This window comes from Fulvivirga sp. (assembly GCF_040218215.1).
In the GTDB taxonomy this organism is placed as follows: domain Bacteria; phylum Bacteroidota; class Bacteroidia; order Cytophagales; family Cyclobacteriaceae; genus Fulvivirga.
In genome coordinates, this window is the sequence record NZ_JAVJQL010000010.1 from 57,672 (window position 1) to 288,357 (window position 230,686).

Genomic DNA, 230,686 nt, shown 5'->3' on the forward strand with positions numbered 1-230,686 from the left:
TCCCAAGCTCAGTACCAGCAAACAGTAAATCCTTAACCTTATCATCTTCTCTTACCACACGGGTAAATGCTCCATAAGGAATATTGCCACTTATGTTTGTCCATGACTTACCATAATTGGTTGACTTATAAATGGAAGGGGTCTTATCATTAAACTTGTACCTTGTGGTGGCTATGTAAACCGTAGCAGGATCGTGTGGAGAAACCTCAATGGCATTTACCAAACATTCTGTTAACCCTTTAGGAGTAACATTCGTCCAGGTGGCACCATTGTCTTTCGTAACATGCACCAAACCATCATTGCTACCTGTATATATCACTCCTTTTTCGCTTGGTGATTCCAGAACATAACTTAACACTCCATAATTCTCGGCTCCAACTGCCTCCACAGTGTAAGGGCCTCCACCTTTAATCTGCTTTGCCTTTTCATTTTTAGTCAAATCAGGAGAAACTTCTTCCCAGGATTTACCCATATCCCTGGTTCTTAAAAGTACCTGAGCACCATGATAAAAAGTACCCGGCTCATGCTTAGACCAGATGATGGGTGCATTCCAGTCGAAACGGTATTTCATGTCACTGGCCGCTCTCGATAAGTATTGAATTGGCGCAGCCATTACATTGGTAGTCGCACTCGACTTTGTATCAAAAACTTCGATGGTTCCTAAGTAGCTACCTCCCATTACAAACCTTGGATTATCAGGATCAAAAGCTAAAAAAGCACTTTCACCACCCGCAGATGCACTCCAGTGCCTGGTGTTGATGCTCCAGTCATCATGGGCCAGGCTCGCTATTTTTACCGTAGAGTTATCTTGCTGACCAGCATAAATGTTGTATGGAAAAAGGTTGTCTACATTTATTCTATAAAACTGAGCTGTGGGCATGTTGTCTTCAGAAGACCAGTATTCTCCATAATTGTAAGACACCGCTACCCCACCGTCATTAACAATGGCCATGTTTTTATTATTATCAGGATTGATCCATAAATCATGATAATCACCATGAGTACCACTTAAACTTTCCCAGCTTTTACCACCATCTATTGATCTCAATGCTGGCGCATTCATAACATAAACAGTCTCTTCATCTTGAGGATCAACAAACACCTCGATATAATACCAAGCACGCTGAATCAGTTCATGATTATCGCTAACCCTTGACCAGCTGGCTCCGGCATTATTTGACACAAACAACCCTCCTAACTCTTTATCAGAATCACTTTCTATCAATGCATAGACTTTATCAGAATTTGAACGTGCAACGGCAATTGCCATTTTACCTTTCTCTTCAGGTAAGCCTTTGTGAATCTTATTCCATGTTACACCGCCATCAGTTGATTTATACAGTCCGCTTCCAGGGCCTCCGCTGATCACCTGCCATGGCAACCTTTGATGCTCCCACATAGCAGCATATAAAACCATCGGGTTGTTATAATCCATTGACAACTCAGCGCACCCTGTCATGCCATTAACAAAAAGCACATTGCTCCAAGATTTACCACCGTCTGTGGATTTGTAGATTCCCCTCTCAGCATTATTGCCATGCAAAGCACCCTGTGCCGCCACAAAAACGATGTCTGGATTTTTAGGGTGAATTACGACTCTGGCTATATGCTGGGTCTTCTCAAGCCCAAGGTGTGTCCATGTTTTTCCGGCATCGGTAGACTTGTAAACACCATCACCATAGGAGGTCATCACCCCTCTTGGCGCATGCTCACCCATACCTACATAAACTACATTGGGATCACTTTCAGAAACAGCAATAGCTCCTACAGATCCGGTCTTAAAAAAGCCATCCGAGATATTGAACCAACGCTGACCACCATTTTCGGTTTTCCAAACCCCACCACCTGTGGTGCCCATATAATAGGTCATTGGGTCGCCTACCACACCAGCACCGGCTACTGCTCTTCCTCCACGAAAGGGACCTATGTTTCTGTATTTTACTGGTTTTAATAATTCGTCATAATCCTGACCAAAGGTGAATACACTAATGGTCATTAATAATAATGAGATGGCTAATTTCTTCATGATTGGTTTAAGTTCTGATTAAGAAATATGATTCACCAATTAAGCAATGTTTTCTCAGATTCGCTATCCGCTCATCAAAAAAATCTAGAGGGAGGTTTATAGAGAAGAATGAAAAATAGTAATTTGTAACTTTACTAAAAGCCTACCCATGAGCCAAAGATTTTTTATCAATCCGGACATTACAAAAGCAGAAACGTTACCTGCAGATTTCTACAGAGATCCAGAAAACTTTGACTTGATAAGAGAGAAGGTCTTTAACCGCACCTGGCAGTGGATCGGTGGCAAAGACCTTTTACCACAGAATGAAGGTGTTTATCCCTTAACACTTTTGGATGGGTTTATGAAAGAGCCTTTGCTTTTGACTAAAGACAGCCAGGAAGAGATCAGATGCCTTTCTAATGTCTGTACGCATAGGGCCAATATTTTGGCGCATCAGCCAGCAAAGTCTAAATCAATAATATGTGCTTACCATGGAAGGCGGTTTGACCTTGAAGGCAATTTTGTGTCCATGCCTGAGTTTGATGAGGCTCAGGACTTTCCCAGACCATGCGACAGCTTACACACCTATCCGCTTAAAGACTGGCGATACTTTCTTTTTGTTAGTCCGAACCCAGCCTTTGATATAAAAGAAGTAACGGATCTCATGGAAAAGCATGTTGGTTTCATGCCGATAGAAGATTTTAAATACGAACCAACGCTAAGCAAAGACTATCTGGTGAATGCACACTGGGCTTTGTATTGTGACAACTACCTGGAAGGATTTCACATTCCATTCGTGCACAAAGACCTAAACAATGTGCTGGATTATGGCAGCTATACTTCTATCCTTTATGATCATTGCAATGTGCAAGTTGGGTATTCCAAAGGTGGTGAAGAGGTATTTGACTTACCAGAAGGCCATGTAGATTACGGCAAGCAGGTAGGTGCGTATTATTACTGGGTGTTCCCCAATATGATGTTCAACTTCTACCCATGGGGGCTGAGCATCAACATTGTAAAGCCCATAACCAAAGACAAAACAAAGGTTTCCTTCCTCACTTATGTCTATGATGAAACTAAAATTGGCAGCGGTGCTGGCGCATTGTTAGACAAAGTAGAGCGTGAAGATGAATTTGTGGTTGAGGGTGTGCATCAGGGACTAATGTCATCTGCTTATACTACCGGTAGGTTCTCACCTAAAAGAGAAAAAGGGGTACATCATTTTCACAGGTTGCTGGCTAAGTATATTGGTTAAAATCTGATTCAAATAAAGCCCCTTCATTATCAAACACAGTAATCATGTTTTAGAGTTAACAACTAACTTTTTGTTATCAACCTTCTCTATTTCATTAAAGTATTCTTCAAATTCCTGGAACTGGTCTTTAGTAAAATCACCTTTGTTAAAGATAACCTTTCTATTAATAATAAGATAGTTAGACTCATGACTCAAATCCAAAGAATAACTACCGAATTTACTTTCGACATTTACGGCTTCAGGTAGATTGTAAATCCAGCGATCTTTTGGTAATTTGATTTTGACACTGTCTACAACAGTAAATGCTCTAGTAATTGATGCATATTTCATTGCAGAATTAACATCAATTAATTCATCCAATGGAGTCATCATGTTGACTGGTAAAATCATCCGGTCTCCAACAATTTTCCCTAAACCATTGATCGAAACATCAAAAAATGAAGTGAAGCATATTGAATCTCTTGTAAATTGCTTATACTCAAAGCCATCAATTGAAAAATCTTTATGATGGAATTTCGCTTGATTTACCTTTTTTATATAATCTTGTTGAGCTGAGTTATAGACCATAATTTCATCATAAAAAATCCCTTCATTAGTAGTCTTAACATTCATCTTAGCATTTCCATCAGAATTCAGTTCAATTTCTGCAGTATTGACTTTAAGGTTTTCAGACTCATCATAAATAGTAGATCGAATAATTTTACTTCTATCCTTTTCAATCCAGAGTACATATCTATCATCCGTAAATTTACCGGTGTAAAAGGCAGGAGTACTTTGGCTTGTACATTCTAAAAATACAGTATCACTTAATAAGGGAATACCCAGGTAAACATGATTAAATTGATTACTCGGGAAGTCCTTGTCAATATCAGGTGTATCTGAACCTGCTTTTACAAGAATATAATTAGAATTAATACCAGTATAACTAAGCATATTTTTCATGTATGTCGTCAAGGCTTTACAATCTCCAAAACCATAAGAGTCCACCTCAGATGTTGGCAAGGATTTAAACCCTCCAATGCCCAATTGGATGGAAATATACCTTGTCTTATCCTGCATATAGTGATAGATATTCTTTATTAATTCTTTCTTGTCAGATCGGTCTAGACTCGACAAATAAACTTTTGTTTCAGTTGATAATTCAAATGGGTTATTGTTTAAATTATAAAACCAATTACCAAATGTTTTCCAAGATGCGAAACTACCTTCAACACCTTCCAGGCTGAAATTTTCGGGCGAGACCAATACTTTTGGTTGCTCATCATAAAAATCTTTATATCTTTTATTTTTTGCCTGTGCATCTAATTTGGAAACTTCATACCATCTAGTCTGCATACCTTTAAGGCTAGTCAGACTATACTCATCATTGGGTGTTTTATTAAGTATCTTTATTTTCATGTTCTCAGGGTGAATCACCTTGAGGGTAGACTTGTCGACAGCCACATTAAACCTTGACCTTGGTACCCAAGGCTGCAAGGATATAAAACCAGTTAGCTCAATTTCTGATTCTATTTCAGCAGTGTAGGGGTAATTTTGATAATCTGGCTTTAAAACAAATAACTTGCTATCATCTATCTCAAATGAGGAACTGAAGCCATATTCTGTTCCCTCCATCTTACTGACTTTTTTAATCTTTCTACCCGCTGCATCAATTATGGTAATTGTTACTTTTTTAATTTTCCTAAACTTGTCGGTATAATCAATAAACCAACTTAAGTATTCAGCTTCTTTAGAATTTATAGTAACTTTTAAATATTCTGAAATTTCTACATCAGCAGAATTATTAATCTGATATGTAGTCACATGTGAGTTAATTCTAGCATATTCCTGACTATTGGAAGTAATATTTATAGTAACTAAGAGAAGTGTTAATAAAGATATAAACTTCATATTTTCTGCAGTTCAATAGGTTGATTGAGGAGTTTGCTTACCAGCATAAAAAATTGTCTCATTTCAGGGTATTCATTTTCTGCATATACTTCCTTTTGAATAGAAATATTCAACTTAAATTGGATGGTGCCACTAGTTGAGTTTGTTAGTAATGTGACAAATGCACTTCCGCCTTGAAGTGTATACTTGGTGGATTCTGGAATTTCCTTAGGCACATAATTCTCTGGCAGTTTAACAATAATTGTACTGGTATAATCTCTAGGGTACCTAAGATCAACAGGATATTTCCTTGATTCTGAATTAAAGGGATTAATGGCAAATTCTTGCATTAAAAAAGGGTTGAAAATAATGCCATCTCCCACATCAATAATTCGTTCGCTCAAATCAATGTTAAGCTTTTCCACACCAGATAAGGTAGTATTATTATCTCTAGCAATTTGAATATTCTTAATATTCAAATCATCGAAAGTACCTTCTAGTTCGTTCGAATAGACGTTATCGTCCATTCCCGTTTCCTTTCTTTTTTGCACCCAGTTATAATACTCATATTCACTATGATCACGACTAATATTCGCTTCTCCAGTAGCATCTTCATTGATTGTTATCATAGTGAAGTCGTTCGTTTTGGCCTTGTAAGTTGAATTTAGATCAACCCATAGTTCGGAACCTTCATTGATTATAAGTCCATAATAGTTTAAACAGCGTTCAGGCAAAATTCCTGGTACTAAGTTGTCAGATGTAGCATCTAATAACATTTCAACATTACCTTCCTTTACATAAGCCACAACATAATTCAGCTTACTCGCCATTGCTTTATGTTTTACCAACATCCCATTACTTCTAGTACTTAATACTACTGGATATGCTCTTACTCCTACTTTGTTTAACATTGCAACCAATAAGAGATTAACGTCTGCGACATTTCCACTATGATCAGTTGTAAAACATTTACGCACATTACTTGAACTATAAATTGTATAGTTACCATTCCACTTAATATTATCCTTTATAACTTGATGAGCCCTGGATATTTTCTCATCTAAGGGCAAATCAGCTCCATTTATAAGTTTAGCATAGTCATTTAGAAAAGAAGCCGAATTGACAACATCACCAAAATATGGGGAAATAAGCAACCTGTTGATAACATTAGACCAAGTCGAGCTATACTCTAAATATCTAAAACCTGGTTTACCAAGTGAAACCAATTGAAATTCGAATTTTGTAATGTAGTTCTTATAAGTATTTATATAAGGCTCATTCTCAAAAGCAGCCATGTTCTCCATGACCCACTTATTATCATCAACCTGATTTAGAGGTTCAAAACCAAATTTGGTCTTTGAATACTTTATGTAATTAGATTCTTCCAACTCGAGTTCGTTGTACCTAATAGGTATAATGTCCTGAAACCTCCATTCTCTTGGAACACCTAAGTGACTAAATTCAATATCAATAATGCTTCCTACTTTAACGCCAGGGGCGAAGACTTTATAAACAGAATATTCATCCACTACCTCCTCTTTATAGATCGTATTGTTGTCAGCTCTTGTTTTAACAACCTCGCCATTTTCAAGATTAAACACCAGAACTTTAAAGGCGCTTCTTGATGGCGCATCAAAAGTCCAGTTTCCCCAGTCCAAGCCAGCTTTACTCAGCACCTTAATTCGAAGGTGCCTAGTAAAGGTTATGTCATCGGATTCAAATTTACCAATATCTGATAGGATGACAGCAGGGGCCATTGAATCTCCCGGATAAACCTTCATTTCAAGATCTTCCAATTCAACCTTTCCGAATTTTATGCGGCTTTTTTGACAATGACCCGTTACCTGATATGATAGGTTTAACAACGCAATTAGACACCCAATTACAATGTATTTTTTACTCACAACTTAATATTTAGTTAAAATCAAACATCAATAATAACATAAAGTATTAAAAAAGTAATATGGATATTTCAGTTTAAGAATTAGTAATTCATAAACCGCTATTTATCAGTACATTAATTTTAAAATACCTAAAACAGAAATAGTAGTCTGAAGAAGAGTAGCGCTAGCTATTAGGTTATTTTAATATTCAGACCTCAAAACCAATTAAAGATCATGAGGTCTGATAACATTTGTAGATACCAGAAGTTAAAAAAATATTCTTATTCATACTTCAAAGTCTCTGCTGGACTTAAATAGGCAGACTTAACGGCATGATAACTCACCGTTACCAGTGCAATCAAAAGTCCCAAACCCATACTTATGGCAAAAATAGGCCAGCTTATTTCAATACCATATTCAAAGTCCTCCAGCCACATATTCATGGCATACCATGACAATGGAGAAGCTATAACAAAAGCTATCATCGCCAGCCAAATGTACTGACGGTTAAGCAATACAAAAATGTTCATGACCTCTGCACCAAATACTTTTCGTATTCCCATTTCTTTTGTTCTGTTGATGGCATTAATGCCTGCTAGCCCAAATAGGCCGAGACATGAAATCAAAATGGCAAAAAGTGTAGCCAGCCCCATGATACTCATCCAGCGTTCATAAGAAGCATACTGGCGGGCTATATCCTCATCCATAAACGTATAATCAAACGGCTTGTCTGGCGATAGTTCATTCCAAACAGCTTGAAGTTTATCCACTGCATTGGGCAGCTCGCCAGGCTTAATTTTTATCAGCATCTGTTGAAGGTACCCCACTTGTTCTTTATCCATAGACAGGAACATTGGCTCGATGGTTCTTTCTAATGAAAGGAAGTGATAATCTTTAACCACGCCAACAATTTTTGAGCCCAGAGAGGCTGAGTCTTCACGCCAGTTTAAATGTTCTTCCAAGGGGTTTTCCCAACCCATGTCTGCTACCAAGGCCTCATTCACTATTATATCTGTTGAGTCATTCACACCATCGGTCAAGAAGTTTCTGCCTTCGGCCATTTCAATATCCAAAACCTCTATGTATTGAGGATCTACAGCAAAAACATAGGCAGACCTATACTCATTATCAATTTCATAACCATATCTGGAATAACCCTGATTGAAAGATAAACTGGTGCCAGCCACACCACTTACAAATGATTCCTGTGCAAGTCGGGTGCGCATCCTTTCTACCGCTTTGTTAGACTCTTCATTCCAGCCCATTTGAGTAGGAACAACAACTACCTGCTCCTGATCATACCCCAAATCTTTGGTAGTAACATACTCCATTTGTTGATACATAATCACGGAGCTAATAATCAAAAAAGCCGACAGAGCAAATTGCAAAACAACCAATGGTTTGGTGAAGCCTGCTTTCATTTTGGTGGTAAATCCTCCTTTTAATACTTGAGATGGTTTAGCAGCTGATAAATAAAAAGCAGGGTAAAAACCCGAGATTAGACCTACCACAACAGCTAATCCTATTCCAATACCAAACACTTGCATTATTGTGATGGCGTCAAATGATAATTCCTTATTGGTAAACTCATTGAAAGCAGGTAGAAAAATAAACATCAAAATGATGCCTATGACCATAGAAAGAAAAGCCAAAATCACTGACTCAAAAGCAAATTGGTTGATTAATTGTCCCCTTTGTGCTCCAACGGACTTCCTGACCCCTACTTCTGTTTGTCTTGCGGCTGAAGCGGTTAAGGACAGAGAAATATAATTGATACAAGCTATCAACAATATAAGGAAAGCAATGCCACCGAGTATCATAGCGTATTTCGGATCACTGGATTTGGTCCATGTTATCTGAGTATCTAAATGAATGTCCTGAAAGCCTGTTAACTGATATTCAAAAGGCTTTATGCCTTCTGGGATACTGTATTCCTTAACATTTCTTGCTAAGACATCCCCCATATATTTGTCTACGATCTTCGCCAGGCTTTCATTCACGGCCACCACATCCGCATTATCAACCAATTGAATAAAAGTAGGAGTATTAAAATTTTGCCAACTCTCCACGTTCTTATCATAATAAGGTCGTACTGTTTGAGAAACCAGCATATCAAATTGCAGGCTTGAATTGGCAGGTGGAGAGGTAATAATACCTACAACCGCGAATTCATTTTCACCCTGAATATCAATCTTCAAGGTTTTGCCCAGCACATCCTGACTATCAAAATACTTTTCTGCTATCTTGGGTGTAAGTACCACCTGATACTTTTCAGAAAGAAACTGATCCACATTACCTGCTAAAGTTTCGAATGAAAACATCTTGAAAAAATCCGGGTCTATATAGGCTAATTGCTCAGTAAAAACCTTCTCACCATTGGCTACAATGGCATTTCCTCCCCCATTGAACCGAGTTGCAAATTGCACTTGCGGCACTTCTTCTTTCAAAACTGGCCCTAACCCCGTTTGTATGTACGCTGAATAATTGTAAGGCTTATCCGGTTCTGGATCCCAAAAATCATAAGCCTTCTCTTCCACCCTATAAATCTTATGACTGTTTGCATGGAATTTGTCGAAACTCTTTTCATCCTTGATGTAAAGAAATATGAGGATGCAGAATGCTATACCAATGCTTAGACCGAAAGCATTGATAAATGAGAACATCTTTCTTTTGGCCATGTTGCGGCCTGCTGTTTTAATGTAATTGCTGATCATAATTGTGTTGATTATTGAGAAATTTGAGTTGTTGCGTAATAAAATTTCCGGCCTGACAAACCGAAGGGTGTTCCACCAATACCTTCTTTTGGCCTTTTTTTCGCCTAAAGTTTCTAAGTCATCGTAAAACTGCTCTTCCAAATCACCGATGATACCCTCGAAAAGATATTCCGGGCATATGTTTTCTAAAAACCTTGTGATTCTTTGAGGCGGTCTCACGTCCTTCATATACCTGCCATTTTTAATTCAGGGAGCATTTTCCAAAGCTTAAGGCGCTGCTCTTGCAAACTTTGTAGCACACTAATCCCAGCACTGGTCAACTCGAAATATCGCTTCCTTCTGCCTCCACGCTCCTGCGTTGCCCCTCCCATAAACGACTTCACCAGTCCCTTATCTTCCAATCGGTATAATGTGACGTGCACAGCACTTAAATTGAGACTTCGGTCCAGTTGATCTTGCACTTCCTTTACTATAGCATTGCCGTAGGCCTCTTCTTTCAGTATGCCTACCATGGTTAGCATTAGCTCTTCAAATTCTCCCAGGTATGTCTTATTCATTAGTATATAAAATGTTAAACTAATAGCAAGATACAATTTTTCTCTATTTCTATAATAATTGTTGTACAAATAAAGATTATCAAAACCTCCTAGGTTTATTTGCTCTGAGAAGATAAACCTAGGAGGTTTTCTCGTTACTCATATTTCAAAGTTTCCGCAGGTTGCTTCATCGATACCTTAATAGCGTTATATGATATCGTAATCAACGCAATAACCAAGGTTAATCCACCAGTCAGGGCGAAAACCCCTACACCAACATCTACGCGATAAGCAAATGATGCCAGCCATTGGTCAATGACATACAAAGTCAGTGGTATACTTATGACCATTGAAATCAGGATTAATATGATATACTCTTTTGAAAGCATGGTCAGGATCAAACCCTGAGATGCGCCAAGCACTTTTCTTATGCTCACCTCTTTGGTTCTATTTTCCATATTTAATGATGCCAATGCAAACAAACCCATGCAACCAATGACGATGGCCAATATCGAAGCTATTGATACTATTTTAGATAAGTTCTGCTCAGAGCTGTACTGGGTGGCCAGCGTTTGATCAATAAAATCATATTGAAATTCTTCACCATTGGTCACTTTGTCCCAAACCATTTTCATACTTGCTATCCCCTCTTGTAGTTTGTTGGCCTCCAGACGGACAAAAACTTTTGGAAATGGATTACTTCCTATACCCACATTTTCGATACCCGGAAAAATAATGCCGGGGTTCATTACCATAAGTAAAGGCTCTACCTCTGCGTGTAAACTATTGTAATTAAAATCTTCAACAACACCGATAATTTCATGGTCTTCGAAATTTTTTCCTGGCAGTTGTTTGCCAATAGGGTCATCAAACCCAAATGCACTGGCAAAAGCCTGATTGATAATAATGGCCCTGCGTCCATCAGAAAGATTGTTTTTATCAAAGGCCCGGCCTTCTACCACTTTCATTTTCATAGACGGGATAAATTGAGCATCGGCAACCAACATATCAAAAGTCCTGTAGTTATCCTGGGTATCTGTAAAACCTACATTCGTCCAGCCACCAGAGCCAAACGTATGATTAGCGACCCCTGCTGTCATTACCCCTTCTTTGCCATCAAGTTCATTAAGCATCAATTGGGCTGTTTCCATTCCTTTATTCACTCTATCAACCAGCCCACCACCGGGCTCCACATTTAACTGGGTAACAATTACCTGCTCTTTATCAAAACCAAGGTTTTTGCTTTGCAGAAAGCTTAACTGGTCCTGCATTAAGAGCGTTGTGCTAATCAAGAAAATGGTTAAAACAAACTGTGTGGCCACAAGGGCTTTGCGCAGACCTTGTTTATTGCCTACATTGGATTTACTTCCTTTTAATATGGAAACAGGCTTGAGCCCCGATAGTAACAATGCCGGATAACTCCCTGATATTATACCTATAACCACCAGTAGCAGAACCACGCTCAATGCCATAACCGCATCGAACTCAAACAACAATTGCTTGCCTGATAATTCGTTAAAAAGATTGAGACTGATCTTGGCCAATAACATACCTATGCCTATTGATATAAATGCCGTAACTACCGCTTCACTGAGGAATTGGGCCATCAACTGATTTTTACGGGCACCGACTACCTTTCTCACTCCTACCTCTCTTGCCCTGTTGATGGATTTGCTTACTGAAAGGGTCACGAAATTGATACAGCCCAATAACAATATAAGACCTGCAATGGCCACAAGGATATAGGCATATTTAGGGTCACTTACAGGGGCTATGCCAACAGGCATTTCATTGTTTAAATGAATATCCAATAAAGGCTGTAATCCAATTTGATATTGACCCTCCACATAATCTTCACCCAAAGCATTTTTCAACAATGCAGAGGTCTTGGCTATTATATCTTCAGCCTTTGCTGTTTCATTAAGTAAAAAATAGGTCTCCGGATTTACATTATACCAACCATTCATCGCCCTTTCTCCAACCATTACATCATTGTTCAGATCTGAAATCATGATATCAAAGGAAATACTTGTATTGGTAGGCATATTCTCTACTACCGACTTAACAGTGAAAAGACGCTGGCCGTCACCAATATCCATGGCAATGTCTTCACCAATAGGGTTATCAAGGCCAAAAAGCTTTTGGGCAGTTTTTTGAGTTATAATGGCAGCATTTTTATCATCAAGCGCCAGGTCTGGCTTACCGTACAAAGCTTCAAAATCAAACAAGTCGAAGAAAGGCTGTCCAGCCACTGTTATCTGTTCGTTGAAGGAATCCTCCCCCACCTTAATTTCCAGGTTCAGGTTGTTTATTCTGACATACTCTTCAACTTCACTGTAGTTGTCCTTCAATGCAGGGCCTAGCGGATATGGAGTTACGGTATTGAAGAAGGTCTCATTTTCTCCGTAATTCTCATAAGTCCAACCTCGGTAAATCCTGTCCGCTTTGGAATGAAAATCATCAAAGGTCCATTCGTCTTTTACAAACAGGATAATCAGCAGACAGCAGGCTATACCTGTAGATAAACCGGCAAATGTGATAAATGAGTGTAGTTTGGCTTTCCAAATGTTACGAAAAGCAATTTTGATGTAATTGGTGAGCATGGCGTTGTGTTTTGAGTTGTTTGAGTTTTTTAAGTTTTGAATGTGTAATTACGTTAGAAACGAAACATAAACTCAAGTTAAAACTGTTAAAAAATGTGAACAGCACCCTATGAGATAACATGAACCATAGTATAACTGTACTGAACTTTAGAATTACTTCACCAAAATGCCAGCATAGTTGGAAGAAAATCATGTGAATTTCTTCAATGATAAACGGTACGGGTTTATAATAGCTATTTACCAATCATATAGCCACTTTTTCCATTCAACACAAGTTTAAAAATGATATGAACAAATGGATCAACAGTGCGTTCATTTGCAGATATAAAATTAATTTAATGAAGAATATTTTTACATTTTTATTAGTGTTGGCTGCTTCAAGCAGCATTTTTGCACAAAGGCCTGGAGGATTTAGTGGTGGAGCAAGCTCCCAAATAATGGGAAAGATCACCGGCCAAATTATTGACAGTCAAACCAAGGAGCCCATATCTTACGCTTCTATTGTAGTTAAGAAAGGCGACAAGCAAATTAATGGTACCATCTCTGAAAATGATGGCACTTTTAAGATACAGGATTTGCCTGTAGACAAATACACTGTGTTAGTATCATTTGTAGGTTATGAAACATCAACTTATGAAGCAGAACTAACGCCTAAAAATCCAGACTTTAATATTGGATCAATCAGTATGAGTGGGTCATTTCAGCAATTGGAAGAGGTGGTGATTGAAGGTGAAAAAGAGCTTATAGAAAACAGGGTAGATAAGATTGTTTACAATGCTGAGAATGATGTGGCCAATAAAGGTGGCGATGCATCAGATGTGTTAAGAAGAGCGCCATTGTTAAATGTGGATGTGGAAGGCAATGTTTCTCTCAGAGGTAGCCAGAATGTAACCATTCTTGTGAATGGTAAACCGTCATCAATGTTTGCGAGTAACCCTGGAGATGCGCTTAAGTCTATACCTGCCGATAATATCAAGAATGTAGAGGTGATCACTTCTCCATCCGCTAAATATGATGGTGAAGGAACTGCCGGTATTATTAATATTATTACCAAAAAAAGTACTCCTGAAGGTTTCGCTGGAAGCATAGATGCTTCAGTGGGTAACCTATCAAACAGAGGCGTATTGAACATCAATGCTGGCCGTGGCCGATTTGGATTCAATACCAGTGCCAGTGCTTTTTATTCTCCTACCAGAGAAGGCGATTTCAAGTTTTACAGAGAGGATATCATCAATAACCAAAGCAGGATATTGCAGGAGTCAGGCCCGAATGAGTCTAACCGTTTAGGCTTTTTTGGTACTGCCAGTGCATTCTATGATTTTAATGCATTTCATAGCTTCTCAACTTCATTTCGTTTGAGAGGCTTCTCATCCGACAGGGATAATTTGGTCAATGGCTCTTTTGTAGATCCTGCCAATAGCATCAACCAGCAGTACCTAAGAAATACTGAATCGGAGAATTTGTTCAGCGGGTACGAATGGTCACTGGATTACATCTACAAATTCCCTGAAAAGAAAGGTCAGGAATTATCCCTCTCTTATAAAATAGATGGCAATGTTCAGGATCAGGAGTTTGTGATCACCCAGCAAGACCAGGTGGGCAGCGATCAAACATTATTTCAGGACGAAAGAAATGTGAATGATGGAAATAATACAGAAAATACGATTCAGGCAGACTATGTACATCCTGTTAATGACAAAGTAAAAATAGAGATGGGAGCCAAAACCATCCTTAGGGATGTGGAGAGTGATTTCGAATTTGAGTCTTTAAACACTGCCACCGGAAATTACGAGACAGACCCTAACAGAACCGATGTATTCTATTACGAGCAGGATGTTGTAGCAGGATATTTATCATCCACTGCCCAATTAACCGATAAATATGGTCTGATTGCAGGTGTAAGGTATGAGTACACTGAAATTACAGGTGACTTTGATGTGACAGATGCTCCATTCTCAAATGACTATGCCAACTGGTTGCCTTCTATTACGGTAAGCAGAAAAATTGGAAAGTTCAATACATTAAAAGCCAGCTATTCAAGAAGAATTCAAAGGCCTAGCTTAAGGGTAATTAACCCATATATTCAAATCAATGGTAACAGAAACCAGAGCGCTGGTAACCCGGAACTTGATCCGGAACTTACCGACCAGTATGAAGTGAGCTATGGCATGTTTATCAAAGGCTTTGCCATCAATACGTCATTGTTCTACAGAAAAACAACGGACATCATTGAGAGCTATCTTGATATTGATGATTCCGGACTTTCTTCAACCACATTTAGAAATATTGGTGAAAGCGAATCTTACGGAGTCAATTTCTTTTCTTCCGTAACCATCAAGAAGAACATTACCCTTAGAGGTGGGCTTAATGTCTATACCTACATTGGTAGCGGTACTGTAGATGGTGTGGCACTATCAAGAGAAGCCGTAATTTGGGATGGAAACCTTAACGGAAGTATTAAAATGGGCCGTGGCTGGAGAACTGACCTATTCGGATTTTACAGGCCGCCAAGACAAACATTGCAAGGTACAAACCCATCATTCTCACTATTTACCATGGGCGTGAACAAAGAAATCAATGATAAGGTGAGCCTTGGGCTGCGTTTGGTGGAACCATTCTTTGCTAACAAAAACTTCGGCAGTGAGCTTAAAGGCGCTAATTTCATCCAGACGACAGATACCAATATTCCATTCAGGTCCTTTGGTCTGAACCTTACTTACAAATTTGGCAAGCTGGATTTCAAACAGCGCCAGCGCAGAACCAAGATCAATAACCAGGATCAGGAGGGTGATGATGGCTCAAGTCAGCAGTTTTAAATTGCAACTATAATCTCATTTAGTTAGTCACTTCGAAGGAGGTACGACTGAGAAGTCTCCTAAATACCCAGGAGACTTCTTTGTTTTTTGCGTTTCGTATCGAGCTGACTCATCTATTCTTATATTAGTAAATAAATATAATGCGGATAAACGCATTGTTGATATCCGGTTCTTGCAATCAATTTTATTGGTGAAGTACATAATTATAGTATATATCGCGTTTGGATTTGTCTTGTCTTCTGTCTTAGGGATAGAATATCCTTGTAGCGGACAGGATATGTTTCCAGAATATACCGGGAGTCCATTTATTTTCCGACAGAAATCATTTGGTAGTTCTATGACACATTACTATAGTGTCACTGGGTTAGTTATAAATACTGGCATTTGGACTGTAGTTCTTCTGCTCATTAGACGGTCAATTTTAAATTTGATTGAGCGAAGTGGGAATAACAAAGGATTTAAGAGTATTCACAGAGGAATGGTTGGATTCTTGATTCTGTTCACAACTTTGAATATTGGCATTGGATACATAATGTTGGGGAATGGGTTTCAAGAAGGTCTGAATTATTGGTATTTCAATTTAGACCAAGAAGCTAAAGAATGGGGAGTGGATTGCGAAGGACGAATTGGAGTATTCCTATATCCAAAATAAAACCAGACATGCCCAGTTTGTAATCTAAAATCTCTATCACAGAATCTGTGATCCTCTAAGTGTAAAACCTGTTATTGCCCGCCTGTCTGCCGACAGGCGAACTTGATCCGCAATCTTTTAGATGCTGAATTAAATTCAGCAGGATATTTCCTTAGTGAAAAAGAGACTATGGTTTGTGTATGTGCCGCAGTTTACATCCATTATGACTAAAGTTTCTGTTTCATTATATTTACGAAATGACTATTGAACAACGAAAATTGGAGCTAATCACTTGGATAACCGCTATCCAAAATGAAGATGTGCTTAAACGCCTTGAAGATTTTCGTAATAATCCAGAACCAAAAATCCCTAACACTATACTTGAACTTCTGCATGAATCTAGTTCAGCCAAATTGGAAGATTGCATTGAACATACGAGTGCTCGTGAACTTTTGGGTCGTAAATGAGAACGGTTTGGACACCTCTCGGTCTTAAGTCCCTGGAAAAAACCACTAATTTCATTGAGGAACAATGGAATGGAAAAGTAGCAGACGCATTTCTTGAGCAGCTTGATAATCGTATTGAACAGCTGGAAGCAAATCCACATATTGGACCAACGTATGAAAAATCCGAATATCGACAACTATTGATTCATCCACTGGTTACGCTCTATTACCAACTAAAAGCTGATTATATAAGTCTTGTTCTGGTCTGGGCTAACAAACAAGATCCAGAAGAACTGCGAGAAGAATTAAAACGGGTTTGAAGATATGGGATGGTAAAATACCACCCAGTTATCCAAGATTTATAATCTGCAATCTCTATCTCAAGACCTGTGATCCTCAACACGTAAAACATGTCATTGGCTGCCTATTCGGTAGGCAGGTGGGCTTGATCCGCAATCTTTTAGATGTTGAATTTAATTCAGCATGACCTTTCCTTTGTAAAAAGGAGACTTCTCACTCCCCTGCGTTTCGTATCGAAGTAACGATTTTATTGCATTTCAATCAAACTGGCTTATTTTAGGTTGATGAAAAAGTTATCAACCTTACTCCTAGTCATAATATTTATTTCCTGTCAAAAAAAACATGTAGAAGAGGTAGACCTTCTCCTTCTGCATGTTAATGTTATTGATGTTGCTTCAGGCACTATTACAGAAGACCAGCTGGTGGCCATAAAAGGCGATACCATTACGGCTGTTATGTCCTCTGACAATGCTGATGCCTACACCGCCAAAGAAACCATAGATGCCATAGACCAATTTGTAATGCCCGGCTTGTGGGACAATCATGTTCACTTCAGGGGTGGTGACTCACTGATTTCAGAAAATGAAGTCTACTTAAAAATGTTCCTAGACTTTGGCATTACCACAGTGCGCGATGCTGGTGGTGATATCACTCCGGCTGTAATGGAATGGCGCAAGCAAATTGCCGCAGGCACAATGGCCGGGCCCACCATCTTCACTTCAGGGCCTAAGCTTGATGGCTCAAAACCCGCCTGGGCAGGCTCCATAAAAATAGATTCTGTAGATGACATCGGCCCTGCATTGGACTCATTGCAAAGTATTGGTACTGACTATGTGAAGCTCTACGATGGCAACCTCACCAAAGCGATGTTTTATGAGATCATAAAGGCTGCTGAAAGTCGTGGGCTTAAAACCGCCGGCCACATGCCCATGTCTGGTGATATCAATACGGCTATTGACCTTGGCCTTGATGGCTCAGAGCATTTATATTACATATTAAAAGCCTGCTCACCTTTGGCCGATAGCCTTACAGAGCTTGGGCTGGGTTATGGCATGATGAACACGATATTGGATACTTATGACCCAGAGTTGGCAGAGACTCTTTTCAAAAAACTGGCTGATAATAAGGTAACGGTAACGCCTACCCTCTACATTATGAAGGTACTGGCCGAGCTGGCAGATACTGACCATAGCTCAGACTCACTATTATCAAAAATAGGTGATGGTATTATAGCCACTTACCAAAGGAGGATTGAAGGTGCTAGAAAAGCCAAAGCCAGCGGCAACACCAGCCGCTATGAAATGCGTGAGCTGGTAAAAACCATCATGCGACCGATGTACGATGCAGGTGTTAATATAGTCGCTGGCTCAGACTGTGGAGCTTCCAACTCCTACGTTTATCCGGGTGAGTCGTTGATAGGCGAACTGCAGCAAATGGTAGTTATGGGATTAACCCCACAGGAAGCCCTGACCACCTCGGTAGTCAATGGCCCAAAATTCTTTGAGTTAGAAAAGAAATATGGCGGTGTTGAAAAAGGAAAAGTGGCCGACTTGCTGATTTTAAAAGCTAACCCATTAGAGGATATTGATCATGTGCTGACGAAGGTTTTTGTAGTGAAGGGTGGGAAGTTGGTGCAATGAGACTAAGGCTTATCCCACTTCTTGAAGGCTAAATAAACTAAAAATTATTATAAATTAGTCTTAAGCATTTAGGTATTGTAAAAGTTATAATATCTCTTTGCTATCACTAACTTGACTTCAGTAATCAAAAGAAAACATGAGAATATTATTGCCGCTATTCATATTCATATCCTTCAATCTAAATGCACAACAGGTATCAGAGCAAGAATTAATTGGTGAATGGAAACCTGTAAAACTAGTCGAAATAAAAGGTGAAATACCGAATGAGATGAAGGAGCAAATCAATGTGATGCAAAATGCCTTTCTGAAAACAATATTTGTTTTTCGGAATGAAAATAAGTTTACGTTTGATTTCCCCTTTGAAGAAATGAGATTGACCAATGGATACTGGAAATTAGATAGTCAAACTGGAAATATTAGTATTTATGAAGAGGAAAATGAAAAGTCTTACTTCATGGGAATAACAGCTTCAAAAAAGGATGGCAAAATGATCTTCATGATGGAAGAAACATATTTTGCATTTGAAGTCAAAAAGGAATAAGGCTTGCAGTAAGTACCCAGCTTGCGCTCGTTTCAAAAACGAGTGCATTGACCTAAAGGCTTGCAAAGCGTATTTGAATCAGATACTTTTATAGATATCGGAAAAGTTCAGCTTATGCATAATCGTTGTGCGGCAGTAAAAACAAGATAATGACACCTAAAGAGAATTTAGACAAACTCGGATATAAACTTCCTGACATATCAACTCCTGGCGGAAGCTACCTTTCTGTAAATGTTCGGGGAAGCATTGCATATATAGCAATACAATTTCCCATTCTAAACGAAGAATATCTTTACCTAGGACGTTTAGGCGAAGACCTTACCACTGATGAAGGCTATAAAGCAATGGAACTTTGCGCTTTGAATGTTTTAGCACAAATAGATAATAAAGTTGGCTTTGAAAAAATTGAAGGGTTAAATCATATAGATGCCTACTTTCAATCGGGAGCAAATTGGGACGATTCACCAAAAGTAGTCAATGGAGCATCTGACTTATTCGTAAAAATCTTGGAAGATAAAGGTCAACATTCCAGGGCTATTTTTGGTGTAGATAAGCTTCCTCGAAACTTTAGTGTTGGCTTAACGGCATCGTTTACCATTAAAAACGAATAATTCTTTTAGAAAGAAAGTAATACCCTATGCTGATTCAAGAATATGAGCTTCAATGGGATCAAGATTTCCGAAAGATAAAGCTGGAAATAGAGAAAGGATTAATTGGGCTTAACATTAGCATCGAACATATTGGAAGTACATCAATTCCAAACTTAGCAGCTAAATCAATAATTGACATTGATCTAATCTATGGAACTGACACTGATTTTAACAAAGTTAAATCGGGATTATCTCAAATTGGATACTTACATAATGGCAATCAAGGCATTCTAAATCGAGAAGTTTTTAAACGTAATGCTGGACTGTCTAAGAATGAAATCTTAGATAATATAAAACACCACCTTTACGTTTGCCCTATTGACAGTGAAGAGTTAAACCGACATCTTCTGTTTCGCAATTATTTAAGAACAAACGAATGGGCCAGATTAAAATATCAGGAGTTGAAATATGAACTGGCCGAAAAAGCCGGTCAGAACAAACAACGTTATGCAGAGCTTAAAGAATTAAATGCCAAGGAGTTTATAAATTCTATAGTTGAAAAGTCCAAAATCAGCTCATCGTAGAGAAAATGAAAGCATTTCAATACTTCACCAAATGAGGCCAGGCAACCGTTGCTGCAACTAAGTTCAACATAATGTTAGCAATCATTATATTTCGATTGTATCTAAAAATTGATCACCTTTAGAAATAAACATTAACCAACACATTTAAGACCGAATTATGAAGCTCTCTTCTATCTATTATTTGGTAGTAATACTTTTCCTATTCAGTTATTCTTTATGAAAAAATTGATTAAAGTATTCGTTCTGTTTTTAATGATAATAAACTCCACATCCAGCTATTCTCAAGAGCTTGCTATGAATAAAGAAGTACAAGAAGTTATGCAACTCGGGAAAGACTCTATTGTACAGTTGGCCCTGGAGTTACTTGATGAAAAAGCCAGCGTTCAAAATTTTGGCAAAATCAAAGTCATGACCGATGGTAATGATGTGTATGTATCCTTTAGAAATCCGATAAAATATCTACCTCTAGAATCTGCCTTTTATTTTGACGCTCTGGTTCATGTTATTGAAAAAACCACCGGTAAAAGTCCCGTTTTTAATAGAATTGAACCCAATGAAGAGCCTATTACATTCTACAAACCAACTGAAGATACAGAGGTGAATATCCAATTTGTCACTGAAGCAATTAATAAAAGTGACGCAGTTGGCCAATTTGACGCAGCTAATTTTGATGATGATATGATAATCTATGAAAAGGAGAAATACTATGCTGTAAGTGTAGTTTCTGAAGGTCAAGAGTCATCTTACAAGATAGAAAAAGTATCAGGTAAGGTTTATGACGCAGAGCATGCCCACCTTGCCCCGCCTCCAATGGAAAGCGGAAACAAGGCGGTGTTCAAAGAGATTCATTAGTTGCCGACAATCAAACCTCAATGGTTCAAGAATAGCTATTATAGCGAAAAACTCATATACTAATTTGCCTTTAACAACGTTGAAGGAAGAAACCTAAGTAAGATGAAGTTTCTCTATCTGGTCACCATACTATTTGCCGTAATCACATTATCCTCATGTTCAAAAGAAGAAGTATCCCCACAGCAGTTAGCCAGTGAGTTTACTAATCTGGAAGTTGGTAACTACTGGGTTTATGAATGGTACGAAATATATCCTGACGGAACCGAAAGTAAATATAATGTAAGGGATAGTGTCTATATATCTACTGATACATTAATTGATGGTAGATCATTTATCGTTAGGCGCGGAACATTTTTAAAAAATAAAAGAACCGAAATCCTCCTTGACTCAGCGAATTCTCTTTACAAGTTTCCTTCAGAAGTATTACTATTTACACTTGATAAAACCAATGAAACAACCATTACCATTAAAGCAGGCGAAAACCCAATTGCAACAGTTAAATATATATTAAAAAGCAATTCAATAGTGGCAAATGTTCCGGCTGGAGAATTTGAATGCCTTAATTATGAAGGCATAGTTGAATCTCTTGATCCTGATTATCAATACGGAACCAGAATTAACTCAGATTTATATGCCAAGAATTTTGGACTTGTAATGAAACGTTGCCATTTGTATAACTCTCCAAACAATCTTGAAATGAGGTTAGTGAAATTTGGAAAGAATTAATGAATCTAAAAATCTCATATCAATCTAATGCTACTCACTTCTTAATGTATCTGCGGGGTTTAGCAAAGCCGCCTGTATAGACTTGAAGCTCATAGTAAAAAGTGCAATTCCTAAAGTCACTATGACGGACAACAGGATAACATCCAGCCCAATCGTTGTTTTGTACTCAAAACTTTGTAGCCACATATCCATGATAAAATAGGCCGCTGTAATACCTATAACTAACGAAACAACTATCTGTCTGGAGAAACCTTTGGAGAGAATGAGAATAATATTCCCTACAGATGCTCCCAACACCTTTCTAATACCAATTTCTTTAGATCGCTGGTAAGCAGTGTATGAAACAAGTCCGAAAAGCCCGAGACAGCCAATAAATATTGCCAGTATGGAAAATACACTGATCAACTCACTGAGATGTGCTTCTTTCTCATAAGAGCTATCAAGCTTATCAGCCAAAAAGGCATATTCAAATGGTTTGTGCGTTACGGTTTTAGACCAAATATCTTCTATAGACTTTAGTGTAGCGGTGAAATCGTCTGATACTATTCTCAGCATCATGTTGTTTCTTCCAAACCCTTCCCCTTCAACATTATATAGCACCAAGGGCTTTATCTTTTCATGAAGTGATGAGAAATGAAAATCCTTAACCACGCCTACTACATTGCCCCACTCTGAATTCCAAATTTTGATCCGCTGACCAATGGCATCTTCCGGAGTCCAGCCAAAAAACTTAGCGGCAGATTCATTGATAAGAAACTCATAGGCTTCCGTATTAGTAGTGCTCATTTCTCCTCCTGATATAGTTTCTAAGCCCAGGGTTTCTACATAATCATTATCTATATAACTGATTCTCATCAATTGCCTGTTCTCTTCGCCTTCTTTGATGGCCAATGTTGACTCATAGGAAATTTGCGATGGCAACTGACCAGTCACACTAGTCGCTTGCACATCGGCAAGTTTCTCAAATTGCTGTTTTAAAAGCTCAATCTGAGGTCTCGATTGAGGGTCTAATGGCAGGGAGATAATAAGATCTTTGTCATAGCCAAGGGTTTTGTTATTGACAAAAGATAGCTGCTTATATATCACAATGGTAGAAACAATAAGCACCACCGAAATGGAAAATTGAAAAACCACCAAAACCCTCCTCAACATACTGCCGGCTGATGAGTTTTTAAACCTTCCTCTAAGTACTCCAATAACTGAAAACCCGGAAAGGGCAAATGCAGGATATACCCCGGCAAGGAATGAAACACTTAACCAAATGATAACAAGAAATAAAGGTAACTGTGTGTCTGATAACAGATTTAAGTCAAGTTCTTTTGCCGCCAGGTTATTAAAAAGTGGTAAGAAGGAATATAAAAGTGCCAATGCCATCAGCACCGAAACGAAAGTGATAATAACAGACTCACCTAGAAATTGCCCTATTAGCTGAGTACGTGCAGCACCCATTACTTTTCTAACCCCAACTTCTTTTGCCCGCTCTACAGATCTGGCGGTAGCCAAATTCATATAATTAATGCAGGCAATGATAATAATGAGTAAACCAATACCTCCAAAAATATAAACGGTGGTAATATCACTAATAGGCCCAACTCCTGTTGACATACCATATTCAAGGTATATTTCATTGAAAGGCTTTAGCCCAATTTCAATTGGCAATTCCCCATTAAATCCTTTTTTCAAATCCTCCGTTATTTGACTTCTTAGTTGATCTATATTAGCACCGGGAACCAGCTCAACATAAGTGAGGTAGGCACTATTATCAAAACCAGAAATGTTGGCCATCTCTGGAAAAGTAGAGAAGCTCGCCAAAAAGTCAAATTGAATATGTGAGTTGCTAGGAGGGTTTTTAGCAATGCCTGTTATTTTAAATTCATCCTCTGCTCCTATTTGTAAAGTCGTACCCAATAAACTGTTTCTATTCCAATCAGTCCCAAAATATTTAGCGGCCATTTTTTCTGTTAGTATAACAGATTTAGGTTCTACCAAAGCAGATTTAGGATTCCCTTCAATAAGTTCAAATGAAAGCATGTCAAAGAAAGTGCTATCAGTGAAAACAAAGGAATTTTCCTCGGCCACCACATCACCATTTTTTACAACTCTTGACATAGGTGTTAACCTGACAAAACGCTGTACTTCAGGGTAGTTTTGCTCTAGCAAAGGGCCAACATTGGATGTAGCGCGGGCTGTAGGTAAAGTGGTATCACCAAAATGCCATGTAAAAGGCGTGGTATAGAGATTTTCTTTTTTTGCGTGGAATTGGTCAAAGCTGAGCTCGTGACTAACATAAAGATAAATGAAAGTAAAACAGACAATCCCCATTGTTAAGCCAGAGATATTAATCATTGAATAGCTAAACTGTCTGGTTAACCTACGAAAAGCAAGCAATAAGAATTTCCAAATCATGTCTTTTGTGTTTTTATTATGGTGTTCGTAGTGGCTTTTATAATTATAGGCATAGGGTTTAAGGCACTTGAGCACATTCCACAAATAAGCTCGTTTGGCAAATGCGCTTCCCTTTTCATTCTGGTCATGACAATATAGTTCATGTAAGTCTCCCTGCAATTCTTCAAAACGCTGAGCACTACAGTAAAGGGCCAATAACTTGTCCATCCATCGGGGCGGTTGTGGATGCATATCTTTACGCATTTGAGAGTCTTGGAATTTGTTGATACATGGAATAGCGTAATGCTTTGAGTCGAGCCAAAGCCTCCTCACCTGCTGAAGTAGGCATGAAATAGCGCTTTCTTCTACCCCCTCTTTCTGCAGTAGCACCCTCCATTTTAGAAGTTAAAAAATTCTTATCCTCCAACCGATAAAGTGCTGTATGAATGGCACTGATATTAATACTCTTCTTCAGCCGCTCTTCCAAATCCATTTTTATGCTGACAGCATAGGCCTCAACATCCAAAATACAAACAGACATTAATACTAACTCTTCGAAATCTCCCAGACTGGTTGCCTTCATTCTATTACCATCATAAATGTAAATATAATAGGTATACCGAATTGAAAACAAAAGGTTACAATCAGAATGAATTTTACTTAAAAGCCAGGTATTGAGATAATCCGTTACGAGAGTTAGTGGAAGCTAAATTAAGTTGACCTTTTTATTTTTAATTCCTTCTTATAATGGTTTGAATACTTCAATAAAATGCCAAAGCTTACAACTGAGAATAGCTCAATGGTTTTAGAAAAACACGGGTTATCTCGTTCATGGCATTAGCGTACTCCTCTAAGTCAACAATTCTTTTCCATTCGGGGTGGTTAACAAACTTAGCCCATTCCTCATCACGTTCATTCATATCACCAAAGGCCAGCAAATAAGTAAGACAAGGCATTTTATTACCCGCGATGTTAGCTCCAAAAAACACCATAGACATGTCTACTTCTGCAAAAATGTCAAACTCGCTATCATTAAACATTTTCACCTTCCTTCTCAGCGCATCTTCATTGTGGCTGTCATAAATCCTTAGCTCAAAAAGGTTTGCCTCATCAGCAGGTTTCATAAGTTCTGAAAACCCCGAAGTGGACCTGATAAGATCAACGCTTATCCTGTCATAAGGCATAGTCTCCTGAGCAGCGGTAAGATAAGATTTTGCTTCATTCTGATACTGAGTGTCATTCAACAATGCATCACCAGCAGACTGAAAGGCCGTGATATTTTCATATGGAATGAGTAAGTAGATCTTTCTGGGCAATGCCCCGCTGGTTTCTTCAAAGGCGCCTACATTCTTAATCCCCTGCCTGTTCAACGCTGGTATCAGTGCCTGCTCAAAATAATTGTGTAGCACTGCTGCAGGTTTAAAGTATTCCAATTTATAAGTTCTCAATTCATAAACCTGGTCTTGCGCAGTTGAAGTAAGAACACAGCAAAGTAGTATTAAAACAAAGAGTATCTGTTTTATCATGACATTAAAGGTTGGTGTGGTTCCAATATAGTTATTAACAATCTAATTTTCTAAAACATCATTTATTCAAGATTCTGGTTTTTGGAAAATCTATTTTTAGAAAATTTTTCGCAGATTTATAAGTGCATTATTAATAAATCTTCAGCTATGGAAACGCTACCCAATTATGTCGGCCTGGTATTTATTGCCATCACCACAGTCACCATTGCGCTCTTCTTCAAGGCTACCAACAAAAACAAAGTTGCACTTCTGTACATATTAGCTATGACTGTACTTGTAGCTGTTCTCAATGCTCAGGATTTTTTTCTGGATAATGACAGTATTCCACCCAGGTTCATACTATTCATTGCTCCAAGTATTGTGGTGGCAGCCATCACCTTTCTAACCAAAAAAGGCCGCGCTTTTATTGACAGTATTGACCTGGAAACATATGGGTATCTCCATACTGTGAGGGTAGCTGTAGAAATTGTCTTGTTATGGCTTTCTATCCATGCAGTGTTACCAGAGTCAATGACTTTTGAAGGAAGAAATTTTGATATCCTTTCAGGACTTAGCGCTCCATTGATTGCTTACTTCGGTTACAGACAAAAACGACTCCCCAATGGTGTTTTGCTGGCCTGGAATATTATCTGCCTTGCGCTGGTCTTACAAGTAGTGATAACAGGCATTTTATCAGTTCCATCACCCATTCAACAATTATCCTTCGATCAGCCCAACGTTGCCATACTTTACTTCCCATTTTCATGGCTGCCTTCCATTGTTGTTCCGGTGGTGATCTTTGGCCATTTGGTAGCTATTCGGAGAGCCCTACCGAAAATTTAATAAGATATAGTTGATATATCAATTATTAATATTATAATTGTAGTATCAATAATTGATATTGCAATGACAGGCGGTAAAATTGAAGATGTAATTCTTTTCCAGATTGAGAAGACCAGCAAAATTTCAAAGGTATATTCCCAAAGAGATTTTGATCGTCTTGGTCTGGGCATCACCATTGAGCAGTGGATTCTTCTTAAAATCATTGAAGAATTTGACCAAATGTCGCAGAAAGAACTGGCCGAAAAATCCCTACGGGATCCTGCTTCCATTACACGTACATTGGATTTACTTTCAAAGAAAGGACTTATCGAAAGACAGGCCATTGAGAACAATAGAAGGCAGTATAACATAAAACTAAGCTCGGCAGGAAAGACATTTGTTAAGAACAATATTGGGATAGTACAGAAACACCGCAGTAAGAGTGTAGAAGGATTTACTGCTGAAGAACTAAAAACGCTGGAAGGAATGCTGAAAAGAATTCAAAACAACATGTCATAAAAAAATTTATCCCTTTAATTGATATATCAACTATTGCATTATCACTAAATAAATTTTAAACTAAAAATTAAACACAAATGGACAAATCAATTTTAATCGGGCTTATAGGTATGCTGCTAAGCGCATGTGCTACTGCCCAACAATCAGAAACAGAAGCTATAAAAGCCACGATCAAAAACTTCTCAAATGCCGGAGATTTTAATGATGCCAAGACACTGGATAAATATCTCGATGAAAACTATCGAGTGGTTATGAATCAACTGTTTGGGAGTACGGAAGTTGTGATTATGCCGCGTTCAGTCTACCTGGAAAAGATAGCTTCAAAGGAATTTGGTGGTGACAGCCGTGACATAACCATTGAAAAGGTGCTTGTCAATGGAAATACAGCCAGTGCAAAAGTCACATTCAAAGGAACCAAAATGACATTTGTTTCTATCGTAACACTGGTAAAACATCAGAACGGAGAATGGAAAATGTTAAGTGATGTTCCGGTAGTCATTTAATTAAAATTTCCTAACTGCATTAATTTTTGAAATGAGGAGCGCAAGCTCCTTATTTTTTTACCTTTAAACTCCAATAAGCAATGTATTACTGCAGATAATAACAAAATCATACTAAAGTATTAGGCGGATAAAATCTAAAAACTGCTATTTAGATTTATATAATTAAACTGTCCAAAATACTATATAGAATATGAAACTAGGAACATTTTCACTTAGCCTTTCCGTTAAGGACATAACAGTCAGCCTCAACTTTTATACAAAACTAGGATTTGAAGTTATTGATGGCGGTCATATCCACGAGGGATTTAAAGACACCGATAAAATGAAATGGCGAATCATTAAAAATGAATCCGTTAAACTGGGCTTATTTCAGGGTATGTTCGGTGATAACATACTCACTTTTAATCCGGAAGATGTATTGTCCATCCAAAATGACCTTAAATCAAAAGGCCTAACACTAATTAAAGAAACCTCGGCAACCGAAGTAATGAAGTCAATCATGCTTGCCGACCCCGATGGAAATCAAATAATGATGGATCAACATTAGATTGACCCAAATCATAAGAAAAAGAATTTAAAAGGAGGCAGCAATCGTTTTCGATAAATAACATCTTCACTTTTTTATTATTTATTGTTGGATACAAAAAATTAAATAGCATATTTACCGAAGTAATGAACACGACAAGTACTTATACAACATATTTTAGCTTTTACTTTTTTTACTTTAAGTAATTAAAGGAGGCACCGTTGTATATATAAAAATAGCATGAGGCCTCCAATTTGGAGGCCTTTTTTTATGTCTTGTTTGTAACGTCATTTCGAACGAATGAGCCATCAGCGAATGAGTGAGAAATCTCCTTAAGTTGAACGGAGATTTCTCTCCCGGCAAACCGGGGATCGAAATGAGGATAACTAATAAAGTACAGATGAACGAAAACGTAGAGACATTGACAGCACACAAAATTGCCATTCAGGGGTATGAAGGCAGTTTTCATCAGATAGCTGCTGAAGGTTATTTTCATGAGTCAATTGACATTATCCCGTGCCCTTCGTTTTCGGATCTTGCCTACAAATGCAGCGATGCCTCGATAACAGATGGCGGGGTTATGGCTATTGAAAACTCCATTGCAGGAAGTATTCTGTCAAACTATCAACTGCTTCAGGGCGCTGATCTTTTCATCAAAGGTGAAATCTACTTGCAGATCAGTCAGCATTTAATGGCGCTGCCAGGTCAAACGGTCAATGATATTGTGGAAGTGCGCTCCCACCCTATGGCCATTTACCAGTGCCGACAGTACCTGAAGAATTACCCGAATATGAAACTGGTAGAGGCCGAAGATACGGCCTTGAGTGCCAAACAGGTGCGAGATAACAATTTGGTAGGTGTAGCGGCTATTGCTAGTAAAAGGGCTTCCGAACTTTACGATCTGGAAATTATTGCGCCTAACATAGAGACGGTTCATAACAACTACACTCGGTTCCTTATTCTCGGGCGTCAAGCCAATGATGTAGATGAGTCTGCTAATAAAGCTTCTTTATACTTTGGAGTTAATCATGAACCTGGAAGTTTGGCCAAGGCATTGACAGCTCTAGCGGAAATCAATGTTAATGTTTCTAAAATTCAGTCCTTCCCAGTCATCAAAAAAGAGTGGGAATACTATTTCCATCTTGATGTTGAGTTTGAAAACCTTGAGCAATATGAGCAGGGACTTGAGGCATTGAAAAAATACAGCAATAAGCTGAGAGTATTAGGGCTTTACAAAAAAGGGATAACGCTATGATAACTATTGCGGATAGAATATCGGGCGTTGAAGAATACTACTTCTCTAAAAAATTGAGAGAGATAGCTCAGCTTAGAGCTGAAGGAAAAGATATTATCAATCTCGGTATTGGTAGTCCTGACCTTAAACCGGCTGATTCGGTTATTGATAAACTAAAAAATACTGCCGAGAAGGACAATGTACATGGTTACCAGAGCTATAAGGGTACTCCGGCTTTAAGAAATGCTTTTGCCGCATGGTATAAGAAATACTATCAGGTGGATTTGAATCCTGAAACTGAGATTTTACCACTGATCGGATCTAAGGAAGGTATCATACACATTTCCATGACCTACCTAAATCCTGGTGATGAAGTGCTTGTACCTAACCCAGGCTACCCGGCTTATGCCGCATCGGCAAGGCTTACAGGTGCCACTTGCAGGTATTACACCCTTAGTGATGAACAAGGCTGGCTTCCTGATTTGAAGGCATTGGAAAATACTGATCTGAGCAAGGTCAAAATGATGTGGGTGAATTACCCCAATATGCCAACGGGTACAAGTGCCAGTGTTGCTCTTTTTGAGCAATTAAAAGCCTTTGGAGAGCGCTATGAGATTTTAATCTGCAACGACAATCCGTACAGCTTCATACTCAATGATCAACCTTTGAGTATGCTATCCGCAGGACTTTCAGATTATGTATTGGAGCTCAACTCATTGAGCAAATCGCACAACATGGCAGGCTGGAGAGTGGGAATGATTGCAGCCAGTGAGCAGCACATCAACAACATCCTGACCTTCAAAAGCAATATGGACTCAGGTATGTTTTTAGGCATTCAGGAAGCAGCTGTTGAAGCACTTAACCTCGGTGATGACTGGTATGCCTCAGTTAACAAAACTTATAAAGAACGTAGAGCTGTAGTTTGGCAGATCATGGATACACTTGATTGTAGCTATCATAAAGATCAGGTGGGCATGTTTGTCTGGGCCAAAATCCCGGAAAGTATTGCTGATGTAGATGTCATGATCAATGAGATCTTATATCAGGCCGATGTGTTTATTACCCCGGGATTTATTTTTGGGGATAATGGCAAACGATACATACGCATCTCGCTCTGCGCACCAGTTGAGACATTTAAAAAAGCATTAGAAAGAATTGAACATATAAAGAACAAATAATGATAGTAACAGTAATTGGAACAGGATTAATAGGCGGCTCGATGGCGCTAGATTTGAAAAAGAGGCGATTGGCCACTACCGTTTTAGGTGTTGATAAAAACAGCATCCATCTGGCCAAAGCGCTGGAAGTAGGCATTATTGATGAAGCAAAATCATTGGAGGAAGCAGTGCCTTCTTCTGATCTTGTCATATTGGCGATACCAGTGGATCATGCACCTGAGGTATTAACAGCAGTGCTTGACAACATCAAGCCAGAAGCCACCGTGATAGACGTTGGTTCTATTAAGCAAAACATCTGCTCTGCCGTAGCAAATCACAAAAACAGAAGCCAGTTTGTGGCTTGTCACCCAATAGCAGGTACTGAGTTCTCAGGCCCTGACGCTGCCCATTATTATTTGTTCGATGGAAAAGTAAATATCATTTGCGATGCTGATCATAGTAGTGCATCATCTTTGGCAACAGCCGAGAAAGTGTTTGAAACCTTGAAGATGAAAATTATAAAAATGGATGCGGCTGAGCATGACAGACACATTGCCTATGTTTCGCATTTGTCTCATATCACCTCTTTCACATTAGGGCTTACTGTACTTGATATAGAGAAAGATGAGAAGAGTATCTTTAACATGGCGGGTAGTGGTTTTGCCTCCACGGTACGTTTGGCCAACAGTTCAGCCAATATGTGGGCACCTATCTTCCATGAAAACAAGGAAAACCTGGTAACCGCAATTGATGCTTATGTTGGTAAACTTAACGCTCTGAAGCAAATGATTCAACAGGATGAGTTGCACAAAACACATGAGCACATTGCTTCAGCAAACGAGATAAAAAGAATTTTGGATGGTATAGAACTAAAAGGTCAGGAGGCCGCTTTAAATAACTAATTATGGAAGCTTTACAGAAATTACCCGCAATAACAGAGTGGTTCCCGGGAGTGGAAAGACCTATTGTAATCAGTGGACCTTGTAGTGCTGAAACTGAAGAACAAGTACTAGAAACCTGCATGCGCTTAAAAGCTACAGGCAAAGTGGATATGCTAAGAGCTGGGATTTGGAAACCGAGAACCAGACCCGGCAACTTTGAGGGTATTGGCTCTATCGGATTAAAGTGGTTACAAAAGGCCAAAGTAGCTACCGGTTTGCCTATCACTGTTGAGGTGGCCACTGCAGCGCATGTACAGGAAGCTTTAAAGCATGGTGTTGATGTGCTTTGGATTGGAGCCAGAACTACTGTAAATCCATTTTCTGTTCAGGAGATTGCTGATGCGCTAAAAGGTGTTGACATTCCCGTATTAATCAAAAATCCTCTTAATGCTGACCTTGAATTATGGATTGGGGCTATAGAGCGTATTCAACAGGCAGGCATCACACAGATTGGTGCGATCCATAGAGGTTTTGCCAAGTATGGTGAAAAGCAATATCGTAATGCACCACAATGGCAGCTTCCCATTGAGTTGAAAAGACGATTCCCTAACCTACCCATGATCTGCGATCCTAGTCATATCTGTGGAAATAGACACATGCTATTTGAAGTGTCTCAGGAGGCATTAGACCTGAACTTTGATGGTGTGATGATCGAGTCGCATATCGATCCTGATAATGCATGGAGTGATGCAAAACAGCAGGTGGTGCCAGAGAGAGTGGGCGAAATGATAAGTGATCTTGTTTTAAGAAATACAGCTCCTCAGAATGGTAGTCTTTCAGGACTTTCAGCTTTCAGAAGCCAGATTGACAAGTATGACGATGAGATCATAGCACTTTTTGCTCAACGAATGGAAGTAGCTCAAAAAATCGGTCAGTATAAAAAGGAGAATAACATCTCCATTTTACAAACCAAAAGATGGGAAGAGATTTTAGAGAAAGCTTTCACTAAAGGCAGAAAAGTTGGACTGAGTGATGAGTTTATTGAAAAATACCTGAAGGCAGTTCACCAGGAATCTATAGATCAGCAAAACCAGATCATGAATAAGTAAAAGAGGCTTATGCCTTTAACTTTGAAAGCCATTCTCATTATCGTAGATGGCTTTTTTTATCGTCTTTTCGAACCGAGGCACGAGGGAGAAATCTCCTTAGTAAGCACGCCTCCTCGAATCCCTTTAGGGTGAGAAATCTCCTTAGCCCATCGTCACCTCGAAGCCTTTTTAGGTGAGAGGTCTCCCTATTAGAATCAGGAGACTTCTCATTCCCCTGCGCTGCATGTCGAAGTGACGTTACTATTTTAGTTTATCACTTTTAGGACGCAACAATATTTTGAAATTAATAGCGCGAGATCAATTTAATAATGATAAGTTTCTATTTTTAGGATCACTGTTTTTTTTAAACGATCATAATGAAACACTTAATAATGGCATTGTTTTTAAGCTCTTGTGCTCTTTTATCAAAGTATGATGGCCAAGAAAAAATATTACTATCGACAATTTCTAACTCTGAAAAGAAAGAAATAGAATCAAAAGGAAATATCATCAAGCAAATTGATTTGGTAAATCCCTATACTCACCAAATTGAAACATGCACTTTTAGAATAGCTAAGAATTCAAGTAAGGATAAATATGAATTTGTTCGAATTGGTGAATTTGTAAAACATGGATTATACGTATTTAAAAAATCATTACTTGATACAAAATATCAATATATCGATTCACTAGTTGTTGATAGCCTTGGCAACTTTACATCTCGAGTATTTTATGTCGCAGATAAAACAGGTACTTTTTATTTAAAAGAAAAATGGCTAAGTGAATGGAAAAAAGGCAATCTCTATCAGGAGTTTGTTGTATACTCAAATGGAAAAACCTCTATGACGGGGAGTTTATTAGTTGAAAATCACCATCTTATTATGAATGATATTGATAAGAATAAAATAAGTGTAGGTGAGGCCTACTGGTACAATTCTGATGGAGAAAAAACTCGATTTGAATTATATGATAGTTTAGGAAATCTATTAAAAAAAGAAAAGTATGTCAATTAGTCATATGATGCATTTTAACAAACGAAGATATTCATTTTAGACCAGCAACATGTCAACTAAAAAAAGTCAGGAAGTAAAAGCAAGGTTACACCCTCGAAACAAAAACCGGGAAAGGTATGATCTTAAAGCATTAATCATCTCCAATCCTGAATTAAAGACCTTTGTGAAGCCCAATAAATATGGTGATGATTCGGTGGACTTTGCCAATCCTGCGGCTGTAAAAATTTTAAATAAAGCCTTACTTAATCATTATTATGGCATAAAACATTGGGAGTTTCCCGAAGAGAATTTATGTCCGCCCATTCCCGGCAGGGCTGATTATCTTCACTATATAGCTGACTTGCTTGGCTCAAGCAACTTTGGCAATATACCTAAAGGCAGTAAGGTTATCGGTTATGATATTGGTGTTGGCGCCAATTGCATCTATCCCATCATAGGAGCAGTCGAATATGACTGGAATTTTATCGGTTCAGACATTGATGCAAAGTCAGTTAAATCAGCACAAGACATTGTTGATTCAAACCCACCACTTAAAGGCAAAATAGACTGTAGGCTCCAGGAAAATACTAAAGACTTCTTTTATGGCATCATTGACAAGGAAGATAAAATTGACTTTTCAATCTGTAATCCACCGTTCCACGCATCGGCAGAAGAGGCTCAACAAGGCACGGCTAGAAAAGTGAAAAACTTAACTGGAAAAGAAGCTAAAAATCCTGCACTCAACTTTGCGGGCATCAGCAACGAGCTGATTTGCGATGGTGGCGAATACAAGTTTGTTAACAACATGATCAGGGAAAGCAAGAAGTTCTCAACCAACTGCTTTTGGTTCTCTTCACTGGTGTCAAAACAGTCTAACCTAAAAAGTATATATCAGTCACTGGACAAATTTGAGGCTGTAGAGGTAAAGACTATTCCTACTGGCACGGGCAATAAGTCTAGCAGAATTGTTGCCTGGACATTCCTGACCAAGGAAGAACAGAAAGCCTGGCGAGAGACCCGATGGAAGTAGTAGAATCCACGCATCAGCAAAACGTACCCTCTATTTTTAAAACGATAAGTAAGAATTCACGTAAGCCTTTGAATAAAATTAAACTTATGCGCCTTACATTTTTACTAACCCTTCTAACATTCGCTTCTTCTCAATTGATAGCACAAAACTTTGAAAAGATTATTTTCGATCAAAACAATACTGACAGCGGCTACTATCTGGCTGTAGTACCGGAGGACAAAAAGATCAAGGGTGTACTTGTACTTATGCCAGGCTTTGGCCAAAAAGCTGAGAGTATCTTTCCAGAAACCAAAATTCATAATGTAGCCTACCTTCATGGAATTCTAACTATAGCCGTAGCTGGAGAAAGAAAGCTTTACGCTGATCAATCTGTAATTAACAGGTTGAATATGGCGCTACAACATGTTAAAAACAAATATGCAGTTGCTTCAGATCAATTTGTAATTGGCGGATTTTCAGCCGGAGGAACAATAAGCATGAGGTATGCTGAATATTGTGTAGAAAAAAGTAGTGAAGGCCCTATACAACCGCAAGCCGTATTTAGTGTTGACTCCCCTATCGATTTATTCGGGATATGGGATTACTTTCAGCGAGAAATCAAAAAGAACTATTCGGATGCAGGTGTAGGTGAAGCTCAGTTCGTTTCTGAAATCATGACTCGGGAAATCGGCACTCCAACCACTAACAAAGCTAACTATGACAGATTAACACCATTTGATGCTGACCTCGATAAACCCGGAAATGAACAATTTCTGAAAAATATAGGCGTTCGTGTTTATCATGATGTTGACATAGTCTGGCAGTTGGAAAATAGAAGGAGAAGTCTATTTGACTCTAATGCGCTAGCAGCTTCTGAGTTAATTAACAGGCTATTACTTCTCGACAACGAAAAGGCGGAATTTATGCCTGCAAAACAGCCTGGTTACAGAAGTTCAGGCTTCAGACATCCACATTCATGGTCCATAGTGGACGAGGTTGAACTTATTCAATGGGTAAACAAAAATCTAAATAAATAGAAGTATAGATGATAACGCTATAAAGAGCCATTTTAACAGAATAAAGTTAAAGTGGCCCTTTCTTTTTATAGCATTAGGGTTAACTACTTTTTCTTCTTTTTAGAATCCTTTTTGGCTTTCGATTTTTTAGCCTCTTTTTCCTTTTTGGCCTTTTCTTTCGCTTTGGCTTTAGCCTTTTTCACCTTTTCCTTTTCTTTCTCTTTTTTTGCTTTCAATTTAGCCCTCTTGGCTTTCTTCTTCTCCTTTTCTTTGGCAGCCTTAGCTTTCTCCTTTTCCTTCTTTGACTTTTTGTCTCCTTTAGCTGTCTTTTTTTCTGCCTCTTCTTTTGATTCAGTCTTGATTTCCGGAACAACACTTTCGGCTACAATTGTTTCAGCATTTGGTGCAGCAGCAGGTGTAACTTTAGCCTTAGTTGCGGTAGCTGTTCTTTTTTTAGGGGCAGGTTTTGATTTAGGGGCAGGATCAGCATTTGAAGACTTAGTTTCAGACTTAACTTCTTCATTTTTTACATTATCCTGATCATCAACAGCAGGTTTTTCATTCGTAGGGATCATATTACTTTCTAATGTGAATTAATTGTTATCTATAATAAAATAAAGATAACCATCTTAAGAGATTTCCAATGTTAAGTTTTTAGCGCTGAATGTGAATCCAATGTTAAGCCAGGCAACAGCGCAAGATTCGGGTGTTAGTACACTTCCAGCCTCTCTAGATTTGCGCTATATTTAACAAATCAAGAGATGACAACTACACAACAACAGATCAATTTTGATAGGATAGCCGAGGCCATTGTCTACTTAAAAGACAATTTTAAGCAGCAACCCAACCTCGATGAGGTTGCTGAAAAGGTGCACCTCAGCCCCTATCACTTTCAGCGCATGTTTACTGATTGGGCCGGAGTAAGCCCTAAGAAGTTTTTGCAATACCTCAGCATTGAGCACGCCAAAAAATTGCTTTCCGAAAATCAGGCCACCTTGGCTGCGGCATCTTATGACACAGGCTTGTCAGGTGCGGCCAGGCTCCACGACCTTTTTATCAATATAGAAGGAATGACCCCTGCGGAGTACAAGAATGGAGGCGTAAAGCTGGACATCAACTATAGCTTTGCTGAAAGCCCTTTTGGCAATGTTCTAATTGCCTCTACAGCCAAAGGCATTTGCCATATTGCCTTTGTTGATAATAGTGAGACTGCATTAAAAGAGCTTTATCAAAAGTTTCCAAATGCCCATTATGAGCAAAAGATGGACATGCGCCAGCAAAATGCATTGTTTATTTTTACCCATGACTGGTCTAAGCTTCATGAAGTTAAATTACACCTCAAGGGCACAGACTTTCAGCTTAAAGTCTGGGAAACCTTGATCAAAATACCTCAAGGTCAGCTGAGCACCTATGGAAACATTGCACAACATATCAAGCATCCCAAAGCATCGCGCGCTGTCGGCACGGCCATTGGCAGCAATCCAGTGGCTTTTCTTATTCCCTGCCACCGGGTGATCCAATCAACAGGCCACTTTGGCCAATACCGATGGGGCTGTGACAGAAAAACGGCCATTATAGGTTGGGAATCGGCACAGGCGGCTACTAAGTAATCCATATTTCATTTATTAAAATCATTCCCCGATGAAAGACAAAATTCAATCATTGAACTGGGATAGTATTGCCCAGAACTTAAATACTAAAGGTTATACCACCATACCTTCACTGCTCTCGCACGAGCAATGCGAGTCCCTTAGAGCACTCTATCAAAAAAAGACGGGGTATAGAAAAACTGTAGTTATGGAGCGGCACAGGTTTGGACTGGGTGAATACAAATATTTTGACTACCCTTTGCCTCCACTCATTCAGGCCCTGAGAACCAATGTCTATAAACATTTGGCCCCAATTGCCAACTTATGGATGAAAGCACTAAAAACGGGACTAGCCTACCCGGAAACTCATACAGAATTGCTTGAATTATGCAAAGCAAAGCTTCAAACAAAACCTACAGCCTTGATATTAAAATATGAGGAAGGCGGGTATAACACTCTACATCAGGATTTGTATGGAGAAGTGTACTTTCCCATTCAGATGGTAATTTTTCTCAGTGAATATGGTGAAGACTATGAAGGCGGTGAGTTTGTTATAACTGAGCAGGTGCCAAGGGCCCAGTCCAAGGCCATAGTGTTGAAACCAAAATTGGGTGACGTTGTACTTTTTGCAACCAATTTCAGGCCTATTAAAGGTAAAAATGGCTATTATAGAGCAAATATGAAGCACGGGGTAAGCGAACTTAGTAAAGGCCATAGAATGACCGCTGGCATAATATTTCATGATGCTCTAAGCTAAGTGTCATTGCGCAAATTTTCTTTTTACATTTTACATAAAAAGAAAATTATCCGTAATCTATGATTAGAAGAACCAGATGCCGGATAAATAAAGGTTTTAAAAATATAAACCTTTATTTTCAGTTGTTCGGAGGGCAGGCATGACATACGTTTTATTAATTGGATTCAGGCTTTATGATTGAACACAACACCTTGAGTGAATCAAATATTATGAAACTTGTGAGAAATGGTTCCATTTCACATGCCGGAAATGCCCAACTAAAAATATTTGGCAAGCTAAATTGCAAGTCCGGTAAAAGAATGAAAAAAGAAAATCGAGTGTTTTTTAAGAACCGGGATGAGGCCTTTAGTCTGGGTTTCAGGCCTTGTGGGCATTGCCTTAATTCGGAATACAAAAATTGGAAGAATGGAATTATTTGAGAATAAAGCTGATCCTTCAAAAAACATTTTACCAGCTGATGGAATAGCCAATTACTATGGTAAAATACTATCGCATAAAGACGCTAACCATTACTATGAAATGCTTCGCAATACTGTAGAATGGCAAAATGATGAGGCTATTATTTTTGGCAAGAAAATAATCACGAAACGCAAGGTAGCCTGGTACGGAGATAAGCCCTTTTCCTACACCTATTCTAAGGTGACTAAAAATGCCCTGCCATGGACTCCTGAGCTTGTCGAATTAAAATCACTCATTGAAAAGAAGTCTAAAGAAACGTACAACTCATGCCTGCTCAATTTATATCATAACGGAAGTGAAGGCATGGCATGGCATAGTGATGGTGAAAAAGATTTAAAAAAAGACGGGGCCATAGCTTCTGTAACTTTAGGGGTTGAGCGTAAGTTTGGTTTTAAACATAAGCAAAGCAAAGAAGTAGTATCCCTCATTTTAGAGCATGGCAGTCTGCTGGTAATGCGGGGCACCACACAAAGCCATTGGCTGCACCGACTTCCACCAACAAAGAAAGTGGCTGGAGCTAGGGTCAACCTCACCTTCAGGACAATCGAAAACCAAGTTTAATTAGCCAGAAAAGAACTTAGCAAATCAAGAGCTACTGACTTTAGGTCTTTATTTTCCAGCGGAATGGAACAGGTCAGGGATTGAAATTCCACAGAATCAAATTCTGTATTGGTGTGCACATGGTTTATGCAGTCTTTTAAAGTCATGCTTACCTTATTTTGCGAATAGTCAACCAGGGTTTGTTGAGCCACTGTTATATATTGATTATACCATAGGCTTTTCGAAGACAAGTGCATCAATCGTAAAAAGTATTGCTCCAACGTCTGTTGCCTATTGGTGGTTCTGAAAAACTTTTCTACCTGACCGGGGTAAAACTCCTTCCCCACTTCCCTGCACAGAAGTTTTATAATGTTCTTATTTTGATCTATTTCAGAAAAATAGAGGATGTCGGTGCGGAATTTTGAGCTGATAAGTAAAAATTGATAGCCTATGACATTTCTTAAAATGCCGTTAAAATTTGACTGCTCGCTGGCATCCAAATAAAAGCCACGGGCCAATGGCCCTTGTATGCTTACCATTAACATATCACTGCAACATTGCCATTATTTCCATATTTCCCTGCCTTTTGGCTTGTTCGTAAGCTGTATTTCCTTTTGCATCCGTCATTGTCAAATCAGCACCATTCCCGATAAGTAGTTTAACCATATTGTGTTGACCAAAATTTATGGCATAGAACAAAGCGGTAGCACCATTGGCACTTTGCAAATTAACATCCGCGCCATTATCTATCAGGTATTTAGCTATCTCATCATGCCCCTTAAAACATACCCCCATTAAGGCTGTATTTCCATTCACATCCTGCTCGTTAACGTTTGCACCATTTTTTAATAAAAACTTAGTGACCTCCAGGTTTCCCATATACGTTGCGAATACCAATGGTGTAAATCCCTTCTGATCTTTCTCATTAACAAGATTTGAATTTCCTTTTATTAAAGCCTTCAATTGGTTCAAATCACCTTCCCTAATTGCATCAAATACTAACATTGCATTATTCATAAAAAAATGGTCGTTTCGACAACTCTTAATTTACACAGAGAATGTGAAACATCCATTGGGTTAATAAATGTTTTAACTTATACCATTAACCATTTCGGTTATATGCTCAATATTAGTATTAACATTATTAATTACATTTGCAGTCTCATTAGTATAACTTATGACCCTACAACAACTTCAATACGCCTTAGCACTACAGCGATACAAGAGTTTCAGAATTGCTGCCCAGAAAATGAACCTTTCGCAGCCGGGCCTAAGTTTGCAAATAGGCAAGCTGGAAAAGGAAATAGGGTTGCTTTTATTTGACAGGTCGAAAAGCCCTATAAACCCTACACCAGAAGGCTCCAAATTTCTGGCCAAGGCTCATGAGATTATTGTGAGCACCGATGAATTGCAGGAATTTGCCAGCAACATGTCAGACACATTGTCGGGAAAAATTTCTTTAGGTATTATCCCTACCCTGGCACCATTTCTCGTTCCCCTTTTTGCCGACTCCTTTCAGCAAACCCATTCTGACATAGCTTTAGACATCAATGAAATGACTACGGATTTGGTAGTCAAGGGCGTTTTGAATGGCGATCTGGATGCGGGGATAATTTCAACACCTATCCAGGCTTTTGGTCTGCTAAGTCAGCCACTGTTTTATGAAAAATTTTACTTCTATAAGTCTGGGGATGTTGAAAACAACAAGATTTCCTTATCCAGTATCGATTACAGCAAACTTTGGTTGCTGAATGAAGGCAATTGCTTTAGAGATCAAATCAACAACTTTTGTGACCTTAGCGAAATAAGAAAAAACAAGAAATTTATTTATAGAAGTAATTCGATTGATGCTCTTATACGAATTGTTGACGTAAAGGGCGGCATGACTATTTTGCCTGAGCTTACAACCTTAAGCCTCAATGAACATCAGGAAGAAAACATATGCCAGATCGATTCGAAAAATCCAAAAGCCCGGGAAATAGGTCTAATCACCAGGACCAGAAATAATAAAGAGAATATGCTCAATGAGCTCTGCAGCCATATTAAAGGCAATATTCCTAAACAGATGCTATCTAGTGATGGACTGGATGTTGTTGACCCTAACATCCAGAAGGAATAACCTGTTCACCACTAATTAGTTAGGTTTTGATTTATTCTCATTACCGAAATTTCAAACGTTTGCCCTTTGATTTATGAGCGATTTTTACTAATTTTTATATACGTTTCACTCTAATCAATCAGCATCATGAAGAAGTCAATTTTTATTTTAATATTCTGTCTGTTCTGTAATTTGTCGATAGCTCAGAATACCTGGGTAATTGACCCCTCACATTCTACCGTTGAGTTTGAAGTTTCACATTTAACAGTATCATCAGTTACTGGCTATTTTACCTCTTTCAATGGAATACTTACCACAGAAAAAAAGAATGATTTTGAAGGAGCTACCGTTACTGCCAATATTCAGGCAGCAAGTATAACTACCAATAACCTTGAGCGTGACAAGCATCTTAAAGAAGATGATTTCTTTAATGCTAAGGCTTTTCCAGAGATAAAATTTAAGAGTACCGCTTTTAAGAAGTATGAAGATGGTAGCTATTCGCTTTCTGGTATTCTTACCATTCGTGATATCAGCAAGCCCATAGATTTAGATATTGAGTTTGGCGGTATTGTTTCCATTGAAAATATGAAACGGGCGGGTTTTACTGCCAAAGGATCAATAAACAGGTTTGATTATGGCCTGAAGTGGGATGATGCCTTAGATAGCGGTGGACTTATAGTTGGAGAAAAGGTTGATATAATCCTAAAAGTTGAAGCTGTTAAGCAGTAGTAGCTTAATCAAGCATGGAGGCTATCTCACTAAGCTTTTGGTCTGTTAGTGGCTTTGAAATATAGGTAAGTACATCTGCATTGGCGGCCACTTTTTCTTTGTCATTCGAGTTATCAGAACTGGTAAGAACAACTATCTTGATTTTGGCTCTCACCTCATCAGACAACAGGGAAAATTCATATAGAAACCGGAAGCCATCCATAATTGGCATATTCAAATCCAAAAAGATTAAATTAGGAATATCCTCTATTTTAGACGATTTAAGCTGGTCGATGGCGTTCTGTGCAGCTTGTATGTTTATGATTTCACTGGCAAAATTATTGAACTCAAGAACTTTCTGATTAATGAAGATATCTATCTCATTATCATCAATAATCATCACTTTTTTCTTACCCTCCTTAGTCTTAGTTGCTACTTCCATGTCTTAGCATAATACCTTCAATCTAGTGATGTTAATATTTAGAACGTTTTTAAACAACTTCCATTTAAAAAAAAATCATCAATCTTTCTATAATCCTATTTATTGAAATAATGAAAATATTAAAAAGCTACGGTGGAAAAAATGTTTAAACATTCATATTAAAAATGGAGTGAGTAGCCCCGGATAAAATATTGTCCGTTTATGTTTTATTCGCAAAAAAAATATATTAAAATTGGACATTAATAAAAGACTAATCAAAAAGCTATGAACTACAAAAAACTGGGACTTTTGTCTTTCGCAATTATTCTAACAATAGGGCTATACTCGTGTGGATCAGAAAAAAAAGAAGATCAGAGTGCAAATTCTGAAGAATTTGATCAGGCAGAGTCTGATTTGAAAGAACAAATTCAGGAAGTAGTTTATGAAATTCCTTCACCTTCAGAAATTCCTTTTTTACTTGAAGCAACAGGAGCTGAATACAACGGATCACTAATTAATGATAATGCCAAGGCTACCGGCTACATGTCAATCAATGATAAAGCTGCATTAAACCTTGGAGTTTATGCCACTGACATTGGCTATCTGGTATCTTACGATAAAGTGCAAGAGTCTTTAACTTACTTGGGTACCGCTAAAAAATTGGCTGATGACCTAGGTATCACAGGTTCTTTTGATGTTAGTTTGGTGAAGAGATTTGAAGAAAATCTTTCGAGAAAAGATTCTTTGGCTTTCTTACTCAACTCAACTATTCAAGATACAGAAGCTTACCTTAAAGATGATAACAGAAACAGACTTGCCGGACTTGTGGTGGCAGGTAGTTTTATCGAAGGCCTTTATATCTCTACACAATTAATTAAGAGCTATCCAAAAGATATCCTTCCTGAAGACAGCAGAAACCTTGTTCTTACTCCTTTAATCAGAGTAGTATTGGAGCAACAGAAAGCTTGCACAGATTTGACAGCTATGCTTGAAGGGCTGGATTCTTCTAATCCGGTAGATCAGCTTTTGGCCAATCTAAACTTATTGAACAAAAGTTATGCTGCTTTAAACATTGAAGAGCAAATCAAAAATAATAGAGCAGACCTGATATTGTCAGACAAAACTTTAGCTGATATTACTTCAACAGTAGAAGAAATGAGAAAAGGCCTGGTTGAATAAAAATTGCCAGAACGCAAATTCTTAAAGAAGGGGTTGAATTTAATTCAATCCCTTTTTTTATAAATTCAAAGAATTATATTAGTGATTCTATTCCAAAACCGGACAGCTCATGAGTGAACCCTTACTTAAAGCAATAATTCAATTGTTCGCCATTGTGGCAAAAGAAGATGAGGTTACTAAGCAGGAAAGAGAACAAATTGAAGCATTTCTCCTTGAGCACTTAAATAAAAATGCGGTTGCCAGATACCTAAAGGAATTTGATACTTATTGCGACACTATCACCGTGTCATCTACATTTAGTGCTGATGAAGAGCATAAAAGAATCTCTGATATATGCAGCCACATTAATGCTGAATTAACTCAAAAACAAAAAGTTGTTATCATTTTGGAATTAATGGGCATCATATTAGCAGATGGCCACATATCCAATCGTGAAGAAGAGCTTGTAAAATATATAGGTGAAGCTTTTAATGTAACAGACAATGAAATAAAGGCGATCAATACTTTTGTAACAGGCAAGGAGGTTCAAGAACTACAGCATGAGCGCATTCTGATTATAGATGATGCAGACTATCAAAAATCTACTTTTAAGCATATTAAAAGATCAGGACTTAAAGGGTTCGTAGCTATACTTCATGTAGAGATTGCTGATACTTACTTTATTAAATACTTAGGGCCTGCAGACATATTTTTAAATGGTGTGCCTCTTAAGTCGGGTAAAAGAGCGGTATTAGCCATAGGGTCAACTATACGAACAGAAAAGATTAGTCCCGTATATTATGGTGATGTTATAGGCCCATTTATGAAGTCGGGTAATGAAAAGAAGATTTCGTTTGAAGCAAAGGACATTTCCTACAAATTTAAGGGTGGTAAATTGGGCCTGCGCAATATCAATATTTTTGAGGAGTCAGGTAAATTAATTGGGCTTATGGGTGCCAGCGGAGCTGGTAAGTCTACACTATTGAATGTACTCAACAGCAATGAAGTGCCGTCTGAAGGGCATGTGCTAATAAATGGGATTGATATCCATAGAGACAAGGAGAAGATAAAGGGAGTTATTGGCTTTGTGCCTCAGGATGACCTGCTAATAGAGGAACTTACCGTTTATCAAAATCTATATTATGCTGCCAAGCTTTGTTTTGACAATTTAAGTCATGATGAGGTGGAAGCTCTGGTACTTAAAACACTCGATAACCTGGGACTTTCTGAAACCGCTGATTTAAAAGTTGGTTCGCCTCTTGACAAGACTATTAGCGGTGGTCAGAGAAAGAGATTAAATATTGGCCTTGAATTATTGAGGGAACCAGCCGTCCTTTTTGTAGATGAACCTACTTCAGGTTTGTCCTCAAGGGATTCTGAGAACATTATGGACCTGCTTAAAGAACTTACGCTTAAAGGCAAGTTGATCTTTGTCGTCATACACCAGCCATCATCAGACATATTTAAAATGTTTGATAAACTGGTTATCCTTGATACAGGAGGTTATCAGATTTATTATGGAAACCCTGTTGAGGCAGTAGTATATTTTAAAGACACCATTAATCTTATTAACAGTGATGAGGGTGAGTGCCATGAGTGCGGTAATGTAAACCCCGAGCAAATCTTCAATATCATTGAAACAAGGATTATCAATGAATACGGGAACTTTACCAATGAAAGAAAGATATCACCCGAACAATGGAACCAACAATACCTCGAAAAAACAAAGCTAAAGGGTATAAAGTCAGTTGAAGAAGCTCCTGAATCCACATTAAACATTCCTAATAAAATTAAGCAGTTTAGTCTGTTTACCACCCGTGACTTCCTTTCTAAACTTAGCAATAAGCAGTATTTACTTATCAACCTCTTGGAGGCTCCTGTGCTCGCTTTTGTTTTGGCTTATATTGTCAGGTATCATAACACTAACAACTCACTCAATCTTGGTTATGTGTTCAGTCAAAACCTGAATGTGCCAGCTTACCTGTTTATGAGTGTAATTGTAGCCTTGTTTATGGGCCTTACTGTAAGTGCCGAGGAAATTATCAGAGATAGAAAAATACTCAAGCGGGAGTCATTCCTCAACCTTAGCAGAAGCAGCTATCTGCTATCAAAAGTGTTTATCCTTTTTTCGTTATCCGCTATTCAGACTTTTACATTTGTTTTGATAGGAAATACAATTCTGGAGATACATGGAATGCTTATCACCCACTGGATGATCCTTTTCTCCACTTCATGCCTGGCAAATATGATGGGCTTAAACATTTCCTCGGGATTTAATTCTGCAGTGACCATTTATATCATCATCCCTATTTTGCTTATTCCTCAACTGGTCTTAAGCGGAGTGGTAGTAAAATTTGATAAGCTCAACCCTGATTTAAGCAGTGCCGGAAAAGTGCCTTTAGTCGGTGATTTTATGGCATCAAGATGGGCCTTTGAAGCTGCCATGGTCGCTCAGTTCAGGGATAATGATTTCGAACAAATATTCTACCCCTATGAAAAGGTCTTAGCCGAATGTGACTACAAAAAGATTTATTACATTCCAAGCCTGGAAACTAAGCTAGAATACAGTCTCAATAACTTCAAAGACAAAGATAAACCTGAAGTAGCAGAGAAATTGAAGGCAAGCCTTGCACTCTTACGTTTTGAAATTGACAGGGAACTGCAAACTGTTGGTGATCAACATTTTGAGCATCTGGATAAGCTGAATATTAATGATTTTGATTCTGCAGTTTACAATTATACTTACGAGTTTCTTGAAATAGTAAGGAAATTCTATGCTATCAGGTACAACAAGGCAGATGCCGCTCGTGAAAAAATCATACTCGATATGACAAGCTCGCCTGAGAAAAGAGCGGAGTTTGATAAGCTGAAAGAGCTTTATCGCAATGAGACTATTGTTGAAATTGTCAAAAACCAAAATGAGCCTCATAGAATTATAGAAGAGGATGGGCGACTGGTTCAAAAGATCTATCCTATTTATAATGATCCTGACCCTGATCATCTGCTTGATTATAGAGCACAGTTCTATGTGCCAAATAAGCAATTCTTGGGCATTACCCTAGATACACTACACTTCAACCTGTATGTAATCTGGTTCATGTCGATCTTCATGGGTGTAACCCTTTATTTCGACCTGCTCAGAAAGTTTATCAATGCAATTGAGAATACATTAAGGAGGTTTAAAAAGTAATGAAAGTCCACAAGGACATTATTGCCATAGGCATTTTTCTCGTCACCCTTGTCGTGCTTTGGTTAGTACTTGGCCTTTAGCTTAAGCCAGTGATCTTTCCATTATTATCGATATCCATACCTTCGGCAGCTGGTACGGCTGGCAAGCCTGGCATTCTCAGCATATTACCGGTTATTGGAACACAAAAACCGGCTCCGGCGGCAATTTCAATTTCACGAACTGTTAGTGTAAACTTCTCAGGCTTGCCTAATGCTTTAGGGTCATCGCTGAAAGAGTATTGAGTTTTAGCAATGCATATGGGCTTATCATTCAAGCCTATGCGTTCGATCTTTCTAAGGTTTTGCTTTGCCTTTGGCAAAAACTCTACATCCTGCGCTCCATAAACTTTCCGGGCTACAGCTTCTATCTTCTCTTTTACAGATAGTTTCCAGTCATAAGTTGGTTTATAGGGTTTATCACTAGATTCTACAGCTTCTACTACCTTTTGAGCAAGGGCAGTACAACCATCACCTCCAAACTCCCAACCTTCACCAATAGCTACTTTAACTCCGAGCTCTTCGCAGCGTTTTATCACAATATCAATTTCTTCTTTCGAATCGGTAACAAATTTGTTAACACTCACCACTCCCGGCAACCCATAAGTTTTGATATTTTCAATATGCTTTTCGAGGTTAGCGAGTCCTTTGACCAAAGCAACGGTATTTGGCGACTTTAATTCCTCCAGAGGTTGGCCACCATGATACTTTAGCGCTCTAATAGTCGCAACTATTACAATAGCCTTAGGACTCAATCCAGAATAGCCGCACTTAATATTTAGAAACTTCTCCGCTCCCAAATCTGCGCCAAAACCTGCTTCCGTTACCACATAGTCAGACAAGGACATACCCATTTTAGTAGCAATTGCAGAGTTGGTGCCCTGCGCTATATTAGCAAAAGGTCCTCCATGAATGATGGCAGGATTTCCCTCTAAAGTTTGGACCAGATTAGGTTTAATGGCATCTTTAAGCAATGTTGCCATGGCACCATTTGCCTTCAAATCCCTGGCAAATATCGCTTCGCCAGCATAAGTATCCCCAACATAAATATTACCCATCTTCTCTTTCAGGTCATCCATATCCTTTGCCAGGCACAAAATGGCCATTATTTCAGAAGCCGCTGTAATATTGAAACCTGTCTCGCGCATCATACCTCCGGGCTTACCTCCCATTCCAGTAACAATCTCCCTTAAAGACCTGTCATTCATGTCCATCACTCGCTTCCACTCCACCGTTCGGGGGTCAATTCCCAAATTATTTTTAGTAGACTGAATGTTATTATCAATTAATGCCGCCAGTAAATTGTTAGCCTTTTCAATTGCGGCAAAATCTCCAGTGAAATGTAGATTAATATCTTCCATGGGTACCACTTGGCTATAACCGCCACCGGCAGCTCCGCCCTTCATGCCAAACACAGGCCCCAATGAAGGTTCTCGAAGAACAACACATGTCTTCTTACCTATTTTATTAAGCCCCTCGGCCAAACCTATAGATGTAGTGGTTTTACCTTCACCGGCAGGCGTTGGTGTCATGGCGGTTACCAAAACCAAATTGCTTTTTGATACTGCCTTTTCATCAATCAGGTTCAACGGTAATTTAGCTTTGTACTTACCATACATTTCTAAATCTGACTCTTCAACACCTACACCATTTGCAATTTCCTTAATGTGCTTCAAGGTTGCAGACTGGGCTATTTCCAAATCAGATTTATATTGCTTATTTGACATAACTAGAGGACTTTAATCTATATATTTATTCTTGAGTATTGCTGGCTAAATTAAAGAAATAAGATGAATGCCAATAACTTCCGCAAACGTTTTAAATTCAAGCAATTTGAACTAGCTCATCATAACAGCACCATAAGGGTGGGGACCGATGGTGTGCTGTTAGGCGCATGGGCTGATGTACATAAAAACAACAGGGTTTTAGATGTGGGCACAGGTTGCGGACTTATTGCTTTGATGGCTGCCCAAAGAAACAGCATTGGAATAATTGATGCTATAGACATTGATGGCGCCTCTATTGAAGAAGCAAAGTCAAACTTTGATATATCTCCCTGGGCGACCAGATTGAATGCAATTCAAACATCAATTCAGGATTTTCATCCTGAGAAGAAATATGATCATATTTTAAGCAATCCGCCTTTCTTTGAACATGGAACCTCAAGTCCAATAAGCCAAAGACATAAAGCCAGGCATACTGTCACATTACCAACCAGTGACTTGGTAGTTCATGCAAGTAGGTTACTTACTGATAATGGTATGCTATCGGTCATTGTTCCTTGCGATATAGAACCACTACTAGTAAATAATGGGGAGGAGAATGGCTTCTTTTTAGTAAGAAAAACGCTTTTTTACTCAAAGCAAGGAAATAAACCAGAACGTTCATTATTATGTCTAGGTAAAACCAAAAACAATATGGAGTCAAGCAGCCTTGTTCATTATAATGATGATGGCAGCTGGACTGAAGGTTATAAAGTTTTAACAAGAGATTATCATATAAAATTATAACATGGAAGTACAACACCAGGAAACCGAAAATAAAGGAAAGTTTTACATTAATGATGGCAATGAAGCAATTGCTGAGATGACCTACTCAAAAGCTGGCGAGCAAAAAATTATTATAGATCACACCGAGGTAAATGACCAATACAGAGGTCAGAATCTGGGACTTAAACTCGTGACTGCAGCAGTAGAAATGGCCCGTAAAAACAATATAAAAATTATGCCACTATGCCCATTTGCTAAACGGGTTTTTGAAAAAACGGCTAAATTTAGTGATGTGTTATGGTAATGTAAACATTCTTTGAATATTAGCTTTAATCAATCCCATAGATTATATTTGGTAAGCTTTATGAGTTGATTAGGGCGAAGATTGATTATTGTATGACTTGTTTTCATAGATTTCAAACCTCCTACTCCACTATAAGTTATATTTTAAACAATCTTATTTTACAATGAACATTTTCGTAGCAAAATTAAATTTTAGAACCACCAGCGAGCAATTACAAAAACATTTTGAAACGTATGGTGAGGTATCATCGGCCAAAGTTATTTTTGATAAAGTAACTCAAAGGTCTAAAGGTTTTGGCTTTGTTGAAATGCCTGACGACAGTGCAGCTCAAGAAGCTATTGCAGGACTTAATGAAACTGAGTTCGATGGGCGAACTATAGTGGTTAAAAAGGCAAATCCTAGAAACGACTAATAAGAATTAACTTAAGTTATATATAGCAGAGAATGATCTCTGCTATTTTTTTATAATTTTTTTTCAACGACACAACATTAATGTTTAAACATCGTTTATATTTGCATTATATAAAAAAGACACTCTTATGAAAAAACTAATTTTATCAATCGGACTTTTAGTAGGTGCAACATTTACTTATGGTCAAACAGAATGGACAGTTGACAAATCCCACTCTTCAGTAGGGTTTACAGTTACTCACCTTGTAATATCAGAAGTTGAAGGGCAATTCACTGACTTTGATGCCAAGGTAGTAAGCACAAGCGATGACTTTGCTGGTTCTACAGTTGAATTTACTGCCAAAGCAGCTTCAATTGACACAGACAATGAGCAAAGAGACAATCATTTAAAATCGGATGATTTCTTTAATGCCGAGAAATTTCCTGAAGTAAAATTTAATGGTAAAATCGTAAAAAATGGCGCTAAATATCAATTAGTAGGTAAATTTACGATGAGAGATGTGACTAAAGATGTTACATTTGATGTTAAGTACAACGGTACTATTAAAGACCCATGGGGAAACATTAAATCTGGTTTTAAAGTAACTGGTGCCGTAAACAGAAAAGAATACGGCCTGAAGTGGGGAGCTTTAACTGAAGCTGGTGGAGCCGTTGTTAGTGACGAGGTTGAAATAACAGCTAATGTAGAGCTACAGAAAAAAGGATAATAAATAAATGGGGTTGAGATTACTCAACCCCTATTTTAGCATATGCGAATAGAAGAAGAGATACATCAAAAGAAATTTCGTAGCGAATTACAAAAAGCTACTATCAACCTATTATTTACTTCCAATTGGCTTACCAACAGGCACAAAGACTTTTTTAAACTGTATGGTCTTACACCTCAACAATTCAATGTGCTAAGAATCTTAAGAGGTCAGTACCCAGGTTCTATTTCTACATCAGAAATCAAGGCCAGAATGCTTGATAAAAATTCTGATGCATCTAGAATTGTGGACCGTCTCACACTAAAGGGATGGGTAACCAAAAAAGAATGCCCTGCTGACAGAAGGTTAGTTGATGTCACCATTAATGACGATGGTCTTAACTTGCTTACCCGCATGGATGCAGACACCAATGCCCTTGACGAATCTCTCGGACTAAGCGAATCTGATGCCAAGCAGCTTAGTTTGCTGCTTGATAAAATGCGTTCATAAAGTAAGTTTAATGGCTTTTTAGGGCTATAGATCCTCAAGTTCTGCCTTCACAAAAGTCATCAATTCCTTAATATAGGATTGACTAAAGTCAAACTTGATATTTGCAGCGGCATATACTTCCGGTATTGATTTGGTGTAACCCAATTTCAAAGCATTCATATAGCCCTCCAGCCCCTTCTGTGCATTTTCCTTGTAGTTTTTCCAAACTGCTACAGCACCAAGTTGCGCCATACCATACTCTATGTAGTAAAAAGGCACCTCGTACAAATGAAGCTGCTTTTGCCACATGTACTTCTTATTTTCTTCCAACCCACTCCAGTCAGTAATATTATCAGAAAACTCTTCAAATATTCTTAGCCACGCTGCGTGTCGTTCTTCCAAAGTATGATTAGCATTTTCATAAAGCCAATGCTGAAATTTGTCAATAGTTGCTACCCAAGGCAGTGTTTCTATAATTTGCTCAAGGTGCTCTACCTTGGCTCTTTTCAAGTCTTCCTCATTATCAAAGAAAAGATCCCAATGATCCATAGAAATCAATTCCATACTCATAGAAGCCAATTCAGCTACTTCAGACGGAGTGTTTTTAAAATCGCTGATCTCTAAATCCCTGGTCAAGAACGAATGCACCGCATGGCCACCTTCATGCAGTATGGTAATCATGTCGCGATGAGTAGAAGTAGCGTTCATAAATATAAAGGGCACTCCAATTTCTGCCAGCGGGTAGTTATATCCGCCCGGTGCTTTACCTTTTCTAGACTCAAGATCAAGGTGGCCCATTTCATTCATTATAGCAAGGCACTGACCCAGGAATGGGTCAAGTCGCTTAAAGCACTCTATAGTTTTAGCAGTAAGGTCCTTTCCATCTTTAAATGGCTTCAATGCTTCTCTATTTTCAGGATCTACGGCCTTATCCCATGGTCTTAGCTGATCAACTTTCAGTTTCTCCTTTCTATCCTTTGCTAAAGTATTAAGCATTGGTGCCACTTCATGGGCTACGGCATTATGAAATTCAAAGCAGTCAGCTGGCGTATAATCAAACCTTCCCATGGCCTTAAACATATAGTCACGGAAATTATTAAATCCTGTATTTTTTGCCACCTTATCACGAAGACCAATCAATTTTGTGAATAGGTCATCAAAGGTCTGCTTGTCTTCTAATCTGCGGTCAGCTATTTTATGATAAATCTCCTCTCTTAGCTTTCTGTTAGTTGATTGAAGGTTTACCGCTGCTTGTTGCAAGGTCAGTTCCTTGCCGTCATACTCAACAGTCATGGCACCACTAATCTGGCCGTACTTCTGCGTTTCTGTTTGTATTTCAGTATTGATTGGGATGTTTTCTTCCCTGAATATCTCGATATCCTTCTTCATCTCACGGATCATGATATCAAAACCAGTTTCCTTCTCTAAGTCAGATAAATATTCTGAGGCCACGGCCTTCTTATTTAGCTGATCACTGATTGGTGCGATCTTCGGGGATATTTCAGTTACAAAATATTGATATGCCTTGCTGTACTCTTCATTATCAGTGTAGCAAGTCATTTTGATGTAGCGCCATCCAGCATCTTCAGATATGATGGACTCCAGCTCACTACGATCTTTAAACCATTGTCTTAGAGCATCATCACTTTCAATTGCTCTGTTTTTTAGCTCATCAAAATAGGGAGCCAGACCTTCCCAAGTTTCTACTTTAAAATCCTCAGGAATAAAAGTTCTCTGAGGTCTTGACGGTATATCAATCATATTAATATCTAACTAATCTTAATATTTATTTTAAACTCACAAAAGGGCACAGGATTACCCTATTTCTATCACCACGTCATCAGTCAAAGGATGCCCAACACATGTCAGCACAAATCCTTCACTAAGTTCAGATTCAGATAGTCCTTCTTCCTCATCAAGCTTTACCTTGCCGGATATGCATTTACCTCTGCAGGCTGTACAAAGCCCACTTTGACATGAATAAGGTAAATCAATACCTAAATCAAGTGCTGTTTCAAGAATAGAATTACCTGGCTCCACAGTAAACTTGTGCTCATCACCATCATAGATTACGGTCACTTCTCTCGTTACTATTTCACCAGACTCAGCAGACGCTTCCTTTTCAGCTTTATCGATTGTTCCGGCTACGAAACTTTCTTTAAAGATGGTGTCTTTTGGAATGCTCTGTTCTGCAAGTAGATTCTCAACATTCTTCATCATGCCTTCCGGCCCACACATTAGGTAAGTGGTATTCTCTTTACCCCAAGAAGGAATGCGCTCAAATATTTTAACGAGCATATCGTGATTTAGCAAACCACTATGACCCTGCCAGTTCATAGGAGCGTCATCCAAAATATGGATGACATGAAGCCTTCCTTCGAAATCGGTTTGAAGTCGGTCAAATTGCTCTTTAAATATTATACTATCAATATCCCTGTTACAGTAAATTAGCGAGGCTATGCTATTAGGCTCTTGATCAAGCATGGTTTTGATAATTGACATCATAGGTGTGATACCGCTTCCACCAGCAAACATTACCAAATGTCTCTTATTACCTGCATCATAATCGGTAGTGAATACACCCATAGGCTCCATGATTTTCATGGTATCACCGACATTCAGATTATCAGGCAGCCAGTTCGACATCAGACCACCATCCACTCTCTTAACTGTAACTGCCAAATCTTCATCTACAAATGGGGAAGAACATAAAGAATACGCTCTTCGCACTTCCTTGCCATCGATAGTATTGATCAGCGTCAAAAATTGACCCGACTTATAGTTAACCTTCTCAGCGGGCTGATCGAACACAATGGTAATTGCGTCTTTGGTTTCTTTAATGATATTTTTAACGGTAAGATTCAAGTATTTACTGCCCCCAGAAGCAGGTTTCTTATCACTATCCTTATTCTTTTTGAAAAAACTAAATGCCATTTTTTAATTTTTAAATATCCAATTTATGTGCGGTAAAGTTAACAAGTAAAAGCCTATTTGGTTGTAGATATCCATCCAAAGTTCTAGATACTCAGTTGAATAACCTTAAATGATATTAATCTTTGATGCATGAACCGGCAACTAGGAATATTTCATTAATTTTGCACGCTTCAAATAAAGACTAAAATGAAGCTGAACAATCTCACTGCCCTCTCCCCAATTGACGGAAGATACAGAAAAGTAACAGAAGGACTTGCCCCATATCTTTCAGAATTTGGACTTATAAAATACAGGGTGCAGGTGGAGATTGAATACTTCATAGCACTTTGCGAATTACCATTACCTCAGCTTAAAGGTGTTGAGAACAATTTATTTGATTCATTACGCGCTATCTATCAAAATTTTTCTGAAGAGGATGCCCTGAAAATCAAAGAAATAGAGAAGGTAACTAACCATGATGTAAAGGCCGTTGAGTACCTAATCAAAGAGAAATTTGATGAGATGGGTTTGAGTGACTTTAAAGAATTTATCCACTTTGGTCTTACCTCTCAGGATATCAATAATACATCAATTCCGCTTTCGCTGAAAGAGTCAATTAGCGCTCAACTTTTACCTTTATTGAATGAGGTGAATGCACTTATTGATGCATTTGCTGAGGAATGGAAAGACATTGCCATGCTGGCTAAAACGCATGGGCAACCTGCCTCTCCTACCCGTTTGGGTAAAGAGTTTAAGGTTTTCAATGAAAGGGTAAATAAGCAATTAGAATTACTTGCCACTATTCCCTACTCAGCGAAGTTTGGTGGCGCTACGGGAAACTTTAATGCGCATCATGTGGCCTACCCTGAATTTGACTGGGTAGATTTCGGGAATAATTTTGTTAAGAACTATCTAGGTTTGGAAAGAAGTCACCCTACAACTCAAATCGAGCATTATGATAACCTGGCTGCTCTTTTTGATAACATTAAAAGAATCAATACTATTCTTATTGACTTGAGCAGGGACATCTGGCAATATGTGGCCAGCAACTACTTTAAGCAAAAAATTAAAGCCGGAGAAATAGGATCATCGGCCATGCCACATAAGGTTAATCCTATTGACTTTGAAAATGCAGAAGGTAATTTAGGTATTGCCAATGCAATATTTGAGCACCTTTCAGCAAAACTTCCAATCTCGAGACTACAGCGAGACCTTACAGATTCAACAGTATTGAGAAACGTGAGTGTGCCATTGGCTCACACGATCATAGCGCTTCAATCACTCAAAAAGGGATTAAACAAACTTGAACTTAACCGGGCTGCACTTGATGCTGACTTGGAAGAGAACTGGGCAGTAGTAGCCGAAGCCATTCAAACAGTACTAAGAAGAGAAGGCTACCCTAAACCTTACGAAGCACTGAAAGAGCTAACGCGTAAGAACGAGAAAATCACAAAAGGCAGCATCCACAACTTCATTGAAACTTTAAATGTAAGTGATGCGATCAAAAGTGAGTTGAAAGTGATCACTCCTTTTAACTACACTGGAGTATAATAACATTAGGTTTTGAGAGGTTTCTCCATAAAGTACTCAAACTCATCTTCATCAACAATTTGAAATCCAAACCGCTCATAGAGTCGTTTGGCAGGGTTTGCTTTTAGTACTTTTAGAGATAGGCCTTTTCCTGCGTTTTGGGCCTGAGCTTCAATTACGTTTAATACTTGCTTCCCAAACCCTTTGCCTTGATGCTCTGGCGATATCTGAAATTGTATGATATCCAGAGACTTTGGGTGCTCCTTGTATTTGATAAAGCCTACAACAGTTTTATCTGACCATATTATATGCCCGCAGTCGAAGTGCTTCATCACTCGTTTCGTGTGCTCTTCTTCAGACATAGACCAACCAACTTCTTCCAGATGCTGAGACATTGTAGCAATTCTCAATGCCAGCACCTCAGGCAAGTTATCCTTGGTAGCTTTAACTAGTTTTATTTCACTCATTTTATTCTATCACCAAAGGAAAGTCCTGACCGCGCGAAAAGGTATGAGGAAACTGCATAGCACCTTTATATTTCTTTGAATACTCTGGCACCTGATCATCCAGATATGACTTCAGTTCATAGATAGTAATCTTACCATCTTTGGGAGCACCGTCAGCTTTACCAGAAAGTGCCTCTAAAAGTACGTGTGTAAAAAGACCATGGCCTAGCTCGCTGAACTCAGTAGCAAATTGTTCACTGCCTGCAGCAGCTAATATATGAATGCCGGTACTACGTGATAGTTGTGCCAGCGCCTTCTCCTCACCTGCCCCTCTTTGCGCCAGCATTTCCACTCCACCCCCTGACTGGCAAGCATCTATAAATACAACTTGTTTTAATGCTGCAATATTGGTCAACTGTGCCTGCATTTCGGTTGCCGTAATGCCGTTCTTGCTTAACTTATCTTCACTGTAAAGCTTTACATTATCTGTAGGTACAAAGTAAAACTCATTGTCAACCATACTGCCATGACCAGCATAATAAAAGAACAAAACATCATTAGGTTTTATGATTTTGGAGAGGTTGGTCAACTTATTAATAATATTATCCTTGGTAGCTTCGTAGTCATAGAGTGTTACCAGCTCAATCTTATCATAAAGCTTCTCAGAACTAGACATGATCAGCTCCTTAAAACCTTTGGCATCCGCTGCCGCATAATTCAGGTTTAGCGCCTCATTTTCATATTGATTGATTCCAATCACCACCAAATAAAGTGTTGATTTCATCTTCTCGCCAAAATCTACCCGCACGCGATACTTTTTAGATTCAATATTGCCTTTGCTTTTGGCTGTAGCTTCTATATAATTGGTACCAGGCACCAACTGAACAACTTCATTTAAAACAATGGATTTACCCGACTTCACATCAACAGGTTTATCCATAATGATTTTACCATTGTGAATCAGCCTGGCAGAACTTACTCCTCCACCAGCGTCCGAAACTTTTACAAAGACATCAATTTTATCAGTCTTGCTTGTCTCATTGTTTGGAGGTGAAATGAATTCAATGGTTGGCGGGGGTGACTTCTCAATTTTCTCTATCATGTTCAGCTGATCGCCACCCCGATTATTAAATGTCTTCTTCAATAAATCAGGTTTATAAAATTCATCAAAAAACTGATCTACACTAAAGCTTTGCATGCCCTGTACGAAAGAGATATTTTGCATCGCCCCTTCAGTAGCATTGAAATAACCGTTGGCATTTATAGCCATCCAGTCTTTCTGATTTAGAATTATGTAGGACACCAATTCCTTGCCACTGGTCACATCCCACACTTTGACCATGCCATCTTCACTGGCACTGACCAGCATTGCATTATCACTGCTAAACTCCAAGGATGTAACGGAAGCCACATGACCTACCAGCTTCTTTTCAACAGTGCCATTGACTGCATTCCTGATCCTGATGTCTCTGTCCAAACCAGCTGTAGCTACCTGCATACCATCATGGCTAAAAGCTGTTGCATAAACAGGGCCTTCATGGTCTGACATCCGGGCAGCTTGGAGGCCATTACTTATATCCCAAAATTTTACTTTACCATCCCAACTTGCAGAGGCCACCATCTTATTATCTGGAGCAATATCAAAGTCATGAATAATATCTGTATGACCTAAAAAGTTACGCACTTCAGTTTTGCTATCAATCTCCCATAGTTTTAAGGTCTTATCGAGCCCGGCAATTAATAAGTAGATGTCATTATTATAAAACTTCAACTTATAGGGGGCGCTTTGTTCAAATAGTAGTGTTTGTTTTAACTCTCCGGATTGTAGATCCCAAACTTTAGCAGTGCCATCCCAGCTGCCGGTGGCTATACTTTTTTGATCAGTACTAAAAGTAACATTAAAAATTACATCACGGTGGCCGACAAACTCCCTGATCAGTTTGCCGGTAGCAACATCCCACAGGATGGCCTTTCCATCTGCGCCTGCTGTCAGTAAGTACTTACCGTCATAAGAGAATTCTGTGCTAAGCACCGCTTTTTCATGGCCAATGAATTCCCGGGTTATCTTCCCGGAAGCCACTTCCCACATTCTGACTATACTACCAATCTTGCCCTTCACAAGGTATTGGCCATCAGGACTTATTCTGACATCATTTTTAAGGCTTGTGTATTTTCTGATGTAATAATCCCAGCTTGATTTATCGTATTCAATACCAGCTTTATCAGTCAGGTTTAAGAAACCCTGATATGTTCTGATCAGCGCTCCGGTTGACGCATCATAAAGTCTAACCAATGTATCATCACAAGAAATAGCTATTGTTTTGCCATCCGGGCTAAACCTGGCATCAGTCACTTCTTTTTCCAATTCTAGATTTTTAGCCATCAAAAGCTTTTTCGATTTTGCACTGTAGATTTTTAATGAGTCCTCAGTAGTTATCAACAGCTTATCTTCAAAGAAATCCAGAGAGGTGAATTCTGAAGGGTTAGTATAATAAATTTCCAAAGTTTTACCGCCACTGGTTGACCATAATTTAAGATCACCTTTATTGCTTGCTGAGAATATTTGCTGATCAGATTTAAAAGATATGAATGTGGCACAACCACCACAAAATCCCTTCTCAGGTTTATATTCTTCCAGTTGCTCTCCAGAAGCAACATCATAAATCATCACACTTCGGTTATCACCTCCGAAGGCCACTTTCTTATCATCAGGACTAAAGGAAGCACTTATTCCATAGCCTAACCCTTTATCAGGGTTCACCTTAAAAGTTTTAAGCATTTCACCTGAAGCTACATCCCAGAGCTTAGCCTCCCAATCAAAACCAGCGGTGATCAGCAATTTATTATTATTACTTAAGGCAACAGAAGTCAAATAGTCAGTATGCCCGCCAAATGTCTTTAGCAATTCCCCGGTACTTATATTCCACATCTTTGCGGTTTTATCAGCACTGCTGCTTATAAAGAACTTGCCATCAGTACTGACTGCGATATCATTTACGGTTGACTGATGACCAAGAAATGATCTCAACTCACGTCCAGTATTCACCTCCCACAGCTTAATGGATTTATCGCGGCTACCTGTTAGCAGGTATTTGCCATCAGGAGTAAAAGCAACGGTCTTTACCGCTTCATAATGACCTCTCTGAACAACAGTTTCAAGTTTTTGCGCCAGACCCAGGGAACTTACAAAGAGTGCGGTTAGCGTGAAAAGAATAATGTTCCTTACCATAACATGAAATTATAAGTTCTTTTGGTGAATTACATTGACATGAAAATAAAATATCCAGTTTGCTTTACTTCGGTCAATTCGAAATCGGACAATAAATCATTGATGTAATAAATCTCAACAATAACCACGTCATTTAAACTTCCTATCTACTAGCTTGACTTTCGTTGTAATGACAATCAACCTAAACCAAATAATTATGTTTAATTTCAATTCAAAATTGAAGTCAGTTTTTCTATTGACTTTAATATTACCTTTCGCGTTCTCATGTAATGAAACAGAAGTCATTAAAAGTAATGAGCTGGTCATTACAGATGAAGTCAGGTCCCAATTCTCTTCTTTGGGATTTGATGTTTCTGATTTAACCACCACCAATAGTAGAGACTTACTAAACCCGGCTGTAGAAGGCAACAAATTCTTGCTTGAAGGCGACCTGGTAGTAAGTTCGGCAGACCTTCAAAACATGCTCAGCGGTGAGTTTGTAAAAGGTCAACCGATAGTGGAGCAATACAGGACCAACAACCTGGTAAGTCAGGGTAGAACCATTAATGTGATTGGCTACACGGGAAATAATTCCAACGGATTAGATTCCAAAATGCGTACCGCACTGCAATGGGCTGTTGATAATTTTAATGCTATCAATATCAATTTAAACTTCACCCTGACTTTTGGCACCAATTACACCCCATATGACATTGTAGTCTACAGAGTAAGTGGTGGTGGTGGCGGTTCTGCTGGTTTCCCTAGCGGTGGTGCTCCTTATAAATTTGTGCAAATACAGTCTGGTACCAGTAACTTTGATACCAATGTTGTAGAGCACGTAATAACGCACGAAATAGGACATAGTGTGGGCCTTAGGCACACCGATTATTTTAACCGTTCTATCTCATGTGGCTCTGGTGGCAATGAAGGTAGTGGCGGAGTTGGAGCAATCCACATTCCGGGCACACCAACATCTGCGGATTTAAATTCTATCATGCTCGCTTGTTTTAGTTCAAGCGAAAATGGGGAATTTGGCTCTTTTGATGTCGTAGCCCTCGAGTATCTATATTAATAAATTCATTATTTTAATTGTCATTACACGCTTAAAAAGGCCATGTTTCCATGGCCTTTTTTCTATTGTCATAAATCAACTTTTTATTGTGATTATCATCTCCAGATTTCCTAAATCAGGATATAAAGTAGTATAGAGCCGCTTAAAATTGCGCTAACTCAAATAAATAAACACAATGAAAAAATCACTATTAATGATGCTGCTTGTGGCAGCCACTGTTGAAGTAAGCGCACAATTTCACACTTTAAAAATTCCACAGCCGAGTAATCACGTAACAGAAACACAAACACTTGCCGTTACTGATATTACCATTGACTATTCTGGTCCTTCTGCAAACGGCAGGGATGTCTGGAATGATACCAACGTAATCCCCAAAAATGGAAATCCTATTGCATGGCGAGCCGGTGCGAATATGAATACTACCATTGAATTTAGTACTGATGTAACCATAGAAGGGGAACCTTTAAAAGCGGGAAAATATGGCTTTCATATCATACCAAAGGACGATAGCTATCAACTTCTTTTCGCTCATAATAATGACCAGTGGGGAAGTTATTATCTGGATGTTGACAAGGATGTTACTTTACAGGTAGAAGTACAAAGTGAAGAATCTCCGGCTTCAGAAAAGTTAGATTATGAATTTATCAACTGGACAGAATCTACAGTTCAAATTGCGCTGGAATGGGCCAATAGAAGAATACCATTTACCGTTGGTGTTGATCTTAACAACACTGTAGTTGAAAGCTTTAGAAGCGAGCTACGTGGTATCAACACCTACCACTGGCAAGCATGGAATGACGCTGCAACATGGTGTTTAAGACACGATACCAATTTGGAAGAAGCACTAACCTGGGCTGACCGATCAATCAACGGAGGTTATGGCGGTTTTGCTGCTGATAAGAATGTGACTAACATGACCACCAAAGCGAGAATATTAAAAGCACTTAACAAAAGCGAAGCATTGACAGCGACAATTAATGAGCTAAAATCAATGTCTTTAAGTCCTTATGAAGCCAATGGTTTGGGCATTTTCTTATTGCAAACCAATAAAGCTAAAGACGCACTTGAAATCACTGAGAGAATATTAAAAGACAATCCAGATGTGTGGTTTTTAAAGCTTAACAAAGGAATCTGCCAGTATTATTTAGGTAACAAAAAAGCCGCCATTAAAGCATTGGGTGAGGTAGAAAAGGTAGCTCCTGAAGGTTTTAAACCACGTTTGGGCCAAATAAAAACTGAGATTCAAAACGACACTTATAAAGTACCTGGGAGTTGAGTTTTCGGGTTTTGACCAGACGGCATGTTAGCAATAGCATGCCGTTTTTTTATGCGGTTTTCAATGCCATGGTTTGCTGATAGGCCTTTGGGCTCATCCCTGTTTGTTTCTTAAAAGCAGCATAAAAAGCCGATGGCGTTTTAAACCCAACATCATAAGCCAGCGCCTCTACTTTTACATGATCATCCATAAGCAGCAGACTTTGAACTTCACTAATTCTGAAATGATTAATGGCTTCTGGAAAGGTCATTTTATACAATTCTCTAACACAGTGGGTAATTAGATAAGCCGGAACCTGAAGTTGTTCTGAGAGTTGATTGATTGTGATTCCAGGTATTTTATAAATATCCTCTTCTTCAAATGCAGATTTAACTTTTTTAACATGCAAAGGAGAAACCTCTACCTTCATAGTTTGCTGGAATACAACCGGTGAGCGAAGTGCATTAATAAACACAAAATAAATACCCAATGCCGCTATGGCAGCTCCTATGGCATAATCCATCATGGTATTGGTCAGATGCTGATAAACAAAGGCTATCCAAACCAGTGAAACAGCAATCAATATTTGCCTGTTCCAGGAAGCCATTCGCTCATGTTCATAGGTGCTAACGGCATTTACCTTCCATGCTTTGACAAGGTAGAACAGCATAATCACTGTTGTGATCTGATAAAACCATGTAAACCCTTCTTCTTTTACTACCGTGAAGCAAAGAACCGTCCCGACAAGCGGATACAAAAAGTGAATGGCATAATAATACCACGGAATAGATTTTCTGCCAGCAACATAGGCGGTATAGAATAGTACCAAGGGCCCTATTAAAGAAAGCCCTAAAAAGCCTGTTGCCACCCCTTCATCTGCCACAGTGGGCAAAAGAAAATATGCAATAGACTTACCCACCCTCAGCGAAATGGCTATAAAAAGGGCTCCCAAAAAATAGTTGCCCACCTTATCATCTTTTCTTATCAAAACAAGGTAAGCTGCCAGAAACAACCCGGTAGTAACGGCAACACCAGCAAAAAGCCCTAAAATTCCGTATAGATTCATCAAAACTTATTTCCATGTCTCATGAGAACGGTTCATGAGATACAATGCTAAAGTTACGTTGAGCTTACCACAATAGTTGCGAAAGTAAAAGCCTCGCTCCTGCTAAGGTCTTTTATGCTGTTGAGTGGTTCAGGAAACACTAAAATCAATCAGGCTCGGCAATGGAAATATTCATGGGTATCTCGGTTCTTATCTTTTTATAGGCCACAGCCTGATCTAAAGACAGCTTATTGTCTCTAATGTCCTTTGGTTTTAACTGTAGCAGGTCAGCATAGATTTGATAATAGGCAGCCTTGGCCTGATCCAGCACATGCAGATACATATCCTGCGTAGTGCCGCGGTTTGCCTTGATGGACACTATGGCATCTTTTGGCGTATCGCTCAAATTTGAGGCCTTGCCTCTATTAAGCACAAAAGTCATAATATCTGCTTTCAGGTGTTTATAATCTTCCCTGGTTTCATTTTCTACCAACAGTTTATCTTCAGAATTGATCAGAATCTTAAAAAGATTGCGTTCATTGATATTGGTGGTATTGACATCTTCCAACAAGGACGGAAGTACAAGATCAAGGCCTTTGTCATTAACAATGCTGGTGGTAACCATAAAGAAGATGAGCAACAAAAAGGCAATATCCGCCATACTGGCGGCATTGGTGGCTACGGATTTATCTCTTAACTTTTTCATAGGATTTTTGATTTCATAACCCGCTGAAAAGGTAAAGTCACCTTCATTATAAAAGGAGAATATCATCTATACATTTGGTGAATTTATAATGCAGCAAGTTTGAACATCAGTTCATATAGGGCTGATGCTGGACAAGGACATACTTTTCAGCACCATTTTCATTTAATGCCAGAAAACCATATTCGTAACAAAACAGATACACCTGTCCTTTATCGTTTTTCCAGTAGTGTGTGAAATATTTAGGGTTAAAGCCATCGGCCAGTAGCACTGCTTTTCTTACAGTTGCCTTACCAGCTCTGTTGTATGCCTTTAGAATACGCCTGTTTTGTTTTAGTGCTTTGTCAATGGTCACATATAAATTATTGGCTTTTTCTTTATTCTGTATATAGTGGAATGATGTTTTGCAGTAAGGACTACAAAATTTCTTATCAACACGTCCGGTAAATTCCTTTCCACATGAGGGGCATCGTCTCATAACCGTTTATTTATACGTCTAAAAAACGTTTAATTATACGATTAAATTTGGACTTAACCATTATTTCAATGAGGTTACAGTATGAATCCTACATCCAGACGAATTTCTCTTAGTCATTTGATCATTAATGACCAGCGTCAAATAGGCATTAAATTCTATCCTGATAAGGTTATACAATCATTAATAAAAAGTATAAAGGGAATAAAATGGAGCAATAAATACGGTTTAGCCTACCTACCCAATACTAGTACCAACTTAAATCATATTTATTCCATATTTAAGGGCGTAGCCACCATAGATGGTAGATATTTTTACATTAACAAACCGATGCATAATCCCGTAAAAGAGCATCAGCAATATAAGTTTACTGGTGCTAGGCAAGCATACACAGCAGGATACAAAACCATTCCAATAGAATACTTACAAAAGCTAGAGCTCAAAAAATACAGTAAAAGCACTGCCAAAACTTATACCGGCTTATTTGAAGGTTTTATAAATCATTTTCCTGATAAATCATTAGTTGAACTTGGTGAAGATGAGATCAGATCATATCTCTCCTATCAGGTGAAATTAGGCAGGTCAGATTCCATGCTCAATCAAATAATTAATAGTATCAAATTTTACTATGAAATAGTATTAGGAATGCCCAATAGGTTTTATGAGATTGAAAGGCCTATAAAAAGAGAAAAACTACCAGAAGTATTATCGAAGGAAGAAGTACTAAGGCTTTTGAAAAATACCAGAAACCTGAAGCACAAGTGCATTTTAAGCACCATTTACTCTGGCGGACTCCGAATTGGCGAGGTCATTAATTTAAAAGTAAAAGACATTGACAGCGGCCGCATGATGCTTCGTATAGAGGGAGCGAAAGGTGGTAAAGACAGATATACTTTGTTAAGTAAAAATTTATTGGAGGATCTTAGAACTTATTACAAACTGTACAAACCCAAAACATTTCTTTTTGAAGGGGTTGGCGGTGGACAATATGCACCTACTTCGATAAGAAAAGTGCTTAAAAGATCATGTATAAAGGCAGGAATTAGAAAAAATGTGAAGCCACATTCATTAAGACACTCCTTTGCTACACACTTATTAGAACAAGGTACTGATTTAAGGAGTATTCAAACATTATTAGGACATAACAGCTTAAAAACAACCGAGATATACACCCATGTAGCCAATACAGCTATGAACACTATAAAAAATCCCTTAGATTCGTCCGAACAATAAAATATAACGACACCTTTTGTCCCGTTACACGGGTGTTGGCAGCCATTTTTCAGGACAAAGTAGAGCAATGAAGAAAATGCAATTTTTTATCTTTTTGGTATCGTTGACAGTGACGACATATGGAATTGACCTAACTCATTTTAAAGAAGTTGATAAGTTTAAAATTGATAAGACGGACATCAAAGTTTATTTTAACGACCCAATGATACAGTTGGCGAGAATGTATTCCGACTTTGACACAAAGACATCGACTGAGAAATTTGGAATTTTATCTGATTACCTTCATAATAACCCTCTTTATGTTTTTGTTGCCACAAATAAGAAAGCCAAGATCAATAGGATTTATGTTTTAAGGGGTAATCCAAGAAAACAAAGAACCAAGAATTATTTTCAAATTGATATTCTGAATGAAAGGAGTTCAAATCTTTTTGATAGAACGGACTATGAGAAAGATATTCTTAAAACAATCGACAAGGTAAATGTTGGTGGCTCTTTATTTGAACACATGGCAGTTTTTCAAACGCCAGAGGGAAAGAAAGTAATAGGAAAAGGAATAAAATTTTGGGATTATTTCACAACAGTCGAGCCGTATTCAGAAATTAAATCCGCAGTGCAGACGTTGATTGAAATGGATTTGACAAACTCCATTCCATCTGACTACTTGCTGACGAAGACGGAACCGATCAAGCCTCTATTTGAGTATGAGGAATGCGCTATTACAAAAGTAAAGGAGCGCGAGATTAAAACCACTGTATACTCCTATGACTCTTTAGGGAAAGTAAAAAACGAATACCCAAGAACGGAGACGGACTATGACTTGTATTATTCTTCGACATCTCAAGAGTTAACTGGAGTGACAACATTTCCATTTTTCAGTTCGACTGATACAAAGGAGGAGTTTGAGGACGGAACAAGAATTAAAATTGAGAGCAAGCAACCTTATCTAAATCATTACCTAAAGGACATTGTTATTATTAAAAATCCTGAGTCAGGAGAAATTGCACGAATTGAAGGAAAATTAATAATTCATGCATATTCAGCTGCTGGACACAGTACATCTGATGAGTTGTATATAGCCGAATTCCAAAAAGTGGGTGATTGTAATTTACCTGTTAAGATTAGATTTCATTCCTTAACTGACGTTGACTTAAAAAGACCACGAATTGTGAAACAGATAAAATATGTGTTGAAGTAAAAACGGCTGCCAACAATAGCTATGGCAAATGGCGGGCGAAAGTGTTAACGAAAATATTTATCCTGCTATTACGTTCAGTTACGGTGGACAGAAAAGATTTCAAAAACCGCCACTTGCCATAGCCGAGCGTTGGCAACAATAACCATCTTTGCAATTGATTCGTATTTGGTGTATATTTACATCAAATATAAAATTATGGCACGTCAAAGTATATCACTTACGGAACCTAATGACCAGTGGTTAAAATCTCAAATCGACAGTCAAGAATATTCAAGTAAGAGTGAATTAGTTAACGACTTAATCCGACAAGCAAGAAACCAACAAAAGCAAATCGATTGGATAAGGGCAAAACTGGAGAAAGCTGAGAAAAGTGGTTTTACAAATGCTACTAAAGAGCAGATTTTAGCGCAATCTAAGTCTGATCTGAATGGCTGATTACAGACTTAGTAACGAAGCCAAAAATGACCTAATCAGAATACACCAATACGGAGTAAAAAAGTTTGGAGAAGTACAAGCCGACTACTACTTCAATACTTTTTTCGATTACTTTGACATGATTGTCGAGAGACCATTTTCATACGAATCAGTTGACTACATTAAAGAAGGATATAGACGTTGTGTTTGCGGGGTTGACGGTATCTATTTTAGAGTAAAGGACGAGGTTGTTGAGATTATGGCTATCATTGGACGACAAGATGTTACTGGCATACTAAAATAAAGTTGCCAATTGAGTAGACCGCCTCACCAGTTTTAATTGACGAGATGCGCCTCTTGCCATAGACATCCCTTTGGGACACACCACTCAGCGCGTTCGGGGCTTCCCGCCTGAACGAATTCATTCGGGCAGGTCACCCTTTGGAACGCTCAACTTCATGAGCTATATTCACTATTCAAGGCACACACAAAATGTAGAGTGCATAGCACCCTTTGGGACGCTACGACACTATACACAGGCGTTAGCAGACATTACAAAAAAACAACAACCAGAGACAAATAGTAAAATAATCAATTTGACAATGGAGCAAAAGAACAATCAACTAAAAGCAAATGGACAGGGGGCAACACCTTTTGCACAAACCTATTTTCACGGAACAAAAGCAGACCTGAAAGTTGGTGACCTAATTGAAGTTGGTTTTAATTCAAATTATGGTAAACAAAAAAATGCGAAATACATTTTTTTAACTTCAACTCTCGATGCAGCAATTTGGGGTGCTGAACTTGCTTTTGGTGAAGGAAAAGAAAGAATTTATTTGGTTGAACCAACAGGTAAAATAGAAAACGACCCGGATTTGACCGACCAAAGATTCCCGGGAAATCCGTCAATGTCTTTTCGGTCATTAGAGCCATTTAGAGTAGTTGGCGAAGTTACTGTTTGGAAAGGACACCCAAGTGACCAGGTAAAAGCAATGAAAGAAGGTATTAAAAGACTTAATGAACAAGGAATTAAGTCCCTTAATGACTAAAATATGGGAAAAAGCAGGTTAATTGAAATGAACAACGTTGGTATCGTTGTAGAAAACCTTGATGATGCAATATCTTTCTTTTCAGAAATAGGACTGACACTTGAAGGACGAGGTATGGTTGAAGGTGAGTGGGCTGGACAAGTAACTGGACTTGGTAATCAATCCGTAGAAGTTGCGATGATGGTTACACCCGATGGACACAGCCGGCTTGAACTTTCACGATTTCTAATGCCAACTACTATTTCAGACCATCGGACGGCTCCTGTTAATTCTCTTGGATATCTAAGAGTTATGTTCAGAGTTGACAATATTGAGGAGTTGGTGTCCAGACTTACAAAGCAAGGTGCTGAACTTGTAGGCGAAGTGGTTCAGTATGAAAACATATATCGGCTTTGCTACATTCGAGGGGTTGAAGGACTTCTAGTTGGATTGGCAGAACAACTAAATGAAAAATAGGTGTATAGCGAAAACACTGAACCGCCAACCTCCATTCATATCATGCTTTGCATGGCAACAACTGGCGACAACTGGGGGAATAATTTAGCAAGCCAATCCTCCTGATTGCCTAATTAATAAACTAAAGCTCTTGAGCATTTAAAATCGCCACGCTTCATACAGTAGGGTTACCTCACATTTGAAAATGTAACATAAATAGAAGTTAATCGTCTGAGAAGGGAACTTAACCGGTAAGATCAAATGACGAAAAAAAACCAAAAAACGATTAGCAAAACAAAGACAATCCTTATTTTCATTTTTACTATCATCATTGGCTATGCCCTATTCATTATTCCAGATATATTCTTTGGAGTTACCAAAATCAATGGTGGCAAGATTGGCATTAACTTATTCTACATAGCCATATTTCAATTTTTCACAATTATAGCCTTACTCTCTGCTTCTCTAAAAATCTTAAAAAAGGATTTTAGTTATATCGGACTGCGGTTTGTGAATATCAAAAAAGACATTCTATTAGGTCTTATTTTCGGTCTTTTATAGACTATTCTTCAATTTGTACTTATTATACCCAACACTGGCGGAATAAACCGTACTGATATCAATGGAATGTTGGGGATGTATGATGGAAGTTTAATTGGAACAATTTCATTTATTGCTTTGGGAGTAATAGGAGGTGGAATAACAGAAGAGCTCTTTAACAGAGGTTATTTCATTAATGTTCTTAAAGATGTCTTTAAAAACCCAAAAACAGGATTATGGTTTTCTGCAATTTCGTCTATTATTATATTCTCATTCGGTCATATGCCAGTTACTGCATTAGATTGGTTTGATATTCTTATTCCGACTATTATGTACACTTTACTATTCATAACAACCACACGATTGACAGCTCCAATAATAGCTCACGGAATTTACAATATGACAGCCATACTATTAACTTATTGGCTCTACTATAATTAAAAACAGGATGGTATCAATGTATATGATAAATAGTTGAATTAGTAATAACGTCAAGGTTTTTGGCTTATGCTCAACTTTCTGTTATATCAAAAGTTTTGAGCATCAAAATCGCCTATTTATTTTTCTAAACTAACGATTATAAACCCACTAAACCCATTCCCTCCTCCCATTTCATGCCATAAATCAATTTCTATACTGACACCTGTCAAAAGTTAATTGCTTAAAAAGCAGCTATTTGAGATATGGGTGAGCATAGTATATCAATTGTTCAAAAAAAGGAGGAAAGAGCAAGGTTTATCAAGCATCTTCTCAATGACATCAGTGCGCTGGAGCTGATGCTCAAGAACAATCAAATAGAAAATAATGTCTACAGAATAGGCGCTGAGCAGGAATTTTGCCTTATCACCCCAAACTGGCGACCTGCTAAAAATGGTGAGGTGCTGCTTGAAAAAATCGGTGACCCGCATTTCACTACAGAGCTTGCCCGGTATAACCTGGAACTTAACCTGGATCCTCAGCTACTAGGCAATGATTGCTTTGAATTAGTCGAAAAGCAGATAAGGACGCTACTGAAAAAAGCAGAAAAGGTAGCCGTTGAAAACAATACCAAAATTATTCTAACGGGCATTCTCCCTACCATCAGCAAAAACGAACTGGGGCTCGACTTCATGACCCCCAACCCAAGATATTGGGCGCTAAATGAAATGACCAAAGCTATGCGTGGTGATGATTTTGACCTAAATATAAGAGGGGTCGATCAGTTATCGATCAGGCATGATTCTGTATTATTTGAAGCCTGCAACACGAGCTTTCAGATACACCTGCAAGTGCCACCTGGTGATTTTGTATCCAGTTATAACTGGGCTCAGGCCATATCGGGTCCTGTATTAGGCATTTGCACCAACTCACCATTATTATTGGGCAGGGAACTATGGAGTGAAACGCGCATTGCCTTGTTTCAGCAGAGTATAGATACCCGTACCTCTTCTTATGCACTTAAAGATCAGCAGTCGCGAGTGTCTTTTGGACTTCAATGGGCAAAGGGTTCTATTGCCGAAATCTATAAAAACGACATTGTCAGGCACAAGGCCCTTTTTACTAAAGATGATATTGAAGATTCCATGGAGGTTTTGGCCAATGGTGGTATTCCTAAACTATCTGCGCTTAACCTGCACAATGGGTCAATTTACAGGTGGAACAGGCCGTGCTTTGGTGCCCATAACGGTATCGCTCACGTAAGAATAGAAAATAGGTACATACCATCAGGCCCAAGTGTAGCAGATGAAATGGCAAATTTCGCTTTTTGGGTAGGCCTTATGATTGGCAGGCCTACCACTTATGATAGCATGGAACAAGTAATGGATTTTAAGGATGCCAAAGGCAATTTTATAAAAGCTGCCCGCTCTGGTAAGGAATCCATACTCATATGGAATGGTAAGGCTGTATCAGTAAAGAAACTGGTGATCAACGATCTGTTGCCCATTGCTTATGCAGGGCTTAAAAATGCCGGTATTCAGGACAAAGACATCAACAGGTACCTTGAGATTATAGAAAAGCGGACCAAAGGACAGACAGGTGCTGAGTGGATGACAAAAAACTACCGAAGGCTGCGCAAAGGCATGAATCAGGATGATGCTTTGATCTCCCTCACCAAGTCAATCCACAAAAACCAGCATACGTCCAAGCCTGTACATGAGTGGCCACCACTTGAGCCGAAACCCAGAATTCATGAGACCGCCCATTTGGTAAGCCATATTATGTCTACCCAATTGTTTGTGGTTAATGAAGATGACCGTGCTGAATTGGCCACCAGCATAATGCTTTGGAAAAACGTGCATCACGTGCCGGTAGAAAACGAAAAAGGCCAGCTAACAGGCCTACTCACCTGGACCCACATGAAGCGCTTCAAAGAAAAAGATGCTGAAGATCAGGACCAGACAGTGGCAGAAATAATGACCAAAAAAGTATTGACCGTTGAGCCCTACACAGAGATTAAGGATGCCATTGCCCTGATGAAGAAAAATGAATACGGGTGCTTGCCTGTAGTTCAGGATCAGCACCTGGTGGGCATTATTACCATAAAAGATTTAACAGGTTTAAATTATGGTTAAGATCCACAGCAAACCATTAGGACAGGCCATAGAAATCAGCCGAATAATTGGTCAAATAAATGGAGGCCTCCCTGGGCCAACTGTAATCTTTACGGCAGGCATTCATGGGAATGAACCTTCAGGCATTTTTGCACTAAAACGGGTATTGGAAGAGCTGGGGCCAAAACAGAAAATAATTAGAGGTAATATTTTTGCAATCAGCGGTAACCTTACCGCACTATCAAAAGGTATCAGGTTTAATCAGGAGGACCTCAACAGGTTGTGGACTTCCGATAGAATGGACATTGTAAATAATGCCACGCTAACTGATACTAATGAAGATGAGGATGAACTGGTAGACATTAATAAAGAGTTGAAGCAACTCCTTAATGATTACCCTCCACCCTATTATTTCATGGATTTGCATACTACCTCCAGCGAGTCGATACCCTTTTTAACAGTTAATGACAGTTCGCTTAACCGAGACTTTGTAAGCCAATATCCGTTGCCAATTATTTTTGGTATAGAAGAGTTTATAGAGGGGCCGATATTAAGCTACATCAATGAGCAGGGATACGTTTCATTTGGTTTTGAGGGTGGTCAACATGATGGGTTATACTCTATTGATAATCATGTGGCCTTTATTTTTCTAACTTTGGTTTATGCCGGGGTTATCAATAAAAAAGTGGCCAATTATCATCACCACTATGAAATGCTATCTAAAAGCACGGTAGACTCGCGCGGTTTCTATGAGGTATATGACAGCCTGAAGCTAAACAATGCAGCGGTATTCAAAATGAAACCCGGCTTTGTCAATTTCCAAACTGTAAAGAAAAATCAGACATTGGCGCAGCTTAATGGCAATAAGATAACCGCTGATAAAACTGCTAAAATCTTTATGCCCCTGTATCAGGCTAAAGGTGACGATGGCTTCTATATGATCAGGAGGATTCAGCCCTTCTTTTTGAGACTTTCCAGGGTTTTAAGAAAGTTTAAACTTGACAATATGCTTACCTGGCTGCCGGGAATCCACTGGGCCAATGGCCAAAGAAACAGACTTTTGGTAAACCTCAAAATAGCCAGATTCTTTGCTAAAAAGTTCTTCCACTTATTGGGCTATAGAAGCATCCAAAAAGACAAAACCCACCTGATATTGAATAACAGGGAAGCTGCCGCCAAGACAGAAGAATACGCTGGCGCTAAATGGATGAACAGAAGTGCTTAATGGTCGCAGACTACTTTGAAATGTTCTGATAATCGAATAAATAGGGCTATTTTAACATTCAAGGATTCGCTTTAAACAGCTAAAAAAACTTGCCCGTAAAACGGGTATTGATATCTGGATATTTAACCTGCTAGAGCCCTCAAACTAATCTTGAAATGAAAGCAATTACAAAACACAAATACGGAGGCCCCGAAATTCTTAAGTTAGAAGAAGTAGATAGGCCTAAGGTTAAAGAAAAACATTTACTGATCCATGTTAAGGCAAATTCTGTAAACCCTGCAGACTGGCATATACTAAGAGGTAAACCTTTATTTGCCAGACTATCTATGGGCTTGTTTAAACCTAAAGACAATATACTCGGTGCTGACTTTGCAGGCATTGTTGAAGAAATAGGCTCAGGGGTGACCAAATTTAAAGTTGGAGACAGGGTTTTTGGTGAATTTATGGATGGCGGTGCTTTTGCAGAATATGCTTGTGTACCTGAAACTGCCTGCGGTCACATACCTGATGGAATAGATGATATCGAAATGGCCGCTGTACCTATTGCAGGATTAACAGCTTTGCAGGCATTAATCACTCAAGGAAAACTGAAAGAAGGGGAATCCGTCTTGATTAACGGTTCTTCGGGCGGAGTGGGTCATTTTACAGTACAAATTGCTAAAGCCTATGGAGCACAGGTTACTGCAGTTTGCTCCAGTAAAAATGCAGATTTTGTGAAGTCAATTGGTGCTGACAAAGTAATTGCCTACGATCAGGAAAACATTCATCAGCATGCCGGGAAATATGATTTGGTAGTAGACACCAACGGCAACCTAAATTACGCTGATTATAAACGAATGGGAAAGCGTGGTGTTATGGTAGGATTTACTACTATGGGGCACATGATGGCTGTATTGCTTAAAAATATTTTTAGTAAGTTTTCCCTTCGTGTGTTTACTGCCGCGGCCAATAATGAAGATTTAAATACCTTAGCCAAGCTAATAAAAGAAGGTAATGTAAAACCTCACATTGAAAAGACATATCCCTATTCTGAGATTCCTGAAGCTATAGCATATATAGAATCTATGAGAACCAGAGGGAAGGTTGCGATATCATGGGATTAACAATTTATCTGTAGCAATGAGTAAAAATATCATTTTTTGGTCGGGGATTGTTGGTGTTACATTATTTGTTGTCGCTGCCATATTAGGGGGCTTGCAGATCAACGACTATAGCCATATTTCACAATATATCAGTGAATCATATGCCATTGATACTCCCTATGGGAAAGCCCTAAGATTCTTAGCCTATTTCCCTTGCGGACTCCTATTGACATTCTTTGCATTTTCAGCACTTAAAAAATTTCCTAAATCAAATTTGATTAAGGTTGGTTTTTGGGGAATTGGCATTTTCTATGGTTTAGCTACAGTTATTGTTAGCGTGTTCCCGTGCGATAGCGGATGTAACAAAGAATTCATCGACCCTAGCATCTCGCAGATAATTCACAACCTAACAGGTCTTCTGACCTACATTTTTGTGCCAGCAAGCATCATTGCTATAGGGCTTGGTTTACAGAAATTAAAAGCTCACAATAGCTTAGCCAGATTTTCGGTCTTTTTTGGCCTTTTTTGCTTTATTTTTATCGGAATCTTACTGTCAAACCCTAACTCAAATTATACTGGACTGTTGCAACGAATAATTGAAGGTTCATTTATTATTTGGGTCATTAGATGTGCTTTCTTAATTCGGGGATATCAGTCAAAAAAATTAATAACAATTGACTAAAAAACAATCACAGCGAATAATCAGAATACTACTTTTCGTTGGCACTGTGGCTTCCTTGTTCTTTGTGCCCTGGCTTCTCGTAAAAGCATGGATACTCCCATTACCAGACACGGTCCAGGAGCAGTTAGATGAGGCCATTGGCCATGGATTTGAAGGAATGGTCGTTTATGTGGATCAAGCTGGAAAACCTCCTCAATACTATGCTGCCGGATGGCATGATAGGGAGGCTAAGATTCCTGCCAAACCTCAAGCGCTATTTAAAATAGCAAGTATCAGCAAGCTGTATGATGCTGTAGCAGTAACAAAATTGGTAAGCGATGGCCGTCTTTCTCTGGACAAAACCATTGCTGATTATTTGCCTGAGCTTGTAGGCAGAATAGAAAATGCCGATAAAATTACCTTGAGGTTGATGATACAGCATAGAAGTGGTATCCCAAACTTTACGGACGCTTACAATTTTTGGGCCGCTCCAACTAAGACTTATGAAGAGAGCCTGGCATTGATACTCGATAAGCCTGCCAACTTTGAACCAGGGAGCGACTATGAATATTGCAATACAAACTATCTGCTGATCAATAAGATTATGGATGATGTACTTGGCTATCCAAATTTCCAGTTCATTCAGGAAGAAATACTTACTCCACTGAATCTTAATCACACCTTCGGATCACTAAGTGATGTAAATATTGACTATGTGATGAGTGGTTATCATCAAGGACATCCCCATGACCTCAAGAAAGATGATCATGGCATGTTGGCTACAGCAGAAGATGTTGGGACTTTCCTGAGGGCTCTGAACGATGGTTCAATATTTAAAAATGGCGAGCAGGAGATATATTCTTCCGTTTACGAATATGAACATGGGGGCTGGGTTCCAGGCTACCAAAGTTTTGCTAAATACCATGAAGATATTGATGCTGTTATCATTGAGTTTTACAGCACCACTGATTCCAAACTATACCTGTGGAACTTGTCAGAAATTATAAATAGCAGGATTGTGAAGATATTGAAGAAGGAAAACTGATTAATAATAAAATGCCAACTGCTGCATTAACACAGAAATATTGGTATTGGATTTTACAATATTCCTGTAATAGCACTTTTGGAATATAATTCATACTTTTAATGTAGGAAAAAATGGGAATATGGACAGTGATATACAACTAAAGAAAAACCTGATATCCAGGATAAAGAGCTCGAAAGACTTGAATTTTCTTCGAGCACTTCAAACCATTTTTGATAGTTCTGAGCAATCCCTTTATGAATTAAATGAGCAACAAAAAAAATCCATTGATATAGGGCGTGAAGACATAAAAAATGGCGCTTCCAAAGAACATGAGCAGGTAATGACAGAAATGAAGGAATGGCTAAAAAGCAAATAATTTGGTCTTCCAGAGCTAACTCAGAACTAAAGGAGACCCTAGAATTCTACAACCAAAGAAATGGAAATACCAACTATAGCCTAAAACTCCTTGATGAAATTAACGATATATTAAATACGCTGTCTGAAAGTGAGTTTATTGGGCGACTTACTGAAAATAAGAAGACCAGGGTAGTTGTTATGAAGGTATATTTAATTTTCTATGAAATCACTAATGATCGAATTAACATTTTATCATTTTGGGACAATAGACAGGATACTGGCAAACGAATCAAAATTTAAAAAATGCCAATTGCCAACTGCTACATCAACACTAAAATACCTGCCAAAACTGATTTCAACAGTATTGTGGCGGAATGGTCTGATAAAATAGGCGCAAGCCCTAATGACGTTACCATCAATGTTTTTACCGATTTTGTCCAGTATGGAAATAAAGATGCCGTTATGGTTAACCTCTTTCTTCCCTCCCTATGGTCAAAGCAGGAGATTGAAAATATCCAAAGCTCATTATCTGGTTTGCTCGAAAAACACCTTGGTATTGAACCTGATCAAGTCTTTATCATGACTTCAATCATTCAGTCAGGGCATGTTTTCAGCGATGGTAAAACTGAAAACTGGTGATCAAACCTCCTGAAATACTGTCAGCAGACTAACATCAGACCTGTTTTTTACTGGCATTCATAAATAGTAACAAGTTTTTTACTATTATGCCCAGGCAATTAATCTGATAAGATGCTCCAACTGCTAGAAGAAATAAGAACTTGTGTTTTGTGCCCATTACCTCATGGTCATAGGCCTGTAATGGCTGCAAACCCTAAAAGCAAAATTGTAATCATAGGTCAGGCGCCAGGCAGAAAAGTACATGAAAGTGGGGTGCCTTGGGACGATAAAAGTGGAGACAACCTAAGAAAATGGCTTGGTGTTACTCACGAACAATTCTATGACCCAACTTTATTTGCCGTCCTTCCGATGGGGTTTTGTTACCCAGGCACTGGCAAAAGTGGTGACTTGCCACCCAGACCTGAATGCGCCCCGCAATGGCATTCCAAAGTCCTTGATCATTTAAAGGAAACTGAACTAACCTTGCTCATTGGCCAATATGCTCAAGAATATTATCTGCAAAAATCTGAGCAAAGCCTGACCGAAACAGTCAAAAATTATGAAGCCTATCTGCCCAATTATTTTGTCTTGCCTCACCCCTCGCCTCGCAACAACATCTGGATGAAAAAGAACCCGTGGTTTGGGGATAATGTTTTACCTGCCCTTAAAAACAGAATTGCCGCTGCCATCTCATAACAAAGCTCAATCAGGCTACCTTATAAATCTTAATCAGATCTTTTCTGCCCTTGATTTTGGTTTCTATCATCTCATCAAAGGCAAAATCATGCTTATCTAAGTGAGTGGCTACTTCCTCTGAAATTAGTAATTGAGAATGATAGATTTTATTTAGCTGCTCTATTCGCGCTGCTGTTATTACAGTATTTCCAGTAATGGAATATTGCTTCCTGATTTCAGTGCCTACATTGCCAGCTACCACCTCTCCGGCATGCAGGCCAATGCCAATCCTGGTTTTCTCGATGGTTCCAGCCTCACTTCTGGCATTCACCTCTGCCACTATTTCCATCGCGGCTAAGAAGGCATTTTTAGTATCATTGCCGTAAGATGCAGGGGCACCAAAAGTAGCCATAAAACCATCGCCCATAAACTGGTTGATAACACCATGATGTTTGGCTACAATTTCAATCATAAAGCCAAACACATCATTCTGATAGCTGATGATTTCCTGTGGTTCCCGCGCCTCGGCAAAAGGTGTGAAATCACGAATATCAAGAAACATGACACACACAAATTTACTTTTGATCTCTGCGCTTCCCTCTTCAGCTAGCAGCGCCTCAGCAATATCATCAGACACCTGCTGCCCAAGTAGTTTTTTAATTTTTTGCTCGGCCTGCACCAGTTTACCTTTGGTCATTTCTAAATTGGAAAAGGTGGTTTGCAGGTTGGTATGTGCCTTCTTTTTGGTTACAAAAAGCCAGTAAAATATAGCCAGCAATGCTGCTAAAAATATGATGCCCAGAAAAAGGCCTTTTCTGAAAGTAGAAGCCCTTTCCAGCTCTGAACTTGACTTGGAAAGCTGCAATTCGTTCAGATCGTTCTCCTGAAGTAGCAGCTGAATCTGCTGCGCCTGATTCACCATTTCCACGCTATCCAAAATCATTTTCTGCCTTTCTTCCAGTCGCCTTGAGGTTAGCTCATTATAGAGTTTGTAATACCTAAGCGACTGCGTATAGTCCTGCTTAGCCTCAAATTGCAGCGCCAGTTCCCGATAATTGTTAATGGCCTGGCCAAGACTATCATCTTCCACCACTTTAGGCATGAGCAGTTTTGGCGATTGAATGGCCTGTTTTCTATCTATTTCTTTGGTTACCTCCTTCACCTGATCAAAGACATTGCGCAAACCTTCCTTTGACTCTTCCACGGCTACCGTATCACCAAGTTTTTCGAAATAGTTTTGCGTAATTTGATAATAAGCAATGGCCTCTGTAAGGTTACTGTCCATTTGATTGAGCCTGGCTATTTTTGCATGTACATCAGCAATGGCCTTGGCATCACCCTTATTTTTCATTAGCTGGGCTGCCTTCTTGTAGTTCTCAATGGCACGTGGATAGTTGCCCTTCTTCTCATGCGAACTGGCCATACTTAAAATAGTATTGATCTTAATGTCTTGCGAAGCCGCAGTGATTTTATCACCAACACCGAGCGGTCCAATGGTGCGTTTTAAAAAGCCCTCTTCCTCCACTCCAATGGAGTCCAGCTTAGCCAGCATAACCTGTGATCGGTCAAAATTGAGATTGTCTTCTATAGCTGCTGCCAGTTCTGCACTTTTCAAAAACCGCTTTTCTGCATCATTATATTTTTCCTGTTGGTATAAAGCCACACCATGCAGATAGCAAGCTGTAGCCTGATGCACAATATCACGCTGATTGATCAACACATTGCCCTCATTAAAAATATCATCAGCTAGATTTTCTGCTTGTTTGGTGTACTTAGCTCCCTTTTTGTGCTCGTGTTTCAGATAGTACTCCCCTATTTTATTGAGCGCCTTAAGCTTGTCTAAACCGTAGAAATCCGACACACTCTTTTCAAGCGCCTTTATATCATCAGCAGTAGTTTGAGAAAATGCCGGCTGAATGAGAACCGCAAGCAAGCCAATAATTATAACACGCCAGATATGCTGCATAATGAATTTGATTCTACAACCGATACGGAAAATTAATGAATGAAGCAGATATAAACTGTATGTGGTGTATAAAGGTTCTGTCTGGCTAATAGGCAGGCTGTAAAGAAATCTTTCTTTACATGTAAATAAACCTAAAGCGTACAAACATGCTCCGTTCACACTATGCTTTGCATAGTGGAAGGCATGCATTAATGTCACCATGCAAAGTATGGCGACAACTGGGGAGTAAACCTCACGGTAGACCACCTTGTGCTTACGCTAAAGCTTCAGCGACACGCGTGCGACTTGCTAGTGCTTCGGGACACGACTCCCGCACACAAGGGACTTACAACCTCTGGAATAATTTGGTATCTTAGATACTTGATGCCCATGCTGGGCACACACAACGTATATAAAAAATTGCTATTTTAGTTCTAAACCGATGGAGGTTGCTTGTTTTGCTACTTCTGATTTTCCTGCGGAAAATCCTCGCATACAAAACCGTAACTTTCCATATACAAACCGTTGCCACAATTATGAAAAAAATCCTGCTAATATTGATAATCGGAATATTGTTTGCCAATTGTGCTAATAAGAACGATAAGCAGGATGCAACAGAAGTTACTAACTTGGAAAAGGCTAAAGCTGGAAGCCAAATTAAACTCGAATATATCGACAGGTGGAACCAAGTTGAACTTACTCAAACTGACGATGAATTCGGAGAATGGGGCGGAAACTCTGACATTATAGTAATTTACTCTGATGGAGAAAAAATTTATGCAAACTATTCGAGATATTTGGGTTCTTATGAGCCACCAAAACCACCAAATGAAAACGAAAAAACAAAAAAATGGTATGAGTATAAAGAGTTGGAAAAAACAATAGATAGTGTCGAATTGAACAGCGAACAAATTGAATTGATTGAAAGTGCAATAATTGAACTGACTAAACTAAAAATTAATTCTAAAACATATCCAGCTCACAGCGGAATAGTAAATACGGTCATTTCAAGAGATTCAAGTCTAATAATAGAAGATTACCCTTCAAAAGAGTGGCAATCGTTTCAGTACCTGAAAAAAAGCATAACGGATAAATAACTGTGGGCAATCGAGTATCCCGACCTGAGCCATAATGGCTCAGGTTGAGGCTCTAAAATAGCCAAGAAATGGTAAGTGAGGGCACTTACTATGCGTTGGAACATTAAAGTTTAAAGTGAAAATGAGTGAGAATTTAGCTAACCGACTGCGAGAAGTATTATTGAACGGAAAGTGGATTGCTAACACTAATTTAAAAGAACAGATAACAACTACACACTGGAGACATGCAATTCAACGAATAGGAAATATGAACACTATTGCTCTATTAACCTTTCATATAAACTACTATCTAAAAGGAGTATTAAATGTGTTTGAAGGTGGGAATCTTGAAATTAAAGATAAATACAGTTTTGATATGCCTGAAATTGAATCAGAGATGGATTGGAGTAGATTAGTGAATGAGTTTGTGAGCAATGCCGAAAATTTTATAAGCCACGTTGAAAAAATGGACGACAAATTATTGAATGAACCATTTGTGAAAGAAGAGTATGGAAGCTATTTACGAAATATTGAAGCTCAAATCGAGCATAGTTATTATCATTTAGGGCAAGTTACTTTGATTAAAAAATTAATAGAACAAAAACAAAATTGATTTAGAAATCTCAACAACAATCAAGATTTTTAGGGCAACAAGAATGACAACCACCAAAACCTTATACAAAAATTGCTTAATCGTAGGTGTGATTATTTTCACTTCCTTCTGGAGCATTTCAGAATCCGTTGCGCAGCAAGATGAACAAGAAATCCGGAAAATAAGAGAGGCATCCAACAATGCACTTCGGGCATATGACAATGACCTCGTACTCTCCTTCCTGACGGAAGATGTACTAACAACCACTGGAAATGGAACACTACTCGCTGGAAAGGAGGCCCTTAGAAACTACATTTTAGCAGCAGGTGAAAGCAAGATGTACTGGATAAGAACAGCACTGGAAGTTAATGTAAATGAGGCTAAAGGCCTGGCTTGGGAAACTGGCACCTGGAAAGGCTATGATCCTGAACAAGGAGAAGAGGCTATAATTGGTGGAAAATACTCTGCTCAATGGACAAAAGCCTCTGGAAAGTGGTTGATAAAATCCCAGCTTTTTGTATCACTTGAATAAGGCCTGCCGGATTTTGGAACCCTTGTAAGCTTTCTGCCCAATTAAAAAAGATAAGCCAGCCTAATACCTCTGCCTGTAGGCAAAACACTAATCCTGCTTTCTTTCCCGTCTTCTTTCAGATCGGTATAAATTCTATGCACCGCTTCGGCACAGGCTATACCCAGTGCAGAGCCTAAAATGATATCTGAAAACCAATGCGCACCATCATAAACCCTGGAAAAGCCTACTACAACAGGCACTGAATAAAAAAGCAGTTTCAAAGAAAGAGGTTCAAACTGCTTGGCTAAAATCCACGAAGTGGCAAGGGCAAGCATAGTGTGGCCCGAAGGAAATGAATGATAATCCCCACCGCTAAGTGGCCTAAATTCATAAGCACCTTGATCAGCAGCAGGCCTGGCCCTGCCGACCAACTCTTTTAGGCCAGTTTGTAGCAACCCAGAAGTGGTTACCGAGGCAAAAATCATGATGCCCGTATCTCTTATTTTTGGTGAGTTCACCAATATGCCTGTCGCCCAGGTGGCTATCATTACCGGGTAATTGTTTTCCGGCTGGCCCATAAAGTCGCCAACCGTTGATATGCGCGAAAGCGTGCGTGATTGATTTGCCTGCCAAAAATCATTGATAGGTTCATCCAGAAAAGAGGCTGCGCCAGCAATAGCCAACACTCCTCCAAACTGTAGCCATTGCTTCTTTTGCCAATGAAAAGGACGGGCATAAGTTTTAATAATGGTCGTGCCACCGTTCCAAAGGTCAGTTTTAATTTCCTTACCTATCGACCTCTTTTGAGCCGAAGCCGTTGACACGATCAGGCAAATGATTATAATGATGCTTAATTTTCTCATTTTCAAAAGGTGTGCAAAGCTATCCTTTTTTGCTAAACCTGATGAACTAAAAAGCAAGCCTTTAAAAAATTTATTGCTACTTTAAGCCTCTAAAAATCATTGAATTATTGGTATACCTATAAATGACAACTGCATCGAAATATTCTGTAATCTGGAAGTATAAAGTGAAGCCTGATTCTTTAGAACAGTTTGAGTTTGAATATGGTCCTAATGGCACATGGAACAAGCTATTTGCACAATCCGAAAATTATGGCGGCTCTTTTCTTCATAAAAGTGATGAAGAGCCTCAAACTTATATGCTTATAGACACATGGGTAAGCAAGCATGCTTATGAAGACTTTATTAATGAAAATCAGAAAGTGTATAGTGAGATCAGCGCTGGATTTGAAGACCTCTATTTAACAGAAGAGAAGGTAGGCTCTTTCAACTTGGTAGAATAAAACCCTTAAATTAAAATATTAGTTGGAAGTTCATTAACTACCATCAATAACCCTTCATTAACCAAATAATTGCTATTTTAATAGGCCAAAATCGTTTGCACGATCTTAACACGACTTAACTATCTACTTTATAAATCTAAAAACTACCTAAAATGAAAAACAATTTAAGATTACGGATTTTAACGATTGCCCTCTTTGCGTGCTTCTCGCTTAGTGCTGTTGCTCAGAAGCAATTTGGAGGGCTGGCGCTATACACCGTGCGCGATGACATGAAAAATGATCCTAAAGGCGTGCTGAAGCAAGTAGCCGATGCCGGTTACAAATATGTGGAAGATGCAGGCTATAGTGATGGCAAATTTTATGGGATGACTCCTACAGAATTTAAAAACACGCTCAGTGAGTTGGGTTTAGAACCAATAAGTTCACACCAGGGAGGCATTACTTATGAAAATGCTGACCAAACTATTGCTGATTTAAAAGCAGTAGGTTTTAAATACCTGGTAGTGCCTATACCACCCATGGGTCATTTTAAGTATTATCCAGAAACCAAATCTATGGGCATGACCGGTGGCGCTGCTAACCTGGCCGAGATACTAAATACCCTTGGTGAAAAGTGTACCAAAGCCGGCCTTAAATTATTGTATCACAACCATGACTTTGAATATAAAAAGGATGCTGATGGCATAGTCACTATTGATTACTTATTGGAAAACACTGATCCAAAACATGTGAACTTTCAGATGGACCTGTTTTGGGTGACTAAAGCAGAGGCCAGTCCGACTGCCTATTTTGAAAAATACCCAGGCCGCTTTATAGCATGGCATGTGAAAGACATGGATGAAGAAGGAAAGTTTGCGCCTGTGGGCAATGGTACTATTGATTTTACCAAAATACTAGCTGAGAAAAAAGCGTCAGGTATGAAGTATTATTTCGTAGAGCAAGACCAGACATTTAATATGAAGCCATTGGAGGCTATAAAAGTTAGTCACAAGGCACTTGAAGAAATAGGGTTTAAGTAATCTGTCTCCACAGTGATAAATAAGAAAGGGCCTGAAATGCAGGTCTTTTTTTTGTTCGAGCTCTTCAAGCTCTTCGGAATTTGTAAATTCCGAAGAGCTCATTTTTCATATAAAAGCACATTCACTAAGTAAAACCAAAAACTACAGATATGTTCATCATCAATCTTACTTACAAAACTGAACTGGAAAACATTGACAAGTATTTAACCGAGCATATTGACTTTTTGAATGAACAATATAAACAAGGGGTGTTCCTGGCCTCTGGCCGAAAAGTACCGAGAACAGGAGGAATAATTCTGGCTAAAGTTGATAGCAAATCTGAATTAATGAAAATTATTGAAAAGGATCCTTTTAAGATAAATGGTTTAGCCGATTACGAGTTGACTGAGTTCATTCCGAGCAAAACTTGTGATGAACTTAATTTTTTATTGGAGTAGGCAGCGAGCTGAAAAGTAATACAGCCTCTTTTGAATTATAAATTCCGAAGCACTATTGTAGGGTTTCCAATCCGGTTCTTTTTTCACATAATGTAAATCTTACCACCCATCTCAAGCATTATGAGATAATGTTAAATTCTGCCTATTTTAAGGTATCTAAAACCTGTAAATCAATGCTTATTAGTTGTTTATTGTTAAAGCCAACTGAAATGAAAAAGATAAAATATCCGCTAATACTTATCCTTGCCTTTACTTCTTTTAATCTTTTAGCTCAAGGGAAGAAAATCATTGTCATGAACCAATATTGGGCTAAGGAAGGAAAAATTGAAGAAGTGTACCAGCATCGTCTACATGCAAGTGAAGTAAGAAAGCAACTTGGGCTGGCCGTTGGCAGGGTATTGTTAAATACCTCCACAGATGGAGAAGGCCCTCATGTTATTTGGGAATGTGAGTATCCCTCAAAAGAAGCCCGCGAGAAGGATACGGAACTTCTTGATGAATCAGGGCAGTTTGATGCCGTAATGGAAAAAATGGGCACCCTGATAGACAAATTCCAACGGACAGTTTATGAAACTGGTGGAGAATAGGATACAGTTCTATTTCTAGCTCTTAGGAGTCACCTTAAAAGGACTCGCAGGCCCAGACCTCTGTCAAACATTACAAAAAATAATATATTATGGCTATTTTTATCAAGTATGAAATTCGAAAGCAAAAAGGACATACTGTTTAATTCGGTGATGCTTGGTACCCTGGGGCTGCTCATATGGATTATGGCTATGGTATTAACCAACGGTTTATCAGGTGAAACAAAATATATAACACTATTCTTCACCCTATGTCTGACAGGGCTAGTGCTTTGGGTTTACTTTGGCACCAGCTATAGTATTACACAGCATACTTTGAGTTACAGAAGTGGACCCATTCGTGGTAAAATCGAGATTGAAAAAATAAAGGAGATTATTAAGGGCAAAACCCTGTGGGTGGGGTTGAAACCTGCTACCTCCACAAACGGACTTATCATTAAATACGGTAAGTACGATGAGATTTACATTAGCCCTAAAACAAATGAGCTTTTTATTCAAAAATTATTAGAGCTTAAGAGCGATATAAAGGTAACGGAATAGCTAACGCGCTTAGGAATTAGTCATTCGTTTTAAAAAACTTGATCACAGCTGTACTGATAATCATCCATATAATTATCTCAATAATGTGATAATTAATGATATTTTATGGCTATTTTAAAGCAAAACAAAGCCGTGTATAAACGCTTACAAAGGTTTACTTAAAGGAAGATGTTCATATCCGGTTGTTATGTGCAAGCATAAAAGGGTGTCCGCACAATAGTAATTAACCCTAATGAGAGATTAAAAATGATTGTTAAATTTTTACAAGCAGAAAATGGTGACTCCATAGCCATCAGTTTCAGCGATAGTGAAGGTAAGCCAAGAAATATATTAATTGATGGTGGTAGAGAGTTAACTTATTTTGATAGGGTAAGAAGAAATGGTCCTTTGAAAAAGGTGATCGATAAAATAAAAGGCAGTGGAGAAAACATAGACTTACTCATTTTATCTCATATAGATAATGATCACATTGAAGGGTTTCTCAAATGGTTTGAACAAGATAAAAATGCACCGAGCATTATACGCGAAGTATGGTTCAATTCTGGTGAAGCCATTGCCAACTATTTGAAAAAACCTAAGAATGAGGACTTAAATCTATTCATTGCTGATGGTTCAAATGTTTATACTGGAGTAGATGAAGGAATCGAATTTCAAAAGTTTCTACAAAAACATAATCTTGACCGAGACGGTGTTATAATGAAAGACTTGGAATGTGAAGATTTTAATCTAAAAATCAATGTTCTCACACCAACACATAAGCAACTAGAAAATTTGTTAGAGCACTATCATGAAAAAACAGGTGATGTAAGATATACGGCTGCTGGAAACGACTGGTCTAAAAATCTTAGCGACATAATAGCCGAAGAAGCAGAACCAGCCTTTCGATTCAAACAAGATAGAAGTGAAAAGAATGGAAGCAGCATAACATCCTTAATTACTTACAAGGATAAAAGCTTTTTATTGCTTGCAGATTCACATCCCAAGGAAGTGTGCAGTGCTCTAAAAGATTTGGGCTATTCAAAAGAAAATCCAGTAAAGGTTGAATTTATGCAGGTAGCACATCACGGTAGTAAAGCAAACAACAATAAAGAGTTGTTTGAATTGGTTGATACAGAGAACTACGTTATAAGCACAAATAGTTCAGGTCATGGTCACCCACATAAATGTGTTATTGCGAGGATAGTTGCAAAAAATCCTAAAGCAGTCATATACTCAAACTACGAGAGAGTTACAGATAATCTATTAACAGAAAAGGATAAAATGGACTACCCAGATGTCCAAGTTAAACTAATTTCAGAGTTCAATATTGAAGAATGAGTGCAAACGATTTAAAAAAACATACGGCAAAAGTAGGCACTGGTAGTGGATGCGTGTTTCAGCCTATGGATGAAAATAGCACCTACATTCTAACTGCAAAACATCTTTTCCAAAATAAAAATCAAGAAACTGGGAAACATGAAGAATTCTTTGCTAATGGCAGTGAAATACCCGTTACTTTTTTAGAATACGATGGCAACAGCTGGAACAGCACTTTAGATACCTTTACCCTGGAATTTGAAGAAAATTTCTTTCCACATACAGAGGCAGATGCTGCAATATTGAAAATACCTTATCGCGAGGGTTTTGAAAGTATCCACATTAGAGAAAAACGCTTAAGTGATGAATATTTTTTATGCGGATTTCCCGGCAGACTTCAACATGAAGATGGGGCAGGAAATAATTACGCAAATTTTGCTGTAGAAAGCTTTAAGCATTCAGGTAATTATTTTGACGTTGCTAAATTAAAAGATAACATTCTTACCCTACAAGAGATCGAAGGAACTTCAGGTGGTGGTATAATGAGATATGACGGGTCATCAAATGTTTTTGTAACTGGAATACAGAGTAGAATGGCTACCGATGTCAATTTACCACTTGGAGAAATAGGCTTCGTTCCAGTAAGATACTTTGAACAAATAATTGAAAACTACAAAGTCCAGGGAAAGCTTGTAGAATTACTACCTGTATTTCTCAAATCCTTTGTTTCGCTTATTGGTGATACATTTCAATTTGCATCAGCGGGAATAAATAAGGAAGAAGCTGCCCTATCAGACTTACTAATTGCTAAGGCTCAATTTATACAGCAGAGCGATCTAACGCCACTAGAATTAAGATCCTTCTTAGGAGAACAACGCCTATTAATAAAGGACCAAGATAATGTTGAGTTAAGGCGAAAAAAAGTATGGACGTTTTGGTTAGAGTTACTAGTGATTTTAAATATCGTAAAAGATAAAGTTCATAATAAAGGAGATTTAACGGACATACTTAGTAAAATTAGATTTTTCTATTCAGATACTGATAAGCCATTCCTTAATGAGCATTTACAGGATTTATGGAAGTTAGATTATAAAGATTTAAAAGACATGGGCCTTGTCATATATGCATCTAAACAGGTCTACCCCAGTAGAGGAACAGAAGGTATTTTGAACTTAGGTGAAATAATTTTAGATATATCTTCTGCTCGAAGAGATTTTCAAAAAATGCAAAGTCAATCAATTGCTACTGGCACAATTGACATAGCCGAGGCAAGGGAATTCCCATTTGACCGATTTAAATACACAAGTCTGACGACATTCAAAGAATACGCAGCTCTAGAACTTGATGCGGGTTTTTTGGATATGAAACCAGCCGATTGCTACCCATTACTAAAAGAATTGTATGAAAGACTCTTACCATAACATTGGGGAAATATTTAAAAACGACTTCCCAGAGACGACAATTGAAAACTCAATTGTTGAATTGGAAAAAGGTAGAGCTCATTGTCTCTTTCTTAAAATACCTGATGAGAAATTTTTACATGAAAACTGGAAAGGTATCACGAATAGCATTGCATTGAATTATCAAACCCATCTAGAAACAAGTTTTGAAAAATGGAATATCTATTTGTTCTTTTTGATGTCTAAGGAACTAGAGGAATTAAACTTAAAATATACCATAGAGAACAACACATTTTCCAGCCGTAAAATCTTAGAAGATGCTTCATTGTCAGCTGAAGTGCTTATTAAAAAACATGTCAATAACGAATTAACTATTAAAGAGGATACTAATAGAAGCGGGGATACTGAATTCTCACATGACCCCTTAATTTATAGTGTGTTAAAAGATAAAAAGTTGAAGAATAAGAAAATCCTAGCTAAACCTTTAGAAGAGGCATATGATCAACTAATCACAAAAATAAAGGGAAACTCATGAAATTCAATTCAGTTGAAATATCCGGTTTTCGAATATATAATAAACCCGAGGATGCCAACTTCAATTTTATAACAGAAGATGGCGAAACTGCAGACTTTGTATCACTCTTTGCTCCCAATGGTTTTGGCAAGACGTCCTTCTATGATGCTGTCGAGTGGGCTGTAACAAATAACATTGAGCGTTTTTGGGTGAACAGCAATCACACGAAGAGTTCACTTTCAATGCTTAGACAATTGAATCCTGAACAAATTAGACTTCTCAAAAATCGAAATACAGAAAATAAAGTTTGGGTAAAAATTGTGAACTCAGAAAATAAAGAATACAAAAATCGTATTCTTAAAGTCCCTGGTCAAAAGCATTTTGATATATATGAAGATGGTTTTGGCAGAGAGAATATTGATTTTTTAAATGTCATATTGTCCCAAGAATGGATTTCGAGATTCTTAAAAGAAGCTGATGGAAAGATTCGCTACACGAAATTTATGGAAAGCAATCCAGGGCTGAGTGAAATTGATGTTTACTACCAAAATGTTATTGCGCTTTCGGGTGCTAATGATAACAAGATAGGCGCATTAGAAAAGGAGATAAAAGAATTTCAAAACCGCATTTCGGATAACTTAGAAAAAGACCTATTGTCTAAAGTGAACGAGCAAATAGCAAATGTTAATGAGTTTGAAAAGAACGACACACTGAATGAAATTGAAATTACGGCTACTCAGAAAGAAATTTCAGATTTTCAGGATGCTCTAACTGATATAATTGCTGATGATTCTGAAATTAAGAAATTAGAAAAACTACTCACAAATATAGAGTTGGCACAAAATGGTGATACTGACTTTCTCTCATGCAAGCAGTATTTTGAAGAGTTAAGAAAATTATCAGAAACCGATGGAAGGAAGAAAATAATAAATGAGAACCTACTTGATTTCAAAAAACTGGCAGCTACGACTAATGAAATAGCCAATAAGGAAAAGTCAAAAGCTGAAATCTCAACACAATTAAAAGCACTACACGAGATTGAAAAATCAATTCCTTCCTACAATGATACGCTTTCAAAAATCGCAGCAAAAAATGAGATCAAAAATCAACATCAGCAAAAATTAGAAAAGCTTCGAGCAGATATAGAAGAAAGTAATCGCAAGCTAATAGAAATTGAAGGTGCTAGCAAGAAGTTTGAAAGGCAACGACTGGAAGTTAACGAACAATTGGCGAAGATTCCCGAATTTAACAGGAACCATGAGGCACTAATAAAGTCAACAAAGTCATTAAAGGAGGAGCTCGAGTCACAGCGTGAGAAAGCTTTAAAATCACAAACTGACTATTCTAAAATCGAAGCAGAAGTCAAGGAACTAGAAAAGGTTATTGGGGAATTTGATTCAGGTTTATATTCTGAAACCAGCCTAGATAAAAATAAAGAGCAAATACAGAATCTCAAACAACTTGAAGCACTTGAATTACATCTATTAAAGTTAAAGAAAGAATTGCAGTCCATACAAGAACGTATTGACTCACAAGAATCGCTCAATAAAACTCTTAGTGAATTCATCGCTTCTGGTCTTGCCATCGTAAACAAACAGGAGGCTGACACTTGCCCTCTTTGCTCACAGACTTATGATAATCATCAAACTCTGGCGGATAGAATATTGAACAATAATGCCCTCACTGAGTCCATCAAGGTATTGCTACAAGAACGCTCAAATAAGCAAGTGGAAATAGATGAGAATGTCGCTTCGGTAAATAAACTATCTAAGGATATTAAGCAGTTTTACTTCAAAAAGTTAAATGATTTACAAAATCAACTAAAGATTGCTAAAGAACTTAAAGAAACAGAGAATAGTGTAATAGATGAACTAGCCAAGCAATTGAAAGCAGAAAATGAAAGGCTCATTGATTTAATGTCAGGTTTTCAAGAGGATTCTATTGAAGTCTATGAGAAAAGGCTCAAAGCAGATTTAGAGCATATTCAAGCGTCCAAAAAAGACGGTGATATAAAAGTTGAGATTAAGAAAGAAGCCCATGAAAAGTTAGAGTCCAACAAAAATGAACTTTCAGAAAACATTGAACTTCTGAATTCTGAAATCAAGGATTTGAGAAATAATAAAGATTATAATAAAGTTCTCCTATGGCTGAATGATTATGAACGGGGTGAAACAGCAATAGCTCAATTTGTTAAAAGCAAAATAAAAAGCACCAAGGATAAGTCCGATGAATTAGATGAGCTATTAATTAGTCTCAAAAGAGATTTAGAAGAATTCAAGGAAAAACTAAAAAAACTAAATGAAGAAAGACTAAAACAAGACTTAGAAGAAGTTGATAAAAGGATTCATGTAATGGAATCTCGTATTTCAACCTATGAAAGTCATCTAAAAAATAATCTACAAATAACTACCAATGGCCTCACTAGTGAAACGCTAAACGTTTCACTAAAAACACAGGAATCTTTAACAAAAGAGAGGTTGAAGAAAGCAGAAAATTACAAGATAGAGATAAATAAACTTAAAGGCTACTCTGAGAATATTCTTCCCTACTTACAGTCGGAACAAGCTAAGGTAGATTTAGAGAATGCAGAGGAAGAGTTGAAATTTTTAAAGGACAAGGTAAGTGTGTCTCTAAAAACAGAGATTGAGAAGACAAAAAATCATTTAGATCAAAAGATTAAAGATTTCTTTTACGAGGATTTAATTAACGACATTTATGGGAAGATTGACCCTCATCCTAGCTTTAAAAACGTGAAGTTTCTAGCAACCTTTACTGATGAAAGTCCAAGTCTTGATGTATATGTGAAGGGGGGGACAGAGGATGATGACAAGGATAGTCTCATCCCAAATTTATATTTTAGTACAGCCCAAATAAATATTCTGAGCCTCAGTATTTTTCTAGCTTCAGCCCTTAATTCGAAAACTTATGACTGCATTTTTATAGATGACCCAATCCAATCTATGGATAGCATCAATGTTCTTTCCACCATAGATCTGCTTAGAAGTATAGTGGTAAATAATAAGAAGCAAATCATTCTATCCACACACGATGAGAATTTCCATAATCTGCTAAAGATGAAGATTCCGCCTAGTTTATTTAAATCGAAGTTTTTGGAATTAGAGTATTTCGGTAAGTTGAAAAAAGGAAAGTAATTTTAGGAAAAGGCAGGTAATTCTATAAAAGAGGTCAAAATAATGAGAGGGTAGAATAACGGAGCTGAAAATAAAAACCTCCGCCTAATATGGTATATGAAGTTATAACTGTCTCTCGGCTGGCCAAGCTTCATAAACAATCCTTCACCCCACAATATCCCCAGTCTCCATACCGCACTCCTTCCTTTTCTTTTTGAGCTTAAACTTCCAGAAAGGGCCGTTTCTAAAGGTAATGGCCAGCTTGGCAAACAGGTTGTGCATCAGTCGCTGTACCTCATTTTTGTTAGGTGAGGCACCTTTGGGCTGGATCAAATACACAAAGCCCATCTCCTGCGTCACCTCCTCCATACAAGGATTGCCGATCAGCAGGTCTTTGGCCGTGTTTTTCACCCATTGTATAGGGCGCTTTTTCTTGTAGTCCCGCTTGTTGGATTTGTATTTAGGGGATTTTGTTGTGGTACCGGTGTCACCAAATTCAAGTTTGTCATTGGACTCCTGAGCCAACAGTGAAGTGCTAACTAGAAAAAATATACTGAGTAAAATACATCTGAACACGCCTAAAAATAGCAATAGTTTTGAACACCGCCTATAGTTTAAGCATGCAACCCACACTCTGCCTTAAAACTATCTACCCATCGCCCTTCACGGCCTATACCCTTAACTGTACAGTTCTCGCAACCCACTGAATGATAGCCCTCTGGCAACAGAGGATGCTCCGGCAGCTCGTTGATGTACTTATATAGCTCTACTTCTTTTTGGGTCATATCTAGTAGCACATTAAACTTCACAATATCAGGCTTCTCCTCAAAAATTTTCATCTTAGCCCTGTTAGCATTCTGATACCTCAATACACCAGAAATCCAGAGGTCATGCTTCAGCTTTAGCTCATCTACGGGCATCACCTTATTAATATGGCAGCATAGGTCCTGGTTAAACTGGTAGGTCTTATGCTCACTGGTAAATTTATGGCGGTTTTCCGGTGCTTTAATGTCAATAACATTCAGTTTTAGCTGCTCCTGCAGTTGCTCTTTATATTGAATCGTTTGTTTAAAATGATAGCCAGTGTCTATAAAATAGATCGGGTGGCCAGGGTTCACCTTACTGATCAAATGCAGCAGCACTACCGAGGAAGTACCAAAAGATGAAGTGGCCAGCACCCTCGGGCTCTCAAAATCATTAAACAACTTCTCCATCCGCATCAGCGGGGAGAGGTAGTGGTATTTATCGTTAAGACTCTTAATATCCATGATGTCAATTTATTTTATCAAACTGCTGGTCAGCTCATTTAGCTGCGATACCTTGGAAGCAAAATCTCCTTTTAACCTGTTTCTGAAATGATTAAGGTTTTTTAACAGTTCATCGGTATCCTCCGGCAGTGCTTCTTCTAATAATTCCCTGAACCTTTTAGCAAAGGTGGGCGACTGCCCATTGGTAGAAATGCCTATTTTCAGCTGTCCTTTAGTCACGGTTGACCCCAAATAGAAATCGCACAAGTCAGGGGTGTCAGCCACATTGACCAATAGCTTTTTGGCCTTGGCGGCATTTCTCACCCTCAGGTTCACTTCACGGCTATCGGTAGCGGCTATCACCACATCTATGGTGCTGTCAATGTCAGTTGGACCAAAAGGTTTTACCACCCACTGAATGTTACGGTTCTTGGCGGCCAGCTGGATCAGCGGATCTGACACCTCCCGACCCACAATTTTCACCTTTGCCTTAGGGTCATTTTTCAATAAGGCTTCAAGCTTCTCCTGCCCTACAAAGCCACCACCAACTATCAACACCTTGAGCTGGGAGAGCTTTAAGAATACCGGAAAAAGGTTGTTTCTAGGCGATTGCATAAGCTAATGGTTGATTTAAGTAATCTACTTTGATCTGGTCAAGCTCCTGTCCCACCACTTCACCGGCAACTATAATCGCTGGCGATTTAATTTGCTCCTTCTCAGCCAACTCCACAATATTGTCCATTGTAGTTTTAATCACTTGGGCATCCGGGCGTGAACCTTTGCTAATAATGGCTATAGGTAATTTATCCTTACCATGAGCTCGATATGCTTCAACTATCACTTTGAGTTTACCCAGCCCCATCAGGAATATTCCTGTAGCTGTAGACTGAGCCACCAAAGTCACATCTTTACTCAGCTCACCCTTGCAAGTAGTGGCTGTCACCACCCAAAAGCTTTCATTGGTACCGCGTAATGTCAATGGAATATCATACAACCCAGGCAGGTTTACACTTGAGATGCCTATCACACTTTCTGTTTTTATCCCAAAGGCTTTGGCTATCGCCAGCTCTTCATACCCTCTGGCAAACACAAAAGGATCTCCACCTTTCAGTCGCACTACATGACCGTGCTTTAGCGCATTGTCAACAATGAGTTTATGAATCTCATCCTGTGAGTGGCTGTGCTGACCAGCCCTTTTGCCTACATATATTTTGATGGCTTCTTTTGGTGCATACTCCAGCAGACTTTCGTCTACCAGCGCATCGTATAATACCACATCTGCTTTGGCTATCGCCTTTATTCCTTTCAGGCTTATAAGTTCAGGATCACCTGGCCCTGCACCTACTAATGTTAATTTCGGTTCCATAATTATGCTTTATAAAAGTCGGTGATCACTAATTTATCTTCACTCTTCTGAGCTGCACGGTATTGTTTTACCAGTTCGATGAAGGCGCTTGCCTCTTCATAATATTTAGAGACAAATGGCTCCTCGGGCTTATTTTTATTAATCTTCAATACAAAATCCTCAAAGCTTCCATCAATCCCAATTTTGGAGCTTGTCACAAAATACTCATCAAAATCTTTGATGATGCCTATCTGCGTGTTACAGGAGATGTCGTCATTGAGCAACAAAGCTTTTGCACCTACAATAATGGCATGATAGCTATTGTAAACTGAGTCAGTATAAGACCCATTGTCCAATGCCTCTTTGGCGTAATGCAACTTCTCTTCAGCATCCAAAATGATGGTTCCTACTACATCCAGGCTCACTCCGGCACATTCTCCTGTGCCTATCTCAGGCACAAAATCCACATTATGACCCCAGTCAACGTACTCGCTATCTTCAATAGTAGTGATATCTCCCAAAGATTTTAAAAGGCTGTAGAAGTACCGCTTTCCCTGACGAGCATAGTAGTTATTGAAATATTCATCGTCATAGGCATTGGTTTCATAATCATCAAAAATTGTTCTGAAGGCATTCAGTATTCGCTTGCTCGGGAGCTTTATAACCTTATCAGCAATAGTATGATTTCCATCGGCATCTACACCTCCACCAAGTACCAACTGCAATGCTGGCACTACCTTTTCCCCATTTTTGATGGAGCTACCGTGCAAACCAATATTGGCTATCATGTGCTGGCCGCAGGAATTCATACAGCCACTGATTTTTATGGTCAGAAAGTTCTCGGTTATCAGGTGCTCATATTCATCAGCTATTAACTTTTCAATTTCAAGCGCCACACCTGTTGAGTTAGTCACTCCCAAATTGCAGGTGTCTGTACCCGGACAGGCAGTTACGTCCAGTACCTTATCGGCTCCGGGCTCTCCCAAGTCCAACTCCTGAAGCTTAGCATACAAGTATTCAAGCGCCTCTTCTTTCACAAATTTGAAAAGCAGGTTTTGAGTGACTGTTATTCTTATATCATCGGAAGCCACCTCATTAGCCAGTTCAGCAAGTTTGTAAGCAACAGGTGCAGATATATTTCCTAAAGGGATTTTTACATAAACAGCGAAATAACCATCCTGCTTTTGCTTAATGACATTGGTGGTTTTCCAAAGTAAAAACCCGCTTTGGTTTACAGTTACTTTTGGTAGCTTTTTAGTTTTTTCAATAGCTATAACAAACTCATCTTTAGGTTGAATCTCGATCCGTTGTGCTTTTAAAGCTTTGCGCTCCTCTTGAACTAATTTCAAGAAGCCTCCAAGTCCAAGTCCTTTATCTTGAATTAAATATTTCAAACGTGCTTTGTATCGCTTCTCTCGCTCTCCATAGCGATCAAAAACCCTGAGTCCAGCTTCAATAAATGGTATCAGTTCATTGGCTGGCAAAAATTCAAAAGCCTCCTGAGCGACCATACTCTGAGCTCCCAAACCACCACCAACTACCACCCTAAAGCCACGGACATTAGCTTTAATCTTTGGAATAAAACCAAAATCATGAAGAAAGGTGAATGCCGAGTCTTTGTAGCTAGATGAGAAGGCAATTTTTATCTTCCTTCCCATTTCCTCGCACAAAGGGTTTCTCAGAAAGTAATTAAAAACAGCATCCACATAAGGCGCTACATCAAATGGCTCATCAGGGTCAATGCCGGCTATGGAAGAAGCAGTGATATTTCTTACGGTATTGCCACAAGCCTCACGAGCAGTGATACCCACTTCCTCCATTTTGTTAAGTATCTCTGGAGTATCCTCCAACTTGATATAATGAAGCTGTATATTTTGCCTGGTAGTCAGGTGTAAGTTTCCATTGGTGTAGGTCTCGGCCAATTCACCCATTCTTATCAGCTGGGTAGGTGTAATTTTTCCATAAGGAAATTTCGTCCTGAACATTTGTACACCAAACTGGCGCTGGCCATATACACCTCTGGTCAATCGAAATTGCTTGAATTTCTCTTCATCTATTTCACCACTCTTAAAGCGGTTGATTTTAGTGTCAAGTTCAATAATGTCTTTTTTGGCCGCTAGGCTTACTTTTTCAGATATTGTAATACTCATGATTATCTGGTTAATGTTTTTACTAATTGAGGTTTTGAAAGCTTTATCGCATTTTCAATGTCCTCGAGAATGTCGTTGATATTTTCCAACCCTACTGATATCCGAATCAGTCCAGGTGTTATCCCCACTCTGTCACGCTCTTCGCTGGTGAGCTTGGCATGTGTAGTGGTTGCAGGGTGCGTTACTATCGTTCTGGTGTCTCCAAGATTTGCCGTTATAGACAGCATTTTTAGGTTATCAATAAACTCAATGGCACGCTCCAATCCGCCTTTGAGCTCAATGGTGATAATCCCACCACCCATGGTCATTTGCTTTTTGGCTAGCTCATACTGAGGATGTGATTTTAGAAATGGGTATTTCACATTCACAAACTCGGGATGTCCTTCAAGATATTCGGCAATAGCTAAAGCACTATTGGAGTGTCTTTCCATTCTGATAGGCAATGTCTCAAGGCTCTTTGCTAACAGCCACGCATTAAATGGCGATAGTGAAGGCCCAGTGTGGCGGGAGAAAAACCTCACTTTCTCTATCAATTCCCTTTTACCAAGAATTGCTCCTCCAATAGTCCTGCCCTGACCGTCAATAAATTTGGTGGTTGAATGACAAACCAGATCAGCACCATAGTTGGCAGGCTTTTGCAGATATGGCGTGGCAAAGCAATTGTCAACTATCAAAGTCAGGTTATGCTCTTTGGCCAGTTTACCAAGCCATTCCAAATCCACTAGATCAAGGCCGGGATTTGAAGGAGTTTCTACAAAAATGACTTTGGTAGTTTTCTCCAAAAGACTTTCCCACTCCTCGGGTTTATCCAAATCGGCATACGTATACGAGATGCCCCACTTTGGAAATATCTGGGTAAGAATCTGATGTGTTGACCCAAATAGAGACCTTGCAGCCAGTATGTGATCTCCAGAATTTAGCAATGCGGCCATAGCTGTAAACATGGCCGCCATACCTGAAGCCGTGGCAATACCGTCCTCCGTCTCTTCAAGGTTAACCAGTTTCTGAATCAGTTCTGTAGTGTTAGGGTTGGTATATCTGGTATAAATATCACCTGGCACCTCATCAGCAAACATGGCTCTTGCCTCTTCTGAGTTATCAAAGGCAAAGCTTGAGTTCATAAAGATGGCACTGGAATGTGCTCTTTGCGAACGCTCCAACTCGGTTCTTACCGCATTGGTATCAAAATGTTTATAGTTATTACTCATTGTGTAACCAGCTTTTTTTGGCCAATAATTCTTCTTCCTCTTCCACATAATCAGGATCCGGTACGCAGCAGTCTACCGGGCAGACAGCAGCACATTGTGGTTCTTCATGGAAGCCCATACATTCGGTACATTTCGCGGAAACGATATAGTAGAATTCGTCAGAAACAGGTTCCTGCTCTTCAGAGCCGGATTGCAAACTGCCATCTTCAAGCTCAACTTCTTGTAGCGATGTGCCGCCAGCCCATGTCCATAGAGCACCACCCTCATAGATGGCTGTATTGGGGCATTCGGGTTCACAAGCCCCGCAGTTAATACATTCGTCAGTTATCATTATAGCCATGATCACTTAGTTTTTTTAAGAAATAGAAAAAAGGATTTTTTAAACAGGCTTATGGATTAAGCCTTAGCAAACGTCAATCTGGGATCTGAAATCTTATCAGATCGGCACAGGGATTAACAGCAACAACAGCAGCAGACTACAGATGAAGTCTCTGACAATCGTTGAATCGGAAAAGTAAAATGATTGGTCATTGTTATTAATTTATATTCTTCAACTGTATCAGTTGAACCAAGATTTAGCACCTTTCCATTTTGGCGGTTGCTAGTGCTTCATAGAGCTTGGTCTCTCCACACTTCTTTATAAATCAATCACTGATGTGAATGAATTCTGGGACAATTATAGAAAATAAAATTTCAGTTGCAAAAAGAAAAAACAAATTTGTCGTCTACTGACAAATTTGTTTTCCCGTATTGTCTAGTTGTTTTCTGGTGTATATAACAGCTGCTTGCTGGAAAAATCATATAGTGTAAGCCTTCTCAAATCAAAATAAGCTGACCAGAATGAGCGTAAAGAATTAATATAGCTTCGCTTGGCGTTATCCTTTTCTGTTAAGGCAATGTTCAAATTGGTAATATCAATTTTTCCTATCAAATAGCGGTTTTGAGCCACTTTATAACGCTCCTGCGCCACTTCATCAGACTTTTTGGTAATCTCCAACTGAACCCTTAAAACTTCAAACTGGCGCACCATTGTCAAGATCTCCTGCTCAAAATTTTGTTCATCCTGAGCGATCACATAATCGTTTAATCTTTGGTTGGCCAAGGCTGTCCTCATCCTTGCTTTATTTCTTCCCCAATCTATGAGCGGAATATTAAAACTCACATTAAATCTTTGCTGATTATTGGTGTTAGTGTAAAGATCATCATAATTATCACTAGCATTGTTCAATCCAAACGAGGCTGTCATATCCGTTTGGAAACGTTCTGCCCTGGCCTGTGCCACCTCGCGTTCCGCTTCAATCTTTCGTCTTTCAAAGGCTATGAAATCTGCCCGGTTATTTTGAGCATGGGTCAATGCTTCTGAATAATCCACATCAAACTCAGGGATGGATTCAGGTAATATCAGCTCAAACTCGCGCTCATCCATTAGACCTGTAAATGACCGCAATTGCAACCTGGCCGTTTCCATATCCAGCTGAGCCTGAGCTACATCCTGTTGTGATCGTAGAAGCTGAAGTTCCACTTGTAGCAATTTATCCTTCGAGGTTGTTCCAATATTATACCTTCCCTGTTCTATTTTATAAATGGTATCGTTATTGGCCAAGTTGAATTGAGCAATTTGCTGATTGATCTGTGCATCCAGAAAGGAAAAGAACCGATCTACCGCTGTTCGCGAAATAGCCTCCTTTTGCTCAACATATTCCCTTTTAGATTCTTCATAACGCAATGGCTCTGTTCTCCTGTCCCATTTCAAATCGTTGAACCCAAATAGTGGTTGGTTTAACCTAACGTTAAAGAGTGTAGAGTTATACTGATTGATATTACGCTCCAAGTCGTCAAAATAATTGAGGTTGGAGTTAATGGAAATATTGCCTCCGGTCCAGTACAATGGCTGCTCAATTCCCAAATTGGCAAATGAACTTATCTGCTCCCTGCTTTGGAAAACTATGGTACCATCGTCAATCCTGTTGCTAAAGAAATCGCGGTTATAATCCGGCAAGGTGCCATTCAAACGCAACTGCGGGCTGTAATTGGATTTGTAAAACCTATACTGCCAATACCTGTTCTCCTTTCTTGTTTCTGCCTGCTTTGCAGCAGGAGACTGGTTTATGGCCCTGTCAATGATGTCTTCTAAAGTGAATTGGCTTTTTTGTGCAAACACAATACTGCTCAGCAGCATTAGAATAATTCCTAATGTGTATTTTTTATTATTCATATCGTAAAGATGAAATAGGGTCTTGTTGAGCAGCTCTTCTGGCCGGGGCAATTCCGAAAATCAACCCCACAGTGGCAGCTACTCCAAATGATAATATAATAGATGAGACTGAAATGATAGTTGGTATTTCAGCAATTTCAGAAACTACAAAGGCCAGTGTCACACCAAGTATTATTCCAATAATACCTCCCGAAACACTGATCATAACCGCTTCAAAAACGAATTGGTAAATGATATCAGTTTTCTTTGCACCAATGGCCAACCTAAGGCCAATTTCTTTAATCCGCTCTAAAACGGAGGCCAGCATAATGTTCATGATACCGATACCACCTACTAACAGGGAAATTCCAGCTATGGCCCCCAAAACAAAATTGAAAATGTTTTTTGTCCGCTGTTGCTGTTTTAGCAAAAGCTCCGGAATAGTAATCTCATAATCAACCGTTTCAAAATGTCGCCTTTTCAATATCCTTGAAACGATTTCTGAGATACTCAGCATTTTCTCGGTATCGTTTACCTGAAGTACAAGCCTATCCAATTGATGATAGTTTACTGACTGTTTTGGTTCGCTACTCTGGTTCGCGTCATTATCCATATTGGCAGCTCTTTTTATCAAAGCTTCCGTAATCAGCGCGCGGTTCTTATACCTTATCAGTACGGTTTTCAATGGAGTATACACGTCCATGTTATAATTTCTGATCCCCAGGTTTTCAATACTTTTCTCACTTATCAGCCGCTCTTCCAAAACACCAATAACCATCAGCCAGTGTGCCCCCACTTTTATCATCTTCCCAATAGGGTCCTGCGTACTGAAGAATTTGGATTTAATACTTTGGCCGATGATACAAACCGCTTCGCCTTTTAATAGCTGCTCACTATTGAAAAACTTACCCTGGCTCAAGGTGAAGTTAGAGATATCAAAATAGTTATTTTCAACTCCTACAAGCTTGGCTGTTCTCCTGATCCCATTTTTGATAATATATGTTTCCAGCAAAATCTCAGGACTGATCTTTTCAATTCCAGGCACAACTTCCTGAATACTGCGGACATCATTGAGGGTCAGTCCAGGTGAGAAGTTTTTGTCTTCCTTATTTGATGTTGAAGATTCTACTTCTTCCTCTGTTTGCTCTACAATAGGCGTAATTACAATGTTATTGACACCCACCAGCTTGATTTGTTCGAGAATCTCCTTTTGCGCACCGTTACCAATCGCTAACATGGCAATTACCGCTGCTACACCAAATATGATACCCAGTGCGGTGAGTATGGAACGCATCTTATTAGCCAATACAGCATCAAAGGCTATATAAAAACTAGATAGTAAATTTTTGTACATAACAGAAAGACAGGTTTAGTTCTGATCAGCTAAAGACCTGTCTTCCTCTTTCAAATAGGCTATTGGAGCACTTTCCATGTCCTTTGGAATGGATAAATAGAGTTTCTCCCCTTCTTCAACCCCTTCTTTTATCAGCGCTTCGTTGGCATTGATCTGCCCTACTTTTACTTCTTTCTTCTCGAAACCAAGACCCACTTTTTTAACCACATAAGTAATGGAATCGCCCTGACTGTGCAGGCATTCCAGCGGTACGAAAACCACATCTGGAATTGTCTCAGCTATGATATTGTTTGAAGTGGTCATTGCGGGACGTAGTGTTGTATCAGACTCATTGATCAAAATGCTTACCTGAAAAACCTTAGAGTCTGAATTTGGCTTTTGCTCACCTATATTGGCCACGTTGATAACCTTGCCAGTAAGTTTTTTATCGGGATAGGCATCTAGTCCAATGTTAACTTTTTGCCCCTGGCTGATGGATCTGATGTCCACCTCATTGACATAGGTTTTAGAAATCATTGTTGTCAGATCAGGTAATGTGGCCACTACAGGGTCCCATGCACCAATGGTAGATCCTACGCCTTTTTTTGTGCCGTTCCACTCACGCTGATAAACTACCATGCCGGGTTCAGGGGCAGTAATGGTAAATTTCTTTCTTATCTCATCCAGGAAGTTGAATTTACTCTGATCATCTGCCAGCTCTGCTGCGGCCTCCTGCATTTGGGCTACAGCTTTTTGTGATTTTAGTTTATAATTTTCTTTGGCCTGCTCATACTCCCTTTTCGATTTTGCAAGGTTGATTTCCGCCTGCTTAATTGTAGCCGGGGGCTCAAATTGAGATTGCGAAAGAATAATCTCCTTCTCCTCCACACCATATTTCAAATTGATGAGTTCATCGCGGGCTGCCCTTAGTTCAAGGGCTGTATCAAGCTTGGTTTGTGTGTATTTGGATAGACTTTGCTGAAGCTCGTTTTGTCTGTTTTGGATCTTGTCAGATAACTCAGACTGATCAAGGCGTGCTATATAGCCTCCTTTTTCAACTACAGTACCTTCATCAACAATATGATCAATTTTAACCTGCCAAATTTGGGCAGCCCTTAAACCCGAAGGGCCGAGAATCTTAACTGATTTCTCAGCTTCAAGCTCGCCTGTGGTTGTAACTTCTACCTTAAATGTTCCGCGTTTAGCTTCTACAAAAACTTCACCCTGAACATCACTAACACCATCTGAGAAGAACCAGATGACTAGTAAAAGAGCAATAACTGCTCCTCCACCGATTAAGACCTTTTTTTTCATTTGTTGTTATATTATTTCTAACCAAAGTTATGTAATATGACTAAACTTTTAGTTACCAGTTGAATAAAGCTAACGCCACACATATAATTTAATTGTTTTTAATGCAGGAAGCCATTTTTTATATCTTTGCGGCATCTTGAAAAGCATCATTAGTTTCATATTAAGAAATGTGCCCCGCAAGTACATTCAGCTTGTAAGTGGCCCTACTCTGAAGGTCATCGGACTTTTTCTTAGGGGCAATAAGGTCACCTGTCCAATTATAGGTCGTAGTTATCGTAAGTTTTTGCCTTATGGCCGGGTAAATCCAAGACCAAATGCACTGTGCCCTGATTCATTATCGCTGGAAAGGCACAGGCTCCTTTGGCTATACCTAAAGCAAAAGACAAACTTCTTCAATGAACAGTTGCATTTTTTGCACATTGCCCCTGAGCAATGTTTTATGAAAGCCTTTGCAAAACAGCACAAAGATGGGTACATCACAGCGGATATTGAATCTCCATTGGCTAAGGTGAAAATGGATGTTCATAACATCCCTTTTGAAGAGAATACTTTTGATGTTGCCATGTGTAACCATGTAATGGAGCATGTAGATGATGATATAAAGGCCATGAGTGAAATCTACAGGGTGCTTAAACCCGGGGGATGGGCTATTATGCAGGTGCCATTTTTTAGCCCGGTGGGAAGTGTTACTTATGAGGATAAAAGTATTGTAGATCCTAAGGAGCGTGAAAGCGTTTATGGTCAGGACGATCATGTGAGACTTTACGGTCATGACTACCCGGATAGAATCAGACAAGCGGGATTTGAAGTTATTGAAGACCGTTTTATTGATGAATTAGGTAAAGATAAAATTAAAAAATACGCACTTCCCGCTAATGAAACTATCTTCTTTTGTAAGAAAAACTAGTTAGCACTCAATTCGGTTTATCTCAAATCCTCAGGATCAACCAATCCAGAATTAATAAGTTCGCGCATCACTATTTCGGTCATATCACTTTTAAAAGCGAACTCATTTCTTATGTCTGATACATAAGCCTTCAACCTCATTTTAAGATATGACCTGCGCTCTTTTACTTCATTAAAAAACAGAACAACTATAGGTTTATTTAAATATATAAACCGTGAAACCTGGGCAGCTTCAATAGCCACTGCTCTTACTTTTTCTGTATCTATAATAATGGGTAAGTAAATTTCAGCTACCACCTGACAGTTAGGCTCTCCTGTGTTAGAGTTTGAAACTGATGTGTTCATCACCTCTGCATTAGGAACACTTACTAATGAATCATCAGCAGTTACAATCCTGGTTGACCTAAGGCCAATCTCTACAACTTCACCATAATATTGCCCTATTTCCACCTTATCTCCCACTTGAAATGGCCTGTCAAACAAGATCATTATACCCCCAAAGATATTCTTTATAATATCCTGTGCCGCAAAACCAATGGCCAGACCAATGGAGGCCGTTACGGTAATCAGCGTTTCCATAGGTGGTTGGAATATTCCGGCTATCACTATGAAAAAGGTGAATATCCAACCTGAAATTCTGACAATAGGAATAAGACCTTTGATGGTTATTCTGTATTGAGTACTGCGCTCGGCAAACTGCTGTAAAATGGAGCTGATAAACCTAATGGCGAAGTACCCAATGGCAATAAAGACAATGGCCCAAAATATATTCCCAAAAGAAACGAGATCAATGACAGAGGGAGGTTGCAAATTCTTTGAAACCCCATCAATTATTGAATTGGAACCTTCAGCAGCTTTTGCTACTGTGTCAGCCGTGGGAATTACAGGGTTGGAAACTACAGAATCAGAAGCCTGAAAATTTTTGTTCATTGAAGATATAATGAGTTTAAGGTTTGCCATCAATGTACAATATTTTTAGACATTAGCAGATTCACACTCTGACGATAGAGAAGCGGATTTATATAAAACACATCATCTTTTTTAATAACCACACCATCCTCAAACAATGGATAAATAATGCTTCTGTTTTTCTGCACACTATAATTGGTTGCCAGAATAAACTCATCCTCAGTCATGCCGTCATTCAATAATAGCATAGTGAGTAGAAATAACTTTTGATTTGACAGAGTCTTCAAAAATGAGAAGTCCATACTGCTGATTGACCCTATCTCAATGGCATTTTCAGAGGTGTGCTTTGTGGACCTTAACCAGTAAATTAATGCTATACTTATATTGCTCTTGGCAATTTTATTGAGTTGAGTAAAAAACTCCTCTTTCAGGTACTCTTGCTTTCCCTTTTCATTCAACCCCTTGTATTTTTTATTTTTCAAATCTTCCAAGCTTGGTTCAAAGATCAGGTTATATCCACTCACCCTGTGGCGCTTCTCAATCATTTTTACTATCTCTTGAGCGGAGAGATCTTCAAGAGGAATATTGTAACTGAAGTGATCTGAAATGCTAATGGTCTTTTCAAGATAATTGTAAGCATACTGCGTGCAGCCAATAATCCAATGAACGCTGTCTCGGGTTAAAGAAATCAACTCTGTCAAAAGTTTGATATTCTTAAAACCTCCCACCTTTTTTAGATAAAGCTTTTGTAGATTCTCTATCACTATTATCCGTTTAGGCCCATTATTGAGATAGCTTACCAATTTATCAAAGTCAAACCCTTTGCTGCCTAATGACCCATCAAAAGCACCATAAAACTCTGACTCAGTACTAATATTATTTACAGAAACCATTCTTACGATTTCTTTGCTCGATCCAAGTTCTTTCAAAAATAAATTGAGCAGGCTTGTAAGACCTGAACCCTTTTCTCCGGTTATGATTGTTGCAGAAAAACGGCCTTGCATCCACTGGTTATAAGCTTTATTCAGCTTATTGATCTCTACACTTCTTCCTTCAAAAAAATTAGCATCTTCCAAAGGAGCAACCCTGAACAATCGTTGATATACAAAGGGAAGTGCGGCAATGGACTTTTCAGATTCGGCAAGAAAATCGGCTAATTCTGTAGTAATGGTCTCCTGATTGGATACAATTCCGAACCTCTTAAAGTTTGCTCTGATATAGCTTTCTGACTTACGATAGAGCTTGGTGGTCTTATCAACCACAATAGGAACGAAGTTCTTAATTGTATTTAATATCAGAATCTTGAGCTCTTTACCTTTTTCAGCAGCTTTGCCCTTAGCAATGCGCATCCTTAGCTCAAGAATATTTTCGTTGTTAGTGAATTTGACCAGGTCAGCACCAAAGGTTTTTATACCTGGCAAAAGTGTTTCGGACAACTCAGGTTCTATACCTTTCAGGTACGACTTAATTTTTTCAAACTGATCGATAGAACGCTCCAGCCCTTCAACTGCAATAGTCTTTGCTTTCTCTTCATCTTTCTCGTCTTTCAGCACTGATAGGGCAGAAGAAACATTAAAGGCTGCAACATCAACTATCTGAGCTAAAGCATCCTGCGCCTGCTGAATGAGCCCCATAATATTGAACTTTACCGCAGTGGTAACTTTAAGTAATTTTGGAGCGCACTCATAGTTAATCAGCTCATTAGGGGAAATGAAACTAACCTGGGAATTTCGGCTTGCCGTTCTAAAATCACTACCTTTTATAATGGCTCTTTTAGTGCTTACATTCTCAAGTGCATTGACAATTTTAGCTTCAATACCATTCACTATTTCAGCCAGCTCCTGATCAAGAATAAAGTCACTGGCACTTGAGGTCAAGGTATTAAGCTCCTTATTTATAGACACCAATTCCGTTTCTAAAATATTCTGAATACCCCCATTGTTACTTTTAATTGTTTCGCAGGAGGTTTCTAAAAATATTCTCACTCCTTTTAGATGATCAAAAATATTATTATTTACAGCATCGTTGATTTTTGCTTTTACCGAATGGTATTCATAAAAACCGTCAAACATCAATTGATACAATTCTAGATCAATTTCCCAGTCATCGGTAAGGCCATTGACGGTATTACTCCATCCTCTGTTGGTTGAATTATATAGTTTTAGGGTTCGCTTTAGATTTTTATTTGTCCTTCGCTTAGAGTATTTTCTTTTTGGAAATTCAATGGTTCCCGCTTTTGTATATGAGTGCTCAAAATCAGCCCAGGAATCTTCAAAAGACTTATTTACAAGTTCAGCAATTGATGTTTTGCCCTCATCAATTAGACCGGCAATTTTATCCAGGTCATTCTTCTTATCGGCAGTTGGTGCGTCCTTTTCAGCATCATGAATATGGATGGCGTAGCATTTGTCTATTTTAACATCTTCTGCCCATATAGCCAGACCCGTTGCCGTTACTGATTGGTAATATTTATCAATTACAGTTTTAAGAGATAGCAGAAATCGAGCTATTAGAAAATACCTAACCAGATCCTGAACATGTATTTCATGACTCCAGTACTGCACTGGCACTACAGGTTTCTTTCTTATTTTTCGAACCCAATTACTAATATGCTGAGGTCTCTTAGAAATCCAGTAGTTAGTTCTCTTAAATGCCTTTAAGAATTTTAACCTCCAATGATCTGCTGGCTGATTTTTAAAACGTTCTGGTAATTGCTCTTTGGTTACACACTCAGGCAAAGCGTTAATATAATTGTCAAATGCCTTATTAAAGGTTTGAAACTCAGTATTTAGATCAGGAAGAATTGACTGCGATAGCGCAGAGGTGATTTGCATCATCTCTGCTTTATAATCTGCATAGGCTTTGAGGCTCTTCTCCTCAGTGGCATTTTTGCCGTTGATACTCTTTAACTTTTTGCTGGCTAACTCTGCAAGCTCCTTTTGCTCATCAATCCTTCTATAAACCACATCAAGAAGATGCTTTTCTATTATCTTCTTAACAGCCGAATGATATGGTTTTAATTCTTCATTCATTTACTGAATAGGCCCTTCTTTACCTATATGCATAAGTGCATCTCCCATATTTACCACAGGGTAATTGTTCAATCCAATAACTACCCCATCTATCGGTGATTTTACTTTCTTTTCAAATTGACCATAGGGTCCGGTAATGGCACCTATCACCTGATTTTTTTCGACTTTGCTACCATTACGGACATGGGCAAAATGCAAACCAGCGTATTTTGCCCGCACCCAGGTCGATTCGCTAATAAATATAGGCTCCTTCTCAATCGGAGGTGCATCATCCCTCATTCCAAGATGTTTCATTACGCGCAATATACCATTAACCCCATTATCTATAGCGTTTTTTCTTAAGCGCAATGTTTCCCCACCTTCAAAAACCAACATTGGCTTTCCTGCTTTAGCGGCCGTTTTTCTTAATGACTTTTCTCTATAGGCAGACTTAATTATTAGGGGAGCTCCAAAAACCTTTGCCAGCTCCATTTCCTTTGGATGATCAAACATGGCCCTGATCTGAGGATAGTTGTTATGACTGGCTCCTCCAGTATGGAAATCCAATCCATAATCGATTTGGGGAAGAATTTCATTAGTAAAGAAGTGGGCCACTCTGCTCGCCAAAGAACCTGTTTTAGAGCCAGGAAAGGAGCGATTCAAGTCCTTACCGTCAGGCAAACCTCTTGAGTGATTAATAAACCCATAAACATTAAAAACGGGAATAGCGATAACAGCTCCTTTCTTAGGAATATAATCTTTATTGGCAATTACCCTTCTCAGCACCTCTACGCCATTAGTCTCATCACCATGCACACCCGCCATAATTAAAAGCGTAGGGCCTTTAACTTTTGATCTGGCCACAAATACCGGAATATTAATAGGCGTTCTGGTTGGCAATCTGGCTATCAGTGCATTGATCTGTAGCTTTTGCCCTGGCTCAATTTTATGGCCATCAATGATCATTTCAGTTTTGATCATGCGTTGATCTTATCTTTTTGAATTCTTTTCGTTGGCTTCTTTGTATTTGCCTCTAAAAACTCAATTATTTTACCTGCTATATCTATCCCAGTAGCATTTTCAATCCCCTCTAGCCCCGGAGATGAATTGACTTCAAGGATTAACGGCCCTCTTTTGGACTGCAACATATCTACACCAGCTACACTTAAGCCAAGTTTTTTGGCTGCCAGAATAGCCGCTGCATTTTCTGATCTTTTAAGCTTAATAATGGAAGAAGTACCGCCCCGGTGTAGATTTGATCTAAACTCACCTTCCTTGGCCTGGCGTTTCATTGCGCCCACAACCTTGCCATTAACCACAAAAGCCCTGATATCTGCACCTCCGGCTTCTTTTACAAACTCCTGCACGATAACGCGAGCCTTCAAACCATGAAAAGCCTCTATTACCGAAGCCGCTGCTTTTTGGTTTTCGGCTAACACAACACCTAAACCCTGAGTGCCTTCCAATAGCTTAATAATGACAGGCGCACCACCTACAGCATTAAGAATATCATCCGTATCTCTTGAATAATTCGTAAAAACAGTCTTAGGAAGACCTAAACCTGCTCTGGAAAGTATCTGTAAACTTCTTAGCTTATCTCTTGACCTAATCAGGGCCTGTGATTCTACTGCTGTGAAAACTTTCATCATTTCAAACTGGCGAACTACTGCTGAACCATAAAAGGTGACAGAAGCTCCAATCCTGGGAATGACTGCATCAAAGTAATCAAGTGTTCTTCCCTTATAGATTATGGATGGCCTGTTTTTTTCCATAACGATAGTACATTTCAAGTGATCTATTACCTCCACTTCATGTCCCCGTAACTCGCTCGCCTCTACCAATCTTTTAGTTGAATATAAATCTGCATTTCTCGAAAGTACTGCAATTTTCATGTTATGATTTTTTTTGTTTAAATGATACGTTTGTTCTTGATACATCTACTATGAAGCCCTTGTTCAATAGCTTCCTTCCCAATAATATAGGAAATTTTAAGTTGCCCCTGTTGCTCAATGAAAATTCAGTTCTAAATACTTTTCCAAATATTTTAACATCGGTCTCTATGATAAATCTTTCCTCACTCTGACCGAAGGAGTTTTTAATCACTCTTTTTCTAAACTTAGAAAAATAAAAACTCTTATCATTATATTCTGGATGGGTAGGGTCTAATAATGTGAAGTGCAAAACTTCCGCACCACCTTTCTCGATAATTTCTGCATGATGGTAATGAATTGCAGAAGTATACGCACCAGTATCTACCTTGGCATTAAGCCCAAATAATTCTAAAAGAGGCAAGTCCACTACATCAAACCTGCCAACTACAATTTTCTCTTTTGATTTCAATAAATAAAGTTTTAACGGACTTTAAAGTATAAAAAAAGAGGCTGTTATTTAAAACAGCCTCTTAGATATATCAAGTTAAACCTTTTTATTTAGACAAAGCAAATTTCACATTTGTATTTTCCCACTTCATTTCAACACCGCCATCAACAACTGATATGTTGAAGGTTTCAACATAATCGCTGGTTTTACCTGGTTTTACTTTTACTCTTAGTACATCTTTAGCTTCATCATAATCATATGCACCCCACTGCTTAGCCGTTTTATTGAAGATAATAACCCATTCTTTTTCTCCTGGAATGGTAAATAGGGAATATTTCCCTTTAGCAAGGGCTTTGCCTTCAACCTTAATATCTTCACTAATTTCAATGGTAGTAGCATCATTTGCTCCTGTTCGCCACACCTTTCCGTAAGGCACAAGACCATCCATAATTTTTCTTTCCCTGGCAGAAGGCTGATGATAATCAATTTTAACATCTATACCAGCTATCTTGCCTTCAGCAGTTGCAGGAGGACTTGGTTTTTGCTTGTCTTGAGAAATAGCTGTGGTAAGCGCAAAGCACACTAATAGAACACTTAGAAATGTCAGTTTAAATTTATCCATCATCATAATTTTTATTTGTTAGACTGATGGATACGTAATTGGAAGGAAATCGTTGGTATAAAAAACGAAAAGTGCTGATCACGTTAGACCAACACTTTTCATTATTTTCAACCTGTAAACCAAATAATAAAACGGTTGAGTATTTTAAAGGTTGCGATTTTTTTTGAATAAATCTAAGAAAAATCAAATACCAATACTTATGGGTGCTATTTGTAAAATCTAAAATTTTAATTATAATTATTTGATTATCAATTAATTGCATTAACAAAATAAAGTAATTGGGATCAATCGCAAACGTTTGCGTAAATAGTTAAAATTTGTTTAATCCAATTATGATGACCTTAAGAAAAAGTGGGTACGCTAAGGATGTGATTAAAATGCTTCTGCAAAAGCAAAGTAGAAGCCACTAATATTTTCGCCTATACCATAGTCAATTCTTATGTTTAAACGATCCGATTTATTGACCATAAATCTTAAGCCCGCTCCTGCTGCCCATTTAAATTCTGATGGGGAAAAATTACTCATATTATCAGCCACATCGCCTACAGCACCAAAAGCAGTAATGCCAATCCATGGCAGTATTTGTTGTCTGTATTCTGTTTGGAGGGCCATTTGTTGCTTATCCCTAAAACGTCCGTTATAGTAGCCACGCATAATACTTTCACCTCCTAATAATGCCATCTCCCTAAATGGTACTTCGCCATCATTAAATTCACCTAAATATTGTGCAGCAATAACAGCTTTATCAGTAATTGGCCAAAATTTTCGAATATCCAGAGTAAACCTGTTGTAATCAAAATCACTACCTATACCTGAGTGGTGTATAAAATTTGATAATTCTATAAATAAACCGTTGGTAGCATTAAGTACGTTGTCACGGTTATCATAAATAAATGATACACCAAAACCCGAATTTGCCCCGGTTTGAGACTCCAACACTGGTTTATCTTCAATTAAAAACTCGGGTTCAAAACGAAGATCATACAAATTAGTATAACGGTATTGTACACCAGCAAAAAACGAGGGTTTCAATTTTCTGAGCATTCGCTCCCTAAAAATAATTACCTGATAGCCAAGGTCTTCTTCAAAATCTGCATCGGTATCGTTGCCAATACCATAATAGAAAATAGGGAAATCATAGTAACTCAACTCTCCATTAAACGCCCATTGCTCGTCTTTTGTAAAAATTGTATTATAAGTCCTGAATATAATCTGCTTGTTAAGCGTATAGGCTCCTAAAACCTGCACATTTGAGTTTCTTGTTGTTGCCTTATCACCTAAGTTAAACACACCAGAGGTTAGCGACCCAAAACCCAATCGGGTTTCAGGTGTGTAAAAAAGGGCAGGTAAAGGTATGATTTTTAGCTTCTTTTCTCGTCTGGTGCTATCCGCAGTCTGGGAAAAAGTAATGCTGCTACTGCATACCGTGAAAAGAATAAAGACTAGCGCAATTCTAAATTTGATCATTTACCACCGGTTAAGTAATATTTTCCAGGCATTGTCCACCTCTCCTTTTTGTAAATATTCTTTTGCGAGTAAATGAATTTGTTCAACGCTTTTTGGATGCACATTCAAAGAAACTATGAATGTATCAATTTGATATTTATCAGGCAAGGATTCTACATTTCCCAACCTTCCCAAATCATTACCTGTTAGTATATGGCTATTTCTTATTTCAGCGGGAATCTGATCCACACCTATACCCAAAGTGGTCAATGGTTTTGGGATTTCAAAAATAGAATCACCCTGAACCCTGCTGTACCAATTGCCTCCAAGTCGGGCCACAGCATCTAATTTATAAGGATCTATACGTTGCTCATCATCCAGAATCTCATCTTTAATGTGAGCCAGTATAACTTCACAAATAACAAGATTTCCCGAACCAGCTTTGCCACCAATAGGTTTTACTTCTATTACCTTACACTCAAAAGCCACCGGTGCCTCGGCTACTCTCGGTGGTTTAACTTTTGTTGATGCAACTGGAGTAAAACCGGATTTTTCAAACTCATTGACACCTTTTGGATACTCGGTGCTTGCCAATGACATCTGCTCCACCATTGAGAAGTTGACAATATTGATAACCACTTCATCAACTTCAAGCACATTCTCATATGTATGCTTGGTGGTATTGTCCCTTCCCCTTCTTGCCGGAGAAAAAATAAGGATGGGTGGATTAGCTCCAAAGCAATTAAAAAAACTAAAAGGGCTTAAATTAACATTACCTTCTTTATCAATGGTGCTTGCAAAAGCTATAGGCCTTGGAGAAACAGCGCCCAGCAAATAACTGTGCATTTGTGGTACGGTAACATCCTTTGGATCAATAGTGAGCATAGTGATTTATTTAGCAGGTAGAACTTTTGTCTTTACTTCACCAAAACCAATTCTTACACCGTCTTTCTCCGCAAAACCTCGCATTATTACTGTATCCCCATCTTCAACAAATTTTCTTTCTGTTCCATCCGACAGTTTTATTGGCTTGGTGCCCTTCCATGCCAGCTCCAACATTGAACCATATGAATCTGGCGTTGATCCACTAATTGTTCCAGAACCATACATATCTCCAACCTGGATATTACAGCCATTGACCGTGTGATGCGCCAGTTGCTGATTCACATTCCAGTACATATATTTGAAATTACTCTTACAGATAAGGTTTTCTTCGCCACCCTCAGGCTGAAGTAGCACTTCTAATGAAATGTCATAGTTCTTTTTTCCTTTGAATTCCAGATATGGCAAAACTGCCGGTTCCTGCTCAGGCCCTTCAGTTCTGAATGGCTCCAATGCATCCATTGTAACAATCCAGGGTGAAATTGATGATGCGAAATTTTTAGCTAAAAATGGCCCCAATGGCACGTATTCCCAAACTTGTATATCCCTGGCTGACCAGTCGTTAAATAAAACAAATCCAAAGATAAAGTCTTCGGCATTTTTGGTTGACACACTATCGCCAAGCTCATTTTGCTTACAAGTAATGAATGCCGTTTCCAATTCAAAGTCCAATCTTTTACTTGGCCCAAAAGACGGTTTTTCAGCATCAGGTGCCTTGGTCTGCCCTTTTGGTCTATGAATGTTTATCCCACTTGGAATTATAGAAGAGGCTCTACCATGATAACCAACAGGCAGGTGCTTCCAGTTCGGAAACAATGCGTTGTCAGGATCCCTGAACATGGTACCTACGTTAGTTGCATGCTCAACACTAGAGTAAAAATCCGTGTAGTTTGGAACCTTGACAGGCATCAGCATTTCAGCTTCATCCATTGGTATAAGTGCCATTTCTGCATCGGCCTTATGGCCTTGCAATTCATCATTATTAATATCTAAAAGCTCCGAAATCCTCTCTCTTACCTCTCTCGTCACCTTCTTACCCAGGCCAATAAAATCATTAAGATATTGCTGATTAAACACACCTGATGGCAAACCCAAACCATCAAAATACCCATGTTCGTGTAGATAGGTTAGGTCTAATATGTTATTACCGATAGCCACCCCTGCTCCGGCAGTAAGATATTCTGTTGTAAAAATTCCGAATGGTAAATTTTGAATAGGAAAATCAGAGTCCCTTTCAACTTCTACCCAAGATTTTAGTGAAGGATTATTCGCTTTTATCATTCCTTGTTTTTTGCGTGCAAAGTTAACTTTTTAAGCGTACTTAAGAAACGATTGCGTAACAGTTCCAGCCATTTTGATTTGATTTTAAGTTCATCCATACTTTTAAATTATATAATTTTGCAGCCTTAAATTTTAGCAAAAAGTATATGTCATTATCAACAAAATACGATTCGTCAGCAGTAGAAGACAAGTGGTACGCCCATTGGATGGAAAAAGGCTTTTTTCATTCTACCCCAAACCCTGATAAAGAACCGTATGCCATAGTCATACCTCCACCCAATGTTACAGGGGTATTGCATATGGGACATATGCTTAATAATACCATTCAGGATGTACTAATTAGAAAGGCCAGAATGGAAGGCAAGGAAGCTTGCTGGGTGCCCGGCACTGACCATGCTTCTATCGCTACTGAAGCCAAGGTGGTACGAATGCTTCGAGAAAAAGGCATCAAGAAAAGTGATCTTACAAGAGAAGAGTTTCTGGCTCATGCGTGGGAGTGGAAAGAGAAGTATGGAGGGATAATACTAGAGCAGCTCAAGAAACTGGGTGCTTCATGCGATTGGGACAGAACCTCTTTCACAATGGATGACCATTACTACAAAGCCGTTATCAAGGTTTTTGTAGATCTATATAACAAAGGGTATTTGTACCGCGGTCTCAGAATGGTAAACTGGGATGTGGAAGCTAAAACCACGGTTTCCAATGAAGAAGTACTTTATAGAGAAGGTGGTGAAGTTTCTAAACTCTATTCGGTAAAGTATAAGTTAAAAGACAGTGATGAGTTTGTGGTTATTGCCACGCAAAGACCTGAAACGATTATGGGAGATACAGCTATTGCCGTTAACCCTACCGATGATCGTTTCAAGCACCTCATTGGCAAAAAAGCATTAGTGCCGTTTATTAACCGCGAAATTCCAATTATTGGTGATGAATATGTAGAGCTGGATTTCGGAACAGGCTGCTTAAAGGTAACGCCTGCTCACGATCCCAATGACTACGAAATTGGTCAAAGACACAACCTTGAAATCATTGACACCATCAATGACGATGGAACTTTGAACGAAAAATGTGAGATACCAAAGTACGTTGGTAGAGACAGGTTCGAAATCAGAAAACAAATTGTTAAGGACTTAAAGGCAGCGGAGCTTTTAGTTGAAGAAAAAGACTTTACCACAAGAATCGGTCGATCTGAAAGAACTGACAGTGTTGTGGAGCCGAAGCTGTCTCTACAGTGGTTTATAAAAATGAAAGACATTTCCAGAACTGCACATAAGGCAGTGATGGATGACGAAATATTATTGCACCCAGCCAAGTTCAAAAACACCTACAATCACTGGATGGAGAATGTGAAAGACTGGTGTATTTCGAGACAATTATGGTGGGGTCAGCAAATTCCTGCATACTATTATGGTGAGGGCGAGGATGATTATGTAGTAGCCGAAACTATGGAAGAAGCACTTGAGCTAGCCAAATCCAAGAGTGGCAATAACAACCTTACTATATCAGATTTAAAGCAAGATGAAGACGTTCTTGATACATGGGCATCTTCATGGCTATTTCCTTTGGAGGTTTTTAAAGGCTTTGATGATCAATATTTTAAGGATGGAAAAATAGTAGATGGCCTGAATAAAGAACTGGACTACTACTACCCAACGGCCACATTGGTGACTGCCCCTGAGATTTTATTTTTCTGGGTAGCCAGAATGATTATTGCAGGTTATGAATACAAAGGAGAAAAACCTTTCAAAGATGTTTATCTGACAGGTATAGTTAGAGATAAGCAGCGAAGAAAAATGTCTAAATCTTTAGGCAATTCTCCAGACCCGTTAGACTTAATTGCTCAGTATGGTGCAGATGCCGTGAGAACGGGTATGCTGTTCAGTTCCCCGGCAGGTAACGACCTTCTTTATGATGAAAAGCTGATAGAGCAAGGCAGAAACTTTGCCAACAAAATCTGGAATGCCTTTAGGTTAGTTCAAGGTTGGGAAGTTGACGCGAGTTTATCCGGTGATTATAATAAAGCTTCTATCGCATGGTTTGAGGCTAGATTCAACGAAACACTTACTGAAGTTGAAGATCACTTCTCTAAATTCAGAATGTCAGATGCTTTGATATCTACTTACAAGCTGATTTGGGGAGATTTCTGCTCATGGTATCTGGAAATGATCAAACCTGATTATCAAAAACCTATAGATGCGCTCACAAAAGAAGCCACAATCAAATTCTTCGAAAAGATATTGAAGCTCCTTCATCCTTTCATGCCCTTTATTACAGAAGAGCTATGGCATGAGTTAGGAGACAGAAAAGATAATGATTGTATTATAGTTAGTGAGTGGCCAAAATCTCAAACTTTTGATAGCAAAATATTGAAAGATGCAGAGCTCGCTTTTGAAGTAGTAAGTAATGTTAGAAATGTTAGAAATGCCAAACAAATTGCTCAAAAAGATGCTTTGACACTAAAAGTTAAAGGTCAGGATTTCAGTAAATTCGACACTTTCAATTTTGTAATTCAGAAGCTCGGCAACTTATCGTCATTTGAAACTACAAGTGACAAAGTGGAGAATAGTGTAAGCTTTGTACTTACTGGCGATGAATTCTTTATTCCATTGGAGGGTTCTGTTGACCTTGAAAAGGAGAAAGAAGAAATCGAGAAGGAATTGGCCTACACCAAAGGTTTTCTTCAGAGCATCGAAAAGAAATTGAGCAACGAAAGGTTCGTCAATAATGCTCCTGAACAGGTAGTTGCCATGGAGAAAAAGAAAATGGAAGATGCTCAGGCTAAAATAAAGGTGTTGGAGAATAGCCTGGCTACGCTCAACTAACCAAATTTAAACTTTACTTTTTAGTTAAAACATGAAATTCAATTCAGGCTCGTTTTTAAAGTGACGAATCCCGAATTGAATTTTCATTTAAAATTAAGCTGGTCAGTTAGACCAATTGGATCGAACAGTACGAGCGAAATCTACATAGTAATACGCTCCATAAATAGTTCTTTGCAAGATCAACTCATAAATACCACTTTCCAATTCAACAGAAGTAGAAATTGTCTCAATTTTTGGCTTTGATGCTACGTTTTGACCTTTTTTCAATAGCTCGTTGAGTACCCTTCCATTGACTGTTTCAGGCAAGGGTAAATTGTGAATAGCCAAGACAGTGGGCACTATATCCACATTGGAAGTTGGCAGGTCGCTACTGAACGATTTTTTAAAACTTGGGCCTGCCGCCAACAATGTTATATTAATTTCATACGGACTAATACCACCATGTCCGGCAACCCCCCTGGAAAAGGAAGTTCCAGCATACCCCTTCTCATTTTTATCATCATTCCAGTTGGGACTTACTAATATGTCTGCTGTTCGGTCTGGGTGGTTCCAATGAATAGTATTGAATGATAATGTACCGTCAATAATCCCCTTGGTTTTGTCCTGCTTACTTGCTTTGGTAAAAATGGCACCAATCCATTCTTCGGACTGTAACACTTTAACCACCTGTTCAATATTTGCTTCACTTTTGTCCTTAAGGTGGATGGCTCCTCCCGCTACTACCACATCATCGCTGTTTTTATCAGCTTTTAGACCATTATCAATCAATACCTGAGTCAAGTTATCCTTCCCTACATTGGTTATAAAACCATGATCGGTCGATACAATGATATTATAGTTATCCGAAAGGCCTTTTTGCTTCAAAGCCGATATTATTTTACCAAATTCTGTATCCACCGATTTGATAGAGGCCATAGCAGAAGGTGAGCCAATACCGTCAGCATGTGCTGTACCATCAGGATCAGAATACCAAATGGCACTTACCAGTGGCCCAACCATTTTTAAGCCCTTTTTTATTAGGGCATTGGTCATCCATTGATGCTGAGCGGTGTTTGGTTTGCTATGCTCTGGTATAGGCCCAAATTCCTTAAGGATCGATTCCTGCATAGATTCTGGTAGAATAATATTTGAATTCACAACCGCGCCTCCACTAATGGTGTGGTTTTGTAAGAAGGCCTGTCCTGCTGATCCGGAACTAAACACCATCATATGATGTCCATTTTCATGTAGTAATTCACCTAGGGATTTAGCCGTAAGCAGTTTGCCATCGGTAAATTCGTTGATTCTTTCCAAATCTTCAAATTCACCTGTGTTTAACGATTGGTTGGGGTCAATTCCTTCAAAGAAAACGGAGTTTCCCATAATACCATGACTTTTTGGATAGGAGCCCGTGGCATAGGATGGTGAATTGACCCTTGTGACAGTTGGGAAAACACTATGGTGATTTTTTGCAACTACTCCTCTTTTGGAAAATGCATATAAATTAGGCATGCCTTCTTTAGTAATATAATCAGGTCTCAGGCCATCAAAAAAAACAATAAGAGTTCTAACATCTTCTTGTTTTATATTTTGGCAGTATGCTTCTGATTGAAAAAACAATACAATTACCAGTATTAGGTACTTTTTCATTTGATTCTATTTTATCTTCTTTTTAATTATTTATCCCACCAAACTTTAATATCACTATTATCACCACCTATTCTGCTAACAGCTTCCTGCAAGCCTTTAGGATTTAATGACTGGAGATAGGTTGGGTATGGAACCCTCGAAGGAAAATTGCTTTCTGGTAAAATACCGGTACCACGGGGTAAAACAGGGTAGCCGGTACGCCTTTTTTCAAACCATGCCTGGTAATCAACAAATACATAGGCATAATATTTCTGCTGAATGATCTGCTCTAATTGAGCATCTTCAGAAGCGGATTCATTGAAAGCAACCCCGTCTCTTTGTAAAAAATCATTTGGCATATCAGCCTCCCACTGCACCATGGAAGCGGTAATACCAGCATCATAGTGGGCTTTTGCGGTACCACCTGTTGCAAAGCCTTTAATAGCGAGCTCCGCTTTAATAAACTCCAGCTCAGCATAAGTCATCATAATCCCTAACTTAGGATCGGTTTTCAGTTCATCACGGTAACTGGAATTAGCACCTACATTATACTCAGTAGTAACTAAATAGCCGCTTTCAATACCTCGATAAATCAATTCTCCATTTTCTTCGATAGGACGTACCCAAACCTCACGCCTGGGGTCTTCAACAGCATTCAAACTGTCAAGAAAATAGTGCGTAAAATAAGTGCCGTCCCTCCACTCAAGGGTACGGGCATTGAAGTATGGGTTGAAATATGGAAACGTGCCAGGAAACCTCAGAATCGCCTCATCGGCATTGCTTTCAAAAACAGGGTAGTTGGTTGGGCTGCTTAAAATCGCATTGATTTGCTCAGAGACAGGCACTTCCCCATCCCTTTTTGAAATCCTAAGCAATAATCTCAACCTTAAAGAATTACCAAATTTTTTCCACTTTACAATCCCTTCGTTCCTGCCCCCCGAAGCTTGGTTTGCGTCATAAAGCAAATCGCCTTGAAAAGTCAATGCCTTTGATTCATCAAAAAGACTATTGGCTAATTCAAGATTGTTTAACAAGTCAATATAAATATCCTTTTGAGTGTCAAATGAAGGACTGAAATTTCCATCAATAGCTTTGGTTGCTTCAGAATATGGGATATCTCCATACAAGTCGGTAAGGATAGAATAAGCCCAGGCCTTATAAACCAGTGCGATGGCTTTGTAATTATCTTCCTCAAGATCTTCAGCAATGGAAATTATATCTTCCAGATCATTAAAGAGCAAATAGAAAGTCTCCCACAAAGGCTCACCTGGAGTAATAATATACCTATGGACACCACCGCCATTTGTGCTGGAGCGTGGAGCATCAACTTGCATTAGGTTATGTGTAAATGACCTTGCCCGGGTAAGTGATGCGGTTAACATCCTATATTGCAGTTGTTCTAAAACCACCCCTGGGGTAATTTCCTTAGGCCTGTTTGGATCATTGTTGACTTCCTCAAAATCTTCGGTACATGCACCCAGCATAACAATAATCAGGAGGAAGGCGAAAATTCGTTTTGTTAATATTTTCATCTTTAATGATTTTAAAACATTATTTAAAATGATGTTTACAACATTGAAGGCACGAGTATCCAAATGGCCTCGGCTATTTTTTATACCGTTCATAGGTTTAGAATTTTAAAGTAATATTAGCGCCAATAGACCTTGTAGAAGGAAACTGGGTGATTTCTACGCCAGGTGTTGGTGTGCCGTTGTTCAGGTTGCCCCCTTCAGGATCAAACCCTGGAAAGTCAGAGAAAGTAAACAAATCGCGGCCATATAGTGCAACGGTAGCCATTTGAAATCCCAGCTTGCTAACCAGATTTGGGTTTACTTTGTAGGTCACCCTGATTTCCCTGATTTTAAGGAAATCAGAACTGAATATATTCGTTTCAGCATTACTGATGCCATAGTAATTATTGTAATATGAATCAGCCCCAACTGTGGTTGTGTTTTTAACAAAAGTACCATCGTTTTGCAAAACCACGCCATCACCGATTATGCCAGTTTCACGGCCTGGCAGTGTAACTTTGGTTTTACCAAGTGTGTTATTTTTATGATTGGTCATGGAATAAACACTGCCACCCATTTGACCATCCAATAAAATACTGAGGTTTATGTTTTTATAACTGAACTCATTGGTGATGCTGCCTTTCCAATCGGGAAAAGCATTGCCAAATTTTCTTGTTTCGGGATCAAGTTGGGCTGGCAAGCCATTGCTGTTATAAATAATTTCACCATCAGGGGAACGTTGAAAGCCCCTGCCATATAAGTCGCCCATTCTACCTCCAACACGTGCCTCAATAGATACATTGTTATTGAATGCATAGATGACCTGACTATTAAGTCCTTCAACCAATTCTTTTACATAGCTTCTATTGGCAGACCATACCAAACTGGTATTCCATTTAAAGCCTTCCCTTACTACGGGCTTTCCGCTCAAAACCACTTCAACCCCTCGGCTATTGATCAAGCCGGCATTGATCAATGCACTGGAATACCCTGAAACTGGATCTAATGGAATAGCGAGAATTTGATTTTTACTATCATTATCATAAACTGTAAGGTCAATGCCCAACCTGTTAAAAAAGAACCTAAAATCTATACCCGCTTCATAGCTCGTTGTGATTTCCGGCTTCAGGTCTGGGTTAAATAATGTGCCCGGATTGGTGAAGTTATTACCATAAATCTTATCATAATATTTTTCAGTTTGATATGGACGCGTGTCATTGCCTACTTGTGAATACGACAATCTCAACTTGGCAAATGAGACCTGCGATGGCAAATCTATTAATTCACTCAGTAAGAAGCTGGCGCTTGCCGATGGATAAAAAAATGAGTTATTTTCAAATGGCAAAGTGCTGGACCAATCGTTCCTTCCGGTAATGTCAAGAAATATACTTTCGTTTAAAAAAGAAAGCTGCGAAATGGCGTAAAAGCTATTGATTCTTCGCTCTGTCCTTAGTGGGTCAACAACGGCCTGATCCAGACTATTGGAGACCTGATAAATGCCAGGCTGGGCAAGCTGATCGGCATACTTACCTACAAAATTATATTTTTGAATTAGTGCATTACCACCGGCAGATACGGTAAGCCCTACCTTATCATTTATTCTATCTGTATAGGTCAACAAAAAATCGGTGTTGGATTCCAACCTAAATACATCCTGCTCACGGTACATACCCCTGGGGTACCGGGTCATGCTAAAAGGTCGCTGTTGAGACCTGAATTCATAAGACATATCCATCCCTGATCTCACCATGAAGTTCAATTTATCATTGATCTTATAGTCAGCAGAAGCATTTCCGATAAATCCGTGTTTATCTATCTTGTTGAGCATTTCATAGAGCATCAGGTAAGGGTTGTCAGGGCCGGGATTAAATGGTGATTTTTGTTGCACACCTTCTAACCCGGGCTCCCAATAAGGCTTGAACCACTCAGGCCTGATGCTAGGTGCAGTTCCAATAATCAAAAAGTACATGATGGTTTGGTTATTATAACCTGCCGAAGGGAGGTTGTCGCTTTTCTTATTGATATAGTTGGCCTTACCTGAAATTTTAAGCCTCTCCGAAACTTTTTGATTGACCGAAAGGGATGCATTGACCCTTTCAAAACCTGTATTGGGCAGTATCCATTTGTTTTTTAAATGTGTAATAGAAAATCTTGCCGAGCCGTTTTCACCACCGCCTTCAATGGCAACACTATTAGTGGCAGTAGTTCCCGTTCTAAAAAAGCCGGAAATATAATCATCATGTCCTACCCAAGGGGTTCTTTCTGTAGCTATACCATCTGGTGAATCAGGATTGTACTGAAAATATTGTTGTCCATTAAAACGAGGACCCCAGGCGCGTCCTGCTGCCACTCTTGCTGCAGTATTTACACCATCTTCGCTGTCTCCATAAGAGTAATAGGCAGAGGTTCGGCCTTCGCCATATTCGAACTGGTAGTCAGGCCAGCGGTTCACTTCTTCGAAACTGAAATTTGAGTTAACAGTGACTCCGATACCTTTACCCCTGCGGGCACCTGATTTTGTGGTGATGATCAATGCACCATTTGCAGCCCTGCTCCCATATAAAGCTGTAGCACCAGCTCCCTTTAATACTGAAATACTTTCAATATCATCGGGGTTCAGATCAGACAAAGTAGACCCAAAATCAACCGGACTGTCAGCATCAAGGTGGGAGTCGTAACCTGTTCCTACGATATTGCTATTAATAGGCACTCCATCCAAAACTATTAAGGCTTGGTTGTTTTCAAGATTCAATGAAGATTCCCCTCTAAGTGTGATACGGGATGAGCCAATTGGCCCCGCTCCTGTACCTTGTATGTTTAGTCCCGCTACCTTTCCACTCAATGAATTTACCCAGTTTGGCGAACGGGCATCCGTAACGGCATTTTCTTTAACTGTCTGTGTGGCATAGCCCAATGACTCTTCTTGCCGTGTTATGCCCAATGCTGTTACCACTACTTCATCCAGGGACTTTGTGTTTCTGTTCAATGTCACTTGAAGTGTTGATTGATTTCCAATACTTACTTCATAAGGTGCGTATCCAACAAATGAAACTATCAAGATTTCCGCATCGTCTGGAACAGAAATATTAAAATTGCCTTCAATATCAGTAATGGTGCCAATCTGGCTGCCTTTCACCTGAACAGTGGCTCCTATCAACGGTTCATTCGTCTCAGCGTCAATGACCTGCCCCTCAAGTGGCTTTGTCAAAACAAGTTCGATCTTATCAATTACTGATTCTTCCTTATCTCTCAGTACCAAAATATGATTATCTATCCGCTTAAATTTTAAGTGTGCTTTATCAGCAACTTCCAATAGCAGGGATTTCATATCCTGATTAGATGAGCGAAAAGTAAAGCGCTCAGGGCTTTTTAGTATTTTTTTGTCATAGCCAAACATAAAATCCGTTTGCTTTTCAATTTCCTTAAATAGTTGTTCAAGGCGGGCGTCATCAACTTGTATGTTCAAGCGCACTTCTTCCAATAACTGGCCTTTTGATTCACTGGCAGCTACCAGCTGCATTGCAAGTAATTGAATAATGAAAATCTGAAGGGTACGTTTCGAAACAAGCATCAATAGGTTGAGTAATGATAATTGCATAATTTTGTAGGGTTATTTAAAATTTTTTAATCGAGGTTTTAAGTATCAAAAGACCCGGTATCTGCTCCAACAGTGCCGGGTTTCATGTTTTTCATCTGATGAAACTCATGATGATTTACAAGTATCTATTTCATAGGCAATCTTTTAAAGTCATTTATTATTACAGCCATCTCCTTTGATCAATACCTGATCATTATCAATAAATTCGTATTTTGTACCGCTTACCATAGTAATTTGATCCAGAACTTGTGTTAAAGCCATATTGTCAAAACTCAAATGAAGGCTGCATTCCAATGTTTGTGGACTTTCAAATGTAATTTTGATACCGTACCATCGCTCAAGGGCGTTGGCTATTTCGTTAAGGGTGCTACCATCAAACACCAGAACACCATCCTTCCAAGCCAGGTAATTTGACAAATCAGCTTTATGGGATGTTAGTTGCTTGGATGAAATATCATAAACAGCCTGTTCTCCTGGCACTATCTTCAAGGTTTCATTAGGCGACAGCAATTCAACAGAACCTGAGACCAGACTAATCTCTATTTGTGCCGATTCATGATAATTGCGAATATTGAAAGACGTTCCAAGCACTCTCGTTCTGACCTCTCCAGAGATAACAACAAAGGGCTTTTCTTTATTTTCAACCACCTCAAAATACGCCTCTCCTTTAAGAGTCACCTCTCTTACTCGTCCAAATTGGTCAGGATAGTTTAATTCGCTGTTGGCATTCAACATTACAATAGTACCGTCTGGAAGTTGGATAGTGCGTTTTTGCCCCATTTCTGCCCGCTTTACAACTAGCTGATGATCGTACTGTTTTTGACTTGACGGGTAGTTGTAGATTAAATAAGATAAGCTTACCATTAAAATAACTGAAGCAGCTATTTTAATGAATAGAGGGACAAATTTTGACTTCGAGCGCTCTTCAACCTCAATTCTTCTTAAAATATGATTATATATCTCATCTTTGAACAGATGGTCATGCTCCTTTGACTTAAACTCAAAATCAGCATTGCCGTTTAGCCGATCTTCAAAGAATTCATGAAGTAGGGCTTTTTCAATTTCATCACAGGTTCCTGCCTCATATTTGTCCAATAAATCCTTAAGTTGGTTTTTCTTCATTAATCAAGCTTTGGTAATAAGTACCAAAACCTGGTCAAGCTACTGGTGGCATTTGCATCATTTAATATTTTAACAATATGGATAATATTCCATTAACATAAACTTATGAAAGACCACTTGCACAATCAATCAATTTAAAGCTATGGCGCCCTCATATGTTATTGATAAATTCATTAATTGCGAAGGAAATACCCACGCGGGCTATGCGAATAATGCAATCAGAAGATGGCTGCAATAAGCCAGGGAAGTCTTCAGGTGTTTTGATATTTTTAACAAATACCATTCAACTGTTCTTGTTGAAAGGCTAAACCTTTCGGCTATTTCCTTATTGCTCAAATGCTCAAATTTGCTCATCTCAAACATTTGGCGATATTTTTCCGGCAGCTCATTTAAAGAGTTTTTTATTACCAAATTCAACTCATCAAAATCAAGCTGCTCTTGTGTGTTGTTGCTGCTTAAGAAGTTTTCGAAATGTACTTCATGTATATCCAAATTATCTAATCTTCGGAGATTCTTTAATGACTGAAACCTGACAGATTGAAAAAGATAGGCTCTAATATTATCTATTTTTAGCTCTTCTCTACGCTTCCAAAAATCAAAAAAGACTTCCTGAACTACATCCTTGGCCAATTCTTCATCCTTCAAAAACTTATAGCTATGTTGATATAAAGATTGCCAGTGTTTATCATAAATATATTTCAATGTTCTATGACTTGATTCCCTTAGCAAATCACACAATTCCAAATCTGTAAATGTATCCAGTGCGATCCTTTTCATAGTTTAACTTCTTCCATCAAAGTAAAGCAGCGCATTCTAATACTTTGAAGAAAGCATGTTAAATAATATTTACCTTTTTTGGTGGTTAATGCGAAGTAGTTCGGGCGTTTTGATTTTTAATATTTATGTAAGGGTTTATAGAGAAGAAAAAAGGGAAACTAAAGACACGGGCTAGGATTAATGCGTTGGAAAAAAGCCTCGTATCTATGAAATAGGTTATCAAAGACATAATTGCTTCATTTGATGAAAAACAAAGAAGTCTTTAAACATTTACACACTTCTTTGTTATATAAAGAAATACTACTTTTAGTATTCAATCCTTAGTCAAATGAGAAAAGAATTTATAAACATCTCGATTTTAATCTTCCTTTTAATAGCAATCATATATCTGGTTTGGCCACCAGTACTATGGAGTTTGGTGATTATTTTGCCTCTTTTCCTTATTGGACTAAGAGATATCACGCAAAAGAAACAGGCTATAAAAAGAAATTTTCCTTTAGTTGGAAATTTCCGGTATATACTGGAAAGCATTCGTCCTGAAATAAGCCAATATTTTATAGAAACCAATTTTAGCGGAGTGCCCTTTTCAAGACAATCCAGATCACTGGTTTATCAAAGGGCAAAAAGACAGTTGGATACCTTGCCATTTGGAACTCAGCGTAATGTCTATGATGTGGGCTATGAATGGGTAAACCACTCCCTCAACCCAAAACACCCAGACCCAAAAAGTCTTCGTGTTACAATTGGAGGACCCGATTGCCTTCAAAAATATAGTGCCAGCATTCTGAATATTTCCGCTATGAGTTATGGTTCCTTAAGTAAGAATGCAGTTATGGCCCTCAATAAAGGTGCTCAACTTAGCGACTTTGCCCATAATACTGGTGAGGGCGGGTTGACAGAATATCATTTGAAAAATGGTGGTGATGTTATCTGGCAAATAGGTACCGGATACTTTGGTGCACGAACACTTGAGGGAAATTTTGATGAAACCCTTTTTAAAGAGAAGGCGCATCATACCAATGTTAAGATGATTGAGATAAAGCTCTCTCAAGGGGCAAAACCTGGCCATGGGGGTATACTGCCAGCTGCCAAAGTAACTGAGGAAATATCCAAAATCAGAAATGTTCCCATGGGCCGAGATGTCAACTCACCTCCTGCTCATTCTGCCTTTACCACTCCTATAGAAATGATGGATTTCATTAAGAAATTGCGGGATCTTTCTGGAGGCAAGCCTATTGGCATAAAACTATGTATTGGGAAACGCAGGGAGTTCTTGGCCATTTGCAAAGCCATGATAGAAACAGGCATCTTACCTGATTATATTGCCGTTGACGGAACAGAAGGAGGCACAGGTGCTGCCCCTGTTGAATTTTCGGACAGCATTGGCACCCCACTGAACGAATCTTTGATTTTTGTGCACAACGCTCTTGTTGGGTATAACCTGAGAGACAAAATAAAAGTAATTTGTAGTGGTAAGATAATTACGGGTTTTGATGTGGTTAAAAATATTTCCATTGGTGCTGATTTATGTTACTCGGCAAGAGGTATGATGATGGCTGTGGGCTGCATTCAAGCACTTAGGTGCAATGCCAATGTTTGCCCTACCGGTGTTGCAACTCAAAACCCGCAATTGGTAAAAGGGCTAGATGTTGAAGATAAAGCCCAGCGTGCTGCCTCTTATCATGACGGCACTGTGCATAGTGTGGCAGAAATTATTGGTTCAATGGGCTTAAGCTCTACAAAAGAGTTGCGTCCGTGGCACAGAATGAGAAGGACGGATTTCACTGAGATAAAGCATTATGGCGAAATCTATGAGTTCTTAAAGCCGGGTGCTTTGCTTGCCGAAGACTTACCTAAAGGGTGGGCCAGAGCCGTTAAGGCGGCAGCTGCCAACACTTTTAGTCATGTGTCAGACAAGAGAGAATTTGAATCAGTTGAAATCTGATTAAATCTGCTTAGTAGAATCCCTGAAGATTAATTCTGACACAAAAGGTGGCTCTATGTCTATTTTTCTGGTTTTCTTCTCTATCATTTCAAGAAGGTACCTTGCCGATCTTTCGCCTGTTTCGGACAAATAGTGACTAACAGTAGTTAACCTGGGCTCAACAATTTTAGAGATCGGGTAATTACCAAAACCAATAACAGATATTTGTTCTGGCACTTTATAACCCATTTTTTTAAGCACGATTATGGCTTCAACCCCCAGGTTATCATTTACTGCAAAAATCCCATCAACATCAGGGTGATCTTTCAATAGCTTTTCAAGTGCCTTGCCAACTACATGTCTGTCAAAATCACAATTTGCTATCAGGCTGTTACTAACCTCAAGATCGCCATCTTTCAAAGCTTCTTTGTAGCCATTAAGCCTATTTTTTGTATTGAACATTGAAGTTGGCCCTGCCAAATGTGCAATCTTTTTACAACCGGTCTTGATCAAATGTTGTGTCGCAATATAAGCAGCATTATAATCATCCGCCTCTACCTGAACAGTATCCAGAGCAGGATCTACTCTATCAAAAATAACCACCGGCATGTGGTTCATTACCTCTTTGATATGGTTTAGCCTTGTAGTCTCCTGAGAAATGGAAAGCAATATTCCATCAACTCTACCTGCAGAAAGAGACTTGAGTAACTTCTCCTCCTCTTCTTCCTTCTCATTTGATTGGCAGATCAACAACTGATAGCCACGGGCAGATGCCACTCTTTGCATTCCACTTATAATTCTTGAAAAGAAATAGATGCCAATACTTGGCACAACCACTCCTATGCAATAAGTCTTATTGATTCTTAGGCCAGCAGCTGCCTTATTGGGCACATAGTTAAGCTTTTTGGCTGTTGCTTTTACGGCCTTGATCGTTTCTTCCTTTATCTGAGGGTTATCATTTAAAGCACGGGATACAGTAGATGGCGAAATCCCTAAGGCTTTGGCAATATCCTTAATAGTTGCTGGCATAATTCAATGTTAACGTTTGTAAGACACCTAAAGGTAGAAAATCTATTGTCGAAAAATCCTTACTAAGATAAAAATTACCCCTTACTAAACTAAATTTTTATAAAAAATTAAAATATAGGGTAAAATTACAGCACCATATCTAAAATCATGTATTTAAAGCAAAATTCTGATTCATTTTACTACTCCACTTCCATAAAAATTTCTTAAATCCTAAAAGCGAGCAGCAATTAACAACCCCAGATCTTTATGTTTCATGCCAAATTTTCTACCAATATGCTCGTTGGTTAAGCTTCCTTTAAAAGTATAAACACCTTTCATGAACCAGCTATGGGCAAAAATCATATCTTCAACCCCACCTTCCTCTGCTGCCCTCAATATTGTTGGTGTAAAAATATTACTTAAAGCAGTTGTAGCAGTATGGGCAACCCTGGAGGCAATATTTGGCACGCAATAATGAATGACTCCATATTTACTGAATGTGGGTTTCTTTAAAGTTGTCAGTTCTGAAGTTTCAATACATCCACCCTGATCTATGCTTACATCAATTATTAGAGAGTCCTGTTTCATCTGAGCTACCATTTCCTCACTAACCACATGCCGGTTTCTACCCTTTTCTGCCCTTAGAGCTCCTATTACCACATCCGCATTTTTCAAAGACTCACTTAAGGTTAAAGTGTCAATGGTTGAAGTATATACCTGATGACCAAGCGTTTGCTTAATTCTTCGAAGTTTATATATGTGATTATCAAATATTTGAATCTCTGCACCCAAACCTATAGCGGCACGCCCAGCATATTCCCCAACGGTACCTGCCCCAATTATTACCACCTTGGTGGGCGGCACACCGGTAATACCCCCTAAAATAATTCCTTTGCCTCCATTGGTGCAACTCAAATACTCTGATGCTATGGACATTACAGTATTCCCCGCTATCTCGCTCATAGCCCTAATAATGGGCATGCCCGCCACCTTATCTTCTATAAACTCAAATGCCAATGCTGTAATGCTCTTTTTGTTTAGAGCTCTTATATATTCTGGTGTTTGATTACCTAACTGGATAGCCGAAATCAATATTTTACCATTTTTCATCAGGTCGATTTCTTCGATTGATGGAGGCTCGATTTTCAGGATAACATCGGCTTTATATACCTCCTCTGAGGTGTATATAATCTTAGCCCCGGCATCGCTATATTGTTTATCAGAAAATTTTGATCCTTCTCCCGCTTTGGTTTCCACCCAAATTTCATGGCCATTATTCACTAAAAGCGCTACAGCATCAGGAGTGAGTGTAATTCGTTTCTCCTGCATGGAGATTTCATTCGGAAGACCTATCAAAAAAGAATGTTTTCCCTTTTTAACTTTAAGCAGCTTTTCTTCCGGGTACAGGCTAGTTTTTGATGCTAGCTGGGCAAACCCTGATTGCGGTTTCTTAGTCATGGCGGTTTAGTTCAATGAGCCTATTATCATTGCGTGTCAAACTTATGGACACCTTTAAAAAATGTGAATCAGGCAATAATGTTGGGATTTTAGATGGCCACTCCACAAAACAATATTTCCCTGAATCAAAATATTCATCAACACCTATATCAAGGGCTTCTGATTCTTCTTTCATTCTATAAAAATCAAAATGATAAATTGGCTCGCCACCCTCAGTTTCATACTCATTAATTATCGAATATGTGGGACTAGTAACATTATCAGTAACCCCCAAACACTTACAGACAGCTTTGATGAAAGTTGTTTTTCCAGCACCCATATCACCATCAAGTATCCAAAATTTCAAATCACCTGCAAACTTAATCACCTCAGAAGCCGCTGATTCTAACTCTTCTAAACCGCATATTTCTATCTTTAGCTGCGGTAAAGCACTATTTACCATATTTCGAATTTAGCGAAATTATTGGAATAATCATCTCTTCCATAGACACCCCACCATGCTGAAATGTGTCCTTGTAGTAGTTGACATAGTAGTTGTAATTGTTTGGATAAGCGAAAAATTGATCTTCAGTAGCAAATACATAACTGGTTGATACATTGAGCTTTGGCAAATAAAAACGCTCTGGTTTTGGCGCCTCAAGTATGTTATCATTAGAGGAGTAACCCAAATTTTTACCTTGCTTGTACCTCAAATTGCTATTAGTATTTCTATCTCCAACAATTTTAAAAGGCTTCTTTACTCTGATGGTACCATGGTCTGTAGTTACTATTAATTTAGAACCACTCTCGGCTATTAGTCTTAGTGCATCTAATAAAGGAGAATGCTCGATCCATGATTTAGTGATAGACCGATAAGCTGACTCGTCTGGTGCAAGCTCTCGCACCATGGCCATATCCGTTCTGGCATGGGAAAGCATATCTACAAAATTGTATACAATTACATTCAGGTCATTATTAAGCAGATTGTTGATGTTATCAACCAGTTGTTTGCCTTCTGATGTGTGCTTTATTTTATGGTAGCTGAATTTTATGTCACTATTGATCCTTCTGATCTGGCGTTCAAGAAATTCATGCTCATGATTATTCTTACCCTCATCCTCATCTTCACCAACCCATAAGTCAGGGTGCTTTTGTTCCATCTCACTTGGTAATAGCCCAGAAAAAATTGAGTTTCTGGCATAAGCTGTGGTAGTGGGAAGGATTGAATAGTAAGTATCTTCCTCTTCTACATTAAAATATTCCGTTACTGCCGGCTCAATCATTTTCCACTGGTCACTTCTGAGGTTATCAATTACCAAAAAGAAAACACTTTTTCCTCCCTTTTTCACTTTATTAAATACTTTCTCCCGCATCAGCTGATGAGACAATAACGGCTTATCAACATTCGGATCATTTAACCACGACTCATAGTTATCTCGAATGAACCTGGTAAACTGAGTATTGGCCTCATCCTTTTGCATATTCAAAACCTCGTACATGCTTTTGTTTTCGGTGCTGTCAATTTCAAGTTCCCAGTAGATCAACTTCTTATAGATGTCGGCCCATTCTTCATGATCTAAGTCATCACCAAAAGACATGCTTATATTTCTAAATTCCTGCTGATAGTTAAGGTTTGTCTTCTCGGTGATTAGCCTTTTATTATCAAGAATCTTTTTTACTGATAATAGAATCTGACTTGGATTTAAGGGCTTTATTAGGTAATCGGCAATCTTAGCGCCAATGGCATCTTCCATTATTTGCTCTTCTTCACTTTTGGTGATCATCACTACAGGCAGGTTAGGCTTCATTGCTTTGATTAAACCCAGTGCCTCCAGCCCTGACATACCTGGCATATTCTCATCGAGAAAAACCACGTCAAAATGGGTGCCTTCACAACACTCAACAGCATCATTACCACTATTAACGGCAGTTATATCATAGCCCTTATTCTCTAAAAAAAGTATATGAGGTTTCAATAAGTCTATTTCATCATCCGCCCATAAAATATTATATCTTTGCATCGACCTGTTTTTGGTTGTATAAAATCAATTTTATTCCTTGAATAACGGAAAAAGAAAGCAATAGATTGAATAAAAAGAAAATATTTAATGATCCTGTCTATGGTTTTATCACGGTGAAAAGTGATTTAATTTTTGACATCATACAGCACCCTATTTTTCAAAGACTGAGGAGAATAAAACAGCTTGGTTTAACAGAACTTATTTATCCAGGTGCGCACCACACAAGGTTTCATCATGCCATAGGGGCTATGCACCTGATGGCTCGTGCACTGGACACACTCAAAAGTAAAAACATAGAGATCAGTGAACAGGAATACGAGCAAGCTCAAATAGCTGTTCTGTTACATGATCTTGGCCACGGGCCGTTTTCCCATGCATTGGAGTTCAGTCTGCTCAAAGGCATCCAGCATGAAAGCCTTTCATATCTACTAATGAAAAAGCTGAACAAAGACTTTGGAGGCCAACTTGATTTGGCACTTAAAATCTTCCAAAACACCTATCACAATCATTTTCTACATCAATTGGTTTCGAGCCAGCTGGATGTTGACAGGCTTGATTATTTGAAAAGAGACAGTTTTTTTACTGGTGTATCTGAAGGTAATATTGGTCTCGAAAGGATCTTATCGATGCTTAATGTTGTAAATGGTAACATAGTAATTGAGGAGAAAGGCCTATATAGCATCGAAAACTTTTTAAACGCCCGAAGGCTAATGTACTGGCAGGTGTACTTGCATAAAACCTCGGTTAGTGCAGAAAAAATGCTAATCAATATAATTTTAAGAGCCAAGGACCTTGCGCTCTCTGGACAGGAGATATTTGGAACTAAATCACTCCTTACATTTCTTTATCATGAAAAAACACTTGACGATTTTCAAGGTAATGACGAGCTAATTACGCTTTTTGGCGAACTTGACGACCATGATATCTGGGGGGCAATTAAGGTTTGGCAGCATGCTGATGATTGGATTTTAAGGGAGCTTAGCCAGAGTCTTTTAAAAAGGGAGTTGTTCAAAATCAAACTTACCAATGAACCATTGAGCAAACAGGGTATTGAAGATCTTAGAACTGCCGTTGCAGATAAATACAATATTCAACGATCTGAAGCCAGATATTTCTTCGCGTATGGCGAAGTCACAAATAAGGCCTACATACCGGACAATTCATCTATTGACATTTTAACTAAGAAAGGCAAGTTGGTAAACATCGCTGATGCTGCAGATTTGCCTAATATTAAGGCCATTAGCAAAATTGTTAAAAAATATTATCTATGCTATCCCAAAAATGTATCTTTACCAAATAACAACTAGCCCTGATTCAATCAATAAATGGAATTTACAGTTAGTCAAATAGCACTACTTCTTGGAGGTGAAATTCAGGGAGATGGAGACCGAAAAATAAGTATGCTGGCCAAAATTCAGGAGGCTAAAAATGGTGAGATTTCATTTCTTTCCAATCCAAAATATGAGCCTTATATATATGAAACCAAGGCCTCAGCGGTAATTGTAAACAAAGATTTTAAGTCAAAAAGGGATGTAAGTACAACACTTATAAAAGTTGATGACCCTTACTCCAGCTTCACTGTTCTGTTAGAAGAGTATCACAAGTTTATTAGTTTTCAGAAATCAGGCATTGAAGAACCATGTTTTATTGGGAATGGCTGTTCAGTTGGAGAAGGTATCTACCGTGGAGCCTTCTCATACATTGGACATAATGTTAAAATTGGCACAAATGTCAAAATATATCCACATACATATATAGGAGATAACGTTGAAATTGGGGATAACACCATACTAAATGCCAATGTAAAATTATACGCCCATACCAAGATAGGTTCTAATTGTGTTTTTCATTCAGGAGTGGTTATAGGAAGTGATGGCTTCGGCTTTGCTCCTCAATCTGACGGGACTTATAAAACTATACCCCAAATGGGAAATGTTGTGATTGGCAATAATGTTGATATCGGAGCCAACACTGTAATTGACTGTGCTACTTTTCATGGTGATAGCACTAAGATTGGTGATGGTGTCAAATTGGACAATTTAGTTCAAATAGGTCATAACGTAAAAATTGGAATAAACACTGTTATTGCTGCTCAAACGGGGGTGAGCGGATCAACAGAAATAGGCAAGAACTGCATTATAGGTGGACAAGTGGGAGTTGGAGGCCATATTAAGATCGCTGATAATACAGGAGTGGGTGCCCAATCGGGTGTTTCAAAATCTACAAAATCAGGTATGAAACTATGGGGGACACCTGCTATGGACGTCATCAAATACCAAAGGTCTTATGCATTGTTTAAAAATCTTCCCGATTTAAATTTCAGGTTAAAGCAACTTGAAGAAAAAATGCTAAATTTGCCGACATTTCGGGAGAGCTAATGAATATTAAGCAACATACTATTAAGAAATCCGTGACTTTATCAGGGGTTGGATTACACACAGGCGTGCAGTCCAACATGACTTTTGTTCCTGCTAAACCTGGTCATGGTATCAAATTTCAAAGAACAGATTTAGAAGGCCAGCCGATTGTTGATGCTGATGTGGACAATGTGGTTGACCTCTCAAGAGGAACTACCATTGAACAAAGCGGAGCAAGGGTTAATACTGTTGAGCATACACTGGCTGCTTTGGTGGGTCTTGAAATCGACAATGTTTTAATTCAACTGGACGGACCCGAACCTCCTATTATGGATGGTAGCTCTATTCAGTTTGTTAATATTTTAAAAGAAGCTGGAACTGAAGAACAAAATGCACTTCGGGATTTCTTCGAAGTGCCAGATGGAATCTTCTATCGTGAACCAGCCCGTGATGTGGAAATTGCGGCTTTACCTTTAGACGATTATAGATTAACCGTTATGGTTGACTATAACTCGCCTGTTCTTGGTAGCCAGCATGCTTCTTTAACTAATATCAATCAGTTTGAGAAGGAAATAGCTTCATGTAGAACTTTTTGTTTTTTGCATGAGCTTGAAATGCTTCACAAAAACAATCTTATAAAAGGTGGTGACCTGAACAATGCCATTGTTGTCGTTGACAGGGTTGTTCAAGATCATGAATTGGAAAGTTTAGCTTCTCTATTCAACAAACCTAAAGTTGAAGTTAAGAAAGAAGGTATTTTAAATAATGTAGAGCTCCGTTATAAAAACGAGCCCGCAAGACACAAACTGCTGGATGTTATAGGAGACCTTGCTTTAGCTGGCAGACCGTTAAAGGCGCAGATCCTTGCCGCCAGGCCGGGTCATGCGGCAAATGTAGCTTTTGCTAAAAAGCTTAAAAAAGCAATGCAGAGTTCTTCAAAGCATAATATCCCTAAATATAACCCATCATTACCACCGGTATTAGATATTAATCAAATAAGTAATATCTTACCTCACCGTTACCCTTTCCTTCTTATCGATAAAATCATTCACTTGGATGATGAAAGTGTATCTGGAGTAAAAAATGTTACTTTAAATGAGCATTTCTTTATGGGGCATTTTCCAGGAAACCCTGTCATGCCAGGTGTCCTTCAGGTCGAGGCAATGGCACAAATAGGTGGTATTCTGGTATTAAATACTGTTCCCGATCCAGAGAACTATTGGACCTACTTTTTAGGAATTGAAAGTTTCCGTTTTAGAAAAATGGTCTTACCTGGGGATACGCTGATAATTAAATGTGATTTGCTGGCGCCAATTAAAAGAGGAATAGCTAAAATGACAGGCAAGGCTTATGTAGGAAACACACTAGTTTGTGAAGGAACGATGACGGCCAGTATTGTAAGAAAAGACGTATGAATCAACCATTAGCATATATTGATCCTCAGGCCAAAATAGCCCGAAATGTAGTTATCGAGCCATTCTCTACTATTCATAAGAATGTAACTATTGAAGAAGGTACATGGATTGGTCCAAATGTTACAATTTTTGAGGGCGCTCATATTGGCAAAAATGTCAAGATTTATCCTGGAGCCTCTATATCGTCAGTACCTCAGGATCTTAAATATAAGGGAGAGGATACAGAAACCTATATTGGAGATAATACCGTTATCAGGGAATATGTTACTATCTCCCGAGGCACAGATGACAGATACAAAACCGTTGTGGGTAGTAATTGTCTGCTCATGGCCTATGTTCATGTAGCTCATGACTGCATAATTGGTGACAACTGCATAATTGCGAACGCTGTGCAGATTGCCGGTCATGTGACCATACAAGATCATGCTATAATTGGCGGATCCAGTGCTATTCATCAGTTTGTTAAAGTCGGTTCACACACCATGCTTTCAGGGGGGTCTTTGGTAAGAAAAGATGTTCCTCCATATACCAAAGCAGCAAGAGAACCATTAACTTATGCAGGCATCAATTCTATCGGATTGAGGAGAAGAGGTTTTACTTCTGAAAAAATCAATGAGATTCAGGAAATCTACAGATACATTTTTCTTAAAGGCCTTAATAATTCAAAAGCACTTGATTTAGTTGAACTTGAACTATCTCCTTCTAAGGAAAGGGACGAAATCATTAACTTCATCAGAAGTTCTGACCGAGGGGTAATGAAAGGCTACTCGTATTAGTAGTAAATGTTAATACAGCTCGAAAATCTAACCAAACGATTTAATCAGGAGCGTGTTTTTGAGAATATCAACTACACATTTGAATTGGGTAATCACTATGCTATTACTGGTTCGAATGGAAGTGGTAAATCTACTTTAATCCAAATTATTGCTGGGAGCTCTTTGCCATCTGCTGGTATTGTAAAATATTCAAAAGCAGCACAGGATATTCTTGTTGAAGAAATATTTGCGGAGGTATCTTTGGCTGCACCTTATATGGATATCATTCAGGAATTCACACTACTGGAATTACTTGAGTTTCATTTTAAGTTTAAAAAAATCGCTTCCGATAAAAACATCTCTGACCTTATTGAAGATGCCTACTTCTCTGGAAGTGAGAATAAGTTTATAAAGAACTTCTCTTCAGGAATGAAACAGCGGCTCAAGCTTGCTCTTGCATTCTATTCTGATACGTCAATACTCCTATTAGATGAACCTACCAGCAATTTGGATGAAAAAGCCATAAATTGGTATTCAGAAAAAATAAAAGATATTGATAACCGTTTGGTAATCATAGCATCCAATCAGCCAGAAGAATATAAAAGCTGCGAATTTGTGCTTGATATTGAGGATTTTAAATAATCAAGGCCGCTGGTTACCATCGAAAAAAAATTGATATACAGTGAGTATAGTACGTATTAAATAAAAATTATTCTTATTTTAGCCAATCGATTTAATACCAAATAATAGTTAGAAATAGCAAACGATAAAATATAATTGATGAAAAGTTTAAACTACCTTCTTAGTGCAGCAGTATTAGTTTTCTTATTGGCAAATGCAAGCTGTAAGAGTGATGACGATCCGGGTGTACCTGCAGCAGACCAGGTTGGTGCGAAATTTACTTCTACTTGGAATGCAACTAGCGTAACGTTTGGCAGTCCATCTCAAGACAGATCAGCGGACTACTCAGATTTTAAGTTAACCATTGGATACACTGCGGGGACTAATGCAGGGACTTACAGCATCACTGGTGGCCCACAAGGTTCTGGTATTGTACCTTTTGCAGGGAATGGCACTTGGTCATTTCAAAATGAAATAACAGATACAAATCCGTCATCATTCAATATTGTAAGGAATGACGGCCTGGTAATCACAGTTTCTTCATTAACCGACACTAGCCTCCAACTTTCTTTCGTATTTGATGATGGAACTCATAGTTCTTCAAGAACAGAAGCAGTAGATGGAACATGGACATTTGATTTCACTAAATAAGAATATCAGACAAGAGACTAACAAAAAAGGCCGCAACTGCGGCCTTTTTTGTTAGTCTAAAGTCAGTACGGTTATACCTGACCCACCCCGCTCAATATGCTCATCATTGGCAGCAACTATAAAGTTCATTTGTCTTACATGATTTCTCACAATCTCTCTCAATACCCCGTTGCCCTTGCCATGCAAGACCTTCACCTCATTCAATCCAAACAGTAAAGCATCATTCAAAAACTGATCAAGTTCTACTAATACCTCTTCCGCTCTTTTTCCTCTTATATCAAGTGTTGAGCTAAAATTGGCAAACTTATCTGTCATATTAAGACCATGAGAAGATTTGGCCTTTTCCTTTTGTATCGTTTTCTCCTGCCCTTTCGAAATTTTCTCTAAGCGATTAATTTTCACTTTAGACTTCAAGAGGCCAATCTGCACCTCTGCATCTTTTCCTTTTATAGCCAAAATGGTAGCCGTAACCTCATGGCCTTCTACCTTAACCAGATCACCAGGCTGCAAAGGCCCGTCCAGCGTTTCCTTCTTAATAGTTGAAACTGGTTGTTTAGGCTCATCAACTTTTTCCTTCAGATTTTGAAGCCTTTCACGAGCTTTCTTCGTTTCACTTTTTTGGGCACTATTAGCTTTTATGTGCCTGATGGTCTTTTCAATCTCCCTATTAGTATCTTTGAGCAATTTTGCTGCCTCTTCCTTTGCCTTACCAATTATTGCCTTTTTGTTATCCTCCAACTCCTGAAGAAGCTTCTTATAATTTGACTCTAACCTAGCCGTTTCAGCTTCACGGGATTTTAATTTCTCATCCCGCTCTTTAACTAATTGCTTTTGTTTTTCAAGCTTTAATAAAAGGTCATCAACATCAATATTCTTATCACCTATAACAGACTTGGCATAATCAAGAACATACCCGGGCAGTCCTGTTTTACGCGCTATTTCCAAAGAAAATGAACTCCCGGGCTTACCAGAATCAAGAATATACAAAGGCTCCAATTTCTGCATATCAAAACGCATAGCACCATTGATAAGACCTTCAGTTTGTTCAGAATAGTTCTTTATATTACTGTAATGAGTAGTGATTACACCAAAAGTATTCTTCTTCTGCAGGTCATCCAGAATTGCTTCAGCAATAGCACCACCAAACTGGGGGTCTGTTCCTGTTCCAAATTCATCAATTAGGCATAAGGTTTTGCCATTCGCATTATCAATAAAAAATTTCATTGCCTTAAGATGCGAGCTGTAGGTACTCAAATCATTCTCCAATGATTGCTCATCACCAATATCAATAAAGACATTTTCAAATATTCCTGTCGTAGATCTCTCATCCAAAGGAATTGGCAAACCACACTGAAGCATAAATTGTAATAATCCAACAGTCTTTAAACTAACTGACTTACCGCCAGCATTGGGACCGGAAATAACCATAATGCGATGTTCGTCACTCAGGTTAATCTTAAGGGGCACAACAGGTTTACCATCTTTAGAATGTGCTAAGAACAGTAATGGATGAACAGCATTTACCCATTCTACCAATGGTTTTTTTGAAGTTTTCGGTATTATGCCACCAATTTCCTGAGCAAACCTGGCTTTAGCCCTGATAAAGTCTATAATGCCTAAAAAATTATAACCTCGCTCCAGTTCATCAACATTTTCCCTAATAAGATCTGTAAGTTGGGTTAGTATTTTAATTACCTCCCTTTTTTCAGCATACTCAAGCTCTCTTATCTCATTGTTACCTTCAAGAACTGAAGTAGGCTCCAGGTAAACTATGCTACCTGTTGATGATTCATCATGGATAAAGCCGGGCACCCTTCTTTTATACTCAGCCAATATAGGAAGCACCATTCTTCCATCACGGATAGTAATAGATGAACCCTCTGGCACAAGCCCATCATTAATGGCATTTTTATAGATGCTCTGAATAGATTTCCTTACCTGATTATATTTTGTTCTTAGCCCATTCCTAATGTCTAAAAGGGTATTAGTGGCGTTATCTTTTACCCTGCCATCCTTATCAATTTTACCATCAATAGATGATATAATATTTTTATTGACTGTGATTCCCTGAATCAATAAATTGAGTTGAATCAGCTCTTCCTTGCGCTTTTCTATAAACTCGGCACATTGCGTAATGGTCAATAAAGATTTGCTAATATCCAGCAACTCTGTCTCTGACAAAAAAGCCCCCTCGGTCTTACTTTTTTTAAGTGATGAAGTAACATCAATAAAATTTCCAGAGGGAAATGAACTGCCTGATTGTTGAATCTGTATAAACTCCTTAGTCTGATTAAGCAGTTTTACAACAATATCATAGTCAGATGAAAACCTCATCTTGCTGACTATGTTTTTACCTAATTCAAAAGAACACTTCTGGGATATTAGCTCCCTTATCTGATCAAATCCTAACTTTTCTTCTAAATCCCGGGGGTATAACACTTTATTTGCGCTTTTTCAATGAGTCTCGTTTAGCCATTTTGGCATCTTCAATGGCTTTAAGTTTTGTTTCCCTAACAGTCAGTGTATCCAAAAGGGCTTCATAAATTAATTCCAATTCTTCAGTATGATCATAATAGTAGGTCATACTCTTCATGTATTGTTCCCTGTCAATGTTATGCTTTTCGAACAGGTAGCCTTCATAAGTCTCAAAAATGGAAACTGCAGTATCCCGCACAATTTTCAAGTTTGATAATTTTACCTCTGCCAGATAAATATCCAGCATCAACGGCACCAACTTATCTTTAGCAACAATATCTTCAGGCACCTCATTGCCTTTACTACAACCTACAAGTATCCAGCTGAGTAGAAATATTTTAAAGATTTTCATGTTCACAACTTTTACAATAATTATACCGTTGACATCTTTTGCAATCCGTTAGTTCAATCATATTTTTTCATACAACTAATATTCTACAAATTTGCGTTGCAAAAAAGCTTATTATTAGCCAATGAAGGAACTCCTAAAGAAGCTGCGAAAGTACGAAATACAAATAAGAAAGGCTATCAATAGCCAGATGCAAGGAGACTTCCATTCTATATTCAAAGGCTCTGGGTTAGAGTTCGATGATGTAAGAACTTACCAATATGGTGATGACATCAGGACCATTGACTGGAATGTGAGTGCCAAAGGGCATGGTACATTTGTAAAAACATTTAAAGAGGAGAAAGAGCAAACTATTTTCTTCATTTTAGATGTTAGTGGGTCTCAGGAAATTGGTGATACTGGCAAACAGAAAGTAGACATTGGAAAAGAGATATGCGGTGTACTTGCACTTTCAGCCGCAAAAGAAGGCAGTCAGGTGGGCATGGTCTGCTATTCTGATAAGAAAGAGCGCTATGTGAGGCCGGCAAAAGGACCAAAGCATGCTTATGAGATAATTCATAATCTGGTCAATTTAAAACCAGAATCTGCCAAGACCGATCTAAGCAAAGCCATTTTGTTTACACTCAACACCCTAAAAAGACGTAGTGTTATGATCTTTATCTCAGACTTTATTGATGAAGATTACTTCCATAACCTAAAAGGGATGGCAAGGAAGCACGATGTTGTAGCTATTAGGATTACCGATAAAAGAGAGACAGGACTACCTAAGCTCGGTATAGTACCTGTATTTGATAAAGAAAGCAAAAAGACCGTTTGGGTAAATACTTCTTTTGGTAACTTCCGCTCTCAAGTGAAACAGAACTATGAGGAAAATGAAAAAGAGCTTACACTCTTTGCAAAACGTCATCAGATAAACTTCGTTTCTATAGATACAAACGAAGACTATGTTCCAAAACTTTTGAAATTATTTAAGGTCAGAAACAAATCGTTGAAAAGTGTTTAGAAAGATCATTTTTGGCTCGCTGCTACTCATATTTATTAATCACTTTACTTACTCTCAAGAAGATGTCATACTAAAAGGCTACTTCCTTGAGGATTCTATAAAGATTGGAGTGGGAAGCCCATACGTGCTTACTGCCAGGTATCCTATTTCTGTGGATCTTATATTTCCTGATTCCTTGTATGATTTCAGCCCGTATGAATTGGATGAGAAATTATATTACCCAACCAAATCGGATTCAGAATATAGTTATGATAGTGCAGTGTACTATTTAACCTCCTTTGAGATAGATAGCATCCAGTTTTATCAGATGCCTGCATTCATTTTAAAAGGAAAAGACAGCGTGGTTTTAACCGCGCAACAAGACTCCATTTTTCTACAGCAGTTGGTTTCAGAAATACCTGATTCTGTGGCCGTAGAAGCCATGCCTTTGATTGAGAATACAACCTATAAAAAAGTCAATTTTCAATTTAACTATCCTTACCTCATTATTGGGTTAGTTCTTTTCTTTATTATCCTGATTGTTGTATTGGTATTCTTTGGAAAACCCATTAGAAAATGGTTCTTGCTCAAGAAAATGAGTAAGGCACATATGGCTTATCTTGACCAGTTAGATAAAACTATTGCATCTGACAAGAACTATGAGCATCTAATCACACTTTGGAAAAACTATCATGCTAAGTTGGAAGGAGAGCCTTACACTTCTTACACAACAAAAGAACTTTTAAAACTTGCTCCTGTCAAAAGCATTGAAACAGTGTTAAGAAATATTGATAAAGCTATTTATGGCAAGCCTATAACTTTGCCAATATCAGAGTTATATCAGCTAAAGAATTTCTCTCAAGAACGCTTTGAAGAGAAGATAAAGGAGGTGGAAAATGGATGAGCAGATAGTTGAGACATTACCTTGGTACTCGTTAGATAATTTTTCCCCATCAACACTTCAGGGCTATACCTGGGAGTTTGGTTTGGCACTGTACGCTTTAACATTAATTCCATTGTTTTTTATAGTGCGTTGGGTTTGGAAATATTATAAAAATCAAAAACTGCCCATAGCCTTTACCAAAAGTCAGGTCATTTCCAATCCGTTAAATGCAGTACGGTTACTGCCTGATATTTTGATGATCCTGATCGTTGCCTTAGTGATTGTTGCTTTGGCCAGACCACAAAAATCCAATGAGAAACAAATTCAATGGACAGAAGGTATTGATATTATGCTTGTTATCGATATTTCACAGTCGATGCAGATTGAAGATTTTGTCCCTAACAGGCTTGAAGCGGCAAAAAATGTAGCAAAGGAATTTATAGACGGACGCCTTCAGGATAGGATTGGTATTGTTATATTTTCAGGAGATGCCTATTCGCTTTCTCCTTTAACCACCGATTACGACCTTCTCAAAACATACATTGATGACATCAATTTTGAGATGATAGAAAACAGAGGTACGGCTATAGGTAGTGCCCTTGCTGTAGCCACTAACAGGATGACTGAAATGGAGTCAAAGTCTAAGGTATGTATCCTTTTGAGTGACGGGGATAATACGGCAGGTAATATTGATCCTATTACTGCTGCAAAGCTGGCTGCTGCCTACAGCATTAAAACCTATACCATTGCCATTGGAAAGGAAGGAAAAGTGCCTTTCGGAAAAGACTTCTTTGGAAGGCCAAGAATGGTTGAAAATACCATGGATGAAACCACTTTAAGGGAAATAGCTAAAATAGGTGGTGGTGAATTCTTTAGGGCTCTTGACAATGAGGCCTTAGAAAATATCTTTGGGTTAATTGATAAGTATGAAAAAGCAGAAATTCAAGAAACAAAGTACAAGGATACAACTGACTTTTACCGAAACTATCTCATGTGGGCTTTGGTATTGCTACTTCTTTGGATGTTCTTAAAGTCCACTTTTATCAGCAACGTTTTGCAGGACTAGCCTACCATGAGTAAGTGGCCATTCTGATGGCAAAAAGGATAAGGATAATACCTACAGCAATACTTAATATTTTCATTATTCTTTCATTAATAATCTTGCTTAACCGGGTAGCCAAATAACCTTTTAAAACATCGGTGCTAAAAACCACAATCAAAATAGTTGTAAAAAAGATCAGCAGATCATACCCTTTATAGCCATATTCAATGGTGGCCAAACTCATGGTTCCAATCCAGAATACCGGCACAAAAGGACTAATAGCATTTATAGCTAACCCTTTGAATATGAACCTATAAAAACCGACAATAGGCTCATCATCTGCTTTTGGAATAAACTTCTTATTGGATCTTAATATGTTGACAATACCAAACACGGCAAGAATGATAGCACCTATATAACCAATTAGCTCTTTATTTTCCTCGAACCCTATAACTTGCGATAAACCGAAATAGGTCAGGAGAATCATAACAACATCTCCCAAACTTACCCCAATGGCGACAAGTATTGATTTACCAAAACCCTTTTCTAAACTTGTCTGAAGAATAGTAAAAAATACCGGGCCAATCATCACCATAAGGGTGAACCCAAAAAGCAAACCATTGACAAAAGCCATTAACCCTTATTTATGAACGATTGCCAATCCTCTAACAATGTTCCCTTAATTACTCTTGGAAATTTATTTTGCCCTCCTACTTTACCTCTTGATTCCATCCAGTCATAGAAAGTTTTTAATGGTAAAATATCAACAACAACATCTTTAAGTGCAGCTGAACGCTCCACCGCATAATCATCATTAAGCTCTTTGAGATAAGCATCAAGTTTATCCCTGAACATGGTGGAATCAACTCCTTCTTCAGTGCCTACAAACCAATGGTGCGCAAATAATGAACCATGAGGTATGCCAGCCACCGTAAATTCAGGTACTTCAATATTCATATCATCGGCCACCATTTCTATAGCCTTGTTCATATTGTCTACCGAAAGGTGCTCACCACAAAGGCTCAAGAAATGCTTAGTTCTTCCAGTAATTACAATTTCAGCTTCTTCTCGCGAAACGATTTTCACTACATCACCAATCATATACCTCCAGGCACCTGCACAGGTAGAAATAAGCAATGCATATTCCTTGCCCTCTTCAACTTCATCAATCATGAAGGTCTGTGCATCTTCCTTTACATCGCCATTTTCATCGAAATTCTTTTCATCAAATGGTACAAACTCGTAGAATATACCATTGTTCAGAACCAAACGCATTGCCCTGTGATTCGGTTTATATTGAAATGCAATAAACCCTTCAGAGGCCAGGTAGGTCTCAATATAGAATATTTCACGCCCCAGCAATTTTGAAAAACCTTTGCGGTAAGGGTCAAATGACACCCCACCATGCACATACACACTAAGATTTGGCCAGATTTGATGGATGTTCTCCACCTGATGAAAGGCTATGATTTTCTCCATCAATATCTGAATCCAAGCCGGTACTCCAACAATGATATTGATATTCCAATTTTTTGCATTGGTGGCAATCTCATTGAGTTTTGAATCCCAATCACGGGTCTTGGCTATTTTTTTGCCCGGCTTATAAAAATGTTGAAACCAAAAGGGCAATTGTGCCGCTTGAATACCACTCAAATCCCCTTCAAAATAACTTCCTCTGTTATTGAGGTGAGTACTGCCACCAAGCATAAGTATTCCGCCCTGAAAAACTTCGGGAGGTAAATCGTATTTTGAAAGTGTAAGAATCTGCCTGACGCTGGTTTTCTGAATGGCCTTCTTCATATCCCTGGTGATAGGAAGGTATTTGGAAGCCGCCTCTGATGTTCCTGAGCTTAACGCAAAGTATTTAACCCTCCCGGGCCAACTAACATCCTTTCTCCCTTGCTTAAGCATATACCACCACTCACTATACATTTGATTGTAGTTGTGAATAGGAACATTGTTTCTAAAGTTTTCAAAAAAACGCTTTTGATCCCAGGATTTAAAACCATTTAATATTTCCTTAAACTTATAATGACGCCCAAACTCAGTGGCCTCAGCTGTCATTAAAAGATCCTTGAGCTCATTTTTTTGTAAATCCAACGGATTGGTATAATCCTGTTCGAGACTTTCTCTTATTCTAATTCCCTTCTTTAACAAAGTACCAAGAATAGGCATAACGTGTCGGTTAAAAGTTCTTAATTTGTCAAAACCCGCATACGAGATTAAAGTTATTAAATGGATATTAAAAATAATATAGCTGAAATTACCAATACCTTACATGGCAAAAATGCCAGATTGGTAGCGGTATCTAAGACAAAACCTAACGAATTGATCCTTGAAGCTTATAATGCCGGACAGCGTGTATTTGGCGAGAATAAAATTCAGGAGATGACAGATAAGAGCGAGGCCCTTCCCAAAGACATTGAGTGGCATATGATTGGCCATGTTCAAAGCAATAAGGTGAAGTATATGGCTCCTTTTGTTTCGCTCATTCATTCGGTGGATAGCTGGAAGCTTCTAAAAGAGGTAAATAAACAAGCATTAAAGAATAATAGAGTGATTGACTGTTTACTTCAGATGCATATTGCAGAAGAAGAGACAAAATTTGGCCTTTCAAAAGAAGAGCTTTTTGAAATGCTTGAATCCCAGGAATTATCCACTCTTGAAAATATCAGAATTGTTGGCCTGATGGGCATGGCTACTTTTACTGAAGACAAAGCCCAGATCAGAAAGGAATTTAAATCGCTGGCTGGCATTTTTAACGAGGTGAAGACAAAATACCATGCTGAGAATATTGAGTGGCGGGAATTGTCTATGGGTATGAGTGGTGATTATGACATTGCCATTGAGGAAGGCAGTACTTTGGTAAGGGTTGGCAGTTCTATTTTCGGGTCAAGAAACTATGACAATTGAACAGAACAATTAAATCAGCGGCTTTATTAGGTGCGTTAGCTGTAGCTATAGGTGCCTTTGGTGCACATGCACTGAAACCCATGTTAGTTGAAAACGGCAGGTTGGCAACTTTTGAAACAGCCGTTGAATATCACTTCTATCATGTATTGGCCTTGCTTTTCATTGGGTTATACCAAAAACACGCTGACGAAAAGAAATTGAGATGGGCAGCTAATGCCATGATAGCAGGCATTATTATCTTTAGTGGCAGCCTTTATATCTTATGCCTAACAAACATGTCATTTCTGGGCGCCATTACTCCAATAGGCGGTGTTTGTTTTATAGCTGGATGGATATTACTATTCCTTGCGCATAAAAAAAGCTCAACCGATATCAGTTGAGCTTCCATTTATTTTATGCTTAGTCTTATTGACTATCAGATTCTTTCTTTGGTAATACATTGGTTACAATGGTAACCTTATTAGATGGGTTAATAGCATTTGATACTATTGTCACAACTTTATTCTGCCTGCCTATTTTACCAGCACTATTAAATACCACTTTGATTTCTGCTTCCTGACCAGGTGCAACAGGATCTCGCGGCCAGTTAGGGGCAGTACATCCACATGTAGTCTGTACGTTGGTTATTATTAACGGCTCAGTGCCTACATTTTCAAAAGTAAAAATATGTTCGACTTTGTCACCTTGATATATATCACCAAAATCAAATTGGGACTCAGCAAATGCCATCTCTGGCCCGGTCTTCTGCTCCACCTGAGCTTCCTGCGCCATAGCTCCATAGATCAAGAATGAGCCGAATACAAATACAATTAATGTTTTCATCTTATTTCAAATTAATTTCTACAAATATAATCCATCCATATCACCAACCAAGAACCCTGCCTATTTTAACAAATCATTAAGAGTTAAACGAATAGTTTTTTATCAAAGTTCACCAAAAATAACTGCTCGCTTGCTCTTGTGATTGCAGTGTATAACCAACGGACATACTCTTTATCTATACTATCCTCCTTAAGGTAACCTTGGTCGACAAAAACTATTGGCCATTGCCCACCCTGAGCCTTATGACAGGTGATGGCATAGGCAAACTTTACCTGGAGGGCATTTAAATAAGGGTCTCTTTTAAGCGCTTCTCGCAATTCCTTTCTCGACATATCCCCATAATCTTCGCTAACAGCGGCATAAAGTTGCTGGTTCTGCTCACTGGTCAATGAAGGGGCTTCTGAATACAGGGTATCTAGCATCACCATAGCTTCAAAACTGTTATCAACATTAGAATCAAGCAATCGCAACTGAAGTTTAGCAAACCTGAAGCCATACATTTCATCAAATGAAATGATCTTCAATATTTCAACAAAATCGCCATTGGCAATAAAATCACCAGCCACCTCATCTGGAGAATGCACATAGTTATTTCTCACCACCATCAGATATTCACCGGCTTCAATCTCTGATTCATAGAATTGTATCGCATTTCTAATGTACTGATTGTAGCCATTGGCCGACTTGTTTGACCTGCAAATAATCATGGTATTCTCAATGCCATAATTATCATAGGCATACCTCAATCCATCCTCCAGCCTTTCTCCAGTCATTTTGAAAATATCAGGATAACGGACATTGAACTGAATCAAGGGTTTGTCCTGAGTAAGTAAATTTCTAAGGTTAGTGGCATTGAAGAGTATGCCCGATTCCTGCTCCTGACGCATTACCTCTGTGAGCATGATTTCCTCCACATCAAGTTTATAATCACTCTTAAGGTAATCGGCATTAAGAGCTGGACTCAACAATTGCCCAACCGGTGGTAGTTGAGCATTATCACCAATCAGAATTAGCTTGTTGCTGCTATCAGAAAAAATAAAACTAATAAGATCGGATAACAACCCTGACTTACCGAATCCAGCATCTTCACTTATCATCGAAGCCTCATCAACAATAAAAACTGTGTTCTTGGCATAGTTTTTCTGCTTCTTAAAAGAAAGTGCATCGCCACCCTGGGCCACTTGTTTGTATATTTTTTTGTGAATGGTAAAGGCCATTCGCTTACAGTAGGAAGACATCACCTTTGCTGCGCGGCCTGTAGGTGCCAGTAATGAAAACTTATAATTAAACAGTGGCAGCACCTGAACCAGCGTGGTAACAATGGTAGTTTTACCTGTACCTGCAAATCCTCTTACCATAAGAACTGGTAAATCTTTATTATCAATTAATTGATCTACCTTTTGAAAGAAGTCTAGCTGACCTTGTGTAGGCTCGAAAGGAAATTTTTGAAATAATATTTCGGAAGGTTTGGGCACTATCTTATGTCTTCCGGAAAAATAGTAACCATAGTAGCAGAGGCCTTTGCAATTAAAGTCTCTACCCCGTCTTTCACAGCCCAAACTTCAGACTCACAAAAATTCATTTTTCTACCCTGCTTCAAGACCCAACCCCGGGAGATTAACTGCTCACCTACCCCTGGATTTAAATAAGAGATTTTTATTTCGCCTGTTACCACCTGCTGTTCAGGAGCCACAAGCGTAACAGCAGCAAAACCCGCAGTAATATCAGCCAATGTTGCTACAAGGCCTCCATGAGCAAAACCCGCTTGTTGTTTATGAATCTCCTGCAAATCAAGCCTGCCTTCGGTCCTACCAACTTCAATAACATTCAGCTGGAAGCCGATGTGCTTCATAAAGAATTGCTTGTCCAGATGCTTTAGTACTCTCTTTTTAAAATCCGGGTTGAATGTTTTCATACAATAATACCTTTGGTCGCAAATATAGTAGAACACCGACAACCCGCTTTCAACTGAACGTATTATTCCATATTATTAACACATGAATGCAGTAAATCAAGTATTTGGCGGTAAGGTCAGGGTTAGGGTCTGTGGTATCTGTATTGAAAACAATAGTATATTACTCATAAAACATGATAACCTTGGAGAGCTTGGTGAACTGTGGTCCCCGCCTGGTGGTGGAGTTAACTTCAATGAATCTATCGAAGATGCCCTTAAAAGGGAGTTTTATGAAGAAACTGGTTTGGAAATTACCGTTAATAAATTTCTTTGTGTCAATGAATTTCATTCAGGTAACTTGCACGCCATAGAGCTCTTTTTTGAAGTTAAAAGGCAAAATGGATGCCTTAAAACTGGGATCGACCCTGAATTAAATGCTGACCAGCAGATAATTAAGGAGGTTAAATTTGTGACTTTTGAAGATTTGATGGTTATACCTGACAAAAAAAGGCATAATATCCTGCAAGGAAGCGTAAATGAAGAATATGTATTAAATATGAAAGGCCATTTTAAATTATGGCAATAATTCCATTAATTAGCGGGTATATTATTTATGTTTTACCTCTTAAAAGACTTATTATTGCATTCTAAATTTGTAAGAAATGAACGTTACTAAAATAATCTCTATTGTTCTTTTGGTTCTTAGCCTTGGGTTGGGTTATTACCTTATAAGCAGTGTTAAATCCACTATTGATGACCAAGCCATGATTGCCGAAAGGGAAAGTGCTGTTATTGAAAAATTAATGCTAATAAGAGAAGCTGAAGAAGTTTATCTGGAGGTAAATGGAAATTATACCAGCGACTGGGATAAGTTAATCGACTTTATTGAAAATGGCAAATACCCTATCATTCAGAAAAAAGAAAGGGTTGTGACATTAAGTTATGGTGCTGACAGTTCAATTATCACCTACGATACTCTTGACATAATTCCTGCTAAGGATAGGATTTTTAAAGAATTACATAACGTAAATGCTGCTAACACTGGCACTTTCGTAAGCTTTGCCGTTGAGCCCGGAGAGGAAGCCATAAAAGGAGCTCCTGCTTATACATTGGTTCAAAACGGAAAGAATGTAACTCACAAATTCAAAGAGAGTGGAAGAGTAAAAAGCAGAAAAAGATTTACACCAGGTCAGGAAATTATCAAAGGTGATTTAATGATGTCGTTGGAAGAAACCAAATACGATCAGTCAATTGATATAAGCAAACTGGCTTATGTTCCTGGATACGAATTTTCAGAAGAAGTTAAGTTCGACATTTTTGCTGCTGAAATTGAAAGAAGCAATACAATGGTTGATGTAGTTGAGGTTAAAAACCCTAAACCATTTGACCCGACTAGAAGTGAAAATAATGAAGCTAAAAACAAAAAACCTTTAAGATTCGGTTCTAAAACTGATGTAACTTTATCAGGTAACTGGGAATAATCCATTGAATACAACAACTGCAGGCTATAAGCTAATTAAGAAAATAAAGGACGCTAAGTTTGATGTAGATCAAATTCATCAATATAATCTACTTCTTCAAGTCGGTGTTCGTGACCTGCAGGTTTCCATCATAGATTCAAGTAGCAATAGAACATTGCTACTTGAAGATTATGTACTGGCAAGTGTAAAGACTTACAAAGAGCTACAATCAAATCTTGAAAGTCTGTTTGCCGACCATCATTTATTGATGGCAGGTTTCTGGAAAACAGTAAAAGTCAGCATTAAGAATAACAAGTTCTCATTAGTCCCCTCTTCTTTGTTTGTAAAAGAAGCGATGGTAGACTACCTGAGGCTGAATGCCAAGATAAATACAGAGACTGAAGAGATTCTGTACTACAAGCACATAAAGTCTGATGCCATCTGTGTTTTTGCCATGAATAAGGTTTTGCACAATTGGTTTACAAAGCTATATCCTAATGCAGAAGTTGGGTTCATTCATCAGTCAAGCTCTTTGATTGAAGGTGCCATTAACTTTGCCAAAATCAATAAGAAGGATTCTATGTACTTGTACATAGACCGTTTTAAGTTGCACATTGTAACGCTGAGAAATGGGCAGTTGGAGTATTACAATCAGTTTGGCATAAAACAGTTTAGTGAATACATCAGGTACATTATGCTGGTAATGAAGGGCCTGAACAGAAGTCAGCAGAAAAGTGATGTAGTAATTTGGGGTTATATTGGAAAACAATCACCTCATTACAATGAATTCTACAAGTTCATCAAGAATATTTCTTTTGGTGACAGGCCTGAATATTTGAAGTTTGGTTTTGTTTTTGACGAAGTACAAGATCACCATTTCTTTGATCTGTACAGTATGCACCTTTGCTCCTAAATTTCTGCTATGAAAAAGGTAGCCATTTTTCCCGGCTCATTTGACCCTTTTACAAAAGGTCATGAAGATATCGTACTTAGAGGACTTGCTCTTTTTGATGAAATAATAGTGGCAATAGGCCATAACAGCCAGAAAAACAATCGGTATTTTGAAGTCAATAAGATGGTGGGATACATTGAAGAAACCTTCAAGTCCTTTGATAACATAAAGGTTATCGTTTATAATGAGCTAACCGCTGACCTTGCCAGAAAGTATGATGCCAAATTTTTGTTAAGAGGGCTTAGAAATACTACGGACTTCGAGTATGAAAATAGTATCTCTCAAGTAAACAGATATCTCAATGAATCTTTAGAATCTGTTTTTTTGATTACCTCACCAAAATTCGCTTCAATAAGCTCTACTATCATTAGAGAGGTTCACAGATACAATGGTGACGTACGGGAATTTTTGCCTTATACAATAGACTAAGAGGGTACTTCGGTGTTTTCTTTGGCTTTTTCCTTCTCGAAATAGCGGTCAAACACAAAGCTTATTGATTTGTAAGAATGCTCCAGTGCATGAAAAACCTCCTTTGGAGCCATCCATCTCACCTCTTCAATATCCTCCTCAATTTGAGGTTTCATATTCTTGTCCCTGATCACATCCATGGCATACCAAGATGTTTTCTTTAAGATTTTCTTGCGCTTCATGGTATAGGTATGCCATGTGGTGCATATCTTCTTTCCAAGGTTCACCTCCACTCCGCATTCCTCTTCTACCTCGCGTTTAGCGGCAAATTTTACATTTTCACCTTTTTCCAGCTTGCCCTTTGGCAGATCCCACTTCTTAAGCCTGTAGATCATTAAAATTTTGTCCTTTTTTCTGACAAGCCCACCGGATGCTTTAATAATCTTAAACTTCTTCTTTAGAAACAGTTTTACCTCTTCATAATCATCTACAGATAAGGTTAAAGAAATCAATCCGCTAATACTGGTGGTATCGAGCAAGTCTAATATTTTATCAATTTCATCTGTTTTGGCGTGTTTAATCCAGACCCGGTGCAAAAGCTTGGCTTTGGTTATAGGCTCAATTTCTGAGTTTATAACCAAATTAAAATCCCTCTTATCTGGCTTTACCTGTGGGCGAAGAATTTGAACGGGGGTGTCATTGATGAAGAGGTTCATCCAATTTAATCTATCGTTGAGTGACACAAATGAATGTAAAATTTATTTGCGCACCAATAGATATTGATTTTTTTAATGAATAATTTCGCAACCATGACTTCTACAACCCACCTTAACAATATTGGAGCAGACATAGCCTCTAAACTTTTAGATATTGAAGCAATCAAATTAAGCATCGAAAAACCTTTTACATGGGCTTCAGGATGGAAATCACCAATCTACTGCGATAACAGATTGTCACTATCTTATCCTGCTATTAGAACTGCCATCAAAGAGGCTTTGGTAGAAGTTATCAAGTCAAAATATGATAATGTAGAAGCCATTGCTGGTGTAGCTACGGCAGGTATACCGCAAGGTGCGCTGGTTGCTGAAGCTTTGAATGTTCCTTTCATTTATGTCAGGTCTAAGCCTAAAGGGCATGGTATGGAAAATATGATCGAGGGGAAAGTAACTCCAGGTCAAAAAGTAGTGGTAATTGAGGATTTGGTGTCTACCGGAGGCAGCTCATTAAAAGCAGTGGCCGATTTAAGAAACTCAGGTTTTGAAGTATTGGGTATGGCAGCCATTTTTACCTACGGCTTTGACATAGCCGCTGAAAACTTTAAAGAAGCCAATGTGACTTTAACCAGCCTAAGTAATTACAAATTGTTACTCCAGGAAGCTTTAAAAAGAGGTTATGTTATTGATGCACAACTACCACATCTGGAAAGCTGGAGGTCCAATCCGGCATCTTGGGGGAAATAAGCTAATACAAAAAGATAGTTCAGGTAGATGCCATCTAATAGCATGGCACTCTAATTGTTGAAATTTTATTGTATTTTTAAAAGTATACTTAACGGTATCTCTCTATCAATGAAGTCACGGAACAATATATCCTGGAATCCCAACTTAAGTCCGGAAGAAGAAGATAGGTTAGCTTATTTGAAACTTTCCCATCAAGAGAAATGGGACTATTTGATGCGGTTAATCCTTGCTACATGTCCTTATAAAAAAATTACATTTGACAAGCGGAATATCGAATGGACATAAATAATCCATTTTATTTAGATGTACTCAAAACCCTGGTTAAAAGTAAAGTTGAATTTATTCTGATAGGTGGTTTAGCTGTTTCCTTTCATGGATATTCCAGATATACTGGCGATATGGATTTATGGCTCAAACCTGACAAGTCAAATCTTAATAAATTGTATGAAGCATTATTGGGCCTTGGATACCCTGAAGATATTGTGAACAATATTCGCAATAAACGTGAAATAGATAATCCTACCCCAATTAAATTAAAAGATGATCAAGGCATTCTGAAAATTGATTTAATGACTAACACCTTTCAAAGCGACTTCTCGTGGCAAGAATGCTTTGATAATTGTCAGGAAATTAATTTAGAAAGCATCACTATTCCTGTAGTTCACATAAATCACCTTATTCAAATGAAAGAAAACTCAAAAAGATTAGAGGATTCTCTCAAAGACTTGGTGGATGCTCAAGAATTAAAAAAAATTAGACAACTGAAGAATCAATAGATGTTGATTAGAATTCAACTCAAAATTTCTCTTCAATCCCTAAACCAAAAAGGGCGAAATCATATTTGACAGGATCTTCAGGATCAAATTCCCTTAACTTTTCAGTAAGCTCAAGGGCCGTCAACCAGTCGGTCTGCTTTCGGTTTATAAGGTGAAGTTTTCTTGCTACCCTGTCAACATGTAAGTCGCAAGGACAAATCAGCTCAGAAGGTTTTAATTTTTTCCAAAGTCCAAAATCAACACCACAATCATCTGAACGAACCATCCATCTCAAGTACATATTAAGCCTTTTGCAAGCTGATTTCCTTGCCGGTGTGGCAATGTGCTTTCTTGTCCTTTGAGGTGCATCAGGCAAATCAAAAAACAAGTTGTGAAAGTGTTTTAAATTATCTTCCATTCCCTTTGACTTTCCGTCTGGCAGGAAGGCACTTTCTAAAGATTCATGCCTTGAATAGTAAGTTTTAAAGAAATGAATAAAATACAGCGTGTCTGTGGCATTGAATGTACGGTGCTTGAAGTTTTCGAACCGCTTAAGTTCTGCTTCTCTGTGATTTAGAATAAAATCATGAGGAGCATTATCCATGGTCGCGAAAAGCTCATTGCATTTGTTGATAATAGTGATTCGCTGCCCCCAAGCTAAAACTGCCGCAAAGAAGCCTGCAATTTCAACATCTTGCTTTTTACTGAAGCGATGAGGGATAACAATGGGATCATTCTTTATAAACCCAGGCTGGTTGTACCGCTCAACCTTTAAATCTAAAAAGGCCTTTAAGTTTAATGTGCTCAAGGAATGTAGGAGACTGTAACTCTAAACCTGGGATCAATGGCACCCAACCTATTATAAGCAGAACTTGAAATCTTAATAATCACATTTTGATTTACATCAGTATTAGGAAGTTTTCCAATGACACGAACAAACACTTCCTGATTGTTCATCTCATTTCTCACCTTCATAATCGTTCCAGACTTAGCGGAACGATGCAGGGCCAGATATTTTCTATTATTATCGCCACCAGGTATTTTCTCTGCCAAACCTGCCTCTATAACTTCTTCAAAATTTGTTCGCTCGCTTTGTTGCACGACATAACGCGCAGTATCAATCGGCAATGCACTATTTTCTTCTACCTCGGGGGAATCGGACTTAACAGGAGGTGCTGTAATAACTGCGGTATTCTCAACTTCAACATCAGCCCTCCCAACTATCAACTCTTGTCCTATACTTATTTCATTAGATGTTAAGCCATTCCATTTCTTGATATCCGCCACTTCAATATCATATTTTCTCGATATTGAAAATAGTGTTTCTGATTGCAGAACAACATGGGTTTTACCTGACTTCGAGGCATTAGTTGCCACATTTTGCTCAACCTGCTCATTTACTTTATTTATTGTAAGTACCTGCCCAATGCTAATCTCATTACCTGTAAGGCCATTCCATTTTTTGATATCTACCACCGTTACTTCATAAGCCCTTGAAATTGAGAACAAGGTCTCTTTAGGCTCAACAGTGTGTTTAATAACCTCATTAACAGGCTTACTTGCTACTACTGCAGGTTTTCTTTGCGGCTCAGGCTCAATAACTGCTGGCCTTACAACTTCAGGAGCAGGCTTGGCAATTGGTGCTTTCTTCTCAACTATCGGAATAAGCACTATCATTCCTACCTCAAGACAAAACTCTGTTGGGGGATTGCTTTCAATAATTTTAAAGATTGGCACATCGTAACGTCTGGAGAGGGAATACAAAGTCTCGCTGTCTGCAACCTCATGCTTGATGAACACTTTACCATCTTTCCTTTCTAAACCAATGGAGTCTTGAGCAAACGTGCCAGAGTAGGCTGAAATCTGAATTGCGCAAAAAATGAAGATTAAAAAATAACGCATATCTTTATTGATATATAAAAAGTTTCGACTTGTCCTTAACAAAGATAAGCTTGTTATCGGTAACAAAGAAAGTATCCTGACCTACTCCTGAAAGTTCTTCAGCTAATGTTTCGAGCAGCAAAACCTCCCTATCCATACCTACTACAAGCAATTTATTGACCAATTTATCATTTCTAACGTAATACGAAATTCCAATCCAGCTTTCTGTCTCTAAATATTCGGCTCCCGCCACTGTTTCATCTCCATTTATACCATCGATAAAACGCCTAATGGTATCAAAATATTGATTGCTTTGAGGATAAAAAACCGGTGGTAAAACTGCCCTTCCACTTTTGCTTTCAATAAAAGACCTTTCTTCGACCAACGCACCCGTTGTTAAATCAAAGAATTGTATCTCCCCGCTATCAGCTACACAAGAAAATGTACTGGTGTTGAATGAAACATTATTGATCCCTTCTTTAACCCAGGTTTTTTTAAGTCCTTTTAATTCATAGGCTTCATAGCTCAAGACCTTGGCGTTGGCATCGTTGTCATAATTTTTAAAAACCACGACATCATTTGTAATGCAGGCAATTGAAGCCCACCACTTTTCCTCCACTACAATTTGTCCTTGTAATTTGTTTTGGGTGAAGTCATAAATAAAAAAAGACAAAGTCATCTTCTCATCATTTCTTATTTCCAAAACCATTTTATCCCCGGCTTCATTAGGAAGTACATTCCAAATCTTGCCATCAAAGGTGTGCGAAAAGTTAAGAGTTAAGTTTCTTGACAATCGTATTAATTATTTAATTTAGACAAAAATACATGGTATGGGTAGGTTAAAAAGTTTTGTGATTATTATTTGTTCGCTTCTCCAAGTTTTGATGGCCACTAAAGTCATCAGTCAGGATAAAAAGCCCAAAGTAATGGTAATGGAGATCAAATCAGAAATTGATCCGAGAACAAATCATTATGTAGAATTGGCCCTTGATCATGCCAAGGCCATAGAAGCTGATTATGTGATTATAGAAATGGACACTTATGGCGGCATTGTTACAGATGCCAAAGATATAGTGGAGAATATCCTGGATTTTGAAAAACCTATTTGGGTATTTATCAACAAAGATGCAGCCTCTGCCGGAGCTTTAATCTCCATTGCCTGTGATAGTATTTATATGACAGCGGGTGCCAATATTGGCGCAGCTACCGTGGTCACGCAAGATGGAGCAGCGGCACCTGACAAGTATCAGTCATATATGCGCAGCACCATGCGATCTATCGCTGAAGAAAAAGGCCGCGATCCAAAAATTGCAGAAGCCATGGTTGACCAAACCATAGAAATAGACAGTATCACCAAAGCTGGTCAGGTCATCACTTTTTCAACTTCAGAAGCCATTAAATATGGGTTTTGTGAAGCCAAAGTCTCAAACATTGAAGAGATATTGGAGCGAAATAAAATTGAAGATTACGAGCTGGTTAAATACGAGTTAAGTACTACCAATGCGATCATCGAATTCTTTCTTAACCCATTTATCAGTGGCATTTTAATTATGGTCATTGTTGGTGGTATTTGGTTTGAGCTTCAAACTCCGGGTGTCGGATTTCCAATAGCGGCTTCGCTACTTGCACTTATTCTATACTTTGTGCCCTATTACCTCACAGGCTTGGCCGAAAACTGGGAAATCATAGCTTTCTTTTTAGGGCTCGTTCTCATAGGCCTCGAGGTCTTTGTCATCCCTGGATTTGGTGTGGCCGGAATATTGGGCATTACCCTAACCCTCGGATCTTTGATATTAGTAATGCTTAACAATGATGCGTTTGACTTTACTTTTGTTGAGTTTGACAGTATTCTTATTGCAGTTGTTGTTGCCAGTGTTGGTGTTGTTGGTGGGCTAATAATTCTATTTATGGTTGGTGTTAAAATGACAGACACTAAATTCTTTGCAAGGGTGGCATTAACAGATACTATGAACAGGTCAGAAGGATATACCAGTAGCTTTAATGACAAAACATTAGTGGGTAAAAGTGGAGTAGCTCATACCGTATTAAGACCCAGCGGTAAGGTATTGATTGATGGTGATGTTTACGATGCCTACACCCGAGGCGATTATATAGACAAAGATCAAAAAATAATTGTGACGAGTGATGAAGGCACTTCACTAAAAGTAAAACTGGACGCTTGATGAAGATATTAGGTATTATTCCTGCCAGATACGCTTCAACACGTTTTCCAGCAAAGGCGCTGACCGACATTGGTGGAAAACCTATGATACAACGTGTATATGAGCAAGCATCAAAGTCCAGCCTCTTAAGCAAAGTAGTTATAGCAACAGATCATAATGCTATTGCCGAGGCAGTATCTGGGTTCAAAGGCAACTACTGCATGACCAGCCCTGACCATCAAAGTGGTACCGACCGCTGCCAGGAAGTGGTGGAAAAAGAGACGGAATCATTCGATTATGTAATCAACATTCAGGGCGATGAACCCTTTATAGACCCAAGTCAAATAGACCTTTTGGCAGGCCTACTAGATGGTGAGACCGAGTTAGGCACTCTGGTTAAGAAAATAGATCATATCAATGATGTATTCGATTCTAATGTTGTCAAATGTGTTTTCAACGCTCATTCTGAGGCTATGTACTTTAGCAGATCGGCAATACCCCACCTTAGAAATCACCCGAAAGAAGAATGGCTTAAGCATCATGATTTTTTCAAGCACATTGGTATCTATGGCTACAGAATAGATGTACTAAATAGCATTACTAAACTTCCTGTTTCAGGATTTGAAAAAGCTGAATCTTTGGAGCAATTGCGATGGCTAGAAAATGGCTATAAGATAAAGGTCGCCATCACAGATATCCAATCTTACGGTGTAGACACACCGGCTGATTTAGAAAAGCTAAAAGGTTTTTATTAACCCAAATTATGCCTATTGCATAATTTGCCATTAGGCTGACGAACGCTCTCGCTTTGTCAGGATTAATCGAGTGCAGCTTAATAAGTATAGAACGTTTCACCTTAAAGTTGGAACATTCTATTATTTATTTCTGGATTAACACAATAATCAATGTATTTTCGCGCTTCAAATGATGTAGGCGTGAGATTTAGATTATTTTTAATCCCATTTTTTCTTTTACCACTAGTACTTCAGGCGCAGTTCACCCCGGGGTTGAATAAAACTTTGGGACTTGAAATGCATGCGGGATTTATCTATGAGCACAAGCCACAGATCAGTCATTTAATTGAGCACCACCCTGTTGGTTTTAGAATCACTTACGATAAAAAGGTTTATGGTAAAGAGCGCTGGGAGCAGCGTTACAATTTCCCCGATCAGGGAATGACCTTTGTATATATGGATTACAGAAATCCGGCATTGGGTAAAACACTAGCGCTGATTCCTCATATAAATTTCTACCTGCGTGGGAAACGCGAAGCCAAGGGCCAGCTTAACTTTAAAATGGGTTTTGGTGCAGGTTACACAACAACTAAATACCACCCTGAAACCAACAACCAGAACAATGTGATTAGTACAGATCTGACAGGTGCAGTGTTATTTCAGTTTGGATATCAATACAAGCTAAGCGAGAGAATGGCGTTGACAACATCATTATCAGTAACGCACTTTTCCAATGGCTCAATGAAAAAGCCCAATTCAGGAATCAATATGTTTTCTAACAACACGGGCATAACCTATATGATTAAATACAAGCCGACAGAGTACACTTACAATGACGAACCAAAGATAGAAACCAAGCCGATTGGAGGTTCAGTTACATTATCTGGTGGGGCACATGAAAGTATTAAAATAGGAAGCGGAGCGAGACCGTTCTTTGTACTCTCCGGTTTAGTTGATAAACAGCTAAATTATAAAAGCAGGTTGGGTTTGGTAGTTGAGTGGTTCTATTCGGCCTCTTTGGAAGACGAGGTTAAATATGATGATGAGAACAAAGGCAAGGACACCAACAGAATTGGATTGGCACTAAGCCATGAATTAATGATCAACAAATATTCGGTCATGACGCAGGCTGGTTATTATGTCTATGATCCTTATCATCCATTTCAATCTGTTTATTTAAGACTTGGTTTAAGAAGGTATATAGGTGACAGGCTATATGCATCATGCGGAGTAAAATCACATAGTGCCAAAGCAGAAGCCATGGAATTTGCAGTGGGTTACAGAATCAAATGAAAAGACTAATTATCATATTGACCTTTGCCGCACTATTTGGATGTGATAGTGATAATACTCCTGATTGTTTAAAATCAGCAGGCAGTGAAACAACGCAAGTCTTCGATCTTCCTGAATTTGATAAAATGACCATTAACAATGAGTTTAAGGTATATCTTACCTATGGTTCTGAAAAAAGTATTTCAGTAACAACAGGAGAAAATTTGTTGAGTGACATATCCCTTGAAGTAGCTAATGGAGAGTTAATAGTTCAAAACAATGCTGGTTGCAAATGGGTAAGATCATATGACTTTCCAATATTAGAAATAACAACTGATGACCTTGATTTTATTGAAATCATTGGTGGAAGCGAGATTTATTCTACCAATACTTTGCGTTTCGCTGCCCTATTTATGAAATCAAAAGATAGTAATGGGCTGATCAATTTAGACATTGATATGGTAGATTTCGGAGTAGATGGAAATGAAATCACCAATTATAATGTTGAGGGAGAGGCAACAAATCTGAATCTTACATTTTCGTCCGGGGACAGTAGATTTGAAGGCAGCAAGTTGCTGGTAACTAATGCCATCGTGGTTCACAATGGCTCGAATGATATTATTGTAAATGTAAGTGAATCGTTATCTGGCAGAGTGGGTTCAACGGGAGACTTGATATATGTTGGACAGGCTCCACAATTTGTTGATGTAAACATTACTAACCGTGGCAGGTTAATAGATGGAACAAACTAATTATGAACAAGATCACCATTATTTGCGGCACTAACCGGGTTGATTCGGTCTCTTATCAGATTTCAGTAATCTATCAGCAACTATTGGCCAAAGCTGGCTGCAATGCAGAAATTATAGACCTCACAGATTTGCCCAATGACTTTGCTTTTACAGCACTATATGAAAACTCCGGTAAAAATGAGGAGTTCAACCGCTTTAGAAAATTAATGGCCGATTCTGACAAATTCGTATTTGTGGTGCCAGAATATAACGGCTCTTTCCCAGGGGTATTAAAGACTTTCATAGATGGCCTGGAATATCCTGGTAGCTTTAAAAACAAGAAAAGCGCTTTGGTTGGAATTTCATCCGGTATACAGGGAGCTGGATTGGCGTTAAGCCATCTTACAGACATCTTCCACTATTGCGGTATGGAAGTGCTCTCGCTTAAGCCAAAGCTTTCGCACATTGAAAAGAATTTTGATGGCCAACAGATAACCAACAAGCTCTACCAACTCTTGATTGAGGAACAGGTAGATAAGATTTTGGCGTTTTAAAATCCTACTGTGGAAAAAACACCTATTCTGGCTTTTACTCCATAAATATGTAACGCATCCGAATCCATACCGATTGGTTTTAAGCGATTTAAAGAGATAGAATGAATCGAAAAATCGTTACTTTTATAATATAGCAATACATGAAATATGGAAAAGGTAATAGGCAAAGAATTAATCAGTCATTTACTTAAGCTGGAAAAACATCAGCAAGAAAAAGTATTGGACTATATTAAAGACATGTTAACCAATCAGGAGTTGAACGTCAGGGCAGATGATTCTGAACACGCTATTGCTTCGGGCAGAGTGAAAAATTTTGAACAATTTAATACCAGTTTTGAAAATTGGAAAATTCAGAAAAGAGCCAATACAAAGTAATAATAACTGCTCCTGCTGAAGCTAGTTTTTATGAAATTCTCGATTATCTGTACGATAATTAATCAATTGAAAAAGCAGAACAAATAGCTGATGAACTCAGGAATACAGCTAATAAATTACATTACCAACCTAAAAGAGGAACACCAGAAAGTAAGCTGGCTCATCGCCCAAATGGCTATCGCTATATTTTGCATAAACGTACCCCAAGAACAGATATCAAAGTAATTTTTTACATTGATAAGCCTTCATTTACTGTTTTCGTGACAGACTTTTTCCCAACAGAAAAGGACAGTCGAAAACTTACAAAACGGAATAAGTGAGGGAGAACAAGCCAAAGCCAACTCCAATGAGTATTTTAAGTTTATAAGCAACGCAAGCAAACTGTTCCTCGTGTTGTCGCCATGCTCTACATGGTGATATTAATCCATACCCTTCCACCATGCACAGCATGGCGGGAACAGGGGTCCAAATGCGCTCTTACGGAATGTTAGCGGCTGATTTATTTTTACGTCCAACCCAAACATTACCCACTTTTTTGGAATACATAATGTCTGTCTGTCCGCCTATTATTGTTTCCTCTGCTTCGTAACCTTCCTTGATTAAATCTGCTATTTCATCTTCCTCTAAGTCTTCTAAATTTTTGAACGATAAATTTTCGTCTTTGTAAAGCTGAAAAGTGAATTGATTGAGGTCAAACAGTTCTGACTGCCATTTATTAGTAGGAAAGTCAGCTTGATGTTCTACAATTCTGTAATAGTTATTTCTTTGGTCACCGTCTTTATCCACTTGAGCGCAGACAACCTGACTTTTTATAAAATTTGGTTCATTAATCCAGAGTTGCAAATCATAGGGTTTATTTAGTTTCTGAAATTCTTTGTCCCAAAGGTCATATATGTCAATTAGTCTTTTTAGTATCAACTTTGAATACCACATTGGAGGGGTGCGTTCTGAAAGTCTATTCCATGGGTCAATTCTGATCTTAACATAGTCTTCTAATCTGGATTCGAAATGATCGAAATCAGGTTTCTTTACTAATTCAAACCATTGGTCAATTTTACGGACTTGCTTCTTCCAACCACGTATTTTCTTCTTATTTGAATCTATGCTCATCGCATATTTACTGGTAACGTCTAGCTAAGCTCAGTGAGCATATCTTATCTAATTGTTTCTAAAGGTAAGGTTTCGCATTGAGTTTTCTCATGGCTCAGTTTGCTCATTGAGCTTATCGCTTGTTATCCTCTTTATTTTCAGTAGTTCCCTGTTATTGCCATGCTCTGCATGGTGATATTAATCCATACCCTCGCACCATGCACAGCATGGCGGGAACGGAGGTTACCATCTCCAATTCAATGTTTACCGAGTCTAAACGGCAGTCCCGTATTTTGTTCTACAACAAAATATTCACTATTTTGGGTTACTAATTTCAAGGACAGTTCTTCATTTTCTCGTCCAGTTTTATCAGTTACAATTTTTCCAATTTCTTGGAGGTTGTCTTCAACATACTTTTGAAGTTTAGGCAATAACCTATTGTAATAAATGAGTGCCATTGTTACTTCTACACTGGTCTTGGCCGAAGTTAAGCCCCCGCCAATTGCCGCATATACTACTCCAGGTTCGATTTCAATTGCTGAGTTTACCCCAAATTTTCTCATATCCTTAATGTCATCATCAGTTGGAACATGTGAAAGGCCAATGACATCTTTAAGTAAATAGCTTTCAATTGACTCTGGCCAATTGTCGTGAATAACTTTTACCATTTGTTGTTTTGTCCAGCTACCATGAGGAAGAATATTTATGAGAAGAGCCTTGTTTTCTTCGATGCGGACAAAAAGTACAGGACCGGCCCTTTCTATGAAACCACTGCCATTGGGTTCAAGGTGTTCCCCAAGGTGCAAATGGTATATCTTCCAATCGTTCAGTAACGAGTCGTTATAATCAAGGTTAGTCAAGTTTTTACTCAAATGAGGGGTTAAATTGTCTCCGTTCTGGATTTTAGTCTTGACAATTTCAAGACCTTTCTGGAGTTCTGCTGGACAGTTGAATTCTTTTGAGGTCAATACAGATCTTGGTACTGGTTGAATCAAACGTCTTTTGTAATTAAAATACTTCATTCGTATTTTGTCAGAATCCGAAGTTGGGTCGACCGAAAAATTATGATCTGACAACTCATGAATTAATATTTCATCAAAGTCAGTGTCAAAGTTCAGAGTTGCTTTATACATTTCGAGTTGTTCTTGGTAGTATCCTGAGTTGCTGGTAACATTAGAATAGTGACATAAAAGTTGTCACTATTTTCTTTATAGTTGTGTGTAATCTAACGGATTCTTAATTGTTATAAAAGTATCAGTGGCTACAGACGTATAAATTTCCGTAGTTCTAGTTGAATTATGACTTGGTAATACTTGAATATGGCGTATGTCCGTTGCTGTTTCAATCTACACAGCGTTATTGATGCGGTGGGTTCTTCCTGAACTGACTCAACTACAACAACACTATCTAACAGCCTTCATCAACCTCCACTGGTCGTCATAGGTCAGTTCATTGGCATCTACCATTTCCCGAACCAGCTCCAGTAATTCTTCTTTGTTCGGTGGGTTAATGGTGTCTACCAAAACCTCTACGGGTATAGGCTCTTCCCTGATTATATGATCGATCTGAAGCCTGTATTGTTCCAGATGCTCTAAATGACCTGATTTCTTCTGCTGAATACAAACGTCACAAATGCCGCAGTGGTCATAGCTGGTTTCACCAAAATAAGCCAACAACTGAGCTGTTCTGCACTGATGGTCATTTGCTAAATATTTGGTGACACCTTCAATTTTTGACCTTGCATTTTCTTCCCTTTCCTTAAGCCTCTTAACATTTAAAGGAAGGCTTTCCACTGCAAAGCGCTGCTGAACAAATGTTAATTGCGGCTTGTCCTTCTTCTGATTGTAATTGACTATTCCAAAACCAATAAGAGCATTTAAAGCTTCTACAATTTTCTGTTCAGTTGTTTCAAGTTGTCTGGCCAGCTGGTTCTCAGAGATCTTTAAAAAATTACTGAAAAGCTCACCGCCATAAACCCTTAAAATGGTTTTAATGAGCGGATCAAAGCGTCCCTGGGCAATTTGAAATTCGTATAAAGCCTTGTTATCAACATTAAAATTAAGCTGCGATGGCTGATGGAAGCTTTCATTGAATAGTATAAGCCCCTCCTCTTCCAGTTTCTTCAGCACGTAATAAACCTGCAAATGATTAAGTTGATAACTTTCTGAGAATTCATGAATATCAAAATCAAAGCTTTGATCAGTGCCGCTGCCTACCGCAAGCTTATAATAATTTGCCAAACACTGATAGGTTCTCTTGATTAGCGTCAATTCAGGATATTGTAGTTTTAGCTTTTCACCTAACTCTTTAACATCAGCATCATGATATAAGATAAGGGCATAGGCCTTTTTCTGATCACGGCCTGCCCTGCCTGCCTCCTGATAGTAAGATTCCAAATCTTGCGTTAAGCTCATGTGAATAACAATGCGTACATCAGGTTTGTCTATACCCATGCCAAAGGCGTTGGTGGCTACCACCACTCTGGTTCTATTATTTTGCCACTTTTGCTGCTTCTCTTTTCGGTCCTCATAAGTAAGGCCAGCATGATAATAATCTGCTGAAATGCCATTTTTATAAAGTAATGTAGCCAGCTCTTTAGTTGCCTTGCGTGTATTTACATACACAATGGCTGAACCCATCACATTTTTAAGTACTTCCAAGAGCTTACGCTCCTTATCCTCCACCTTTCTTACAGAATAGCTCAGGTTATCTCTGGCAAAACTTTTTTGGAAAACATGCTGCTTTTTAAATAGCAATTTTTCCTGAATATCGATTTTTACTTTTTCCGTAGCTGTAGCCGTAAGGGCGATTACATTTACATCAGGAATAACTTCCCTGATCTCTGCAATTTCAAGATAGGAGGGCCTGAAATCATACCCCCACTGAGAGATACAATGTGCCTCATCAATAGCCAGCAGGCCAACCTTCATATTAGCCAGGCGGGCACGGAACAGATCTGTTTTCAATCTTTCTGGAGAAACATATAAAAATTTAACTGCCCCATAAACGCAGTTATCAAGCTTAATGTCAATTTCCTTCGGGCTCATACTGGCATTTATAGCTATGGCCTTGATCCCTCTTTTATTCAGTTGATCCACCTGATCTTGCATCAGGGCTATCAAAGGAGTGACTACTATACAGATACCTTCGCGCATCATGGCCGGCACCTGAAAGCAGATTGACTTGCCCCCACCAGTAGGTAACAGTGCTAAAACATCATCACCTTCCAAAACAGAATTGACAATATCCTCCTGCCCCGGACGGAACGCTGCGTGCCCCCAATACTGCGATAATATTTCAACTGGTTTAGCCATCAATTTATGTTCATAGTAACCTAAGTTCGATTATTAATCCAAATAAGACTTCCCTTAGAAAGTCATCTCGTCCCGATAATTTTAGGGATTCATTTCTTTTCAAAATGAAAAAATTGTTCGTGATCTCTTCCAAATAAGTCAAGAGATACCTGCCTTTGCCGGCAGGCAGGCCGGATAAATAAAGGTTTTTAAAATGTAAACCTTTATTTTCCAGGCATGACGATCGTTTTTATTAACCAAACTCAGGTTAGTAGACTAATATAATCAAAAAAGGCTACCCAAAAGGTAGCCTTCAATTTCAATAGCTTGAGAATAATTAGTTTGCTGCCTGTAGCAACTTAACTCCTGTGTCTCCCAAATGCTTAGATAAAATCTTTTTGTACTCAATAGTGTTGGTATAACCACCATTGGCACTGAAAAATTCTTCCATTAATGGCTGCCAGTCGCTATTCATAGGCATTATAAAACCGAACTGCTCTGAGCTTTTATCACCAACTGGATGCCTCTTTAATGGCTTTCTTCTAGTTACTGCATCTAAATAAAAGGCAAGGTCAAGATAGGAGAAAGAGTTAGGGTCAGATAATACTTTGTCCAATGTCTCAGGACTTGAAGCAGCATAGGCCACTTTCATATTAGGGTAGTATTGACTTTTAATATCTAATAACCTCTTCTCATTTAAAGTACCTTTTGCCGTATAAGCTGTTAATCCTGCAAAAGTCTTACTAATGTCCTCCATTTTTGTAAGTGTAGGTACATTACTTTGAGTAACAAGGATAGCGAAGTTTGTAATCCAGGCTGGACTAAATTGAATCTCCTTTTTTCGTGCATCGGTCATAGTAACATTACCAAGTCCGAATACGCCTCCGTTACTGGCTTTTACTTTATCATACATGCCTCTGAAGCTGCTGCCATCGCCTACAAACTTTGTAGAAACTTTCACTCCTTTTTTGGCATTTACATAAGCCACAAAGTCATTCATGATATCTACACAAATTCCAGTAAGCTTTCCTGATGCATCTTTATACACAAAACCTGGTGTTTCTACGTATGCCAGCGAAATCGTTCCGCTTCCGGCACCTTTTACTTTACTCCAGTTATCTCCGGTATATTGCGAATAGCCAACCGAAGAAATGAGCGTTAACGCTGCAATAAAGTTGATTTTCAAAATTTTCATCATAGTGTTTGGGTTTACAAAATCATAATTAACCAATTAGACGTTTGTAACCAATCAAATTCATTGCCAATTTATCCTGATGTAAGTTTATTAGTAATTAAACTTATTTTTATCTTAAGAATAGAGCCTTACAGCTACTCTAAAAGTGTTGCAATGGGCTTCTATCAAGTCCTTTAACTTTTCGCTATAGCCTCCGCCCATGGTTATAACAATTGGAATATTGTAAGATTTGCAGCTTTCTATTACCAACTCATCCCGCTGTTTTACGCCTTCTTTGGTCAAATTCATTTTTCCGAGCTTATCCCCTTTCATAACATCAACACCTGCCTGAAAAAATACAAAGTCAGGATTTACTTTGGTAACGAGCTCATTAAGATTTTTGCTTAACACACTTAAGTAGTCATCATCATTTATACCAGTTGGTAAGCCAATATCAAGATCTGATTTCTCTTTGTGCAGCGGGTAGTTGGCCTTGCCATGCATAGAGAATGTAAATACCCGCTTATCATTTTCAAAAATTTTGGCGGTACCATTTCCCTGATGCACATCCAAGTCTATGATAAGTATCTGATGTGCTAACTTGTTATTAAGCAAATAGCTGGCTGCTATGGCCAGATCATTTAAGAAGCAAAATCCCTCACCATGGCTGGCATAAGCATGATGCGTACCTCCGGACAAGTTAATTGCAATATTATGCTCTTTGGCGATTAGTGCAGAAGAAACTGTGCCTGCCACGCTATTGCGGGCCCTGTTCACCGACATTTCGTTAACAGGAAGACCAATCTTCTTAGCCGCCCTTACCCCGATAGTCAAATCCCTGAGTGAATGCCAATACTCTTCAGTATGAACATCAAGAATAAGCTTTTCGTCAACCAGTCCGGGATCATAAACCTGTTCTTCATGGATGGTGCCTTCATAAACCAACTGTTCTTTTACCAATTCATACTTTTCTATGGGGAAGCGATGTCCATCAGGAAGTTGGTAAATATATTTATTGGAGAATGCGAATTTGATCACCAGGTAATTGGCTCTTTATTTAGAAATGAGGCAATTCCTTTCTGGCAATCTTTACTGGCCCTGGCTTTGGCATTCATTTCGGCAGCATAATGCAATCCATCTTCTAAAGTCATTGAAGGCACTGCAGCTATCATCTGCTTGGTATAAGCCATAGATTGACCGCTGTTCTTTTCAACAAGCATGTTGGTAAACTCCTTAACCCTGCCCACAATTTTATCTTTATCAACCACTTCATTGATCAAGCCCAGATTTACAGCTTCATTGGCATCTATAAGTTCACCAGTTAGAAGCAGCTGCTTTGATTTCATTTCACCAATCTTTCTTAATAAGAATACCTTAACGATAGCAGGAATAAAACCTATTCGCACTTCGGTATAACCAAATTTGGCTTCAGGCACTGTGAAAGAGAAATCGCAGACTGTAGCCAGGCCGCAACCTCCAGCAATAGCATGGCCTTCTATTTGGGCTATCACAACCTTATTGAGCGTGTAAATCTGATAAAACAATTCCTTCAAATGGCTGCTGTCCTCCAGGTTTTCTTCATAAGTATTTTTTTGAAGCTGCTGCAGATAGGCTAAATCTGCACCTGCACAAAACGCTTGGCCATTAGCTCTCAGCACAATTACTTTTGCCGTAGAATCTTCTGATGCTTGTTTAAATACTTCTTTAAGTTCTGCTACTACCTGATAGTTTAATGCATTTCGTTTATCCGGTCGGTTAAGCGTTACATACCCAACCCTGTCTGCTACTTCGTATTTTACAAATTCCATTTTATATTAATTTTCTTATAAAAAGAATTATATTTAATAAATTTAATCCTTATCAAATTTCACTAAGATAAAACAAACATAATACTAGTGAGAGTTAAAAGTCTTAATAAAGAAAAGCTAATCCGAGCAATTGATATTTCTATGGTTAATAGGAATAAGGAAAATCTCCGCATTGATTTTATACTAGACCCTCAATTGTTAATTATTGAACTAATTAAGAATGCCGTATTTGAGGAAAATGTGTACTCAAATAGAATTGCAAAAAATCTATTCACCTTTAACAATTGCGACTTTAATAAGACAATAACATTAAAGGACTCTAACAATATCTACTTTGACAATTGCATTTTTTATGGAGCAGTTCTAATAACAAATTCTAATGCGACCTTCAAAGATTGCACTTTTAAAGACGAATTCAACTACGATGGTGTCAGGAATAACCTCGAATTTAATAGTTCAAAGTTCCTAAAAGAATCAACAGCTTTAATAAGTAATTGCGTGGAATTATTATTAGATAATTGCACTGTGCCTAACCCTTTTCTAATAACAAAGGCTCAAACTTCTACTGTTAAAAATTCAAACCTGTTAAAAATTGAGTATGATGAAAAAAAAGAAAAGATTGGCAGCATAGCAATCCAGAACTCAGAAATTGAAGAGTTACATTTAAAAAGCATGTTCAATGCAAAAATTGATAATAGTAAAATAAAGGATCTTTTAATATATGACGGTATAAGTGCACTCTCTATTTTTAATTCTGAAATTAATGAACTTTACTCTGAAGCAGAATTTGACTTCGTCACTATCCATAGCTGTGAGGTTAAGATTTTTAATATTGGGTATATCCAAATCAAACGAGTAGATATTTCTGACTCTATTTTCGATTTATTGACCCTGAGTCATATTACTTATAAACTACCACTGGAGATTACAAATACTGAAGTCAGAAAGGAGTTTAACATCTCGGGTTCTTCACTTGAAAGTGCAAGGCTTTTGAGCCTAAGTTTGACATCCTGCAAATTTGTTGTCGACAATACTGTATTCTTAAATTGCTCCTGCCTAAATATAAAATGGCCCGCAGGATTTAAAATATATGAGAATGAAGATACTGTTGGTGAATTAAATAGAGTCGACCGTATTAACATGTATGAAAGCTTAAGGGAATCTTACAGACAACTAAAGTTCATTATGAAGCAACAGGCTGATAATGTCAGTGCATTAGGTTTCTTTAGAAATGAAATGAACATTTATTGGGAGATTGTAAAACTTAAAAGAGCTGAAGGGTTTATTGAAGACTATATCATTGTTGGTACAAATAAACTGTTTAGTGATTTTGGAAGAAGCTTAATAAGACCTGCTATTTGGCTTGTTAGCGTGCACATAGTATTAATCAATTTTCTCTTCTATTATCATCCGGAAATAAATATTTCTGCTTCATTAAACCCAGACTGGAAGGCAACATTTCTAGGTTTTCGGTACTTTTTTTATTTAATCAACCCAATTCACTCACCTGATGTTGGAGGAATCAACCTTATGGGTTTTATTGATTTTCTTATGCGCTTTTCTAGCGGTTTATTTATTTATTACATTATTAGAGCTTCGAGAAAATACGGAGGTGTTTAACTAAATAAGAATTTCCTGTGCCCCATCATGATAAACCGAAACATATTCAACACTTAATTGGTCACACTGCCTTTTAAATTTATCTGCCTTGTATTTCGACAGTGAGCCATCAATTATAAGCTTGTCAAATTCAAAGTTGTCTGCTATCCAGGAAATCGATTTATTGAAATTCTTACTCAAGATAACAGCATCATATTTCAGTTTTTGTTCAATTGTGAGGTTCCAATCTACCTTGCCATCACAAATTAATATAATCAGCCCATTCGCCTGAACGACTTTTAGGCCATCCGCTAATTGAACAGCACTTGAATCAATATCAATCTGCTCGTTACTTACTACCCCATTCATAAGGTGATTTGGCTTAATATGAAACCTATGTTTATCTGAATCTGCTAACAGCGCAGCATCGCTATACAAACTTGAATTTCCAGCAGTAATCACATCAAAGGCTGTATGCCTGTTGACTTTATAAATGGTGATTTTATTAACAGAGGAATTTTTTATAGTCGTATGCCATTGCAATAGTGCAAACACAGCAATACAGCCTGTTGCTATATAGAAATGGATAAACTTTCTTTTTTGAAACAGCAAAAAAGAAAATAACACAAAGCCAATGATCATCCAGGTCTGAGGTGTAGTGATGTAAACATCCTTTATTTGACTATTGGGAATTTTCATAATCCCAAAAACCAACTCATTAATTCCCCAAATCAACAGTTCCATTAAGTATCCCAAAATATCAAACAGTGGCTCAAACCATGAAACGGCCAATACCAGCAAGCCTAACATGAGAATTCCAAAGGCTCCCGGAATTACCACCAGATTCGATAAAAAGAAGAATGTTGGGAACTGGTGAAAATAAAGTAATCCTAGAGAGAAGGTAGCCAATTGTGCTGCTATGGCCACCGCAGTAATACTCCAAATTTTATCAACAATCCAATTTGCACTAACGAATTGAGCATAGATGATTGGCTGTAAATAAACAATACCAAGCACGGCCAGATATGAAAGTTGAAAACCAACAGACATGATCAAATACGGATTGTAAACCAAAAGCACAAGCGCAGAGCCTGCCAGGGTATTATAAATATTGGTGTGCCTGTTCATAGCTTTGGATAATGCAATGGCTGTAAACATAGTCACTGCTCTCAATACTGAAGGCGAAAAGCCTGTAACAGCAGCATAGGTCCATAAAACGAAAATGGAAATGGCAAACAGAATCCATCTACCAACTGAGTTGTTTTGCAGCCTCTTCAAAACGAAAAGAAGGATCAAATAAATAATACCAACATGCAGCCCAGACACAGCCAAAACATGCATTGCTCCTGAGGCGGAGTAAGCATTCTTAATATCATCATTTAAACCATCCTTCACTCCCAAAATTAAGGCCAGTGCAATGTTTTGCTCTCTTGGGTGCTTTATGGCTTGAGACAATTTGATAGTTGCCCACTTTCTGATGGCAAATGCATGACCCAGGAGATAATTACCTCCATTATTGCCAATAATTTCAATCTTATCTTTTGTAACAAACTGGGTGTGATAGATATTCTGAAAGGTCAGAAACCTTTTGTAATCAAACTCTCCCGGGTTTTGTGGTGGGTTTAAAAGTGATGGTTTTCCATAGACCAAAATCGATTCACCATATTGTAATTGTACGGAATCTGACTTTGGAACATACAGATAAATATTACCGCTCGCTTCTTTCCAAGAGTCACCAGTAAAGACAGTCTGAACTTCTACAAGATTTCTGTGAGTTTTATCTGTTTCGTGCCCAACATCAACCACCAGGCCTTTAAAAGCTTCAATTCTATCAAAATGAATAATGTGATCATCATTCAGGGACTGGTTGGCTATTTTAAGATTGAGATAGCCAAGTAGAGACATGGCCATAAAACCAACAACTGCAAGTATGGTGTTGTATTTTGTATAGCTCTTTCCCTTAAGAAGCACCCAAAGCAGTAAATACAAAATGGCAAATGCTGAGAAAAAATATAGAGATTTTTCTCTATCAAGAAGTTGGGGATTATAAATGGCCAGTAAAATACCAAAAACAAAGCAAATGGATATCCGAACCAAAGCATATGGTACCCACCTCAGCATGTCCCTATTTTTTCACCATTTTCATATGTTCAATATCACACTCCATAAATACCTCGCCTTCAGGCTCAAAACCAAACTTCTTGTACAGTGGCATGGCTGACAGTTGAGCATTGAGATACATCTTTTGATCTTTAAAATCGGGGTGCTCTATAATGCTAATAATACAAGCAGAAACAAGCGCACTACCAATCTGCTGGCCTCTGTATGATTGTAACACAGCAAAGCGCTCCAACTTTACACCATTTTCGGTAAACCTCCAGCGGCATACACCGCAAGGTGTGGCGGCATCCAATGCCAATAGATGAATCGATTCGTCTTCAAACTCATCAAACTCCTCGGCCCGGGGGATCTCCTGCTCAATAATATATACCTCTTCCCTGATCTTAAAGGCCTTGGCTAAATCTTCATTATTATCAATGGTGATTACTCTTATCGCCATTATTATTGTGATTTGTCAAATTTATCATAGGCACTGATAATCTCTTTCACCAGCTTGTGACGTACCACATCTTTGCCTGAAAGTTCAATGATACCAATACCTTCCACATCTTTTAAAATACCAATGGACTCAATGAGTCCCGATTTTTGTCTTTTAGGAAGGTCAATCTGGGAAGTATCACCTGTAATAATCACTTTGGAATTAGGCCCCATACGCGTTAAGAACATCTTAATCTGCATTGGTGTGGTGTTCTGTGCCTCATCCAATAAGATAAAAGCGTTATTGAGTGTTCTACCTCTCATATATGCCAATGGCGCTATCTCAATAACATTGTTTTCCATATAGTACTTCAGCTTTTCCGAAGGTACCATATCAAACAAAGCATCATAGATCGGTCTCAAATAAGGATCAAGCTTTTCCTTCAAGTCACCTGGTAAGAAACCAAGTGTCTCCCCCGCCTCTACAGCAGGTCGGGTAATAATGATTTTTTTGACTTGTTTATTCTTGAGTGCTTTTACAGCAAGGGCAACTGAAATATAGGTTTTACCAGTACCAGCCGGCCCTATGGCAAATACCAAATCATTTTCCCTAACGGCATAAACAAGCTTTTGCTGATTTAGGGTTTTAGGTTTGATAATAAACCCTTTGGTGCCGTAGATCAGCACTTCATCTTCATCTATCAGTTTTACCTCAGCTTCTGATGCCAGATAGTTCTGAACGTTTTCTTCCGTGACCTTGCCATATTTATGGTAGTGGTCAATCAGGGAATTAAGAATATCGTTAATTTGAAGAATTTCGGTTGTTGTTCCCTGTATCCTTATTTCATTTCCCCTTGAAACAATCTTGCTTTTAGGAAAGGCTGAGGCAACTTCATTGATGTTTTTATTTTCTACACCCAAAAAGTCTAATAGTGATACATTTTCAAGAGTTATGACTTTTTCTACCAATAGCTAATTAATTTTAAATGGAATTTTTTCTGGTCAAAATTTAACTAATTTTGCTTAACAAAAATACAGAATAACATCTGCTGTACAAACAAGGTGTATATTTAAAAGACATACAATTCCCGCACACTTTCTATGGCCATAATCACATTTTTATCAGACTTCGGTGAAAGTGACCATTATGTTGCAGCTATAAAAGCGAGAATCCTTTCTGTAAACAGCAGCATCCAGATTATTGACATTAGTCATCAAATAGAACCATGTGATATTGCTCATGGGGCTTATGTTTTAAAATCTGTCTTTCGGGATTTTCCTAAAGGCACTGTACATCTGGTGGCAATAAATTCGGCCGGTCAGCAAGGAGATAAATATATTGCTATTAAGCTAGAGGGGCATTATTTCATTGGCACTGACAATGGCCTTTTTGGGTTGATCAGTGATACAATGGCCGAAGGTCAGGTGGATATTAACGTTAACAACCTGGCAACTACGTTTCCTGCTAAAGAAGTGTTTGCAGCTGCTGCTGCCAAGCTGGCCAGCGGCACCCATATTTCAGATATTGGAAAACCTTTAGATCAATTTAAGAAGATGCTTGGGCGCCACCTTAAGGCCAATAAGAGCCTGATAGCCGGGCATGTTATCAGGGTTGATCATTATGGCAATCTGATTACCAATATCGATAAACCAACTTTTGATATTCTGAGTGCTCAAAAAACATATAATATAACTTTCAGTAGGGAAAATAGCCGTAGGATAAATGAAAGTGTAAATAGTGTTGAAGCCGGGGATATTTTTATCATCTTCAACGAAAGGAAATTACTTGAAATTGGCATTAATCAGGGTAATGCCTCCGAACTTTTAGGGCTGGGCTATGATAGCCCTGTGATGATTAATTTTGAATAAGTAGTAAGATTTAAGTAGCAAGTAGTAAGGTCTAATCTACTTACGACTTGTTACTTACGACTAATTGACTAAAACATGTTAATAAGAATTGTACGAATGACCTTTGAGGAAGATAAAGTTGATGACTTCCTAAAAGTATTTGATGAGAGCAAAGAGAAGATCAGGCACTTTCCTGGCTGCAGTCATTTAGAACTGCTCAAAGATTATAATCAGGCTAATGTATTTAGCACCTATAGCTACTGGGAAGATGATGAAGCACTGAACAACTATCGCTTTTCAGAACTGTTTAAAGGCGTATGGTCACAAACTAAGATTCTGTTTAAAGAAAAGCCCGTAGCCTTCTCTTCCAAAAAATATATTGAAGTTTGATATTGTATTATAGGGTGTGATTATTCATATTTGCATCCCAATTCAAAAAGCCCCAGCTTTGGCAAGCTTCGTCTGGCACGGCAGGTGGCAAATAAGCCCAGGTGGCGGAATTGGTAGACGCGTTGGTCTCAAACACCAATGTCTTCGGACGTGCCGGTTCGACTCCGGCCCTGGGTACTAAAAACCTCATCTAGCGATGAGGTTTTTGCATTTAAAGCCTCGACATCTCCATTATTCTCAACTACAGTTTACTACCTTTGTATTCACTCATGAATAACTCAACTTTATCTATCCCCAGCGCACCATGAAATTCGACAACTATAACATCTACGAGGGGATAAAGAAAAGCATTGCCAAGCTTGATTATAAAAAGCCTACTGATATTCAATATAAGGCAATACCCAATATTCTTAAAGGTGAAGATGTATTGGCGATAGCCCAAACTGGTACTGGTAAGACTGCCGCATTTGCCATTCCTATTTTGCACATCCTGCAAATGAAGAAAATCAAAGACCGGCCTGATGGCGTAAAATGCCTTGTAATGGCCCCCACGCATGAGCTAGCACAACAGATCAATGAGGTTTTTAAAAGCTTGGGTAAACACACCCGAGTAACATCATTTTGTGTGCATGGTGGAGTAGAAAGGGCTGAGCAGGTGGAACATCTAAATCAGGGTATTGATGTGCTGATCGCTACACCTGGCAGATTGGCTGACCTTGTTAAAAGAAGGCAGCTGGATTTACATCGGGTGGAGATACTGGTGCTGGATGAGGCTGATCATATGCTTGACCTTGGTTTTATAGGTGACATGCAGCATCTCATGAGGTTTTTGCCAAAGCGCAGACAGACGCTTTTCTTTTCGGCAACTATCAATGAGACTATCAAAGACCTTGCTTTTTCATTGGTTCATAATGCAATAAGAATACAGATTTCGCCTAAAGACCCTGTCGCTAAGAACATACAACATGGTGTTTCTTTTGTTGAAATGGATGACAAACGTTTCTTTCTTGAAAATGTGATCAAGACCAACATTGACAAGAAGATTTTGGTTTTTGTAAGAACGAAGGTGCGCGCTGAACGCGTAAAAAAAGCCATGGAGCGTTGCGAACTTGTAACAGACACCATCCATAGTGACAAACTTCAGGCAGAAAGGGAATCGACCATGAAGAGCTTCAGAAGTGGTGATTTGAAAGTTTTGATTGCGACAGATGTAAGTGCAAGAGGCATTGACATTCCTGGTGTTGAACTAGTAATCAACTATGACTTACCTAATACAGCAGAAAATTATGTACACAGAGTTGGGCGTACCGGAAGAGGGAGTCAAAAGGGACAGGCCGTTTCTTTTTGTAGTAAGGAAGAGAAAGAACTATTAGAAGAAATTGAACAAAACCTTGGTAAGCCAATAAAGATACTGGAGCTTTCAAAAAGTGATTATCAGCAGGTTATTGACCTTTCTGAAGAGGTTTCTACTGATTGGAAAAGCTTAATCAAAGAACACGAACTTTCCAAAAAAGGCAAGAAGAGAAAGAAAAAATAACCCTAATTATTGAACTCCATTTTTGTTTTTTAGATAGAAATGTAACTGCTACGGACAGAATGCACAATTCTGTTAAACATTATATGCACAATCTCGTTAACTTTGACCTACCTATGATCGGAAGAATTCTAAAGTCTGCGATAATTATAATTCTTGCGTTGCAAGTATCATTTGTGAGTATATTCTCTATTCATATCTCATACCTGGAAAGTGAAAAGGTTAATAGTGAGTTTATTATGGATTTTGATTCAAGCACTGATGAGAAGACATCAGGTAAGATGTTTGAGCTAGAGGAGGAAGAAGGTAGTATCCTTAATCACAAATTCTGTCATTTGGAATCATTATCTGCTCATTCAATGGTTTTAACCACAGCTTTCGATTCACATAACTCCTATGTCGAAAGCCACATTAAAGAAGTGCAATCTCCGCCACCACGGCAACCGCTGTCTTAAGCACACTTTTATCAATTAATTACATCTTTTCTAACAAATACTTAAAGGCAAGTGCCTTTAATGCATTTTATACTTATGAACAATTTATTAAAAAATTTAAAAACGGATTTCCCTGCTGGTATTGTAGTATTCTTAGTGGCAGTTCCATTGTGTTTGGGAATTGCCCTGGCATCGGGAGCACCTCTATTTTCAGGTATTATAGCTGGTATAATTGGTGGTACAGTGGTGGCACTGATAAGTGGCTCTAAAATTGGAGTTAGTGGCCCGGCTGCAGGTTTGGCCGTTATAGTTGCTGATTCCATTACCGATTTAGGCACTAATGCCGAAGGAGTATTCGATATGCAAACAGGTTTTGCCCTGTTTCTTTCTGCAGTAGTGCTTGGAGGTATCTTTCAAATTATTCTTGCTTTTTGTAAAGCGGGTATTATTGGGTATTACTTTCCTAATTCAGTCATTAAAGGAATGCTCTCAGCCATAGGTATTATTATCATTCTTAAACAAATTCCGCATGCATTAGGTCATGATGTTATTCCTGATGGTGCTGAAGCTTTCTTCCAATCTGATGGTGAAAACACTTTTAGTGAAATTTGGGTGTCATTACAAGATATCAACCCAGCAGCGGTCATTATTACTTTAATTTCAATGGTCATTCTTATACTCTGGGAGCAGGGCTTTATGAAGAAAATCAAGCTTTTTCAACTTATCCAAGGCCCCTTGGTAGTAGTTGTTACAGGTATATTACTTGGCAATATGTTCTTGGGAATGGACGGTTACAACTTGGCTCAGGATGAAATGGTAACTATTCCCATAGCTTCTCAGGAAGGGGGCTTTTTAAACCTTTTTTCTACACCTGACTGGAGTCGTGTCTTCTCTTTGGAGATTCTTGTCATTGGTATAACCATAGCCATTGTTGCCAGTCTGGAAACTCTGCTTTGCGTAGAAGCCACAGATAAACTTGACCCGGACAAAAATGTTACCCCAACTAATCGTGAGCTATTGGCTCAGGGAACTGGTAATGTTATTTCCGGATTGATTGGTGGATTACCTATCACACAGGTTATTGTAAGAAGTTCAGCGAATATACAATCAGGTGGAAAGACCAAAATGTCTGCCTTTTTTCATGGTATCCTTATTCTTTTCAGTGTATTGCTGATACCAGGAGTAATGAATATGATCCCTCTATCAAGTTTGGCAGCCATACTATTTCTAGTAGGTTACAAACTGGCCAAGCCATCTGTATTTAAGGAAATGAAGGCGAAAGGAAGAGCTCAATTCATACCATTTGTAATCACTATAATAGGTATAATCTTTACCGACTTACTGGTTGGTATTGGTATTGGTATGGCCGTGGCTGTTTTCCTTATCCTAAGGAAAAACCTCAATACTCCATTTAGCTTTGTTGAAAAGCGAGAAGAGGGTGAACCTACCCTTATAGAGTTATCAGAAAATGTTACTTTTCTTAATAAGGCCAGCATCCTGCAAACTTTGAATTTGATACCTGACAACAGTAAAGTTGTGCTTGATATTACTAAGTCAAAATACATTCACCCAGATGTTATCGAGATCATTAATGATTTTGAGATACATGCAAAAAACACGGGTATAGAATTGACCATTAAAGGTCGTTTTGATGAAGACAAGAGTAATCCTGTTGCGAAATTTAGAGATAATGTAAAAAATGGAAACAATGATAAAAAGTCTTATTTGAACACTGTGTTTAATTCATAAGTCCACTTTTTAATTGATTTAAAAGAGATCGAGAGCCGTTCAAAATAATATGAGCGGCTCTCTTTTTTTTTGAATTTTTTACACAGAAGTTCCGTTATAAAACCGTTCATTCCTCAAACGCACAGTTTGATATAAAGAACATACCCTTTTCAGGTATTATATCGTATATTCAAGAAATTCTCAAAGCATGAATAAACTAACAACAAGAATTAAAGCGACATTAGCCATTATCATATTAACTGTTACGGCCTTTGCTTTCGCCAACCCTTCTGAACGCTACTTCGAAATAGCTAAAAATCTTGATATTTTCGCCACTCTTTTTAAAGAAGTCAATGCGCTTTATGTTGATGAAGTCAACCCCAATAAAGTGATCAAAACCGGCATTGATGCCATGTTGGCTTCCCTCGATCCATATACCAATTATATTCCTGAAGATGATATTGAAGACTTTCGTACTCAGAGCACCGGACAATATGGTGGCATAGGAGCTCTTACCAGTAAAATTGATGGTAAAATCATGATCGTTATGGTGATGGAGGGCTATTCTGCACAAAAAAATGGACTCAAGATTGGAGATGAGGTACTCAAGATCAATGATATTGACGTTACCAATATGGACAGGTCAGAAGCCAGCGATCTGATGAAAGGTCAAGCCAATTCTGATGTTAGTTTGACTGTAAAGCGGTTCAATCATAACGAACCAATTATTTTAAATTTTAAAAGAGAAAAAGTTAAAATAAGTAACGTTCCTTATTACGGTATGGTTACTGATGATATTGGGTATGTTAAGCTTTCAGAATTCACCCTTGATGCCGGCAAGGAGGTTAGAACCGCGGTTACTAAATTAAAAACTGAAGGTGCTACAAAAATTATTTTGGATGTAAGAGGTAATCCTGGTGGTTTGTTGATGGAAGCTGTAAATATTACGAATGTCTTTTTGCCAAAAGGACAGGAAGTAGTAGCCACGAAGGGTAAAATCGAAGACCATAATCAAGTTTACAAAACACTAAACCAACCAGTTGATACTGAAATTCCGCTAGTAGTATTGATTAATAGCGGTAGTGCTTCCGCATCAGAAATTGTGGCTGGCACCCTACAGGATTATGACAGAGGTATAATAATAGGTCAAAAATCGTTTGGAAAAGGACTTGTCCAAATTACGAGGCCACTCACCTATAATGCACAACTTAAAGTAACAACTGCCAAATACTACACGCCAAGTGGCAGATGCATCCAGGCATTGGACTACAGCCACAGAAATGCAGACGGTAGCGTTGGTAAGGTTCCTGATTCGCTTAAGGCTGAGTTTAAAACTGTCAATGGGCGATCTGTTTATGATGGTGGTGGCATTGATCCTGATTTTGACATAAATAAAGAGACACTTTCACCTATCGCCTATACCCTATTTACAAAAGGCCATATTTTCGACTATGCTACTCAATATTTCTACAGCCATGAAAAAATAGCAAGCGCAAAAAGTTTCAAACTTACTGATGCTGAGTATGATGAGTTCAAGGCATGGCTTAAAGATAAAGACTACTCCTATACCACTCAGGTTGAGAATAACCTGAAAAAGCTTGAGGAAAATGCCCTGGAGGAAAATTATTATGAAGATATCAAAGACAGACTTAAGGAACTGACAGAAACTCTGGAGGCCAGCAAAGCCAATGATCTGGATGATTTTAAAAGTCAAATAAAAACATTGCTAGAAGAAGAAATCACAGGGAGGTATTACCTGGAAAGAGGCTCAATAGAAACTTCTTTTGATAACGATGAAGATATTGCCAAGTCTGTTGAAATACTAAACAACCCAGCAAAATATAATGAGATCTTAAGCAAAAAATAATGCCTGTAAGGCTGGGTAAAAAGGTTAAATTCGGTATTTCAGTATTAGCTATTGTAGTAACTTTTCAGCTTACTTCTAGCTGTTTTAGTTTCAGGATGACTCCAAAAGAAGTAGATAACTACTTCAAATTCTCAGAGCTTAAACCTACTATTGAATCTTACAAGGTGAATAAGAGGAAAGTCAATTTTGCCTCCGTTGGTTCAGATTCACTTCCTACAGTTATATTTCTTCATGGTGCCCCAGGCTCATGGTCAGCATTTATTGGTTTTCTGGCTAACCATAACCTTAACACTAGATCAAAAGTGGTTTCTGTTGACCGCCCTGGCTATGGTTATTCTAATTTTGGAAATAGTGAGCCCTCACTTCAAAAGCAGTCTGAACTACTTAAACCGCTTTTAGAAAAGTATAGCGATACACCCAACATTCTCGTAGGTCATTCTTTAGGAGGACCTATGGTAGCCAAACTTGCTATGCTCTATCCTGAATTGGTAGATGGCCTTATTTTAGTTGCACCATCTATAGATCCTGAGTTAGAGCCAGATGAAACATGGTTCAGACTTCCTCTTCATACTCCTTTTTTAAGGTGGGTATTACCAGTTTCATTAAGGGTGACCAATGATGAAATCTATTTCCTAAAAGATGAATTGGAACTTATGCTTCCAGATTGGTCAAAAATTAATATTCCAGTAATTGTTATTCAGGGAATGGAAGATGAGCTTGTTCCTCCCGGCAATGCAGATTTTGCAAAGGAACAGCTTTCAAATGCAAAGGTTAAAGTGGTACTCATTGAGGACATGAATCATTTTGTGCCCTGGTCAAATCCCGAGTTGATCGAAGATGCTATAAAAGAGCAGCTGGAAGATATAAATGAAAAAGGCGAGGAATAACCCTCGCCTTTTAAACTGAAAACTCAAATTACTACCTTAAAAATAGCATTTCCCTGTACTTAACCAGTGGCCAATCCTCGTCATCAACAATTAGCTCTAGTTTGTCAACTGCATATCTGATTGATTCAAAGTACTTGCCTTTTACATCGTCACAGTAAGCAATTGCCTTATCTCTTGTATCTTCTATAACATTTGCTTTCTTTCGTGCATCGGTCATTTTTTCAACTTCTGCTTGAAGCGTTTCTATATAGCCAGACATTGACTCTATAATTTTCAGAACCTGGCTGTTTTTAATCCCTAGCTCTTTAAGTCCTTTGGCATTTTGAATCAACTTATTCTGATAGGCAATAGCTGTTGGAATAATGTGATTTTGAACCAAATCAGCCATTACTCTAGATTCAATTTGAATCTTCATGATATAGTTCTCCCACTGAATTTCATTTCTTGCTTCAAGCTCAGTAGCATTCATAATGTTCTGACTAGCAAATAGTTCACGAGACTTTTTGCTTAAATAAGCATCTAATGCTCTAGGAGTGTCCTTCACATTGGCCAAGCCTCTTTTCTTAGCTTCTTTTACCCAATCTTCCGAGTAACCATCTCCTTCAAACCTTACTGCCTTTGAATCTTTGATATACTTTCTAAGTACTCCTACAATAGCTAAACGCTTGTCTGTACCCTTCTTCATATCCTTATCAACCAGTTGATAGAATTCTGTAAGTTGTTCAGCAACTATTGTATTAAGAATAGTCATTGGAGTTGCTGGGTTATCAGTACTTCCTACTGCTCTAAACTCAAATTTATTACCAGTGAAAGCGAAAGGAGAAGTTCTGTTTCTATCAGTATTATCTAAAATGATCGGTGGTATTTTATCGATACCTAGCTTCATATAGATGTTATCACCCTTCTCAACTTTAATATTTCCGTTTTTCTCCAGCTCATCTAACACTGCAGTTAATTGAGAACCTAAGAAAACAGACATAATTGCAGGAGGTGCCTCATTAGCCCCTAGCCTATGATCATTGCCAGCAGAAGCAATACTTGCTCTTAAAAGCTCAGCATGCTCATAAACAGCCTTTATAGTACAAACCAGGAATGTTAAGAAAAGAAGATTTTCCCTTGCACTAGTGCTTGGCTGAAAAAGGTTAACACCAGTATCAGTAATCAATGACCAGTTATTGTGCTTACCTGATCCATTTAAACCAGCAAACGGCTTTTCGTGAAACAATACTTTAAGACTGTGTCTTTCTGCCACTCTGGACATTACATCCATCAAAAGCTGATTGTGATCGGTGGCCACATTAATATCTTCGAACAATGGTGCTACCTCGAACTGGCTTGGAGCCACTTCATTATGTCTTGTACTTACCGGAATGCCCAATTTAAGCGCTTCTGTTTCGAAGTCTTTCATATAGGCATAAATCCTTGGAGGGATAGAACCAAAATAATGATCATCTAACTGCTGACCACGTGCCGGATTGTGACCAAAGACTGCACGACCCGCCATTACCAAGTCAGGACGGCTTGAGAATAAAGCTTTATCTATAACAAAATACTCCTGCTCACAACCTAAAGAAGCCTTTACTCTGCTTACTTTCTTATCAAATAACTGGCAGACCTGGGTCGCAGCTTTATCTACAGCCTCAACAGCTTTCAACAAAGGAGCCTTATTATCCAGAGCCTCACCAGTATAAGCCACAAATACAGTTGGTATACACAGTGTTACTCCATAAATAAACATTGGAGAACTAGGATCCCATGCAGTATAACCACGCGCTTCAAATGTGCTTCTTATACCACCATTAGGAAAAGAAGATGCATCAGGCTCTTGCTGAACCAATGCAGTTCCTTTAAATCTCTCAATGCCAGAAGAAGCATCAAAAAAGGTGTCGTGTTTTTCAGCTGTTGATCCGGTTAATGGCTGGAACCAGTGGGTAAAATGAGTAGCACCTTTGCTTAATGCCCATGATTTAGCTGCAGATGCAACAGCATCAGCAGTTTCGTTATCTATTTTTGATCCATCATAAATGATTTTCTTTACCTTCTTGAAAACATCAGGAGATAATATTGCCTGCATCTGAGGCAGACCGAAAACATCCGAAGCAAAATATTCTGAAATTTTACCGTTAGAATCAACTTGAACTTTAGGCCTGTTATTAGCCAAATCAAGTGCTTTAAATCTTAAATGTGCCATGTAGTGATTTATGTTTTGAGTATAAGATACTTAATGCTCACAAATATATAAGGAATTTGAATCACTAGGTCTTTTTATGCCCAATTCTTAAAAAATTTTTATTAAAAATTCAAAAGTAGCTGTCATTTTAACCTTAATCGTCAAAAACTTTCGCATTAGAAATAAAAGTTAAGGTTTATCGATGCAGTTACAGAAGACTTCATATTTAGATCAACAACTATCAAAATGCGTTGAATAAACCAAGATGAAATTCACCTTTGAATTAATGCATCTTATCTGAGATTTCAACTGAAAATCGAAAATCCGCTGAAAATTTTGAGTATGTTTTGATTTTTTTTCGAAAAATATTAAGAAAAATCTAATATGATCCATTTAACATAATAAAGGTCATTAAGAATATTACCAACCTCTTATATAATTATTTCACGAAAATAACTTTATTGTACTATTCAAAGTTTACGCGGGTAAATATTTGGTTATTTCATGAGAGTTGGATATTAAATTTTGTTCATATAACTTCGCAGCCAAATTTAAATACAACTAAAAATCGAAAAATCATGAAAACAACTACTACTAAAACTAACACAAAAAACAATTCAAAAAATGATTTAATCAATAATCTTTATTCGAAATATATTACTAATAATGTAATTTCTTCATCTGACTGCATTAGATGTGAAGCTATAGGAAATGACTAATTTTGAAATAAATTTTACTGGATACCGAAAGCAGTAGTAAAATTTTAATTATCACTATTTCAATATTATAGATATGGCTTTACTTGAAAATGAATTAGACTCCATTGATTTAGAATCATTAGAGTGTAAAAACGAAGAAAACATTATATTGGGTTTTATGGATCGGTATGCTGTGTCTTATTGCGAAGCTCAAGAGATTTTTGAAGAGACCAAGAAATGGCTCTACCTGGCATCAAAGTCTGAAGACAGCGTCTTTATCGATAAGCCCTTACAAATTATAGATGAAATGTGGCATACATTTATACTTCATACTCGTCAATATTATGATTTTTGTCTAACCAATTTCAAAAAGCTTATTCATCATCAACCCACTCCAAGGTATGAAAAGGAGGCATTTGAACTTGCCCTTGAGGCAAATCCATCAAGGATTTTAAAAGAGCACGAAGAAAGTATGAAAAAGCAGTTCAGCCTTATCTATGATCATTTGGGTTCTGAAACTTTAATGAAATGGTATGACATTTTACCCAATAAGTACACTACTGAATATATAAATTCAATTAAAAAGGCTTAGTATTTAATCAAGCTTTTCAGAGGCCATTAAGGAAATTAACCCTTAATGGCCTTTTTTATTACATGGTTGTAACTCTTACCTTAAAGTAATAGATTAAATAAGCAGTTTTTTGTTATTCTTGTCTACCACTACTTCAATTGACTGACAATAATGTTTTCAAAAACGGACAAGATCATAACTCAACATTAAATGATTAGTAGGGTACTTACTTTTCTTTTTCTCGCATCCAATACTCTTTTTGGACAATCAAACGAATCCAATCCACGGTACCTACAAAGTGACTTTGGCTACAAAGAAACTGGTTTTAGCCTTGCCAATTGGCAAATAATTCAAAGTCAAGAAGGACTGATTTATGTTGGAAATACCGATGGATTGCTCGTATATGATGGGGTTCACTGGAAACGTCATTTCAATTTTGGAATTCTATCACTTCATGAATCTAATGTAGGCCAAATATATATTGGAGCCTTGGGTGACTTTGGTTACTTAGAATCTTCAGAAACTGGAAATCTCCTTTTTATATCCTTAAAAGATAAACTCCCTAAAGAATTTAATTTGAATTCTGCGGTTTGGAGTATTTCAGAAAACACCAAAGGCATTTACTTCTACAGTAAACAAGGTGTGTTTCGCTGGGATGGATCAACAATTAATTTCTGGAATTCAAACGAATATCATAATAAGATTGTAACCGATGACCAAAACGCCTATATCATTAATGGCAATTCTGGTATTGTGAAACTTACTGAAGATGGTGAAGTACCAATAGCTGGTACCGAAATCCTAAAATCAGATTATCTCAACTTTTTACTAAATACAAAAAAAAGTAAAATGTTAGGAACAAGACACAATGGTATCTTCGAGTTGAGGGGAGATTCCTTGCTAAGCCCAATTCAAGAAAAAACTTCAGATTTTATTAAAAGAAATCAACTTTTTTCGCATCGTTTTAAAAGTAAAATAAAAGCAATAGGCACAATCTCTGGTGGGATGCAAATTCTAAATGACAGCTTAAATATTGTTTCTAAAATAGATACGAATAATGGACTTGCCAATGGCTTTGTCAAAGGCATCGACATTGACACACATCAAAACTTATGGTGTTCATTGCCCGAAAATATTTCGATGTTTGAAATTTCATCTCCTATCCAATTATGGGATAAGGATAGCGGCTTAGAGGGTACTCCTTACAGGGTTGGAAAAGCATTTGGCAAGTTATTTATTGGAACAACCAAGGGCTTATTTTATAATAAAGGTGCCTCGTTTGAAAAAGTTAGAGGTATCAACTCTAAAATATGGGCACTATCAAAGATAAGTCTGGAAGATAATAAGGAGGCTTTAGTTGTGTCCAGCGAACAAGGTTTGATTTTAGTTTATGATAATCTATCATTCGAGATTGTAAAGAATCAAGCTGAAACACATGTTTACAACCTAAAATCAAAACCAAACAGTATAATTGTCAGCCGAACAACAGGAATTAGTCTATTAACCATAACAAATTCAAAAATTAGTCAAAATGAACTAATTCAATTCTCAAATAAAGATCAAGTAGTTCATGATGTCTGCGAAGATGATATGGGAAATATCTGGATAGGAGCAGTTGATGAAGGGGTGTATAAAATAGAAGGAGTGGAAACAGAAAATCCTGAAATAAAACTTTATAATGAATCACAAGGGCTTTCAGAAATTGATGAAATTGCTCTGGCATATACAACCTCAGGGCTTTACGCAGGTACAAGTGATGGACTGTACCTCTACGACAGCATAACAGATACATTCAAAAAAGACGATCGCATTAAGGGCGATATCAAACGACTTTCCAGTACTAACGACTCAACGGTTTATTCCGCAATTAAGAACAAAGAAGGGCGCACTGAAATTCAAAAAATTTCCTTTTTTAAAGGAGATACTATTAGCCAGTCCACTACCCCATTCAAAAGAATAGTAACCACTACAGTAACAAGTATCTTTCCTGATGAAAACGGAATCGTTTGGTTTGCCACACCAGATGGACTCTATAGGTTTGACGAAAACATCAAAAAAGACTATACTATCCCTTATAACACCCTAATCCGGAAAGTTGTTAATCTGGATTCTGCCTTATTTAATGGCACATATTCAGAGCCTATACCAGGAAAATTGGCACCTAAAATCGTGGTCAATCAACCATCAAACTATATTCCAACCTTAGCTTTCGAAAGAAACTCAATGCGCTTTGAGTATGCCTCTACTTTTTATGAGCTGCCTGAAAGGACTCAATATAGCTACTTTCTTGAAGGCAATGACAAACAGTGGTCATCATGGAGCACTGAGCACATTAAAGAATACAATAACTTAAGTGCAGGGTCTTATACTTTTAAAGTAAAAGCAAAAAACATCTATGACCATGAAGGCAACATTGCCCGTTATCAATTTGTAATCTTAGCACCCTGGTATCAGACTTCATGGGCTTATGTATTATTTACGTTAGGTGGGGGCATGCTCATCTGGTTTATTGTACTAGCTTATTCTTTCAGGGTACGTCAGCACCGCAAAAAGCTAAAACTCATTGTGGCAGACCGAACTTTTGAAGTAATCTCCCAGAAAAAAGAGATAGAAAAGCAGAATGACTTGCTCAAGGAGCAAAATGAGAAAATTTCTCATCAGAGAGATGCTATAAATGAGAAGAATCAAAAACTGGAATTGTCACAGGAAGAAGTTCTCAGCATCAACAAAAAACTGCAAGAGTTAAATGCACTTTTGGAGAAAAAGGTAGAGCAGCGAACATCTAGAATAAAGCAAACACTGCAACAACTCCAGCAAACCAATGCAGAACTTGACACGTTTATTTATCGTGCCTCTCATGACCTTAAAGGACCTATTAGCCGAATCCATGGTTTAACATCCCTTGCCAAGCTGGAGTCAACCAGTTCGAATGATCGTAAATACTATGACTTGATAGAGCTGGTAGCAAAGGATATGAACAAGTTGCTGGCTAAACTCACCCAGGTTCATGAGGTTATTCATGCCACAGTTGACAAAGAGCTGATTGACCTACCTGTGCTGATAAGTGAGGTTAGAAATAACATAAATTTTTTAGATCAAGGTGGAGACACCAAATATTCTTTTGATTTAAAAAGCACGCTTCAGGTAAAATCAGATCCATTTCTTTTAACAATTGTGCTCACCAATTTGATGGAGAATGCACTTATATTTAGAAAGAATAGCATAAACGATCATCAAATTACTATCAAAGCAGATGAGGATAAAGAAAGTTATTATATTGAAGTAATTGATAACGGGTTGGGCATTGCTGAATCGCATTTAAACAAAGTGTTCAATATGTTCTTCAGAGGATCGGATCAATCAAAAGGTAGTGGCCTTGGCTTATATCTTGTAAAAGTAGCCGTTGAAAAACTGCATGGCGAAATATCGGTGACCAGTGAACCAAACGATAAGACCACCTTTTTTGTCAAGTTTCCAAAATAGCCCTTAAGCAATGGAAGTTAGATAACCTTTGAGAGCAACTAGAAAATCTTCAATATCTTTTGGGTAAAGATCACCTAATACCGATAGCCTGAAAGTTGCTGATTTTGCCCCTTTTCCTGGATATATAGTGAATCCTTTTTCATACAAATAATCATGCATTGCATCAAAGTTGTACTTTGGATTCTTAGGTTCTATTATGGCCAGCAGTATTTTAGACTGCTGCTCATAAGGTAACAAAAAGCTCAAACCCATGTCTTGCAAACCTTCAACCAATACATCCCAGTTTTTCTGGTAGCGACTCCATCTGCCTTCCTCACCCTCGGCAAAATACTCATCAATGGCCTGTCTTAGTGCATAACAGACCTGCACTGGCGGGGTAAACTGCATTTGTCCGGTTTTCTCAAAACCCACGTATTGGCTGTAAATGTTGAAATAGAATGACCTTTTTTGCTCACCTAACTTAGGCAATAAATCAGATTTGAAAATGACAAAAACCAGCCCTGCCATTCCCTGAATACATTTATTAGAAGATGATATTATGTACTCAGCCTGCCACTTTTTAACATCGATAGGAATACCGGCATAAGAGCTCATACAGTCAACTATAACCTCAACTCCATGCTTGTGTGACAAATCACAAATCTCCTGAACAGGGTTAAGCATTCCCGTAGTGGTTTCATGATGCACAACAGCCAAGTGGCTTACATCTTCATTCTCCTTTAGTAATTTTCCAATGGCCTCAACACTTGGATAATCACCATACTCTAATTGATATCTGACCACACCAATATCAAAAGTTTCAGCCAGCTTGATCATTCTGGTACCATAAGCACCATTCTCAACAACCAAAAGTTTCTTCCCTTTTGGTACTGCCGATGTAATGGCCGCTTCCAATCCACCTGTACCACTGGCAGCAAACAGTGCTGCTATATATTCATCTTCACCATGAACAACCTTTACCAGATCATTCTTAATTCCTTCTATTAACGCTCCAAATTCCTCTTCCCTAGGACAAATATCTTCGACCACCATGGCATTTTTCACTGTATCAGTAGTAGTTGCCGGACCAGGATTTAATAAAATTTTTCTGTCTACTTTTTTCATTTTTGGGAAGGATTGGTCCAAACCCAGAATTGCCCCAGGTTTTGAAAGGTTCTATAAACTAAGAGTATAATACTAACTGATAAATATATCATCAATACATAAAAAGTATTGCCTTCATACAATGATGGCATGGTAAATATGATGATAAGAAATAATGGTGTAAAAAGGCCTGGGCTTCTTTCTAAGCCGTCTATTAAATGACCCACCATAATCTTACCCAAATATGCAGATGAATACAGAGTCATGATAAAAACCAATTGTGAAGGACTAAAAAGGGATGCTCCAAGCCCACCTATTAATATCATTATCACTAAATACATAAAAATACTATACCTAACATTCGGTGTCCTCATTATTGTCTTTATGAATGTTAATACCGAACCAACACCAATTAAAATCATAATAACTTCCATGGCAGTCAATCCTCCAATCAACTCCATTTGATACAAATCGTAAACTGGGGCAAAATAGCCTGCAATAATTAAAAAACAACCTAAAATTACCCCTTCCAGCGAACCAAGTTTTTCAAAAATTAGCCATCCTGTCTTAAACTGCTCATAGAAAACCACCACGTGTGCCAGGTAAGAAAGCAACACGACCGCAGCTACCAACCAGATATTGGTAATCGAAAAAAGATTAAAAATGATAAGCATTAAGAATCCATTATTGAATGCATCCAAATAATGATCACAAAATTCACCTAATGCTGACCCTGTACCAGTTCTCTTTGCCTGGGCACCATCCAGATGGTCACCTATCAAATAGGCGAAAAGTAAGATTGGAATTACAATGAAATTGAGCTTCCCCAGCACTTCCTGATCAAAAGACAGATAAAGGGCCACATAAAAAAAGCAATTGGAAATGATTGTAATAATGTTTGCTGGTATAGCCCACGGAACAAAACCTATAATCAGCTCCACAAATATCTTCTTAAATACAGGTGTTAGTAAAGAATAGTCTTTGCATTGATAGGCATATGCTCTCATGGCTTGCAAATAAAAATAAATTTAAAGTCAGTTCCGAATTCGACCCACAACTTGTACAGAAACAAAATAATAGCTTTTAAAACAAACGTTTGAAATAGACTGCACAAGCGACTGGTAATCTGATGTAGGTTTCACAAGGTATTTGATCTCTTTCAAAGCAAAAATATATTATATCTTTGTGCCCTATGAAAAAAACGACACAATTCAGAAACCTTCTTTCTTCTGATAAATTAGAATTTATCATGGAAGCCCATAACGGACTTTCAGCAAAAATCGTTGAAGAAGCTGGTTTCAAAGGCATTTGGGGAAGTGGATTGTCAATTTCAGCTGCACTTGGCGTGCGCGATAATAATGAAGCTTCATGGACTCAGGTTTTAGATGTTTTAGAGTTTATGACCGATGCAACAAGCATTCCTATATTACTGGATGGTGACACCGGGTATGGTAACTTCAACAACATGAGAAGATTGGTGCAGAAGCTGGAACAACGTGATGTTGCTGCCGTATGTATAGAAGATAAATTATTTCCAAAAACCAACTCATTTATTGGTGGTGAGAGCCAACCTTTAGCTGATGTTGCTGAGTTTTGCGGAAAGATAAAAGCAGCCAAAGACACACAACTTGACCCTGATTTTTCTGTTGTTGCCAGACTGGAGGCTTTTATTGCGGGTTGGGGACTTGATGAGGCATTAAGAAGAGCTGATGCATATCATGATGCCGGGGCCGATGCCATTTTATGTCATAGTAAAAAAGCAGACTCATCAGATATCGATGCCTTTATGAAAGAGTGGGGCGACAGATGCCCGGTTATCATAGTGCCTACAAAGTACTACTCTACTCCTACTGATCATTTTAGGTCACAAGGCATTAGCATGGCAATTTGGGCCAACCACAATATGCGTGCTGCCATTAAGGTAATGCAAGACACTACCAAAAGGATTTATGAGGAAGAGTCGCTCATCAATATTGAAGGGAATGTGGTTTCTGTTGCTGAAGTATTCAGAATCCAGGGTGCGGATGAGTTGAAAGATGCTGAGAAAAAATACTTGCCAACAACAGGTAAGAAAGTTAATAATATTATTCTAGCAGCAAGCCAGGGCAACTTAGGTGAGCTGACTAAAGATTCACCTAAAACTCTGGTTGAAGTTAATGGCAAATCATTGCTATCAACTCAAATTGATGAGTACAATCAGGTAGGGATAAAAGACATCACTGTTGTTAGGGGCTTTGGTAAAGAGAAGGTCAAAATGAACAACATTAAGACCGTTGATAATGACGATTATGCGGAAACAAAAGAGTTGTATTCGCTAAATCTTGCTAAAGACGAAATCAAAGAGAATACTATCATTAGCTATGGCGATATCATTTTCAAAAAGTATGTGTTGAATGAGTTGCTAAATGATAACAATGACATCACCATGATTGTGGACGCGGACAGCAAGAAGTCTGATGGCACTAAAGACCTTGTTAAGGCGAGTAAAAAATACAATAAGAAGAATTTTATTGGTACTGCTAAATTCAAAAAGATGGACTCCAACCTTGACAAGAAAGTTTGTGGCGAGTTCATCGGCCTTTGGAAAGTAAATAGTACCGGTGCTGAAATTGTAAAAACCGCTCTTACCAAACTTAGCGAGTCCAAGAATTTCAAAAAAATGACCTGCACAGACCTTTTCAATGAAATTGCAAAAGAGAATACAATAGCGGTAAAATATATTAGCGGTGCGTGGTTAGATGTTGACACCCTTGTTGATTTGCAAGAGGCAGGAAAACTAAGAATATAAAATAAAGCAAATGCTGAATACTCAAGAATTTGGAACCGCCCTTAAAGGATTAGGGTTTGATTTCTACAGCGGAGTTCCCTGCTCTTTTTTAAAATATCTCATCAATTATGCCATTAATGATTGTGATTATGTGATGGCTGCCAATGAAGGTGATGCGGTTGCCACTGCCGCAGGTGCCTATCTGGGAGGCAAAAAATCAGTGGTTTTAATGCAGAACTCTGGTTTGACAAATGCCACTTCCCCTATTACTTCACTAAATTATTCCTTTCAGCTTCCGGTATTAGGGTTTGTAAGTTTACGTGGTGAGCCTGGCCTTAGTGATGAGCCTCAGCATGAACTTATGGGTCAAATTACAGGAGAGATGCTTTCATTAATGGAGGTGGAATGGGAGTATTTGGCTCAGGATATGGAAGAGGCAAAAACACAACTAGACAGGGCCAATAAGGCTATTGAAAATAATAAGACTTTTTTCTTTGTAGTAAAAAAAAACACATTTGGTGAGGTGGCATTGAAGCCTCAAAATCTTACTTCTACTTTTTCGAAGGAGCTAAAGCACACCACAGCTGACCTTGCAATGCCTACCAGAACTGAAGCATTGACTACCATTTCAAATCTTGCTGATAATAACACCATCATGCTGGCGACTACTGGTAAAACTGGCCGTGAGCTTTTTGAAGTGGAAGACAAGTCCAATAATTTGTACATGGTTGGATCAATGGGCTGCATAAGTTCAATGGCACTTGGCCTTGCATTAGCCAGACCAGACAAAAAAGTAATTGCCATAGATGGTGATGGTGCTGCTTTGATGCGCATGGGAAATTTGGCTACCAACGGTTATTATCAACCAAAAAACTTATTGCATGTTTTGCTTGACAATAATGTGCATGACTCCACAGGAGGCCAGGCTACAATATCCCATAACATTGACTTTGCCCTGACCGCTCACGCCACTGGTTATCCCGCTGCTATTTCTGCAGCAAGTGTTAAAGAATTGTCTGATGAAATTTTAGCCTGGAAAGCTGATCCTAAGGCTACTTTTATTCATCTGAAAATTTCTCAGGGATCACCTGAAAAATTAGGTAGACCAACGGTTAAACCTTTTGAAGTTAAAGAAAGACTCATGCAATTTATTCAAGACTGATGAGTCAAAAGGTGGATACGGCTGTAATACTTGCTGCTGGTCTGGGCAGCAGGTTAAAAGAAAGAACCAAGCAAATGCCAAAGGCCTTTTTGGAGGTTGATGGCACTGCTCTTATTCACCGTTCCATCAAACAGCTTCTCAAATCCGAAATAACAAGAATAATTATAGGTACAGGTTATTTAAATCACTTTTTTGATGATTTAAAAAGTACCTACCCTGAGATTGAAACTTGGCGCAATGATGATTATGCTAGCACTGGCAGCATGTATACCTTGTTCAATTTAAAACACCTTTTGAATTCAAGTTTCCTGTTATTGGAAGGAGATCTTTTGTATGAGCCTTTTGCTCTGGAAACACTAATAACTGACAAGAATCCAGATATTATTTTAGCTAGTGGAGAAACTCATTCTAATGATGAAGTTTACATAGAAGCTAACAAGAATTGGCACCTTACAAACATGTCGAAAAAAGTAACCGAATTGAATCACATTAGTGGTGAGTTGGTAGGAATTAGCAAAATCTCTACAAATACATTTGAAGCTATGTGCGCTTACGCTGAAGCACAATATAAAATCGGCAACAAAGAAATTCACTATGAGGACGACTTTGTTGGCATCTCCAAAGACATCAATATCTTAATCAAGAAGGTTGATGACTTGGCGTGGTGCGAAATAGATGATGAACATCATCTTCAAAGAGCATTGACCCAGGTGTATCCTAAAATCAAGGAAAGAAGCAGCCTTTGAGCAGGTCATTTGAAAATATTTCCACAATAATTTTCGATTTTGATGGCACCATCGCAGATACATTGAAATTAGGTGTTTCTGTTTCCAACAGCATTTGTGATCGTTTTGGATATAAAAAAATATCAAATAAAAAGGAGCTTGATATTTATAGAAACCTTTCCACTCAAAAGGCGATAAAAGCAGTAGGAATATCCTATCTCAAGCTGCCAATTATTGCACATGCTTTTAGAAAAGAGCTTGCAAAGAATATTGATTTATTGAAACCCATCGATGGAATTCCCGAAGTAATAAGAGAGCTTGCCAAGTCTTATAAGCTTGGCATAGTAACTTCAAACTCGCAAGCCAATATTGAAAGTTTTCTCACCAGACATGGCATGACAGAGTGTTTTCATTACTTTTCTTCGGGCATCAGATTATTTCAAAAAAACAAAACCATCAAATCCATTATAAAAAAAGGAAACCTAAAAAAAGATGAGGTATTGTTGGTTGGTGATGAGACGAGAGATATAGAGGCGGCTTCAAGTTGTGGCTTGCCTATTATTAGCGCTACTTGGGGTTTTCATACCAGAGCAGTTTTAGAGGAGTTTCATCCAGATGAAATCATTGATCACCCCTCTGAATTACTCCAGCTTTTGATCAATACAAGAACCTAACATTTACATTCTTAAATTACATACGCTTGTATTACGAGGGCTTTAGTCCTTATTTTGCACCAAATTTTTCAGATGACCTCTAGAATCAAGTTATTTTTTAGTTATTGCCTGTTTTGGTTCAGCTTTTTTGTAATCGCAAGGGTTATATTCTTAACCTACCATTACCCGTTAACCGACACAATGGGCCTTGGCGATATATTGCTGGCCATGCTCAATGGGGCTAGGTTGGACTTAACCGTTATGGGTTATTTCTCGCTGATTCCAGGTTTGCTTATCTGCCTCACCACCTATTTTAAGCCCATAGTTCTTGATATTATTTTAAGAATTTATACTGGGCTAATGCTCTTCATTGCCAGCTTTATTATCGTGCTCGATTTAGAGTTGTATACACATTGGAGCTACAGAATGGACGCTACTCCCCTGCTATATATTGGTAAAGAAGCTGCCAGTTCAGGAGATTTTTGGACTACAGTAATAATGGTCACGTTCTGGCTAATTCTCTTTGGGGCATTTAGCTGGGCCTATATAAAATACGTTTCCAAAAGAACCAAAAACATTGCAACTGCTAACTGGAAGACATCAATAACAATGTTGTTGTTAACCGCACTATTGATTGCACCAATAAGAGGGACAGTGGGTGTGGCACCTATCAATACAGGAACTGTTTATTTTCATGAGTCGAACATGTTTGCCAATCATGCTGCAATAAATGTGGTATATAATTTTGGCTATGCTTTACGAAAACTTAATCGGTTGAGCTATCCGGAAAACTATTTGGCTGCTGACAAAACCCAGCTGTATTTCAATGAGATGAACGAGTCTTCAGGAGAAACAGTGAAGCTAATTGATCAAGACCAACCTAATATTATCATTATAGTTCTTGAGAGCTACACCTTTCGTTTTATTGAGCCACTGGGCGGACTGCCTGGAATAACACCTAACATTAATAAGTTGGTACATGAAGGTGTTTTGTTCGATAACTTCTACTCTTCAGGAGATAGAACAGATTTAGGAATTGTATCAATACTTAACGGTTATCCGCGTCAGCCAAAAGGATCTATTATTAAGTTTCCTAAGAAAACTGCATCGCTACCTTTTATAAACAAAACGCTCAAATCGAGAGGGTATAATACAGAGTTCACATATGGCTATAACATTGACTACGCCAATTTCAAATCTTACCTATCCAACGCACAATTTGACGGCATTGCGCACAGTCAGGATTTTCCGCAAGAGTTGAACACTTCAAAATGGGGCGTGCACGACCATTTTGTGTTTGACAAGTTTTTGGACGAGGCTAATCAAATTAATTCACCATTCTTCAAAATCATGATGACACAAAGCAGCCATGAGCCTTTTGAAGTGCCTATGGAAACCGTTATTGAAGGGAAAGATGACGTGAGCAAGTTTCTAAATTCAGCTTACTACACCGACAAGTCGTTGGGTGAGTTTATTGACAAGGCAAAACAGACCGATTGGTGGACTAACAGCTGGGTTATTGTTACAGCCGATCATGGCCATTTCATGCCTGATAATCCTGGAAATTCAAATGCTGACAGGTTTAAAATACCGATGCTTTGGCTTGGTGGAGCACTCGCCAAACAAGATACAGTAATTCATTCTTACGCCAGCCAGACCGATATTGCAAATACCATCTTTGGTCAGTTAGGATTTCAGGATGAAGATTTCATGTTTAGCAAAAATATTATGACCAGAGATTATAAACCCTATGCGGTATATGTTTTCAATAATGGCTTTGGGTATTTGGATAGCACGCATAAGATCGTTTTTGATAACGTAGGTGGAAACTACCTCATGAAAGAGGGTGCAACTACAGAAAAAGAATTGGAGCTAGGCAAGGCTTATATGCAAACACTTTATTCAGATTTTAACAAACGTTGATTAATTCTTTGCCATTTTTTTAAATACAATACGCAATGACAAATAAATAATGAGCCCAATAGGAACAATGATAATTAGCCAGGCAAACATGCCCATTAAATGAGCTACCCACAATTGTTTTAGAGCCAGCAAAAAATCGTTCTTAACCATATCTATTAATTCTGAAATAGAATACGGTATTGGGTTAACATTTAAAATTTTTGAACCAAGATTGATAAAAGGGATAATAAGAAGCAGCTGCAGGGGATAAACAATGTAATTGATTAACTGTATGGCCGCCACATTAAGTTTAAAAATAACAGCAATTAGTAAACATAAGACAGTAGTGATGCCGACAACAGGAAATAGACCAAACACAAAGCCTAGCGAGACTGAAAGTGCAAGTCTGGTAGGGGTCATTCCCTGTTTCAAAAAGCCAAGTAGTGGCTTTAGCAGCTTGTCATTTATATTCTTTTTGAATTTGTTGGCCACTCTGCTTTTGGGTTATTTACGAAGATAATTGTGATATAACACGGATAAAACAAAACACTAATTAATATTTTTCGTTTTAAGACTTTATGCGTCTTGGAACTGGCTTTTTAATAATAGTTCAGAATAAAAAAACACTCTATGCCATGATAAACTTTTCACTTAACAGAAAAAAATGGGTAGTGCCAAAAATTAAAGGCAAGTATATTGGTGAGGCTTATTTGCAAAACTTCAACAAAGCCTTGTTGAATTTGGAGAAAAACCTTCAGGAAGAAAATAATAGCAGCCATCGTAAAATGGCTACACAATAAGCGTCAAAATCAAAAAAGACCCTGGCATATGCCAGGGTCTTTTTTGATTCAATCGTTTTCTACAGCTTTTTAGCTTGATTTCCTAACCGAGCCTCCGCTGCTGGAATCTGTTCTTGACTTAGAGGGGTTACCAATATACCTTATACTTGCTCCACTGCTCGCATGAGCATCAATTTCATTCTTGGCATTTACTTTTGCTCCAGCTCCACTGCTAGCTCTTACCCTCACATTTTCAGCTTCCAAATCATAAGCATCGACACCACCTGCACTACTCACACTAACTTCCAAATATTTTGACTTGCCAGCAACTTCAACATCACCAGAACTCGAAGCGCTAACATTTAAATCATTTACATCAACCGAAACTTCCACATCTGCAGCACTGGATACATCAATGGTCATTCTATCACCTTTTATTACGCCTTCAGCGTATACTGTTGATGCACTACTGGCAGAAATACCTTCCAGTTCCACGTAAGTTACATATACCTTCACCGAAATATTTCTATAACGATTACCTTCTAAATATACTTTAAGCCTGCTACCTCTTACCTCTGTCAATACCTCATCACTGTCCATTCCGCGTGCTTCAACTTCCACACTTTCTTTAGTGCCTTTTTTCAAATATAAGTCAATGGCTTGTGAGACCTGTACTTCATCAAATGACCCAACATCACGCCTTTCTCTTTGCTGTCCGTAGCTCTGAACTGTGATCAACAACACAGTAAAGAAAATTCCAATCTTTTTCATAAGTGTCAAATTTAAATATTCAACTCAAAGACCAATTAAAAAATAATGGGTTGCATGAGCACTGAATATTTATAGTTCTGATTCAATTTTCTAAGATAACAAGAACTGGTCAATCCCAAAGATTCTAAGACCTTCAAAATATTAATTAAAAATTTCTGCAACTATTTTCTATATATGGAGTCATTAACCTATCTAAACAACAACTTAAAAGGTCATGCTCAAAAATTACATTCGCGTAACTGTGCGCAATCTCTTCAAAAACAGCGTCTATTCATTCATTAACATCACAGGTTTAGCTGTCGGCATTGTATGCTGCATATTGATCCTGTTATGGGTAAATGATGAGGTTTCTTATGATAAATTCCTGCCAAAATATAACAAGCTGGCTCAGGTATGGATCAATGCGGAGTTTGATGGTAAAATTAATTCATGGACGTCTGTGCCTCTGCCTACTTATGAGGCCATGAAAACTGCTGATTCAAAAATCAAAAACTCATGTGTAACTGGCTGGGGGTCTTCCCATCTTTTAACCATTGGCGAAAAAAGAATTACAAATGATGGGTATTGGGTAAGTGAGGAGTTTCTTGAAATGTTCGAGTTCCCATTGGCCTATGGTGACCCAAGTACTGTGCTTGATGAACCATCATCGATTGTATTGACAGAGTCTTTTGCGAAATCGCTGTTTGGTGATGAAGATCCTCTTGGTCAGATCATCAGGCTGGACGATGAGGCAGATGTGAAAGTAACGGGGATATTAAAAGATGTACCGCAAAACTCCTCCTTCGAATTTGAATATCTAATACCATGGAAGCTACGCGAACAGTTGAATACATGGGTGCTTGACAACAAAGACAATTGGGGCAATAACTCCTTTCAGGTTTTTATAGAACTGGATCAAAGTGATGATTTGCTGTCTGTGGAAGATAACGTTAAAGATATGTTGGTAGAGCATTCTGAACATGGTTTTATGCGTTACCTGTTCCTTCATCCAGTAGAAAGATGGAGGCTATATTCAAACTTTGAAAATGGTATTGCAAAAGGTGGACGTAGCGACTATGTTCAGTTATTCACTGTCATAGCGTTATTAATCATAGTAATCGCTTGCATCAACTTTATGAACCTGGCTACTGCCAGGTCTGAGCGAAGGGCCCGTGAAGTAGGTATAAGAAAAAGCGTTGGCTCTGGCAGAGGTCAGCTTATTGCACAATTCATAGGTGAATCTGTTTTTATTTCCCTTATTTCTTATGTAATAGCTATTTTATTAGCGCTCTTGCTCCTGCCTTTTTATAACGATCTTGTTGAGAAGAAACTCTTCATTGACTTCACATCTTCACTGTTCTGGATTTTTACTGCTATAGTAATACTTGTTACCGGAATTATTTCTGGTAGTTATCCAGCCTTCTATTTATCATCTTTCAGACCTGCTAAAGTTCTGAAAGGCAAGGTGACTTTAGGTAAAAATGCAAGTACTCCAAGAAAGGTATTGGTAATCCTGCAGTTTGGAGTTTCAATAATATTGATAATTGGCACTATAGTAATAATCCAGCAAATAAAGCTGGCAAAAGACCGTACGTTGGGGTATGATCAGGAAAAATTAATATCTGTTGATAAAACAGGGGAACTTGATGAAAACTACGATGCATTGAAAACAGAGCTCTTACAGTCTGGAGCGGTTGCAGGTGTAACAGTATCAAACAGTAAAATCACTTCAATTAACTCTAACAATTTTCTGGGATGGCCAGGAAAACCAGATGACTTAAATGTGATTTTCACAACCATCACCACAGAGTATGACTATTGTCAGACCATGGGCATAGAAGTGCTTATGGGTCGTGATTTTTCGAAGGATTTTAAAAGTGATACGGCAGCTATAATTATAAACAAAGCTGGACTTGATTTGATGGGATTAGAAGACCCCATTGGAACCCAGCTCGACCTTTGGGGCAGTAAAAGAGAGCTTATTGGCGTTGTTGACAATGTGCTGATGGGCTCGGTTTATTCAGAAGTTAAACCTCTATTTATGATTATTGATGACTGGGGAGGGTCTATTACAATAAGGCTACCGGGCGACATTCAAAACTCTCTGGCCACTGTTAAATCTATATTTGAGAAGCACAACCCTGCCTATCCGTTTGAGTATGAGTTTGTTGATATTGACTACCAAAAGAAGTTTACTACCATTAATATGACCAGCAGATTGGCCAACTTATTCGCCATATTAACAATATTTATTACAGGGCTTGGACTTTTTGGCTTAGCGGCATATACTGCCGAGCAGCGCACTAAGGAAATTGGTATAAGAAAAGTATTAGGGGCTTCAGTAAGCGGATTGATTCAATTAATGTCCTACGACTTTTCAAAGCTTGTAATTATCTCATTTTTGCTCTCATCACCATTGGCGTGGTATCTTTTAAACAGTTATTTGGAGAGGTACCCACTACGAACAGAAATTATGTGGTGGATCTTCCCCTTAACAGGATTAATAGCGCTCATTTTTGCTATAGTCATTGTGAGTACTCAAGCCTTGAAAGCTGCAACAGCAAACCCGGTTAAGTCGCTTAGAAATGAATAAAATTGAGGTGAAAAAGTACATCATTAAGGGTGTTCTTTTTTACACCAATTCTATTATACAAATAAAAAAAATGGCTATATTGGTATTGTATAAAGGATTTATTTGTCACGGCAAGTGACAATCAAAGCATAAAAAACTAGCGAAAATGATAAAGGAACAATTAAATGTATTAATTCAGTTGGCGGCTAGCGATAGCAATGTTGCTGAAAAAGAAGCTAAATTGATTCAAATGATTGGTGTTTCTAATGGGATACCAAAAGAAGATATCGATGAAATGCTTAAGAACCCATCCAGGCCAATTGGAGATTTAGGAACACTAACTGACGATCAAAAATTTGAGCACCTTTATCAAGTAGTTCAAATGATGAAAATTGATGGCCAGGTGTTTAAAAGCGAAATTGTTTTCTGTGAAGACATAGCTGGTCGCCTTGGTTATAAGAAGGGTGTAATTGCAGAACTTTCTTCAAAAATATTCAGCGATCCGTCAATAACTGCTGACAGAGACGCTTTGAAAAAGAAAGCTCAGAAGTTCTTAAAGTAGAACGCTTCACCCATAGATATAAAAAATGCACGCTATCTGGCGTGCATTTTTTTTGAGTAATGGTCTAAAACGGCTCCTTCAAAAGTGTAATATTCTCCTAAACAGTCTGCTGTCATACAAGAATGCACCGGTAGTATTCCTATCACATCTCCCACTTTCCATTGACTCAATTCTTCATCAGGCATGTATATCAACCCATGCTCCTGTGACACACTTTTTAGATAAGCACCTTTTAGTGGCGCACTCCAACCTTCATTTAAGATTTTAACTACCTGCCCAAAACTGTTGTATCCATCAACTTCAATATTATCCTTGGCAAAATGAACGCCACCTCCATAGATGCATACTTGATTGTTTTGGCTATTGATAGATACTACAGGACAGGCAACGGCTACACCAACGTCCTCAATGGAGCATGAGGCTATTTGCTCCTGCATAATGTCATAAAAGACAAAATTGCCCGGACTCATGGCATCTATACTCTCAAACTTGTCTATAACACTGCAAGTTGGTGTATCCCCGTAACATATCTCCGCATCTGGATAGGCTGCCTTGATTGGCTGAAGGCATTCTACTGCCTCTGTATATATTTTGGTTGTTTCAGCCTTACCTCTTGTTCCATATGAATGGCCGGCATGCAGGTAAAACCCTTTAAACTGAAGCTTTTCTGATGATTTAACCTTACTCACGAGCTGGTCAATAATAGTCAAATCTTTGGCGTTAACCCCGGTGCGTCCTTTACCAGAATCCAATTCAATTTTTACTCCTAGATCATAGTTCAGTTGACCAGAAAGTAGATCTATAACCTTTACATTGTCAACCAGAACAGTTAGGTTAATGCGTGAGGCAAGATCATTGATCAAGTCAATTTGCCTGATATTACAAGGGAATGCAACTGTTATGTTCTTCCAGCCATCTTTTGAAAAGTAATCGGCCATTCCCAATGAGCTTACTGTAATATGCTCCACCCCCACTTCTTTAAACCATCGCCCCACAGCATGGGACTGGTGTGTTTTAAAGTGAGGCTTGAATATTAACCCATTCGTGCCTGCTTTATCCGCCATTTTTCGGATGTTGCTTTTGCAAATGGATTCATTAATAAGAAGTGTGGGCTTAACAATATTCATTATTTAACTTCTTCATTCTCATAAACTACTTCTCCACCAACAATAGTCATCGCCACCTTGGTAGTTAAAATATCATTTTCAGGAATGGTCATTATATCATCTGAAAAAACAGTGAAATCTGCAAGCTTTCCTTTTTCAATTGATCCTTTCACATTTTCCTCAAAGGCGCCATAAGCGGCATTCCATGTATATGATTTTAATGCCTGCTCCCGTGTTAGCTTCTGCTCTGGCTCATAACCTCCTTCAGGTGTTCCTGCTAATGTCTTTCTTGAAACACTAGCATAAAATGATGCCAATGGGTCTACTGGCTCAACTGGCACATCCGTACCATTAACCAATACTGCTCCTGACTGAATAAGGGCCTGCCACATATATGCGCCTTCAACAATGCGCTTCTCACCCAGACGATCAATCGCCCAAGGTCTATCGGAAGACATATGTACAGCCTGCATTGCTGGTATTACCTTTAGCTCTCCAAAACGCGGTATATCATCTGGGTGCAAGTGCTGGGCATGCTCAATTCTGTACCTTACATCTCCAACATTACCATTCTCCTTAAACGCATTTTCATAACGATCTAAAATTTCTTTATTGGCCCTATCTCCAATGGCATGAGCACATACCTGAAAGCCATGTTCAAGTCCATCCTTTAATGTTTCGGCCACAAACTCCATAGGCAATGTTGGCATTCCAAAATGTCCGGGGCGGTCGGTATACTCATCCAGCAACCAAGCTCCTCTTGAGCCCAAGGCACCGTCACAGTTCAACTTCACTGATCGAATGGTCAGCAAGTTATCCATGGTATCAATCTCAGGCCCCTTTTCATACCACTCTGCCAAAAGCTCTTTATCAAAACCAGTAAGCATTACATATAATCTAACTCCCAACTTACCTTCCTCCTTATATTTCTTATAAAGATCGATTGTCTCCCTGCCTACACCTGCATCATGAAAACTGGTAATACCATTTCTCCAGCTTGCCTCAATAGCCAGTTGCAGTGCCTGTCTGTCTCGTTCTTCCGTGTTTTCAGGAATATTTTTGGTGATCAAAGTCATGGCCCTCTCATTAAATATTCCTGTTGGGTTACCCAACTCATCTCTAATGACTTCACCACCTTCTACTTCTTCTTCAGTCAGGTTTTCTTTTGACATCTGTAGAACCCCTGCTATTTCCATGGCCTTGGTATTAGCCATACCAGCATGTCCACTGGCATGTCTTAGATATACTGGGTTATCAGGGGAAACAGCACTTAATTTATCATGGGTTTGAAACCCTTTGATCATTTTTTCATTCGTGTTGTCCCACTTGCTTTGGTGCCACCCGCGGCCCACTATCCACTCACCGGGTTTAGCATTAGCTACAGCCTCCTCTACTCTTTCTACCAATTCATCATAGCTCTTAACATCCATAAGGTCAAGGTTCAGCTCATTGTAACCCAGCCCCATGAAATGGCCATGTCCTTCAATAAATCCTGGCGTTAAAGTTTTGCCTTTCAAGTCTATGATTTTAGTATTTTCGCCCTTATACTTCTCCATATCGGCACTTGTTCCAACATCAAGGATTCTATCGCCTAATATAGCAATGGCCTCAGCTTTCATATTGTTTTCATCAACAGTGTAGATGTTTCCATTCTTTAAAATGGTAGCTGCAACAGGTAGCTCTTTATCACTGCATGAAAACAGGACAATAGACACCAAAAACAGATTCAAAAGTGATTTTAGGTAGCGGTTCATATTAAAGTTTTAATTTTCAGGTTAAATTCAATGTTTTGAATTTATCAAATAGCAGTCAATAAAAATAAAAATACTTCCATAATGCTCAAGAAAGCTTTACAAACGGTCATTGTCATAGTTATATTAATTTCTAGCCAGAGGGCTTTTTCACAAGGTGTAGGTGTTTCATTTTCTTACTTCCTTCCTAAAAATGGTTATTTCTCAACTCCCATAAGTCCGTTTTCATTAAGAGGCTTAGGGTTTAATATCGGAGATTACATGGCACTAAACAGTGGTTTTTCAATATATAGAATGTCAGGGATGAATGTGATTGATATGGGAGAGCTTGAAACCAAGGACCCTGTTGTCGGGCCTAACTTTACCCTACTTGTACCACTGGAGCTTGTGTTTCAGTTTGCATTTCAAAATCAGGAATTTAAGATAAAAGGCGGTGGTTTTACCTTCAAATCATTTGATGACAAAATAAACTACGGGAACCTGGATAAGGCCATCAGGAAATATGAGGGCTGGGCAGTGGCTAATTCTAATATTGATTTTGATGCAGGAATTGGACTAGGCTATTTCTTTGGGGCCGAATATATTATCTACGTCACTCAACAATGGGGACTTTCTCTTGAAGCTAACTACTTCATTGGTGGTGCGGATTTTCCTATGACGGGTAGCTACACGGGCGGCAATTCTGTTGGGTTTCTAGAAACCAAACCCATTGACTATAAAGACGCCAAGATGGACTTTACCGGGCTTGAAATCTCAATCGGGGTTATTATTACGCAGTAAGGAGTTTTAAGACATAAGATTTAAGAACTCTATTCTCATATCTTATGTCTTTTTATAAAATGTAAGTTAGAGGTCGCTGTTTTTCAACTTGTAATGTATTGCAGCAACAAACAGTACAATGTATAACAGCACTACCGCAACGGCATCAAATGCTACATAGTCTTGTATCTCCTGAAACCAGTACCTTGGAAATGGTACCTCTATCAGGGCACTGAATGCCTGCATTGGGAGATAGTCTCCAATAAAATCAATACTGTCTGGCAGCAGGCCAATTATTGTACCTTCAATAGGCCTATATAAAAGCAGCATAAAGACCGTTAATGCTGACCTCTTAAACAGCACAGTAAGGAAAAAGGCAAAAATCAAATAGGCCAGCAGGTCAAGAAAATAGGCGAATACAAACTCAGAGCCGGTAAATACATCTCCATAATCTAAGTTTGGAGTATAAATTAAACCTGTGACAAGACAAGTAAAGAATACGAGTACCGTAGATCCTACAGACAAGAGCAAGATAGTAGCCAATTTCGATTTGAGAAAATCTACCCTGCTAAAACCATCAATAATATTTTGTCTTACAGTCTTATAGGAGAATTCATTAGATACCGAAATGATAATTACTATGGCCAGAAATATCTTTAAAAAGGTATAGACGTAGGTTACATTTTGCCAGATATCGGTGAAATGTAAAACTGGAATTTTCATTGGATCAAAACCATCAAACTCCGCACCTTTTACTTTTAACCACTTAAGGAATTCTATTACTGTTATCGGAATACTAACAATCAATACAGCATACAAAATGTTTAGCACATTAAATGCCCTGTAATTGGTAAGCTTAATAAGGTCTATTTTTAATAATCTAAGCATTGTCTGAAACGGCTAAAAGTTCAAGGAATTGTTTTTCAAGGCTCTTACGCTGGGTCACCAAATGTGACACGCTTATACCTTTACCAAATAAGAAAGCATTAAGGTCTGAGGCCGTTGTACCATCTTCAAGGTTCACGAGATACCTATTGCCTTCCTTCTCAACTTTAAGTGCCTTGTCATAAGTTGCCAGCACCTCTTTAATATTTGCATCATCTGCCATTAATTCCACAGAAGACGCCCCTTTGCTCACCTCATCTACACTGCCTACATGTATCAGGTTGCCCTTTTTTAGCACACAAAAATGGGTACATACCTTTTGCACCTCATCCAGCAAATGGCTGGCAAGGATTATCGTTTTGCCCTCATTCGCTATTTGCTTGATCAGTTCCCGTATTTCGGCAATACCTTGTGGATCAAGCCCATTGGTAGGCTCATCAAGTATCATCACTTCAGGATCGCAAATCAATGCCGAAGCAATAGATAGCCTTTGTTTCATACCCAAAGAGTATGTCCTGAATTTATCATCCTTTCTATCAAGTAGTTCGACTTTCTTTAATGCAGGCTCAATATTAGACTTTGGAGCCCCTTTAATCTCGGCTACAATTTCAAGGTTTTTGGCTGCCGACAGGTAAGGATAAAAGATGGGCGTTTCTAATATCGCGCCTATCTTCTTACGCATCTCTTTGCTGGCGGGCTTGCCAAACCAGAAGAACTCTCCACTGGTTTTATTAATTACATCCAGGAGAATACCCAATGTGGTGGTCTTACCACTACCATTGGGTCCCAATATGCCAAAGACTTGTCCTTTACTAACCTCTAGTGACAGATTATTGACTGCTGTGAGGCGGCCATACCTTTTGGTTAAGTTTTTAATTGATAGTACTGATTCCAAATTTACTTCTGATTAATTTCTTAATAATACGTTAATTTCATGACTATGAATTTCGATCAAAACCTAGTGGGTTAAATCTGTGATAATAGGTAATTCAACTATTTAAATGAAACTATTTCTGCATCTATTAAATTATGGCTTAAATGTGATAGCAATCTAATTTCAAGCTCGATTTTGTAATACCTCAACCTCCGAAGTCTTTTGGAAAATTAAGCAATAAGCGGGATGTCATAAAATTATCAGGCTAGATCACTTTTCCCTGGTAGCATATTTTAATAAAAAGGTGGCTGTAAATAAAATATCTATCGTAATATTGCAATAAGACAACGATAAAGATGGGCGTAACTAAAACAGACCTTTTTTCAGATGCACAGAACAAAATAGCCGTTGCAGCAAAGGCATTTGCTCACCCTGCCCGTGTGGCTATTATTCAATATCTGTTAAAATCCAATGCCTGTATCAATGGAGATTTGGTTCAGGAATTGGGGTTAGCACAAGCTACTATCAGTCAACATTTGCGTGAATTAAAGGATATTGGCCTTATTCAAGGCACTATCGAAGGTTCTCGCATTAGTTACTGCATCAATCCGGTACGCTGGGCTGAGATCAGAGGACAGTTTAACGAAATTTTCGACCAGTTTGAAGCTCCTTTAATGGGGGATTGTTGCTAAAAAAATTTATTCAATCGCATCGTAATATTGCAATAATATAAATAGAAATGACATTATCAGAAATCAAGTCAGCCTTAACACAAGTTGAAGAAGTGAAATTCACCTTACCCAATGGAAAGCAGGTTCCGCCTCACTTTCATGTCACTGAGGTAGGAAACATTCAAAAGCACTTTATTGATTGCGGAGGGACAATCCGTAAAGAATCAGTAATCAATTTTCAATTGTTTACCGCCACCGATTATGATCACAGACTAAGTGCTGAAAAACTTAGATCTATTATCGAATTATCAGAAGAGAAACTTGAGCTTGAAGATTTGGAAATTGAAGTCGAGTACCAGGATGAAACCATTGGAAAATATGGTCTGGAATTTCAAAATGGGTTGTTTCTACTGACCACAACACAAACCGATTGTCTTGCTAAAGATAAATGTGGTATTCCTCAGCAAAAACCTAAAATCAGACTCTCTACCCTTCATGCACAGGAAAGTGGCTGCACTCCGGGTTCAGGGTGTTGTTAAACTGAATAAGTAAAATATAATGGAACATCAGAAATGTACGATTATTGGAGCTTGTCCTGTCAGCTCCAGGCCCCAGTTACGCCATCAAGTCATGACAGCGGCATGCTTTGATTGGATGACAGCTTTGAAAGTGAAAAGTGCATAATGAGTTTAAAAAAAATTAAAAAAAGACCATGAGTAAATACACCTTACTGCCTGAATTAGAAAAGACACTTGACCAGGCGCAGTCGTTGTATATTTCGGAAGAAAGGAAAGACATTTTGAAAGTTTTGATCGACTACATCCAGTCTAAAATCGATCAGGAAAAGGAAGTTAACCTGAACTTTATCTGTACCCATAATTCCAGAAGGAGCCAGTTCTCACAGATATGGGCACAAACAGCAGGTGATTATTTTAATATTCCAGTCAATTGCTATTCTGGCGGAGTAGAAGTAACAGCCTTCAATGAACGCGCGGTGGAGTCCATCAAAAGAAGTGGTTTCAAAGTATCATCAAAAGGTACTGATAACCCTACCTATTTTATTTTGAATTCTGATGAAGGAAAGCCAATAAGTACTTTCTCAAAACTATTCAATGACCCCGTTAACAGGGCGGATCAATTTGCGGCTGTGATGACCTGCTCTCACGCTGATGAAAATTGTCCGTTCATACCAGGAACGGAAAAAAGAATACCTGTGCGCTATGAAGATCCTAAGGCATTTGACAACATGCCGGAAGAAGCCGAAAAGTATGATGAACGATCTATGCAAATAGCCTCAGAAATGTTTTATGTATTCTCAAAAATTAAAGTGAACGGACAATGAGTAAGGTTAAAAAACTCTCCTTCTTAGATCAGTACCTTACCCTTTGGATATTCCTTGCAATGGGTATTGGTGTAGGCATTGGTTACTTATTTCCTTCCACATCTACTTTCATTGATTCTTTTAGTAGTGGCAGTACCAATATTCCCATTGCTATAGGGTTAATCCTGATGATGTACCCACCTTTGGCCAAGGTAAATTACAAGCTGCTCCCACAAGTCTTCAAGAATGTAAAAGTCCTTTCCATTTCATTGTTACTCAATTGGATTATAGGTCCTGTATTAATGTTTTTTTTGGCCTTAATATTCTTGCAAGACTACCCTGAATACATGGTTGGGCTCATTCTCATAGGACTTGCGCGTTGTATTGCTATGGTTTTGGTATGGAATGATTTGGCAGAAGGAAGCAGCGAATATGGAGCCGGATTAGTAGCACTCAATAGCATCTTTCAGGTGTTTGCTTACAGTTTCTATGCGTGGCTATTCATTACTGTTTTACCTCCATATTTCGGATTTGAAGGAGCTATTGTTGACATCTCCATAGCCACTATAGCTGAGAGTGTGGCCATCTATTTAGGCATCCCTTTTTTAATGGGAATATTGAGTAGACTAGTCTTAGTAAAAGCAAAAGGCGAAGATTGGTATAATACCAAATTCATACCCACCATATCGCCCATGACTTTAATTGCTTTGTTATTTACCATCATGGTGATGTTTTCACTGAAAGGCGAATTGATTGTTCAGATACCTATGGATGTAGTGAGAATAGCTGTCCCTTTATTGATCTACTTTGCCTTGATGTTTCTTATTGGATTCTTTATTAGCAAAGCTATGGGAGCAGAGTACGATAAAAACGCATCTATTGCATTCACAGCAGCGGGCAACAATTTTGAATTAGCCATTGCCGTTGCCATTGCTGTTTTCGGACTCAATTCAGGTCAGGCGTTTACAGGTGTCATTGGTCCATTGGTTGAAGTTCCTGCATTGATTTTATTAGTACGTGTGGCATTTTGGTTGAAGAAGAAATATTATTAATGGCATTTGAAATATAATAAGGGGTTAAGCAGGTTTATACCCCTTATTACTCATTAAGGGCCCTAACTTTTGAAAGAATACTGCCAATTTTATTGAGAGGAATAGAACCTTTGATATCTAAAACTGAAACGGTCTCGTCATCTTGCATGAGCATTACTACTCCGGTTGTCACTCCATCCCTCTCTTGTATGTATGCATTCACATTCATACCTTCATGGCGCATTGTCATCAGGTCTTCAAAATCTTCATCCTGATAATCTTCCACCAATTCATTGTAATCAGCTTTATCAAAACCATCGGCTTTCTTATCAACTCTCACAAATTTCATTTTCTCAATTTGCTTTATCATTTCGGCAAATTCAGGGTCATCGGTTTGGTTGAGCATTTTTAATGTATTGCTATAAAAAAATAAAACAAATGCATCTTCATGGTCCTTGTGAAATGCCTGTGTGGTTTTGCTTTGTGCCACCCCTAACGAGGGTGACATGACTATTAAAAAAACAATGATCCTATTCATGATAAAAAATTAAAGCCCTTAAAGGTAATGCCTGCCATTTAAATGGCAGGCAGAAAGTTCTGTTATATTAAATGCAATGACAATTTTATGAATTAATGCCAATTGTCATGGTTTTTGGCCATATAGGCCAAATCCTTCATTTCAATAATACCATCAATATTGATCAATGTGAAATCATCATCATCACTATTGATTAACATTAGCATGTTGTTGATCTTGTCACCACCAGTCTTAGCCATAAAATAAACCCTATCGCGGCCTTCACGCATGGTCATAAGCTCTTCATACTTCTCTGACTTTAACTTATTTTTTAAATCATCAATATCTGACAATTCAAGCCCTGCTCTGTACATTGGAATAGATAGAATGTTCATTGACTTGATACCTGATGCTAATCTTCCGATTACCTCAGCATCTTCGTCATCATCAGCAAACTGAGCAATATTGGCAACCAGTTCGAAAATTCCGCCATTCAATGACACTACCTTAGCGTCTCTATCATTTTTGAACTTGTTGCTAAAATCTTCTACTGCCTTGCTTTGACCGAAGGTGAATGTTGCAGTTGCAGTGAATAAAATAATTGACATTAACTTTTTCATAATCTTATTTATTTTGAGTTGTAAATTGTTGTTTTATTAAAAATCTTAGTTGTTTTTATCAAGTTTATTGAGATTATCCAAACCATCTATATCCATAGCTTTTGAGATTTTAGCTACCTGTTTTAAATCTATCTCTCCAAAAATAGTTAGGATAAAGAATTGTGAATCGCCACCCATGAGCATGACCAGCTCGCTGATTTTTCCATCCTTTTCCTTGATCATAAACTTCATGTCTTTGTCTTCATCTCTAACAGACATTAGCTCTTCAAATTCAGCTTTTGGTAGTTTTGATAAAGCTTCTTTATAAAGCGATTTCCCATTACTGATGTCCTCTTTCGCTAATATTTTTAGCCCCTTCAATTTACCAATGGCCTCCATAATCTCCTTGTCTTCCTGAGACTCCATCTCCAGATCAGTAAAAAGACTAAACATACGGCTGGTGATGGTCACATTTGTGTATGATTCATCAGAAGCATATTTGTCGAAAAACCTGGAAATAGCATCTTGTGCATTTAGCTGTACAGCACTGGCCATCATCGCTATTATAACTACTAACTTTTTCATGTCTTTATATTTAATTTCTTAATTCTATAATTGATTATCTGCTTTCACCTTCTCCTGCGCTTCATTGAAAGTGGAGAGCTTTCTTACCTCTTTTCTTCCTTTATTAAAATTTTTGGAGATCATCTGCAATGCCTTTTTTGTTTCTTCAAAGGCCTTTTCAGGATCTTCAAATGTATCTGACACATAAGGCTTCATCTCCTCTTTGCTCAATTCCTCTTTGATGAAATATCCTGCAGTAACAAGTATCAACCCTACTGCCGCCACTTTGGCTATATTTCCAAACAGAGCAATTACATTTCCACGCTTCTTCTTAGATTTTGGCTGCACATTTTCTATTTCAGCCATTATTCGCTGGTCAAAAAAACTATCCAGACCTCCTATCTTCTGTTCTTTTTCATAGTGTCTGAAAAGAGGCGCTACATCTGCATATTTCTTATCATATCCTGATTTATTGAAATAGGCTTTTAGCTCCCTTTCTTCTTCTAATGAAGTTTCGCACTCCCAGTACTTCTCTAATAAGTCGTCTATTCTATTGGAGTCCATAAGCATTCATGTTTAATAAATTTTCCTTTACTGCTTGTCTCGCTCTAAACAAATTCACCTTCACTTGATTCATATCAATTTCAAGAATGTCGCCAATCTCTTTGTAACTGTACCCTTCCACATCCCGCAGTTGTATTATCTGCTTTTGTTTCTCGGGCAGCGAAGCAATGAACCTGCCTATATTTTTCATGGTATCATCCATTTCTGTAGAGCGGTAAGGTGTTAACCAATCGCCCTGACTAACATCAAAACCTTCCTGAATATGGTCTGTCATTTTACGGGTCTTAGACTTTATCTTGTCCAGTGAAAGGTTTCTGGTTATGCGCATGCACCATGCTTCCATATTTTCAAGTTGGTCCATTTGATCCCGCCCATTCCATACTTTGATGAATACTTCCTGCACTACATCCTGAGCTTCGTCCTGATCTCCAAGCATCTTAAATGCAAAGCGATAAAGTTTATCTTTAGTCGGCAGTACCCGGGTTTTAAAAGCTTCCAAACTCATATTCATAGGCAAGACGACCAAGTGTTGAGGATGTTACAAGGTACAGAAAAATATTTTTAAATTCTCACATGGAGAAGGGTGTCTCCAGTTCATGCACCTTTAGAAATGTGGGAATAAAGCTCAAAAAGATAGCACTTTGCCTTCTACAATTGGAAAAACTTTATCTTCCTTTTTAATAGATAATTTATGTAACCCGGTAAACTCACCAAAGGCCGGCAGTAGTCCTTGTGATTTTCCAAAATAAAAACATGGCAACCTGATGCCTTGTCTGGCTTTGCCTCTAAGCATTACACCAGGGTGAATATGACCTGCAAGGTTGTAACCTTCAAAAGCCGCTAACGGCTCGTGAGAAATAACAAAAGGGTCAAGCGCTATGGGATCTTTATAAATATTGATGCCATATTTTGTGTATTGATGCTCACTCATAATATCATGATTACCAATTACCAAATCGAATGCAATTTCTGAAAATGAATTCAAAAAGGTGCCGAAATCCTCCCAAGAAGGGTTGTAATGACTATGGAACAAATCGCCCATAAACATCACCCTTTTAATACTCATCTGTTGAAGCAGTACGATAAGCCTTTCAATGTTTTGATCATTCGACTGTGAAGGCACTGCGATACCGGACCGCCTGAAATGATTAGCCTTTCCCAAATGCAAATCTGCTATTAATAGCAGCTGATGCTTCTGCCAGAAAATGGCCTTTTCGCCAAGTAATTGTAAGTCTTCCCCTGCTATATTAACAATCATTATCGCTAAGATAAACCAGCGTGATATTAAACAGAAATTGACATTGGTTTTAGGTAATATGCAGAATTATCAGCTTGAATTTACTGCCTTTGCCAGGCTCTGAGCTATAAGTGATTTCCCCATCCAGTTTTTCAGCGGCCTTTTTTGCAACATACAAACCGAGTCCATTGCCTTGCGAATTGACATTGCCCCTGAAGTACATATCAAAAATCTGTTCACCATATCTTGAATCTATCCCCTGACCATTGTCTTCAACAGTAATGTCTATAAGGTCACCATTTAATAATACTGATATTTTTATCTTCCTTTCCTCTGGGGCAGCAAATTGAATAGCATTCTCCAGAAGGTTCTCCAGGATAATGCGCAGTAATACCTCGTTGGTTTTGAAAGTAAAATCACGCTTTAAGGCTGTCGAGATTTTGATGTTATTCCTTTTAAAAACATCAATGAAATTAAGGCAGATACTTTCTATAAAAGGCTCCATAGAGAGTTCTGTCAACTCTGATATTTCCTCTCCGTAGGTACTTATCGATTGAAATTTGACCAGCATTTTGTCCAATGATCTGGCGGTTTCATCTACTTTGTCAAAAAGGTCAAGGGCATTTTGATCATCCAACGTGATTTTAGCCACTTCGGACAGCCCCAAAAAGGTGGTGATAGGCCTTCTGAAATCATGTGATGACCGGTAAAAGAAAGTGTCAAGCTCCCGATATGCCTTTTGTAACTCACTCGTTCTTTTAAGTACGGTTTTCTCCAGGTTTTCATTATTGGCAGCTATTTGTTTATTGGCTTTTTGAAGCTGCTCAGATTGACTTTCTATTTCTTCATTTCTTTCTTTCAGCAGTTCATTAAGGCTTTTAAGACTTTTTAAGGCTTTTGTAAGTTCGGTATTGGTTTCAGTAAGCTCTTCAGACTGTGTTTGAATTTCTTCATTTTGCTCTTGCAAAATGCCATTAAGCTCTTTTAGCAGTCCATTGGCCTTTTTTTTGTGCCGATAGAAGCGATAAATTGAAATAACCGACAAGACAAGGAAAACAACTACTGCCGCCAAATAATATGTGTTGCGTTCTTCGAGCTTCAACTCAGCCTGCTTGGCTCGCAGGGCACTTTCGCTGGTTTTATTGGCCTCCTTCAATAAGGCTATTTCATTCTCCTTTTTATCGAGCTGATATAGCAAATTCAACCTTGCAGACTGCTTGATACTTTCTGATGCCCTTAGCTTATCAGACATTTCAACATATTTTTCAAGATAAAAAAGTGACCTTCGGCTATTACCTCTCTTCTTATAAAGCATGGAATAGTAGCTGTAGCACTCCCTAAGCCTCACCAGCGAATTGATTTCTGATGCTATGGTTTCAGCTTCTGAAAGATACTCCTCCGCTTTTGTCAGCATGCCCATCTTTATATACAATTTGCCGATATTGGCCAGTGTAAATGAAAGGTTGGTTTTACTTATCGTCTCCCTTTGCAGTTCTGCAACAACTAGTAAGGTTTCCAATGCCATATCAAGATTTCCCATGGCTTCGTAGGTAATCCCAATATTAAAGCCAGTGGCGGCAACACCTGTTTTATAGTTGATATTCTGCCTTATGACCTTGGCCTTATAATAAAAGATTAATGCTGAATCATATTCCTGATTATTATGATATACAAAACCCTTTAGGTTCAACGCATAGGCAATACCAAACGAATTCTTCATGTTGGTCATGATGTCCAGAGACTTGTTGGCATAAATACTGGCATTTTCAACATTACCCTGATTGATGTACATCCAGCCCATGTACCCAAAAATTTTACCAAGCTCATATTGATCAGAGATTTCTTCCGCTGCTTCCAAAGCATTAAAAAAGTATTCTTCTGCCCTTAAGAAATCACCTTGTGTGTACAGTGCGTGGCCTATTTTGTTCAGCACTTGTACATAATAGTGCTTCATTTTGTTATACTCAATGTTAACAAGCGCTTCATTGTACTCTTCAAGGGCTTTCATTATTTCTCCTTGCTGAAAATACAACCCTCCTTGGTTTAGGTTGTAAAAAATTTTCAACTCTTCAGATTCAAATTTTTGAGCTACAGAAGCAACCAAATTCAAATAATGATGAGCCGAATCGTAGGTAGACATATCAGCATGGATCAATGCCATTAAACCCCAACTTTGAGCCATTCTCAAACTATCATTCAGCTGCCGGGCAATATCCAAAGCTCTGAAAGCGGAAATTGAGGCTTTGTAGTAGTTACTTAGTTGATAGTGATACGAACTGATATTGTCGTTTAGTAGGTACGATTCCAAAGAAGACCCTTGACCTTTTGTAAGCACTTTTGCCTTTTCATAATAAAAAGCAGCACTATCAAAATCTGCCTCCTTTCTGTAATAGTCTGCAAACCTGATAAATGCGTAAACGAGTGAGTTCTGTGGTTTACCTTGAATTTTCATAAACAGGCTTTCATCAAGGTTCCTTCTGGACTCTTCCTGATTTCCTGTTAACGTGTAATAAAAAGCAATGTCAGCCAGGGCATATTGCACGCCAGGCAAATAGCCTTCCTTTCTTGCCAGCTTCAAGGCCTTTTGGGAATAGATAAGCGCCTCCTCCGGACTATAATGAAAATAGTGTAACGCCAGTTGGTGATATTTATCAATTAAGACCTCTTCATCACTAATTTCCGACAGGTTATCAATTAGTTTACCTGCCTGTTTGTTAGGCACACCTGCTAATACAAGTGCCCACATCAAAGTCATTAAAATTGTGAGGCTGGTTTTAATCAATTGACAAGGTATTATTTAGTAAAACGAAAAGAAAGATACAGAATTTTTATAACTATTTCTTTATTAATTATTTATTAATAGTAACTCATTAATAATCAAATGGATATACCATTATTTTTAAGAAATAAAAAAAGGATAGAAAACTCGATAACCATAACAGCAAATGCATGAAGTTGTTTTATTAAAATATTACAGACACATCTATATTTCACATTTCACGTACGCCAAAAAAATGCATTTAGCTTTTTACTCGCAGGATTATACTAATCCCCTGAGCCCTGAATTTTTCATAGTAAATAGCAAATGGAAGGGTAAAGTCTAAGTTTGTGGATTAAGGAAAAACAATAGAACATATTCATCCAATGATAATTAGAAAAGCAACACGGGCTGACTCCAAATCCATAGCCGGGCATTTGTTTCTGGCTATGGAAGATATTCTGTACAAGTTTATTGGTGAAGAAAATGAGGAAAAAGCCATGAACCTTTTACTATTCTTTGTTGAAGGGAAAGGCAATCAATACTCTTTTGAGAATTGCCTGATAGCCGAAGAAAATAAAGAAGTAGTGGGTAGTATAAACATCTATGATGGTGGAAAACTAGACGATTTGAGATCGCCTGTCGTCCACTATATAAAATCACATTTTAACCCAGATTTCAATCCCGAAAGTGAAACTGAGGCAGGAGAATTTTATATCGATTCATTTGGGGTTAATAAGGACCAGCAAGGCAAAGGTGTAGGCACTCAATTATTGCAATATGTCATCGATGAATATGTTATAAAGAATAATCAAACCCTGGGGCTGCTGGTAGATGAGGACAATCCGCTGGCTAAAAAACTATACCTGAAATTGGGGTTCGAAGTAGTTGGTAAAAAGACCTTGGCATCAAAGAAGCTAGAGCATCTGCAGATGAAAGCATAGTTATATGAAATATCTGGAATTTTCAATTTCAAAAGCTACCAATTACAAGACTCACACCTTACCTTCACATCATCAAATTCAGTTGCTTCACCAATGCTAAATATTTGCTCTTATGTTAAAAACCAGAATCTACTTATCGCTCATTCTGACGACAATATTCTTTGGATGTAACTCTGATAAACCAGCATCTGTAAGTGAAGAATCTGTTGTGTCAGATACTACCGCTAAACACATAAAACCTTTCAATCCTAATCTACCAACTATTGGCTTATTAATGTATGATGGTGTGCTTACTACAGAAGTAACAGCCGCTGCAGATGTGTTTACTAAGCCCAGTGAATCCGGAGAACAATTGTTCAATGTAATTACAATTGCTGAAAGCAAAGATGCCATTGTTTCTGAGGAAGGATTGACAATGATTGCTGATTATACTTTTGCCAATTGTCCTAAGTTAGAAGTGCTTTTTGTGCCAAGTGCTTATGACATGTGGGAGCAAGTTCATAATGAAAGTATTGTGGATTTTATAAGAAATAAAAACAATGAAACTACCTATACCGTGAGCAATTGCGCTGGCGCCCAACTTATTGGCGCATCGGGTATTGCCAAAGGCAAGAAAATAGTAACATGGATAGGTGGTGGCAAACAGCTCCAAATTGACTATCCAGAGCTGCTTGTACAGGACGACTCACTTGTTACTTATGTGGAAGATGGGAAATTCAGTTCTTCAAATGGAAATTTAGCATCTTACATATCCTCCTTAATTCTCCTCGAAAAAATGACTAGTCCCGAACATAGAGCTTTTGTGGAATCCTACCTCTATCTGGATAAATTGCAGGATTGGGAAACTGACGGCAAGAATTAATATTAAATCATGAAAGACAATAGCAATACTGATAAAGAGCAACCCAACAACCCATTACACGGTGTAAAGTTGGCAGATATCATGGAGCAACTTGTAGACCATTATGGTTGGGAAAAGCTGGCGCAAAAAATTAACATCAATTGCTTTAAGAATAACCCAACGATAAAGTCAAGTCTAACATTTTTGAGAAAGACGCCCTGGGCAAGAGATAAAGTTGAAAACCTCTACCTGAGGATGATCAGGAAATAACCTCCTCTTATATTATTTTAAAACCATTACTGGCTATCAGTAGTTATTACAGCTTATAACACCAATTAATAAATGAAAAAAATCATAGTAAGAACGCTGATAGGACTGGTATCAATAGTACTACTGGTTGTAATTATTGGAGTGCTTTTTACCAACCTCTCACCTGCCTTTGGTGATGCCCCTTCTGGCGAGTCGTTGGAAAGAATTAAGGCATCTAAAAACTATGATGGTGAAAAGTTTGTGAACCTAATCGCCACTGAAGTTCAGACACCTGACCCTCAAAACGAGCAGTCCATGGCAGGTTTTATTTATAAAAATTTCTTTCCGCCTGAAGATAAGAATCCATCAAAGCCGCTTCCATCAAAAGTACTTAAAGGCAATGAACTTGAAGAAGGTCATTTCGCATGGCTGGGCCATTCTACCATACTTATGAAAACCGGTGGTAAGGTAATTATTGCAGATCCGGTGTTTAACAATGCCTCACCTATTCCTGGTTCTGTCAAGCCATTTCACATGGAAAACACTCCAACCATTGATGATTTACCATCCAAAATTGATGTGGTGCTAATCTCTCATGATCACTATGATCATCTGGATTATAAGGCCATTCAGGAATTAGACAAAAGAGTGTCTAAATTTTTGGTGCCGCTTGGTGTTAAAGCCCATCTACTTTCCTGGGGTATCGACAACTCAAAAATTGAGGAAAAGGATTGGTACGAAAGCTTTTCTTATGATTCAGTGGAGTTTACCTTTACTCCTTCCAGACATTTTAGTGGTCGTGGATTAAGCGATCGCTTCTCTACACTTTGGGGCTCATGGGTTATTCAATCAGACAGTCTTAATATCTTCTTTAGCGGTGACAGTGGCTACTTTGATGAGTTTAAGAAGATCGGAGAAAAGTATGGCCCATTTGATATTGCCTTTATGGAAAATGGTGCTTACAACACCAATTGGAACCAGATTCACTTTATGCCAGAGCAATCAGTGCAAGCCAGTATTGATTTGCAGGCCAAACATATGTTTCCTATCCACTGGGGGAAGTTTGATCTGTCTCTCCACAAATGGACGGAACCAATTACAAGAGCTACAGATGCATCAGAACTAAAAGATGTTTCTTTAGTCACCCCACTTATCGGTGAAGTATTTAATCTGGAAAACCCTCCAAACAGGGTTTGGTGGAAGTTTTAGATTGCTGCAATTCCAAAACTTACACGCTTTTGGTGGCACACCTGTTCTGGATCAAGTATTTTAGTAAAAAGAAATTCTACCCCATAACAATATGCTTAAGCACATAAATCTGAACCGAAACCTGCTTGCCTTTGGCATACCATTAAGTTTGTTTGGCATACTGTTTTTATTGATCAAATCGACTCTTTTTTCTGGAAGCAGCGCACTGGACTTTGCTATTTCAGCGGATTTACTTATTACTGTTCCTGTAGTTTATTTTCTACTCATTCGTAAAACATCAATCCCTAAAACCACTGTTGTCCCAATGATGATTTTAGGACTACTAATAGGGTCTTTTCTATTGCCAGTAGAAAACCAGACGTATATTGCACTATTTAAAATCTGGGTCTTACCAGTTATTGAGCTATCAATCTTTGCTTTCATAATTATCAAAGTGCGCAGTACCATCAAGCGGTTTAAAAGGCTAAAAGACTCCTCTCACGATTTCTTCACTACCTTAAACAGTACTTGTAGAGAAATCCTTCCGGCTCCGGTGGCTACTTTAATGGCTTCAGAAATAGCTGTTGTATATTATGGTTTTCTGAATTGGAAAAAGCGAACCTATCAAGAAAATGAATTCACTTACCATAAAAATAGTGGAGCACCCGGTTTATTTGGAGGGATTATTCTCGTGATCGGGATTGAAACATTTGTTCTGCACAATCTGCTGGCAGACTGGAGTGTAATAGCGGCCTGGATTTTATCAATACTAAGTATCTACACTGCTTTTCAGATTTTAGGATTCGCCAGAGCACTGGCAGCAAGGCCAATTACACTTGATGAGAAAAATCTATTTCTGAGATATGGAATAATGAATGATGCGACCATCCCATTTAATGATATAAAAAATATTGAAATTTCAGGGCGTGATCTTGATAAAGAGAAGTTTGAGAAAAAGCTTTCTCTATTGGGAGAACTCGAAAGCCATAACGTAATTCTTCATTTAAAGAATGAACACCAACTCGTTGGGTTATATGGCATTAAATCCAAGTTTAAGACTGTCGGTCTTTATATTGATAAGCCTCAGGAATTCAGGGAGAAACTGGAAGCTTATATGATTGCAGACTGAAAATATTTAAAATCAAAAAGCAGGTTCGTTAATTAACGAACCTGCTTTTTTAGATACAAACAGTTAAAACTCTATTTCTCACCAACCTGCTCCAGCAAAACCTCAATACCTTTCTCTAACTGCTGGTCTCTGCCTTTGTCAATAACACCAGGCATGTTCTTTAAGAGGATAGTTGGCTCAGTCTGATTGTTTTCCATCCAGTTGCCAGCCATATCTTTGGCACTAACAGGTACGGTTCCCCAATAGCTGCCATCAGGTAATCCTTCCCAACCTGCGAAGCTGCAAGTACCTGGCACTGGCATGCCAATAGTAGTTCCAATTTCCAAATCAGTGTATCCACAAGCATAGCAATGCCCATCAGAATACATACTTTCATTGAAAAGCGAAACCGTAGGTTTGGTCCATCTTGAAGTAGGTTCACCTCCTACTACTTTTTCTGCCGTAGCGTAAGTGATAAAATCCGTTCCGGTAAAAAACATGGCCAAATCAGCAACAAGATCGCCACCACCATTAAAGCGTGTATCAACAATTACGCCTTTGGTATCAAAATATTTACCCATCATATCTTCATAAATAGAGCGGTACGGGCCATCACCCATTCCCGGGATATGTACGTAGCCCAACTTTCCACCACTTTTCTCTTCTACTTCTTTCTGGTTGATTTTAACAAAGCGCTTGTATAACAAATCCCTTTCTTCACCCAATGTGATGGGTTTTACCGTCAATTGTTTCGCTGGTTGTCCGCTGGCACCTACTTCTATAAGCACAAACTTATCAGCTTTATGATTAAGATAGCTGGCAATATCCCTATTAGCCGATACAACTTCACCATCAATAGATCTGATGACCATGCCGGGCTTAACATCAAGTTGTGCTTTATCCAATGGGCCGCCTTTTATAACCTCAGTTATCCTTATACCATCACCTGCATACTCATAATCCATAAATATACCCAATGAAGCAGTTTCATCTCCACTCTTATTGTTACCTCTATTACCAGCTCCTGTATGTGAACAGTTCAACTCACCCAGCATCTCAGAGACCATCTCAGTAAACTCAAATGAGTTGCCAGTATGAGGCACATACTTTTTATACTGACTGTACAAGGTGTCCCAATTATTGCCATGGAAAGTTGGCTCATAAAAAATGTTTTTGGTGCGGATATAGATATGCTCAAACATACTTTGTCTTTCAGCATCCTTATCAAAGTACATATCTCCCGCTATTTTAATCCCCTCTGATTTTCCACCTTCAACATCCAATTTAGAAATATTGCCTCCTGAAAGGAGATAAAGGTTCTCCGTCTTTTTATCCCACATCAGGCTACCCCCTCTGGAGTTCAGCTTGATGCTCATTTTTGTCTCACCAGTGCGGAGGTTAGTTTCCCAAAGGTTGTTTTTATCTTCAAAGCTAGACAGGTAGTAAAGCTTCTCGCCATCCTTGGAAAGCACAGCATCGCTCAGACTACTGGAATGGGTTGTAATTCTTTCCTTTCTTTCCTTCAGGCCATCCCAGTCAATTTTTATTGGAGTAATGACTTCTTCCTTCTTGTCTTCCTCTTTATCCTTTTTGCCTTTCTTGTCCTTGTCATCATCCTCCTTTTTATCTTCTTTTAGTGCTTCTTCAACAGCCTTCATCAGCTTATAATCCTCTTCCGACATTTTAAACTTATCATAAGCATCTTGGGTGAAAAACATGGTATAAACATCATCTTCACTTCTACCACTGGTGGCATAACTCTTAAGTCCATTTCTGTTACTGAACCATATCAGTTGTTTTCCTTCATTAGCCCATTTAGGCGCATTGTCATAATAACCGCTTTCGGTCAGGTTCTCCCTTTTGCTTCCATCTGCAGCAAGTAGCATCACTTCACTATTGCTCAACGTTTTGCTCCAGCCCATCAACAACCATTTGCTATCAGGACTCCATGTAAAATACTTATCTCCATCACGCATGGTAAAAAGGTCCTTTGGTGTCATCAGTTCAATCTCACTTCCTGAAGCAAGGTCTTTTACTTTCAATGTTTTTCTTCCGGCAACATAGGCCAGTTTTTTACCGTCAGGTGAGAAAGAAGGCAAATAACTGTCAGTAGTATTTACCACCAAAGGGGTCTCTTTCAGCAAAGTTGAAGCATAAAAGAAAGGCTCCTCTTTTCTTATTTTCTCAGTTTTGTAGATATCCCACTTGCCGTTTCTCTCGCCAGCATACACCACACCTTTACCATCTGGTGTAAAGGTTACAAAACTCTCCTGAGTTGGTGTGTTGGTTATTCTTTTTGTTAATGATCCATCCACCGAGGTTACAAACACTTCTCCACGAGCGATAAAAGCAATCTCTTTACCATTAGGTGAAATGTCCATTTCCTGAACGCCATCTCTTATACTAATAAAGCTATCGGCATTGTCCTTCTCTTGCGTGCGAATGTTCACTTTCACTTTCTTAGGCTCCTCCCCTTCTTTCATGGTGTAGAGTTCACCATCATAACCGAAAGAAAGAACCCCATTACCAATACTTAAAAAACGAACCGGATGGGTTTTGAATTTAGTCAACTGTGTATCCTGCGTAGGATTAGCTAGTGCCAGCTTATGCACATTAAAATTGCCGCTCTTCTCACTCAGATAATAAATCTGATCCTCGGCACCATTAAAAACAGGCTGACGATCTTCACCTTTAAAAGTGGTGATCATTTTATGCTCATCAGTTGCAGCATCGTACTTCCAAATGTCTCTGGTAATAGAAGAAACATGGTGCTTACGCCATTCATTCTCGCCACCCTTTTTATCATGATAGATCATGGTATTGCCATCTTTGCTCACTTGCACAAACTCTGCAGGGATAGTAAAGACCTGATCGATTCTGCCTCCGCCCACTGGCACCTGATAAAGCTCAGGCTGCGAGCTTGTGGGATACTGACGGTGCATGGCTAAATCCTGACGGACGCCACCAAAAATCACAGATTTATTATCTGCAGAAAATGAATAAGGTTTTTCATCATTGCTATGGAAAGTAAGGCGCGTGGCAGGGCCACCCAGGGCATCCATCACATAAACATCAAAATTGCCATAGCGGTCAGAAGCGAAGGCTAAAGATTTGCCATCATTGCTCCAAACCGGCATAAAATCATGTGCCTCATGAAAGGTTAGCTGCAAGGCATCGCCACCGATGGCTGACACTCGGTAAAGGTCGCCTTTGTAGGTGAATGCAATGTTTTGACCATCTGGTGATATGGCCTGATAGCGGATCCATTGAGGAGTAATTTGGCCAAAACACAGGCCTACAGCAAGCAATAAAAACGAAAATGAGAAAAGTGATTTCATATCAATTAAGGGTCGGTTTAGTCTTAATAAGGATTGTTTGGCTAAAGATGGATAAAAAATGCGAAGTATGGAAAACCGTTAATCACATAAGTGACTAACAATGACGTGATTAAGAATGATTATTAATATTGAGATGGGATCGGCATTATTTGACAGAGATTAAACCACAAAGGTTTAGTGTTTTATTTCTATTTTAGTGAGTAGCTAGGTTTTATACCTAATAAAAACACCCATATCCGGATGAATTATATTAAAAAGCTGAAGTTACTCTTGTTAATAATGGCAATTATTCTGGTTAAAAGTTCATATAGTCAAGAACTTGATTTGGAAAAAAAAGTAATATCAGAAGTCATAAAAGTTGAAGCAAATTCTATCTTAACCGATACTATTAATTTTGGAATTCTCAAAAACCCTCATAATGACATTAATACTACATTACAAACTAGGGCTCTAATCTTTCTAAGAATTAAAGATGAGTTCAAACCTCAGCTACATTTGTGGTATTTCTATGATCAAAATTTAAATGAGCCTAAGGGTCTTTTGTATAATTGGGGTCTTTTTAACCCTAGTTTTAATCCGTCAAAAAACCGTGATTTACTAGAATCATTAACAAAACAAGAAGATGAGTTCACTAAAAAATTCGAAGAACAAAAGACTCTTATTTCTGATTTACTTGGTGAACCTTCAGAAGTTAGGATCATAGAAGACAGTAAGTCAAAGTTAGTAAAACAAGTGCTTTGGATTAGCAACGAAAAAATTGTTCAACTAAGCATTGAATTCATGAGAGAATTGAATGAAATACCTGGAATAGGAATTTTAGGTGATTTTCATATTCAGATCATGACAACATATAGATAATTTTCCAAAAGCCCAGGTATCCACTGTCGCTAATCCGGCTATTTCATATTTGTAATCTAAAATTATGATCATAGGGTCTGTGACCCATATTAAAAACGGATTAAAATCCTACGATCCAGGCTTCTGAATTGCAAATTCCGCAGAGCATAACGCAACTATTCGAAATAGCTACACAAGCGGTTGATTAATAATTCCCTTTAATCCCTATTTTTAGGGATTATGAAAAAGCTATCTCAACTAACCACACTCTTTTTACTATCTACCTGTTTTGTAACTGCGCAGCAGAAAGAAACCTATGATTACTCTCAATCAAACCGGGAGGTGATTCAGTATGGTGTGCAGGCAATCCTGACCTGTAACGGACTCTTTACCTCTAACCGCACACTTGAGCAGGTTTATGATCAGGAACTTAAATATCTAAAAGCACCTATAGGCACTGCTAAGGGTGGGGACTATCTGATAGACTGGAATAATAAAACGGTGACCATCGGCACAACTGAAAATACGCCCATGATGCGAGCAGCCTTTAGAGAAGGTATTGGCTGTGTTATTCTGGCCCTAGACCAGACTTTTGATATCATTGATGACCTGCCCATTCAAACACTTCCTCCACTTTCAGGAGATGCTGCTACAATACCATGGCCTGAGGGTGATTTGGTAAAAAAGCAAATGCTGCCAAAATATATTGATAAGGATTTGTTGACAGCCGCTTCCAATTGGTCTTTTGAAAGAGAATCTCCAGAGCAGGTTACACTTAGCTTAATAGTAGTTCATAAAGGTCAGATCATTCATGAACGATATACAGATGGTGTGGATATGAACACCAAAACACGAACCTGGTCTACCGCCAAGAGTATTGCAGCTACCTTAATAGGAATGCTGGTTGATGAAGGTAAAATGGAACTTGATGCTCCACTTGGAATTGATTGGTTGCCTAAAGAAGTCACGGCTGACAATGACCCTCGTGATGAAATTACGTTGAGAAATGTACTCAACATGTCCAGTGGACTTTATACCGTTGATAGCAGAGGTATGGAATATGCCACCGGATCGGGATTGGCCTACTGGGCAGGGGCAAGCTCTGTGAATGGAGCCAGAAACAGAGGCCTGATCAGAAAGCCCGGCACCTTTTGGGACTATGAGAACTATGATACAATTCTTGGTGTACTAGCCATGAAAAATGCACTTGGTAGTGATGAAACTTACTTACACTTCCCAAGAAAAGCGTTGTTTGACAAAATCGGTATGCGTAACACCTACGTAAGCACCGATAGGTTTGGAGATTTTATTTTTAGCAGTCAGGTATATACCAATGCCCGTGACCTCGCCCGGTTTGGAATGCTTTACCAGCAAAACGGAGTTTGGAATGGTGAAAGATTAATATCAGAGGAATGGATTGATTTTATAAGAACTCCAGCACCTGCCACTACAGATCGTGGTAATTTTTATGGTGGCCAATGGTGGCTTGTTCCTGATGACCGCAATGATGTGCCAAAAGATGCCTACGCTACTGCCGGAAACCGCGGTCAATATGTTATTGTAGTTCCTTCACATGATTTGGTTATCGTTAGACGCGGTCTTGACTATGGCAGACAAGGTTTCGATCGTTGGGATTTGACAAGAGAGGTATTGAAAGCTTTTCCGGCTGATTATAAGGATGGAGGAAAGTAAGAACCTTGAAACTCTACAACTTTAGAATTACAAAAACATGAACAAAGAACTCTCCGAATTAACATATGAAGAATTATTGAAAGAAGCTAAAACGTTAAAGCCCACTAAGGTTTATGATGCTGCTATATTTGGTATTTTAATTGGAATTTCAATTTACAGTTCGGTTACCAACGGCTTTGGTTTACTCACTTTTCTTCCTTTGGTCTACATACCCATAGCCAATAAGAATAAGACAAAACGTAAAGAGGTGGAAAGGCTTCTAAAAGAAAGAGGTTTGAAATAGAAAATTACTATTATCTCAATCTGCTAACCAATAATTAAAATTTAAAGGCAAATGAGAAATCTTTTCCACCAAAATTGCAACGTCTCTACAAACACTCGGTCTTTCAGGAAAACTAAAAAATGAGATGTACACTTATCCTTCTATTTACAATATTGAGTTTGTCTGGTCAGGGCCAATCGAAACTGGAATACTTAAAAAACAACCGCTTTGATTTAAATCATTCAGATTTCACATTCCCACAAGAGGATTTCAAAATCCTCGGCTTTGGTGCTTATCATGGCAGTCAAAAAACTGAGATAACAGAGCATCTCTTGCTCAAAGCACTGACAAAAAATGGAACAATTAAATATTATCTCCCTGAGACTGATTTTAGCATTGCTCACTATTTTAATCAATATCTCCAATCTGGCGATACAGTTTTGTTAAAAGACCTTGTAACACATTATGGCAGCAGGATTCCGCAGGAGAGAAGTATTGAGACTTATAATAAATGGAAAGCCTTAAAAAAGCTTAACGATAACCTGCCCGAGGCTCATAAACTAACTGTTGCAGGTATTGACCTTTTAGTCAGTTACAAATACTCTGCAAAACATTTACTTGAATTACTTGACAGCCAAAAGCATAGCCGAAAGTCTGTTAACGAGGTCGTCAAAATGATCGCCAACGACACAGTCGATTTTATGCCATTTTCAGCCGTTTATGCCAAGGATGTTTTGAAACAATTTGTAGAGGACTATGAAAGTAATATTGACGAATTTGATAAGAGCATTTCAAACAAATTTGCTTTCAATCATATTATTAAAAATCTGAGGGAGACCTTTATTGATTTTGACAACTCAACCAAAAGAGAAAGGCTATTATTCGAAAACTATGTGGCTTTAGCAACTGAATATCAATTTGATGAAAATCGACCATTTGTCAGATTAGGTTTCTTCCATTTAGAAAAGCAACGAGAAGGAAAAAATCCATCATTTTTTGTTCAACTTATAGAAAGTGGCACTCATGAGCGTGAGGAGGTAATTTCAGTTATCGGATATTTTACAGAAAGCAGAGTGCTTTGGGGAATTACCTATGATGATGATGGAAATTATAAGGAATATTCAACAGAAGGTGGCTATGGCATTGGTGACTATGAAGATGAGTACTTTCTTGGTATCGATAAGTTAAAGGAGACCAAAATTACGGATATGACGCTATTTAGACTAAACCAAGTCAATACACCTTATTCAGATGGGGTTCCGGATTTGATGGAAATTGTAATGACTAATGACGAATCTAATGGTGAACTTGTAAAAGGAAGATCGACAACGGAATACCTGGATTATGCTGTGCTGATTTCTAACTCAGCGGCAAGTGTGCCTATTGAAGAAATAGACAAATGATAGATTCAATGTTCAAGTCCTGCTTGGAAGCTATATGATATGTACAGGATAAAGTCTTAGAAGACGCTGTTAAAATGATCTCGAGATAAATACCCGATTATTCCAACCCTTCATACAAATACAGTGTCTAAGAGGTATAAAACAAAAACCATGAAAAAAATTTTTATACCCTTTGCATTTCTACTGGTACTGTTTGCTTGCAGCACTGATATAGATCAGGAACTTGAAACAACACCTGTTTCGATTGAGACAAAAATAATAGCTCAGAGCAATCTTTATGGTGGCGGTGCGGAAGGTATTTCCAAGGACAGGCTTATTATCAAAAATGAATCTGATTGGAACGAGCTCATCAGTAAAATAAATTCGGTCAATGCGGAAACTGATAATTTTTCAGAGACTAATATTGATTTCAATACTCATCAAATCATCGCTGTTTTTGATGATATCAAAAGTACAGGTGGCTATTCAATGGAAATGATAGTTACGAAGAGTAATCAACAAATTATAGCTAAAGTAACTTCAAAAGGTTTTGAGGGTGCTGCTATAACAGTAATCACTCAGCCTTATTTAATTGTAAGAATACCTCAGTCGGATATGCCTGTAGTCTTTCAATAAAATAAAAAAGGTGAGCTTTAAGCTCACCCATATTGCTCTATCACCTGCTTTAGCTGTGCTGGTTGTACCACACCCGATTGCTGCCATTTGATCTGGCCATTTTTAAAAAGTATTAAAGTAGGCACTCCACGTACATTATACTTAGCCGCAGCAGCCTGGTTTTTATCTACATCTACCTTCACTATCCTGGCCTTATCGCCTATCTCAACTTTAAGCTGATCCAGCATGGGCGCCATCATTTTACATGGCCCACACCAGGTAGCAAAAAAATCGACCAACACCGGTTGGTCACTATTAATCAATTCACTAAACTTCGACATACTTTATAATTTACACTTAGTAAACACTTCATAAGATAGATAAGATTCCTGTTATCACATAAAAATTTCATTATTTCTCTGAGTCGCTATAAGTTATTTATCTTCGCCTTTTTATTGAAGACAGCACGGTGCATCAGATAGACGAACAACTAAAGAAACTTCTTACCCTCCTCAAAAAAGAAAAGGATGCCGACCTTGAGCATTACAAACTCAAAATGACCAGCACTTCTTACAATGAGCGCAGGCGACAAGGGGTTTGCTGGTATCCGGTACATGTAGAAAAAACTGATTTTGATGCAGGTGAACGACCAATTTTGAGAGTATCCCGTCCGCCAGAGCATCGTGAGTCACACATGTTCCAGTCGGGAAAGTTGGTCAGTTTCTTCTCCAATGCGCAAGGAAATGATGAAAGTTCTGAGGCCATTACCGGTGTTGTTAATTCTGCTGGTGAATCGCACATGATGATCACGCTCAACAGTGATGACAAGCCCAGCTGGATACGTGATGGCAAACTAGGTGTACAGTTGCTCTTTGATGAGAACAGCTACCGTGAGATGGAGCGCACCATCAAAAACCTGATCAAAACTGAAGATTTTAGAGTAAAGCATCTTAAAAATATATTGCTTGGTGATAAGCAGGCTCAATTTGATGATGCAACACCAGTCACCATTCCTGGGCTAAACCCCAGTCAAAATGACGCACTTAATAAGGTGCTCAATGCCCATGATGTAGCTATCATCCACGGCCCTCCCGGCACTGGAAAGACAACAACAATCATTGAGTCGATACTGCAAACCTTAAAATCTGAAAAGCAGATATTGGTATGTGCACCTAGCAATGCTGCTGTTGACTTGCTGGTAGAAAAGCTAAGTGACAGGGATGTCAATGTGCTGCGCATTGGTCATCCGGCCAGGGTAACAGAAGAAATGCTCGGCAAAACGCTGGATGCGCGAGTTGCCAACCATCCGGATTTCAAAGACTTGAAAGGGATGCGCAAAAAGGCCGAGGAGTTTTTTAGCATGGCAAAAAAATACAAGCGGTCTTTCGGCTATGCCGAACGTGAACAACGAAAGCTTTTATATGACGAAGCACATCAGCTTAAAGATGCTGCAGATCAGCTTAACTATTACATCACCAACGACATTATTGACAAAGCTCAGGTAATAGCCTGTACTTTGGTGGCGGCCAATAATTACAATATTAAAGGCATCAAATTCAAGACTGCCTTTATAGATGAAGCCGGACAGGCACTGGAACCTGCCTCGTGGATTCCAATACTCAAATCAGGAAGGGTAATTTTTGCAGGTGATCATTTTCAGCTTCCCCCTACCATTAAATCATATGAAGCGGCCAAAGCCGGATTAGAAGTCACGCTATTTGAAAAAGCCATTAATGGCAATAATGCCGATGTGATGCTCAAGGAACAATACCGTATGAACGAAGCCATCATGCAGTTCTCCAGCAATTACTTCTATAAAAATGAACTGAAAGCCAATGCCTCAGTTGCCCATTGGACAGTTTTTCAAGGAGACTCACCCATTGAATTTATTGATACTGCAGGCACAGGATTCTTTGAAAATGTAGATCCTGAGACGCGCAGTAGCTATAATGATGAGGAAGCCAATTTGCTTCAAAATCATTTTAATCAATACATCGAAACCTTAGAAGCCATGGATCATCTAAAGGATGTGGATAACATCGGCATCATCTCGCCATATAAGGCACAGGTTACCAGATTGAAAGAAAGATTCGCTGCTGAAGGTGCTATTCCAGAAGTATTGAATAAAAAAGTAGTAGTCAACACCATTGATGCATTTCAGGGCCAGGAACGTGATATTATCTATATCAGTCTTGTACGTTCTAATGAAAGAGGTGAAATAGGTTTTCTCTCAGATACCAGAAGAATGAATGTGGCCATTACCAGAGCCAGGAAAAAGCTGGTATTGATTGGTGATAGTGGTACCATTGGGCAGAACCCCTTCTATGCAGCCTTTCTCGATTATGTTAACGAGAATGGGTATTACAGAAGTGCCTATGAGCTAATGAGTTAAAAACTACTATTTAAGCTAAAAAATTACATTAGCGTTAAATATATCTTTCCGTATTTCAGCTTAATCATCATCATGATTATATTGCATCAAAAACAATAACAAAATCATGTTGTCCAGGCTTTTTACCTTACTACTTACCATTAGCTGCATCAGAGGATACAGCCAAAATGAAAAATCCATCCTTTATGAAGTGTCTGGCAATGGGCTGGAACAATCTTCCTACCTGATGGGAATTGTC

At 38.4% G+C, this 230,686-nt stretch carries 216 protein-coding genes, 1 tRNA gene and 1 riboswitch (2 of these 218 only partly in view); of the genes, 128 read left to right on the forward strand and 89 right to left on the reverse strand.

The window, feature by feature from the left end; all coding sequences use genetic code 11:
- On the reverse strand, positions 1–2,026 hold the 5' portion of the coding sequence (locus RIB54_RS03530; RefSeq protein WP_350099307.1) for a VPS10 domain-containing protein. 1,103 nt of this gene lie to the left of the window's left edge; only the first 2,026 of its 3,129 coding nucleotides appear in the window; the start codon lies at positions 2,024–2,026; its stop codon lies beyond the left edge, outside the window.
- A gap of 148 nt (positions 2,027–2,174) precedes the next feature.
- Between RIB54_RS03530 and RIB54_RS03535 the strand changes: the two genes are divergently transcribed.
- Positions 2,175–3,260 (forward strand): aromatic ring-hydroxylating oxygenase subunit alpha, encoded by a 1,086-nt coding sequence (locus tag RIB54_RS03535; RefSeq protein ID WP_350099308.1) that lies wholly within the window; start codon positions 2,175–2,177, stop codon positions 3,258–3,260.
- A gap of 42 nt (positions 3,261–3,302) precedes the next feature.
- Here RIB54_RS03535 and RIB54_RS03540 read toward each other — a convergent pair whose 3' ends face one another.
- From RIB54_RS03540 to RIB54_RS03560, 5 genes are all read right to left on the reverse strand, one after another.
- Positions 3,303–5,150: a DUF3858 domain-containing protein gene (locus tag RIB54_RS03540; protein ID WP_350099309.1), complete on the reverse strand. Its 1,848-nt coding sequence runs from the start codon at positions 5,148–5,150 to the stop codon at positions 3,303–3,305.
- Positions 5,147–7,033: a DUF3858 domain-containing protein gene (locus tag RIB54_RS03545; protein WP_350099310.1), complete on the reverse strand. Its 1,887-nt coding sequence runs from the start codon at positions 7,031–7,033 to the stop codon at positions 5,147–5,149. The genes RIB54_RS03540 and RIB54_RS03545 overlap by 4 nt, the downstream gene beginning before the upstream one ends.
- A gap of 260 nt (positions 7,034–7,293) precedes the next feature.
- Positions 7,294–9,954: an ABC transporter permease gene (locus RIB54_RS03550; RefSeq protein WP_350099311.1), complete on the reverse strand. Its 2,661-nt coding sequence runs from the start codon at positions 9,952–9,954 to the stop codon at positions 7,294–7,296.
- On the reverse strand, positions 9,951–10,283 hold the full coding sequence (locus RIB54_RS03555; protein WP_350067927.1) for a PadR family transcriptional regulator: 333 nt from the start codon (positions 10,281–10,283) through the stop codon (positions 9,951–9,953). Before RIB54_RS03555 ends, RIB54_RS03550 begins: the two co-directional genes overlap by 4 nt.
- 134 nt (positions 10,284–10,417) lie before the next feature.
- Positions 10,418–12,865: an ABC transporter permease gene (locus RIB54_RS03560; protein ID WP_350099312.1), complete on the reverse strand. Its 2,448-nt coding sequence runs from the start codon at positions 12,863–12,865 to the stop codon at positions 10,418–10,420.
- Between the two features lie 338 nt (positions 12,866–13,203).
- Between RIB54_RS03560 and RIB54_RS03565 the strand changes: the two genes are divergently transcribed.
- The 9 genes from RIB54_RS03565 to RIB54_RS03605 all read left to right on the forward strand — a co-directional run bounded on the left by RIB54_RS03565 (position 13,204) and on the right by RIB54_RS03605 (position 21,991).
- Entirely contained in the window at positions 13,204–15,681 is a 2,478-nt protein-coding gene (locus RIB54_RS03565; RefSeq protein WP_350099313.1) for a TonB-dependent receptor, read from the forward strand.
- Between the two features lie 190 nt (positions 15,682–15,871).
- Positions 15,872–16,333 (forward strand): hypothetical protein, encoded by a 462-nt coding sequence (locus RIB54_RS03570; RefSeq protein WP_350099315.1) that lies wholly within the window; start codon positions 15,872–15,874, stop codon positions 16,331–16,333.
- Between the two features lie 442 nt (positions 16,334–16,775).
- The gene (locus RIB54_RS03575) at positions 16,776–17,078 is read left to right on the forward strand and encodes a type II toxin-antitoxin system RelE/ParE family toxin (protein ID WP_350099316.1); all 303 of its coding nucleotides are present in this window, start codon (positions 16,776–16,778) and stop codon (positions 17,076–17,078) included.
- A 264-nt stretch (positions 17,079–17,342) separates the two neighbouring features.
- Positions 17,343–18,698, forward strand: a complete 1,356-nt coding sequence (locus RIB54_RS03580) for an amidohydrolase family protein (RefSeq protein WP_350099317.1) — start codon at positions 17,343–17,345, stop codon at positions 18,696–18,698.
- A gap of 136 nt (positions 18,699–18,834) precedes the next feature.
- Complete coding sequence (locus RIB54_RS03585) at positions 18,835–19,239, forward strand: hypothetical protein (RefSeq protein WP_350099318.1); 405 nt, start codon at positions 18,835–18,837, stop codon at positions 19,237–19,239.
- 149 nt (positions 19,240–19,388) lie between these two features.
- The gene (locus tag RIB54_RS03590) at positions 19,389–19,850 is read left to right on the forward strand and encodes a RidA family protein (protein WP_350099319.1); all 462 of its coding nucleotides are present in this window, start codon (positions 19,389–19,391) and stop codon (positions 19,848–19,850) included.
- A gap of 26 nt (positions 19,851–19,876) precedes the next feature.
- Positions 19,877–20,413, forward strand: a complete 537-nt coding sequence (locus RIB54_RS03595; RefSeq protein WP_350099320.1) for a GrpB family protein — start codon at positions 19,877–19,879, stop codon at positions 20,411–20,413.
- Between the two features lie 216 nt (positions 20,414–20,629).
- Positions 20,630–21,265, forward strand: coding sequence for a hypothetical protein (locus RIB54_RS03600; RefSeq protein WP_350099321.1), 636 nt, complete (start codon positions 20,630–20,632; stop codon positions 21,263–21,265).
- A 102-nt stretch (positions 21,266–21,367) separates the two neighbouring features.
- A complete protein-coding gene (locus tag RIB54_RS03605; protein WP_350099322.1) occupies positions 21,368–21,991 on the forward strand; it encodes a hypothetical protein in 624 nt (207 codons plus the stop codon).
- A gap of 30 nt (positions 21,992–22,021) precedes the next feature.
- Here RIB54_RS03605 and RIB54_RS03610 read toward each other — a convergent pair whose 3' ends face one another.
- The 3 genes from RIB54_RS03610 to RIB54_RS03620 all read right to left on the reverse strand — a co-directional run bounded on the left by RIB54_RS03610 (position 22,022) and on the right by RIB54_RS03620 (position 25,902).
- On the reverse strand, positions 22,022–24,628 hold the full coding sequence (locus RIB54_RS03610) for an ABC transporter permease (protein ID WP_350099323.1): 2,607 nt from the start codon (positions 24,626–24,628) through the stop codon (positions 22,022–22,024).
- Between the two features lie 4 nt (positions 24,629–24,632).
- On the reverse strand, positions 24,633–24,959 hold the full coding sequence (locus RIB54_RS03615) for a PadR family transcriptional regulator (RefSeq protein WP_350067910.1): 327 nt from the start codon (positions 24,957–24,959) through the stop codon (positions 24,633–24,635).
- A 196-nt stretch (positions 24,960–25,155) separates the two neighbouring features.
- Positions 25,156–25,902 (reverse strand): NIPSNAP family protein, encoded by a 747-nt coding sequence (locus tag RIB54_RS03620; protein ID WP_350099324.1) that lies wholly within the window; start codon positions 25,900–25,902, stop codon positions 25,156–25,158.
- Positions 25,903–26,049: 147 nt separating this feature from the next.
- Here RIB54_RS03620 and RIB54_RS03625 point away from each other — a divergent pair, with 147 nt between their 5' ends.
- The 11 genes from RIB54_RS03625 (at position 26,050) to RIB54_RS03675 (ending at position 35,649) form a co-directional block, all read left to right on the forward strand.
- Complete coding sequence (locus RIB54_RS03625) at positions 26,050–26,724, forward strand: DUF8737 domain-containing protein (protein WP_350099325.1); 675 nt, start codon at positions 26,050–26,052, stop codon at positions 26,722–26,724.
- 63 nt (positions 26,725–26,787) lie between these two features.
- Entirely contained in the window at positions 26,788–27,222 is a 435-nt protein-coding gene (locus RIB54_RS03630; protein WP_350099326.1) for a MarR family winged helix-turn-helix transcriptional regulator, read from the forward strand.
- A gap of 77 nt (positions 27,223–27,299) precedes the next feature.
- Entirely contained in the window at positions 27,300–27,725 is a 426-nt protein-coding gene (locus tag RIB54_RS03635) for a nuclear transport factor 2 family protein (RefSeq protein ID WP_350099327.1), read from the forward strand.
- 190 nt (positions 27,726–27,915) lie between these two features.
- Positions 27,916–28,272 (forward strand): VOC family protein, encoded by a 357-nt coding sequence (locus RIB54_RS03640; RefSeq protein WP_350099328.1) that lies wholly within the window; start codon positions 27,916–27,918, stop codon positions 28,270–28,272.
- Positions 28,273–28,651: 379 nt separating this feature from the next.
- Complete coding sequence (locus RIB54_RS03645) at positions 28,652–29,506, forward strand: prephenate dehydratase (RefSeq protein WP_350099329.1); 855 nt, start codon at positions 28,652–28,654, stop codon at positions 29,504–29,506.
- Complete coding sequence (locus RIB54_RS03650; protein ID WP_350099330.1) at positions 29,503–30,663, forward strand: pyridoxal phosphate-dependent aminotransferase; 1,161 nt, start codon at positions 29,503–29,505, stop codon at positions 30,661–30,663. Before RIB54_RS03645 ends, RIB54_RS03650 begins: the two co-directional genes overlap by 4 nt.
- The gene (locus RIB54_RS03655) at positions 30,663–31,544 is read left to right on the forward strand and encodes a prephenate dehydrogenase (RefSeq protein ID WP_350099331.1); all 882 of its coding nucleotides are present in this window, start codon (positions 30,663–30,665) and stop codon (positions 31,542–31,544) included. Before RIB54_RS03650 ends, RIB54_RS03655 begins: the two co-directional genes overlap by 1 nt.
- Before the next feature lie 2 nt (positions 31,545–31,546).
- Complete coding sequence (locus RIB54_RS03660) at positions 31,547–32,632, forward strand: chorismate mutase (RefSeq protein WP_350070888.1); 1,086 nt, start codon at positions 31,547–31,549, stop codon at positions 32,630–32,632.
- Between the two features lie 356 nt (positions 32,633–32,988).
- Positions 32,989–33,624 (forward strand): hypothetical protein, encoded by a 636-nt coding sequence (locus tag RIB54_RS03665; RefSeq protein ID WP_350099332.1) that lies wholly within the window; start codon positions 32,989–32,991, stop codon positions 33,622–33,624.
- 49 nt (positions 33,625–33,673) lie between these two features.
- Positions 33,674–34,633 (forward strand): 23S rRNA (adenine(1618)-N(6))-methyltransferase RlmF, encoded by a 960-nt coding sequence (gene rlmF / locus RIB54_RS03670; RefSeq protein WP_350099333.1) that lies wholly within the window; start codon positions 33,674–33,676, stop codon positions 34,631–34,633.
- A gap of 86 nt (positions 34,634–34,719) precedes the next feature.
- Entirely contained in the window at positions 34,720–35,649 is a 930-nt protein-coding gene (locus RIB54_RS03675) for an alpha/beta hydrolase (RefSeq protein WP_350099334.1), read from the forward strand.
- 83 nt (positions 35,650–35,732) lie between these two features.
- Here RIB54_RS03675 and RIB54_RS03680 read toward each other — a convergent pair whose 3' ends face one another.
- Positions 35,733–36,203, reverse strand: a complete 471-nt coding sequence (locus RIB54_RS03680) for a hypothetical protein (protein WP_350099335.1) — start codon at positions 36,201–36,203, stop codon at positions 35,733–35,735.
- Positions 36,204–36,389: 186 nt separating this feature from the next.
- Between RIB54_RS03680 and RIB54_RS03685 the strand changes: the two genes are divergently transcribed.
- The 4 genes from RIB54_RS03685 to RIB54_RS03700 all read left to right on the forward strand — a co-directional run bounded on the left by RIB54_RS03685 (position 36,390) and on the right by RIB54_RS03700 (position 38,994).
- Positions 36,390–37,238: a bifunctional helix-turn-helix domain-containing protein/methylated-DNA--[protein]-cysteine S-methyltransferase gene (locus RIB54_RS03685; protein WP_350099336.1), complete on the forward strand. Its 849-nt coding sequence runs from the start codon at positions 36,390–36,392 to the stop codon at positions 37,236–37,238.
- A 31-nt stretch (positions 37,239–37,269) separates the two neighbouring features.
- Positions 37,270–37,974, forward strand: a complete 705-nt coding sequence (locus RIB54_RS03690) for a 2OG-Fe(II) oxygenase (protein ID WP_350099337.1) — start codon at positions 37,270–37,272, stop codon at positions 37,972–37,974.
- 209 nt (positions 37,975–38,183) lie between these two features.
- Complete coding sequence (locus tag RIB54_RS03695; RefSeq protein WP_350099338.1) at positions 38,184–38,393, forward strand: Ada metal-binding domain-containing protein; 210 nt, start codon at positions 38,184–38,186, stop codon at positions 38,391–38,393.
- A complete protein-coding gene (locus tag RIB54_RS03700; protein ID WP_350099339.1) occupies positions 38,380–38,994 on the forward strand; it encodes an alpha-ketoglutarate-dependent dioxygenase AlkB family protein in 615 nt (204 codons plus the stop codon). Before RIB54_RS03695 ends, RIB54_RS03700 begins: the two co-directional genes overlap by 14 nt.
- Here RIB54_RS03700 and RIB54_RS03705 read toward each other — a convergent pair.
- Both RIB54_RS03705 and RIB54_RS03710 read right to left on the reverse strand, forming a co-directional pair.
- Positions 38,991–39,512: a hypothetical protein gene (locus tag RIB54_RS03705; RefSeq protein ID WP_350099340.1), complete on the reverse strand. Its 522-nt coding sequence runs from the start codon at positions 39,510–39,512 to the stop codon at positions 38,991–38,993. The genes RIB54_RS03700 and RIB54_RS03705 overlap by 4 nt on opposite strands.
- 7 nt (positions 39,513–39,519) lie before the next feature.
- Positions 39,520–39,990: an ankyrin repeat domain-containing protein gene (locus tag RIB54_RS03710; RefSeq protein WP_350063695.1), complete on the reverse strand. Its 471-nt coding sequence runs from the start codon at positions 39,988–39,990 to the stop codon at positions 39,520–39,522.
- 160 nt (positions 39,991–40,150) lie between these two features.
- Here RIB54_RS03710 and RIB54_RS03715 point away from each other — a divergent pair, with 160 nt between their 5' ends.
- Positions 40,151–41,092 (forward strand): LysR family transcriptional regulator, encoded by a 942-nt coding sequence (locus tag RIB54_RS03715; protein ID WP_350099341.1) that lies wholly within the window; start codon positions 40,151–40,153, stop codon positions 41,090–41,092.
- A 126-nt stretch (positions 41,093–41,218) separates the two neighbouring features.
- Entirely contained in the window at positions 41,219–41,800 is a 582-nt protein-coding gene (locus RIB54_RS03720) for a YceI family protein (RefSeq protein WP_350099342.1), read from the forward strand.
- Positions 41,801–41,804: 4 nt separating this feature from the next.
- On the opposite strand, the gene RIB54_RS03725 is transcribed toward RIB54_RS03720, so the two are convergent.
- A complete protein-coding gene (locus RIB54_RS03725) occupies positions 41,805–42,221 on the reverse strand; it encodes a response regulator (protein ID WP_350099343.1) in 417 nt (138 codons plus the stop codon).
- Positions 42,222–42,485: 264 nt separating this feature from the next.
- Here RIB54_RS03725 and RIB54_RS03730 point away from each other — a divergent pair, with 264 nt between their 5' ends.
- Together RIB54_RS03730 and RIB54_RS03735 are read left to right on the forward strand one after the other, a co-directional pair.
- Entirely contained in the window at positions 42,486–43,379 is an 894-nt protein-coding gene (locus tag RIB54_RS03730; protein ID WP_350099344.1) for a hypothetical protein, read from the forward strand.
- Between the two features lie 109 nt (positions 43,380–43,488).
- Positions 43,489–46,548, forward strand: coding sequence for an ATP-binding cassette domain-containing protein (locus tag RIB54_RS03735; RefSeq protein ID WP_350099345.1), 3,060 nt, complete (start codon positions 43,489–43,491; stop codon positions 46,546–46,548).
- 76 nt (positions 46,549–46,624) lie between these two features.
- Here the strand turns inward: RIB54_RS03735 and RIB54_RS03740 are convergent, their stop codons facing one another.
- On the reverse strand, positions 46,625–48,310 hold the full coding sequence (locus tag RIB54_RS03740) for a formate--tetrahydrofolate ligase (protein ID WP_350063707.1): 1,686 nt from the start codon (positions 48,308–48,310) through the stop codon (positions 46,625–46,627).
- Positions 48,311–48,373: 63 nt separating this feature from the next.
- Here RIB54_RS03740 and RIB54_RS03745 point away from each other — a divergent pair, with 63 nt between their 5' ends.
- From RIB54_RS03745 to RIB54_RS03765, 5 genes are all read left to right on the forward strand, one after another.
- Positions 48,374–49,093: a tRNA1(Val) (adenine(37)-N6)-methyltransferase gene (locus RIB54_RS03745; RefSeq protein WP_350099346.1), complete on the forward strand. Its 720-nt coding sequence runs from the start codon at positions 48,374–48,376 to the stop codon at positions 49,091–49,093.
- Between the two features lies 1 nt (position 49,094).
- Positions 49,095–49,376, forward strand: coding sequence for a GNAT family N-acetyltransferase (locus RIB54_RS03750; protein ID WP_350099347.1), 282 nt, complete (start codon positions 49,095–49,097; stop codon positions 49,374–49,376).
- A gap of 163 nt (positions 49,377–49,539) precedes the next feature.
- Complete coding sequence (gene rbp, locus RIB54_RS03755; RefSeq protein ID WP_350063713.1) at positions 49,540–49,788, forward strand: RNA-binding regulator; 249 nt, start codon at positions 49,540–49,542, stop codon at positions 49,786–49,788.
- Positions 49,789–49,915: 127 nt separating this feature from the next.
- Complete coding sequence (locus RIB54_RS03760) at positions 49,916–50,494, forward strand: YceI family protein (protein ID WP_350063715.1); 579 nt, start codon at positions 49,916–49,918, stop codon at positions 50,492–50,494.
- Between the two features lie 42 nt (positions 50,495–50,536).
- On the forward strand, positions 50,537–50,983 hold the full coding sequence (locus RIB54_RS03765; protein WP_350099348.1) for a MarR family winged helix-turn-helix transcriptional regulator: 447 nt from the start codon (positions 50,537–50,539) through the stop codon (positions 50,981–50,983).
- 24 nt (positions 50,984–51,007) lie between these two features.
- On the opposite strand, the gene RIB54_RS03770 is transcribed toward RIB54_RS03765, so the two are convergent.
- Both RIB54_RS03770 and RIB54_RS03775 read right to left on the reverse strand, forming a co-directional pair.
- Positions 51,008–52,723 (reverse strand): M3 family oligoendopeptidase, encoded by a 1,716-nt coding sequence (locus tag RIB54_RS03770; RefSeq protein WP_350099349.1) that lies wholly within the window; start codon positions 52,721–52,723, stop codon positions 51,008–51,010.
- A 54-nt stretch (positions 52,724–52,777) separates the two neighbouring features.
- On the reverse strand, positions 52,778–53,896 hold the full coding sequence (locus tag RIB54_RS03775) for a 2Fe-2S iron-sulfur cluster-binding protein (protein ID WP_350099350.1): 1,119 nt from the start codon (positions 53,894–53,896) through the stop codon (positions 52,778–52,780).
- A 186-nt stretch (positions 53,897–54,082) separates the two neighbouring features.
- On the opposite strand from RIB54_RS03775, the gene purB reads away from it, so the two are divergent.
- Positions 54,083–55,426 (forward strand): adenylosuccinate lyase, encoded by a 1,344-nt coding sequence (gene purB / locus RIB54_RS03780; protein ID WP_350099351.1) that lies wholly within the window; start codon positions 54,083–54,085, stop codon positions 55,424–55,426.
- A gap of 5 nt (positions 55,427–55,431) precedes the next feature.
- Here purB and RIB54_RS03785 read toward each other — a convergent pair whose 3' ends face one another.
- Positions 55,432–55,872: a GNAT family N-acetyltransferase gene (locus RIB54_RS03785; protein ID WP_350099352.1), complete on the reverse strand. Its 441-nt coding sequence runs from the start codon at positions 55,870–55,872 to the stop codon at positions 55,432–55,434.
- A gap of 1 nt (position 55,873) precedes the next feature.
- The gene (locus RIB54_RS03790) at positions 55,874–59,080 is read right to left on the reverse strand and encodes a WD40 domain-containing protein (protein ID WP_350099353.1); all 3,207 of its coding nucleotides are present in this window, start codon (positions 59,078–59,080) and stop codon (positions 55,874–55,876) included.
- 196 nt (positions 59,081–59,276) lie between these two features.
- Here RIB54_RS03790 and RIB54_RS03795 point away from each other — a divergent pair, with 196 nt between their 5' ends.
- Both RIB54_RS03795 and RIB54_RS03800 read left to right on the forward strand, forming a co-directional pair.
- Entirely contained in the window at positions 59,277–60,131 is an 855-nt protein-coding gene (locus tag RIB54_RS03795) for a M57 family metalloprotease (protein ID WP_350099354.1), read from the forward strand.
- Positions 60,132–60,306: 175 nt separating this feature from the next.
- Positions 60,307–61,407: a DUF2911 domain-containing protein gene (locus RIB54_RS03800; RefSeq protein ID WP_350099355.1), complete on the forward strand. Its 1,101-nt coding sequence runs from the start codon at positions 60,307–60,309 to the stop codon at positions 61,405–61,407.
- A 49-nt stretch (positions 61,408–61,456) separates the two neighbouring features.
- Here the strand turns inward: RIB54_RS03800 and RIB54_RS03805 are convergent, their stop codons facing one another.
- The 3 genes from RIB54_RS03805 to RIB54_RS03815 form a co-directional block, all read right to left on the reverse strand.
- Complete coding sequence (locus tag RIB54_RS03805) at positions 61,457–62,452, reverse strand: helix-turn-helix domain-containing protein (RefSeq protein WP_350099356.1); 996 nt, start codon at positions 62,450–62,452, stop codon at positions 61,457–61,459.
- 145 nt (positions 62,453–62,597) lie between these two features.
- On the reverse strand, positions 62,598–63,137 hold the full coding sequence (locus RIB54_RS03810; RefSeq protein ID WP_350099357.1) for an ExbD/TolR family protein: 540 nt from the start codon (positions 63,135–63,137) through the stop codon (positions 62,598–62,600).
- A gap of 106 nt (positions 63,138–63,243) precedes the next feature.
- On the reverse strand, positions 63,244–63,612 hold the full coding sequence (locus tag RIB54_RS03815; protein ID WP_350099358.1) for a DNA gyrase inhibitor YacG: 369 nt from the start codon (positions 63,610–63,612) through the stop codon (positions 63,244–63,246).
- A gap of 81 nt (positions 63,613–63,693) precedes the next feature.
- On the opposite strand from RIB54_RS03815, the gene RIB54_RS03820 reads away from it, so the two are divergent.
- From RIB54_RS03820 to RIB54_RS03900, 17 genes are all read left to right on the forward strand, one after another.
- Positions 63,694–64,842 (forward strand): tyrosine-type recombinase/integrase, encoded by a 1,149-nt coding sequence (locus tag RIB54_RS03820; protein WP_350099359.1) that lies wholly within the window; start codon positions 63,694–63,696, stop codon positions 64,840–64,842.
- Positions 64,843–64,909: 67 nt separating this feature from the next.
- Positions 64,910–66,037, forward strand: a complete 1,128-nt coding sequence (locus tag RIB54_RS03825) for a hypothetical protein (protein WP_350099360.1) — start codon at positions 64,910–64,912, stop codon at positions 66,035–66,037.
- 195 nt (positions 66,038–66,232) lie between these two features.
- The gene (locus tag RIB54_RS03830; RefSeq protein WP_350099361.1) at positions 66,233–66,472 is read left to right on the forward strand and encodes a ribbon-helix-helix domain-containing protein; all 240 of its coding nucleotides are present in this window, start codon (positions 66,233–66,235) and stop codon (positions 66,470–66,472) included.
- Entirely contained in the window at positions 66,465–66,755 is a 291-nt protein-coding gene (locus RIB54_RS03835; protein WP_350099362.1) for a type II toxin-antitoxin system RelE/ParE family toxin, read from the forward strand. The genes RIB54_RS03830 and RIB54_RS03835 overlap by 8 nt, the downstream gene beginning before the upstream one ends.
- 298 nt (positions 66,756–67,053) lie before the next feature.
- Positions 67,054–67,500: an NAD(+)--rifampin ADP-ribosyltransferase gene (gene arr, locus RIB54_RS03840; protein ID WP_350099363.1), complete on the forward strand. Its 447-nt coding sequence runs from the start codon at positions 67,054–67,056 to the stop codon at positions 67,498–67,500.
- 3 nt (positions 67,501–67,503) lie between these two features.
- Positions 67,504–67,956 (forward strand): VOC family protein, encoded by a 453-nt coding sequence (locus tag RIB54_RS03845; protein ID WP_350099365.1) that lies wholly within the window; start codon positions 67,504–67,506, stop codon positions 67,954–67,956.
- A gap of 240 nt (positions 67,957–68,196) precedes the next feature.
- The gene (locus RIB54_RS03850) at positions 68,197–68,496 is read left to right on the forward strand and encodes a hypothetical protein (protein WP_350099366.1); all 300 of its coding nucleotides are present in this window, start codon (positions 68,197–68,199) and stop codon (positions 68,494–68,496) included.
- Positions 68,497–68,562: 66 nt separating this feature from the next.
- Positions 68,563–68,916 carry a CPBP family glutamic-type intramembrane protease gene (locus RIB54_RS03855; protein WP_350099367.1) on the forward strand — a complete coding sequence of 118 codons (354 nt, stop codon included), beginning with the start codon at positions 68,563–68,565 and terminating at the stop codon, positions 68,914–68,916.
- A gap of 242 nt (positions 68,917–69,158) precedes the next feature.
- Complete coding sequence (locus tag RIB54_RS03860) at positions 69,159–71,027, forward strand: CBS domain-containing protein (protein WP_350099368.1); 1,869 nt, start codon at positions 69,159–69,161, stop codon at positions 71,025–71,027.
- Positions 71,020–72,231: a succinylglutamate desuccinylase/aspartoacylase family protein gene (locus RIB54_RS03865; protein WP_350099369.1), complete on the forward strand. Its 1,212-nt coding sequence runs from the start codon at positions 71,020–71,022 to the stop codon at positions 72,229–72,231. The genes RIB54_RS03860 and RIB54_RS03865 overlap by 8 nt, the downstream gene beginning before the upstream one ends.
- Before the next feature lie 155 nt (positions 72,232–72,386).
- Positions 72,387–73,334: an NAD(P)-dependent alcohol dehydrogenase gene (locus tag RIB54_RS03870; RefSeq protein ID WP_350099370.1), complete on the forward strand. Its 948-nt coding sequence runs from the start codon at positions 72,387–72,389 to the stop codon at positions 73,332–73,334.
- A gap of 16 nt (positions 73,335–73,350) precedes the next feature.
- Positions 73,351–73,995, forward strand: a complete 645-nt coding sequence (locus RIB54_RS03875; protein ID WP_350099371.1) for a DUF998 domain-containing protein — start codon at positions 73,351–73,353, stop codon at positions 73,993–73,995.
- Complete coding sequence (locus tag RIB54_RS03880) at positions 73,988–75,019, forward strand: serine hydrolase domain-containing protein (protein ID WP_350099372.1); 1,032 nt, start codon at positions 73,988–73,990, stop codon at positions 75,017–75,019. The genes RIB54_RS03875 and RIB54_RS03880 overlap by 8 nt, the downstream gene beginning before the upstream one ends.
- A 121-nt stretch (positions 75,020–75,140) precedes the next feature.
- Positions 75,141–75,377, forward strand: a complete 237-nt coding sequence (locus RIB54_RS03885; protein ID WP_350099373.1) for a hypothetical protein — start codon at positions 75,141–75,143, stop codon at positions 75,375–75,377.
- Positions 75,359–75,658, forward strand: a complete 300-nt coding sequence (locus tag RIB54_RS03890) for a type II toxin-antitoxin system RelE/ParE family toxin (RefSeq protein ID WP_350099374.1) — start codon at positions 75,359–75,361, stop codon at positions 75,656–75,658. The genes RIB54_RS03885 and RIB54_RS03890 overlap by 19 nt, the downstream gene beginning before the upstream one ends.
- Positions 75,659–75,661: 3 nt before the next feature.
- The gene (locus tag RIB54_RS03895) at positions 75,662–75,997 is read left to right on the forward strand and encodes a hypothetical protein (RefSeq protein ID WP_350099375.1); all 336 of its coding nucleotides are present in this window, start codon (positions 75,662–75,664) and stop codon (positions 75,995–75,997) included.
- A 111-nt stretch (positions 75,998–76,108) separates the two neighbouring features.
- On the forward strand, positions 76,109–76,672 hold the full coding sequence (locus tag RIB54_RS03900; protein WP_350099376.1) for a uracil-DNA glycosylase family protein: 564 nt from the start codon (positions 76,109–76,111) through the stop codon (positions 76,670–76,672).
- 10 nt (positions 76,673–76,682) lie between these two features.
- On the opposite strand, the gene RIB54_RS03905 is transcribed toward RIB54_RS03900, so the two are convergent.
- Complete coding sequence (locus tag RIB54_RS03905; protein ID WP_350099377.1) at positions 76,683–78,617, reverse strand: adenylate/guanylate cyclase domain-containing protein; 1,935 nt, start codon at positions 78,615–78,617, stop codon at positions 76,683–76,685.
- 515 nt (positions 78,618–79,132) lie between these two features.
- Between RIB54_RS03905 and RIB54_RS03910 the strand changes: the two genes are divergently transcribed.
- From RIB54_RS03910 to RIB54_RS03920, 3 genes are all read left to right on the forward strand, one after another.
- Positions 79,133–79,693: a hypothetical protein gene (locus tag RIB54_RS03910; RefSeq protein WP_350099378.1), complete on the forward strand. Its 561-nt coding sequence runs from the start codon at positions 79,133–79,135 to the stop codon at positions 79,691–79,693.
- A gap of 121 nt (positions 79,694–79,814) precedes the next feature.
- Positions 79,815–80,285, forward strand: coding sequence for a DinB family protein (locus RIB54_RS03915; protein WP_350099379.1), 471 nt, complete (start codon positions 79,815–79,817; stop codon positions 80,283–80,285).
- Between the two features lie 43 nt (positions 80,286–80,328).
- Positions 80,329–80,796, forward strand: coding sequence for a YybH family protein (locus RIB54_RS03920; RefSeq protein WP_350099380.1), 468 nt, complete (start codon positions 80,329–80,331; stop codon positions 80,794–80,796).
- Positions 80,797–80,837: 41 nt separating this feature from the next.
- Here the strand turns inward: RIB54_RS03920 and RIB54_RS03925 are convergent, their stop codons facing one another.
- Entirely contained in the window at positions 80,838–81,638 is an 801-nt protein-coding gene (locus RIB54_RS03925; protein WP_350099381.1) for a phosphatase PAP2 family protein, read from the reverse strand.
- A gap of 122 nt (positions 81,639–81,760) precedes the next feature.
- Between RIB54_RS03925 and RIB54_RS03930 the strand changes: the two genes are divergently transcribed.
- From RIB54_RS03930 to RIB54_RS03970, 9 genes are all read left to right on the forward strand, one after another.
- Positions 81,761–82,078 carry a hypothetical protein gene (locus RIB54_RS03930; RefSeq protein ID WP_350064535.1) on the forward strand — a complete coding sequence of 106 codons (318 nt, stop codon included), beginning with the start codon at positions 81,761–81,763 and terminating at the stop codon, positions 82,076–82,078.
- Positions 82,079–82,230: 152 nt separating this feature from the next.
- Positions 82,231–83,097 (forward strand): sugar phosphate isomerase/epimerase family protein, encoded by an 867-nt coding sequence (locus RIB54_RS03935; RefSeq protein WP_350099382.1) that lies wholly within the window; start codon positions 82,231–82,233, stop codon positions 83,095–83,097.
- 149 nt (positions 83,098–83,246) lie between these two features.
- Positions 83,247–83,534, forward strand: a complete 288-nt coding sequence (locus tag RIB54_RS03940; protein WP_350099383.1) for a YciI family protein — start codon at positions 83,247–83,249, stop codon at positions 83,532–83,534.
- A gap of 209 nt (positions 83,535–83,743) precedes the next feature.
- Positions 83,744–84,121, forward strand: coding sequence for a hypothetical protein (locus RIB54_RS03945; protein WP_350099384.1), 378 nt, complete (start codon positions 83,744–83,746; stop codon positions 84,119–84,121).
- A gap of 108 nt (positions 84,122–84,229) precedes the next feature.
- On the forward strand, positions 84,230–84,658 hold the full coding sequence (locus RIB54_RS03950; protein WP_350099385.1) for a PH domain-containing protein: 429 nt from the start codon (positions 84,230–84,232) through the stop codon (positions 84,656–84,658).
- 246 nt (positions 84,659–84,904) lie between these two features.
- Positions 84,905–85,975, forward strand: a complete 1,071-nt coding sequence (locus RIB54_RS03955; RefSeq protein WP_350099386.1) for a ComEC/Rec2 family competence protein — start codon at positions 84,905–84,907, stop codon at positions 85,973–85,975.
- A complete protein-coding gene (locus tag RIB54_RS03960; protein ID WP_350099387.1) occupies positions 85,972–87,375 on the forward strand; it encodes an ABC-three component system protein in 1,404 nt (467 codons plus the stop codon). The genes RIB54_RS03955 and RIB54_RS03960 overlap by 4 nt, the downstream gene beginning before the upstream one ends.
- Positions 87,356–87,889: an ABC-three component system middle component 1 gene (locus RIB54_RS03965; protein ID WP_350099388.1), complete on the forward strand. Its 534-nt coding sequence runs from the start codon at positions 87,356–87,358 to the stop codon at positions 87,887–87,889. The genes RIB54_RS03960 and RIB54_RS03965 overlap by 20 nt, the downstream gene beginning before the upstream one ends.
- A gap of 233 nt (positions 87,890–88,122) precedes the next feature.
- Positions 88,123–91,020 carry a hypothetical protein gene (locus RIB54_RS03970; RefSeq protein WP_350099389.1) on the forward strand — a complete coding sequence of 966 codons (2,898 nt, stop codon included), beginning with the start codon at positions 88,123–88,125 and terminating at the stop codon, positions 91,018–91,020.
- A gap of 144 nt (positions 91,021–91,164) precedes the next feature.
- On the opposite strand, the gene RIB54_RS03975 is transcribed toward RIB54_RS03970, so the two are convergent.
- The 10 genes from RIB54_RS03975 to RIB54_RS04020 form a co-directional block, all read right to left on the reverse strand.
- Positions 91,165–91,524 carry a hypothetical protein gene (locus RIB54_RS03975; protein ID WP_350099390.1) on the reverse strand — a complete coding sequence of 120 codons (360 nt, stop codon included), beginning with the start codon at positions 91,522–91,524 and terminating at the stop codon, positions 91,165–91,167.
- A gap of 89 nt (positions 91,525–91,613) precedes the next feature.
- Positions 91,614–92,267, reverse strand: coding sequence for a phosphoadenylyl-sulfate reductase (locus RIB54_RS03980; protein WP_350099392.1), 654 nt, complete (start codon positions 92,265–92,267; stop codon positions 91,614–91,616).
- A 9-nt stretch (positions 92,268–92,276) separates the two neighbouring features.
- Entirely contained in the window at positions 92,277–92,861 is a 585-nt protein-coding gene (locus RIB54_RS03985) for a precorrin-2 dehydrogenase/sirohydrochlorin ferrochelatase family protein (protein WP_350099393.1), read from the reverse strand.
- Positions 92,848–93,612, reverse strand: a complete 765-nt coding sequence (gene cobA / locus RIB54_RS03990; RefSeq protein WP_350099394.1) for a uroporphyrinogen-III C-methyltransferase — start codon at positions 93,610–93,612, stop codon at positions 92,848–92,850. The genes RIB54_RS03985 and cobA overlap by 14 nt, the downstream gene beginning before the upstream one ends.
- Positions 93,613–93,614: 2 nt before the next feature.
- Positions 93,615–95,741 (reverse strand): ferredoxin-like domain-containing protein, encoded by a 2,127-nt coding sequence (locus tag RIB54_RS03995; RefSeq protein WP_350099395.1) that lies wholly within the window; start codon positions 95,739–95,741, stop codon positions 93,615–93,617.
- A gap of 2 nt (positions 95,742–95,743) precedes the next feature.
- Complete coding sequence (locus RIB54_RS04000) at positions 95,744–96,949, reverse strand: trans-sulfuration enzyme family protein (protein WP_350099396.1); 1,206 nt, start codon at positions 96,947–96,949, stop codon at positions 95,744–95,746.
- Positions 96,942–97,289, reverse strand: coding sequence for a 4Fe-4S binding protein (locus tag RIB54_RS04005; RefSeq protein WP_350099397.1), 348 nt, complete (start codon positions 97,287–97,289; stop codon positions 96,942–96,944). Before RIB54_RS04005 ends, RIB54_RS04000 begins: the two co-directional genes overlap by 8 nt.
- A gap of 198 nt (positions 97,290–97,487) precedes the next feature.
- A riboswitch (SAM riboswitch) is annotated at positions 97,488–97,595 on the reverse strand.
- 108 nt (positions 97,596–97,703) lie between these two features.
- Positions 97,704–99,164, reverse strand: coding sequence for a TolC family protein (locus RIB54_RS04010; RefSeq protein WP_350099398.1), 1,461 nt, complete (start codon positions 99,162–99,164; stop codon positions 97,704–97,706).
- Entirely contained in the window at positions 99,157–100,497 is a 1,341-nt protein-coding gene (locus RIB54_RS04015) for an ABC transporter permease (RefSeq protein WP_350069757.1), read from the reverse strand. Before RIB54_RS04015 ends, RIB54_RS04010 begins: the two co-directional genes overlap by 8 nt.
- A 15-nt stretch (positions 100,498–100,512) precedes the next feature.
- On the reverse strand, positions 100,513–101,790 hold the full coding sequence (locus RIB54_RS04020) for an efflux RND transporter periplasmic adaptor subunit (RefSeq protein WP_350069754.1): 1,278 nt from the start codon (positions 101,788–101,790) through the stop codon (positions 100,513–100,515).
- A gap of 136 nt (positions 101,791–101,926) precedes the next feature.
- On the opposite strand from RIB54_RS04020, the gene RIB54_RS04025 reads away from it, so the two are divergent.
- Positions 101,927–102,697 (forward strand): class I SAM-dependent methyltransferase, encoded by a 771-nt coding sequence (locus RIB54_RS04025; protein WP_350099399.1) that lies wholly within the window; start codon positions 101,927–101,929, stop codon positions 102,695–102,697.
- A gap of 17 nt (positions 102,698–102,714) precedes the next feature.
- Here RIB54_RS04025 and RIB54_RS04030 read toward each other — a convergent pair whose 3' ends face one another.
- The 9 genes from RIB54_RS04030 to fahA form a co-directional block, all read right to left on the reverse strand.
- Complete coding sequence (locus RIB54_RS04030) at positions 102,715–103,626, reverse strand: mechanosensitive ion channel family protein (protein WP_350069745.1); 912 nt, start codon at positions 103,624–103,626, stop codon at positions 102,715–102,717.
- Positions 103,627–103,655: 29 nt separating this feature from the next.
- Positions 103,656–106,637 carry an ATP-binding protein gene (locus RIB54_RS04035; RefSeq protein WP_350099400.1) on the reverse strand — a complete coding sequence of 994 codons (2,982 nt, stop codon included), beginning with the start codon at positions 106,635–106,637 and terminating at the stop codon, positions 103,656–103,658.
- Positions 106,638–107,597, reverse strand: coding sequence for a succinylglutamate desuccinylase/aspartoacylase family protein (locus tag RIB54_RS04040; RefSeq protein ID WP_350069740.1), 960 nt, complete (start codon positions 107,595–107,597; stop codon positions 106,638–106,640).
- Positions 107,594–108,508: a 30S ribosomal protein S6--L-glutamate ligase gene (gene rimK, locus RIB54_RS04045; RefSeq protein ID WP_350099401.1), complete on the reverse strand. Its 915-nt coding sequence runs from the start codon at positions 108,506–108,508 to the stop codon at positions 107,594–107,596. Before rimK ends, RIB54_RS04040 begins: the two co-directional genes overlap by 4 nt.
- A gap of 1 nt (position 108,509) precedes the next feature.
- Complete coding sequence (locus RIB54_RS04050; protein WP_350099403.1) at positions 108,510–108,956, reverse strand: ATP-dependent zinc protease family protein; 447 nt, start codon at positions 108,954–108,956, stop codon at positions 108,510–108,512.
- An 85-nt stretch (positions 108,957–109,041) separates the two neighbouring features.
- Positions 109,042–109,563: a DUF2911 domain-containing protein gene (locus RIB54_RS04055; RefSeq protein ID WP_350099404.1), complete on the reverse strand. Its 522-nt coding sequence runs from the start codon at positions 109,561–109,563 to the stop codon at positions 109,042–109,044.
- Between the two features lie 366 nt (positions 109,564–109,929).
- Positions 109,930–111,024: a BamA/TamA family outer membrane protein gene (locus RIB54_RS04060; RefSeq protein WP_350099405.1), complete on the reverse strand. Its 1,095-nt coding sequence runs from the start codon at positions 111,022–111,024 to the stop codon at positions 109,930–109,932.
- On the reverse strand, positions 111,025–111,888 hold the full coding sequence (locus RIB54_RS04065) for a flavin reductase family protein (protein ID WP_350099406.1): 864 nt from the start codon (positions 111,886–111,888) through the stop codon (positions 111,025–111,027).
- A 6-nt stretch (positions 111,889–111,894) separates the two neighbouring features.
- Positions 111,895–113,166 (reverse strand): fumarylacetoacetase, encoded by a 1,272-nt coding sequence (fahA, locus tag RIB54_RS04070; RefSeq protein WP_350099407.1) that lies wholly within the window; start codon positions 113,164–113,166, stop codon positions 111,895–111,897.
- A 146-nt stretch (positions 113,167–113,312) separates the two neighbouring features.
- Between fahA and RIB54_RS04075 the strand changes: the two genes are divergently transcribed.
- Complete coding sequence (locus RIB54_RS04075) at positions 113,313–115,988, forward strand: valine--tRNA ligase (protein WP_350099408.1); 2,676 nt, start codon at positions 113,313–113,315, stop codon at positions 115,986–115,988.
- 102 nt (positions 115,989–116,090) lie between these two features.
- On the opposite strand, the gene RIB54_RS04080 is transcribed toward RIB54_RS04075, so the two are convergent.
- The 5 genes from RIB54_RS04080 to RIB54_RS04100 all read right to left on the reverse strand — a co-directional run bounded on the left by RIB54_RS04080 (position 116,091) and on the right by RIB54_RS04100 (position 124,604).
- Complete coding sequence (locus RIB54_RS04080; protein WP_350099409.1) at positions 116,091–117,617, reverse strand: alkaline phosphatase family protein; 1,527 nt, start codon at positions 117,615–117,617, stop codon at positions 116,091–116,093.
- A 26-nt stretch (positions 117,618–117,643) separates the two neighbouring features.
- A complete protein-coding gene (locus RIB54_RS04085) occupies positions 117,644–119,221 on the reverse strand; it encodes a SusD/RagB family nutrient-binding outer membrane lipoprotein (RefSeq protein WP_350099410.1) in 1,578 nt (525 codons plus the stop codon).
- A 4-nt stretch (positions 119,222–119,225) separates the two neighbouring features.
- Positions 119,226–122,705 carry a SusC/RagA family TonB-linked outer membrane protein gene (locus RIB54_RS04090; RefSeq protein WP_350099411.1) on the reverse strand — a complete coding sequence of 1,160 codons (3,480 nt, stop codon included), beginning with the start codon at positions 122,703–122,705 and terminating at the stop codon, positions 119,226–119,228.
- A gap of 150 nt (positions 122,706–122,855) precedes the next feature.
- Entirely contained in the window at positions 122,856–123,827 is a 972-nt protein-coding gene (locus RIB54_RS04095; RefSeq protein WP_350099412.1) for a FecR family protein, read from the reverse strand.
- 201 nt (positions 123,828–124,028) lie between these two features.
- On the reverse strand, positions 124,029–124,604 hold the full coding sequence (locus RIB54_RS04100) for a sigma-70 family RNA polymerase sigma factor (RefSeq protein WP_350099413.1): 576 nt from the start codon (positions 124,602–124,604) through the stop codon (positions 124,029–124,031).
- A gap of 328 nt (positions 124,605–124,932) precedes the next feature.
- Between RIB54_RS04100 and RIB54_RS04105 the strand changes: the two genes are divergently transcribed.
- On the forward strand, positions 124,933–126,549 hold the full coding sequence (locus tag RIB54_RS04105) for an FMN-binding glutamate synthase family protein (protein WP_350099414.1): 1,617 nt from the start codon (positions 124,933–124,935) through the stop codon (positions 126,547–126,549).
- Here the strand turns inward: RIB54_RS04105 and RIB54_RS04110 are convergent, their stop codons facing one another.
- The 4 genes from RIB54_RS04110 to porX form a co-directional block, all read right to left on the reverse strand.
- A complete protein-coding gene (locus tag RIB54_RS04110; protein ID WP_350069701.1) occupies positions 126,550–127,557 on the reverse strand; it encodes a LacI family DNA-binding transcriptional regulator in 1,008 nt (335 codons plus the stop codon).
- A gap of 210 nt (positions 127,558–127,767) precedes the next feature.
- Positions 127,768–128,994, reverse strand: coding sequence for an alanine dehydrogenase (locus tag RIB54_RS04115; protein ID WP_350099415.1), 1,227 nt, complete (start codon positions 128,992–128,994; stop codon positions 127,768–127,770).
- Positions 128,987–129,436, reverse strand: a complete 450-nt coding sequence (gene tsaE, locus RIB54_RS04120) for a tRNA (adenosine(37)-N6)-threonylcarbamoyltransferase complex ATPase subunit type 1 TsaE (RefSeq protein ID WP_350099416.1) — start codon at positions 129,434–129,436, stop codon at positions 128,987–128,989. The genes RIB54_RS04115 and tsaE overlap by 8 nt, the downstream gene beginning before the upstream one ends.
- A complete protein-coding gene (gene porX, locus RIB54_RS04125) occupies positions 129,426–130,994 on the reverse strand; it encodes a T9SS response regulator signal transducer PorX (protein WP_350070694.1) in 1,569 nt (522 codons plus the stop codon). Before porX ends, tsaE begins: the two co-directional genes overlap by 11 nt.
- Before the next feature lie 65 nt (positions 130,995–131,059).
- Here porX and RIB54_RS04130 point away from each other — a divergent pair, with 65 nt between their 5' ends.
- The 6 genes from RIB54_RS04130 (at position 131,060) to RIB54_RS04155 (ending at position 136,793) form a co-directional block, all read left to right on the forward strand.
- Positions 131,060–132,301 (forward strand): HD domain-containing protein, encoded by a 1,242-nt coding sequence (locus RIB54_RS04130; protein ID WP_350099417.1) that lies wholly within the window; start codon positions 131,060–131,062, stop codon positions 132,299–132,301.
- Positions 132,302–132,319: 18 nt separating this feature from the next.
- Positions 132,320–133,372: a UDP-3-O-(3-hydroxymyristoyl)glucosamine N-acyltransferase gene (gene lpxD, locus RIB54_RS04135; protein WP_350099418.1), complete on the forward strand. Its 1,053-nt coding sequence runs from the start codon at positions 132,320–132,322 to the stop codon at positions 133,370–133,372.
- Positions 133,372–134,766: a bifunctional UDP-3-O-[3-hydroxymyristoyl] N-acetylglucosamine deacetylase/3-hydroxyacyl-ACP dehydratase gene (locus tag RIB54_RS04140; protein ID WP_350070703.1), complete on the forward strand. Its 1,395-nt coding sequence runs from the start codon at positions 133,372–133,374 to the stop codon at positions 134,764–134,766. Before lpxD ends, RIB54_RS04140 begins: the two co-directional genes overlap by 1 nt.
- A complete protein-coding gene (gene lpxA / locus RIB54_RS04145; protein WP_350099419.1) occupies positions 134,763–135,542 on the forward strand; it encodes an acyl-ACP--UDP-N-acetylglucosamine O-acyltransferase in 780 nt (259 codons plus the stop codon). Before RIB54_RS04140 ends, lpxA begins: the two co-directional genes overlap by 4 nt.
- A 6-nt stretch (positions 135,543–135,548) precedes the next feature.
- Entirely contained in the window at positions 135,549–136,163 is a 615-nt protein-coding gene (locus RIB54_RS04150) for an ABC transporter ATP-binding protein (RefSeq protein ID WP_350099420.1), read from the forward strand.
- A gap of 138 nt (positions 136,164–136,301) precedes the next feature.
- Positions 136,302–136,793: a hypothetical protein gene (locus RIB54_RS04155; RefSeq protein ID WP_350099421.1), complete on the forward strand. Its 492-nt coding sequence runs from the start codon at positions 136,302–136,304 to the stop codon at positions 136,791–136,793.
- A 51-nt stretch (positions 136,794–136,844) separates the two neighbouring features.
- Here the strand turns inward: RIB54_RS04155 and RIB54_RS04160 are convergent, their stop codons facing one another.
- Together RIB54_RS04160 and RIB54_RS04165 are read right to left on the reverse strand one after the other, a co-directional pair.
- Positions 136,845–139,232, reverse strand: coding sequence for an endonuclease MutS2 (locus tag RIB54_RS04160; protein ID WP_350099422.1), 2,388 nt, complete (start codon positions 139,230–139,232; stop codon positions 136,845–136,847).
- Between the two features lies 1 nt (position 139,233).
- Positions 139,234–139,620 carry a DUF4296 domain-containing protein gene (locus tag RIB54_RS04165; protein ID WP_350067792.1) on the reverse strand — a complete coding sequence of 129 codons (387 nt, stop codon included), beginning with the start codon at positions 139,618–139,620 and terminating at the stop codon, positions 139,234–139,236.
- A gap of 121 nt (positions 139,621–139,741) precedes the next feature.
- Between RIB54_RS04165 and RIB54_RS04170 the strand changes: the two genes are divergently transcribed.
- From RIB54_RS04170 to RIB54_RS04180, 3 genes are read left to right on the forward strand one after another with little or no spacing between them, the layout of a single operon-like run.
- On the forward strand, positions 139,742–140,620 hold the full coding sequence (locus tag RIB54_RS04170; protein WP_350067794.1) for a DUF58 domain-containing protein: 879 nt from the start codon (positions 139,742–139,744) through the stop codon (positions 140,618–140,620).
- Entirely contained in the window at positions 140,613–141,503 is an 891-nt protein-coding gene (locus tag RIB54_RS04175; protein ID WP_350099423.1) for a hypothetical protein, read from the forward strand. Before RIB54_RS04170 ends, RIB54_RS04175 begins: the two co-directional genes overlap by 8 nt.
- On the forward strand, positions 141,496–142,548 hold the full coding sequence (locus RIB54_RS04180; protein WP_350099424.1) for a vWA domain-containing protein: 1,053 nt from the start codon (positions 141,496–141,498) through the stop codon (positions 142,546–142,548). The genes RIB54_RS04175 and RIB54_RS04180 overlap by 8 nt, the downstream gene beginning before the upstream one ends.
- 1 nt (position 142,549) lies before the next feature.
- Here RIB54_RS04180 and RIB54_RS04185 read toward each other — a convergent pair whose 3' ends face one another.
- A complete protein-coding gene (locus tag RIB54_RS04185) occupies positions 142,550–143,158 on the reverse strand; it encodes a LysE family translocator (RefSeq protein ID WP_350099425.1) in 609 nt (202 codons plus the stop codon).
- Positions 143,158–144,699: a GH3 family acyl-acid amido synthetase gene (locus tag RIB54_RS04190; protein ID WP_350099426.1), complete on the reverse strand. Its 1,542-nt coding sequence runs from the start codon at positions 144,697–144,699 to the stop codon at positions 143,158–143,160. Before RIB54_RS04190 ends, RIB54_RS04185 begins: the two co-directional genes overlap by 1 nt.
- Positions 144,700–144,759: 60 nt before the next feature.
- On the opposite strand from RIB54_RS04190, the gene RIB54_RS04195 reads away from it, so the two are divergent.
- On the forward strand, positions 144,760–145,437 hold the full coding sequence (locus RIB54_RS04195) for a YggS family pyridoxal phosphate-dependent enzyme (RefSeq protein WP_350099427.1): 678 nt from the start codon (positions 144,760–144,762) through the stop codon (positions 145,435–145,437).
- Positions 145,434–145,817 (forward strand): DUF423 domain-containing protein, encoded by a 384-nt coding sequence (locus RIB54_RS04200; protein WP_350099428.1) that lies wholly within the window; start codon positions 145,434–145,436, stop codon positions 145,815–145,817. Before RIB54_RS04195 ends, RIB54_RS04200 begins: the two co-directional genes overlap by 4 nt.
- A gap of 25 nt (positions 145,818–145,842) precedes the next feature.
- Here the strand turns inward: RIB54_RS04200 and RIB54_RS04205 are convergent, their stop codons facing one another.
- The 3 genes from RIB54_RS04205 to RIB54_RS04215 all read right to left on the reverse strand — a co-directional run bounded on the left by RIB54_RS04205 (position 145,843) and on the right by RIB54_RS04215 (position 148,174).
- Positions 145,843–146,259 carry a DUF1573 domain-containing protein gene (locus tag RIB54_RS04205; protein WP_350099429.1) on the reverse strand — a complete coding sequence of 139 codons (417 nt, stop codon included), beginning with the start codon at positions 146,257–146,259 and terminating at the stop codon, positions 145,843–145,845.
- A gap of 83 nt (positions 146,260–146,342) precedes the next feature.
- Positions 146,343–147,734 carry an ATP-dependent DNA helicase gene (locus RIB54_RS04210; RefSeq protein WP_350099430.1) on the reverse strand — a complete coding sequence of 464 codons (1,392 nt, stop codon included), beginning with the start codon at positions 147,732–147,734 and terminating at the stop codon, positions 146,343–146,345.
- Positions 147,734–148,174 (reverse strand): PaaI family thioesterase, encoded by a 441-nt coding sequence (locus RIB54_RS04215; RefSeq protein WP_350099431.1) that lies wholly within the window; start codon positions 148,172–148,174, stop codon positions 147,734–147,736. Before RIB54_RS04215 ends, RIB54_RS04210 begins: the two co-directional genes overlap by 1 nt.
- An 82-nt stretch (positions 148,175–148,256) precedes the next feature.
- Between RIB54_RS04215 and RIB54_RS04220 the strand changes: the two genes are divergently transcribed.
- From RIB54_RS04220 to coaD, 4 genes are all read left to right on the forward strand, one after another.
- Positions 148,257–148,739, forward strand: coding sequence for an NUDIX domain-containing protein (locus RIB54_RS04220; RefSeq protein WP_350099432.1), 483 nt, complete (start codon positions 148,257–148,259; stop codon positions 148,737–148,739).
- 76 nt (positions 148,740–148,815) lie between these two features.
- Positions 148,816–149,634: a hypothetical protein gene (locus RIB54_RS04225; protein ID WP_350067813.1), complete on the forward strand. Its 819-nt coding sequence runs from the start codon at positions 148,816–148,818 to the stop codon at positions 149,632–149,634.
- 4 nt (positions 149,635–149,638) lie between these two features.
- The gene (locus tag RIB54_RS04230; protein WP_350067815.1) at positions 149,639–150,526 is read left to right on the forward strand and encodes a DUF3822 family protein; all 888 of its coding nucleotides are present in this window, start codon (positions 149,639–149,641) and stop codon (positions 150,524–150,526) included.
- Between the two features lie 9 nt (positions 150,527–150,535).
- Positions 150,536–150,994, forward strand: coding sequence for a pantetheine-phosphate adenylyltransferase (coaD, locus tag RIB54_RS04235; protein WP_350067817.1), 459 nt, complete (start codon positions 150,536–150,538; stop codon positions 150,992–150,994).
- Here the strand turns inward: coaD and RIB54_RS04240 are convergent.
- The gene (locus RIB54_RS04240; RefSeq protein WP_350099433.1) at positions 150,991–151,689 is read right to left on the reverse strand and encodes an NUDIX hydrolase; all 699 of its coding nucleotides are present in this window, start codon (positions 151,687–151,689) and stop codon (positions 150,991–150,993) included. The two genes, coaD and RIB54_RS04240, sit on opposite strands and share 4 nt — an antisense overlap.
- Before the next feature lie 75 nt (positions 151,690–151,764).
- Between RIB54_RS04240 and pyrE the strand changes: the two genes are divergently transcribed.
- Together pyrE and RIB54_RS04250 are read left to right on the forward strand one after the other, a co-directional pair.
- Positions 151,765–152,433 carry an orotate phosphoribosyltransferase gene (gene pyrE, locus RIB54_RS04245; RefSeq protein ID WP_350099434.1) on the forward strand — a complete coding sequence of 223 codons (669 nt, stop codon included), beginning with the start codon at positions 151,765–151,767 and terminating at the stop codon, positions 152,431–152,433.
- 275 nt (positions 152,434–152,708) lie between these two features.
- A complete protein-coding gene (locus RIB54_RS04250; RefSeq protein ID WP_350067823.1) occupies positions 152,709–153,209 on the forward strand; it encodes a nucleotidyltransferase in 501 nt (166 codons plus the stop codon).
- Positions 153,210–153,228: 19 nt separating this feature from the next.
- Here RIB54_RS04250 and RIB54_RS04255 read toward each other — a convergent pair whose 3' ends face one another.
- The 3 genes from RIB54_RS04255 to RIB54_RS04265 are packed head-to-tail and all read right to left on the reverse strand — an operon-like array spanning position 153,229 to position 155,862.
- Entirely contained in the window at positions 153,229–153,996 is a 768-nt protein-coding gene (locus RIB54_RS04255) for a TIGR02757 family protein (protein ID WP_350099435.1), read from the reverse strand.
- Positions 153,993–155,090, reverse strand: coding sequence for a muramidase family protein (locus RIB54_RS04260; RefSeq protein WP_350099436.1), 1,098 nt, complete (start codon positions 155,088–155,090; stop codon positions 153,993–153,995). Before RIB54_RS04260 ends, RIB54_RS04255 begins: the two co-directional genes overlap by 4 nt.
- Positions 155,091–155,094: 4 nt before the next feature.
- On the reverse strand, positions 155,095–155,862 hold the full coding sequence (locus RIB54_RS04265) for a DUF4905 domain-containing protein (protein WP_350099437.1): 768 nt from the start codon (positions 155,860–155,862) through the stop codon (positions 155,095–155,097).
- Positions 155,863–155,953: 91 nt separating this feature from the next.
- Between RIB54_RS04265 and RIB54_RS04270 the strand changes: the two genes are divergently transcribed.
- The 6 genes from RIB54_RS04270 (at position 155,954) to RIB54_RS04295 (ending at position 160,897) form a co-directional block, all read left to right on the forward strand.
- Positions 155,954–157,252: an NfeD family protein gene (locus tag RIB54_RS04270; protein WP_350099438.1), complete on the forward strand. Its 1,299-nt coding sequence runs from the start codon at positions 155,954–155,956 to the stop codon at positions 157,250–157,252.
- Positions 157,252–157,986 carry a 3-deoxy-manno-octulosonate cytidylyltransferase gene (gene kdsB, locus RIB54_RS04275; protein WP_350099439.1) on the forward strand — a complete coding sequence of 245 codons (735 nt, stop codon included), beginning with the start codon at positions 157,252–157,254 and terminating at the stop codon, positions 157,984–157,986. Before RIB54_RS04270 ends, kdsB begins: the two co-directional genes overlap by 1 nt.
- A gap of 180 nt (positions 157,987–158,166) precedes the next feature.
- The gene (locus RIB54_RS04280; protein ID WP_350099440.1) at positions 158,167–159,258 is read left to right on the forward strand and encodes an acyloxyacyl hydrolase; all 1,092 of its coding nucleotides are present in this window, start codon (positions 158,167–158,169) and stop codon (positions 159,256–159,258) included.
- The gene (locus RIB54_RS04285) at positions 159,255–159,989 is read left to right on the forward strand and encodes a head GIN domain-containing protein (protein WP_350099441.1); all 735 of its coding nucleotides are present in this window, start codon (positions 159,255–159,257) and stop codon (positions 159,987–159,989) included. Before RIB54_RS04280 ends, RIB54_RS04285 begins: the two co-directional genes overlap by 4 nt.
- Positions 159,990–159,991: 2 nt before the next feature.
- Positions 159,992–160,522, forward strand: coding sequence for an NADPH-dependent FMN reductase (locus RIB54_RS04290; protein ID WP_350068216.1), 531 nt, complete (start codon positions 159,992–159,994; stop codon positions 160,520–160,522).
- A gap of 147 nt (positions 160,523–160,669) precedes the next feature.
- Positions 160,670–160,897 carry a hypothetical protein gene (locus RIB54_RS04295; protein ID WP_350099442.1) on the forward strand — a complete coding sequence of 76 codons (228 nt, stop codon included), beginning with the start codon at positions 160,670–160,672 and terminating at the stop codon, positions 160,895–160,897.
- A 477-nt stretch (positions 160,898–161,374) separates the two neighbouring features.
- On the opposite strand, the gene RIB54_RS04300 is transcribed toward RIB54_RS04295, so the two are convergent.
- From RIB54_RS04300 to RIB54_RS04325, 6 genes are all read right to left on the reverse strand, one after another.
- Positions 161,375–162,007 (reverse strand): hypothetical protein, encoded by a 633-nt coding sequence (locus tag RIB54_RS04300; protein WP_350099443.1) that lies wholly within the window; start codon positions 162,005–162,007, stop codon positions 161,375–161,377.
- A 236-nt stretch (positions 162,008–162,243) separates the two neighbouring features.
- The gene (locus RIB54_RS04305; RefSeq protein ID WP_350099444.1) at positions 162,244–163,119 is read right to left on the reverse strand and encodes a hypothetical protein; all 876 of its coding nucleotides are present in this window, start codon (positions 163,117–163,119) and stop codon (positions 162,244–162,246) included.
- Between the two features lie 270 nt (positions 163,120–163,389).
- Positions 163,390–165,300 (reverse strand): RecQ family ATP-dependent DNA helicase, encoded by a 1,911-nt coding sequence (locus RIB54_RS04310; protein ID WP_350099445.1) that lies wholly within the window; start codon positions 165,298–165,300, stop codon positions 163,390–163,392.
- Positions 165,301–165,616: 316 nt separating this feature from the next.
- Positions 165,617–166,477, reverse strand: coding sequence for a substrate-binding periplasmic protein (locus tag RIB54_RS04315; protein ID WP_350099446.1), 861 nt, complete (start codon positions 166,475–166,477; stop codon positions 165,617–165,619).
- 111 nt (positions 166,478–166,588) lie between these two features.
- The gene (locus RIB54_RS04320; protein WP_350099447.1) at positions 166,589–167,491 is read right to left on the reverse strand and encodes a histone deacetylase family protein; all 903 of its coding nucleotides are present in this window, start codon (positions 167,489–167,491) and stop codon (positions 166,589–166,591) included.
- Positions 167,488–168,261: an enoyl-CoA hydratase/isomerase family protein gene (locus RIB54_RS04325; RefSeq protein WP_350099448.1), complete on the reverse strand. Its 774-nt coding sequence runs from the start codon at positions 168,259–168,261 to the stop codon at positions 167,488–167,490. The genes RIB54_RS04320 and RIB54_RS04325 overlap by 4 nt, the downstream gene beginning before the upstream one ends.
- Positions 168,262–168,759: 498 nt before the next feature.
- On the opposite strand from RIB54_RS04325, the gene RIB54_RS04330 reads away from it, so the two are divergent.
- A complete protein-coding gene (locus RIB54_RS04330; RefSeq protein WP_350099449.1) occupies positions 168,760–169,881 on the forward strand; it encodes a hypothetical protein in 1,122 nt (373 codons plus the stop codon).
- Here the strand turns inward: RIB54_RS04330 and RIB54_RS04335 are convergent, their stop codons facing one another.
- The 3 genes from RIB54_RS04335 to RIB54_RS04345 are packed head-to-tail and all read right to left on the reverse strand — an operon-like array spanning position 169,882 to position 173,367.
- Complete coding sequence (locus tag RIB54_RS04335; protein ID WP_350099450.1) at positions 169,882–171,981, reverse strand: ComEC/Rec2 family competence protein; 2,100 nt, start codon at positions 171,979–171,981, stop codon at positions 169,882–169,884.
- A 4-nt stretch (positions 171,982–171,985) separates the two neighbouring features.
- Entirely contained in the window at positions 171,986–172,420 is a 435-nt protein-coding gene (locus tag RIB54_RS04340; RefSeq protein ID WP_350099451.1) for a GNAT family N-acetyltransferase, read from the reverse strand.
- A 2-nt stretch (positions 172,421–172,422) separates the two neighbouring features.
- Positions 172,423–173,367: a PhoH family protein gene (locus RIB54_RS04345; protein WP_350099452.1), complete on the reverse strand. Its 945-nt coding sequence runs from the start codon at positions 173,365–173,367 to the stop codon at positions 172,423–172,425.
- A gap of 132 nt (positions 173,368–173,499) precedes the next feature.
- Between RIB54_RS04345 and RIB54_RS04350 the strand changes: the two genes are divergently transcribed.
- The 8 genes from RIB54_RS04350 (at position 173,500) to RIB54_RS04385 (ending at position 181,086) form a co-directional block, all read left to right on the forward strand.
- Positions 173,500–174,267, forward strand: a complete 768-nt coding sequence (locus RIB54_RS04350) for an SAM hydrolase/SAM-dependent halogenase family protein (RefSeq protein ID WP_350099453.1) — start codon at positions 173,500–173,502, stop codon at positions 174,265–174,267.
- A 75-nt stretch (positions 174,268–174,342) separates the two neighbouring features.
- Positions 174,343–174,636 carry a putative quinol monooxygenase gene (locus RIB54_RS04355; RefSeq protein WP_350099454.1) on the forward strand — a complete coding sequence of 98 codons (294 nt, stop codon included), beginning with the start codon at positions 174,343–174,345 and terminating at the stop codon, positions 174,634–174,636.
- 95 nt (positions 174,637–174,731) lie between these two features.
- Positions 174,732–174,813 (forward strand) — tRNA-Leu (locus tag RIB54_RS04360).
- A 127-nt stretch (positions 174,814–174,940) separates the two neighbouring features.
- Positions 174,941–176,173 carry a DEAD/DEAH box helicase gene (locus RIB54_RS04365; RefSeq protein ID WP_350099455.1) on the forward strand — a complete coding sequence of 411 codons (1,233 nt, stop codon included), beginning with the start codon at positions 174,941–174,943 and terminating at the stop codon, positions 176,171–176,173.
- 113 nt (positions 176,174–176,286) lie between these two features.
- Complete coding sequence (locus RIB54_RS04370; protein ID WP_350065192.1) at positions 176,287–176,625, forward strand: hypothetical protein; 339 nt, start codon at positions 176,287–176,289, stop codon at positions 176,623–176,625.
- A gap of 75 nt (positions 176,626–176,700) precedes the next feature.
- Entirely contained in the window at positions 176,701–178,353 is a 1,653-nt protein-coding gene (locus RIB54_RS04375) for a SulP family inorganic anion transporter (RefSeq protein WP_350099456.1), read from the forward strand.
- Between the two features lie 187 nt (positions 178,354–178,540).
- A complete protein-coding gene (locus RIB54_RS04380; protein WP_350099457.1) occupies positions 178,541–180,199 on the forward strand; it encodes a S41 family peptidase in 1,659 nt (552 codons plus the stop codon).
- The gene (locus RIB54_RS04385) at positions 180,199–181,086 is read left to right on the forward strand and encodes an alpha/beta fold hydrolase (RefSeq protein WP_350099458.1); all 888 of its coding nucleotides are present in this window, start codon (positions 180,199–180,201) and stop codon (positions 181,084–181,086) included. The genes RIB54_RS04380 and RIB54_RS04385 overlap by 1 nt, the downstream gene beginning before the upstream one ends.
- Positions 181,087–181,117: 31 nt before the next feature.
- Here RIB54_RS04385 and RIB54_RS04390 read toward each other — a convergent pair whose 3' ends face one another.
- Complete coding sequence (locus RIB54_RS04390; RefSeq protein ID WP_350065184.1) at positions 181,118–183,277, reverse strand: glutamine synthetase III family protein; 2,160 nt, start codon at positions 183,275–183,277, stop codon at positions 181,118–181,120.
- 771 nt (positions 183,278–184,048) lie between these two features.
- Between RIB54_RS04390 and RIB54_RS04395 the strand changes: the two genes are divergently transcribed.
- On the forward strand, positions 184,049–184,546 hold the full coding sequence (locus RIB54_RS04395; protein ID WP_350099459.1) for a glycine-rich domain-containing protein: 498 nt from the start codon (positions 184,049–184,051) through the stop codon (positions 184,544–184,546).
- A gap of 189 nt (positions 184,547–184,735) precedes the next feature.
- Entirely contained in the window at positions 184,736–188,008 is a 3,273-nt protein-coding gene (locus RIB54_RS04400) for an ATP-binding protein (RefSeq protein WP_350099460.1), read from the forward strand.
- 3 nt (positions 188,009–188,011) lie between these two features.
- On the opposite strand, the gene RIB54_RS04405 is transcribed toward RIB54_RS04400, so the two are convergent.
- Both RIB54_RS04405 and RIB54_RS04410 read right to left on the reverse strand, forming a co-directional pair.
- Positions 188,012–189,112, reverse strand: a complete 1,101-nt coding sequence (locus RIB54_RS04405; RefSeq protein WP_350099461.1) for a 2-aminoethylphosphonate aminotransferase — start codon at positions 189,110–189,112, stop codon at positions 188,012–188,014.
- Entirely contained in the window at positions 189,109–190,098 is a 990-nt protein-coding gene (locus RIB54_RS04410; protein ID WP_350099462.1) for a CDP-alcohol phosphatidyltransferase family protein, read from the reverse strand. The genes RIB54_RS04405 and RIB54_RS04410 overlap by 4 nt, the downstream gene beginning before the upstream one ends.
- A 185-nt stretch (positions 190,099–190,283) precedes the next feature.
- Here RIB54_RS04410 and aepX point away from each other — a divergent pair, with 185 nt between their 5' ends.
- The 5 genes from aepX to RIB54_RS04435 all read left to right on the forward strand — a co-directional run bounded on the left by aepX (position 190,284) and on the right by RIB54_RS04435 (position 196,321).
- The gene (aepX, locus tag RIB54_RS04415) at positions 190,284–191,879 is read left to right on the forward strand and encodes a phosphoenolpyruvate mutase (protein ID WP_350099463.1); all 1,596 of its coding nucleotides are present in this window, start codon (positions 190,284–190,286) and stop codon (positions 191,877–191,879) included.
- A 10-nt stretch (positions 191,880–191,889) separates the two neighbouring features.
- Positions 191,890–193,020 carry a phosphonopyruvate decarboxylase gene (aepY, locus tag RIB54_RS04420; protein WP_350099464.1) on the forward strand — a complete coding sequence of 377 codons (1,131 nt, stop codon included), beginning with the start codon at positions 191,890–191,892 and terminating at the stop codon, positions 193,018–193,020.
- Positions 193,020–193,766, forward strand: a complete 747-nt coding sequence (locus RIB54_RS04425; protein WP_350099465.1) for a phosphocholine cytidylyltransferase family protein — start codon at positions 193,020–193,022, stop codon at positions 193,764–193,766. The genes aepY and RIB54_RS04425 overlap by 1 nt, the downstream gene beginning before the upstream one ends.
- Entirely contained in the window at positions 193,763–194,419 is a 657-nt protein-coding gene (locus RIB54_RS04430) for an HAD-IA family hydrolase (RefSeq protein WP_350066980.1), read from the forward strand. The genes RIB54_RS04425 and RIB54_RS04430 overlap by 4 nt, the downstream gene beginning before the upstream one ends.
- Positions 194,420–194,491: 72 nt before the next feature.
- Complete coding sequence (locus tag RIB54_RS04435) at positions 194,492–196,321, forward strand: LTA synthase family protein (protein ID WP_350099466.1); 1,830 nt, start codon at positions 194,492–194,494, stop codon at positions 196,319–196,321.
- Here RIB54_RS04435 and RIB54_RS04440 read toward each other — a convergent pair whose 3' ends face one another.
- A complete protein-coding gene (locus tag RIB54_RS04440; protein WP_350066977.1) occupies positions 196,322–196,792 on the reverse strand; it encodes a DUF2062 domain-containing protein in 471 nt (156 codons plus the stop codon). It abuts the gene before it with no gap.
- 143 nt (positions 196,793–196,935) lie between these two features.
- On the opposite strand from RIB54_RS04440, the gene RIB54_RS04445 reads away from it, so the two are divergent.
- On the forward strand, positions 196,936–197,100 hold the full coding sequence (locus RIB54_RS04445; RefSeq protein ID WP_350066975.1) for a hypothetical protein: 165 nt from the start codon (positions 196,936–196,938) through the stop codon (positions 197,098–197,100).
- Between the two features lie 69 nt (positions 197,101–197,169).
- Here RIB54_RS04445 and RIB54_RS04450 read toward each other — a convergent pair whose 3' ends face one another.
- Entirely contained in the window at positions 197,170–197,850 is a 681-nt protein-coding gene (locus tag RIB54_RS04450; RefSeq protein ID WP_350099467.1) for a head GIN domain-containing protein, read from the reverse strand.
- A gap of 214 nt (positions 197,851–198,064) precedes the next feature.
- Between RIB54_RS04450 and RIB54_RS04455 the strand changes: the two genes are divergently transcribed.
- On the forward strand, positions 198,065–200,422 hold the full coding sequence (locus RIB54_RS04455; protein ID WP_350099468.1) for an ABC transporter permease: 2,358 nt from the start codon (positions 198,065–198,067) through the stop codon (positions 200,420–200,422).
- A gap of 145 nt (positions 200,423–200,567) precedes the next feature.
- A complete protein-coding gene (locus RIB54_RS04460; RefSeq protein WP_350066969.1) occupies positions 200,568–200,963 on the forward strand; it encodes a TerB family tellurite resistance protein in 396 nt (131 codons plus the stop codon).
- Between the two features lie 32 nt (positions 200,964–200,995).
- Here RIB54_RS04460 and RIB54_RS04465 read toward each other — a convergent pair whose 3' ends face one another.
- Both RIB54_RS04465 and RIB54_RS04470 read right to left on the reverse strand, forming a co-directional pair.
- Entirely contained in the window at positions 200,996–202,090 is a 1,095-nt protein-coding gene (locus RIB54_RS04465) for an alanine racemase (protein ID WP_350099469.1), read from the reverse strand.
- Positions 202,090–203,823 carry an amidohydrolase gene (locus RIB54_RS04470; protein ID WP_350099470.1) on the reverse strand — a complete coding sequence of 578 codons (1,734 nt, stop codon included), beginning with the start codon at positions 203,821–203,823 and terminating at the stop codon, positions 202,090–202,092. The genes RIB54_RS04465 and RIB54_RS04470 overlap by 1 nt, the downstream gene beginning before the upstream one ends.
- Positions 203,824–203,904: 81 nt before the next feature.
- Here RIB54_RS04470 and RIB54_RS04475 point away from each other — a divergent pair, with 81 nt between their 5' ends.
- Positions 203,905–204,600 (forward strand): hypothetical protein, encoded by a 696-nt coding sequence (locus RIB54_RS04475; RefSeq protein ID WP_350099471.1) that lies wholly within the window; start codon positions 203,905–203,907, stop codon positions 204,598–204,600.
- Positions 204,601–204,666: 66 nt separating this feature from the next.
- Here RIB54_RS04475 and RIB54_RS04480 read toward each other — a convergent pair whose 3' ends face one another.
- Together RIB54_RS04480 and RIB54_RS04485 are read right to left on the reverse strand one after the other, a co-directional pair.
- On the reverse strand, positions 204,667–205,467 hold the full coding sequence (locus tag RIB54_RS04480; RefSeq protein WP_350099473.1) for a DUF2705 family protein: 801 nt from the start codon (positions 205,465–205,467) through the stop codon (positions 204,667–204,669).
- A complete protein-coding gene (locus RIB54_RS04485) occupies positions 205,460–206,359 on the reverse strand; it encodes an ABC transporter ATP-binding protein (RefSeq protein WP_350099474.1) in 900 nt (299 codons plus the stop codon). The genes RIB54_RS04480 and RIB54_RS04485 overlap by 8 nt, the downstream gene beginning before the upstream one ends.
- A gap of 335 nt (positions 206,360–206,694) precedes the next feature.
- Here RIB54_RS04485 and RIB54_RS04490 point away from each other — a divergent pair, with 335 nt between their 5' ends.
- The 4 genes from RIB54_RS04490 (at position 206,695) to arsB (ending at position 209,382) form a co-directional block, all read left to right on the forward strand.
- Entirely contained in the window at positions 206,695–207,030 is a 336-nt protein-coding gene (locus RIB54_RS04490) for an ArsR/SmtB family transcription factor (RefSeq protein WP_350071872.1), read from the forward strand.
- A gap of 47 nt (positions 207,031–207,077) precedes the next feature.
- Positions 207,078–207,548, forward strand: coding sequence for a DUF6428 family protein (locus tag RIB54_RS04495; protein WP_350099475.1), 471 nt, complete (start codon positions 207,078–207,080; stop codon positions 207,546–207,548).
- 173 nt (positions 207,549–207,721) lie between these two features.
- Positions 207,722–208,351 carry a low molecular weight phosphatase family protein gene (locus RIB54_RS04500; RefSeq protein WP_350099476.1) on the forward strand — a complete coding sequence of 210 codons (630 nt, stop codon included), beginning with the start codon at positions 207,722–207,724 and terminating at the stop codon, positions 208,349–208,351.
- Positions 208,348–209,382: an ACR3 family arsenite efflux transporter gene (gene arsB / locus RIB54_RS04505; protein WP_350099477.1), complete on the forward strand. Its 1,035-nt coding sequence runs from the start codon at positions 208,348–208,350 to the stop codon at positions 209,380–209,382. The genes RIB54_RS04500 and arsB overlap by 4 nt, the downstream gene beginning before the upstream one ends.
- Positions 209,383–209,428: 46 nt before the next feature.
- Here the strand turns inward: arsB and RIB54_RS04510 are convergent, their stop codons facing one another.
- The 7 genes from RIB54_RS04510 to RIB54_RS04540 all read right to left on the reverse strand — a co-directional run bounded on the left by RIB54_RS04510 (position 209,429) and on the right by RIB54_RS04540 (position 215,588).
- The gene (locus tag RIB54_RS04510; RefSeq protein ID WP_350099478.1) at positions 209,429–209,899 is read right to left on the reverse strand and encodes a DUF4252 domain-containing protein; all 471 of its coding nucleotides are present in this window, start codon (positions 209,897–209,899) and stop codon (positions 209,429–209,431) included.
- Between the two features lie 92 nt (positions 209,900–209,991).
- Entirely contained in the window at positions 209,992–210,498 is a 507-nt protein-coding gene (locus RIB54_RS04515; RefSeq protein ID WP_350071882.1) for a DUF4252 domain-containing protein, read from the reverse strand.
- Between the two features lie 45 nt (positions 210,499–210,543).
- Positions 210,544–211,062 (reverse strand): DUF4252 domain-containing protein, encoded by a 519-nt coding sequence (locus RIB54_RS04520; protein ID WP_350071884.1) that lies wholly within the window; start codon positions 211,060–211,062, stop codon positions 210,544–210,546.
- A 24-nt stretch (positions 211,063–211,086) separates the two neighbouring features.
- Complete coding sequence (locus RIB54_RS04525) at positions 211,087–211,605, reverse strand: PG0215 family putative anti-sigma factor (protein WP_350071886.1); 519 nt, start codon at positions 211,603–211,605, stop codon at positions 211,087–211,089.
- Positions 211,592–212,110 (reverse strand): GFO_1088 family ECF-type sigma factor, encoded by a 519-nt coding sequence (locus tag RIB54_RS04530; RefSeq protein WP_350099479.1) that lies wholly within the window; start codon positions 212,108–212,110, stop codon positions 211,592–211,594. Before RIB54_RS04530 ends, RIB54_RS04525 begins: the two co-directional genes overlap by 14 nt.
- A 120-nt stretch (positions 212,111–212,230) precedes the next feature.
- The gene (pdeM, locus tag RIB54_RS04535) at positions 212,231–212,863 is read right to left on the reverse strand and encodes a ligase-associated DNA damage response endonuclease PdeM (RefSeq protein WP_350099480.1); all 633 of its coding nucleotides are present in this window, start codon (positions 212,861–212,863) and stop codon (positions 212,231–212,233) included.
- Positions 212,864–212,912: 49 nt separating this feature from the next.
- Positions 212,913–215,588, reverse strand: a complete 2,676-nt coding sequence (locus RIB54_RS04540) for a tetratricopeptide repeat protein (RefSeq protein ID WP_350099481.1) — start codon at positions 215,586–215,588, stop codon at positions 212,913–212,915.
- 398 nt (positions 215,589–215,986) lie between these two features.
- Between RIB54_RS04540 and RIB54_RS04545 the strand changes: the two genes are divergently transcribed.
- From RIB54_RS04545 to RIB54_RS04565, 5 genes are all read left to right on the forward strand, one after another.
- The gene (locus RIB54_RS04545) at positions 215,987–216,544 is read left to right on the forward strand and encodes a GNAT family N-acetyltransferase (protein WP_350099482.1); all 558 of its coding nucleotides are present in this window, start codon (positions 215,987–215,989) and stop codon (positions 216,542–216,544) included.
- A gap of 112 nt (positions 216,545–216,656) precedes the next feature.
- Positions 216,657–217,406 (forward strand): DJ-1/PfpI family protein, encoded by a 750-nt coding sequence (locus RIB54_RS04550; protein ID WP_350099483.1) that lies wholly within the window; start codon positions 216,657–216,659, stop codon positions 217,404–217,406.
- A 9-nt stretch (positions 217,407–217,415) separates the two neighbouring features.
- The gene (locus RIB54_RS04555; RefSeq protein ID WP_350099484.1) at positions 217,416–217,655 is read left to right on the forward strand and encodes a VF530 family protein; all 240 of its coding nucleotides are present in this window, start codon (positions 217,416–217,418) and stop codon (positions 217,653–217,655) included.
- A gap of 72 nt (positions 217,656–217,727) precedes the next feature.
- Positions 217,728–218,843: an MBL fold metallo-hydrolase gene (locus RIB54_RS04560; RefSeq protein ID WP_350099485.1), complete on the forward strand. Its 1,116-nt coding sequence runs from the start codon at positions 217,728–217,730 to the stop codon at positions 218,841–218,843.
- Positions 218,844–218,934: 91 nt separating this feature from the next.
- Positions 218,935–219,951: a hypothetical protein gene (locus RIB54_RS04565; protein ID WP_350099486.1), complete on the forward strand. Its 1,017-nt coding sequence runs from the start codon at positions 218,935–218,937 to the stop codon at positions 219,949–219,951.
- 71 nt (positions 219,952–220,022) lie between these two features.
- On the opposite strand, the gene RIB54_RS04570 is transcribed toward RIB54_RS04565, so the two are convergent.
- A complete protein-coding gene (locus RIB54_RS04570; RefSeq protein ID WP_350099487.1) occupies positions 220,023–223,268 on the reverse strand; it encodes a S41 family peptidase in 3,246 nt (1,081 codons plus the stop codon).
- 279 nt (positions 223,269–223,547) lie between these two features.
- On the opposite strand from RIB54_RS04570, the gene RIB54_RS04575 reads away from it, so the two are divergent.
- The 5 genes from RIB54_RS04575 to RIB54_RS04595 all read left to right on the forward strand — a co-directional run bounded on the left by RIB54_RS04575 (position 223,548) and on the right by RIB54_RS04595 (position 228,077).
- Positions 223,548–224,126 (forward strand): hypothetical protein, encoded by a 579-nt coding sequence (locus RIB54_RS04575; RefSeq protein ID WP_350099488.1) that lies wholly within the window; start codon positions 223,548–223,550, stop codon positions 224,124–224,126.
- A 219-nt stretch (positions 224,127–224,345) separates the two neighbouring features.
- On the forward strand, positions 224,346–225,797 hold the full coding sequence (locus RIB54_RS04580; protein WP_350099489.1) for a serine hydrolase domain-containing protein: 1,452 nt from the start codon (positions 224,346–224,348) through the stop codon (positions 225,795–225,797).
- A gap of 37 nt (positions 225,798–225,834) precedes the next feature.
- On the forward strand, positions 225,835–226,080 hold the full coding sequence (locus RIB54_RS04585) for an FUSC family protein (protein ID WP_350099490.1): 246 nt from the start codon (positions 225,835–225,837) through the stop codon (positions 226,078–226,080).
- A gap of 119 nt (positions 226,081–226,199) precedes the next feature.
- A complete protein-coding gene (locus tag RIB54_RS04590; protein WP_350099491.1) occupies positions 226,200–227,462 on the forward strand; it encodes a TraB/GumN family protein in 1,263 nt (420 codons plus the stop codon).
- A 150-nt stretch (positions 227,463–227,612) separates the two neighbouring features.
- Entirely contained in the window at positions 227,613–228,077 is a 465-nt protein-coding gene (locus tag RIB54_RS04595) for a hypothetical protein (protein WP_350099492.1), read from the forward strand.
- Between the two features lie 23 nt (positions 228,078–228,100).
- On the opposite strand, the gene trxA is transcribed toward RIB54_RS04595, so the two are convergent.
- Positions 228,101–228,397 carry a thioredoxin gene (gene trxA / locus RIB54_RS04600; protein ID WP_350099493.1) on the reverse strand — a complete coding sequence of 99 codons (297 nt, stop codon included), beginning with the start codon at positions 228,395–228,397 and terminating at the stop codon, positions 228,101–228,103.
- Positions 228,398–228,525: 128 nt separating this feature from the next.
- Between trxA and RIB54_RS04605 the strand changes: the two genes are divergently transcribed.
- Together RIB54_RS04605 and RIB54_RS04610 are read left to right on the forward strand one after the other, a co-directional pair.
- Entirely contained in the window at positions 228,526–230,448 is a 1,923-nt protein-coding gene (locus RIB54_RS04605) for an AAA domain-containing protein (RefSeq protein WP_350099494.1), read from the forward strand.
- A gap of 106 nt (positions 230,449–230,554) precedes the next feature.
- Positions 230,555–230,686 carry the 5' end (the start) of a TraB/GumN family protein gene (locus RIB54_RS04610; protein WP_350099495.1) on the forward strand. 744 nt of this gene lie beyond the right edge of the window, so the window shows 132 of its 876 coding nt (coding positions 1–132); its start codon is at positions 230,555–230,557; the stop codon falls past the right edge of the window.

What these genes read in the sequence shown, in the direction of transcription:
- RIB54_RS03740 (WP_350063707.1), bottom strand. Translation starts at nt 48,310, where the DNA reads ATGTCAAATAAGCAATATAAATCTGATTTGGAAATAGCCCAGTCTGCA.
- RIB54_RS03965 (WP_350099388.1), top strand. Translation starts at nt 87,356, where the DNA reads ATGAAAGACTCTTACCATAACATTGGGGAAATATTTAAAAACGACTTC.
- RIB54_RS04105 (WP_350099414.1), top strand. Translation starts at nt 124,933, where the DNA reads ATGAGAAAAGAATTTATAAACATCTCGATTTTAATCTTCCTTTTAATA.
- RIB54_RS03900 (WP_350099376.1), top strand. Translation starts at nt 76,109, where the DNA reads ATGCTCCAACTGCTAGAAGAAATAAGAACTTGTGTTTTGTGCCCATTA.
- RIB54_RS04140 (WP_350070703.1), top strand. Translation starts at nt 133,372, where the DNA reads ATGAATATTAAGCAACATACTATTAAGAAATCCGTGACTTTATCAGGG.
- RIB54_RS04155 (WP_350099421.1), top strand. Translation starts at nt 136,302, where the DNA reads ATGAAAAGTTTAAACTACCTTCTTAGTGCAGCAGTATTAGTTTTCTTA.
- aepX (WP_350099463.1), top strand. Translation starts at nt 190,284, where the DNA reads ATGAAAAAAACGACACAATTCAGAAACCTTCTTTCTTCTGATAAATTA.
- RIB54_RS04335 (WP_350099450.1), bottom strand. Translation starts at nt 171,981, where the DNA reads ATGCTGAGGTGGGTACCATATGCTTTGGTTCGGATATCCATTTGCTTT.
- RIB54_RS04185 (WP_350099425.1), bottom strand. Translation starts at nt 143,158, where the DNA reads ATGGCTTTTGTCAATGGTTTGCTTTTTGGGTTCACCCTTATGGTGATG.
- RIB54_RS03995 (WP_350099395.1), bottom strand. Translation starts at nt 95,741, where the DNA reads ATGAGTATTACAATATCTGAAAAAGTAAGCCTAGCGGCCAAAAAAGAC.
- RIB54_RS03665 (WP_350099332.1), top strand. Translation starts at nt 32,989, where the DNA reads ATGAAACACTTAATAATGGCATTGTTTTTAAGCTCTTGTGCTCTTTTA.
- RIB54_RS03595 (WP_350099320.1), top strand. Translation starts at nt 19,877, where the DNA reads ATGCTGATTCAAGAATATGAGCTTCAATGGGATCAAGATTTCCGAAAG.
- RIB54_RS03770 (WP_350099349.1), bottom strand. Translation starts at nt 52,723, where the DNA reads ATGATTGATATACCGTCAAGACCTCAGAGAACTTTTATTCCTGAGGAT.
- RIB54_RS03540 (WP_350099309.1), bottom strand. Translation starts at nt 5,150, where the DNA reads ATGAAGTTTATATCTTTATTAACACTTCTCTTAGTTACTATAAATATT.
- RIB54_RS04220 (WP_350099432.1), top strand. Translation starts at nt 148,257, where the DNA reads ATGAATGCAGTAAATCAAGTATTTGGCGGTAAGGTCAGGGTTAGGGTC.
- RIB54_RS04000 (WP_350099396.1), bottom strand. Translation starts at nt 96,949, where the DNA reads ATGAGTAATAACTATAAACATTTTGATACCAATGCGGTAAGAACCGAG.
- RIB54_RS04400 (WP_350099460.1), top strand. Translation starts at nt 184,736, where the DNA reads ATGATTAGTAGGGTACTTACTTTTCTTTTTCTCGCATCCAATACTCTT.
- RIB54_RS04035 (WP_350099400.1), bottom strand. Translation starts at nt 106,637, where the DNA reads ATGAATGAAGAATTAAAACCATATCATTCGGCTGTTAAGAAGATAATA.
- RIB54_RS04260 (WP_350099436.1), bottom strand. Translation starts at nt 155,090, where the DNA reads ATGCGTTATTTTTTAATCTTCATTTTTTGCGCAATTCAGATTTCAGCC.
- RIB54_RS03870 (WP_350099370.1), top strand. Translation starts at nt 72,387, where the DNA reads ATGAAAGCAATTACAAAACACAAATACGGAGGCCCCGAAATTCTTAAG.
- RIB54_RS04585 (WP_350099490.1), top strand. Translation starts at nt 225,835, where the DNA reads ATGAACAAAGAACTCTCCGAATTAACATATGAAGAATTATTGAAAGAA.
- RIB54_RS04365 (WP_350099455.1), top strand. Translation starts at nt 174,941, where the DNA reads ATGAAATTCGACAACTATAACATCTACGAGGGGATAAAGAAAAGCATT.
- RIB54_RS03685 (WP_350099336.1), top strand. Translation starts at nt 36,390, where the DNA reads ATGACAACTACACAACAACAGATCAATTTTGATAGGATAGCCGAGGCC.
- RIB54_RS03865 (WP_350099369.1), top strand. Translation starts at nt 71,020, where the DNA reads ATGGTTAAGATCCACAGCAAACCATTAGGACAGGCCATAGAAATCAGC.
- RIB54_RS03925 (WP_350099381.1), bottom strand. Translation starts at nt 81,638, where the DNA reads ATGAGAAAATTAAGCATCATTATAATCATTTGCCTGATCGTGTCAACG.
- RIB54_RS03890 (WP_350099374.1), top strand. Translation starts at nt 75,359, where the DNA reads ATGGCTAAAAAGCAAATAATTTGGTCTTCCAGAGCTAACTCAGAACTA.
- RIB54_RS03610 (WP_350099323.1), bottom strand. Translation starts at nt 24,628, where the DNA reads ATGCATCCACAACCGCCCCGATGGATGGACAAGTTATTGGCCCTTTAC.
- RIB54_RS04005 (WP_350099397.1), bottom strand. Translation starts at nt 97,289, where the DNA reads ATGGCTATAATGATAACTGACGAATGTATTAACTGCGGGGCTTGTGAA.
- RIB54_RS03605 (WP_350099322.1), top strand. Translation starts at nt 21,368, where the DNA reads ATGAAGTTTCTCTATCTGGTCACCATACTATTTGCCGTAATCACATTA.
- RIB54_RS03875 (WP_350099371.1), top strand. Translation starts at nt 73,351, where the DNA reads ATGAGTAAAAATATCATTTTTTGGTCGGGGATTGTTGGTGTTACATTA.
- pdeM (WP_350099480.1), bottom strand. Translation starts at nt 212,863, where the DNA reads ATGATTGTTAATATAGCAGGGGAAGACTTACAATTACTTGGCGAAAAG.
- RIB54_RS04375 (WP_350099456.1), top strand. Translation starts at nt 176,701, where the DNA reads ATGAACAATTTATTAAAAAATTTAAAAACGGATTTCCCTGCTGGTATT.
- fahA (WP_350099407.1), bottom strand. Translation starts at nt 113,166, where the DNA reads ATGATAAAAGCGAATAATCCTTCACTAAAATCTTGGGTAGAAGTTGAA.
- RIB54_RS04300 (WP_350099443.1), bottom strand. Translation starts at nt 162,007, where the DNA reads ATGAGCATAGATTCAAATAAGAAGAAAATACGTGGTTGGAAGAAGCAA.
- RIB54_RS03710 (WP_350063695.1), bottom strand. Translation starts at nt 39,990, where the DNA reads ATGAATAATGCAATGTTAGTATTTGATGCAATTAGGGAAGGTGATTTG.
- RIB54_RS04010 (WP_350099398.1), bottom strand. Translation starts at nt 99,164, where the DNA reads ATGAATAATAAAAAATACACATTAGGAATTATTCTAATGCTGCTGAGC.
- RIB54_RS04065 (WP_350099406.1), bottom strand. Translation starts at nt 111,888, where the DNA reads ATGCTCACTATTGATCCAAAGGATGTTACCGTACCACAAATGCACAGT.
- RIB54_RS03805 (WP_350099356.1), bottom strand. Translation starts at nt 62,452, where the DNA reads ATGAATCTATACGGAATTTTAGGGCTTTTTGCTGGTGTTGCCGTTACT.
- RIB54_RS03720 (WP_350099342.1), top strand. Translation starts at nt 41,219, where the DNA reads ATGAAGAAGTCAATTTTTATTTTAATATTCTGTCTGTTCTGTAATTTG.
- RIB54_RS04510 (WP_350099478.1), bottom strand. Translation starts at nt 209,899, where the DNA reads ATGAATAGGATCATTGTTTTTTTAATAGTCATGTCACCCTCGTTAGGG.
- RIB54_RS04395 (WP_350099459.1), top strand. Translation starts at nt 184,049, where the DNA reads ATGGCTTTACTTGAAAATGAATTAGACTCCATTGATTTAGAATCATTA.
- RIB54_RS03845 (WP_350099365.1), top strand. Translation starts at nt 67,504, where the DNA reads ATGGGAAAAAGCAGGTTAATTGAAATGAACAACGTTGGTATCGTTGTA.
- RIB54_RS04115 (WP_350099415.1), bottom strand. Translation starts at nt 128,994, where the DNA reads ATGACTAAGAAACCGCAATCAGGGTTTGCCCAGCTAGCATCAAAAACT.
- RIB54_RS03700 (WP_350099339.1), top strand. Translation starts at nt 38,380, where the DNA reads ATGGAATTATTTGAGAATAAAGCTGATCCTTCAAAAAACATTTTACCA.
- RIB54_RS04250 (WP_350067823.1), top strand. Translation starts at nt 152,709, where the DNA reads ATGGACATAAATAATCCATTTTATTTAGATGTACTCAAAACCCTGGTT.
- RIB54_RS03575 (WP_350099316.1), top strand. Translation starts at nt 16,776, where the DNA reads ATGAGAACGGTTTGGACACCTCTCGGTCTTAAGTCCCTGGAAAAAACC.
- RIB54_RS04295 (WP_350099442.1), top strand. Translation starts at nt 160,670, where the DNA reads ATGGAAAAGGTAATAGGCAAAGAATTAATCAGTCATTTACTTAAGCTG.
- RIB54_RS03790 (WP_350099353.1), bottom strand. Translation starts at nt 59,080, where the DNA reads ATGGTAAGGAACATTATTCTTTTCACGCTAACCGCACTCTTTGTAAGT.
- RIB54_RS03955 (WP_350099386.1), top strand. Translation starts at nt 84,905, where the DNA reads ATGATTGTTAAATTTTTACAAGCAGAAAATGGTGACTCCATAGCCATC.
- RIB54_RS03950 (WP_350099385.1), top strand. Translation starts at nt 84,230, where the DNA reads ATGAAATTCGAAAGCAAAAAGGACATACTGTTTAATTCGGTGATGCTT.
- RIB54_RS03600 (WP_350099321.1), top strand. Translation starts at nt 20,630, where the DNA reads ATGAAAAAATTGATTAAAGTATTCGTTCTGTTTTTAATGATAATAAAC.
- RIB54_RS03775 (WP_350099350.1), bottom strand. Translation starts at nt 53,896, where the DNA reads ATGGCATTTAGTTTTTTCAAAAAGAATAAGGATAGTGATAAGAAACCT.
- tsaE (WP_350099416.1), bottom strand. Translation starts at nt 129,436, where the DNA reads ATGGTAAATAGTGCTTTACCGCAGCTAAAGATAGAAATATGCGGTTTA.
- RIB54_RS04350 (WP_350099453.1), top strand. Translation starts at nt 173,500, where the DNA reads ATGGCCATAATCACATTTTTATCAGACTTCGGTGAAAGTGACCATTAT.
- RIB54_RS03535 (WP_350099308.1), top strand. Translation starts at nt 2,175, where the DNA reads ATGAGCCAAAGATTTTTTATCAATCCGGACATTACAAAAGCAGAAACG.
- RIB54_RS04100 (WP_350099413.1), bottom strand. Translation starts at nt 124,604, where the DNA reads ATGAAAAGGATCGCACTGGATACATTTACAGATTTGGAATTGTGTGAT.
- RIB54_RS03820 (WP_350099359.1), top strand. Translation starts at nt 63,694, where the DNA reads ATGAATCCTACATCCAGACGAATTTCTCTTAGTCATTTGATCATTAAT.
- RIB54_RS04470 (WP_350099470.1), bottom strand. Translation starts at nt 203,823, where the DNA reads ATGAACCGCTACCTAAAATCACTTTTGAATCTGTTTTTGGTGTCTATT.
- RIB54_RS04525 (WP_350071886.1), bottom strand. Translation starts at nt 211,605, where the DNA reads ATGGACTCCAATAGAATAGACGACTTATTAGAGAAGTACTGGGAGTGC.
- RIB54_RS03675 (WP_350099334.1), top strand. Translation starts at nt 34,720, where the DNA reads ATGCGCCTTACATTTTTACTAACCCTTCTAACATTCGCTTCTTCTCAA.
- purB (WP_350099351.1), top strand. Translation starts at nt 54,083, where the DNA reads ATGAAGCTGAACAATCTCACTGCCCTCTCCCCAATTGACGGAAGATAC.
- RIB54_RS04165 (WP_350067792.1), bottom strand. Translation starts at nt 139,620, where the DNA reads ATGAAAATCTTTAAAATATTTCTACTCAGCTGGATACTTGTAGGTTGT.
- RIB54_RS04075 (WP_350099408.1), top strand. Translation starts at nt 113,313, where the DNA reads ATGTCATTATCAACAAAATACGATTCGTCAGCAGTAGAAGACAAGTGG.
- RIB54_RS03635 (WP_350099327.1), top strand. Translation starts at nt 27,300, where the DNA reads ATGGACAAATCAATTTTAATCGGGCTTATAGGTATGCTGCTAAGCGCA.
- RIB54_RS03730 (WP_350099344.1), top strand. Translation starts at nt 42,486, where the DNA reads ATGAACTACAAAAAACTGGGACTTTTGTCTTTCGCAATTATTCTAACA.
- RIB54_RS03980 (WP_350099392.1), bottom strand. Translation starts at nt 92,267, where the DNA reads ATGGATATTAAGAGTCTTAACGATAAATACCACTACCTCTCCCCGCTG.
- RIB54_RS04460 (WP_350066969.1), top strand. Translation starts at nt 200,568, where the DNA reads ATGATAAAGGAACAATTAAATGTATTAATTCAGTTGGCGGCTAGCGAT.
- RIB54_RS03735 (WP_350099345.1), top strand. Translation starts at nt 43,489, where the DNA reads ATGAGTGAACCCTTACTTAAAGCAATAATTCAATTGTTCGCCATTGTG.
- RIB54_RS04030 (WP_350069745.1), bottom strand. Translation starts at nt 103,626, where the DNA reads ATGAACAAAAATTTTCAGGCTTCTGATTCTGTAGTTTCCAACCCTGTA.
- RIB54_RS04570 (WP_350099487.1), bottom strand. Translation starts at nt 223,268, where the DNA reads ATGAAATCACTTTTCTCATTTTCGTTTTTATTGCTTGCTGTAGGCCTG.
- RIB54_RS03825 (WP_350099360.1), top strand. Translation starts at nt 64,910, where the DNA reads ATGAAGAAAATGCAATTTTTTATCTTTTTGGTATCGTTGACAGTGACG.
- RIB54_RS04095 (WP_350099412.1), bottom strand. Translation starts at nt 123,827, where the DNA reads ATGAAGAAAAACCAACTTAAGGATTTATTGGACAAATATGAGGCAGGA.
- RIB54_RS04270 (WP_350099438.1), top strand. Translation starts at nt 155,954, where the DNA reads ATGGCCACTAAAGTCATCAGTCAGGATAAAAAGCCCAAAGTAATGGTA.
- RIB54_RS03945 (WP_350099384.1), top strand. Translation starts at nt 83,744, where the DNA reads ATGAAAAAGATAAAATATCCGCTAATACTTATCCTTGCCTTTACTTCT.
- RIB54_RS03550 (WP_350099311.1), bottom strand. Translation starts at nt 9,954, where the DNA reads ATGAAGGACGTGAGACCGCCTCAAAGAATCACAAGGTTTTTAGAAAAC.
- RIB54_RS04435 (WP_350099466.1), top strand. Translation starts at nt 194,492, where the DNA reads ATGACCTCTAGAATCAAGTTATTTTTTAGTTATTGCCTGTTTTGGTTC.
- arsB (WP_350099477.1), top strand. Translation starts at nt 208,348, where the DNA reads ATGAGTAAGGTTAAAAAACTCTCCTTCTTAGATCAGTACCTTACCCTT.
- RIB54_RS03745 (WP_350099346.1), top strand. Translation starts at nt 48,374, where the DNA reads ATGAATGCCAATAACTTCCGCAAACGTTTTAAATTCAAGCAATTTGAA.
- RIB54_RS04150 (WP_350099420.1), top strand. Translation starts at nt 135,549, where the DNA reads ATGTTAATACAGCTCGAAAATCTAACCAAACGATTTAATCAGGAGCGT.
- rbp (WP_350063713.1), top strand. Translation starts at nt 49,540, where the DNA reads ATGAACATTTTCGTAGCAAAATTAAATTTTAGAACCACCAGCGAGCAA.
- porX (WP_350070694.1), bottom strand. Translation starts at nt 130,994, where the DNA reads ATGCAAAGATATAATATTTTATGGGCGGATGATGAAATAGACTTATTG.
- RIB54_RS04520 (WP_350071884.1), bottom strand. Translation starts at nt 211,062, where the DNA reads ATGAAAAAGTTAGTAGTTATAATAGCGATGATGGCCAGTGCTGTACAG.
- RIB54_RS04595 (WP_350099492.1), top strand. Translation starts at nt 227,613, where the DNA reads ATGAAAAAAATTTTTATACCCTTTGCATTTCTACTGGTACTGTTTGCT.
- RIB54_RS04340 (WP_350099451.1), bottom strand. Translation starts at nt 172,420, where the DNA reads ATGGCGATAAGAGTAATCACCATTGATAATAATGAAGATTTAGCCAAG.
- RIB54_RS04310 (WP_350099445.1), bottom strand. Translation starts at nt 165,300, where the DNA reads ATGGCTAAACCAGTTGAAATATTATCGCAGTATTGGGGGCACGCAGCG.
- RIB54_RS03930 (WP_350064535.1), top strand. Translation starts at nt 81,761, where the DNA reads ATGACAACTGCATCGAAATATTCTGTAATCTGGAAGTATAAAGTGAAG.
- RIB54_RS03555 (WP_350067927.1), bottom strand. Translation starts at nt 10,283, where the DNA reads ATGAATAAGACATACCTGGGAGAATTTGAAGAGCTAATGCTAACCATG.
- RIB54_RS04380 (WP_350099457.1), top strand. Translation starts at nt 178,541, where the DNA reads ATGAATAAACTAACAACAAGAATTAAAGCGACATTAGCCATTATCATA.
- RIB54_RS04540 (WP_350099481.1), bottom strand. Translation starts at nt 215,588, where the DNA reads ATGTGGGCACTTGTATTAGCAGGTGTGCCTAACAAACAGGCAGGTAAA.
- RIB54_RS04090 (WP_350099411.1), bottom strand. Translation starts at nt 122,705, where the DNA reads ATGCAATTATCATTACTCAACCTATTGATGCTTGTTTCGAAACGTACC.
- RIB54_RS04015 (WP_350069757.1), bottom strand. Translation starts at nt 100,497, where the DNA reads ATGTACAAAAATTTACTATCTAGTTTTTATATAGCCTTTGATGCTGTA.
- RIB54_RS04410 (WP_350099462.1), bottom strand. Translation starts at nt 190,098, where the DNA reads ATGAGAGCATATGCCTATCAATGCAAAGACTATTCTTTACTAACACCT.
- RIB54_RS04445 (WP_350066975.1), top strand. Translation starts at nt 196,936, where the DNA reads ATGATAAACTTTTCACTTAACAGAAAAAAATGGGTAGTGCCAAAAATT.
- RIB54_RS03750 (WP_350099347.1), top strand. Translation starts at nt 49,095, where the DNA reads ATGGAAGTACAACACCAGGAAACCGAAAATAAAGGAAAGTTTTACATT.
- RIB54_RS04390 (WP_350065184.1), bottom strand. Translation starts at nt 183,277, where the DNA reads ATGGCACATTTAAGATTTAAAGCACTTGATTTGGCTAATAACAGGCCT.
- RIB54_RS04575 (WP_350099488.1), top strand. Translation starts at nt 223,548, where the DNA reads ATGGCAATTATTCTGGTTAAAAGTTCATATAGTCAAGAACTTGATTTG.
- RIB54_RS03815 (WP_350099358.1), bottom strand. Translation starts at nt 63,612, where the DNA reads ATGAGACGATGCCCCTCATGTGGAAAGGAATTTACCGGACGTGTTGAT.
- arr (WP_350099363.1), top strand. Translation starts at nt 67,054, where the DNA reads ATGGAGCAAAAGAACAATCAACTAAAAGCAAATGGACAGGGGGCAACA.
- RIB54_RS03620 (WP_350099324.1), bottom strand. Translation starts at nt 25,902, where the DNA reads ATGATAAAACAGATACTCTTTGTTTTAATACTACTTTGCTGTGTTCTT.
- RIB54_RS03680 (WP_350099335.1), bottom strand. Translation starts at nt 36,203, where the DNA reads ATGATCCCTACGAATGAAAAACCTGCTGTTGATGATCAGGATAATGTA.
- RIB54_RS03695 (WP_350099338.1), top strand. Translation starts at nt 38,184, where the DNA reads ATGAAACTTGTGAGAAATGGTTCCATTTCACATGCCGGAAATGCCCAA.
- RIB54_RS03725 (WP_350099343.1), bottom strand. Translation starts at nt 42,221, where the DNA reads ATGGAAGTAGCAACTAAGACTAAGGAGGGTAAGAAAAAAGTGATGATT.
- RIB54_RS03625 (WP_350099325.1), top strand. Translation starts at nt 26,050, where the DNA reads ATGGAAACGCTACCCAATTATGTCGGCCTGGTATTTATTGCCATCACC.
- RIB54_RS04480 (WP_350099473.1), bottom strand. Translation starts at nt 205,467, where the DNA reads ATGCTTAGATTATTAAAAATAGACCTTATTAAGCTTACCAATTACAGG.
- RIB54_RS03905 (WP_350099377.1), bottom strand. Translation starts at nt 78,617, where the DNA reads ATGCAGCATATCTGGCGTGTTATAATTATTGGCTTGCTTGCGGTTCTC.
- RIB54_RS03640 (WP_350099328.1), top strand. Translation starts at nt 27,916, where the DNA reads ATGAAACTAGGAACATTTTCACTTAGCCTTTCCGTTAAGGACATAACA.
- RIB54_RS04080 (WP_350099409.1), bottom strand. Translation starts at nt 117,617, where the DNA reads ATGAAAAAGTACCTAATACTGGTAATTGTATTGTTTTTTCAATCAGAA.
- RIB54_RS04550 (WP_350099483.1), top strand. Translation starts at nt 216,657, where the DNA reads ATGTTAAAAACCAGAATCTACTTATCGCTCATTCTGACGACAATATTC.
- RIB54_RS04450 (WP_350099467.1), bottom strand. Translation starts at nt 197,850, where the DNA reads ATGAAAAAGATTGGAATTTTCTTTACTGTGTTGTTGATCACAGTTCAG.
- RIB54_RS04325 (WP_350099448.1), bottom strand. Translation starts at nt 168,261, where the DNA reads ATGGAATTTGTAAAATACGAAGTAGCAGACAGGGTTGGGTATGTAACG.
- RIB54_RS03660 (WP_350070888.1), top strand. Translation starts at nt 31,547, where the DNA reads ATGGAAGCTTTACAGAAATTACCCGCAATAACAGAGTGGTTCCCGGGA.
- RIB54_RS04370 (WP_350065192.1), top strand. Translation starts at nt 176,287, where the DNA reads ATGATCGGAAGAATTCTAAAGTCTGCGATAATTATAATTCTTGCGTTG.
- RIB54_RS04110 (WP_350069701.1), bottom strand. Translation starts at nt 127,557, where the DNA reads ATGCCAGCAACTATTAAGGATATTGCCAAAGCCTTAGGGATTTCGCCA.
- RIB54_RS04565 (WP_350099486.1), top strand. Translation starts at nt 218,935, where the DNA reads ATGCTTAAGCACATAAATCTGAACCGAAACCTGCTTGCCTTTGGCATA.
- RIB54_RS04195 (WP_350099427.1), top strand. Translation starts at nt 144,760, where the DNA reads ATGGATATTAAAAATAATATAGCTGAAATTACCAATACCTTACATGGC.
- RIB54_RS04515 (WP_350071882.1), bottom strand. Translation starts at nt 210,498, where the DNA reads ATGAAAAAGTTAATGTCAATTATTTTATTCACTGCAACTGCAACATTC.
- coaD (WP_350067817.1), top strand. Translation starts at nt 150,536, where the DNA reads ATGAAAAAGGTAGCCATTTTTCCCGGCTCATTTGACCCTTTTACAAAA.
- RIB54_RS04385 (WP_350099458.1), top strand. Translation starts at nt 180,199, where the DNA reads ATGCCTGTAAGGCTGGGTAAAAAGGTTAAATTCGGTATTTCAGTATTA.
- RIB54_RS03580 (WP_350099317.1), top strand. Translation starts at nt 17,343, where the DNA reads ATGAAAAAGTTATCAACCTTACTCCTAGTCATAATATTTATTTCCTGT.
- RIB54_RS03960 (WP_350099387.1), top strand. Translation starts at nt 85,972, where the DNA reads ATGAGTGCAAACGATTTAAAAAAACATACGGCAAAAGTAGGCACTGGT.
- RIB54_RS04290 (WP_350068216.1), top strand. Translation starts at nt 159,992, where the DNA reads ATGAACAAGATCACCATTATTTGCGGCACTAACCGGGTTGATTCGGTC.
- RIB54_RS04285 (WP_350099441.1), top strand. Translation starts at nt 159,255, where the DNA reads ATGAAAAGACTAATTATCATATTGACCTTTGCCGCACTATTTGGATGT.
- RIB54_RS04405 (WP_350099461.1), bottom strand. Translation starts at nt 189,112, where the DNA reads ATGAAAAAAGTAGACAGAAAAATTTTATTAAATCCTGGTCCGGCAACT.
- RIB54_RS03935 (WP_350099382.1), top strand. Translation starts at nt 82,231, where the DNA reads ATGAAAAACAATTTAAGATTACGGATTTTAACGATTGCCCTCTTTGCG.
- RIB54_RS04475 (WP_350099471.1), top strand. Translation starts at nt 203,905, where the DNA reads ATGCTCAAGAAAGCTTTACAAACGGTCATTGTCATAGTTATATTAATT.
- RIB54_RS03860 (WP_350099368.1), top strand. Translation starts at nt 69,159, where the DNA reads ATGGGTGAGCATAGTATATCAATTGTTCAAAAAAAGGAGGAAAGAGCA.
- RIB54_RS03800 (WP_350099355.1), top strand. Translation starts at nt 60,307, where the DNA reads ATGAAAAAATCACTATTAATGATGCTGCTTGTGGCAGCCACTGTTGAA.
- RIB54_RS04545 (WP_350099482.1), top strand. Translation starts at nt 215,987, where the DNA reads ATGATAATTAGAAAAGCAACACGGGCTGACTCCAAATCCATAGCCGGG.
- RIB54_RS04215 (WP_350099431.1), bottom strand. Translation starts at nt 148,174, where the DNA reads ATGAAAACATTCAACCCGGATTTTAAAAAGAGAGTACTAAAGCATCTG.
- RIB54_RS04555 (WP_350099484.1), top strand. Translation starts at nt 217,416, where the DNA reads ATGAAAGACAATAGCAATACTGATAAAGAGCAACCCAACAACCCATTA.
- RIB54_RS03565 (WP_350099313.1), top strand. Translation starts at nt 13,204, where the DNA reads ATGAAGAATATTTTTACATTTTTATTAGTGTTGGCTGCTTCAAGCAGC.
- RIB54_RS03895 (WP_350099375.1), top strand. Translation starts at nt 75,662, where the DNA reads ATGCCAATTGCCAACTGCTACATCAACACTAAAATACCTGCCAAAACT.
- aepY (WP_350099464.1), top strand. Translation starts at nt 191,890, where the DNA reads ATGCTGAATACTCAAGAATTTGGAACCGCCCTTAAAGGATTAGGGTTT.
- lpxA (WP_350099419.1), top strand. Translation starts at nt 134,763, where the DNA reads ATGAATCAACCATTAGCATATATTGATCCTCAGGCCAAAATAGCCCGA.
- RIB54_RS04060 (WP_350099405.1), bottom strand. Translation starts at nt 111,024, where the DNA reads ATGATCAAATTTAGAATTGCGCTAGTCTTTATTCTTTTCACGGTATGC.
- RIB54_RS03830 (WP_350099361.1), top strand. Translation starts at nt 66,233, where the DNA reads ATGGCACGTCAAAGTATATCACTTACGGAACCTAATGACCAGTGGTTA.
- RIB54_RS03590 (WP_350099319.1), top strand. Translation starts at nt 19,389, where the DNA reads ATGACACCTAAAGAGAATTTAGACAAACTCGGATATAAACTTCCTGAC.
- RIB54_RS03645 (WP_350099329.1), top strand. Translation starts at nt 28,652, where the DNA reads ATGAACGAAAACGTAGAGACATTGACAGCACACAAAATTGCCATTCAG.
- RIB54_RS04530 (WP_350099479.1), bottom strand. Translation starts at nt 212,110, where the DNA reads ATGAGTTTGGAAGCTTTTAAAACCCGGGTACTGCCGACTAAAGATAAA.
- RIB54_RS03810 (WP_350099357.1), bottom strand. Translation starts at nt 63,137, where the DNA reads ATGAAAAAGTTAAGAGATAAATCCGTAGCCACCAATGCCGCCAGTATG.
- RIB54_RS03715 (WP_350099341.1), top strand. Translation starts at nt 40,151, where the DNA reads ATGACCCTACAACAACTTCAATACGCCTTAGCACTACAGCGATACAAG.
- RIB54_RS03835 (WP_350099362.1), top strand. Translation starts at nt 66,465, where the DNA reads ATGGCTGATTACAGACTTAGTAACGAAGCCAAAAATGACCTAATCAGA.
- cobA (WP_350099394.1), bottom strand. Translation starts at nt 93,612, where the DNA reads ATGGAACCGAAATTAACATTAGTAGGTGCAGGGCCAGGTGATCCTGAA.
- RIB54_RS03910 (WP_350099378.1), top strand. Translation starts at nt 79,133, where the DNA reads ATGAAAAAAATCCTGCTAATATTGATAATCGGAATATTGTTTGCCAAT.
- RIB54_RS04305 (WP_350099444.1), bottom strand. Translation starts at nt 163,119, where the DNA reads ATGTATAAAGCAACTCTGAACTTTGACACTGACTTTGATGAAATATTA.
- RIB54_RS04580 (WP_350099489.1), top strand. Translation starts at nt 224,346, where the DNA reads ATGAAAAAGCTATCTCAACTAACCACACTCTTTTTACTATCTACCTGT.
- RIB54_RS03765 (WP_350099348.1), top strand. Translation starts at nt 50,537, where the DNA reads ATGCGAATAGAAGAAGAGATACATCAAAAGAAATTTCGTAGCGAATTA.
- RIB54_RS03940 (WP_350099383.1), top strand. Translation starts at nt 83,247, where the DNA reads ATGTTCATCATCAATCTTACTTACAAAACTGAACTGGAAAACATTGAC.
- RIB54_RS03760 (WP_350063715.1), top strand. Translation starts at nt 49,916, where the DNA reads ATGAAAAAACTAATTTTATCAATCGGACTTTTAGTAGGTGCAACATTT.
- rimK (WP_350099401.1), bottom strand. Translation starts at nt 108,508, where the DNA reads ATGAAAATTGCAGTACTTTCGAGAAATGCAGATTTATATTCAACTAAA.
- RIB54_RS03855 (WP_350099367.1), top strand. Translation starts at nt 68,563, where the DNA reads ATGTTGGGGATGTATGATGGAAGTTTAATTGGAACAATTTCATTTATT.
- RIB54_RS03705 (WP_350099340.1), bottom strand. Translation starts at nt 39,512, where the DNA reads ATGGTAAGCATACAAGGGCCATTGGCCCGTGGCTTTTATTTGGATGCC.
- RIB54_RS04590 (WP_350099491.1), top strand. Translation starts at nt 226,200, where the DNA reads ATGAGATGTACACTTATCCTTCTATTTACAATATTGAGTTTGTCTGGT.
- RIB54_RS04020 (WP_350069754.1), bottom strand. Translation starts at nt 101,790, where the DNA reads ATGAAAAAAAAGGTCTTAATCGGTGGAGGAGCAGTTATTGCTCTTTTA.
- RIB54_RS04085 (WP_350099410.1), bottom strand. Translation starts at nt 119,221, where the DNA reads ATGAACGGTATAAAAAATAGCCGAGGCCATTTGGATACTCGTGCCTTC.
- RIB54_RS03655 (WP_350099331.1), top strand. Translation starts at nt 30,663, where the DNA reads ATGATAGTAACAGTAATTGGAACAGGATTAATAGGCGGCTCGATGGCG.
- RIB54_RS03630 (WP_350099326.1), top strand. Translation starts at nt 26,788, where the DNA reads ATGACAGGCGGTAAAATTGAAGATGTAATTCTTTTCCAGATTGAGAAG.
- RIB54_RS04040 (WP_350069740.1), bottom strand. Translation starts at nt 107,597, where the DNA reads ATGATCAAAACTGAAATGATCATTGATGGCCATAAAATTGAGCCAGGG.
- RIB54_RS03615 (WP_350067910.1), bottom strand. Translation starts at nt 24,959, where the DNA reads ATGAAGGCAACCAGTCTGGGAGATTTCGAAGAGTTAGTATTAATGTCT.
- RIB54_RS03560 (WP_350099312.1), bottom strand. Translation starts at nt 12,865, where the DNA reads ATGCTCACCAATTACATCAAAATTGCTTTTCGTAACATTTGGAAAGCC.
- RIB54_RS03920 (WP_350099380.1), top strand. Translation starts at nt 80,329, where the DNA reads ATGACAACCACCAAAACCTTATACAAAAATTGCTTAATCGTAGGTGTG.
- RIB54_RS03785 (WP_350099352.1), bottom strand. Translation starts at nt 55,872, where the DNA reads ATGAGTGAAATAAAACTAGTTAAAGCTACCAAGGATAACTTGCCTGAG.
- RIB54_RS03885 (WP_350099373.1), top strand. Translation starts at nt 75,141, where the DNA reads ATGGACAGTGATATACAACTAAAGAAAAACCTGATATCCAGGATAAAG.
- lpxD (WP_350099418.1), top strand. Translation starts at nt 132,320, where the DNA reads ATGGAATTTACAGTTAGTCAAATAGCACTACTTCTTGGAGGTGAAATT.
- RIB54_RS04205 (WP_350099429.1), bottom strand. Translation starts at nt 146,259, where the DNA reads ATGAAAACATTAATTGTATTTGTATTCGGCTCATTCTTGATCTATGGA.
- RIB54_RS03585 (WP_350099318.1), top strand. Translation starts at nt 18,835, where the DNA reads ATGAGAATATTATTGCCGCTATTCATATTCATATCCTTCAATCTAAAT.
- RIB54_RS04170 (WP_350067794.1), top strand. Translation starts at nt 139,742, where the DNA reads ATGAAGGAACTCCTAAAGAAGCTGCGAAAGTACGAAATACAAATAAGA.
- kdsB (WP_350099439.1), top strand. Translation starts at nt 157,252, where the DNA reads ATGAAGATATTAGGTATTATTCCTGCCAGATACGCTTCAACACGTTTT.
- RIB54_RS04315 (WP_350099446.1), bottom strand. Translation starts at nt 166,477, where the DNA reads ATGATGAAAATTTTGAAAATCAACTTTATTGCAGCGTTAACGCTCATT.
- RIB54_RS03985 (WP_350099393.1), bottom strand. Translation starts at nt 92,861, where the DNA reads ATGCAATCGCCTAGAAACAACCTTTTTCCGGTATTCTTAAAGCTCTCC.
- RIB54_RS03915 (WP_350099379.1), top strand. Translation starts at nt 79,815, where the DNA reads ATGAGTGAGAATTTAGCTAACCGACTGCGAGAAGTATTATTGAACGGA.
- RIB54_RS04055 (WP_350099404.1), bottom strand. Translation starts at nt 109,563, where the DNA reads ATGATGATGGATAAATTTAAACTGACATTTCTAAGTGTTCTATTAGTG.
- RIB54_RS03795 (WP_350099354.1), top strand. Translation starts at nt 59,277, where the DNA reads ATGTTTAATTTCAATTCAAAATTGAAGTCAGTTTTTCTATTGACTTTA.
- RIB54_RS04465 (WP_350099469.1), bottom strand. Translation starts at nt 202,090, where the DNA reads ATGAATATTGTTAAGCCCACACTTCTTATTAATGAATCCATTTGCAAA.
- RIB54_RS04355 (WP_350099454.1), top strand. Translation starts at nt 174,343, where the DNA reads ATGTTAATAAGAATTGTACGAATGACCTTTGAGGAAGATAAAGTTGAT.
- RIB54_RS04180 (WP_350099424.1), top strand. Translation starts at nt 141,496, where the DNA reads ATGGATGAGCAGATAGTTGAGACATTACCTTGGTACTCGTTAGATAAT.
- RIB54_RS04240 (WP_350099433.1), bottom strand. Translation starts at nt 151,689, where the DNA reads ATGAACCTCTTCATCAATGACACCCCCGTTCAAATTCTTCGCCCACAG.
- RIB54_RS03850 (WP_350099366.1), top strand. Translation starts at nt 68,197, where the DNA reads ATGACGAAAAAAAACCAAAAAACGATTAGCAAAACAAAGACAATCCTT.
- RIB54_RS03650 (WP_350099330.1), top strand. Translation starts at nt 29,503, where the DNA reads ATGATAACTATTGCGGATAGAATATCGGGCGTTGAAGAATACTACTTC.
- RIB54_RS04225 (WP_350067813.1), top strand. Translation starts at nt 148,816, where the DNA reads ATGAACGTTACTAAAATAATCTCTATTGTTCTTTTGGTTCTTAGCCTT.
- RIB54_RS04560 (WP_350099485.1), top strand. Translation starts at nt 217,728, where the DNA reads ATGAAAAAAATCATAGTAAGAACGCTGATAGGACTGGTATCAATAGTA.
- pyrE (WP_350099434.1), top strand. Translation starts at nt 151,765, where the DNA reads ATGAATAATTTCGCAACCATGACTTCTACAACCCACCTTAACAATATT.
- RIB54_RS04495 (WP_350099475.1), top strand. Translation starts at nt 207,078, where the DNA reads ATGACATTATCAGAAATCAAGTCAGCCTTAACACAAGTTGAAGAAGTG.
- RIB54_RS04500 (WP_350099476.1), top strand. Translation starts at nt 207,722, where the DNA reads ATGAGTAAATACACCTTACTGCCTGAATTAGAAAAGACACTTGACCAG.
- rlmF (WP_350099333.1), top strand. Translation starts at nt 33,674, where the DNA reads ATGTCAACTAAAAAAAGTCAGGAAGTAAAAGCAAGGTTACACCCTCGA.
- trxA (WP_350099493.1), bottom strand. Translation starts at nt 228,397, where the DNA reads ATGTCGAAGTTTAGTGAATTGATTAATAGTGACCAACCGGTGTTGGTC.
- RIB54_RS04455 (WP_350099468.1), top strand. Translation starts at nt 198,065, where the DNA reads ATGCTCAAAAATTACATTCGCGTAACTGTGCGCAATCTCTTCAAAAAC.
- RIB54_RS03690 (WP_350099337.1), top strand. Translation starts at nt 37,270, where the DNA reads ATGAAAGACAAAATTCAATCATTGAACTGGGATAGTATTGCCCAGAAC.
- RIB54_RS04425 (WP_350099465.1), top strand. Translation starts at nt 193,020, where the DNA reads ATGAGTCAAAAGGTGGATACGGCTGTAATACTTGCTGCTGGTCTGGGC.
- RIB54_RS04190 (WP_350099426.1), bottom strand. Translation starts at nt 144,699, where the DNA reads ATGCCTATTCTTGGTACTTTGTTAAAGAAGGGAATTAGAATAAGAGAA.
- RIB54_RS04490 (WP_350071872.1), top strand. Translation starts at nt 206,695, where the DNA reads ATGGGCGTAACTAAAACAGACCTTTTTTCAGATGCACAGAACAAAATA.